General features: G+C 61.9%; 217 protein-coding genes, 1 tRNA gene and 3 pseudogenes (1 of these 221 only partly in view). 87 read left to right on the top strand and 134 right to left on the bottom strand.

The genetic code is table 11. From position 1 onward, the window contains the following. Positions 1-101, top strand: partial view of an acyl-CoA thioesterase gene (locus tag PQR54_RS03670; RefSeq protein WP_116118972.1) — the end only. The gene continues 295 nt to the left of window position 1, outside the view; the window shows 101 of its 396 coding nt (coding positions 296-396); the start codon falls outside the window, past its left edge; it ends in the stop codon at positions 99-101. A gap of 68 nt (positions 102-169) precedes the next feature. Here the strand turns inward: PQR54_RS03670 and PQR54_RS03665 are convergent, their stop codons facing one another. Both PQR54_RS03665 and PQR54_RS03660 read right to left on the bottom strand, forming a co-directional pair. Beyond that, entirely contained in the window at positions 170-508 is a 339-nt protein-coding gene (locus tag PQR54_RS03665) for a DUF4148 domain-containing protein (RefSeq protein WP_121306653.1), read from the bottom strand. A 193-nt stretch (positions 509-701) separates the two neighbouring features. Further along, positions 702-1,637 carry a LysR substrate-binding domain-containing protein gene (locus PQR54_RS03660; RefSeq protein ID WP_408244104.1) on the bottom strand — a complete coding sequence of 312 codons (936 nt, stop codon included), beginning with the start codon at positions 1,635-1,637 and terminating at the stop codon, positions 702-704. 159 nt (positions 1,638-1,796) lie between these two features. Between PQR54_RS03660 and PQR54_RS03655 the strand changes: the two genes are divergently transcribed. Then, entirely contained in the window at positions 1,797-2,411 is a 615-nt protein-coding gene (locus tag PQR54_RS03655; protein ID WP_408244103.1) for a glutathione S-transferase, read from the top strand. Between the two features lie 18 nt (positions 2,412-2,429). On the opposite strand, the gene PQR54_RS03650 is transcribed toward PQR54_RS03655, so the two are convergent. Together PQR54_RS03650 and PQR54_RS03645 are read right to left on the bottom strand one after the other, a co-directional pair. Continuing rightward, positions 2,430-5,540, bottom strand: a complete 3,111-nt coding sequence (locus PQR54_RS03650; RefSeq protein WP_408244102.1) for a sensor domain-containing protein — start codon at positions 5,538-5,540, stop codon at positions 2,430-2,432. Between the two features lie 254 nt (positions 5,541-5,794). Beyond that, on the bottom strand, positions 5,795-6,271 hold the full coding sequence (locus PQR54_RS03645) for a nitrate reductase associated protein (RefSeq protein ID WP_408244101.1): 477 nt from the start codon (positions 6,269-6,271) through the stop codon (positions 5,795-5,797). A 146-nt stretch (positions 6,272-6,417) separates the two neighbouring features. Here PQR54_RS03645 and fdhD point away from each other — a divergent pair, with 146 nt between their 5' ends. Continuing rightward, a complete protein-coding gene (gene fdhD, locus PQR54_RS03640; protein ID WP_408244100.1) occupies positions 6,418-7,257 on the top strand; it encodes a formate dehydrogenase accessory sulfurtransferase FdhD in 840 nt (279 codons plus the stop codon). Positions 7,258-7,291: 34 nt separating this feature from the next. Here fdhD and PQR54_RS03635 read toward each other — a convergent pair whose 3' ends face one another. The 18 genes from PQR54_RS03635 to PQR54_RS03550 all read right to left on the bottom strand — a co-directional run bounded on the left by PQR54_RS03635 (position 7,292) and on the right by PQR54_RS03550 (position 30,392). Continuing rightward, on the bottom strand, positions 7,292-8,062 hold the full coding sequence (locus tag PQR54_RS03635) for an enoyl-CoA hydratase (RefSeq protein ID WP_408244099.1): 771 nt from the start codon (positions 8,060-8,062) through the stop codon (positions 7,292-7,294). Positions 8,063-8,179: 117 nt separating this feature from the next. Then, complete coding sequence (locus tag PQR54_RS03630) at positions 8,180-9,379, bottom strand: acetyl-CoA C-acyltransferase (RefSeq protein ID WP_106281998.1); 1,200 nt, start codon at positions 9,377-9,379, stop codon at positions 8,180-8,182. A gap of 38 nt (positions 9,380-9,417) precedes the next feature. Further along, positions 9,418-11,853 (bottom strand): 3-hydroxyacyl-CoA dehydrogenase/enoyl-CoA hydratase family protein, encoded by a 2,436-nt coding sequence (locus tag PQR54_RS03625; protein ID WP_408244098.1) that lies wholly within the window; start codon positions 11,851-11,853, stop codon positions 9,418-9,420. Positions 11,854-11,982: 129 nt separating this feature from the next. Next, positions 11,983-13,770 (bottom strand): acyl-CoA dehydrogenase C-terminal domain-containing protein, encoded by a 1,788-nt coding sequence (locus PQR54_RS03620; protein WP_408244097.1) that lies wholly within the window; start codon positions 13,768-13,770, stop codon positions 11,983-11,985. 98 nt (positions 13,771-13,868) lie between these two features. Next, positions 13,869-14,468, bottom strand: a complete 600-nt coding sequence (locus tag PQR54_RS03615; protein ID WP_012431721.1) for a TetR/AcrR family transcriptional regulator — start codon at positions 14,466-14,468, stop codon at positions 13,869-13,871. Between the two features lie 891 nt (positions 14,469-15,359). Then, on the bottom strand, positions 15,360-16,619 hold the full coding sequence (clsB, locus tag PQR54_RS03610; RefSeq protein ID WP_408244096.1) for a cardiolipin synthase ClsB: 1,260 nt from the start codon (positions 16,617-16,619) through the stop codon (positions 15,360-15,362). Further along, a complete protein-coding gene (gene nudB / locus PQR54_RS03605; protein ID WP_408244250.1) occupies positions 16,616-17,131 on the bottom strand; it encodes a dihydroneopterin triphosphate diphosphatase in 516 nt (171 codons plus the stop codon). Before nudB ends, clsB begins: the two co-directional genes overlap by 4 nt. Before the next feature lie 181 nt (positions 17,132-17,312). Continuing rightward, complete coding sequence (gene aspS, locus PQR54_RS03600) at positions 17,313-19,112, bottom strand: aspartate--tRNA ligase (protein WP_408244095.1); 1,800 nt, start codon at positions 19,110-19,112, stop codon at positions 17,313-17,315. Between the two features lie 63 nt (positions 19,113-19,175). Further along, positions 19,176-19,829, bottom strand: coding sequence for a DUF502 domain-containing protein (locus PQR54_RS03595; protein WP_408244094.1), 654 nt, complete (start codon positions 19,827-19,829; stop codon positions 19,176-19,178). Between the two features lie 75 nt (positions 19,830-19,904). Then, a complete protein-coding gene (locus PQR54_RS03590; RefSeq protein ID WP_408244093.1) occupies positions 19,905-20,282 on the bottom strand; it encodes an FmdB family zinc ribbon protein in 378 nt (125 codons plus the stop codon). A 182-nt stretch (positions 20,283-20,464) separates the two neighbouring features. Then, entirely contained in the window at positions 20,465-21,088 is a 624-nt protein-coding gene (locus PQR54_RS03585) for a class I SAM-dependent methyltransferase (RefSeq protein WP_408244092.1), read from the bottom strand. Positions 21,089-21,111: 23 nt separating this feature from the next. Continuing rightward, positions 21,112-22,689, bottom strand: coding sequence for a ubiquinone biosynthesis regulatory protein kinase UbiB (gene ubiB / locus PQR54_RS03580; protein ID WP_106310773.1), 1,578 nt, complete (start codon positions 22,687-22,689; stop codon positions 21,112-21,114). A gap of 15 nt (positions 22,690-22,704) precedes the next feature. Then, on the bottom strand, positions 22,705-23,349 hold the full coding sequence (locus PQR54_RS03575; RefSeq protein ID WP_408244091.1) for a ubiquinone biosynthesis accessory factor UbiJ: 645 nt from the start codon (positions 23,347-23,349) through the stop codon (positions 22,705-22,707). A gap of 156 nt (positions 23,350-23,505) precedes the next feature. Continuing rightward, complete coding sequence (locus tag PQR54_RS03570; RefSeq protein WP_408244090.1) at positions 23,506-24,498, bottom strand: Tim44 domain-containing protein; 993 nt, start codon at positions 24,496-24,498, stop codon at positions 23,506-23,508. A gap of 38 nt (positions 24,499-24,536) precedes the next feature. After that, the gene (gene ubiE, locus PQR54_RS03565; protein WP_064265554.1) at positions 24,537-25,268 is read right to left on the bottom strand and encodes a bifunctional demethylmenaquinone methyltransferase/2-methoxy-6-polyprenyl-1,4-benzoquinol methylase UbiE; all 732 of its coding nucleotides are present in this window, start codon (positions 25,266-25,268) and stop codon (positions 24,537-24,539) included. Between the two features lie 67 nt (positions 25,269-25,335). Then, positions 25,336-25,749 carry a gamma-butyrobetaine hydroxylase family protein gene (locus PQR54_RS03560; protein WP_106282019.1) on the bottom strand — a complete coding sequence of 138 codons (414 nt, stop codon included), beginning with the start codon at positions 25,747-25,749 and terminating at the stop codon, positions 25,336-25,338. Positions 25,750-25,834: 85 nt separating this feature from the next. Next, positions 25,835-26,263, bottom strand: a complete 429-nt coding sequence (locus PQR54_RS03555) for an HIT family protein (protein WP_408244089.1) — start codon at positions 26,261-26,263, stop codon at positions 25,835-25,837. A 34-nt stretch (positions 26,264-26,297) separates the two neighbouring features. Next, positions 26,298-30,392, bottom strand: coding sequence for a DUF3683 domain-containing protein (locus PQR54_RS03550; protein WP_408244088.1), 4,095 nt, complete (start codon positions 30,390-30,392; stop codon positions 26,298-26,300). A gap of 462 nt (positions 30,393-30,854) precedes the next feature. Between PQR54_RS03550 and ilvA the strand changes: the two genes are divergently transcribed. The 3 genes from ilvA to queF are packed head-to-tail and all read left to right on the top strand — an operon-like array spanning position 30,855 to position 34,167. Further along, entirely contained in the window at positions 30,855-32,420 is a 1,566-nt protein-coding gene (ilvA, locus tag PQR54_RS03545; protein ID WP_408244249.1) for a threonine ammonia-lyase, biosynthetic, read from the top strand. A 23-nt stretch (positions 32,421-32,443) separates the two neighbouring features. Continuing rightward, positions 32,444-33,346, top strand: coding sequence for a 5'-nucleotidase (locus PQR54_RS03540; RefSeq protein WP_012431706.1), 903 nt, complete (start codon positions 32,444-32,446; stop codon positions 33,344-33,346). After that, positions 33,343-34,167 carry an NADPH-dependent 7-cyano-7-deazaguanine reductase QueF gene (queF, locus tag PQR54_RS03535; protein WP_408244087.1) on the top strand — a complete coding sequence of 275 codons (825 nt, stop codon included), beginning with the start codon at positions 33,343-33,345 and terminating at the stop codon, positions 34,165-34,167. The genes PQR54_RS03540 and queF overlap by 4 nt, the downstream gene beginning before the upstream one ends. A gap of 74 nt (positions 34,168-34,241) precedes the next feature. Here queF and PQR54_RS03530 read toward each other — a convergent pair whose 3' ends face one another. The 3 genes from PQR54_RS03530 to PQR54_RS03520 all read right to left on the bottom strand — a co-directional run bounded on the left by PQR54_RS03530 (position 34,242) and on the right by PQR54_RS03520 (position 37,086). Continuing rightward, entirely contained in the window at positions 34,242-34,628 is a 387-nt protein-coding gene (locus tag PQR54_RS03530; protein WP_007179354.1) for a RidA family protein, read from the bottom strand. Between the two features lie 82 nt (positions 34,629-34,710). Then, a complete protein-coding gene (locus PQR54_RS03525) occupies positions 34,711-36,192 on the bottom strand; it encodes an N-acyl-D-amino-acid deacylase family protein (protein ID WP_408244086.1) in 1,482 nt (493 codons plus the stop codon). Between the two features lie 3 nt (positions 36,193-36,195). Further along, entirely contained in the window at positions 36,196-37,086 is an 891-nt protein-coding gene (locus PQR54_RS03520) for a MurR/RpiR family transcriptional regulator (protein ID WP_106301982.1), read from the bottom strand. 158 nt (positions 37,087-37,244) lie between these two features. Between PQR54_RS03520 and PQR54_RS03515 the strand changes: the two genes are divergently transcribed. Further along, a complete protein-coding gene (locus tag PQR54_RS03515; protein ID WP_408244085.1) occupies positions 37,245-38,522 on the top strand; it encodes an amino acid deaminase in 1,278 nt (425 codons plus the stop codon). Between the two features lie 126 nt (positions 38,523-38,648). Here the strand turns inward: PQR54_RS03515 and PQR54_RS03510 are convergent, their stop codons facing one another. Both PQR54_RS03510 and PQR54_RS03505 read right to left on the bottom strand, forming a co-directional pair. Next, positions 38,649-39,161 (bottom strand): MarR family winged helix-turn-helix transcriptional regulator, encoded by a 513-nt coding sequence (locus PQR54_RS03510; RefSeq protein WP_408244084.1) that lies wholly within the window; start codon positions 39,159-39,161, stop codon positions 38,649-38,651. Positions 39,162-39,192: 31 nt separating this feature from the next. Next, a complete protein-coding gene (locus PQR54_RS03505; protein WP_408244083.1) occupies positions 39,193-40,788 on the bottom strand; it encodes an MDR family MFS transporter in 1,596 nt (531 codons plus the stop codon). A 139-nt stretch (positions 40,789-40,927) separates the two neighbouring features. Between PQR54_RS03505 and PQR54_RS03500 the strand changes: the two genes are divergently transcribed. Next, positions 40,928-41,770 (top strand): EcsC family protein, encoded by an 843-nt coding sequence (locus PQR54_RS03500; protein ID WP_408244082.1) that lies wholly within the window; start codon positions 40,928-40,930, stop codon positions 41,768-41,770. On the opposite strand, the gene PQR54_RS03495 is transcribed toward PQR54_RS03500, so the two are convergent. The 8 genes from PQR54_RS03495 to PQR54_RS03460 form a co-directional block, all read right to left on the bottom strand. After that, on the bottom strand, positions 41,740-42,699 hold the full coding sequence (locus PQR54_RS03495) for an alpha/beta hydrolase (RefSeq protein WP_408244081.1): 960 nt from the start codon (positions 42,697-42,699) through the stop codon (positions 41,740-41,742). The two genes, PQR54_RS03500 and PQR54_RS03495, sit on opposite strands and share 31 nt — an antisense overlap. 117 nt (positions 42,700-42,816) lie before the next feature. Then, the gene (locus PQR54_RS03490; RefSeq protein WP_408244080.1) at positions 42,817-43,251 is read right to left on the bottom strand and encodes a CHRD domain-containing protein; all 435 of its coding nucleotides are present in this window, start codon (positions 43,249-43,251) and stop codon (positions 42,817-42,819) included. A gap of 505 nt (positions 43,252-43,756) precedes the next feature. Then, positions 43,757-48,199, bottom strand: a complete 4,443-nt coding sequence (locus PQR54_RS03485; protein ID WP_408244248.1) for an ATP-binding protein — start codon at positions 48,197-48,199, stop codon at positions 43,757-43,759. A gap of 54 nt (positions 48,200-48,253) precedes the next feature. After that, complete coding sequence (gene aqpZ / locus PQR54_RS03480) at positions 48,254-49,000, bottom strand: aquaporin Z (RefSeq protein ID WP_408244079.1); 747 nt, start codon at positions 48,998-49,000, stop codon at positions 48,254-48,256. Positions 49,001-49,255: 255 nt separating this feature from the next. Further along, the gene (locus PQR54_RS03475) at positions 49,256-49,900 is read right to left on the bottom strand and encodes a response regulator (protein ID WP_408244078.1); all 645 of its coding nucleotides are present in this window, start codon (positions 49,898-49,900) and stop codon (positions 49,256-49,258) included. Between the two features lie 118 nt (positions 49,901-50,018). After that, complete coding sequence (locus PQR54_RS03470) at positions 50,019-50,708, bottom strand: response regulator (protein ID WP_408244077.1); 690 nt, start codon at positions 50,706-50,708, stop codon at positions 50,019-50,021. A gap of 152 nt (positions 50,709-50,860) precedes the next feature. Beyond that, complete coding sequence (locus PQR54_RS03465; RefSeq protein WP_408244076.1) at positions 50,861-51,553, bottom strand: response regulator; 693 nt, start codon at positions 51,551-51,553, stop codon at positions 50,861-50,863. A 332-nt stretch (positions 51,554-51,885) separates the two neighbouring features. After that, complete coding sequence (locus tag PQR54_RS03460; RefSeq protein ID WP_408244075.1) at positions 51,886-53,202, bottom strand: MFS transporter; 1,317 nt, start codon at positions 53,200-53,202, stop codon at positions 51,886-51,888. 96 nt (positions 53,203-53,298) lie between these two features. On the opposite strand from PQR54_RS03460, the gene PQR54_RS03455 reads away from it, so the two are divergent. The 7 genes from PQR54_RS03455 to PQR54_RS03425 all read left to right on the top strand — a co-directional run bounded on the left by PQR54_RS03455 (position 53,299) and on the right by PQR54_RS03425 (position 59,967). After that, positions 53,299-54,186, top strand: coding sequence for a LysR family transcriptional regulator (locus PQR54_RS03455; RefSeq protein WP_408244074.1), 888 nt, complete (start codon positions 53,299-53,301; stop codon positions 54,184-54,186). Between the two features lie 488 nt (positions 54,187-54,674). Further along, the gene (locus PQR54_RS03450) at positions 54,675-55,388 is read left to right on the top strand and encodes a c-type cytochrome (RefSeq protein WP_408244073.1); all 714 of its coding nucleotides are present in this window, start codon (positions 54,675-54,677) and stop codon (positions 55,386-55,388) included. After that, positions 55,385-56,776: a c-type cytochrome gene (locus PQR54_RS03445; RefSeq protein WP_408244072.1), complete on the top strand. Its 1,392-nt coding sequence runs from the start codon at positions 55,385-55,387 to the stop codon at positions 56,774-56,776. The genes PQR54_RS03450 and PQR54_RS03445 overlap by 4 nt, the downstream gene beginning before the upstream one ends. A gap of 24 nt (positions 56,777-56,800) precedes the next feature. Then, positions 56,801-56,974 carry a hypothetical protein gene (locus PQR54_RS03440; RefSeq protein WP_408244071.1) on the top strand — a complete coding sequence of 58 codons (174 nt, stop codon included), beginning with the start codon at positions 56,801-56,803 and terminating at the stop codon, positions 56,972-56,974. Positions 56,975-56,976: 2 nt separating this feature from the next. Beyond that, positions 56,977-57,549 (top strand): cupredoxin domain-containing protein, encoded by a 573-nt coding sequence (locus tag PQR54_RS03435; RefSeq protein WP_408244070.1) that lies wholly within the window; start codon positions 56,977-56,979, stop codon positions 57,547-57,549. After that, complete coding sequence (locus tag PQR54_RS03430) at positions 57,536-59,161, top strand: b(o/a)3-type cytochrome-c oxidase subunit 1 (RefSeq protein ID WP_408244069.1); 1,626 nt, start codon at positions 57,536-57,538, stop codon at positions 59,159-59,161. Before PQR54_RS03435 ends, PQR54_RS03430 begins: the two co-directional genes overlap by 14 nt. After that, positions 59,158-59,967, top strand: coding sequence for a c-type cytochrome (locus PQR54_RS03425; RefSeq protein WP_408244068.1), 810 nt, complete (start codon positions 59,158-59,160; stop codon positions 59,965-59,967). The genes PQR54_RS03430 and PQR54_RS03425 overlap by 4 nt, the downstream gene beginning before the upstream one ends. Positions 59,968-60,039: 72 nt before the next feature. On the opposite strand, the gene PQR54_RS03420 is transcribed toward PQR54_RS03425, so the two are convergent. Further along, the gene (locus PQR54_RS03420) at positions 60,040-61,695 is read right to left on the bottom strand and encodes a methyl-accepting chemotaxis protein (protein WP_408244067.1); all 1,656 of its coding nucleotides are present in this window, start codon (positions 61,693-61,695) and stop codon (positions 60,040-60,042) included. A gap of 300 nt (positions 61,696-61,995) precedes the next feature. Between PQR54_RS03420 and PQR54_RS03415 the strand changes: the two genes are divergently transcribed. Continuing rightward, a complete protein-coding gene (locus PQR54_RS03415) occupies positions 61,996-62,796 on the top strand; it encodes a bestrophin-like domain (protein ID WP_408244066.1) in 801 nt (266 codons plus the stop codon). A 14-nt stretch (positions 62,797-62,810) separates the two neighbouring features. Here PQR54_RS03415 and PQR54_RS03410 read toward each other — a convergent pair whose 3' ends face one another. From PQR54_RS03410 to PQR54_RS03370, 9 genes are all read right to left on the bottom strand, one after another. After that, positions 62,811-63,623, bottom strand: coding sequence for an HpcH/HpaI aldolase/citrate lyase family protein (locus tag PQR54_RS03410; RefSeq protein WP_408244065.1), 813 nt, complete (start codon positions 63,621-63,623; stop codon positions 62,811-62,813). Between the two features lie 34 nt (positions 63,624-63,657). Further along, positions 63,658-64,410, bottom strand: coding sequence for a GntR family transcriptional regulator (locus PQR54_RS03405; RefSeq protein WP_408244064.1), 753 nt, complete (start codon positions 64,408-64,410; stop codon positions 63,658-63,660). A gap of 46 nt (positions 64,411-64,456) precedes the next feature. Continuing rightward, positions 64,457-65,647: a CaiB/BaiF CoA transferase family protein gene (locus PQR54_RS03400; protein WP_408244063.1), complete on the bottom strand. Its 1,191-nt coding sequence runs from the start codon at positions 65,645-65,647 to the stop codon at positions 64,457-64,459. Beyond that, positions 65,644-66,807, bottom strand: a complete 1,164-nt coding sequence (locus tag PQR54_RS03395; protein ID WP_408244062.1) for an acyl-CoA dehydrogenase family protein — start codon at positions 66,805-66,807, stop codon at positions 65,644-65,646. The genes PQR54_RS03400 and PQR54_RS03395 overlap by 4 nt, the downstream gene beginning before the upstream one ends. 10 nt (positions 66,808-66,817) lie before the next feature. After that, positions 66,818-68,230 (bottom strand): MmgE/PrpD family protein, encoded by a 1,413-nt coding sequence (locus PQR54_RS03390; RefSeq protein ID WP_408244061.1) that lies wholly within the window; start codon positions 68,228-68,230, stop codon positions 66,818-66,820. 5 nt (positions 68,231-68,235) lie between these two features. Next, positions 68,236-69,642, bottom strand: coding sequence for an MFS transporter (locus PQR54_RS03385; RefSeq protein WP_408244060.1), 1,407 nt, complete (start codon positions 69,640-69,642; stop codon positions 68,236-68,238). A gap of 166 nt (positions 69,643-69,808) precedes the next feature. Continuing rightward, entirely contained in the window at positions 69,809-70,309 is a 501-nt protein-coding gene (locus PQR54_RS03380) for a MaoC family dehydratase (RefSeq protein ID WP_408244059.1), read from the bottom strand. Positions 70,310-70,603: 294 nt separating this feature from the next. Then, positions 70,604-71,140, bottom strand: a complete 537-nt coding sequence (locus PQR54_RS03375) for a single-stranded DNA-binding protein (RefSeq protein ID WP_106282086.1) — start codon at positions 71,138-71,140, stop codon at positions 70,604-70,606. A gap of 135 nt (positions 71,141-71,275) precedes the next feature. Continuing rightward, positions 71,276-72,463 carry an MFS transporter gene (locus PQR54_RS03370; protein WP_408244058.1) on the bottom strand — a complete coding sequence of 396 codons (1,188 nt, stop codon included), beginning with the start codon at positions 72,461-72,463 and terminating at the stop codon, positions 71,276-71,278. A gap of 354 nt (positions 72,464-72,817) precedes the next feature. Between PQR54_RS03370 and uvrA the strand changes: the two genes are divergently transcribed. Further along, positions 72,818-75,691 (top strand): excinuclease ABC subunit UvrA, encoded by a 2,874-nt coding sequence (gene uvrA, locus PQR54_RS03365; protein WP_408244057.1) that lies wholly within the window; start codon positions 72,818-72,820, stop codon positions 75,689-75,691. Positions 75,692-75,725: 34 nt separating this feature from the next. Then, a complete protein-coding gene (locus tag PQR54_RS03360) occupies positions 75,726-76,811 on the top strand; it encodes an AI-2E family transporter (protein ID WP_408244056.1) in 1,086 nt (361 codons plus the stop codon). 73 nt (positions 76,812-76,884) lie between these two features. Here PQR54_RS03360 and PQR54_RS03355 read toward each other — a convergent pair whose 3' ends face one another. Next, positions 76,885-79,053 carry a TonB-dependent siderophore receptor gene (locus tag PQR54_RS03355; RefSeq protein WP_408244055.1) on the bottom strand — a complete coding sequence of 723 codons (2,169 nt, stop codon included), beginning with the start codon at positions 79,051-79,053 and terminating at the stop codon, positions 76,885-76,887. Positions 79,054-79,384: 331 nt separating this feature from the next. Between PQR54_RS03355 and PQR54_RS03350 the strand changes: the two genes are divergently transcribed. Next, positions 79,385-80,611, top strand: a complete 1,227-nt coding sequence (locus PQR54_RS03350) for a PepSY-associated TM helix domain-containing protein (RefSeq protein ID WP_408244054.1) — start codon at positions 79,385-79,387, stop codon at positions 80,609-80,611. 114 nt (positions 80,612-80,725) lie between these two features. On the opposite strand, the gene purU is transcribed toward PQR54_RS03350, so the two are convergent. The 5 genes from purU to PQR54_RS03325 all read right to left on the bottom strand — a co-directional run bounded on the left by purU (position 80,726) and on the right by PQR54_RS03325 (position 85,939). Further along, positions 80,726-81,595, bottom strand: coding sequence for a formyltetrahydrofolate deformylase (purU, locus tag PQR54_RS03345; RefSeq protein WP_012431669.1), 870 nt, complete (start codon positions 81,593-81,595; stop codon positions 80,726-80,728). Between the two features lie 108 nt (positions 81,596-81,703). Further along, positions 81,704-82,552, bottom strand: a complete 849-nt coding sequence (locus PQR54_RS03340) for an NUDIX hydrolase (protein ID WP_408244053.1) — start codon at positions 82,550-82,552, stop codon at positions 81,704-81,706. Positions 82,553-82,605: 53 nt separating this feature from the next. Then, positions 82,606-83,220: a LysE family translocator gene (locus PQR54_RS03335; RefSeq protein ID WP_408244052.1), complete on the bottom strand. Its 615-nt coding sequence runs from the start codon at positions 83,218-83,220 to the stop codon at positions 82,606-82,608. 58 nt (positions 83,221-83,278) lie between these two features. After that, positions 83,279-83,845, bottom strand: coding sequence for an adenine phosphoribosyltransferase (locus PQR54_RS03330; RefSeq protein ID WP_408244051.1), 567 nt, complete (start codon positions 83,843-83,845; stop codon positions 83,279-83,281). Positions 83,846-83,935: 90 nt separating this feature from the next. Next, on the bottom strand, positions 83,936-85,939 hold the full coding sequence (locus tag PQR54_RS03325; RefSeq protein WP_408244247.1) for a monovalent cation:proton antiporter family protein: 2,004 nt from the start codon (positions 85,937-85,939) through the stop codon (positions 83,936-83,938). A gap of 161 nt (positions 85,940-86,100) precedes the next feature. Here PQR54_RS03325 and kdsD point away from each other — a divergent pair, with 161 nt between their 5' ends. From kdsD to PQR54_RS03270, 11 genes are all read left to right on the top strand, one after another. Further along, entirely contained in the window at positions 86,101-87,084 is a 984-nt protein-coding gene (gene kdsD / locus PQR54_RS03320) for an arabinose 5-phosphate isomerase KdsD (RefSeq protein WP_310813133.1), read from the top strand. Then, on the top strand, positions 87,084-87,644 hold the full coding sequence (locus tag PQR54_RS03315) for a KdsC family phosphatase (protein WP_408244050.1): 561 nt from the start codon (positions 87,084-87,086) through the stop codon (positions 87,642-87,644). Before kdsD ends, PQR54_RS03315 begins: the two co-directional genes overlap by 1 nt. Next, entirely contained in the window at positions 87,641-88,249 is a 609-nt protein-coding gene (gene lptC / locus PQR54_RS03310; protein WP_012431662.1) for an LPS export ABC transporter periplasmic protein LptC, read from the top strand. Before PQR54_RS03315 ends, lptC begins: the two co-directional genes overlap by 4 nt. Before the next feature lie 20 nt (positions 88,250-88,269). Then, the gene (gene lptA / locus PQR54_RS03305) at positions 88,270-88,941 is read left to right on the top strand and encodes a lipopolysaccharide transport periplasmic protein LptA (RefSeq protein WP_408244049.1); all 672 of its coding nucleotides are present in this window, start codon (positions 88,270-88,272) and stop codon (positions 88,939-88,941) included. Beyond that, entirely contained in the window at positions 88,938-89,723 is a 786-nt protein-coding gene (gene lptB, locus PQR54_RS03300; protein ID WP_106302079.1) for an LPS export ABC transporter ATP-binding protein, read from the top strand. Before lptA ends, lptB begins: the two co-directional genes overlap by 4 nt. 187 nt (positions 89,724-89,910) lie before the next feature. Then, positions 89,911-91,422, top strand: a complete 1,512-nt coding sequence (locus PQR54_RS03295) for an RNA polymerase factor sigma-54 (RefSeq protein WP_106302082.1) — start codon at positions 89,911-89,913, stop codon at positions 91,420-91,422. 170 nt (positions 91,423-91,592) lie between these two features. Next, positions 91,593-91,949, top strand: a complete 357-nt coding sequence (hpf, locus tag PQR54_RS03290) for a ribosome hibernation-promoting factor, HPF/YfiA family (protein WP_408244048.1) — start codon at positions 91,593-91,595, stop codon at positions 91,947-91,949. A 291-nt stretch (positions 91,950-92,240) separates the two neighbouring features. Further along, entirely contained in the window at positions 92,241-92,756 is a 516-nt protein-coding gene (locus PQR54_RS03285) for a PTS sugar transporter subunit IIA (protein WP_012431657.1), read from the top strand. 127 nt (positions 92,757-92,883) lie between these two features. Beyond that, positions 92,884-93,852, top strand: coding sequence for an HPr(Ser) kinase/phosphatase (gene hprK / locus PQR54_RS03280; RefSeq protein ID WP_012431656.1), 969 nt, complete (start codon positions 92,884-92,886; stop codon positions 93,850-93,852). A 96-nt stretch (positions 93,853-93,948) separates the two neighbouring features. Next, positions 93,949-94,842 carry an RNase adapter RapZ gene (rapZ, locus tag PQR54_RS03275; RefSeq protein ID WP_134457190.1) on the top strand — a complete coding sequence of 298 codons (894 nt, stop codon included), beginning with the start codon at positions 93,949-93,951 and terminating at the stop codon, positions 94,840-94,842. A gap of 39 nt (positions 94,843-94,881) precedes the next feature. Further along, the gene (locus PQR54_RS03270) at positions 94,882-95,517 is read left to right on the top strand and encodes an LON peptidase substrate-binding domain-containing protein (RefSeq protein ID WP_408244047.1); all 636 of its coding nucleotides are present in this window, start codon (positions 94,882-94,884) and stop codon (positions 95,515-95,517) included. A gap of 29 nt (positions 95,518-95,546) precedes the next feature. Here the strand turns inward: PQR54_RS03270 and mutY are convergent, their stop codons facing one another. Together mutY and mutM are read right to left on the bottom strand one after the other, a co-directional pair. Continuing rightward, positions 95,547-96,674: an A/G-specific adenine glycosylase gene (gene mutY / locus PQR54_RS03265; RefSeq protein ID WP_408244046.1), complete on the bottom strand. Its 1,128-nt coding sequence runs from the start codon at positions 96,672-96,674 to the stop codon at positions 95,547-95,549. Positions 96,675-96,683: 9 nt separating this feature from the next. Next, positions 96,684-97,514 carry a bifunctional DNA-formamidopyrimidine glycosylase/DNA-(apurinic or apyrimidinic site) lyase gene (gene mutM / locus PQR54_RS03260; protein WP_408244045.1) on the bottom strand — a complete coding sequence of 277 codons (831 nt, stop codon included), beginning with the start codon at positions 97,512-97,514 and terminating at the stop codon, positions 96,684-96,686. A gap of 87 nt (positions 97,515-97,601) precedes the next feature. Between mutM and PQR54_RS03255 the strand changes: the two genes are divergently transcribed. The 8 genes from PQR54_RS03255 to hisC all read left to right on the top strand — a co-directional run bounded on the left by PQR54_RS03255 (position 97,602) and on the right by hisC (position 104,853). After that, positions 97,602-99,443 carry a tetratricopeptide repeat protein gene (locus tag PQR54_RS03255; RefSeq protein ID WP_408244044.1) on the top strand — a complete coding sequence of 614 codons (1,842 nt, stop codon included), beginning with the start codon at positions 97,602-97,604 and terminating at the stop codon, positions 99,441-99,443. After that, entirely contained in the window at positions 99,443-100,075 is a 633-nt protein-coding gene (lolB, locus tag PQR54_RS03250) for a lipoprotein insertase outer membrane protein LolB (protein WP_408244043.1), read from the top strand. Before PQR54_RS03255 ends, lolB begins: the two co-directional genes overlap by 1 nt. A gap of 79 nt (positions 100,076-100,154) precedes the next feature. Beyond that, complete coding sequence (gene ispE / locus PQR54_RS03245) at positions 100,155-101,036, top strand: 4-(cytidine 5'-diphospho)-2-C-methyl-D-erythritol kinase (protein ID WP_408244042.1); 882 nt, start codon at positions 100,155-100,157, stop codon at positions 101,034-101,036. A 49-nt stretch (positions 101,037-101,085) separates the two neighbouring features. Then, positions 101,086-101,162 (top strand) — tRNA-Gln (locus PQR54_RS03240). Positions 101,163-101,207: 45 nt separating this feature from the next. After that, positions 101,208-102,164 carry a ribose-phosphate pyrophosphokinase gene (locus PQR54_RS03235; RefSeq protein ID WP_310813145.1) on the top strand — a complete coding sequence of 319 codons (957 nt, stop codon included), beginning with the start codon at positions 101,208-101,210 and terminating at the stop codon, positions 102,162-102,164. 163 nt (positions 102,165-102,327) lie between these two features. Then, entirely contained in the window at positions 102,328-102,951 is a 624-nt protein-coding gene (locus tag PQR54_RS03230) for a 50S ribosomal protein L25/general stress protein Ctc (protein ID WP_106302100.1), read from the top strand. A 150-nt stretch (positions 102,952-103,101) separates the two neighbouring features. Then, positions 103,102-103,704, top strand: coding sequence for an aminoacyl-tRNA hydrolase (gene pth / locus PQR54_RS03225; protein ID WP_408244041.1), 603 nt, complete (start codon positions 103,102-103,104; stop codon positions 103,702-103,704). Positions 103,705-103,773: 69 nt separating this feature from the next. Then, positions 103,774-104,853 carry a histidinol-phosphate transaminase gene (gene hisC / locus PQR54_RS03220; protein ID WP_408244040.1) on the top strand — a complete coding sequence of 360 codons (1,080 nt, stop codon included), beginning with the start codon at positions 103,774-103,776 and terminating at the stop codon, positions 104,851-104,853. A gap of 73 nt (positions 104,854-104,926) precedes the next feature. Here hisC and PQR54_RS03215 read toward each other — a convergent pair whose 3' ends face one another. The 3 genes from PQR54_RS03215 to rsmD form a co-directional block, all read right to left on the bottom strand. Next, entirely contained in the window at positions 104,927-105,184 is a 258-nt protein-coding gene (locus tag PQR54_RS03215; protein ID WP_012431644.1) for a YfhL family 4Fe-4S dicluster ferredoxin, read from the bottom strand. Positions 105,185-105,247: 63 nt separating this feature from the next. After that, positions 105,248-105,763 carry a pantetheine-phosphate adenylyltransferase gene (coaD, locus tag PQR54_RS03210; RefSeq protein ID WP_408244039.1) on the bottom strand — a complete coding sequence of 172 codons (516 nt, stop codon included), beginning with the start codon at positions 105,761-105,763 and terminating at the stop codon, positions 105,248-105,250. A gap of 112 nt (positions 105,764-105,875) precedes the next feature. Beyond that, complete coding sequence (gene rsmD, locus PQR54_RS03205) at positions 105,876-106,490, bottom strand: 16S rRNA (guanine(966)-N(2))-methyltransferase RsmD (protein WP_408244038.1); 615 nt, start codon at positions 106,488-106,490, stop codon at positions 105,876-105,878. A 242-nt stretch (positions 106,491-106,732) separates the two neighbouring features. Between rsmD and ftsY the strand changes: the two genes are divergently transcribed. Further along, complete coding sequence (gene ftsY, locus PQR54_RS03200; RefSeq protein WP_408244037.1) at positions 106,733-107,902, top strand: signal recognition particle-docking protein FtsY; 1,170 nt, start codon at positions 106,733-106,735, stop codon at positions 107,900-107,902. A gap of 105 nt (positions 107,903-108,007) precedes the next feature. On the opposite strand, the gene maiA is transcribed toward ftsY, so the two are convergent. Next, positions 108,008-108,652 carry a maleylacetoacetate isomerase gene (maiA, locus tag PQR54_RS03195; protein WP_408244036.1) on the bottom strand — a complete coding sequence of 215 codons (645 nt, stop codon included), beginning with the start codon at positions 108,650-108,652 and terminating at the stop codon, positions 108,008-108,010. Positions 108,653-108,677: 25 nt separating this feature from the next. Next, positions 108,678-109,376, bottom strand: a complete 699-nt coding sequence (locus PQR54_RS03190) for a fumarylacetoacetate hydrolase family protein (RefSeq protein ID WP_408244035.1) — start codon at positions 109,374-109,376, stop codon at positions 108,678-108,680. Positions 109,377-109,604: 228 nt separating this feature from the next. Between PQR54_RS03190 and ybiB the strand changes: the two genes are divergently transcribed. Continuing rightward, entirely contained in the window at positions 109,605-110,576 is a 972-nt protein-coding gene (gene ybiB / locus PQR54_RS03185) for a DNA-binding protein YbiB (RefSeq protein WP_408244034.1), read from the top strand. 501 nt (positions 110,577-111,077) lie between these two features. Further along, a pseudogene (locus PQR54_RS03180) lies at positions 111,078-112,121 on the top strand (2-isopropylmalate synthase); the annotation flags it as partial. A gap of 193 nt (positions 112,122-112,314) precedes the next feature. Here the strand turns inward: PQR54_RS03180 and PQR54_RS03175 are convergent. Both PQR54_RS03175 and PQR54_RS03170 read right to left on the bottom strand, forming a co-directional pair. Further along, a complete protein-coding gene (locus tag PQR54_RS03175; RefSeq protein ID WP_408244033.1) occupies positions 112,315-112,698 on the bottom strand; it encodes a nuclear transport factor 2 family protein in 384 nt (127 codons plus the stop codon). 42 nt (positions 112,699-112,740) lie between these two features. Next, on the bottom strand, positions 112,741-113,304 hold the full coding sequence (locus tag PQR54_RS03170; protein WP_408244032.1) for an acyloxyacyl hydrolase: 564 nt from the start codon (positions 113,302-113,304) through the stop codon (positions 112,741-112,743). A gap of 364 nt (positions 113,305-113,668) precedes the next feature. On the opposite strand from PQR54_RS03170, the gene rpoH reads away from it, so the two are divergent. The 5 genes from rpoH (at position 113,669) to cydX (ending at position 118,100) form a co-directional block, all read left to right on the top strand. After that, positions 113,669-114,604: an RNA polymerase sigma factor RpoH gene (gene rpoH / locus PQR54_RS03165; protein ID WP_408244031.1), complete on the top strand. Its 936-nt coding sequence runs from the start codon at positions 113,669-113,671 to the stop codon at positions 114,602-114,604. 336 nt (positions 114,605-114,940) lie between these two features. Further along, positions 114,941-115,201, top strand: coding sequence for a cytochrome oxidase putative small subunit CydP (cydP, locus tag PQR54_RS03160; RefSeq protein WP_012431632.1), 261 nt, complete (start codon positions 114,941-114,943; stop codon positions 115,199-115,201). Continuing rightward, positions 115,191-116,783 (top strand): cytochrome ubiquinol oxidase subunit I, encoded by a 1,593-nt coding sequence (locus PQR54_RS03155; protein ID WP_408244030.1) that lies wholly within the window; start codon positions 115,191-115,193, stop codon positions 116,781-116,783. The genes cydP and PQR54_RS03155 overlap by 11 nt, the downstream gene beginning before the upstream one ends. A gap of 35 nt (positions 116,784-116,818) precedes the next feature. After that, positions 116,819-117,955 (top strand): cytochrome d ubiquinol oxidase subunit II, encoded by a 1,137-nt coding sequence (cydB, locus tag PQR54_RS03150; RefSeq protein WP_408244029.1) that lies wholly within the window; start codon positions 116,819-116,821, stop codon positions 117,953-117,955. Positions 117,956-117,983: 28 nt separating this feature from the next. Then, positions 117,984-118,100, top strand: a complete 117-nt coding sequence (gene cydX, locus PQR54_RS03145) for a cytochrome bd-I oxidase subunit CydX (protein ID WP_408244028.1) — start codon at positions 117,984-117,986, stop codon at positions 118,098-118,100. A gap of 131 nt (positions 118,101-118,231) precedes the next feature. Here the strand turns inward: cydX and nagE are convergent, their stop codons facing one another. The 5 genes from nagE to PQR54_RS03120 form a co-directional block, all read right to left on the bottom strand. Then, positions 118,232-120,007 carry an N-acetylglucosamine-specific PTS transporter subunit IIBC gene (gene nagE, locus PQR54_RS03140; RefSeq protein WP_408244027.1) on the bottom strand — a complete coding sequence of 592 codons (1,776 nt, stop codon included), beginning with the start codon at positions 120,005-120,007 and terminating at the stop codon, positions 118,232-118,234. A gap of 108 nt (positions 120,008-120,115) precedes the next feature. Beyond that, positions 120,116-122,680, bottom strand: a complete 2,565-nt coding sequence (gene ptsP, locus PQR54_RS03135; protein ID WP_408244026.1) for a phosphoenolpyruvate--protein phosphotransferase — start codon at positions 122,678-122,680, stop codon at positions 120,116-120,118. A 38-nt stretch (positions 122,681-122,718) separates the two neighbouring features. Beyond that, positions 122,719-123,726, bottom strand: a complete 1,008-nt coding sequence (locus PQR54_RS03130) for an SIS domain-containing protein (RefSeq protein ID WP_408244246.1) — start codon at positions 123,724-123,726, stop codon at positions 122,719-122,721. After that, positions 123,719-124,822, bottom strand: coding sequence for an N-acetylglucosamine-6-phosphate deacetylase (gene nagA / locus PQR54_RS03125; RefSeq protein WP_106302154.1), 1,104 nt, complete (start codon positions 124,820-124,822; stop codon positions 123,719-123,721). Before nagA ends, PQR54_RS03130 begins: the two co-directional genes overlap by 8 nt. A gap of 101 nt (positions 124,823-124,923) precedes the next feature. After that, positions 124,924-125,658: a GntR family transcriptional regulator gene (locus tag PQR54_RS03120; protein WP_012431623.1), complete on the bottom strand. Its 735-nt coding sequence runs from the start codon at positions 125,656-125,658 to the stop codon at positions 124,924-124,926. A gap of 371 nt (positions 125,659-126,029) precedes the next feature. Between PQR54_RS03120 and PQR54_RS03115 the strand changes: the two genes are divergently transcribed. Continuing rightward, entirely contained in the window at positions 126,030-126,956 is a 927-nt protein-coding gene (locus PQR54_RS03115; protein WP_408244025.1) for a bifunctional helix-turn-helix transcriptional regulator/GNAT family N-acetyltransferase, read from the top strand. Between the two features lie 12 nt (positions 126,957-126,968). On the opposite strand, the gene PQR54_RS03110 is transcribed toward PQR54_RS03115, so the two are convergent. After that, complete coding sequence (locus tag PQR54_RS03110; RefSeq protein WP_408244024.1) at positions 126,969-127,781, bottom strand: MetQ/NlpA family ABC transporter substrate-binding protein; 813 nt, start codon at positions 127,779-127,781, stop codon at positions 126,969-126,971. A 250-nt stretch (positions 127,782-128,031) separates the two neighbouring features. Continuing rightward, positions 128,032-129,930, bottom strand: coding sequence for a methyl-accepting chemotaxis protein (locus PQR54_RS03105; protein WP_408244023.1), 1,899 nt, complete (start codon positions 129,928-129,930; stop codon positions 128,032-128,034). A 258-nt stretch (positions 129,931-130,188) separates the two neighbouring features. Between PQR54_RS03105 and PQR54_RS03100 the strand changes: the two genes are divergently transcribed. Next, complete coding sequence (locus tag PQR54_RS03100; RefSeq protein WP_408244022.1) at positions 130,189-130,479, top strand: YciI family protein; 291 nt, start codon at positions 130,189-130,191, stop codon at positions 130,477-130,479. A gap of 67 nt (positions 130,480-130,546) precedes the next feature. Here PQR54_RS03100 and PQR54_RS03095 read toward each other — a convergent pair whose 3' ends face one another. From PQR54_RS03095 to PQR54_RS03075, 5 genes are all read right to left on the bottom strand, one after another. Then, a complete protein-coding gene (locus PQR54_RS03095; RefSeq protein ID WP_408244021.1) occupies positions 130,547-131,164 on the bottom strand; it encodes an SCO family protein in 618 nt (205 codons plus the stop codon). A 4-nt stretch (positions 131,165-131,168) separates the two neighbouring features. Next, positions 131,169-132,074 (bottom strand): heme o synthase, encoded by a 906-nt coding sequence (gene cyoE / locus PQR54_RS03090; protein ID WP_007179448.1) that lies wholly within the window; start codon positions 132,072-132,074, stop codon positions 131,169-131,171. Positions 132,075-132,080: 6 nt separating this feature from the next. Beyond that, entirely contained in the window at positions 132,081-133,190 is a 1,110-nt protein-coding gene (locus PQR54_RS03085; protein WP_408244020.1) for a COX15/CtaA family protein, read from the bottom strand. Between the two features lie 22 nt (positions 133,191-133,212). Continuing rightward, positions 133,213-133,875, bottom strand: a complete 663-nt coding sequence (locus PQR54_RS03080) for an SCO family protein (RefSeq protein ID WP_408244019.1) — start codon at positions 133,873-133,875, stop codon at positions 133,213-133,215. A gap of 67 nt (positions 133,876-133,942) precedes the next feature. Beyond that, positions 133,943-134,659 (bottom strand): SURF1 family protein, encoded by a 717-nt coding sequence (locus tag PQR54_RS03075; protein ID WP_408244018.1) that lies wholly within the window; start codon positions 134,657-134,659, stop codon positions 133,943-133,945. A gap of 111 nt (positions 134,660-134,770) precedes the next feature. On the opposite strand from PQR54_RS03075, the gene PQR54_RS03070 reads away from it, so the two are divergent. After that, entirely contained in the window at positions 134,771-134,980 is a 210-nt protein-coding gene (locus PQR54_RS03070) for a twin transmembrane helix small protein (protein ID WP_007179452.1), read from the top strand. Positions 134,981-135,162: 182 nt separating this feature from the next. Here PQR54_RS03070 and PQR54_RS03065 read toward each other — a convergent pair whose 3' ends face one another. From PQR54_RS03065 to PQR54_RS03030, 8 genes are all read right to left on the bottom strand, one after another. Further along, the gene (locus PQR54_RS03065; RefSeq protein WP_408244017.1) at positions 135,163-136,020 is read right to left on the bottom strand and encodes a cytochrome c oxidase subunit 3; all 858 of its coding nucleotides are present in this window, start codon (positions 136,018-136,020) and stop codon (positions 135,163-135,165) included. A gap of 131 nt (positions 136,021-136,151) precedes the next feature. Next, positions 136,152-136,361, bottom strand: a complete 210-nt coding sequence (locus PQR54_RS03060) for a DUF2970 domain-containing protein (RefSeq protein WP_091796857.1) — start codon at positions 136,359-136,361, stop codon at positions 136,152-136,154. 35 nt (positions 136,362-136,396) lie between these two features. Next, positions 136,397-137,023, bottom strand: a complete 627-nt coding sequence (locus tag PQR54_RS03055; RefSeq protein WP_408244016.1) for a cytochrome c oxidase assembly protein — start codon at positions 137,021-137,023, stop codon at positions 136,397-136,399. Positions 137,024-137,065: 42 nt separating this feature from the next. Next, the gene (locus PQR54_RS03050; protein WP_408244015.1) at positions 137,066-137,200 is read right to left on the bottom strand and encodes a cytochrome oxidase small assembly protein; all 135 of its coding nucleotides are present in this window, start codon (positions 137,198-137,200) and stop codon (positions 137,066-137,068) included. 114 nt (positions 137,201-137,314) lie between these two features. Further along, positions 137,315-138,928 (bottom strand): cytochrome c oxidase subunit I, encoded by a 1,614-nt coding sequence (ctaD, locus tag PQR54_RS03045; protein WP_106282189.1) that lies wholly within the window; start codon positions 138,926-138,928, stop codon positions 137,315-137,317. Between the two features lie 44 nt (positions 138,929-138,972). After that, complete coding sequence (gene coxB, locus PQR54_RS03040) at positions 138,973-140,601, bottom strand: cytochrome c oxidase subunit II (RefSeq protein ID WP_408244014.1); 1,629 nt, start codon at positions 140,599-140,601, stop codon at positions 138,973-138,975. A gap of 66 nt (positions 140,602-140,667) precedes the next feature. Next, positions 140,668-141,141 carry a DUF2244 domain-containing protein gene (locus PQR54_RS03035; protein ID WP_408244013.1) on the bottom strand — a complete coding sequence of 158 codons (474 nt, stop codon included), beginning with the start codon at positions 141,139-141,141 and terminating at the stop codon, positions 140,668-140,670. Between the two features lie 313 nt (positions 141,142-141,454). Further along, the gene (locus PQR54_RS03030; RefSeq protein WP_408244012.1) at positions 141,455-142,420 is read right to left on the bottom strand and encodes a methyltransferase domain-containing protein; all 966 of its coding nucleotides are present in this window, start codon (positions 142,418-142,420) and stop codon (positions 141,455-141,457) included. A 168-nt stretch (positions 142,421-142,588) separates the two neighbouring features. On the opposite strand from PQR54_RS03030, the gene PQR54_RS03025 reads away from it, so the two are divergent. Next, positions 142,589-143,290, top strand: a complete 702-nt coding sequence (locus PQR54_RS03025; RefSeq protein ID WP_408244011.1) for a phosphoribosyltransferase family protein — start codon at positions 142,589-142,591, stop codon at positions 143,288-143,290. 18 nt (positions 143,291-143,308) lie between these two features. After that, positions 143,309-143,779, top strand: coding sequence for a tRNA (uridine(34)/cytosine(34)/5-carboxymethylaminomethyluridine(34)-2'-O)-methyltransferase TrmL (gene trmL, locus PQR54_RS03020; RefSeq protein ID WP_408244010.1), 471 nt, complete (start codon positions 143,309-143,311; stop codon positions 143,777-143,779). On the opposite strand, the gene PQR54_RS03015 is transcribed toward trmL, so the two are convergent. The 5 genes from PQR54_RS03015 to PQR54_RS02995 form a co-directional block, all read right to left on the bottom strand. Next, the gene (locus PQR54_RS03015) at positions 143,752-144,300 is read right to left on the bottom strand and encodes an O-acetyl-ADP-ribose deacetylase (protein ID WP_408244009.1); all 549 of its coding nucleotides are present in this window, start codon (positions 144,298-144,300) and stop codon (positions 143,752-143,754) included. The two genes, trmL and PQR54_RS03015, sit on opposite strands and share 28 nt — an antisense overlap. 97 nt (positions 144,301-144,397) lie before the next feature. Next, positions 144,398-145,396 carry an NAD(P)H-dependent glycerol-3-phosphate dehydrogenase gene (locus tag PQR54_RS03010; RefSeq protein ID WP_408244008.1) on the bottom strand — a complete coding sequence of 333 codons (999 nt, stop codon included), beginning with the start codon at positions 145,394-145,396 and terminating at the stop codon, positions 144,398-144,400. 22 nt (positions 145,397-145,418) lie between these two features. Further along, positions 145,419-145,889 carry a protein-export chaperone SecB gene (secB, locus tag PQR54_RS03005; RefSeq protein ID WP_007179465.1) on the bottom strand — a complete coding sequence of 157 codons (471 nt, stop codon included), beginning with the start codon at positions 145,887-145,889 and terminating at the stop codon, positions 145,419-145,421. A gap of 148 nt (positions 145,890-146,037) precedes the next feature. Next, the gene (gene grxC, locus PQR54_RS03000; protein ID WP_007179466.1) at positions 146,038-146,301 is read right to left on the bottom strand and encodes a glutaredoxin 3; all 264 of its coding nucleotides are present in this window, start codon (positions 146,299-146,301) and stop codon (positions 146,038-146,040) included. Further along, positions 146,298-146,723 (bottom strand): rhodanese-like domain-containing protein, encoded by a 426-nt coding sequence (locus tag PQR54_RS02995; protein ID WP_012431601.1) that lies wholly within the window; start codon positions 146,721-146,723, stop codon positions 146,298-146,300. Before PQR54_RS02995 ends, grxC begins: the two co-directional genes overlap by 4 nt. A gap of 138 nt (positions 146,724-146,861) precedes the next feature. On the opposite strand from PQR54_RS02995, the gene gpmA reads away from it, so the two are divergent. The 3 genes from gpmA (at position 146,862) to PQR54_RS02980 (ending at position 150,406) form a co-directional block, all read left to right on the top strand. Beyond that, positions 146,862-147,608 (top strand): 2,3-diphosphoglycerate-dependent phosphoglycerate mutase, encoded by a 747-nt coding sequence (gene gpmA, locus PQR54_RS02990; RefSeq protein ID WP_408244007.1) that lies wholly within the window; start codon positions 146,862-146,864, stop codon positions 147,606-147,608. A gap of 304 nt (positions 147,609-147,912) precedes the next feature. After that, positions 147,913-149,481, top strand: a complete 1,569-nt coding sequence (locus PQR54_RS02985; protein WP_408244006.1) for a S41 family peptidase — start codon at positions 147,913-147,915, stop codon at positions 149,479-149,481. Between the two features lie 166 nt (positions 149,482-149,647). Beyond that, positions 149,648-150,406, top strand: a complete 759-nt coding sequence (locus tag PQR54_RS02980) for a HesA/MoeB/ThiF family protein (protein WP_408244005.1) — start codon at positions 149,648-149,650, stop codon at positions 150,404-150,406. An 85-nt stretch (positions 150,407-150,491) separates the two neighbouring features. Here the strand turns inward: PQR54_RS02980 and ptsP (PQR54_RS02975) are convergent, their stop codons facing one another. The 7 genes from ptsP (PQR54_RS02975) to PQR54_RS02945 form a co-directional block, all read right to left on the bottom strand. Next, entirely contained in the window at positions 150,492-152,240 is a 1,749-nt protein-coding gene (ptsP, locus tag PQR54_RS02975) for a phosphoenolpyruvate--protein phosphotransferase (RefSeq protein WP_408244004.1), read from the bottom strand. Between the two features lie 303 nt (positions 152,241-152,543). Then, positions 152,544-152,813: an HPr family phosphocarrier protein gene (locus PQR54_RS02970; protein WP_012431596.1), complete on the bottom strand. Its 270-nt coding sequence runs from the start codon at positions 152,811-152,813 to the stop codon at positions 152,544-152,546. Between the two features lie 96 nt (positions 152,814-152,909). Then, entirely contained in the window at positions 152,910-153,437 is a 528-nt protein-coding gene (locus tag PQR54_RS02965; RefSeq protein WP_408231573.1) for a PTS sugar transporter subunit IIA, read from the bottom strand. A 334-nt stretch (positions 153,438-153,771) separates the two neighbouring features. Next, positions 153,772-154,728, bottom strand: coding sequence for a glutathione synthase (gene gshB, locus PQR54_RS02960; RefSeq protein WP_408244003.1), 957 nt, complete (start codon positions 154,726-154,728; stop codon positions 153,772-153,774). Between the two features lie 101 nt (positions 154,729-154,829). Further along, positions 154,830-156,119 (bottom strand): glutamate--cysteine ligase, encoded by a 1,290-nt coding sequence (gene gshA / locus PQR54_RS02955; RefSeq protein WP_012431593.1) that lies wholly within the window; start codon positions 156,117-156,119, stop codon positions 154,830-154,832. Between the two features lie 237 nt (positions 156,120-156,356). Next, entirely contained in the window at positions 156,357-157,865 is a 1,509-nt protein-coding gene (locus PQR54_RS02950) for an ammonium transporter (RefSeq protein WP_106302214.1), read from the bottom strand. Between the two features lie 44 nt (positions 157,866-157,909). Further along, entirely contained in the window at positions 157,910-158,248 is a 339-nt protein-coding gene (locus PQR54_RS02945; RefSeq protein ID WP_006048089.1) for a P-II family nitrogen regulator, read from the bottom strand. Between the two features lie 401 nt (positions 158,249-158,649). On the opposite strand from PQR54_RS02945, the gene PQR54_RS02940 reads away from it, so the two are divergent. From PQR54_RS02940 to PQR54_RS02905, 8 genes and pseudogenes are all read left to right on the top strand, one after another. Continuing rightward, complete coding sequence (locus tag PQR54_RS02940; protein WP_012431591.1) at positions 158,650-158,904, top strand: accessory factor UbiK family protein; 255 nt, start codon at positions 158,650-158,652, stop codon at positions 158,902-158,904. Positions 158,905-159,025: 121 nt separating this feature from the next. Beyond that, positions 159,026-159,811: pseudogene (locus PQR54_RS02935) on the top strand (magnesium chelatase domain-containing protein); the annotation flags it as partial. A 144-nt stretch (positions 159,812-159,955) separates the two neighbouring features. Next, entirely contained in the window at positions 159,956-160,168 is a 213-nt protein-coding gene (locus PQR54_RS02930; RefSeq protein ID WP_408244002.1) for a hypothetical protein, read from the top strand. A 546-nt stretch (positions 160,169-160,714) separates the two neighbouring features. Next, entirely contained in the window at positions 160,715-161,569 is an 855-nt protein-coding gene (locus tag PQR54_RS02925) for a hypothetical protein (protein WP_408244001.1), read from the top strand. A 626-nt stretch (positions 161,570-162,195) separates the two neighbouring features. Beyond that, positions 162,196-162,558 carry a helix-turn-helix domain-containing protein gene (locus PQR54_RS02920; protein WP_408244000.1) on the top strand — a complete coding sequence of 121 codons (363 nt, stop codon included), beginning with the start codon at positions 162,196-162,198 and terminating at the stop codon, positions 162,556-162,558. After that, positions 162,555-163,106 carry an ImmA/IrrE family metallo-endopeptidase gene (locus tag PQR54_RS02915; protein ID WP_408243999.1) on the top strand — a complete coding sequence of 184 codons (552 nt, stop codon included), beginning with the start codon at positions 162,555-162,557 and terminating at the stop codon, positions 163,104-163,106. Before PQR54_RS02920 ends, PQR54_RS02915 begins: the two co-directional genes overlap by 4 nt. A 166-nt stretch (positions 163,107-163,272) precedes the next feature. Continuing rightward, the gene (locus PQR54_RS02910; protein WP_408243998.1) at positions 163,273-163,401 is read left to right on the top strand and encodes a hypothetical protein; all 129 of its coding nucleotides are present in this window, start codon (positions 163,273-163,275) and stop codon (positions 163,399-163,401) included. Positions 163,402-163,496: 95 nt separating this feature from the next. Then, positions 163,497-163,703: a DUF2188 domain-containing protein gene (locus PQR54_RS02905; protein ID WP_408243997.1), complete on the top strand. Its 207-nt coding sequence runs from the start codon at positions 163,497-163,499 to the stop codon at positions 163,701-163,703. Positions 163,704-163,795: 92 nt separating this feature from the next. Here PQR54_RS02905 and PQR54_RS02900 read toward each other — a convergent pair whose 3' ends face one another. After that, positions 163,796-164,143 (bottom strand): helix-turn-helix domain-containing protein, encoded by a 348-nt coding sequence (locus PQR54_RS02900; protein WP_408243996.1) that lies wholly within the window; start codon positions 164,141-164,143, stop codon positions 163,796-163,798. Between the two features lie 273 nt (positions 164,144-164,416). Between PQR54_RS02900 and PQR54_RS02895 the strand changes: the two genes are divergently transcribed. From PQR54_RS02895 to PQR54_RS02850, 10 genes are all read left to right on the top strand, one after another. After that, the gene (locus PQR54_RS02895; RefSeq protein ID WP_408243995.1) at positions 164,417-164,755 is read left to right on the top strand and encodes a hypothetical protein; all 339 of its coding nucleotides are present in this window, start codon (positions 164,417-164,419) and stop codon (positions 164,753-164,755) included. A gap of 499 nt (positions 164,756-165,254) precedes the next feature. Beyond that, positions 165,255-166,190, top strand: coding sequence for an FG-GAP repeat domain-containing protein (locus PQR54_RS02890; protein WP_408243994.1), 936 nt, complete (start codon positions 165,255-165,257; stop codon positions 166,188-166,190). Between the two features lie 83 nt (positions 166,191-166,273). After that, positions 166,274-166,813, top strand: coding sequence for a hypothetical protein (locus PQR54_RS02885; protein WP_408243993.1), 540 nt, complete (start codon positions 166,274-166,276; stop codon positions 166,811-166,813). A 41-nt stretch (positions 166,814-166,854) separates the two neighbouring features. Beyond that, positions 166,855-167,211 (top strand): lysozyme inhibitor LprI family protein, encoded by a 357-nt coding sequence (locus tag PQR54_RS02880; RefSeq protein WP_408243992.1) that lies wholly within the window; start codon positions 166,855-166,857, stop codon positions 167,209-167,211. Between the two features lie 145 nt (positions 167,212-167,356). Then, entirely contained in the window at positions 167,357-167,686 is a 330-nt protein-coding gene (locus tag PQR54_RS02875; protein ID WP_408243991.1) for a hypothetical protein, read from the top strand. Between the two features lie 29 nt (positions 167,687-167,715). Further along, positions 167,716-168,423 carry a hypothetical protein gene (locus tag PQR54_RS02870; RefSeq protein WP_408244257.1) on the top strand — a complete coding sequence of 236 codons (708 nt, stop codon included), beginning with the start codon at positions 167,716-167,718 and terminating at the stop codon, positions 168,421-168,423. 12 nt (positions 168,424-168,435) lie between these two features. After that, positions 168,436-169,257 (top strand): SIR2 family NAD-dependent protein deacylase, encoded by an 822-nt coding sequence (locus tag PQR54_RS02865; RefSeq protein ID WP_408243990.1) that lies wholly within the window; start codon positions 168,436-168,438, stop codon positions 169,255-169,257. Between the two features lie 182 nt (positions 169,258-169,439). Next, positions 169,440-170,033, top strand: coding sequence for a KwaA family protein (locus PQR54_RS02860; RefSeq protein WP_211608636.1), 594 nt, complete (start codon positions 169,440-169,442; stop codon positions 170,031-170,033). After that, a complete protein-coding gene (locus PQR54_RS02855; protein WP_408243989.1) occupies positions 170,026-170,943 on the top strand; it encodes a Kiwa anti-phage protein KwaB-like domain-containing protein in 918 nt (305 codons plus the stop codon). The genes PQR54_RS02860 and PQR54_RS02855 overlap by 8 nt, the downstream gene beginning before the upstream one ends. Before the next feature lie 254 nt (positions 170,944-171,197). Next, positions 171,198-172,157 carry a hypothetical protein gene (locus PQR54_RS02850; protein WP_408243988.1) on the top strand — a complete coding sequence of 320 codons (960 nt, stop codon included), beginning with the start codon at positions 171,198-171,200 and terminating at the stop codon, positions 172,155-172,157. A 133-nt stretch (positions 172,158-172,290) separates the two neighbouring features. On the opposite strand, the gene PQR54_RS02845 is transcribed toward PQR54_RS02850, so the two are convergent. Together PQR54_RS02845 and PQR54_RS02840 are read right to left on the bottom strand one after the other, a co-directional pair. Next, positions 172,291-172,467, bottom strand: a complete 177-nt coding sequence (locus PQR54_RS02845) for a hypothetical protein (RefSeq protein WP_408243987.1) — start codon at positions 172,465-172,467, stop codon at positions 172,291-172,293. Positions 172,468-172,549: 82 nt separating this feature from the next. After that, positions 172,550-173,143, bottom strand: a complete 594-nt coding sequence (locus PQR54_RS02840; protein ID WP_408243986.1) for a tyrosine-type recombinase/integrase — start codon at positions 173,141-173,143, stop codon at positions 172,550-172,552. Positions 173,144-173,538: 395 nt separating this feature from the next. On the opposite strand from PQR54_RS02840, the gene PQR54_RS02835 reads away from it, so the two are divergent. Further along, complete coding sequence (locus tag PQR54_RS02835) at positions 173,539-174,576, top strand: DUF2806 domain-containing protein (protein ID WP_408243985.1); 1,038 nt, start codon at positions 173,539-173,541, stop codon at positions 174,574-174,576. Between the two features lie 32 nt (positions 174,577-174,608). Here PQR54_RS02835 and PQR54_RS02830 read toward each other — a convergent pair whose 3' ends face one another. The 6 genes from PQR54_RS02830 to PQR54_RS02805 all read right to left on the bottom strand — a co-directional run bounded on the left by PQR54_RS02830 (position 174,609) and on the right by PQR54_RS02805 (position 181,091). Continuing rightward, positions 174,609-174,941 (bottom strand): hypothetical protein, encoded by a 333-nt coding sequence (locus tag PQR54_RS02830; RefSeq protein ID WP_408243984.1) that lies wholly within the window; start codon positions 174,939-174,941, stop codon positions 174,609-174,611. A 176-nt stretch (positions 174,942-175,117) separates the two neighbouring features. Then, the gene (locus PQR54_RS02825) at positions 175,118-178,093 is read right to left on the bottom strand and encodes a plasmid replication protein, CyRepA1 family (protein WP_408243983.1); all 2,976 of its coding nucleotides are present in this window, start codon (positions 178,091-178,093) and stop codon (positions 175,118-175,120) included. 164 nt (positions 178,094-178,257) lie between these two features. After that, complete coding sequence (locus PQR54_RS02820; protein ID WP_408243982.1) at positions 178,258-178,827, bottom strand: DUF4240 domain-containing protein; 570 nt, start codon at positions 178,825-178,827, stop codon at positions 178,258-178,260. A gap of 62 nt (positions 178,828-178,889) precedes the next feature. Continuing rightward, on the bottom strand, positions 178,890-179,336 hold the full coding sequence (locus tag PQR54_RS02815) for a ribonuclease E inhibitor RraB (RefSeq protein ID WP_408243981.1): 447 nt from the start codon (positions 179,334-179,336) through the stop codon (positions 178,890-178,892). A 140-nt stretch (positions 179,337-179,476) separates the two neighbouring features. Continuing rightward, entirely contained in the window at positions 179,477-180,058 is a 582-nt protein-coding gene (locus PQR54_RS02810) for an H-NS histone family protein (protein WP_408243980.1), read from the bottom strand. A gap of 193 nt (positions 180,059-180,251) precedes the next feature. Further along, entirely contained in the window at positions 180,252-181,091 is an 840-nt protein-coding gene (locus tag PQR54_RS02805; protein WP_408243979.1) for a hypothetical protein, read from the bottom strand. A 175-nt stretch (positions 181,092-181,266) separates the two neighbouring features. Here PQR54_RS02805 and PQR54_RS02800 point away from each other — a divergent pair, with 175 nt between their 5' ends. The 3 genes from PQR54_RS02800 (at position 181,267) to PQR54_RS02790 (ending at position 184,388) form a co-directional block, all read left to right on the top strand. Then, the gene (locus PQR54_RS02800; RefSeq protein ID WP_408243978.1) at positions 181,267-181,488 is read left to right on the top strand and encodes a hypothetical protein; all 222 of its coding nucleotides are present in this window, start codon (positions 181,267-181,269) and stop codon (positions 181,486-181,488) included. 685 nt (positions 181,489-182,173) lie between these two features. Beyond that, the gene (locus tag PQR54_RS02795; RefSeq protein WP_408243977.1) at positions 182,174-183,145 is read left to right on the top strand and encodes a hypothetical protein; all 972 of its coding nucleotides are present in this window, start codon (positions 182,174-182,176) and stop codon (positions 183,143-183,145) included. A 271-nt stretch (positions 183,146-183,416) separates the two neighbouring features. Beyond that, complete coding sequence (locus PQR54_RS02790) at positions 183,417-184,388, top strand: hypothetical protein (RefSeq protein WP_408243976.1); 972 nt, start codon at positions 183,417-183,419, stop codon at positions 184,386-184,388. Here PQR54_RS02790 and PQR54_RS02785 read toward each other — a convergent pair. The 3 genes from PQR54_RS02785 to PQR54_RS02775 all read right to left on the bottom strand — a co-directional run bounded on the left by PQR54_RS02785 (position 184,382) and on the right by PQR54_RS02775 (position 186,010). Next, positions 184,382-184,768, bottom strand: a complete 387-nt coding sequence (locus PQR54_RS02785; RefSeq protein ID WP_408243975.1) for a hypothetical protein — start codon at positions 184,766-184,768, stop codon at positions 184,382-184,384. The genes PQR54_RS02790 and PQR54_RS02785 overlap by 7 nt on opposite strands. A 40-nt stretch (positions 184,769-184,808) precedes the next feature. Continuing rightward, the gene (locus PQR54_RS02780) at positions 184,809-185,225 is read right to left on the bottom strand and encodes a hypothetical protein (RefSeq protein ID WP_408243974.1); all 417 of its coding nucleotides are present in this window, start codon (positions 185,223-185,225) and stop codon (positions 184,809-184,811) included. A 572-nt stretch (positions 185,226-185,797) separates the two neighbouring features. Further along, entirely contained in the window at positions 185,798-186,010 is a 213-nt protein-coding gene (locus PQR54_RS02775) for a hypothetical protein (RefSeq protein ID WP_408243973.1), read from the bottom strand. A gap of 414 nt (positions 186,011-186,424) precedes the next feature. On the opposite strand from PQR54_RS02775, the gene PQR54_RS02770 reads away from it, so the two are divergent. After that, positions 186,425-187,090 (top strand): Eco29kI family restriction endonuclease, encoded by a 666-nt coding sequence (locus PQR54_RS02770; RefSeq protein WP_408243972.1) that lies wholly within the window; start codon positions 186,425-186,427, stop codon positions 187,088-187,090. On the opposite strand, the gene PQR54_RS02765 is transcribed toward PQR54_RS02770, so the two are convergent. The 3 genes from PQR54_RS02765 to PQR54_RS02755 form a co-directional block, all read right to left on the bottom strand. Beyond that, positions 187,074-188,237 (bottom strand): DNA cytosine methyltransferase, encoded by a 1,164-nt coding sequence (locus PQR54_RS02765; protein ID WP_408243971.1) that lies wholly within the window; start codon positions 188,235-188,237, stop codon positions 187,074-187,076. The genes PQR54_RS02770 and PQR54_RS02765 overlap by 17 nt on opposite strands. Beyond that, positions 188,234-188,647, bottom strand: coding sequence for a very short patch repair endonuclease (locus PQR54_RS02760; RefSeq protein ID WP_408243970.1), 414 nt, complete (start codon positions 188,645-188,647; stop codon positions 188,234-188,236). Before PQR54_RS02760 ends, PQR54_RS02765 begins: the two co-directional genes overlap by 4 nt. Before the next feature lie 357 nt (positions 188,648-189,004). Continuing rightward, positions 189,005-190,843, bottom strand: coding sequence for a recombinase family protein (locus PQR54_RS02755; protein ID WP_408243969.1), 1,839 nt, complete (start codon positions 190,841-190,843; stop codon positions 189,005-189,007). A gap of 105 nt (positions 190,844-190,948) precedes the next feature. Between PQR54_RS02755 and PQR54_RS02750 the strand changes: the two are divergent. Beyond that, positions 190,949-191,815: pseudogene (locus PQR54_RS02750) on the top strand (YifB family Mg chelatase-like AAA ATPase); the annotation flags it as partial. A 343-nt stretch (positions 191,816-192,158) separates the two neighbouring features. Here PQR54_RS02750 and PQR54_RS02745 read toward each other — a convergent pair. Next, positions 192,159-192,707: a hypothetical protein gene (locus PQR54_RS02745; protein WP_408243968.1), complete on the bottom strand. Its 549-nt coding sequence runs from the start codon at positions 192,705-192,707 to the stop codon at positions 192,159-192,161. A 338-nt stretch (positions 192,708-193,045) separates the two neighbouring features. Here PQR54_RS02745 and PQR54_RS02740 point away from each other — a divergent pair, with 338 nt between their 5' ends. Then, entirely contained in the window at positions 193,046-193,576 is a 531-nt protein-coding gene (locus tag PQR54_RS02740) for a TlpA disulfide reductase family protein (protein ID WP_408243967.1), read from the top strand. 78 nt (positions 193,577-193,654) lie between these two features. Here PQR54_RS02740 and PQR54_RS02735 read toward each other — a convergent pair whose 3' ends face one another. The 8 genes from PQR54_RS02735 to ugpQ all read right to left on the bottom strand — a co-directional run bounded on the left by PQR54_RS02735 (position 193,655) and on the right by ugpQ (position 203,792). Next, on the bottom strand, positions 193,655-195,007 hold the full coding sequence (locus PQR54_RS02735) for a sigma-54-dependent transcriptional regulator (RefSeq protein WP_408243966.1): 1,353 nt from the start codon (positions 195,005-195,007) through the stop codon (positions 193,655-193,657). 17 nt (positions 195,008-195,024) lie between these two features. Continuing rightward, complete coding sequence (locus PQR54_RS02730; RefSeq protein WP_408243965.1) at positions 195,025-197,025, bottom strand: sensor histidine kinase; 2,001 nt, start codon at positions 197,023-197,025, stop codon at positions 195,025-195,027. Between the two features lie 56 nt (positions 197,026-197,081). Next, positions 197,082-198,362: a dicarboxylate/amino acid:cation symporter gene (locus tag PQR54_RS02725; protein ID WP_408243964.1), complete on the bottom strand. Its 1,281-nt coding sequence runs from the start codon at positions 198,360-198,362 to the stop codon at positions 197,082-197,084. A 403-nt stretch (positions 198,363-198,765) separates the two neighbouring features. Next, entirely contained in the window at positions 198,766-199,836 is a 1,071-nt protein-coding gene (locus PQR54_RS02720) for an ABC transporter ATP-binding protein (RefSeq protein WP_408243963.1), read from the bottom strand. A gap of 72 nt (positions 199,837-199,908) precedes the next feature. Continuing rightward, complete coding sequence (locus tag PQR54_RS02715; RefSeq protein WP_091796880.1) at positions 199,909-200,700, bottom strand: ABC transporter permease; 792 nt, start codon at positions 200,698-200,700, stop codon at positions 199,909-199,911. Then, entirely contained in the window at positions 200,697-201,635 is a 939-nt protein-coding gene (locus PQR54_RS02710) for an ABC transporter permease (RefSeq protein WP_408243962.1), read from the bottom strand. The genes PQR54_RS02715 and PQR54_RS02710 overlap by 4 nt, the downstream gene beginning before the upstream one ends. A 147-nt stretch (positions 201,636-201,782) precedes the next feature. Further along, positions 201,783-202,898 carry an ABC transporter substrate-binding protein gene (locus PQR54_RS02705; protein ID WP_408243961.1) on the bottom strand — a complete coding sequence of 372 codons (1,116 nt, stop codon included), beginning with the start codon at positions 202,896-202,898 and terminating at the stop codon, positions 201,783-201,785. Between the two features lie 105 nt (positions 202,899-203,003). After that, positions 203,004-203,792, bottom strand: coding sequence for a glycerophosphodiester phosphodiesterase (gene ugpQ / locus PQR54_RS02700; RefSeq protein WP_408243960.1), 789 nt, complete (start codon positions 203,790-203,792; stop codon positions 203,004-203,006). 567 nt (positions 203,793-204,359) lie between these two features. On the opposite strand from ugpQ, the gene PQR54_RS02695 reads away from it, so the two are divergent. Next, the gene (locus tag PQR54_RS02695; protein ID WP_106302239.1) at positions 204,360-205,130 is read left to right on the top strand and encodes a DeoR/GlpR family DNA-binding transcription regulator; all 771 of its coding nucleotides are present in this window, start codon (positions 204,360-204,362) and stop codon (positions 205,128-205,130) included. A gap of 24 nt (positions 205,131-205,154) precedes the next feature. On the opposite strand, the gene PQR54_RS02690 is transcribed toward PQR54_RS02695, so the two are convergent. Continuing rightward, positions 205,155-206,822, bottom strand: coding sequence for a Na/Pi cotransporter family protein (locus tag PQR54_RS02690; protein WP_408243959.1), 1,668 nt, complete (start codon positions 206,820-206,822; stop codon positions 205,155-205,157). A gap of 218 nt (positions 206,823-207,040) precedes the next feature. Here PQR54_RS02690 and PQR54_RS02685 point away from each other — a divergent pair, with 218 nt between their 5' ends. Next, positions 207,041-207,730, top strand: coding sequence for a histidinol-phosphatase (locus PQR54_RS02685; RefSeq protein ID WP_408243958.1), 690 nt, complete (start codon positions 207,041-207,043; stop codon positions 207,728-207,730). A gap of 27 nt (positions 207,731-207,757) precedes the next feature. Here PQR54_RS02685 and PQR54_RS02680 read toward each other — a convergent pair whose 3' ends face one another. The 3 genes from PQR54_RS02680 to tauA are packed head-to-tail and all read right to left on the bottom strand — an operon-like array spanning position 207,758 to position 210,485. Then, positions 207,758-208,597: an ABC transporter permease subunit gene (locus PQR54_RS02680; RefSeq protein WP_408244245.1), complete on the bottom strand. Its 840-nt coding sequence runs from the start codon at positions 208,595-208,597 to the stop codon at positions 207,758-207,760. Between the two features lie 26 nt (positions 208,598-208,623). Then, positions 208,624-209,421 (bottom strand): taurine ABC transporter ATP-binding protein, encoded by a 798-nt coding sequence (locus PQR54_RS02675; protein ID WP_408243957.1) that lies wholly within the window; start codon positions 209,419-209,421, stop codon positions 208,624-208,626. 41 nt (positions 209,422-209,462) lie between these two features. After that, positions 209,463-210,485 carry a taurine ABC transporter substrate-binding protein gene (gene tauA / locus PQR54_RS02670; protein ID WP_408243956.1) on the bottom strand — a complete coding sequence of 341 codons (1,023 nt, stop codon included), beginning with the start codon at positions 210,483-210,485 and terminating at the stop codon, positions 209,463-209,465. Between the two features lie 275 nt (positions 210,486-210,760). On the opposite strand from tauA, the gene PQR54_RS02665 reads away from it, so the two are divergent. Together PQR54_RS02665 and PQR54_RS02660 are read left to right on the top strand one after the other, a co-directional pair. After that, the gene (locus PQR54_RS02665) at positions 210,761-211,210 is read left to right on the top strand and encodes a hypothetical protein (protein WP_408243955.1); all 450 of its coding nucleotides are present in this window, start codon (positions 210,761-210,763) and stop codon (positions 211,208-211,210) included. A 52-nt stretch (positions 211,211-211,262) separates the two neighbouring features. Then, complete coding sequence (locus tag PQR54_RS02660; protein WP_258193327.1) at positions 211,263-211,397, top strand: hypothetical protein; 135 nt, start codon at positions 211,263-211,265, stop codon at positions 211,395-211,397. Between the two features lie 120 nt (positions 211,398-211,517). On the opposite strand, the gene lipA is transcribed toward PQR54_RS02660, so the two are convergent. The 3 genes from lipA to PQR54_RS02645 form a co-directional block, all read right to left on the bottom strand. Next, entirely contained in the window at positions 211,518-212,525 is a 1,008-nt protein-coding gene (gene lipA, locus PQR54_RS02655; RefSeq protein ID WP_106282260.1) for a lipoyl synthase, read from the bottom strand. A 13-nt stretch (positions 212,526-212,538) separates the two neighbouring features. Continuing rightward, a complete protein-coding gene (lipB, locus tag PQR54_RS02650; RefSeq protein ID WP_408243954.1) occupies positions 212,539-213,261 on the bottom strand; it encodes a lipoyl(octanoyl) transferase LipB in 723 nt (240 codons plus the stop codon). Positions 213,262-213,478: 217 nt separating this feature from the next. Beyond that, a complete protein-coding gene (locus PQR54_RS02645) occupies positions 213,479-213,805 on the bottom strand; it encodes a DUF2917 domain-containing protein (protein WP_132376228.1) in 327 nt (108 codons plus the stop codon). A 98-nt stretch (positions 213,806-213,903) separates the two neighbouring features. Here PQR54_RS02645 and PQR54_RS02640 point away from each other — a divergent pair, with 98 nt between their 5' ends. Next, complete coding sequence (locus PQR54_RS02640; protein ID WP_408243953.1) at positions 213,904-214,872, top strand: transcriptional regulator GcvA; 969 nt, start codon at positions 213,904-213,906, stop codon at positions 214,870-214,872. Positions 214,873-214,892: 20 nt separating this feature from the next. Here PQR54_RS02640 and PQR54_RS02635 read toward each other — a convergent pair whose 3' ends face one another. The 10 genes from PQR54_RS02635 to PQR54_RS02590 form a co-directional block, all read right to left on the bottom strand. After that, positions 214,893-215,162, bottom strand: a complete 270-nt coding sequence (locus PQR54_RS02635; RefSeq protein ID WP_106282264.1) for a DUF493 family protein — start codon at positions 215,160-215,162, stop codon at positions 214,893-214,895. Further along, the gene (locus PQR54_RS02630; protein ID WP_408243952.1) at positions 215,134-216,099 is read right to left on the bottom strand and encodes a D-amino acid aminotransferase; all 966 of its coding nucleotides are present in this window, start codon (positions 216,097-216,099) and stop codon (positions 215,134-215,136) included. Before PQR54_RS02630 ends, PQR54_RS02635 begins: the two co-directional genes overlap by 29 nt. A gap of 13 nt (positions 216,100-216,112) precedes the next feature. Further along, complete coding sequence (locus PQR54_RS02625; RefSeq protein WP_408243951.1) at positions 216,113-217,342, bottom strand: D-alanyl-D-alanine carboxypeptidase family protein; 1,230 nt, start codon at positions 217,340-217,342, stop codon at positions 216,113-216,115. 320 nt (positions 217,343-217,662) lie between these two features. Then, complete coding sequence (locus PQR54_RS02620; protein WP_408243950.1) at positions 217,663-218,307, bottom strand: alpha/beta hydrolase; 645 nt, start codon at positions 218,305-218,307, stop codon at positions 217,663-217,665. A gap of 8 nt (positions 218,308-218,315) precedes the next feature. Beyond that, entirely contained in the window at positions 218,316-218,639 is a 324-nt protein-coding gene (locus tag PQR54_RS02615; RefSeq protein ID WP_408243949.1) for a (2Fe-2S) ferredoxin domain-containing protein, read from the bottom strand. Positions 218,640-218,775: 136 nt separating this feature from the next. Further along, entirely contained in the window at positions 218,776-219,933 is a 1,158-nt protein-coding gene (locus PQR54_RS02610; RefSeq protein ID WP_408243948.1) for a VanZ family protein, read from the bottom strand. A gap of 31 nt (positions 219,934-219,964) precedes the next feature. Continuing rightward, a complete protein-coding gene (locus PQR54_RS02605) occupies positions 219,965-220,591 on the bottom strand; it encodes an ABC-type transport auxiliary lipoprotein family protein (protein ID WP_408243947.1) in 627 nt (208 codons plus the stop codon). 57 nt (positions 220,592-220,648) lie between these two features. After that, positions 220,649-221,611, bottom strand: a complete 963-nt coding sequence (locus tag PQR54_RS02600) for an MlaD family protein (protein WP_408243946.1) — start codon at positions 221,609-221,611, stop codon at positions 220,649-220,651. Between the two features lie 16 nt (positions 221,612-221,627). Then, a complete protein-coding gene (locus PQR54_RS02595; RefSeq protein WP_408243945.1) occupies positions 221,628-222,506 on the bottom strand; it encodes an ABC transporter ATP-binding protein in 879 nt (292 codons plus the stop codon). Further along, the gene (locus PQR54_RS02590) at positions 222,503-223,636 is read right to left on the bottom strand and encodes an MlaE family ABC transporter permease (protein WP_408243944.1); all 1,134 of its coding nucleotides are present in this window, start codon (positions 223,634-223,636) and stop codon (positions 222,503-222,505) included. Before PQR54_RS02590 ends, PQR54_RS02595 begins: the two co-directional genes overlap by 4 nt. A 105-nt stretch (positions 223,637-223,741) precedes the next feature. On the opposite strand from PQR54_RS02590, the gene PQR54_RS02585 reads away from it, so the two are divergent. Genes PQR54_RS02585 through PQR54_RS02575 form a run of 3 tightly spaced genes read left to right on the top strand, consistent with a single transcriptional unit; the run spans position 223,742 to position 225,737 of the window. Beyond that, the gene (locus PQR54_RS02585) at positions 223,742-224,635 is read left to right on the top strand and encodes a biotin--[acetyl-CoA-carboxylase] ligase (RefSeq protein ID WP_408243943.1); all 894 of its coding nucleotides are present in this window, start codon (positions 223,742-223,744) and stop codon (positions 224,633-224,635) included. Continuing rightward, complete coding sequence (locus PQR54_RS02580; RefSeq protein ID WP_408243942.1) at positions 224,632-225,444, top strand: type III pantothenate kinase; 813 nt, start codon at positions 224,632-224,634, stop codon at positions 225,442-225,444. The genes PQR54_RS02585 and PQR54_RS02580 overlap by 4 nt, the downstream gene beginning before the upstream one ends. A gap of 53 nt (positions 225,445-225,497) precedes the next feature. Next, a complete protein-coding gene (locus PQR54_RS02575; protein ID WP_106282276.1) occupies positions 225,498-225,737 on the top strand; it encodes a hypothetical protein in 240 nt (79 codons plus the stop codon). A 72-nt stretch (positions 225,738-225,809) separates the two neighbouring features. Here the strand turns inward: PQR54_RS02575 and rfaE2 are convergent, their stop codons facing one another. Beyond that, positions 225,810-226,292 carry a D-glycero-beta-D-manno-heptose 1-phosphate adenylyltransferase gene (gene rfaE2, locus PQR54_RS02570; protein WP_106302300.1) on the bottom strand — a complete coding sequence of 161 codons (483 nt, stop codon included), beginning with the start codon at positions 226,290-226,292 and terminating at the stop codon, positions 225,810-225,812. Between the last annotated feature and the right edge of the window lie 79 nt (positions 226,293-226,371).

Here is a 226,371-nt window from a genome sequence, read left to right as displayed (position 1 = left end):
TGAGCCTGACCGAAGATCTCGTGAAGGTTACCGAAGCCACGCTGACCTACGTCGCCACCGATAGCGACCGCCGTCCGCGCGCGCTGCCGGTACTGGACTGAGCGCCCTTACTGCGCACAATGAAAAACGAGGCGCCGCGGCGCCTCGTTTTTTCAACCGTAATTCCGGGTCACTGGCTCGCTGCCTGGCCGATTCCCGCCTTCTTCTGCGCCTTCTGAATGTCGTTCGGATAGTTCGGATCGGTGCTCGACGGCTGATAGCCGTTGGCTTCCAGCTTCTTCAACTCGGCGTTTTTCTTCGCCCGCGCCTGCTTGCGCGCGGCCTTGCGCTGAGCTTTGGTGGACGGCGCCGCTTTCGATGCGGCCGACGGAACCGCCGCGTCAGAATCGTTCCCCGCCGGACCGCCACCGCCGCCGCCGCTTTGTGCGAACGCCGGCGCGGCACAAGCCACGCTCAGTACAACCGATGCCAGCAACACAGACAGTTTCTTTGCAGGTGACGACGTCATTGTTCTCTCCAGTCGAATCAGTCAGATTGGGATAGTCGATGGCGCAACGCCCATGACCTAGTGCAAGCAGCGAAAATCGGGCGCAACGCCACGTGAATCGGTGCTTCGTGGTTCCCAGCGCGGTCTGAGATGGGAACCACGAATATAGCCGACCGAAACCCACGCGCAAACGGTTTCTGCAAATGAGTACGGGCTAACCCGCACGAAGCGCTGCCGCTGGCGCGCCGCTGCTGCTGCGCAAATAGGTGTCGACCTGCCCTTCGATCCACTGCGCGAAATGCGTCTGCGAGGCATTGAGCATTTCGCGTTGCTGCCAGACCAGCCAATAGGGATAACGGTATGGCACACGGATATCGGTGATCTGCACCAGTTCGCCGCGCGCCAACGCATACGCAACCAGGCTCCGCCGTTCGAGCGCGACGCCCTGGCCCTGCAACACGGCGCCGATCACGATGTTCGAGTCGTTCGCCGACAACACCACGGCGCCCTCGGCCGGCTCCGCCACCTGCGCCGCCTGACACCAGTCGTGCCACGGCGTATCGGGACTCGAAATGAGCGGACAGGCCAGCACTTCTGCCGCGTTCAAAGGCAAGCGGCCATACGGCGCCAGCGCGAAATGCGGTGCGGCGACCACCACCATCTCGTCGTCGAAGAGTTTCTGTTGCGCGACGTCCGGCCAGTGCCCCTGCCCCATGCGAATGCCGATGTCGCTGGCGCCCTGGCGGAAATCCTCGACCTGCAAACTCGTCTGCAAGCGAATCCGGTAGTACGGATGCGCGTCGCGAAAGCTGCCGAGGCGCGGCACGAGCCAATGCTGTGCGAACGACGGCAAAGTGGTGATTACCAACTCGCTTTCGTGCGGGCGCGCCTGCGCGCGTCGCGTCGCATGGGTGATGTCGCGCAACGCCATGCGGATGTCGAGCGCGTAAAGCCGTCCTTCCTCGGTCAACCGCAGCCCACGCGCCTCGCGCATGAACAGCGCGACGCCCATCGAATCTTCCAGCACTTTGATCTGCTGGCTCACCGCCGAGTGCGTGACGTGCAACTCCCGCGCGGCTTGGGTCACGCCGCCCAAACGGGCGACGGCCTCAAAGCAGCGCAGTGCGGTTAAAGGCGGGATCGGTTTCATGTAAGAAATTCTGACGTAAATCGTCGTTAATTGTCGCTTTTTTTGCGCTGCGGAGATGCTTAATCTATCGGTTCGATGCGCCTCGGCCTACGCCGGAAGCGGAACGCGCGGCCACGAAGAGCTAGGGCGCGCCATGATAGATGTTCTAACGGGAATGAGATGAAACTGATCGGAATGCTGGATTCGCCCTACGTACGCCGGGTCGCTATCTGCCTCAAATTGCTGAAGCTCGAATTCGAGCACGAGTCGATTTCGGTGTTCAGCACCTACGAGCAGTTCGCGAAAATTAACCCCGTCGTCAAGGCGCCCACGCTGATCGCCGACAACGGCCAGACCGTGATGGATTCGACGGTGATTCTCCAGTACCTCGCCACGCTCGCCGGGCCGAACCAGCGGCTTTTCCCGACGCGTCCCGACGCCGCCTTGCGCGCCGCCCGCCTCACCGGTCTCGCGCTCGCCGCGTGCGAGAAGACCGTGCAGATCGTCTACGAACGCAATCTGCGTCCGGCGGACAAGCAGCATGAGCCGTGGGTCGATCGCGTGAGCACGCAGTTGTTCGCCGCTTACGCCGAACTCGAACGCGAGCTCGCGGCGGCCGCCCTGCCGATCGAAGCCAACCAGTTCGACGCCGCCGACGTCACCGTGGCAGTCGCCTGGCACTTCACGCAGCTGATGCTGCCGGGCATGGTCAGCAAGACGGAGCATCCGTTCCTGCAGTCGTTCTCCGAACTGGCGGAAAGTCTGCCGGTTTTCCTGAGCACGCCGGCGGAGTAAGCGCCGCGGCGTGAGCGCTCAAACCGTCGCCAGCTCACGCCCCACGCCACCTTGCAGCAACTCGGAGATCGCGTCCGTCGATAACGGCTTCGCGAAGTAGAACCCCTGCATCTCGTCGCACGCGCGCTCTTTCAGGAAGTCGAGTTGCGCGGACGTCTCCACGCCTTCGGCGATCACCTGCAACTTCAGCGAATGCGCGAGTGCGATGATCGCCGAGGTGATCGTCTCGTCGTCGCCGGACACGCCGATGTCGGACACGAACGAGCGGTCGATCTTCAGCCGATCCACCGGGAAGCGCTTCAGATAGCTGAGACTCGAATAGCCGGTGCCGAAGTCGTCGATGGCGAGGCCGATGCCGAGCGCGTGCAGTTCGTTGAGCATCGACACCGCTTCTTCGGCGTTGCGCATGATGGTGCTTTCGGTCAATTCGAGTTCGAGGTATTGCGGCTCGAGACCGGTCTCGGCCAGCACCTGCATGACCAGCTTGGCGATGTCGCGCTGCTGGAACACCCGCGCCGACAGATTCACCGACACGCGCGCCGGCGGCAAGCCTTCGTCCTGCCAGGCCTTGTTCTGGCGGCACGCCTCGCGCAGCACCCATTCCGAAAGCGGCCCGATCAGCCCGCTTTCTTCGGCGACCGGAATGAACGACGACGGCGGCACCAATCCGACTTCCGGATCGCGCCAGCGCACCAGCGCCTCGGTGCCGACAATCTGGCCGCTCTCGATATCCACTTGCGGCTGGTAGTGCAGCAGGAATTCGTTGTCACGCAAAGCGCGGCGCAAACGCCGTTCGAGATTCAGGCGCGCGCCCGCGCTCGCGTTCATCTCCGGCTGATAGAACTGGAAGGTGTTGCGACCCATGTCCTTCGCGCGATACATCGCGAGGTCGGCCTTCTTCATCAGCGTTTCGGCGTCTTCGCCGTCTTGCGGGAACAGGCTCGCGCCCATGCTGCAACCCACGTACAGTTCGGTGCCGTCGAGCCAGACCGGCTCGGAGATCGACGCGCGCACGCGCTCCATCCAGGCGATCAGCGACTGTTCGTCGACGGTGTCGGTCATCACGATCACGAACTCGTCGCCGCCGTGCCGCGCCACCGTATCGCTCGTGCGCGTGCAGCGCGCGAGGCGCTCGGCGACCACGCCGAGCAGCCGGTCGCCGACACTGTGGCCGAGGCTGTCGTTGACGTTCTTGAAACCGTCCAGATCCATGAACACGACCGCGACGCCCTTGTGATGCCGTTGCGCGACGATCAACGCATGCTGCAGGCGATCGCGCAGCAGATTGCGGTTCGGCAGGCGCGTGAGGCTGTCGTAGTTGGCCTGGTATTCGAGCTGTTCCTGATAGCGCATCAGATCGGTCACGTCGTTGATCACGCCGATGTGGTGCGTGATCATGCCGTCCTGATTCGGCACCGGCGCGATGAAGAGCTGATTCCAGAACAGCGCGCCGTCCTTGCGATAGTTGCGCACCACCGCGCTGACTTCGCGATTCGCCGCCAGCGCCTGACGGATCAGCGCGACGCCTTCCTGGTCGCGGTCATCGCGCTGCAATACGCGGCAATCGTGGCCGATCACCTCGGCGGCGTCGTAGCCGGTGATGCGCATGAACGCCGGGTTCACGTATTCGATCAGATTGCCGTTGGGCGACGGCGCGGTGATCAAAATCGCGTTGACGCTCGCATCGAGCGCGCGGCTTTGCAGGCGCAACGCAAGATCGGCGCGCTTGCGCTCGGTAATGTCCGTGTAGGAACCGAGCACGCCGATCACGCGGCCGTCGCCGTCGGTGAATGGCAGCTTGCTCGTGACGGTGGTGCGGTGCACGCCGTCGATCACCAGATCGACTTCGAAGTTCATCTTCGGCACACCGGTGCTCACCACTTCCTTGTCGTGGTCGTTGAGCAGCGTCGAGAAGTCGCGCCACGGCATGTCGGCGTCGCTCTTGCCCACCACCTGCTCCGGATACGCAAGCCCGGCATCGCGCGCAAAGGCCATGTTGCAGCCGAGATAGCGCGACTCCATGTCCTTCCAGAAAATGCGCTGCGGAATATTGTCGATCACCGCTTCGAGCATCTGGTTCGAACGCTGTGCTTCGGCTTCGGCGTTGATCTGGTCGGTGACGTCGTCGGCGAGCACGAAGAACGCGGCGCGGCCCAAGAAGTTCAGCGCGTGATACGAAATGTCGGCGCTGATCGTCGAGCCGTCTTTGCGCCGGTGATGCCAGATACCCGCCATGGTGCGGCCGTGCTGACCTGCGTCGCTGCGCTGCAAATGCGATTCGAGGCGCGAGATTTCGCCGTTCGGGCGGATCGCGCGAATCGTCATGCCGAGAAATTCGCTTTCGGTGTAGCCGTATTGCTGGATCGCGGCCGCGTTGACAGCGAGAAAGCGCAGCGTCTCGCGATCGAAGATGTACATCGGCACCGGATGCTCGTCGAACAGGCCGCGAAAGCGTTCGTCGTGGCGGCCGAGCGCGCGCACACTGCGCAGCTTCTCGCGCGCGCTGTTTTCGCGGGCGCCGAACGTGAAGATCAGCAGCACGCTGCCGCCCAGCATGGTCACGATCAGCAGGAACATCGCCCGCTGCGTTTCGCTCGCCGACGCCGCGAGCGACGCCTGCAAGGCATGGTTCTCCGCGCCGCGCAGTGCGGCGAGGCCCGCTTCGACGCGATCGAGGCCAAGCCCGAGATGGGTGTAGGTCGAGGCCGCCCATGCGCGCGAGGCGTCCGGCCCGGCAGCGGCGCTCCTGAGCAGCGCGTCGTCGATGTCGTGTTGCAACGCGTGGCTGTCCGCGCTCAGCTTCGCGAGCGCGTCGAGCATGGCGGGTTCGCCGGCCAGCTCATTGCGCAGGTCGCGCTCCAGACCCGCGAGCGTCGTCGCCATCGCAGCGGCCGCGCTGGCCGGCGCCGACTCGCCCGACGCCTCGAAGCGGCCGAGCGCGGCCAGGCCGCCGTCGAGCGCCGTATGGTAGGCGTCGAGGTGCTGGCGCACGCTCGTCGAACGCAGCATGCGCGCGTCGGCGTCGCGTTGACCGCAGATCTGCGTATAGGCGACGAACGCGTTCGCGCCGATCGCCGCGGCGACGACCGCGAGGTTGATCAGCAGCCGCTTCGATAAAAAAGGAGTCATGGGTTCCGAACGTCAATCGTTCTGCGGGCGGGAGCGCGCGGTCGCGGCCGATGCGTCGGGCCGCATCGATACGAGTCTCTTTACGCGCCAACCCATGGATAACGGCAGAGTCCGGAACAGATTGAGGGTAGTGAGTGAAAAAAACCTGGCGAGCCGCGGCTGGCGGTTGATGTTGCCCCGGCGCGGGCATGCCGGAGGCGCGAGCTAGCCACGCGTGTGGCCGCGCCTAGCCGGCCGCGCCTAGCCGGCCGCGCCTAGCCGGCCGCGCCAAATTCCTTCATGGCCGGGACGAAGTCGTGATTGGCCTCCGGCTTGCGCGACAGCTTGGCGAGCACGTAGCGCTTGAACGGCTCAAGTTCGGCCCACTGGGCGACGCCCGGCGCGGCGATACCGGCCAGTTGCGCCTGATGCGAGATGCCTTCAGGCACACTGTCCGTGCGGCGCCAGGCCGGCGCTTCCTCGGGCGTGAACCACTCCGGCTCGATGTTCGCGTGGGTGCGCAGCATTTCGAACAGGGCATGATCGAAATTCGGCTCGATTTCCGCGTCTTCCTCGACCGGGAAACGCGCCAGCAGCTTGCGGTCTTCGAGCGGCAGCGTTTGCCATTGATCGAGCGAGATGCGCAACCCGAACCGGTCGAGATTGAAGCGCACCGACATCGGGATGTAGGTGAAATTCTCCGAAGACTCGACCTCGAAGTTGAACAGAAGCGGTGCTTCGTTGAGTCCCATGACTATGTCCCTCTTGGATGGCGGCAACACGCAAGCCCGGCTTGGGGTATTTTAGAACCTTATTCGCGCGACGGCGGCACGGCCGGCGGCAACCTGCCGGACCGTCAACCGCTCGCGCGGGCGGCATGACACAGGAGTGAACTAGCTTGAACGAACTGGAAACAGCCGGGCAACCGGGCGCGGTGGAGCGCCAGGTGCACCGGCATCGCGGCGCGGCGGTCGAAACCGTCATTGACCACGTTGGTCAGGAATGGCCGGTCGCGCTCGTCTTCAACGGCATTTCGCATGCGGTGATGATGTGCACGCCGCGCGATCTGGAAGCGTTTGCGGTCGGATTCGCGATTTCGGAAGGGATCGTGGAGCGCGGCAGCGACATTCAGGACATCGAGGTCGAACTGCATGATGACGGCGAATTGCCGCATGCCGAAGTGCAGTTGCAAGTGGTGCAACAGGCGTTCGTCGCGCTGAAGGAGAAGCGCCGCGCGCTCGCCGGGCGCACTGGCTGCGGCGTGTGCGGCATCGAAAGCATCGATTTGCTGGATCTGCAGCCGGAGCGTGTAGCGGATACCGGTTTCCTGCAGCGGCTCGCGCCGGACGCGATCGCGCGCGCCGCCCGCGATTTGCCCGAGCATCAGGCGTTGACGCGGCTGACCGGCGGTCTGCATGCCGCCGCGTGGTGCGACGCCCAGGGCGCGATCCGCTACGCGTTCGAGGACGTCGGCCGCCACAATGCGCTCGACAAGCTGATCGGCCAGCTGGTGCTCGACCGTGCGGATACCAAAGAGGGTTTTGTGTTTCTGTCGAGCCGCGCCAGCTACGAGCTGGTGCGCAAGGCCGCTCGCGTCGACGTGCCGATGGTTGCCACGATCTCGGCGCCGTCGTCGCTGGCGATCACGATTGCGCGCAAGGCGGGCGTGCGGCTGGTGAGCTTCTGTCGCGAGAAAAGCTACGTCGACTACGATACCTTGCAACCGCCGCAGCCTTGAGCAGCCAACGCGCCTGAAGCGCCCCGCACGCCGCTCAATCAAACTGCCGGAAGTCCGGCTTGCGCTTCTCGAAGAACGCCTTGAACGCCTCGCGCGCTTCGGCCGCGAGCAGCATCTTGCCAAAATGCACGGCTTCTTCGGACATCTGCGTTTGCAGTTCCTGGTGGCTCGCGCGCTTCATCAAACTCTTCGTCACGCGCAACGACGAAGCCGGCAACGCGGCCAGCTTCGCGACTTGCGAAGCGGCGAACGCATCGACTTCGGCGGCGGGCAGCACGCGATTCACGAAGCCCATGCGCTGCGCCTCGGCGGCATCGAACGCTTCGCCGAGCAGTAGTTTCTCCGCCGCCGCCTGATAGCCCGCCGCGCGCTGCAACAGCAGGCTCGATGCCGCTTCCGGACACAAACCGAGTTGCGTGAACGGCAGCGAGAAGCTCGCGGTATCGGCCGCGTAGACCAAGTCGCAATGCAGCAGCAGGGTCGTGCCGATGCCGACCGCCGAGCCCGCCACCGATGCCACCACCGGCTTTTCCGCCGAACTGATCGCGCGCAGGAACTGGAACACCGGCGCGTGTTCGCCCATCGGCGGCGTCTTCATGAAATCTTCGAGATCGTTGCCCGCGCTGAAAATGCCCGCGCTGCCGCGAATCAGGATCGCGCGCACGGCGGCGTCGCCTTGCGCTTCGACCAGCGCGTCGGCCATCGTCTGATACATGGCGGCCGTGATCGCGTTTTTCTTGTCGGGCCGGTTGAAGGCAATCGTCAGCACGCCGTCGGCGCGCTCGACCAGAATATCCATCGTCATCTCCTCGTACTCCTGCTGAGAATGTAAAAACGGTTCGCAAGCGGGTGGCCTGCGAACCGTTCTGCGGTCCTCAACGCGTACACGCGAGGACCGAAGCGAACATCGGGGTGAACGTGGTCACAGGCGCTCGATGATGCCCGCCGCGCCCATGCCCGTGCCGACGCACATCGTCACCATGCCGTACTTGTAATTACGGCGGCGCAAGCCATGCACCACGGTCGACGCACGAATCGCGCCCGTCGCGCCCAGCGGGTGGCCGAGAGCGATCGCGCCGCCGAGCGGGTTGATCTTCGCCGGATCGAGACCGAGGTCCTGAATCACCGCCAGCGATTGCGCGGCGAACGCTTCGTTAAGCTCGATCCAGTCGAGGTCGTCGATCTTCAGGCCGGCGGCCTTCAGCGCGGCCGGAATCGCTTCCTTCGGACCGATGCCCATGATTTCCGGCGGCACGCCGCGCACGGCGAAGCTGACGAAACGCGCGAGCGGCGTGAGGTTGAATTCCTTCAGCATCTTTTCCGACACGACGATCAGCGCGCCCGCGCCGTCCGAAGTTTGCGAGCTGTTGCCCGCCGTCACCGAACCCTTGTTCGCGAACACCGCGCGCAGTTTGGCGAGACCTTCGAGCGACGTTTCCGCGCGCGGACCTTCGTCGAGCGACACTTCGCGGGTCTTCACGCGGACTTCGCCAGTCGCGAGATCGGGGAAGCGCTCCGTGATTGTGTACGCAGCGATCTCGTCGTTGAACTCGCCGGCTTGCTGCGCCGCGATCGCGCGGCGGTGCGATTCAACCGAGAACGCGTCCTGCGCTTCGCGGCTGATCTTCCAGCGCTCGGCGACTTTCTCCGCCGTCAGGCCCATGCCGTACGCGATGCCGATGTCTTCATTGCGATCGAAGATATGCGGCGACATGGACGGCTTGTTGCCCATCATCGGCACCATGCTCATCGATTCGCAGCCGCCCGCGATCATCGCGTCCGACTCGCCGACGCGGATGCGGTCGGCGGCCATCGCGAGCGCGGTCAGGCCGGACGCGCAAAAACGGTTCACCGTCACGCCGCCGACGCTATTCGGCAGGCCGGCCAGCAGCGCGCCCATGCGCGCGACGTTCAATCCTTGTTCCGCTTCCGGAATCGCACAGCCGATGATCGCGTCTTCGATCACCTTGGTGTCGAGGCCGGGCACTTGCGCCACGGCCGACTTGAGCGCGTGCACCAGCAGTTCGTCGGGGCGCGTGTTCTTGAACATCCCGCGCGGCGCCTTGCCGATCGGCGTGCGGCTCGCGGCGACGATGTATGCGTCTTGCAATTGCTTTGCCATTTTGAGGCTCTCCTTTGTCCGGTACGTAGTCGATTGCGTTAATTACGCACCGGCTTGCCGGTTTGCAGCATGCCCATGATCCGTTCCTGCGTCTTTTGCGTGCCGAGCAGATCGACGAACGCGCGACGCTCGAGTTGCAGCAGCCATTCCTCATCGACCAGACTGCCCGCTTCCACATCACCGCCGCACACCGCTTCCGCGATACGGCTCGCGATCAGGAAATCGTGCTCGCTGATGAAACGGCCGTCGCGCATATTGACGAGCGACGCCTTGATGGTCGCGATCGCCGAACGCCCAGCCACAGGCACCTGCGTAACCCGCAGCGGCGGACGATAACCCGCCGCCGACAGCGCGCGCGCTTCCTTCTTCGCAACGTCGAGCAGTTCGAACACGTTGAAGACGATCGTGTCCGAAGGCTTCAGGTAGCCCATCGCGCGGGCGTCGAGCGCGGAGGCCGAGACCTTCGCCATCGCCGCGTTTTCGAACGACTTCTGCACGAATTTCAGCAGGTCGTTGGTCGCGCCCACTTGCGTCGCCGCTTCCGCCGCGCGCAATGCCGCTTCCTTCAGGCCGCCGCCCGCGGGCACGAGACCCACGCCGACTTCCACCAGACCGAAATAGCTTTCGATGTGCGCAACGCGCTTCGCGCTGTGCAGCGCCAGCTCGCAGCCACCGCCGAGCGCGATGCCCGACACGGCCGAGATGACCGGCACGCTGGCGTACTTCACGCGCAGCATGCCTTGCTGGAATTTCTTCACGAACGGCTCGATGCCCTTCGCGCCGCCCATCATGAACGCCGGCATCGCTTCTTCGAGGTTGGCGCCCGCGGAGAACGGACCGCCCGGCGTGCCGAGTTTCAGCGACGTCGGCTGCCACACCACCAGACCCTTGTAGTCCTTCTCGGCCAGTTCGATTGCCTGCGTCAGACCGTCGATCACCGAAGGTCCGATCGTGTTCATCTTGCTCTTGAACGACACGATCAGCACGTCGTTCTCGCCCGCGCGATCGTCGACCCATGCGCGCACGGCGTCGGTTTCGAACAGCGTCTTGCCGTAGGTTTTCGGATCAGCCCTGGTTTCGCCGACCAGCGGCGCACGGAACACCTGCTTGTCGTAGACCGACAGCGACGAGCGCGGCACGAACGTCTTCGAAGCCGGCGACCACGAACCTTCGTTCGTATGCACGCCGCCCTGCTCGGCCACCGGCCCTTCGAGCACCCACGACGGCAGCGGTACGTTCGAGAGCGCCTTGCCCGCCGCGATATCTTCCTGCACCCATTCGGCGACCTGTTTCCAGCCGGCCGTCTGCCAGCCTTCGAATGGACCTTCGTTCCAACCGAAGCCCCAACGGATCGCCAGATCGACGTCGCGCGCGTTGTCAGCGATCGATTCCAGATGCACGCCGATGTAGTGATACACGTCGCGGAAAATCGCCCACAGGAACTGAGCCTGCGGATGCTGCGATTCGCGCAGCAGCTTCAGACGCTCCGCCGGCGGGCGCTTCAGAATGCGGCCGACCAGTTCGTCGGCCTTCGCGCCGCCGTCGACGTACTCGCCCGTCTTCGGGTCGAGCACCTTGATCGCCTTGCCTTCCTTCTTGTAGAACCCGCCGCCGGTCTTCTGACCGAGCGCGCCCTTCTTCACGAGTTCAGCCAGCACGGCCGGCGTTTCGTAGACCGGGAAGAAGGGATCGTCCTTCAGCGTGTCCTGCATCGTCTTGATGACGTGCGCCATCGTGTCGAGGCCGACCACATCGGCGGTACGGAACGTGGCCGACTTCGCGCGGCCCAGACGCGCGCCGGTCAGGTCGTCCACTTCGTCGAAACGCAGGCCGAATTTCGCGGCTTCGGTCACGACGGCGAGAATCGAAAAAATCCCCACGCGGTTAGCGATGAAGTTCGGCGTGTCTTTGGCACGGACGACGCCCTTGCCGACTACGCTCGTCAGGAACGATTCGAGTTGATCGAGGATTTCCGGACGCGTGGTCGCGGTCGGGATCAACTCGACCAGATGCATGTAACGCGGCGGATTGAAGAAGTGCACGCCGCAGAAGCGCGCTTTCAGTTCATCCGAGAAACCTTCCGACAGCGCCGTGATCGACAGACCCGACGTGTTGGTCGCGAAGATCGCGTTCGGCGCGAGATGCGGCGCGACCTTTTTGTACAGGTCGTGCTTCCAGTCCATGCGTTCGGCAATGGCTTCGATCACGAGGTCGCATTCGGCGAGCTTCTCGATGTCGTCGTCGTAGTTCGCGGGCTGGATGTATTGCGCGTCGTCCTTCACGCCGAACGGCGCCGGCGACAGCTTCTTCAGATTCTCGATCGCCTTCAGCGCGATCGCGTTCTTCGGGCCTTCTTTTGCGGGCAGATCGAACAGCAGCACGGGCACCTTGGCGTTGATCAGGTGCGCGGCGATCTGCGCGCCCATCACGCCGGCGCCGAGCACGGCTACCTTGCGAATGATCAGATTGCTCACGTCGTTCCTCCGGGGAGTTATGCGATGTCGCGAAGCCTCATGGGACGCTTCGCGAAGTATGGCTGACGGCAGGCGCCGCGGGTTTCGACACGCGCGACGCCTGCGTTGATGTTTGCCTGAGGCCTGGGTTTAGAACAACGCTTCTTCGACGTCCATCAGCGACTTCGAGCCTGCGCGCGCCTGACGGATCGTCATGGCCGTTTCCGGCAGCAGCTTGGCGAAGTAGAAGCGAGCGGTGGCGAGCTTCGCCTTGTAGAACGGATCGCCCGAGGCTTCCTTATCGAGCGCGACGCGTGCCATGCGGGCCCAGAAGTACGAGAACACCAGGTGACCGACGGTGCGCAGATACGGCACGGCGGCGGCGCCCACTTCGTCCGGGTTCTGCATGGCCTTCATGCCGATTTCCATCGTCAGCTTCTGCACCTTTTCACCGATGTCGGCGAGCGGGTTGATGAACTCCTGCATTTCCGGCTTCACACCTTCGGCTTCGACGAAATCGGACACCAGCTTGCCGAACTTCTTCATCTTCGCGCCCATGTCGCCGAGGATCTTGCGGCCGAGCAGGTCCAGCGCCTGAATCGCGTTGGTGCCTTCGTAGATCATGTTGATGCGCGCGTCGCGCACGTACTGCTCCATGCCCCACTCGGCGATGAAACCGTGGCCGCCGTAGATCTGCATGGCGTGGTTGGTGCTCTCGAACGCGTTGTCGGACAGGAACGCCTTCAGGATCGGCGTGAGCAGCGCGACGAGGTCGGCGGCTTCCTTGCGCACCGATTCGTCAGCATGCGACAGTTCCTTGTCGATATGCAGCGCGGACCAGTACGAGAAGGCGCGCGCGGCTTCGGCGTAGGCCTTCTGCGTGAGCAGCATGCGGCGCACATCCGGATGCACGATGATCGGGTCGGCCGCCTTTTCGGGCGCCTTCGGGCCGGTCAGCGAACGCATCTGCAGACGCTCTTTCGCGTACGTCAGCGAGTTCTGATAACCGATTTCGGTCAGCCCCAGGCTCTGCATGCCGACGCCCAGACGCGCGGCGTTCATCATCACGAACATCGCGTTCAAGCCTTTGTTCGGCTCGCCGACGAGCCAACCCTTGGCGTTGTCGAGGTTGATCACGCAGGTCGCGTTGCCGTGAATGCCCATCTTGTGTTCGATGGAACCGCACTTCACGCCGTTGCGCTCGCCCGGTTCGCCCGCTTCGTTCGGTACGAACTTCGGCACGATGAAGAGCGAAATGCCCTTGGTGCCGTTCGGTGCGCCCGGCAGACGTGCGAGCACCAGGTGAACGATGTTCTCCGCGAGATCGTGTTCGCCGCTGGAGATGAAAATCTTCGTGCCGCTGATCGCGTACGAGCCGTCGCTGTTCGGTTCGGCCTTGGTGCGCAGGATGCCGAGGTCGGTGCCGCAATGCGGCTCGGTCAGACACATCGTGCCGGTCCAGACGCCGGCGACCAGCTTCGGCAGATAGCGCTGCTGCAACTCCGGCGTGCCGTGCGCGTGCAGACATTCGTACGCGCCGTGCGAGAGGCCGGGGTACATGGTCCACGCCTGATTCGCCGAGTTCAGCATTTCATACAGCGCGTTGTTGACGAACGCGGGCAGGCCCTGGCCGCCGTATTCCGGATCGCAGCCCAGCGCGGGCCAGCCGGCTTCGACGTATTGTTTGTAGGCTTCCTTGAAGCCCTTCGGCGTGGTCACGACGCCGTCGCCGACATACGTGCAGCCTTCCTGATCGCCGCTGTGGTTGAGCGGGAACAGCACTTCCGAGCAGAACTTGCCGGCTTCTCCGAGCACCGCGTTGATCGTGTCGGTATCGAGATCCGCGTGCTTCGGCATCTGCTTGATTTCGGCTTCGACGTTAAGCAGTTCGTGCAACACGAATTGCATGTCGCGCAGCGGCGCGGCGTACTGTCCCATGACTCTCTCCCAAGTTTGACAAGAAGCCAGGCCGTTAGCTGAGTCCGTGGATCGGAACTTTCTGCGCCGCTGAATCCGCCTGATTGGCGGCGGCGCTGCTAACGGCTTTCGCTTTGATACGAAACAATCAATTTTTCCAGCGCGGCCCACGTGAGACGCACCGCATCCGGCAGGTGCAGGAAGCGCGCGTCGTGATGCAGACCGAGCGTGAAGCTGTACAGTTCGAACAGCATCAGTTGCGGATCGGTGTCGGCACGCAGATGCCCTTCTTCCATTGCCTGCGAAATCGCACGCGTGAGCGCCGCACGCCAGACCGTCACGCTCGACACCAGTTGCTCACGCACCGGGTTATCCGCGCGGTCGTCGTATTCGACGGCGCCGCTGATGTAGATGCAGCCGGTGGTGACTTCCTGAATGCGTTTCTCGATCCAGCGCGAAATCATCGCGCGCAAGCGCGGCAATCCACGAGGCTCGCGCAAACTCGGGAAAAACACCTCGTCTTCAAAACGACGGTGATATTCGCGCACGACTTCGACCTGCAAATCCTCGCGCGACCCGAAATGCGCGAACACTCCGCTTTTGCTCATCTGCATGCGCTCGGCCAGCAGCCCGATCGTCAGACCTTCCAGTCCGTCGCGGCTTGCCAGGTCAAGTGCTGCTTCGAGAATTGCGGCTCGCGTCTGTTCGCCTTTTCGCATAGCTTTTTACCGTTCTAATGTGACCGAAAGAAAATCGAACGGCCGTACTATTATTGAGTGCTGCCGTCCGCGAAACAAGGACTTTATTAGAAACCGGTTTCTAACCTAGTTTCAATTCTGCGGCATCCGTCAATCGGAGGAATGAGATTTTTTAGAGGCGTTTGCCTTATGTTTGCGTTGAGACAGGATTGCCCGCCCAAGCGCACGCTTTCTCTGATTGGCGTAGCCGGCCGACATGATGCAGCAAGTCGGTCCGAATGCAGAAGCGTTTGGCGTATCGCGGGTATTCCGGCACCGCTCGCAAAAGCGCGCATTGCTGGTTGGAACTTGTGCCTAAGGTTCGTCGAGACGCAGACGTGCCGCGGCGCTGCCGCCCGTGGCGGGGCCCGCTCGGGCTTGCCCGGCCGGAACAGGCAGGAAGAAAGAGCCCTCGGCCGGACGCGTTCTCGTGCGCCGGGAAAGTTTGCGCAAGCGCCGTGGCGAGGTGCGCCCGCGCGTCGTTATGGTCGGCACACCGCGATGGGAGGAAAAGACGCAATCCGGGATATCACGGCTGTCGTCCCCGCCACACACTTAGCGCCAGCATCCGGCGCAACGGTCGCGAGCGTCAGGCCCGGTTGATCATTGCCGCCGCAAGATGCGATATCGAAGTGGCGACGGAAATCACCAAGCCGAGGCTATCGATCGATGACGCGGTATCCGCGAAGTCGGTGATTTCGTCTGTCCAATTGATTAGTGCGCGCCCGGGCGGCGGCGTGCAAAGCAAAGCAAAGCAAAGCAAAGCAAAGCAAAGCAAAGCAAAGCAAAGCAAAGCAAAGCAAAGCGGCCCAAGCATTGCGCTTGAGCCGCTTCGTGCTCCACCGACACTGTTCACAAACGCATTGCCGCGAGTCAGTCGTACCCGCCGACCGTCAGCAACTTCATCACGGCCCGATAGGTCGTGTAGGCGAGCCAGTTGAGCGCACGTTCGCCGGCCGGCCGGGCGTCGTAGCGCGCTTCGTCGATACGGCGCGAGTCCTTGAAGGCGACGAGGATTGCCTCACGCAATACGTCGATCGACGGGTCGTTCACCAGCACCACATTCGCTTCGTTGTTGAGCATCAGGCTCAGCGCGTCGAGGTTCGACGAGCCGACCGTCGCCCAGTTCGAATCCACCACCGCGACCTTGCCGTGCAGCAGCGTTTTCTCGTACTCGGCGATCTGCACCCCGGCCCTGAGCAGCGCGCGATACAGAAACGGCACCGCGTAATCGAGCGCCTTGAATTCCTTGCGCCCGATAATCAGCTTCACCACGACGCCGCGCCGCGCCGCGAACACCAGCGCGCGCCGCAGCTTGCGCCCCGGCATGAAATACGGATTGGCGAGCAGCACTTCGTTGCGCGCCTGGCCGATCGCGGCCAGATACGCTTTCTCGATAGCACGCCGGTTGATCAGGTTGTCGCGCGCGACGAACGCCACGCACGGCTGGCCGCCCGCCCACAATTCCTCGTTACGACGCCGGCGGCGACGCCGCAGACTGCCGAGCGAGGCCGTGGTCTTTGGCCCAAGATCAGGCTCCAGAGATTCGATCGGCCGATGCCCGAGTCGAATCCGCCGCCATTGCACCTCGAACGCCTGGCGGATATCGGCAACCACCGGTCCATGCAATTCGACCGCGAAGTCCCAGCGCCGGTACGGCAGCTTCTCGCCATTGTTCTCGTAGTCGTCGACGATGTTGATCCCGCCGCAGTACGCGAACTGATCGTCGATCACCGCCAGTTTGCGGTGCGTGCGTGAAAAGCCGAAGCGGCCGAACAGATGCGGGTTGTAGATGCGATGGTCGATGCCGGCAGCAGGCCACTCGTTGAACAGCGGCAAACGCGCGGTGCCGATGCCGTCGGTGATCACGCGCACCTTCACGCCGCGCGCGGCCGCGCGCAGCAGCGCCGCGCTCACCGCCTTCCCGGCGTTGTCATGGCAGAAGATATAAGTTTCGAGCACCACGTCGCTCTGCGCGGCATCGACACGCGCGACCAGAGCGCTGAAGAACTCGTCGCCGGAACGCAGCAGCTTGACGTCGTTGCCGCTGGTGAAGCGGTAACGCTGCCAATAGCGGCGGCCGAGCAGCGATTGCCGCAGTCGGGCGAAGCGGCGCGCGCCGCCGACGCTCACCGGCCACGCTCCGTGGGATGCCCAACGTCAGCACGCCCACTGAGCCGCTCATGCAGCCTTTTAGGCAACTGCAGGATCGCATCGGCATTCGACGACGAAAAGCAGCGCGACGCCGCCTCGTCATACGGCAGCCACAGAAACGCAGTGTGCTCGCGCGGCGCGAGCGTGACCTCGAGTTGTTCGGGTACCTGCAAGCTGAACCAGTGCTCGGTGTTGTGGATCACGCCTTCGGCGTAACGATGCCGGAACTCCGGGTAGATCTCGTATTCGATTGAGTATTGCCAGTCGAACAACGCGCTCGGCGGCACCAGCGAGCTACCTATCACGATGCCAGTCTCTTCGGCGACTTCGCGCGTCGCCGTCTGGACCAGCGGCTCATCGAGCCGGTCTTTGGAGCCTGTAACCGATTGCCAGAAACCGGCGTGATCGGCGCGCTCGATCAACAGCACGTCGAGCGCGGGCGTATGGATGATGACGAGTACGGATTGCGGAATCTTCGGCGGTTTCGGCATGGCGTGAAAACTGGGCGCAACGCTTGCGCGGTACATGTCGGCGAGTGGTCCAGAAAGTGGGCCAAACAGTTGCATCGACTGTAACGCAAAAAACGAAAAAGGCGCATCACACAAGGTGATCACGCCTTTTTCGGTTGCTCCTGCTGTCGTTTTTCAGACAGCACTGACTGGACTCAAGCCATTACACCTTCGGTTCCGGCTGACGCAGACGGATATGCAATTCACGCAACTGACGCTCGTCCACTTCGCTCGGCGCCTGCGTGAGCAGACACTGCGCGCGTTGCGTCTTCGGGAACGCGATCACGTCGCGGATCGAGTCGGCGCCAGCCATCATCGTGACGATGCGGTCCAGACCGAACGCGATACCGCCGTGCGGCGGCGCGCCGTATTGCAGCGCGTCGAGCAGGAAGCCGAACTTGGCTTGCGCTTCTTCCGCGTTGATCTTCAGCGCGCGGAACACCTTGCTCTGCACTTCTTCACGGTGAATACGCACCGAACCGCCGCCGATTTCCCAGCCGTTCAGCACCATGTCGTAGGCCTTTGCGAGGCAGCGCGCCGGATCCGTTTCCAGATACTCGAGATGCTCGTCTTTCGGGCTCGTGAACGGGTGATGCGCGGCCACGTAGCGGTTGTCTTCCTCGTCGTATTCGAACATCGGGAAGTCGACCACCCACAGCGGCTTCCAGCCTGTCTCGACCAGACCATTGGCCTTGCCGAATTCCGAATGACCGATCTTCAGACGCAGTGCGCCGAGGCTGTCGTTCACCACCTTCGCGCGGTCCGCCGCGAAGAAAATGATGTCGCCGTCTTGCGCGCCGGTGCGCTCGATGATCGCCTTGACCGCTTCGTCGTGCAGGTTCTTGACGATCGGGCTTTGCAGACCGTCACGGCCCTTCGCCACTTCGTTGACCTTGATCCACGCGAGGCCCTTCGCGCCGTAGATGCGCACGAATTCCGTGTAGCTGTCGATGTCGCCACGCGAGAGCTCGCCGCCCTTCGGCACGCGAATCGCCGCGACACGGCCGTCTTTCGTGTTGGCCGGCGTGCTGAACACCTTGAAGTCGACGTCGCGGACCGCGTCCGTCAGGTCCGTGAATTCGAGCTTCACGCGCAGGTCCGGCTTGTCCGAACCGAAGCGGCGCATGGCTTCCGAATACAGCATGACCGGGAATTTCGCGTCCAGCGTGACGCCGATCGTTTCCTTGAACACATGACGGATCATGTCTTCGAACAGATCGCGAATTTCCTGTTCCGACAGGAACGAGGTTTCGCAGTCGATCTGCGTGAATTCCGGCTGACGGTCGGCGCGCAGGTCTTCGTCGCGGAAGCACTTGACGATCTGGTAGTAGCGATCGAAGTTCGCCACCATCAGCAGCTGCTTGAACAACTGCGGCGATTGCGGCAGCGCGAAGAACTGGCCCGGGTTCGTACGCGACGGCACGAGATAGTCGCGCGCGCCTTCCGGCGTGCTCTTGGTCAGCATCGGCGTTTCGATGTCGATGAAGCCTAGCGAGTCGAGGTACTTGCGCGCCTCGATCGCAACGCGGTAACGCAGACGCAGGTTGTGCTGCATTTGCGGACGGCGCAGGTCCAGCACGCGGTGCGTGAGACGCGTGGTTTCCGACAGGTTGTCGTCGTCGAGCTGGAACGGCGGCGTGATCGACGGGTTCAGCACGATCAGTTCGTGGCACAGCACTTCGATCTTGCCGCTCTTGAGCGCGGCGTTCGTGGTGCCTTCCGGACGGCCGCGAACCACACCCTTGATCTGCAGGCAGAACTCGTTGCGCACGCCTTCGGCCGCCTTGAACATCTCCGCGCGGTCCGGGTCGCAGACGACCTGGACGAGCCCTTCGCGATCGCGCAGGTCGATGAAGATGACGCCGCCATGGTCGCGGCGGCGACTCACCCAGCCGCACAGCGAGACGGATTGGCCCAGCAGTTCTTCGGTCACCAGACCGCAGTATTGAGATCTCATCGACATGATGTTTGTCTTTCGTTTTGCATTGGTTGAACGGCGCGTGGCATGGAAACGCTACGTGCCGCGTTACAGCGGAGGCTCGACTGTCGTGCGGCGCACCGGCGCCGGCGGCGCGGACGGCGCCACGACGCCCATCGAGACGATGTACTTGAGCGCGGCGTCGACGGTCATGTCGAGCTCGATCACTTCGCTCCTGGGCACCATCAGGAAGAAGCCGGAGGTTGGATTCGGCGTAGTCGGCACATACACGCTGACGTGATCTTCTTTCAGGTGGTTGATGACGTCGCCGCCCGGAATGCCGGTCAGAAACGCAATCGTATAGGAGCCGCGGCGCGGGTACTCGATCAGGAGCGCCTTGCGAAACGCGTTGCCGCTGCTCGACAGCAGGGTATCGGACACCTGCTTGACGCTGGTGTAGATCGGGCCGACCACCGGAATGTGAGCGACCACGACTTCCCACCACTTCACGAGCTTCTGCCCAATGAAGTTTTGCGTCAACAGTCCAACGACAAAGATGAAGGCGAGCGTGAGCACTGCGCCGAGGCCGGGCAGGCGAAAGCCGAACAGGCGCTCCGGCTGCCACGCGCGCGGCAGCAGAAGCAGCGTCTGGTCCATCGTGCCGATGATCAGACCGAGCACCCACAGTGTGATGGCCAGAGGCACCAGCACCAGCAGGCCAGTCAGGAACACCGATTTGAGCGTCGTTTTTTTCGTCGTCATGTGTACCGCCAGAAAGCCGCGCGGACCGAAGCCCAAGGCGCGGCGTGTGCGCCGCCGGGGAGGGCGGCAGTCCTACTAGGTGCTGCCGGAACCGCTCGAACTCGCCGAAGCGGCTGGTGCGGCAGCAGGCGCGGACGGCGTCGCAGCCGTGCTGCTGGCCGGCGCCGCGTCGGATTGCGTGGCGCCGCTATTGGCGCTCGCGTTCTCGCCGGAGGCGCCATTCGAGGCGCCGTTGGCGTCAGGCTTGGCAGGCGCGCTCGCGCCGCCGTTGCCGCCGCGAAAGTCGGTCACGTACCAGCCGGAGCCCTTCAACTGGAAGCCGGCGGCCGTGACCTGCTTGCGAAATGTGTCTTTCCCGCATTCGGGACACTGCGTCAACTGCGGGTCGCTGATCTTCTGAAGCACGTCCTTCCCGAAGCCGCATGATTCGCAACGATAAGCGTAGATCGGCATGATCTTTTTCCCTACTGAAATCTAGTAAACGCTTGCAAAGCCTTGAATTATAGCCGCAAACGATATCCTGCCCCCGGATTTTGGGGACAAGCGCCCGACGCAGCCGCCGTTGCGTTAAGTGGGGGCGGCGGTAGGCGAATCAAGTGCGGCGGGCGTCGCCGTCAAGCGCTGCTGCCGCGCGGTCAGACGCGGCGACGCCAGGTTAGCCAGCGCTCACGTCCCGCGAACACGGCGATCGAATCATGCACGGCTTCGTCTTCGATCAACTCGAAGTACGGCTCGAGCAGCGCGTCGAGTTCCGCGCGCTCGATGCCGAACGGCGGTCCTTTCGGCGTCGCGCCAATAAAAAAGAAGCCTGCGAGCAACGCGCCGCCGGGCAGCAGGTCGGCCATTCGTCGCGCATAGTCCGCGCGGCGCGCGAGCGGCAACGCGCAAAGGAACGCGCGCTCGTATATCCAGGCGGGTGTGAAAGGCGATTCGTACGTGAAGAAATCCGCCTGCTCCACCAGATGCGCATGCTGTGCGCCGAGTTGCTCATGCGCTGCCGCGACCGCAGCCGGCGAAAAGTCGATCGCCCGGACCGGGTAGCCCTGCCCGGCCAGCCAGACCGCTTCGTACGCGCTGCCGCAACCGGGAATCAGCACGGCGGCGCCGGCATGGCGCGCGGCGAACGACTCAAACGCGGACGGCACGCCCGCCTGATCCCACGGCATGAAGCCGCGCTCGAAACGCTCGTCCCAGAACTCGGGCGAGTTGGGATCGCGGCTCTCGAATTCAGGCGCGGAGGATTGGGTCGGGTCGCTCATCGGTTACCTCGCAGGGATCGCAATCAACCGCCGTAAGCGAGCGCCAGAAACGCCCGCGCCAGCACCGCGCCGACGCCGACCGCCACACCGAACAGCAGCAAGCCTTGCAACAGCCGGTTGGTGCGCTTCTGCTCGAGCAGAATCTGGCGAATCATGTCGTCGTTCGCGCCGCGTTTGTTGTCGTGACGCTCGGCCAGCACGTGATGAATCAGGCGCGGCAACTGCGGCAGCGTCTTGCTCCACTGCGGCGCCTCGATCTTCAGACGCTCGTACCAGCCGCGCAGGCCGATCTGTTCGTTCATCCAGCGTTCGAGGTAAGGCTTGGCCGTCTTCCACAGATCCAGTTCGGGATCGAGCGAGCGGCCGAGCCCTTCCACGTTCAGCATGGTCTTTTGCAGCAGCACCAGTTGCGGCTGGATCTCGACATTGAAGCGGCGCGAGGTCGAGAACAGGCGCATCAGCACCTGGCCGAGCGAAATATCCTTCAGCGCGCGATCGAAGTACGGCTCGCAGACCGCACGGATCGCGCTCTCGAGTTCCTCGACGCGGGTGGTCGGCGGCACCCAGCCCGACTCCAGATGCAGCGTGGCCACGCGATGGTAGTCGCGCTTGAAGAACGCGAGGAAGTTCTGCGCGAGGTAGTTCTTATCGAAGTCCGACAGCGCGCCGATAATGCCGAAGTCGAGCGCGATATAGCGGCCGAAGTGCGCCGGATCGAGACTCACCTGAATGTTGCCCGGGTGCATGTCGGCGTGGAAAAAGCCGTCGCGGAATACCTGGGTGAAGAAGATTTCGACGCCTTCGCGCGCCAGCTTCGGAATATCCACGCCGGCGGCGCGCAGCGTCTCCACCTGGCTGATCGGCACGCCGACCATGCGCTCCATGACGAGCACCGTGGGCGTGCAGAACTCCCAGTACATCTCCGGCACCAGCAGCAGATCGAGCCCGGCGAAGTTGCGCCGCAACTGGCTGCCGTTGGCCGCCTCGCGCATCAGGTCGAGTTCGTCGTGCAGGTATTTGTCGAATTCGGCGACCACCTCGCGCGGCTTCAGACGCTTGCCGTCGGCCCACAGGCGCTCGGCCCACACGGCGATGTCGCGCAGCAACGCGAGGTCGGAATCGATCACGGGCAGCATGTTTGGGCGCAGCACCTTCACGGCCACCGCCTTGCCGGCGTGCTGCCCGGCCTTCACCGTGGCGAAGTGCACCTGCGCGATCGAGGCGCTCGCCACCGGCACCCGCTCGAAGTCGTCGAAGAGCACGTCGACCGGTGCGCCGAGCGCATTTTCCACCAGCCTGATCGCCACCGCCGATTCGAACGGCGGCACCTGATCCTGGAGCTTGGCGAGTTCGTCGGCGATATCGACCGGCAGCAGATCGCGCCGCGTCGACAACACCTGCCCGAACTTGACGAAGATCGGTCCGAGGCTTTCCAGCGCGAGCCGCAGACGCACGCCCGGCGGCGCGTCGAACTTGCGGCCGATCGTGGTGATACGCAGCAGCAGACGCACGCGCCGGTCGTTGACGCGGCTGAGCATCATCTCATCGAGACCGAAGCGGATGACCGTAAAGAAAATCTTGAGGAAACGCAGAAAACGCATAGTTGAGCCCGGTGACTAGCGCGTGCCGCGCGACGTGGCGGCGCCGCCCGGCGCATGGGCGCCGCGGGCTTCGACCTTCTGTTCAAGACGCTCGAGGCGTTTTTCCACACGCGCCAATGCGTCGCGCGCGCGGGCCAGTTCGACGTTGAAGTCCTGCAGCGCTGCGCGGCGCACCAGTTGCGGATTCTCGTCGAGCAGATATTCGGTGGCGGTGTCGAGCAGATTGCGGCCGGTGCGCTGCACGTGTTCACCAACCGTGCGTACGACCGACGCCACCCTATAGGCCGGGCCGTCGCCGATGAATTTGGCCAGGTCTTCTTCCGGCTCCCAGCGCAGATGTTCGGCGAGCCTGGCGATCACGGTGGCGAATTCGGCGTCGCCTTCGATCTTTACGTGCTTCATCACCGCCGCCTGGCCGCCTTGCACGAAGGCGGGCAGCGCGTCGGACGGCACCGAAATGGTCACGTCGAACTGCTGCGCCTCGGTGGCGGCGACGGCACTCAGATAGCCGTCCGGTTGCACCAGCAGCATCAGCACGACCGGCGGACAGGACAGTCTCGCGGTCTTGCCCGCGTAGGGGGCGAGGCGCTCACGAGCCCACGATTCGCGGGCGAGCAGATGATTGACAGCAGCAGCGAAGGGCTTGGCGGCGAGGGTCATTGAAAGTGGCAAGAAAAAACCCGCGCGAGCGAGGTGCCCGCGCGGGTTCCTATTGTAACGTCCGTTCGCTTCGCGGCCTGCTATGCCGAACGGCCAACGTACGGTGCGAATTCAGAAGGCGCTGCTGCGTCGCGCGGCCCCAGCCGCGCCGCCGCTTCAGTGCTGCGCCACCTGCTGGATGCCGGCCAGCAGCCAGCCTTCGCCGGGGCGGTTCGCCTTCGACAGGTTCCAGACTTCGACGAACGGCTCCGCCGCCGCGCCCGGCGCCTCGCGAATCAGGCCCGAGAAGCGGACGCTGGCGAAATATTCGTTCGCGCGCTCTTCCACGCCCAGCAGTTCGGCGTTCAGTTGCACCACGTCCGTCTGATTCGTCTCGGCGCCGCGCGAGGACAGATCGACCTTCACCTCGGCGAACATCTCCGGCGTGGTGAATTCGCGGATGTCTTCGGTGTTGCCGACGTCCCATGCGGCTTGCAGACGCACGAAGTAGACCTTGGCGTTGCGCAGGAACGCTTCCGAGTCGAAGCCGGCCGGCACTACAGGCGCGGCATTGACGGTCGGCGTGTTCAGCGGGTTGCCTTGCGGTTCGAGATACGAGCCGGTGGGCGGCGCGCTATAACGCGGTTCCTGCGAGTAGCCCGTGCCGCCAGAGTTGAGCGACGGCGAACTGCCCGCGTACGCCGGTTGCGCCGAGTCACGCTTGCGGCCCATGAAGCGGCGAATCAGCCAGATACCGATCATGGCGATGATCGCGATCACGATGATATTGGCCATGGCGCCGGCGAACGCGCCGCCCAAGCCGAAGTGCGACAGCAATGCGGCGATACCGAGACCGGCCGCCAGACCGGCGATCGGTCCGAGCCAGCGCGAACGGTTGGGCTGCGCGGCGGGCGTCGGCGCGGGCGCCGGTGCAGGCTGCGCGCGCTGCTGCATGGCCTGATTGCCTTGGGAAGGTTGCGACGGCGCGGACTGCTGCGTCACGCTATTCGACTGACGGCCGATGCTACGGCCACCGCCCATGCGGCGAGCTTCCGCATCGAGCGAAGCGAGGGAGCCGGCCATGATCAGACCGACCATCGCGATCAGTCCGATTCTTCTCACCAGCGACCGCTTAACCTTACGGGGAGATAACACACCTGAATCGGACATTTTCGTACTTTCCTTTAAAAATCGACGGGTTAGGAACCCTAGTATTTGGTCCCCACATGTAAAGCTACCACGCCAGCTGACAAATTGTAATATTTGACGCCGTCCAGGCCCGCTTGTTCCATCATTGTTTTCAAAGTTTCCTGGTCCGGATGCATCCGGATCGATTCCGCGAGGTATTGGTAACTCTCGGCATCTTTTGCAAAGCGTTCGCCCAACCACGGCAACACCTTAAAAGAATAGACGTCGTAGACCTTTTTGAGCGGATCCCATACCTTCGAAAATTCCAGCACCAGCAGACGCCCCGCGGGTTTCAGCACGCGCCGCATTTCCGCCAGCGCCACGTCTTTGTGCGTCATGTTGCGCAAGCCGAATGCCACGGTCACCACATCGAAGTAATTGTCCGGAAAGGGAATTTTCTCGGCGTCGCAAAGCAGCGCCGGCGTGATCACGCCCTTGTCCAATAGACGGTCGCGGCCCACGCGCAGCATCGATTCATTGATGTCCGTGTGCCAGACTTCGCCCGTTTCGCCTGCCTGCTTAGCGAACGCTTTCGACAGATCGCCCGTGCCGCCCGCGATATCGAGCACCTTGTAGCCCGGCCGCACGTTGGCCTGGGCGATCGTGAACATTTTCCACGCGCGGTGCAACCCGCCCGACATCAGGTCGTTCATCAAGTCGTAGTTGGCGGCAACCGAGTGGAACACGCCCGCCACCTTCTGCGCCTTGTCCTGTTCGTCGACCGATTGAAAGCCGAAGTGGGTTTTGCTCATCGCGCTCGTCCTTTCGCGTATTCTGAAATGTTGCGCCGCATCAGCGCGGCGTTCGGGGCGAATCGTATCAGTGACAGTGCCCGTGCGCAGCGCCGGCTTGAACCATCGGCGTATCGCGGTCGACGCCGGCGGCCTGAAGTTTGGCGAGATAGTCGCGCCAGAGTTCATCCTGGCGCACTGCCATGTCGTACAGCAGGTCCCACGAATAGATGCCGGTGGCGTGCCCATCCGAGAAAGTCGGTTGCAGCGCGTAGTTGCCGACGCCTTCGATCATCGTGATCGTCACTTCGCGCTTGCCGGTCTGCAACGTTTCCTGGCCGGGCCCGTGGCCCATCACTTCCGCCGATGGCGAATACACGCGCAGCAGCTCGAACGGCAGTCGATACGATTCGCCGTTTGCGTACTGCAATTCAAGTACACGCGATTTGGAATGCACGACCACGCCGGTCGGCACCGGAGTATCGGGAGTCAGTCCACTCATGTTGACCTCATAGAGAACGCCGCCTCAATTCTTCTTGCCCATTCTGGGCCTGGTGCGGATGCGACAGGTTCGCGAGAACTCAAGCTCAAGCCAGCGCCTGTTCGATTTCCTGCCGCACCGCTTCGCGCAGCAAAGTGGCTTGCGCGCGGCGCGACGACAGCATGGCTTCGGACACCGTGCGCTGGCGCGGCGCCCAGATGGGCAGCGGAAAATGAGCGTCGTTCGAAAAACGCGGAATCACATGCCAGTGCACGTGCGGCACCTGGTTGCCAAGGCTCGCCAGGTTCACCTTGGCCGGCACAAGGATGCGCCGGATCGCGCGCTCGACCGCGTACACGGCCTTCATCACGCGATCGCGGGCGTGTCCGTCGAGGTCGGAAAACTCGGCCACATGCTCGTTCCAGATGACCCGGCAAAAGCCCGGGTAATCGTGTTCATCGGCGAGGACGACACGCAAGGTGTCGTCGTGCCACAGCACATCGCCGCCATCTTCACGGCAAAAAACGCATTCCATCGTCGGCCTCAGGCAAAAATCGTCAGTCGTGCCATTAAACCAGCACGCGCTCGATTCCGCCATTGTTCGCACGCTGCACGTAGTCGACCATCCAGTCTTCACCGAGCACGTGACGTGCCATCTCGACGACGATGTAGTCCGCCTCGATGCCCGCGTCTTCGTTGTAACGCGACAGACCTTGCAGGCAGGACGGGCAGCTCGTGAGGATCTTCACGTCGGTGGCGCCCTTCGGCTGCGGGCCGTCGCCGGCCTTGAGCACGGAGCCTTCCGGCGCACCTGCCGAGCCGGCCGATGCATTGGCCGGATTGATCCCGTTCGCGCCCGCTTCGGCCACCAAAGGAATGCCCCGCAGTTTCGCCGCGCCCTTACGGATCTCTTCTTCCTTGCGGAAGCGGACCTGCGTCGAAATATCCGGACGCGTAACAGCAAGCGTGCCGGATTCGCCACAGCAGCGATCGTTCTTCTCGATCTTGTAGCCGTCCTTCTCCGAGCCCATCAACTGATTGACGAGCTTGACCGGGTCCATCGTCTTGATCGGGGTGTGGCAAGGGTCGTGGTACATGTAGCGCACGCCGTTCACCCCGTCGAGCTTCATGCCTTTCTCCAGCAGAAACTCGTGGATGTCGATGATCCGGCAGCCCGGGAAGATCTTCTCGAATTCGTAGTCGGCAAGCTGGTCGTAGCACGTGCCGCACGACACCACCACGGTCTTGATGTCGAGATAGTTCAGCGTGTTGGCGACGCGGTGGAACAGCACGCGGTTATCCGTGACGATCTGCTCGGCCTTGTCGAACTGGCCGGAGCCGCGTTGCGGATAGCCGCAGCACAGATAGCCCGGCGGCAGCACGGTTTGCACGCCCGCTTCCCACAGCATGGCTTGCGTGGCGAGGCCGACTTGCGAGAACAACCGCTCGGAGCCGCAGCCCGGGAAGTAGAACACCGCTTCCGTATCAGCCGTGGTCGTCTTCGGATTGCGGATGATCGGGACGATCTTGTTGTCCTCGATATCCAGCAACGCGCGCGCGGTTTTCTTCGGCAGATTGCCCGGCATCTTCTTGTTCATGAAGTGGATCACCTGCTGCGTGACCGGCGGCTTGCCGACGGTTGCCGGCGGGTGCGCCGTCTGCTTCTTCGCGAACTTCTTCAGCACTTCGTTGCCGAGGCGCTGCGCTTTGTAGCCGACACCCATCATCGCGGTGCGCGCGAGATTGATGGTCTGCGGATTGGTGGCGTTGAGGAAGAACATGCCGGCCGCGTTGCCCGGGTTGAACTTCTTCTTGCCCATCTTGCGCAGCAGGTTGCGCATGTTCATGGTCACGTCGCCGAAGTCGATCTTCACCGGGCACGGCGTCACGCATTTGTGACAGACGGTGCAGTGATCCGCGACGTCGTTGAACTCGTCCCAGTGCTTGATCGACACGCCGCGGCGAGTCTGCTCCTCGTACAGGAACGCCTCGACCAGCAGCGAGGTGGCGAGAATCTTGTTGCGCGGGCTGTACAGCAGGTTCGCGCGCGGCACGTGAGTCGCGCACACCGGCTTGCACTTGCCACAGCGCAAGCAGTCCTTGATCGACTCGGAAATCGCGCCGATGTCGGACTGCTGCATGATCAGCGATTCATAGCCCATCAGGCCGAACGACGGCGTGTACGCATTGCGCAGGTCGGCGCCTTCGAGCAGCTTGCCCGCATTGAAGCGGCCATGCGGATCGACGCGCTGCTTGTACTGGCGGAATTCGCTGATCTCGTCTTCGGTCAGGAATTCGAGCTTGGTGATGCCGATGCCGTGCTCGCCGGAAATCACGCCGTCGAGCGAGCGCGCCAGCTTCATGATGCGCGCGACCGCCGTGTGGGCGTCCTGCAGCATCTCGTAGTTGTCGGAGTTGACCGGCAGGTTCGTGTGCACGTTGCCGTCGCCCGCGTGCATGTGCAGCGCGACGAACACGCGGCCGCGCAGCACCTGCTTGTGAATCGCCTGGGCTTCGTCGAGGATCGGCTTGAACTCGCCGCCGTTGAAGATCTGCCGCAGTTCGGCGCGGATTTCCTGCTTCCACGACACGCGGATCGTACGGTCTTGCGTGACATGGAACACGTTGGCGTCGGGCTGCGCGTCGGCGCGGTCGGCGAACTTTTCCGCGAGACCTTCGTAGCCGAGGCCGACCAGATAGTGCTGTGCTTCACGCAAAGACAGATCGAGCTTGTCGCGCAGGAATTCCCAGCGGGTACGCACGCGTTTCAACAGATCAAGCGCCTGTTGCACGCGGTCTTCGAGCAGTTCGGCGCTCGGAATTTCGTTGGCGTCGTCGCTCTTGCCGAGCGGCAGCTTGCCGGCCTGGAAGAACGCTTCGAGCGCGTCGACCAGTTGCAGCTTGTTCTTGATCGACAGCTCGATGTTGATGCGCTCGATGCCGTCCGTGTACTCGCCCATGCGGTCGAGCGGAATCACCACGTCTTCGTTGATCTTGAAGGCGTTGGTGTGCTTGGCGATCGCGGCCGTGCGGCTGCGGTCGAGCCAGAAGCGCTTGCGCGCCTCGGCGTTGACCGCGACGAAGCCTTCGCCGCTCTTGCCGTTGGCCATGCGCACGACTTCCGAGGTAGCCTGTGCGACCGCATCCGCGTCATCGCCGACGATGTCGCCGATCAGCACCATCTTCGGAAACGCGTTGCGCTTGCTCTTGGTCGCGTAGCCGACCGCGCGCAGATAGCGCTCGTCCAGATGCTCGAGGCCGGCGAGAATCGCGCCGCCCTGCTTCGACGTCTCGAACAGGTAATCCTTGATTTCGACGATGCTCGGAATCGCGTCGCGCGCCTGGCCGAAGAATTCGAGGCAGACGGTGCGCGTATGCGCCGGCATCTTGTGCAGCACCCAGCGCGCGGACGTAATGAGCCCGTCGCAGCCTTCTTTCTGCACGCCCGGCAGACCGGCGAGGAATTTATCCGTGACGTCCTTGCCGAGACCTTCCTTGCGGAACACGCGGCCCTTGATGTCGAGCGCCTCCGTGCGCAGCAGCTTTTCGCCCGGCGCGTAGTTGCCGTCGAACCATTTGAGCTCGAAACGCGCGACTTCGATGTCGTGAATCTTGCCCATGTTGTGGTCGAGGCGCGTGACTTCGAGCCAGTTCCCTTCCGGGTCGACCATGCGCCACCAGGCGAGGTTATCGAGCGCCGTGCCCCACAGCACCGCCTTCTTGCCGCCCGCGTTCATCGCGACATTGCCGCCCACGCAGGACGCATCCAGCGAGGTCGGGTCGACGGCGAACACGAAGCCGGCCTGCTCGGCCGCCTCGGTCACGCGACGCGTGACCACGCCCGCGCCGGAGAAAATCGTCGCGACTTTGCGGTCGACGCCCGGCAGTTCGGTCATTTCGACCGCGCCGAGTTGTTCGAGCTTTTCCGTATTGATGACGGCCGAGAACGGCGTGAGCGGCACCGCGCCGCCCGTGTAGCCCGTGCCGCCTCCGCGCGGAATCACGGTCAGACCGAGCTCGAAACACGCCTTGATCATGCCGGCGATCTCGGCTTCGGTGTCCGGCGTCAGCACGACGAACGGGTATTCGACGCGCCAGTCGGTCGCGTCGGTCACATGCGAGACGCGGGACAGGCCGTCGAACTTGATGTTGTCCTTTTCCGTGACCTTGCCCAGCACCTTGGTCGCACGTTTGCGCAGATCGTAGGTTTTCTGGAATTCGCTGGCGAATTCGTCGACGGCGCGACGCGCGGCCTGCACCAGCGTTTCGACACGCGCGGCGCGGTCCACGCCCGCTTCATCGCCGTGTTCGGTCAGATCGGCGCGACGGCGCTTCTCGATCTCGCTCAAACGGTGATGCAGCGCCTCGATCAGCATCGCGCGGCGCTTCGGGTTGTCGAGCAGGTCGTCCTGCAGATACGGATTGCGGCGCACCACCCAGATGTCGCCGAGCACTTCGTACAACATCCGCGCCGAGCGGCCGGTGCGGCGTTCCGCGCGCAGTTCGGCCAGCACGGCCCAGGCTTCGTCGCCGAGCAGGCGGATGACGATTTCGCGATCGGAAAACGACGTGTAGTTGTAGGGAATTTCGCGCAAACGCGCTTCTGGATCGGCAGCCACCGTAGCGGCGGCTCCGTGCGGATCGAAAACTTGAGGTGCGTTCATGTTTGGACGACTCGGTAGGTCAACCGGGCGCGCTCGTCGATGAGGCGTCGGCTGACGGCGCGCGTGGCGCGCAATGCTGGAAATCTTCTAGGGGAGCGAAGCTCGACCGACGGCCAAACCCACACCGGTCGCTTCGCGGCGCTCAGATATAGCTACACGATCGTGCGTGGCGGACGTGACGCTCTGCCGCGGGACAACACTCACGCGGGGCGGGCATCAAGTGGGCGATCCGAGGCTGCCAGTGCATCTTCCGATCCTTATTCCAAAATGGAATTCTACCGCATGATCCCGCCACGCGTTGACGGCTGAAGTCGGAACAGCGGCGGGGGTTTGGGCACTTTCATGGCAAATAGTAAGGTGGCGCCTCTTTGCCGGAATGACCAACCGAACGGTCGGGCGGCGCTGTACGGCCCTGCTTCCGTGCATATGCCGAGAGCCTGAGCCTACACCGTTGGCGCTATCATTGACCCCTTCCCGTCTCACCAAGCGCTCAGCGCCACCCGCATGGCTTCCCACGACTACCTGAAAAAAACCCTGACCGCGCGCGTCTACGACGTGGCCCGCGAGACCGAACTCGAACGCGCGCCGAATCTGTCGGCACGTCTGCGCAATCCGGTGTATCTGAAGCGCGAGGACAACCAGCCGGTGTTCTCGTTCAAGGTGCGCGGCGCGTACAACAAGATGGCGCATATTCCCGCTGAAGCGTTGGAGCGTGGGGTGATTACGGCATCGGCGGGTAATCATGCGCAGGGCGTGGCGTTGTCGGCGGCGCGTATGGGCGTGAAGGCGATCATCGTGGTGCCGGTCACGACTCCGCAAGTCAAGGTCGATGCAGTGCGCGCACACGGCGGCCCGACCGTCGAAGTGGTGCAATTCGGCGAATCGTATAGCGACGCCTATGGCCACGCGGTGAAGCTCCAGGAAGAGCGTGGCCTGACCTTCGTGCATCCGTTCGACGATCCGTACGTGATCGCCGGCCAGGGCACGGTCGCGATGGAGATTCTCAGCCAGCACCAAGGCCCGATTCACGCGATCTTCGTGCCGATCGGCGGCGGTGGACTGGCAGCGGGCGTGGCGGCGTACGTGAAATCGGTGCGGCCGGAGATCAAGGTGATCGGCGTGCAGACCGATGATTCGTGCGCGATGGCGGCGTCCTTGAAAGCCGGCGAGCGGGTCACGTTGAACGAGGTCGGTCTGTTCTCGGACGGCACGGCGGTGAAGCTGGTCGGTGAAGAAACCTTCCGCCTGTGCAGCGAATATCTCGATGACGTGCTGCTCGTGAATACCGACGCACTCTGCGCCGCGATCAAGGACGTCTTCCAGGACACCCGCAGCGTGCTGGAACCCGCGGGCTCCTTGGCCGTGGCCGGCGCCAAGCAGTATGCGGAGCGCGAAGGCATCGAGAACCAGACGCTGATCGCGATCACGTCGGGCGCGAACATGAACTTCGACCGCATGCGCTTCGTGGCCGAGCGCGCCGAAGTCGGTGAAGCGCGCGAAGCGGTGTTCGCCGTGACGATCCCCGAAGAGCGCGGCAGTTTCCGCCGCTTCTGCGAACTGGTCGGCACGCGCAGCGTCACCGAATTCAACTATCGCATTGCAGATGCGAACTCCGCCCATATCTTCGTGGGCGTGCAGATCAGGAATCGCAGCGAGTCGGCGCAGATCGCGGGCGCGTTTGAAGCGCACGGCTTCGCCACGGTCGATCTGACGTTCGATGAACTCTCGAAGCAGCACATCCGCTACATGGTCGGTGGCCGCTCGCCTTTGGCACACGACGAACGTCTATTCCGCTTCGAGTTTCCCGAGCGTCCCGGCGCGCTGATGAAATTCCTTTCGTCGATGGCGCCGAACTGGAATATCAGCCTGTTCCACTATCGCAACCAGGGCGCGGACTACAGTTCGATTCTGGTCGGCATCCAGGTGCCGGACAGCGAAAACGAGGCGTTCAACAAATTCCTCGCCACGCTCGGCTATCCGAACTGGGAAGAGACGCAGAATCCGGTGTATCGCCTGTTCCTCGCCTGATTACTTAGGACCGCAACCCGCAGATGGCTCTTTCGCTCGTCGACAAACTGGTGGTGGCAATCTCGTCGCGCGCGCTGTTCGACTTCGAGGAAGAGAACCGCGTGTACGAGGAAGGCGATCTGCAAGCCTATGAAGCGTTGCAGCGCGACCGCCTGACCGTGCCCGCCAAACCGGGCGTGGCGTTTCCGCTGATCCGCAAGCTGCTGGCCTTGAACACCGGCGGCCACCGCGTGGAAGTGGTGATCCTGTCGCGCAGCGATCCGATCAGCGGACTGCGTGCGTTTCATTCGTGCCGTGAGCACGGGCTCGCCATCGAGCGCGGCGTGTTCACGCGAGGACGCGCGCCGTTCGGCTACCTGAAGCCGTTGAACGCGTCGCTGTTTCTGTCCGCGAATCAGCAGGACGTGCGCGACGCGCTGGCCGCCGGATTTCCCGCCGCGCGCGTCTTGCCCGAATCGGCGAAAATGGCGAGCAAGTATCCGGACGAAATCCGCATCGCTTTCGACGGCGACGCCGTGCTGTTTTCCGACGAAGCCGAGCGCGTGTTCCAGAAGGATGGCCTGCGAGCCTTTGTCGGTCACGAGATTCACAACAAGGATCTGCCGCTCGCGGACGGTCCGTTGAAGCCGTTGCTCGAAGCGCTGCACCGGCTGCAAAAACTCGCGGACGAAGCCGCGCCGATGCATATTCGTACGGCATTGGTCACGGCGCGTTCGGCGCCCGCGCACGAACGCGCGATCCGCACCTTGATGGCGTGGAACATCGAAATCGACGAAGCGATGTTCCTCGGCGGCCTCGACAAGAGCGCATTCTTGCGCGAGTTCGAGCCGGACTTTTTCTTCGACGACCAAATTGGCCACTGCGAATCGGCCCGCGTCGTGACGGCGACGGGGCACGTGCTGAGTGGCATCGTGAACGCATCATGACACCCGAACAATCACCGCTGGGCAAGCCCTCCGCTTACACCGAACAATACGACGCGTCGCTGCTGTTTCCGATCGCGCGAAAAAATGCGCGCGAGGCGATCGGCATCGGCGCGCAGTTGCCGTTCTTCGGCACGGACATCTGGAATGCGTATGAGTTGTCGTGGCTGAATGCGCGCGGCAAGCCGCAGATCGCGGTGGCCACGTTCTTCGTGCCGGCGGATTCGCCGAATATCGTCGAGTCGAAGTCGTTCAAGCTGTATCTCGGCTCATTCGCGCAGACCGCGTTCGAATCGATGGATGCCGTGCGCGACACGATCAAGCGTGATGTGTCCGCGTCGTGCGGCGTGACCGTGTCGGTTCATCTGGCCGCGCCGTACGAGTTCGGCAAATTGCAGATGGAAGAGTTTGAAGGTTTGTCGCTGGATCGGCTGGATCTGGATACGGATGTTTACCATCCCGATGCCTCATTGCTGAAGGCTGCGCTCGATGAAGCGCCCGTCGAGGAGACTTTGGTCTCCAACCTGCTGAAGTCAAATTGCCCGGTGACGGGGCAGCCGGATTGGGGCAGCGTGCAGATTCATTACGTCGGCCCGCAGATCGATCACGCGGGCTTGCTGCGCTACATCATCTCGTACCGGAATCACACTGGTTTTCACGAGCAGTGTGTCGAGAAGATTTTTCTCGATGTGCTGAAGGCCTGCAAGCCGGTAAAGCTCGCGGTGTATGCCCGTTATACGCGGCGCGGTGGGCTGGACATCAATCCGTTCCGCACGAACTACAACTTGCCGATGCCGGACAATATGCGGCTGGCGCGGCAGTAATCAGTGGGTTGTTCGCCGCGGCAATTTGATCGCGAATCCGCGGCGAACGAAACCAGCTAAATCTTCATTCAGGGTTAAGCCGTGGGCTTCTTATAAGCCACACAATCCACTTCAACCCGGCAATCGATCACCATCGAAGAAACAACACACGCGCGCGCCGGCGGATTCTCGCCGAAGTACTCGCGGAACACCTTGTTGAACGACGCGAAGTCACGCGGGTCATCCAGCCACACGCCGCAGCGGACCACATGTTCCGCGCCATAGCCGGCTTCCTTCAAAATAGCGAACACGTTCTGAATCGCCTTGTGCGATTGCTCGACGATCCCGCCATTGATCACTTCGCCGTTTTCCATCGGCGTCTGTCCGGATACGAACAGCCAGCCGTCCGCTTCGACTGCGCGCGCAAACGGCATATGCTGACCGCCCGTTCCCTTCCCGCCTTCAACACCATATCGCTTCATCATCACACTCCTTAAAAAGTCCGGCACGCGTTCAGCGGAATCGCCGCGCGCGCCGCAATCAATCAGTCAATCGATTAAACAATCAGAACGCGCCGTGCGCGTCACCCTTCGACGCCGCGCCGCGCGCCACGAAGTGACCCGCGCGTTCGCCGGTCACTTCACCATCGCGATACGTCAACACGCCGTTCACCCACACCGCGTCGATGCCGTCGGCGGCCTGTTGCGGGTTCTCGAACGTCGCCACGTCGCGCACCTTGGCCGGGTCGAATAAAACCAGATCGGCGTGGTAGCCGATCTGCACCTCGCCACGCTGCGTGAGTCCATAGCGACGCGCCGACAAACCTGTCATCTTGCGCACCGCTTCTTCGAGCGGCAGCAAGCCCGCGTCGCGCGCGTAGTGGCCGAGCACGCGCGGAAACGCGCCCCACAAGCGCGGATGCGGCAGCGGATCGTTCGGCAATCCATCCGAGCCGACCATGGTCGCGGGATGCGAAAGAATGCGCCGCACGTCGTCTTCCGACATGTTGTGATACACCGCGCCCGCCGGTTGCAGGCGCTTGCCGGCTTCCTGCTGCGAGACGCCCCACTCCGCCGCAATCTCTTTCACGAGCTTGCCCGCCATCTCCGGATGCGGCTCCGACCACGTAATCGTGATGTCGATATCGCCCGTCACCTGCTTCACATCGAGCGTCGACGAACTGCGGTTGTACGGATAGCAATCGCAACCGATCGGCTGCAGGCGGCTCGCGCCTTCGAGCGACTTCAGCACTTCTTCGCTGCGCCCCCAGTTCGACGGACCCGCGCATTTCAGATGCGAAATCACCACCGGCACGTGGGCGTGACGGCCCACGCGGTACGCCTCGTCCATGGCATCGAGAATTGCGTCGAATTCGGTGCGCATGTGCGTGGTGTACAACGCGCCGGCCGCGGCGAGCGGTTCGGCCAGCGCCATCACTTCTTCGGTCGGCGCGGCGAACGCCGAACCATAGGCGAGTCCTGAACTGAGACCCAACGCGCCGTTGCTCAATGCTTCTTCGAGTTGCGCGCGCATGCCGTCGATTTCCTGCGGCGTCGCCGCGCGATCGAGCCGGTCCATCTGGTTGCTGCGCAACGCCGTATGGCCGATCAACGCGCCGACATTCACCGCGGGCCGGGCGGCGTTCACCGCCTCGACATACGCGGCGAAGGTCGGATACTTGAACGCTTCGCGCTCGCCGAGCAGATTCATCGGATCAGGCGGATCGCCCTTCAGCGCAACCGGCGACGCGCTGATGCCGCAATTGCCGACGATCACCGTCGTCACGCCTTGCGTGATCTTCGGCAGCATTTGCGGCGAGCGGATCACGTGCGTGTCGTCGTGCGTGTGAACGTCGATGAAACCGGGCGCCAATGCGCGGCCTTCGGCCTCGATCACTTCTTCGGCGAGCCAGTTCGACAGGTTGCCGATCGCGACGATGCGACTGTCGCGAACCGCGACATCGCGTTCGACAGGCGGCGCGCCCGTGCCGTCATACAGTTGCGCGCCGACGATCAGCGTATCGGCGGCTTCGGGATGCGAGTGCATGGATCAGTCTCCTAACGGTTGTCGATCGCCGCCGCCGCGGTGCGTGTCGAGTGCATGCTTCATGCGGCGCAGCAATTCGCGGCTCTCGTCACCCTGACTGACGGCAAGTTCGGTGACGAGCACATCGAGCGCCATCATCATCGCGTAACGCGACGACGACGGCTTGTAAATGAAATCGGTCTCAAAGGCGACGATCGGGATCACCCAATCGGCCAGCCGCGCGAGCGGCGAAGCCGGCGCGGTCAGCGCGATCACGGTTGCGCCGTAGCTGCGCGCGATCTTGCAGTTCTCGACCATCTCGGGCACGCGCCCAGTAGTAGACAGCGCGATCACCACGCATTCGCGCGACACGGTGCTGGCCACCATGCGTTGCAGCAAGCCGTCCTGATAGGTCGCGACAGGCCTGCCGAGGCGCACGAGCCGAAAGCGCATCTCGTCGGCGAGCGCCGTCGAGCCGCCGCCCATGCCGAACACGTAGATCATGCGCGCGCCGCGCAAAGCGGCGGCCGCATCGCCCAGCGGCGCCTGGCGCAGCAATTGGTGGTTATGCGCGAGCGCGGTCTGCAATTCGTCGAACACGCGAGTCGCGATCGGCTCCGGCGCGTCGCTCGGGCCGCCCGCCTGCAGGAAGCGCTGACCCACGGCGGCCGCCTGTGCGAGCCGCAGTTTCAGCTCACGCACATCGCGGCAGCCCACCGCCTTGGCAAAGCGCGTCACGGTCGCGACGCTCACCTCGGCCTGCTGCGCGAGCGCGCCGATGCTGGCACGCGAGGCGCCCGTCAGGTCGTCGAGAATCAGCGCGGCGACCTTGCGTTCGGCCGAGCGCAGTTCCGGCGCGCATTCGGCAATGCGCGCGACGATGTCGAAAGCCAGCGGTTCGGCGGTTAGGTTCATTGCAGACTGTGGATTGCTGCGCGAAGGCTGAGCGGGGCATCAACCTCGCGCCTTCGGCAAGCCGTGGTACTAAATAACATTTCTCCATCCATCGTACTTTCGGTAACATGGTAAAGTCAACTTTGATTCAATTTAACTGGACGATGGAGCAAGGAGACATGAAAGTTACAAACTATCAGGGCGCAACGATTGATCCTTATAGCAAGGGCTTGGGCATGGTTCCGGGCACCAGCATCCAACTCACGGATGCCAAGCGCCTCGAGTGGAACCTGCTGAACGAAGACGTGAGCCTGCCGGCCGCCGTGCTGTACGCGGACCGGGTGGAGCACAACCTCAAGTGGATGCAGGCATTCGTCGCGGAATACGGCGTCAAACTCGCGCCGCACGGCAAGACGACAATGGCGCCGCAGCTGTTTCGCCGTCAGCTCGAAAACGGCGCGTGGGGCATCACCCTCGCCACCGCGCATCAGGTGCGCGCGGCTTATCACGGCGGCGTCTCGCGTATTCTCATGGCCAACCAGCTGGTCGGCCGTCACAACATGATGATGGTCGCGGAGTTGCTCAGCGATCCGGATTTCGAATTCTTCTGTCTCGTCGATTCGGTCGAAGGCGTCGAGCAGTTGGGCGAGTTTTTCAAATCGGTGAACAAGCAGTTGCAGGTGCTGCTCGAACTCGGCGTGCCGGGCGGCCGCACTGGCGTGCGCGACGCGGCGCAGCGCAATGCCGTGCTCGATGCAATTGCACGCTATCCGGACACGCTGAAGCTCGCCGGCGTCGAGTTGTATGAAGGCGTGCTCAAGGAAGAACACGAAGTACGCGAGTTCCTGCAAAGCGCGGTTGCCGTTACGCGCGAACTCGTCGAGCAAGGCCGTTTTGCGCGTACGCCGGCGGTGCTGTCAGGCGCCGGTTCGGCCTGGTACGACGTGGTCGCGGAAGAATTCGTGAAGGCGTCGGAGACCGGCAAGGTCGAGGTCGTGCTGCGCCCCGGCTGCTATCTGACGCACGATGTCGGCATTTATCGCAAGGCGCAGACGGAAATTTTCGCGCGTAACCCGGTCGCGAAGAAAATGGGCGAAGGGCTGCTTCCCGCGCTGCAATTGTGGGCGTATGTGCAGTCGATTCCCGAGCCGGATCGCGCGATCATCGGTCTAGGCAAGCGCGATTCCGCGTTCGATGCCGGCATGCCCGAACCGGCGCGCCACTATCGTCCGGGCAACGAAGCGCCGCGCGATATCGCGGCGGGTGAAGGCTGGGAGATTTTCGGTTTGATGGATCAGCACGCGTATCTGCGGATTCCGGCAGGCGCTGACCTGAAAGTCGGCGACATGATCGCGTTCGACATCTCGCATCCGTGTCTGACGTTCGACAAGTGGCGTCAGGTGTTGGTGGTCGATCCGGCGTATCGCGTGACGGAAGTGATCGAAACGTTCTTCTGATGTGGCTCGCGAAGGGCACGTTCCCGGGCAACGAGGCGCGCCTTTCGTGGTGTCGCGGAACGCTTCGTTTTTTCGGGCCGTTCCGCCGGACTAACTATGTTTAATCGCGCCCGTCGCTCCGGCCAATCAAGGCTGGCGTAGCGGCGCCTCACTCCCCACTGTCTCGGGCGCGTGACCGGCAGCCTCGCCTGCTCCGGCTGTATTCGCCGTCGCCGCTACTTCGCCGATCCTCGCCTCGAGCATCTTCAACGCACCTGACAGCGCGTTCAGCGCCTCGTCGGGCAGCACGGCGATCGTGTCGTGCAGGAACGCATTGCGGCGCGGCAAGCTGGCTTTAGTCGCGGACTGCCCCGCTTCCGTCAGGCGCACATTGGTCACGCGGTTGTCGCGCGTATCCATGCTGCGAGCAATCCAGCCCAAACCTTCCAGCGTTTTCAGCTGCCGGGTCAGCGCGCCTGGATCGACACGCAAGCGCTCCACCAGCCGCTTCTGCGACGACTCGCCGCCCTGGTCGTGCAGCGCGAGCAGAATGCGCCAGCGCGGCAACGGATGGCCGACATGCGCCTCGAAAGCCGACATGAACGCCCGATATGTGCGGCCGAATTGCTGCATGACGGCGACGCGGTCCTGTTCTTCCATGATCTGTCAGTAAAACGGTAAGTCTAAAAAATCAGTCCGCGTGAATCACGGGCTCGAGCTTGCGTTGGAGCTTGATCGGCGGCACTCTGCGGCTCTGCCACACCGACACCACGGCGATGATCGCCGCCATGGCGAGCCCCAGATGAATCGCTGACACGAGCGCTTCGCGCGCGGTCTCGAGCAGCATCGCGCCGTTATGGCCCGCATGCGTCAACTGGCTGAGCAAAGTAGTTTGCGCGTCGCGATTGATGAGGATCTGCGGGTCGCCGAGGTCCGCGAACCATTGCGACGCGTGATCGTTGTCCAACGCGTTGCGCACGCCGCTCGCGTACATATGGCTGACCAGCGTGCCGGTCAGCGCCGTGCCGATCATGCCGCCGATCATCCGCAGCGACTGCAGCAGCGCCGTTGCGATACCGAGGTGTTCGCGGCCGGCGGTTTGCTGCGCGAAGATCGTCAGGTTCGGCATGACGAAACCGAGCCCCAATCCGCCGACGATCATGAACGACATCAGCAGCCACTGCGGCATGGCGCGCGTCGCAACGACCACGCCGAGGCACGCGAGCGCGAGCAGCGTAAAGCCGATATACAGCATCAGATTCGGATTGCGCACGCGTGAAACGATGCGCCCATTCGCGATGCTGCCAATCGTGATGAACACGACCAGCGGCGTGATGACGAGACCCGCTTCTTTCGGCGACATGCCGAAGCCGCCCTGGAACAGCAAGGGTGCATAGAACAGTAGCGAGAACATCGAAAAGCCGCCCAGTACCGCGAGCGTGAAGAGCGCGGCGAGACTGCGGTTGCGGAACATGTCGACCGGCAGGATCGCCGTCGGGCAACGCTTTTCCCACTGCCACAATGCGTAAGCCGACGCGACGCTAAGCACCAGCAACGCGGCCGCGCTCAAGGTCACGCCATGCTTGGGCAGCAATTCGACGAACAGCTGCAGCGAGCCGAGCGCCACGGCGATCAGCACGGCGCCGGGCCAATCGAGCCGCATCTTGCCTTCGTGTTCGACATGACGCAGATGCGGCAGGAAGCGCCAGACAAAAAACAGCGACAGCAGGCCGACCGGCAGATTCACGTAGAAAACCGAGCGCCAGCCGTAATACTGTGTGAGGAACCCGCCGAGCGACGGCCCCACCGCGTTCGCAATGCCGAACGCCGAGCTCATCAGCACTTGCCAGCGCAGACGCACGACCGAGTCGGGAAACAGATCGGGAATGCAGGCGAACGCGGTGCCGACCAGCATGCCGCCGCCGATGCCTTGCAAACCGCGCGCGAGCACGAGGAACAGCATGTTGTTGGCGGCGCCGCACAGCACCGAAGCAGCGGTGAACACAACGATCGACGCGATCACGAACGGCTTGCGCCCGTAATAGTCGCCGAGCCGGCCAAAAATCGGCACGGTGATCACCGATGTCAGCAGATACGACGTGGCGACCCACGCGTACAGCTCAAAACCCTTGAGTTCGGCGACGATCGTGGGCAGCGCGGTGCCGACCACGGTCTGGTCGAGCGCGACCAGCATCGTAACGAAGGAGATACCGAGCATCGCCAGTAGCGATTCACGGAACGGTAAAACTTGCCCACTCGAGTGGTGGGCCGCGGTATGGACAGCCATTTTTGATAGCGCAACAGTTGACACGTCAAACGATTGGGAATCATACCACGCTGCGACGCTCTAAGCGGGACACGCCGCTGCGGTTAGCCGCATCGGCAATCGACGGAACAATGAAAATCACATGACGCCAGGGAGGCACATGGAGCCGAGTTCGCTCGCAACACAATCGTTATCGGACGACGACCTGAAGGCGCTGCGCCGCGCGAAACACGAACTGGAGAGCCCCGCTCTGGCGATGAAGCTGGCGAGCATCGTCGGCGCGCCGCTGGAGAAACTGCTCTCGCGCATGCCGGCGTTCGCCAACGAAAAAGTCACCGACGCGACGGAGCTGGCGCTACGCAAATGCCTGGCGATCGCGCTGCGCACGCTGGGGCGGCAGGACGGCGCGACGCCGCTGGTGGTGCCCGACAAACCGAGCAACTTGCTGCACAAGTTTGCCGTGGCGACCACCGGCGCGGCCGGCGGCGCATTCGGACTGTTCGCGCTGCCCGTCGAACTGCCGGTCACGACCACGCTGATGTTCCGCTCGATCTGCGATATCGCGCGCAGCGAGGGCGAGGATCTGACGTCGATCGACACGCAGCTGCAATGTCTGACGGTGCTCGGCATGGGCGGCACGTCGAAAGCCGACGACGACGCCGACTTCGGCTACTTCATCATGCGCGGCGCGCTCGCGCAGGCGGTGTCGAAGGCGTCATCCGAAATCGCCACCAAGGGCTTCACCGCGCATGGTTCGGCGGCCTTGCTGCGCCTGCTCAACACGATCGCCGCACGCTTTTCCGTGCAGGTGAGCGAACAGATCGCCGCGAAGTCGATTCCGGCGATCGGCGCGGTGCTCGGCGCGATGGTCAATACGGTGTTCATCGATCACTTCCAGCAGGTCGCGCATGGTCACTTCACCGTGCGTCGGCTGGAACGGCAATACGGCCAGGCGACGGTCGAGGCCGCCTATCAGACGATCGACATCGCGCTCGACGGTTGAGCCGCGCGGCTCGTCACGCGCCGCACGAAGCTGGCGGCGCGATCGAGCGCGCGATTTCCCTCGGGGATGAACGGCGCGAAGATCGGCCAGACGTGCGGCATTTTGTTCCACACTTCGAGTTCGCAGTCGACGCCCGCCGCGCGCGCGTTGTCGGACACGCGCCGCGAGTCGTCAAGCAATACCTCCGTGCTGCCCGCCATGATGAAGAGCGGCGGCAAGCCGTGCAGGTCCGCATAGACGGGAGACGCGTAGGGATGCGTGGCCGGCGTGTCGCCGAGGTAGACCTTCCCTGCCCGCTCGATCGCGGAGCCGCTGAACATGGGATCGAGAGCGTCGTTGGTGCGGATGCTGGCGCCGGTTGCGGCCAGATCGGTCCACGGCGAGAACAGTAGACCGCCTGCCGGCATGGGATCGCCCGCGTCACGCAGCGCCACCAGCGTGGCGAGCGCAAGACCGCCGCCCGCTGAATCGCCCGCGATCACGATCGACTCCGGCGCGATTCCGTCGACGATCAACTGACGGTAGGCCGCGGTCGCGTCGTCGAGCGCCGCCGGGAAACGATGCTCCGGCGCGAGACGGTAGTCGAGGGAAAAAACCGCTGCATCGGCGCGCGTCGCCAGACCGAACACGATCGAGCGATGGGTGCGCGGTGAACAGAAGTAATAGCCGCCGCCGTGGCAATACATGATGGTCGGTCCGGCGTTTTTTGTTGCTGGCGCGCGGTCGGCGCGTTCGATCCACTCACCGCGCAACGGCGTATCGTCCGCGCCGTACAGCTCACGCAGACGCCAGCCGCCCGGCACCCGCGGCGACCAGGCGCGCCTGGCGGTCAGCGCGCGCGCTCTTTCGACATCGATGCGCGGCTTGAGTGTTTCCGGTCGAAACTGCCGGCGCAGATACCAGCACGCGAGTGCACTTTGCCAACTCATCGGGACACGCTCCTTCGATTGTGTCCTGTCATGTTACGTGCGTTCGCGGCTGCGTCGGTGGATGGCGGCTTCTAATCTTAAAAACGCCCGCAGCGCCGGGTAAGGCTTTCCGCTCGCCTAGTTGGCCGGCAAAACCTGCCCGCGAATTTCACCCATCGGGTTCTGCGCGGTATGGACGTTGAAGTACCACTGCCCCGCCATCAGATCCGTCACCTGCTGTTCGGTCAGCGCCGCCGAGCCTTTGATCGGGCTGGCGAGCGCGCCTTTGTCGATCGGCACCTGAACCTTGGCGTTCTGGCCCACCGGCGCGGGTCCGTGGAAATGCGCGGCGGTTGCCGGGCCGCTCAAGCCTTCATAGGTGACCGTCCATTGCAGGGATTTCGTCGACGTATCGAAGGTGGCGTCCAACATGCCGTGCCCGTGGCTCACGCGAGGCGGCACTTCGCTCGAAGGCTCGAGATCCGCCTTCAGCGCCACCGTATCCGCGAAGGCGACGCCCGACGCCAACGCCCACAACACCACTGCAAGATTCACTTTTCGAAGCGCAATCATGGTCTTCTCCGGACTTGATGCACCGCCGCACCGACACTCGGCCGCGCGCGAAGCCACCACATACTAGTGCAAATCCGTCAAATCTGTTTGTGCTGGAGCGCGCGTGGCGTTGCGCGTTTTTTAGTCAGGCTTCATTTAGTGCAGTTGCTTGCAGGCGCGCTGAAACACGTGGCGAGTTTGTAGGTATCCGTAGCGATTTCTCGGGCGTTTCAGACACACATACGTGCACGCGATATTGATCCGAAGGCGTCCGGGCGACGTTTTAATCGATTTCCTCAAACAGTTAATTGCGGATTTTGTAATGAATGATCCGCAATATCCCGGTTATGCTTCTGCTTGCGAGAAGTGACTCCTTCATCGAGGGAAGTCTCCAAATCTTTAACGCGGCTTCGGCCGCGTTTTTTTTCGTCTGCTTGGTCTGCCTGGCCTGTTTGGTCTGTTTGTCGCGCCCTCGTCTACAGAGGCGCCGTCGCGTCGAAGCGAACACATGCGCGGGGCCGATCGTTTATACGAGCAAAGCGGCCTGCTGTTCGATTCCGTCGAGCATGGCATTGCACTTGTCGATTAACAGCATCCCGTCGTCGCGCACACGTTCCGGCGGTTTGACGGTGATTTCACGGCGATAGTCTTCAAGTGCCTTGAGCAGCGGCGGATATTGCAGGACGCTCGCCGCCCCCGCCACGCGATGGAGCCACTCGCGCACACGTTCCACCTCGATACGTTCGGACTCCACGCGCTCGAGCAACGGCGACAACGACTGCACGTCTTCACGCACGGACGACACGAACGAGTCGAGCAAAGCCTTGACGGTCGATTCGCTGCCCCACAGTTGGGTCATGTGCCCGAGGTCGACCGGCACGAACGGTTCCGCGCCGCCACGTGCATCCGGCACGGCAACTGCCGGCGTGCTAACTGCTTCCGAAGGCGCGGCTTGCCACGCGCTGTCAGTGCCGAACCAACGGCTCAGATAGTCACGCAGCGTGGCGAGCCGGGTCGGCTTCACGAGGCTATCGTCCATGCCCGCGTCGCGGCACAGATTCAGGTCTTCGGGCGCGGTGTTCGCCGTGATACCCAGAATGGGCAGGCGATAAGCGCCGTCCTGCTCACTTTCACGAATACGGCGCGTGAGTTCGTAACCGGACACGTTCGGCATGTGGCAATCCGTGATCAGACAGCCGTAACTCGTACGCTCCAGCGCGGCCAGCGCCTCGGCGCCGTCGTTCGCCACGTCGCAGGCAAAACCGAGCAAGGCGAGCTGATGACGGATCAATTCCTGATTGACCGGATGATCTTCTGCGACGAGGATCAGCCGGCCACTGGCAATGGCCCGCTCTCGATCCGGAGGCGCAGCGCCGAATTCCGGCGTGCGCGGCATGCCCGCCGATCGAGGTCCCACCGACGGCAGGCCCGTCAGCGCAGCGGCACACGCGGCGCCGAGGCCGCGCCAAGAAATGGGATTGATGCTGACGCGCACGTTGTCGTCGAGAATGCGGTAGCCCGTAGGCTTGGGTTTCTCGGTCAGACAGATGACTCGGGTGCGAGGCCTGATGCCCGTAGGCAAGGTCACATCTTCGCTCACGAACAGCAGATCGATTTCGGCGAGTGCGGCGCGATCGCGCAGCTCCGGCGCGTCAGGCGAGACGCGGCGCAACTTGAGTCCAAGCGCCTCGCCAAAGTGCATCAGCGCCCGTGCGATGCGCGCCTCGCCGGTTGCTACGATTCCGAGTTTGCCGCGCAAGCCGTTGACCGAATAGCGCTGTGTCTCCACAGGCATGGCGAGCCGCACGGTCATGCGCGTGCCGCTACCCGGTTCGCTGCGCAACGTGAGCGAGCCACTCATGAGGTCGATCAGCTTGCGGCAGATCGTCAAACCGAGGCCCGTGCCGCCGAAACGGCGTGTGGTGGACGATTCGGCCTGCACGAACGGCTCGAACAGCTTGGCCTGCACTTCCGGCGCGATGCCGATGCCGGTGTCCTCGACGACCATTTCGACCGTCTGAATGCCGTCGTCTTGCGCGACGACCGACACGCACACGTCGACCTCGCCCTGCGGCGTGAATTTGATGGCGTTGCCTAGCAAGTTGAAGAGAATCTGCCGCAATCGGACACTGTCGCCGCGCAGGGTGGCGGCGACATCGGGCCCGATATCCACGCGCACTTTCAAGCCCTTTTCATGGGCGCGGCCAGCCAACAGGCCGACAGCGTTGTCCACCAGTTCACGTATGTCGATGGATTCGGCCTCGATGGTCAGCCGCCCCGCTTCGATTTTCGAATAGTCGAGCAAGTCGTCGAGAATCTGCAGCAGCGCGCCCGCCGACTCATGGATCATGCCCAGCATTTCGCCTTGGTCCGCGTTGAGCGGCGTGCGCTCGAGCACTTCCACGAGCCCGAGCACGCCATTCATCGGCGTGCGGATTTCGTGGCTCATCATGGCGAAGAAATCGTCTTTGGCACGCGAGGCCGCTTCGGCCAGGTCGCGCGCTCGCGCAAGCTCGTCGGAGCGCGCGTGCTCCACGCTGGCGTCCACCCAGTAACCGCTCCAGACGACGCTTCCATCCGATTCGCGGCGCGGTACCAGTTCGGCTCGTGCCCATTTGATGTCCTGGTCGCCGGCGAAACGGAACTCCATGTTGACCGGCGTTTCGCCGTGCGCCGAGCGCTCGAGTTCAGCCAGCACGAACGCCCTATCCTCCTCGTACACCCGTTGGAAATCGACCTGATCGCTGCCGTTCTGCGAACCGTCTCGCCCACCCAGCAGATGACGCGCGTCGCCGCTGATATACGGAAACGAATACGCTCCGTCCGCAGTGCGACGCAGTTGAAACACCACGGCTGGCAGTGAACGCGTCACGTCGAAGAGGCGCCGCTCGGTTTCGCGCGCACGCATTTCGGCGCGCCGGATATCGGTGATATCGACCACCGTGCCGAGTACGCAAGCCGGTTGACCGTCACTGCCGCGACAGATACTGGTCCAGAAAAGGCCATGCCGCACGTTGCCCGCGCCGCGCTCGAACTGCAACTCCACCTGCGCGGTCTCACCGCCGTTTAGCATCTCGCGGGTGATCTCGTCCAGGATGCGACTATTGGCCTCGCCCCACGTTCGCACGTCCAGGGTGGTTCGTCCGACGATCGCCTCGCGGCCCAATCCGCTGGCTTGCTCATAGGCTTCGTTGACTGCGATATAACGGCCATCGAGATCCTTGGCGACGAGCGGATAGGGCACCGTCTTCATCAAGGTTTCCTGGAAGTTCAGTTGCAGTTCCAGTTCCCGCTCCGTTTTCTTGCGCAGCCTGACTTCACGCTGCAGCAACAGATAGGCACGCAGGGTGATCAGCAGCACGACGCAGACGCCGATCAGCACCGGCAGCAGACGCACCGCGGTCACGCTCCACGTGCCGGACCCCGGTGCATTGCCGGTGACCCACTTCTGCCGGATGCGTTGCTTTTCCGCGGGCGGCATAGCCAGCAACGCACGATCGATCAACCCAGCGAGTGGGCTGAGGTCCGGGCGTACGGCAAAGTCGAGCGCGTCGGAATCGCCAACCGTACCAAGGATCTTGAGGACGCCGCCGTACTGTTGCTTGAGCAGGATATCGGCGGCGGCCACGTTGCCCACCAGAACGTCCGCCTCGCCGGACTCAACCATCTTGAGCGCGTTGTCGAGACTGGGCGCGACCACGACGTGATCCGCCGGAATTCGCTGGAATGCCAGCGCAACCGACCCGGCGGCATGCGACGAAACGACGATGCGGCGTGACGCAAAATCGTTCAGCGAGCGAGCCGCCGGTTCGTCCTCGCGCCCGACGATCACCAGCGGGTAGCTCTCGTACGCGCTGGTGTGCCGCGCCTTCATAAGGCGTGGATCGTGACTTGAAGCAGTGGCGAGGATCGCGAGTTCACCGCGCTGAAATGCTCCGATCGCGGCAGGCCAGTCAGCCGTGCTGGCGCGATTGAACACGACGCCGAGCGTGCGGCTCAGATACGTCAGATAGTCCGCGGCAATGCCCGCGGGCCGGCCGGAATCGTCGACGTAACTGAAGGGCGCCCAACTGTTATCGAAACCAACCTGCAACGGCGGCAGCGAACGAAGCCAGGCCTGCTCTTGCGGCGTCAGCGCGAGACGCGGCGTGGCGGGCGCAGGCTTCGCGTCGAAGTTGCCGGATAGCCAGCGCATGCGGATCGCCGCCTCGTCGGCAGGGTTCATCGACGCGAGCGCCCGATCGAGCTGGTCCCGCAATGCAGTCTGGTTTCGAGGCGCTGCGAAGCGCAAACTGGAAGTTTTGGTGTTCTCCTCGAACGCCACTCGCAAGCCACGGAACTCGTCGGTGGACAATGCATATTGCACGGCAGCAGTGAAGCCGAGATAAACATCGGCGTCGCCCTGGATCACGGCGGCGAGTGCGTCGCGCGTCGCGGGCACCGTGATGATCTGGGCGCGTGGGAAGCGCTCCCGTGTCACACGCTCGATCGCAAAACCTTTTTCTAGCGCGATGCGCGCTCCCGCCAACTGGGCGGGATTTCCATAACTGTTGCTGTCCCGGCGCACCACGACCGACGTGGAAGAGCGGAAATAAGGCGCGGTAAAACTCAGGCACCGCTCGCGCTCGGGTGTGCGGGCAAGGCTCATCAGCAGATCGACATGTCCGGCGCAAGCGGCGGCAAGCAATTGCGGCAGGTCCGGGAACGCCTTGGCTTCGATGACCACGTTCGGCCCGACAAGGGCGCGCAGATAGTCGACGCTCATACCGGTGAGTTGACCATCTTGCAGAGCGTCGAACGGCAGCCAGCTGTTAGCGAGAACGCCGACGGTCAGTTTCGCGGGAAAATTGGCAACAACCTGAGTGTTCGGGCGATTGTCGAACGATTGGGCAACGGCTGTAGTTTGCGCGGCGATAACTAAGCACCATGCGAACAGACACAGCGAAAGGCGCGCAAGCACACGCCTCATTGCAACGCCCGGCACGAAATGGACGGCAGACACGATGATGGCACCGGGCAACACTCAGGCAACTTCGCCGCGCCCGTCGGCGAGCGTAGCGGCAGCGTGGTCTGCCTTGCCGTGCACAAACGAGAAGAGCGCCCCAGCCATGACACCGCCCGACAGAGGCGCGGCCCAGAACAGCCAGAGCTGGTCCAGCGCCCAGTCGCCGACGAACAACGCCTGGGCCGTGGAGCGGGCGGGATTGACCGAGCCGTTGGTAACCGGAATCGACACCAGATAGACCAGCACCAGGCAGGCGCCGACGACCAGCGGCGCGATCGGCGCCATGTCTCGCCTGTGGGCGATCAACAGGCTTGCCATGACGAAACCGAACGCCAGCACGAACTCGATGGCCACCGCCGAATGCAGTTGATAGTCGGCAGGAGAATGGTCGCCGAAGCCATTCGCCGCGAACTCGCTCGCGACTAGATCGAACCCGGGACGCCCGCCCGCCACGTAAAGCAGTAGCGCGGCGGCAACGATCGCACCGAGAATCTGCGACGCGATGTATGGGAGCAGATCCCTGACCGGAAAACGTTGCGCGACCGTGAAGCCTACGGTGACAGCGGGATTGAAATGGCCGCCGGACACGCCGCCGAAGCAGTAGGTGGCCGTAACGAGGGCGAGGCCGAATGCCAGCGCCACTTCCAGCACACCGCCTGCCTGCTGGATCGCACCGACGTTCAACACGATGCTGCCGCAGCCGATGAACACCAGCCACGCCGTTCCAACACCCTCGACCAACAACCGCTTACCTAGCGCATCCATGCCGCCTCCTGGTTCTGTCTCCAGGCAGACGGCGTCGCACGATTGCCGTCACAAATCTGCCTGTATTCTCACGGCTCGGGCATCGGTCAGCTTGACGAAACGACTGCTTTCATCAGAAGAGCACGGAATAAAGCCGCAGTGAATTGAGAACTATGAGACGGCAAGGTCCCGCAACCAATCAGAAGACTCCTAAATTCCTGGTTCTCCAAAATCATTTGCCGACGGCGCAATGCAATATGCCCACCGGATATCAGATCAGGTCAATCCGATTTGCCGCGCATAATCGATCAGATCGGCTTCCGTTTCCAGCCCAAGCTTGCGCATCGCGCTACGTTTTTGCGTACTGATCGTCTTGCCGCTGCGCTGCAGCCGCACCGCGATCTCATGGACGGCGAGACCTTGCACATAAAGCTGGAATACTTCCCACTCGCGTGCGCTCAGCATGCCGGCGCGCAGTTGCGGCGGCGCGTCGGCTGCGTCAATCGCGACCCGCGCGTGTTCCGACAGATAGACGCGCCCGGCAAAAGCCGCCTCGATCGCGTCGATCAAAGCTGTGACAGTCTCGCGTTTATCGACGATCCCGCCCACGCCGATATGCAAAAGTCCGGACAGCATGTGGGCATGGCAGATCATGGTGAGGACCACGACGCAAGGATGCGACTGGCCCCGCAACAGGCGGCGCAAAAACGACACCGCGTTGCTGCCGCCATGAATGCCCGGCATGCTGATATCGGAAACGACGACGTCGCACGCGCGGGCGTCGAGCAACTCCGCCAGCCCGTGTGTGTCGGCCGCTTCGCCGACACATTCGATGTGCGGCGCGGCCTGTAACACGCGCTTGACGCCGACGCGAACGCAGTCGTGATCGTCTGCGATGATGACGCGGATCTTCTGTCTCATTTTCTGTTGTCTTATCGATTGGCACGCCCTGCACACGGTGTGCTTCCCCGGGCGTTGCCAATACATCTTCTATTCGTCGCGCGACGGCGCGACGTGTTACTGGCTTACCACCGGCTCATCAGCGCTTCGGTATGCGCTCCTCAGGAATCACACCGTACTCGACCGCGAAACGAAACAGCTCCGCGTCGCTGCGCAGGGCGAGCTTGCGCATGGCAGTGCACTTCTGCGCGCTGATCGTTTTGACGCTGCGTTCCAAACGCCCGGCGATCTCGGTCACGCCGTACCCCGACGCATATTGGGTGAACACTTCGAGTTCGCGGCGCGAGAGCATCTTCCGGACATAGTCGAGCCGCTGGGTCGCCGTTGCGTCCGCGATCAATGCGCGCACCGCGGGCCCGACATAGCACTCGCGCGCCAGCGCCGTGATGACGGCCACGTGAATCAGGTCGATCCGGTCGCGCTTGCTCACCAGTCCCTCGACGCCGAGCGAAATCACCTTTTGAAGTTCGGTCGCCTCGGTTTCCATGGTGAGCACGACGAGCGCGATGTCCGGGTACCGCGTCTTGAACTGCCTGACGACTTCCAGTCCGCTGCCATCCGAACCGCCCGGCATGTAGAGGTCCATGAGCACAAGGTCGCATGAACGGCGATCGATTTCCGCGAAGAGTTCGGTGGCGTCGGCTGCACGACCGACGATTTCCATATTCGGATAGCCGTTCATCAGGTTTTCAATCGCCAACAGCACCAATGGGTGATCGTCCGCGATGATCGCGCGAACGGGTGTGCTTACCTCGGCGGTGTCGCGCATCTTTTATTTCTCCTCCGTCCCAAATTAACTGCCGCCTCTCCACGAACAAAACGGCTCTTCTCGCGATCATTAAATACTTCTCCGAGAATAACCATAAGATCGCTCCGAAACAACCTCACTTAATTCACAAAATAAAATGCTTAGATATGCGATTAAAAATTAAGAATTCCATAAGCACGCACGTAAGAGAAAAGACCGGGATCATTGGTGACTCCTAGTTTTGCCATTGCCTCGCGTTTTTGCCGCGTGACCGTGCGGCGATCGCAACCGAGCGCAGCCGCAATGTCGGAGATCGACTGGCCACTTACCAGCAGCCTGACAACTTCGGCCTGTTTGCCCGTCAACCGCGGCGCCGGCGGTCGTTCGCACTCGGGATCCTGCGGATGCGCCAGCGCTTCGATGATGGAACGGCCGAGGTAAGCGTGACCATCTCGAGCCGCCATGACCGCTTGTCGAAGCTCGTCCATCGACTCAGCTTTGCCGACCATGCTCACGGCGCCGTCCGACACAATGGCGCGAAGAATCGCGGGGTTTGTCAGAGTTGTCATCACCACGATGCGCAATTGCGGCCAGCCACTGCGGATTCGTCGCACGAGATTGAGGCCGTCGCCGACGGCGAATGAATGATCCGGCATCGAGAGGTCGGTGACGAGCACATCGCAGGGCGTGCTCCGCAGGCGTTCGATCAGCGAAACGGGATCCGTCGCCTGATCGACTACGGTGACGCCGGCCTGCAATTCCAACGCAGCGCGGATACCAAGGATTACGAATGGATGATCGTCCGCCAGGATTATTCGAAGATTCACCAGGATTTTCTCTCGTTTGTTGTAGGAGTGATTTCGCATACGCAGAAAAATCTTAATGACTCTGCGTCTTCTTTAAGGGCCCCTCGGAACGCATAGCGCGCCAAGGCGGCCATAAAATCACCGCCATAACTCCAAGAAAATCGGATCGTTCTGAATCCTGCGGAGAAACTAATAGTCGATTGCGGATCTATCCGAAAAAGGGAAACCTAAATACCCACAATGAATATTTCTATTTTTTAAGTGGCGCAATTTCCGTGGAAACTGGCGACTCGATCATTCGCCGCGGAATTCCGACGCGCCGTCTCGCCCAATCACTTGAGAGACCCTGCGCGCCCGCCCGTGGCATTGCCAACGACCGGCGCTGCGGTTCATCAAGTTGCGTCGCAAGCGCGCGCCGTCCTCACTTTGGCTTCACGCGCCGCGCGCGGAAACACCGGCAACGCGACCAATGCGCATATGCTGGTCACGGCCCACACCATCGGCCACGAACCGATCGACAACAGCGGCGGAATCGCCAGCGGCGTCAGGAACAGCGTAAGAAACACACAGGTGTTGCCGATCGCGAGCGCGGTGCCCGCACGGCTTGTCCCTGCCAGCGTGGCGAGTTCCGTGAAGGCCACGCCGTGCCATGCCGACGCGCTCACACCGCCCAACACGACCATCACTGCGAATATTGCCGTCATCGCCATGTGATGCATGCCGACGAGGCCCGTCAGCAGCGCGAGCGAGGCGAACAGCACCGCGGTCAGCAGACTACAGGCGCGCATGTAGGCCCGCCGGTTGCCGCGCCGGTCGGTCCAACCGCCGCTCCAGACCCGCGCGATCGCAGCGCCCGTTTGCACCGCGGCCATCGTCACGCTGATCGCCAGCACGCCGGCGCGGCTGAAATCGTGAAGAAACACCGTGCCGAACGTCACCACAGCGAGTTGCGGCACGCACAGCGCGCCGGCGCCAAGCGCCACGCGCCAGATGCCGATGTCGCGCAACGGCGAGACCCTGGCCGGCGCGCCGCTCGCCGCTGCCGTGTCGCGGGCATCAAGCGCGCCGTCCGCATCGGTATGAGAAGGTTCGTGCAGCCAGCGCCACGCGAACGCCGCCGTGATCGCGCACGCGAACGCCAGCACGCTATAGGCGCTCGCGAAACCGAAGCGCGACGCGAGCACCGGCAGCAGCAATGCGCCCAAGCCGCCGCCCGCGGGCACCGCCGTCTGGCGGATACTCATGGCCAGGCCGCGCTCGCCCTCGCGAAACCAGGCCATCACCGCGCGGCCGCTCGAACCGTTCACGCTGCCGCCAAGCAACCCGACCAGCAACAGGCCGAGCGCGAGCATCGTCACGCTCGGCACATGCGCACCGGACGGCACGACGAACCGCGCGAGGCCGGCCAGTGCGGCCGCGGTCGAAAGTAGTCCGAGCAGCAGGACGCGCCGGTCGCCCCAGCGGTCGGTCAACATCCCCCACGGCAATTCGCTGACCGCGATGCCGAGGCCTAGCATGCCGAGCACGAGGCCCAGCCCGTCATTGCCCAGGTGATACCCCGAGCGCAAGAAAACCGCTGTCGTCGGAATTCCCGAGAACGCGGCCGAAAAACTCGCGTTCGCGGCGAATCCGACGCCCAGCACTTTCCATCGATGACTTGCCGTTCGCCCGCCGGACAAACCCAAGCCCGCAATTGTTTCGGTTCCCATGACACCCCTCCGCAAAGAATCTGGGGGTATCCTACGGCTGAGGCTTCCATCGGAAAAGCCGGAAATATAGATAGCATCCATCGGATATGCCGAATCATGACCCAACGTGGATTTGACCTGACGCAGTTGCGGACCTTTGTCGCCGTCGCCGAATCGGGCAGCGTTTCGGCGGGCGCGGAGCGGGTGTTCCTGTCGCAGTCTTCCGTGAGCGAGCAGTTGAAAAAACTCGAGGAGCGCGCCGGCCAGCCGCTGTTCGTGCGCAGCAAGCAGGGCGTGAGCGCCACGCCCGCCGGCAGCCGGCTGCTCGACCACGCGCGGCGCATCATCGCAATGAGCGAAGCCGCGTTCGAAGACCTGCAAGGCCGCTCGCTCGACGGCGAGTTGCGCATCGCCATCACGGACTACTACCGTCCGCACGACATCGCGCGCATTCTCAAAACGTTCTCGGAACAGCATCCGCGCCTGAAGCTGCACGTCACGGTGCTGCCGAGCGCGGTGATCGACAGCAACGCGGGCGACGATGCGTCGTTCGACATCGGGCTCTCGCTGCGGCTCGTCACGGACAACACACGCGCCACGGGCCGGCGCACCGGCGCGCAAAGCACGGTTGTGCGGCGCGAGAAACTGCTGTGGGTCAGTGCGGCCGATTCGGGCACGCGACCGGCCACGCCCTATTCGCTCGTTTTGCTGCCGTCGAGCTGCCAGTTGCAGCGCTTCGTCGTGAAGCTGCTGGACGAGCACAAGGTGCCGTATGTGGTGTCGCACTCCGCATCAGGCGTGGCCGGTTTGCAACTCGCGCTGAAGGCCGGGCTCGGCATTTCCTGTCTGAACGAATCGTCGATTGGCGGCGGCGTCGTGGCCTGTCCGGCGAGCGTGGGCTTGCCTGCGTTGCCCGCCGTCGAGTTTCATCTGTTGCCTGGGCGAATCGGCGAAACCGAACTCGTCAGCAATGCTCGCACGGCCTTGATGGCGCTCTTCAGTTGACTCATCGATGATGGGCGCACGCCGTCTCGCCGAAGCCCGCCGGTCATCATCAAACAATCACATTCGCGCGATAACGTCGGGCCGTGAGACGATTCACACTGGAAATGTTGAAAGCCCCCTAAGCGACGCCTATGATGATCAGGTGTCCCGTCGAATGAGCTTTTGTTGCTATTGACGCTTCGACTGAATTCCTGCAACCTCGTACACGCTGCTGAACGTTTCAAGCGTTAATTCCCGCAGCCCGAAAGCCGCCACCCACCGGCGCATTCAGGCAGATCGTTGTTTATATAAAGCAATCGCATCGCCGCAGCGAATCACCACTCGCCGTCCAGAACAAGTCCGTTTCGATTTGCTGTTCTTGCAGTCGCTATACAAGAAAAATATCGGCAAAGTTGACATACGTCATCCGTCGGTTTCACAAGCGAATCCACGTGCGAATGCGCGAGAGATAATCGAGAACAAAGAACGTTCCCCAATCGAGGCCTGGCGTGCATCGTCGAACTATCGGATCGTCGGTTCTGTTTGTGCTTTATGTCATATGGAGCGGCGTGGCGCTCGCCGCCGACGCGTCCGGCGCCATACCCTCGGCCATGGACGAGCGCGTGCGCGCCTGCACCTCGTGTCATGGCGTGCAGGGTCAAGGCCTGAACAACGATTACTTTCCGCGCATTGCCGGCAAACCGGCCGACTATCTGTTCAATCAGTTGACCGCGTTCCGTGACGGCGGCCGCACCTATCCGCCCATGGGCTATCTGCTTGCCTTCCTGCCCGACGACTATCTACGCAAGATCAGCCAGTATTTCGCCGATCTGCAACCGCCCTATCCCAACGCCGATCAAAGCAACGTCGCGCCTGCCGTGCTCGCTGCCGGACAGCGCCTCGTCACGCAGGGCGACCCGGCCCGCAAAATACCGGCATGCATTGCGTGCCACGGCGCGCGCATGACCGGCACGCAACCTGGCATTCCCGGCCTGCTCGGTCTGCACGCGAGTTATATCGCCGGACAGATGGGCACCTGGCGCTCGGGCACGCGGCACGCGCTCGCGCCGGACTGCATGCATTCGATCGCCGTCAAGCTGACCGACAAAGACATCACCGCGGTATCGAGCTGGCTTGCGCGCCAGCCGCGTCCTGCCGATCCGCGGCCGGCGCCGGCATCCGCGGAGCGGCTGCCTCTCGCCTGCGGGAGCCAACCGCAATGAAGCCGACCTTTCGCTTTCCGGGCGCTCTTCGCACATTGCGCGCCGCTTTGGTCACCATGGCAAAAAGCCTTAACGCGCCGGCGTCGCTCGTATCGAGCTTGCTGGTTGGCGGCCTGATCGTGGCCGGCAGCGCCGCGCTTCTGCGTGCATGGCCTACGCCTGTGCTGATCGCCGAAGCACGCGCCGCCGAGACCAACGCAGCAGCCGCGACGAGCGGCAACGCCGACACGCGGCCCGATATCGTCAAACGCGGCGAGTATCTGGCGCGCGCCGGCGACTGCGTCGCCTGCCATACGGCGCCGCGCGGCAAACTGTTCGCCGGCGGCCTCGCGATGGAAACGCCGTTCGGCACGCTGTACTCGCCGAACATCACGCCGGACGCGCAGTACGGCATCGGCACCTGGAGCCAGGAGGCGTTCTTCAAGATGATGCGCACCGGCCGCACGCCGGAGGGCACGCTGATCTACCCGGCCATGCCGATCGCGCAATACACCAAGGTCACGCGCGAAGACTCGGACGCGATCTTCGCGTATCTGAAGACGGTCGCGCCGGTCCGCGAGCCGAATCACAAGCACACGCTGCGCTTCCCGTTCAACCAGCGCAAGCTGCTGTACGGCTGGCGCACGCTGTATTTCCGCGAGGGCGAGTTCCAGCCCGATCCGACCAAATCCGTTGAATGGAACCGCGGCGCGTATCTGGTCGAGGGACTCGGGCACTGCACGATGTGCCACACCAAGATCAACATGCTCGGCGGATCGTCGCAAAGCGAGCAGTTCGCGGGCGGTCTGATTCCGGTGCAGAACTGGTACGCGCCGTCGCTGACCTCGGACAAGGACGGCGGCCTCGGCGACTGGAGCATCAAGGACATCGTCGATCTGCTGCAAGCGGGCATTTCCGATCGCGGCGCCGTGTACGGCCCAATGGCCGAAGTCACGTACCACAGCCTTCAGTACATGACGGAAGAAGACGTCAAGGCGATGGCCGTTTATCTGAAGACCTTGCCGGACAAGAGCGGCCGCAAGTCCGGGCCGTCGGCGCCCACCAATACCAACGTGTTCGCGCTCGGCGAAAAGATCTATGCCGACAAGTGCGCGCTCTGCCACGGCGCGAAGGGCGAAGGAAAGTTGCAGCATTACCCACCGCTCGCGGGCAACCAGTCGATCGAAATGGACTCCGCGGTCAATCCGATCCGCATTGTGCTGAACGGCGGATTCCCGCCGGGCACGAAGCGTAATCCGGAACCGTACGGCATGCCGCCTTTCGGTCAGGAACTGAACGACACCGACGCCGCTGCCGTGGTCACCTATATCCGCACTGCGTGGGGCAATCACGGCCAGCCTGTGACGTCCCGCGAGGTCAACGAGTTGCGCAACGCGCCGCTGCATTGAAGCGCTGCACTGGAGAAACTTTAGATGGAAGCGAACGATACCCGCAGCGCGCCGCCGACTGATGACGAAGTGGAACGCGTCGTCGCGGCCGGCCCGCATGGCGCGATCGCCGTGGCCGGTGTCGCCACGCTGATCGTGATGGCGATCTGGTTCGGCTTCTACTTCGTCGTGTTTCTGCCGCGCGGGGTCGTTCACTGATCATGTCGACCGATTCCAATCATCAACCGGGCGGCGGCCACGCGGTCGCCTTACGCGCCGAACGACGCTGGGCCATCTTCGCCGTCGCATTGATCGTGCTGATGCTGGCCGTCATCGTGTTCTCCGGGCTGCATTGGGCAATGATGCCGCCCTCGCGCGTCGAGACGATCGATCCTTCGCGCCTGCAACTGTCCGGCGAATTCGTCGAAGAAAATCTCGGCAGCGCGGTCGAGCCGGACGGCTCGGTGGTCGTGCGCTTCATCGCGCAGCAGTATTCGTTCACGCCGCAATGCCTGCTGGTACCCGCCGACACGCCGGTCACGATCCGCACCACCAGCGCCGATGTCGTGCACGGCCTGCTCGTCACCGACACCAACATCAACACGATGGTCGTGCCCGGCTATGTCGCCACGCTCAACACGCGTTTCGACGCGCCCTCCGATCACACCATGCCGTGCCACGAGTTCTGCGGTTTTGGCCATCAGACCATGTGGGCACACGTGAAAGTCATCGACAAAGCCGCCTTCTTCGAGCAGGCCCGACAATCCCGGAGGCTGAGCTGTGTTTCACGCTAAGCGACTCGTTCTCGCGCATTTCTGGCTTGCCTTCATTGCGTTTCTGATCGCGCTGCTGCTCGGCGCCTGGCAGATGCTGGTGCGCAGCCCGCTCGTGCCGTGGGTCGGCGACCCCGAGCTCTACTATCGCTCGGTGACCGCGCATGGTTCGGTGATGGCGTATGTAATGCCGACGCTCGTGTCGATGGGCTTCGGCTACGCGATCGTCGAACTGGCTCTCGCGCAACGCCTCGTCGGTCTCAAATGGGCATGGGCCGCGTTCATCATGCTGGCGGTCGGCGCGGTGATGGCGATGGTGCCGGTGGCGCTCGGCCAGGCTTCGGTGCTCTACACCTTCTATCCGCCGATGATCGGCAGCCCGTTCTATTATCTCGGCGTGGTGCTGGTTGTGGTCGGCTCGTGGATCTGGGTCGCGCTGATGCACGTCAACCTGCGCGTCTGGAAGCGCGCCAATCCCGGCAAGCCGGTGCCGCTCGCGATGTTCGCCAACGTGGCGGGCGCGTATCTGTGGGCATGGACCGCCGTCGGCGCGGCGCTGGAAATCCTGTTCCAGATTCTGCCGGTCGCGTTCGGCCTCACCAACACGATCGACGCCGGCCTCTCACGCATTCTGTTCTCGTGGACGCTGCACGCGATCGTCTACTTCTGGCTGATTCCCGCTTATATCGCCTACTACACGCTGGTGCCGCGCGCGATCGGCGGGCGGCTCTACAGCGATTCGATGGCGCGCGTGTCGTTCATCCTGTTCCTCGTCTTCGCGATGCCGATCGGCATCCACCATCTGTTCGCCGATCCGCAGGTCGGCTCCGGCTTCAAATTCCTGCACGCCGTGTTCACCGGCATGGTGTCGGTGCCGACGCTGCTGACCGTGTTCACGATCTGCGCGTCGGTTGAAATCGCCGGCAGACTGCGCGGCGGCAAGGGCGCGTTCGGCTGGCTGACCGCCCTGCCCTGGCAAAACCCGATGATGCTCGTGATCGCGTTTTCGTTCGTGATGCTCGGTCTCGGCGGCGCGGGCGGGCTGATCAACATGAGCTACCAGCTGAACTCGACCGTGCACAACACGCAGTGGGTGACCGGGCACTTCCATCTGATTTTCGGCGGCGCGATCGTCATCATGTACTTCGCGATTGCCTATGAACTGTGGCCGCAACTGACCGGTCGCGCAATCGCGTCGGTGAAGCTGGTGCGCACGCAACTGTGGTTGTGGTTCATCGGCATGATGGTGGTGACGCTGCCGTGGCATTACGTCGGCCTGCTCGGTGCGCCGCGCCGCATGGCCTATTACGATTACAACGCGCTCGGCTTGCAGTCGCAGGCGTTCTGGGTCGGCATGTCGGCGGTGGGCGGATTGATCCTCGTGGCGTCCGGCGTGCTGTTCATCTACATCCTCGTGAAGTCGCAATTCGGCCCGCTGGTTCAGCAGCAAGTCTTCCGTTTTGCGAGCGCGGCACAGCCGGTGGACCGTGTGCCGGCTGCGCTCAATAGCTTCGGCTTGTGGGTGGCGCTGATGATCGGACTCACGGTCGTCAACTACAGTGTGCCGATTGTGCAGTTGCTCAGATTGCCGCAGACCTCCGTGCCGGCAGTCGTCGTCGGGGCGCAGCGATGAATCAGGAACGCGTCTTCAGCTTGCGCAACCCATGGTTCACAGTGAGCGTGGGCGGCACGATTGCGATTGCCGTCGTGGGGATACTGATCGGCTTTATCTGGCTGCCCTCGGCAAGCAAGTCGTTCGGCGATCGAGGCTTGTGGGCGACGATCTGCAGCGCCGCGGGGGCGCCGTCGAGCTGGTATGGCGGCGCCAATCTCGCCGGCCCGGCGCCTAGCGATGTCGTGGTCTTGCCGCCGTTGCGGCGCGTGCGGGCCGACGCGAATACGATCGGCCGCGGCGCGACGATCGCGACGCAGAATTGCTCGATGTGCCATGGCGTACTCGGCACGGTGCAGGTCACCGCGCCGGCATTGGCCGGGCAATATGCCGACGTGGTCTACAAAGAGTTGCGCGACTACCAGAACGGCGTGCGCCAGAACGCGATCATGCAACCGATCATCGCCGCGCGCAGCGATCAGGATCTGCACGATCTGGCGGCTTACTACGCGTCGCTACCGAGAGCGCCTGCGGCGGAGACTCTGCCCACCGATGTGGGACCGGATGCGAACGCGGTGAAGCTCGCCATGCAGGGCGATCCGCAGCGCAATATCGCGCCTTGCGCCGCATGTCACGGACAGCTCGACCGCAAGGGCGCGGCGCCGTGGCTTGGCGGACAATCGTCGATCTATCTCGCCGCACAGATGCGCGCGTTTGCTTCCGGCGCGCGGCATAACGACATCAATGAACAGATGCGCAATGTGGCGCGGCAAATGACGTCCGCGGAGATTGATAGCGTGGCGAAATACTATGCGGCTATGCAGTAGCAGTCGCTTTGTTTGCGTGACGTGGTTTGTCGTGACGGCTCAGCACGCCGCAGCGCAAAACAACCTCTGATACTAAGCCGTCGCGAACTCGCCTGCATCGGCCGTCTTCGGCGCAGCAGCCGAACCGCCGCGCCGTCCGGCGAACGAAGACAAAGCCAAAGACGCCGCACCGCTCCCCGTCTGAAACACCGACACAGCCGACGTCAATCGCCGCGCCTGCTCTTCCAGCGAACTCGCGGCAGCCGCAGCCTGTTCCACCAGCGCGGCATTCTGCTGCGTCACCTCGTCCATCTGCGCGACCGCGAGATTGACCTGATCGATGCCGGTACTCTGCTCGAGCGCGGCCGCGGCGATCTCACCCATGATCGAACTCACGCGCGCAATCGCGTCGACGATCTCGGTCATCGTCGAGCCGGAGCGCTCAACCAGTTGCGAGCCAGCCTGCACGCGAGTCGTCGACTCGTCGATCAAGCCCTTGATCTCCTTGGCTGCCGCCGCGCTACGCTGCGCGAGCGAGCGCACCTCGCTCGCCACCACCGCGAAACCGCGTCCCTGCTCGCCGGCGCGCGCGGCTTCGACCGCGGCGTTCAGCGCCAGAATATTGGTCTGAAACGCGATCCCTTCGATCACGCCGACAATGTCGGCAATCCGCCGCGAATCGTCGACGATGCCATGCATCGTGCCCACCACCTGCTCCGTCAGATCGCCGCCTTGCGCGGCCAGCGTGGATGCGCCCTGCGCAAGCGAACTCGCCTGCTTCGCGTTGTCCGCCGTCTGCTTGACCGTCGAGGTGAGCTGTTCGATGCTCGCCGCCGTTTCTTCGAGCGACGCGGCCTGTTCCTCGGTACGTTGCGACAGATCGGTGTTGCCCGCGGCAATCTCGCTCACGCCGGTGTCGATGGATTCCGTGCCTTGACGCACCGAGTTCACCGTCGCGATCAGCGACTCCTGCATCTTGCGCAGCGCGGCCGCGAGACGGCCCATTTCGTTGTCACTGGTCACGACGATCTGGCCGGTCAGGTCGCCGCTGGCGATCCGCTGAAACTGCGCGATGGTGGCGTCGACCGGACGGACGATCGCGCGCACCAGCACCGCGCGGCCGATCCACGAACCGAGCAGCGACGCGACCATGCCGATCGCCACCGCAATACAGATCGCATAAAACAGATCCTGCGCGTCCTGATAGCGTTGCGCGCCGTGATCGAGCTGCAATTGTTCGAGCGTGAGCATCGCCTTTTCGTACGCGCTGTAGAGCGACGGCAGCTTGTGCGCCTGCAATTGCTGGAACGCCGTCTTGTCGCCCGCCTTGAGCGCGGCGAGAGCCGGTTCGACGCCTTCGTGCAGGAAGGTGTCGCGCTTGTCCTGCATATCCTTGATCAGGCGTTGTTCATCAGCGTCCGTGCTCGCGCGGCTCACATAGTGGGCAAGGCGGTCGTTCGAAGCTTTCTGGTACTGATCAAAACGCTTGAGCACAGCGTTTGCGCCGTCCTGATCGTTCAGGTCGACGAGCGATGCGTACGTCGCCAGCGCGAGACGCAGGCGCAGCAACTGTCCGGCGCTGCCTTCGAGGTCGGCGACGGCCGGCGTATCGACGGTGTACATCTGCTGCAACGAGGCATTGCTCGAACGCAGCGACAGCAGGCCGGCGGCGGCGCCGAACAGCAGCACGACGCCGAAGAACACGATCATCAGGGTGAGGCAGGTGCGAATCGACAGATTTTTCAACATCGGGCTTGTCTCCGTTGGGCTGCCTGACCGAATGTTCAGTAAATGCATCGGCCACGCGTGCTGCGCCCAAGCCGAGTCGGCCAGGTCCGCAACTCTTGTCTAAAATTTAAGCGAACGCCACATATAAGGACTACGGCTCAATCGCGAAAAACTTTATGGTGGATGGCGCATGGGCTTGCGATACATCAACATACAGGCGCATATGAAGGGCGATTCGCACCGGGCGTTGCGGGACTACCCGGGTTCTCGGCGAGCGGCGCTTGATGGAAAGTGGCGGAAATGTGTCTACGGAGCATCGCGATGTCGGAAATAGGCTCGGCGCTGGTGGTTTTCGTTCTCCTGCTCGCCGTGACCGGAGTCGGTGTGTGGGTGCGCCCCCTCCTGCCCGAGGAGCACAAGGCGCACGAGACGGTGCAGTTGATCCAACTGGTGATCGGCATGCTGGTGACGTTCGCCGCGCTGGTACTCGGCTTGATGACGGCGTCCGCGAAATCCAGCTTCGACACCGCCTCGAATGATTTGCGCACCTACGCGGCCGATCTGATCGAGTTCGACACCACTCTGCGCGAATACGGCACAGACACCGGGCCGGCCCGGCAGTTGTTGCGCCAGTACACGGCGGCGGCAATCGCATCGACGTGGCCCGGCGAAACACCGCCCACTGGCGACTATCCGAAAGACATAGGATCGCAGGACAACTCGCAGAAACTGGAGAGCGTGCGGCTCGGCGACATGCTGACCGCCGTCGGCCGGGAGTTGCGGACGCTGCGGGCGCCCGACTCCTTACAACAGCGCGCGCTCGATGACGGGCTGAAGCAATACCGGCGCGTCGTGGACGCACGGTGGAAACTCATCGAGGAAGCGCACAGTTCGATTTCCCAACCGTTCCTCAAGACATTGACGTTCTGGCTGGCCGTGATCTTTCTGAGTTTCGGCTTGATCGCGCCGCGCAATGCGCTGGCGCTGGTCACGATTTCGCTGGGCGCCGTGTCGATTGCTTCGGCGATCTATGTGATCGTGGACCTGGATACGCCGTTTACGGGGCCGATCGTCATCTCCAGTTCGCCAATGAGAGATGCGCTGGATCATTTGAGGCGGTGACGGCCGCGCGTGCGTCACGGCAGGAGCGCATCGAACTCCGCAATCCGCCGCGCCCGTTCGATGACCGGCCGGTCGACCAGTTTGCCATCCACCGCGAACGCGCCTTCCGGATGCTCCCGGGAAGCCGCCAGAACGCGCGACGCCCAGCGTCGCTCGTCCTCGCTCGGTGCAAAGCCACTGTTGACCGGGTCCACTTGTCGCGGGTGAATGCACAGCTTGCCGCCGAAGCCAAAGCGCCGCGCAGTAGCCACATGCTCCGTCAGGCGCGCGAGATCGTCGAGTTCCAGTGTCACACCGTCGATCGGCGCGGGCAGACCCGCATAGCGCGATTCGATCACCATCTGCGAGCGCACGTAGTCCAGTTCCACGCCGAGCCCTTCGATGCCGGCATCGCCGCAAAAGTCCACCGTGCCGAAAGCGAGCCGCATGACCGACGGCGCACCGGCTATTTCCCGCATCGCCACCACGCCCGCCACGGTTTCGATCAGCGCGACGATTCGCATCTGCGACGGCAGCCGCGCGGCGACATCGGTGAGTTGCCGCGCGCTGTCCGACTTCGGCAGCATCATCGTGGAAAGGCCGGACGCGCGCACCATCTCCACGTCATCGAGATGCCAGGGTGTGCCCACCGCGTTCACGCGGACGATCAGCCGCGTCAGGTCCGCCGTCGATAGCCAGCGTTGCAGGCCCTCGCGCGCGGCTTGTTTCGCCGCGGGCGCGACCGCGTCTTCGAGATCGATCACCACCGCGTCGGCGCTTGTGTCGAGCGCCTTGGTGAAGCGCTCGGGGCGATCGCCCGGCACGAAAAGATAGCTGCGTGCGTCCATGTTGTTCTCCTGAACGGCACGCGGCGCAAGATTGCTAGTTCGCGTGCCAGTCGCGTTGAAATGTTTCGGAATAACTGTAGCGATCCGCCGGGTGCACGCTGATCGTCAACTCGACCACCTGCGCACGCCGGTTCAGATAGCGGCGGCATAACCACAGCGCGGGCGAACGCGGCTTCGCGTTCAACCGTTGCGCGAGCTTCGCCGGCAGCGCGACCGCGCGGATTTCCTGCTGCACTTCGGTGATCTGCTCGCCGAACTGCTTTTCGATCATCGTGTAGATCGGCACGTGCGTCCGGCCGCTCAGGCCCGTCAACGAGCGAAACGCCGGGTGGACATACACCTCGGTGTGGCAGATCGGCTCGACACTCTCCGGCGACAGACGAATACCCTCGGCCAGCAGCCAGGTTTCGCCCGGCTTTGCGCCGAGCCGTTCGATCAAGTCCGGGTCGTCGATGTCGACAGTCTGCGTCGACGAGATCTCCAATTCCGTGTCGGTCGTATAACGGTGCAGATCGCTCAAGCGCTCCATCACCTGACGGTACGCGGTCTCGCTTTGCGTGGCTTTGACGCGGGTGCCGATGCCGGGCCGCCGGTCCACCAGGCCGCGCTGCTCGAGTTGCTTGATCGCCTGCCGCACCGTGAAGCGGCTCGCGCCGAACTGCTCGCATAGCTCGAACTCGGTGGGCAGCAACGTGCCGATGGGAAACTGCCCGCCCTGAATCTCGTTCAGAAGCGTCTGTGCCAGTTGCATGTAGCGCGGCTGTTGCCCAAGGACTGTCGTGGCCATCTGGATGTGCAAAAAAGTGAAAGGGCGGACGGTTGCCCGCCCGGCCTTATTGCACCACACCCGCCTCCCTCAGCAAAGCGATCCTTTCCGGGCCGTAACCCAGTTCGTCGAGCAGACGCTGCGTGTCCTGCCCGAGATCGGGTGCGGCGCGCGTCGGCAACGGCTCGTCGACCCGCACCGGCGCGGCCACGCCGCGCACCTTGCCGAAGCGCGGATGCTCCGCGTCCACCACACATTCACGTTCGGCGACGAAGGGATTCTCCAGCGCCTCCTTGACGTCGAACACAGGCGCGGCCGGCACGCGGCCGCCGAAGCGTTCGAGCCATTGCGCCGTGGTCGCGGTCGAGAGCACCGCGTCGAGTTCAGTCTGCACCAGATCGCGATTCGCGAGACGCGCCTGGAAGTTGCAAAAGCGCGGATCGGTCACCCATGACGGTTTGTCGATCACTTCGGCGAGCACGCCCCAGAACTTCTCCTTGTTGCACATCAGGAAGATCCAGCCGTCCTGCGTCTTGTACAACTGGCTCGGCGTGAGCGACGGATGCGACGAGCGGTTCTCGCGTCCCGTCACCACGCCGCCGTTCAGATACCACGTCGCGACATAGGCGAGGTTATGCAGCGCGACGTCGAAGAGACTTACGTCGATATCGCGCCCTTTGCCCGAAGTCTTCGCGTCGACAAGGCCGGCGAGCAGCGCCATCGCCGCGGTCGTGCCGGTCATCAGATCGATGATCGACAGACCGAAGCGCGCGGGCGGGCTATCAGGCTCGCCGGTGACCGACAGATAGCCCGCCTCGGCTTGCATCAGATAGTCGTAACCCGGCCATGCAGCGCGGCTGCCAGTTCGTCCATATGCGGACAGATGCCCGCACACGATCTTCGGATTCGCCTCGCAAAGTTGCGCGTAAGTGAGCCCGAGCTTCGCCGGCAGATCGCCGCGCAGATTGTTGAACACGGCGTCGCTCTTCGCGACGAGGTCGAGCAAAACGGCGCGCGCCTCGGGCTTCTTCAGGTCGAGTGTGAGACTGCATTTGTTGCGATTGAACGCTTCGAAGAAGTGGCTATCGCCTTCGCCGAAAAAGTACGGGCCGACCGCGCGGCCCACGTCGCCACCATTGCTCGGATGCTCGATCTTGATGATCTCCGCGCCGAGGTCCGCGAGATGCTGGGTGGCGAAAGGCCCAGCGCCATATTGTTCGATGGCAAGCACGCGCACGCCGGAAAGAGGCAGACTCATATGGGGCTCCGTTCGATCAGTTGCTTGGCGATGATGATGCGTTGCATCTCGTTGGTGCCTTCACCGATCGTGAGAAGCGGCGCGTCGCGATACAGGCGCTCGACGTTGTACTCCTTCGAATAACCGTACGCGCCGTGAATGCGCATGGCCTCGATGCTGTTTTCCAGCGCGGCTTCGGTGGCGAAGTATTTCGCCATGCCCGCTTCCATGTCGCAGCGCTCGCCGCGGTCGTACTTCTTCGCGGCGGCGTCGACGAGCAGGCGTCCTGCTTCGACACGCGTCGCCATTTCGCCGAGCTTCAACTGGATCGCCTGATGTTCGCAGATCGGCTTGCCGAAGGTTTTGCGCTGTTGCGAATAGCTGACCGATTCATCGAGCGCGGCTTGCGCAACGCCGACGCCGCGCGCCGCGACATTGATACGGCCGAGTTCGAGGCCGCCGAGTATCTGTTGCAGGCCCTTTCCTTCCACGCCGCCGATCAACGCATCCGTGGACACGTGATAATCGTTGAACGACAACTCGCACGTATCGATGCCTTTGTAGCCGAGCTTTTCGAGTTGGCGGCTAACTTCGAAACCCGGTCCTTTCTGCACCAGCAGCAAACTCATCCCGCGATGACGCGGCTGCGCCGTCGTATCCGTCTTCACCAGCAGCGCGAGCGTGTTGCCGTGCTTGCTGTTGGTGATCCACGTCTTGTTGCCGTTCACGATGTATTCGTCGCCGACGCGTTTCGCCGTCGTGCGAATCGCCTGCAGATCGGTGCCGCAATCGGGCTCGGTGAGACCGATGCCGCCGCGCCATTCGCCGGTGGCGAACTTCGGCAGATATTTGCTTTTCTGCTCGGGCGTGCCGTTGCGTTGCACAAGCATCGCGAGAATCAGATGCGAATTGATGATGCCGCTCACCGACATCCAGACCCGCGAAATGCGTGCAATGATCTGCGCATAGATCTGCGTCGACAGACCCAGTCCGCCATAGTCGGGATCGATGATGCAGCCGAACAGTCCCATCTCCTTCATCTTCTCGACGATCTCCGCCGGGTAGATATCGTCGTGATCGAACTTGTGCACGTAAGGACGCACCTCGGTTTCGAGAAAGCGGTCCAGCGAGTCGAGAATCAGTTGATCGTTTTCCAGCGTGTCGAGTTCTGTTGCAGTCATGATGACGTCCTTAGGATGCGGTGTGTCCGGCAAGCGTGTCGGCGAGCGAGCGGGCCGGTTGCTCGTCGAGTTGCAATACGGCTTGGGCGATCTGTTCGGCGGCGCTGCGCGAGACGCTGCGTTGCGCGTTCGCGTAGAACTTGGCGACGATGTCGTCGTTGCTGACGGGGCGGTCCGCGCAGCCACGATTGATCGCCTCGCGATGCGCGACGCGCGAGCCGTCGCTGCGCTCCACCACGACTTCGCCGGTGTAGTGGCGCGGGAAGGTCGTGTCGGGGTCGATTTCGTAATCGACTTTTGCGGCGAGCGCCAGCACTGTGGAATCAGCGAGCGCGGCGGGTTCGAGTTCGTCGAGCGTGAAGCGGCCTTTGAGCAACGCAGTCGCAACGATGTACGGCACGCTGAATTGCGCGTCGTAGGCGGTGACCGGTTTGCGCTTTGCGTCGACCGGTTCGCACACGATTTCGACCGTGCCGCGCGGTACTTTGGCGACCACGCGTTGGATCGACTCGAGCGAGTTCGCCGAGAAGCGATGTTCGCGATTTAGTGCGATCGCCGCGTCGGCGACTGCATGCGTGAAGTGGCATGCCGGTAGCGGTTTGATCGCGACTTCGTCGATTTGCCACGTGCTGCCGAGGCCTTCTGTGGAGAGTTCACGACCGGCCGCGTCGAGCGGTTTGCCGAGGTGGCTCGCGTACAGGCCGAAGCGTCCTTCGTAGGCCAGACGTGGACCCGTGAAGCCGTGTTTGGCTAGCGTCGCGGCGGTGATCGCCGAGGCCGCCGCGAAACCCGGATGAGCGCGCTTGGTCCACGCACCGTCTTCGAGGAATTCGAGGCTGCCGGCCGCCATCGAAAGAACGATGCCTTGCGCGTGCGCCACGCGTGTCTCGTCGAGTTGCAGCAGACGCGATGCCGCGACCGCGCAGCCGAACGCACCGACGAGACCCGTCGGATGAAACCCGGCGTCGTGAAATCCCCCCTTCGCCGCCGATGCAACGCGCGTCGACACTTCCATGGCAACGATGTACGCGGCCAGCAAGTCCGCGCCGCTTAGGCCGTCGCGGTCGGCAAGCGCGAGCACGCAGGGCAATGCGCTGGTGGTCGAGTGAATCACGCCACGTGAATGCGTGTCGTCGAAGTCGAGACCGTGAATCAGCACGCCGTTCATCATCGCGGAATCGCGCAAGGCGAGCCGCCGGCCGTAGCCGATTACCGGTGAAGCGCCGCTGCCAAGCTCGGAGAAGGCGGCAAGCGAGACATCCGCATATGGGTAACCACGCGACGCGAATGCAATGCCGACAGCGTCGAGAATCAGATGCTTGGCGCGCGTCTGCACCGCGCGCGGTACGTCGCTCAATCGCAGGCCCAGGCCGAAGCGTGCGTACTGGTCGGACAGGGTGCCGGAGGTATCGAGTGAAGTCATGGGCTTTAACCTTGCTGGGCAGCGGGTAGCGAATCAGAGTCGGTGTCGAGGCTCGGCGAGATCCGCTCGAGCGCATGCTGGTTGGTTTCCACGCGCAGCAGCAGAATCCCGAACACCAGCAACGCGAGGACGCTGCTCACCATGGCCAGCACGCCGGACACGCCGAACGAGTTGTAGAGCAACACCGCCAGATACGGCGTGCTCATGGAGGCGGCGCGGCCGCATACACCGGCCGTGCCGGTGCCGCGCAGGCGCAGTTCAGTCGGAAAGAGTTCGGGGATGTAGGCGAACAAGCCCAGCGTGGTGACCGTATAGATGCAGGTGATCAACACGAAGCCGACGCTGCTGATCGCCCAGCCCGCATGCATGTTCGGATAGATGAAGCCGACCACGATCGTGGCGATCGCGAAGATCACAAGACCACGCGCCCGGCCGATACGATCCGCGCAGAAGAAGCCGACCAGAGCGCCGCCTGGCGCGCCGAACGCCATCAGCGTCGTGAAGCCTAGCGATTGCACGATGGTCAGGCCTTCCTTGACGAAGAAGGTCGGCAGCCATGCGACAAAGCCGTACACCGAAATATTCACGGCGACCGCGGTGAGAATCGCGACCAGCGTGCGGCCGAGCATGGCGTGCGAAAACAACGCGGAGAACGGCGCTTTCGGCACTTCGAGACTTTCGGTGCGCTCGACCGGCGGCAACGGACCTTTCTGTCGCTGCACCTCGCTTTCGATAGCCGCAACGGTCGCCTCGGCTTCGTCGCCGCGGCCCACTGATTCGAGCCAGCGCGGCGACTCCGGCATACGGTGCCGCAGCACCCACACGATGATCGCGCCGACGCCGGCAATCCCGAACATATAGCGCCAGCCCAGAAGCGGAATCACGACGTAGCCCACCGCCGTCGACACCAGCAAGCCGGAATTGATGATGAGCGCGAGCAGAGCGGTCCAGCGTCCGCGTGATGCGGGCGGGATGAATTCGCACAAGGTGCCCGCGGCGACCACCAGTTCGGCGCCGAGGCCGACACCCATGATCAGCCGCAATACGATCAGCCACGTCATGTTCGGCACGAAGCACGCGGCAATCGACGCGATGCCGAAAATCAGCAGGTTGGTCTGGTACGACGAGCGGCGGCCGAAACGGTCGCCGAGATAACCGGCGAAGCCCGCGCCGATCAGCATGCCGAGAAAGGTCACCGAGATGAAAAGCGCGTTCAGCTTCAGATCCGAGAAGCCCGCTTTCACCATCGCGCCGAGGGCGCCGGCGGCGAGATAGATGTCGAAGGCGTCGAGAAAGGCGCCCGCGCTGATGAGGCCGAGAACCTTCCAGTGAAAGGACGCGATGGGCAGGCGATCGAGTCGCGCGCCCGAGTTGACGATACCGATAGCCACCTTTGTCTCCTTGGTGTGCATGCGGCTGCATTGACGCCTGCCGCTTCGTGGCGCCTGTTCAGGCGCCGCCGGAATCCGCGCGCGAGCTGCTCTTGCCGGCAGATGCGCGCTATGTGCTGCTGGTGGTACTCAAACTGCCCGGGCGCCGGCCCGATGGTGCGGCCGTCGACGCGGGGCAACGCGTCGATCAATCGCCGACGCCGTGCCCGCGTGTCGGCACCAGCGCGCTGCGCACGAAGTCCATGATCGGTGTGCCGTCCTGCTTGAACGCGCGGGTTTGCACGGTGACGATGCCCTGCCCGGGACGCGACTTCGATTCGCGCTTTTCGAGCACTTCGGATTCCGCGTAGATCGTGTCGCCGCAAAACACCGGGCCCGTCAGACGAATCTCTTTCCAGCCGAGGTTGGCGATCGCCTTGCCGCTGACGTCGTTCACCGACAGACCCAGCACCACGGCAACCGTCAGGCCGCTGTTGACCAGCAGGCGGCCGAACTCGCTTTTGGCGGCGTAGGCGGCATCGCAATGCATCGGATGGAAGTTCATCGTCAGCAGCGAGAAGTGGATGTTGTCAGCTTCGGTAATAGTGCGCCCGGGGCGGTGCTCGTAGATATCGCCTACCTGAAAATCTTCTAGGTAGCGCCCGTAGCTGGCGCGAATGCGGTTTTTGACTGCGACGTCGGACTCCATACCTGTCTCCTGTTTCGACCAGTTTGCCTGTCTTTGTTACTTTGTCCGTACAAAGTATGATTTGAGTATTGTCGTCGGAGGGCTGAATGTCAAGGCGGTATTCGAAGAGACGGTTCACAACTGGCGTAAATGCGCCGCTGAGGCACGCCAGTGCTTGTGACCAGGTTTATCCCTGGCAGGCGGTCAGGAGCGGAGGCGAAGGGTCTACGTCTGACCTGACTAAGCGACGCGCAAATAAAAACCCCGCTGGTTAAGCGGGGTTTTTTGCATCAGTTCGGTGCGAGTGCGGATGAATCAGAACGGAATATCATCATCCATCTCATCAAACCCGCCGCCAGCCGGCGCGCTCGGACGGCTCGCGCCGCCACCGCCACCACCGCTGCCGCCACGCGCACCGCCGCCCGACACTGCGCGGCCGCCACCACCGCCGCCGCTACGCTCCGACGGCTCACCACGGCTGTAGCCGCCTTCGTCGCCACCGCCGCCCATCGAGCCGCCGCGGCCACCCAGCATTTGCATCTGCTCGGCGACGATTTCCGTCGAATAACGGTCGGTGCCGTCTTGCGCTTGCCACTTACGGGTGCGGATGCGCCCTTCCAGGTACACCGACGAGCCCTTCTTCAGATATTCGGAGACGATTTCCGCGAGGCGGCCGAAGAACGACACACGGTGCCATTCGGTCGCTTCCTTCATTTCGCCGGACGCCTTGTCCTTGTACCGATCCGTCGTTGCAAGGCGGATGTTCGCCACTGCGTCGCCGCTCGGAAGATAACGGACTTCCGGATCGGCTCCGAGATTGCCGACGAGAATGACCTTGTTCACGGATGCCATGAGTTTCTCCTGTTGATTCCGTTACGGGCGGCGCGGCAATACACGGTTCGCGTTTCAGGGCCGGCAGGCCCGAGACCGGAACTGCGCCTCTGCCCGCCGCCGGGTGAGTTCTGGGTAAGTTCGGGATGCGCCGGTTTACGCTTTGCGCGGCGGCTGTTTCATCTTTGCGGCGATTATAAGCCAGCACAAGACGAGCCCCGAACAGGTGAAAAATACCGCGCTTTGCCCGTCCACTTTCAGCAGCCAACCGCCGACCACGCCACCCAGCGCAAGACCAATCGATTGCGTGGTGTTGTACACACCGGCCGCCGCGCCCTTGCGGGTTCCGGGCGCCAGCTTCGACACCAGCGAAGGCTGCGAAGCCTCAAGAATATTGAAGCCCAAAAAGTACACAAAAAGGATCGCCGCCACACTCAGAATCGTATGCGGAGCGACGCCCAATAACAACTGTCCGATCAGGATAAGAGCAATCGCAGAAAGCAGCACGATTTTCATTTTTCCGCGCTTCTCGGCGGCGATGATCGCGGGCACCATCATCACGAACGAAAGGCCCATGACCGGCAAATAGACCTTCCAGTGCGACGCGACGGGCAGCCCGCCCGCTTCGAGAATGCGCGGCACGACGAGGAACAGCGCGGTTTGCGTGGCGTGCAGCACGAGCACGCCAAAGTTCAGACGCAGCAGCTCGACGTTGTGCAGCACTTCGGCGAACGGCGCGCGCACGTGCACCGGCTTCGGCGCATCGGGCACGATCCACAGCACCACGCCGATCGCCAGAATCGAGAAGATGCCGACGAGCGTGAACAGCCCGCTCATGCCGACCCACTGAAACACGATCGGCGCACCGACAATCGCCACTGCGAACGATACGCCGATGCTGCCGCCCACCATCGCCATCGCCTTGGTGCGATGTTCCTCGGCGGTCAGGTCGGCGATAAACGCGATCACCGCCGACGACACCGCGCCCATGCCCTGAATCACCCGCCCGACGATGATCCACGTCATGTCGTGCGCGCCCGCCGCGACGAAGCTGCCGAGCGCGAAAATCAGCAAGCCGGTCGCAATGACCGGTTTGCGGCCGATCTTGTCGGAGACCCAGCCGTAGAAGATGTACAGCATGGATTGGGTCACGCCGTACGCGCCGAGCGCAATCCCCACTAGCAGGACATTGTCGCCGCCAGGGATGGTCTTCGCGTAGATCGAGAACACCGGCATGATCATGAAGAGACCGAGCATGCGCAGCGCGAAGATGGCGGCAAGCGACACGGTCGCGCGCAGTTCAGGCGCGCTCATGCGTGAGGAGATGGCGGACGGATTGGACATCGGGAACGTTCGTTGATTGAGCTGGGCGGCACACCGCGGACGGGCACAGCGGCATAGCGGCCACGACCGCGCGGCTTGCCGCAAGACGGCGGGCCGGCAGCGGCGCGGCACTCGAGCCGACGGCCTTTCTGCATTCCCGCTGGCGCCTCGCGGTGCTTCGTGTTGCCTCGCGGTTGCCTTGTACTCGCGGAAAACGGCCCCAGTTAGACCTCTTCCCGCGGCGCTGGACCGCTGCCTTACAGCACGCCTCAACGCCTCTTCAGGCTGTCAGGAAGCCGTAACGGCGGTCTTGAAAAGTCGTTATAGTAGCAGGTTTAGCCTCTTCCTCTTTCCGCCAGTTCATGGAATAAATCCGTGGAACAAATCCGTATTCGTGGGGCTCGCACCCACAACCTGAAGAACGTCAACCTCGATCTACCCCGTCACAAGCTCGTTGTCATCACGGGCCTTTCAGGCTCGGGCAAATCGTCGCTGGCGTTCGACACGCTTTATGCGGAAGGGCAACGGCGCTACGTCGAAAGTCTCTCCGCCTACGCTCGCCAGTTCCTGCAATTGATGGAGAAACCGGACGTCGATCTGATTGAAGGCCTGTCGCCGGCAATCTCGATCGAACAGAAGGCGACCTCGCACAATCCGCGTTCCACGGTCGGCACCGTCACCGAGATTCACGACTACCTGCGGCTCCTGTTCGCACGGGTCGGCACGCCTTACTGTCCGGACCACGAAATCCCGCTAGAAGCGCAAAGCGTCTCGCAGATGGTCGACGCGGCGCTCGCGTTGCCGGAAGAAACCAAGCTGATGATCCTCGCGCCCGTCGTGGCGAATCGCAAAGGCGAGCACGTCGAACTGTTCGAGGAGATGCAGGCGCAAGGCTTTATCCGCTTCCGCGTGCGCTCGGGCGGCGGCACCGCTAATGAAGGCGTCGCGAAGATCTATGAAGTCGACTCGCTGCCGAAGCTGAAGAAGAACGACAAGCACACCATCGACGTGGTCGTGGACCGCCTGAAAGTGCGCCCCGACATGAAGCAGCGTCTGGCCGAATCGTTTGAAACGGCATTGCGCCTCGCCGACGGTCGCGCGATCGCGCTCGAAATGGACACGGACAAGGAGCATCTGTTCAGCTCGAAGTTCGCCTGCCCGATCTGCTCGTATTCGCTGCAGGAACTGGAGCCGCGCCTCTTCTCGTTCAACAACCCGATGGGCGCATGCCCGGAATGCGACGGGCTCGGCCAGATTACCTTCTTCGATCCGAAGCGGGTGGTCGCGCATCCGTCGCTGTCGCTCGCGGCCGGCGCGGTGAAGGGCTGGGACCGGCGCAACCAGTTCTACTTCCAGATGCTGCAGAGTCTCGCGGCGTTCTACGAATTCGACATCGACACGGCCGTCGAAGACTTGCCGGAGAAGGTCCGCAAGATCCTGCTGTTCGGTTCGGGCAAGCAGGAGATCCCGTTCTCGTACATCAACGAACGTGGCCGCACTTCGGTGCGCGAGCATGTATTCGAAGGGATCATCCCGAATCTGGAGCGGCGTTACCGCGAGACCGATTCGGTCGCGGTGCGCGAGGAACTCGCCAAGTATCAGAACAATCAGCCCTGCCCGGCTTGCGCCGGCACGCGTCTGCGGCGCGAAGCGCGCTTCGTGCGGATCGGCACGGACGGCGATGCGCGCGGCATCTTCGAGATCAGCGGCTGGCCGTTGCGCGACGCGCTCGGTTATTTCCAGACGCTGCGCCTGGAAGGCTCGAAGCGCGAAATCGCCGACAAGGTGGTCAAGGAAATCGTCGCGCGGCTGATGTTCCTGAACAACGTCGGGCTGGATTATCTGTCGCTGGAGCGCAGCGCGGAGACGCTGTCCGGCGGCGAGGCGCAGCGCATTCGTCTCGCGTCGCAGATCGGCTCGGGCCTGACCGGTGTGATGTACGTGCTGGACGAGCCGTCCATCGGCCTGCATCAGCGCGATAACGACCGGCTGATCGCCACGCTCAAGCATCTGCGCGACCTCGGCAACTCGGTGATCGTGGTCGAACACGACGAGGACATGATCCGCATGGCCGACTACGTGGTCGACATGGGGCCAGGCGCGGGCGAACACGGCGGCATGGTGATCGCCGAAGGCACGCCCAAACAGGTGCAGGCGAACGCGGCGTCGATGACCGGGCAATACATGTCCGGCGCGCGCAACATCGAGTTCCCGGACGAACGCAAGCAGCCCGACGACAAGCGTCTGCGCATCGTCGAGGCGTACGGCAACAATCTGCAGCACGTGTCGCTCGATTTGCCGGTCGGCTTGCTGACCTGCGTGACCGGCGTGTCCGGTTCGGGCAAGTCCACGCTCATCAACGACACGCTGTACCACGCGGTCGCGCATCACCTGTACGGCTCGGCCACGGAGCCGGCGCCGTATGAATCGATCGAGGGCCTCGAGCACTTCGACAAGGTCATCAACGTCGACCAGTCGCCGATCGGCCGCACGCCGCGCTCGAACCCGGCCACCTACACGGGCCTCTTCACGCCGATCCGCGAACTGTTCGCGGGCGTGCCGGCGGCGAAGGAACGCGGCTACGAAGCCGGCCGTTTCTCGTTCAACGTGAAGGGCGGCCGCTGCGAATCCTGCCAGGGCGACGGCGTGCTGAAGGTCGAGATGCACTTTTTGCCGGACGTGTACGTGCCGTGCGACGTCTGTCACGGCAAGCGCTACAACCGCGAAACGCTCGACGTCCAGTACAAAGGCAAGAACATCAGCGAAGTGCTCGACATGACGGTGGAGAACGCTTATGAGTTCTTCAAGCCGGTGCCGGTCGTCGCGCGCAAGCTGAAAACCTTGCTGGACGTGGGTCTGGGCTATATCCGGCTGGGCCAGTCGGCCACCACGCTGTCGGGCGGCGAGGCCCAGCGCGTCAAACTATCTTTGGAACTGAGCAAGCGTGACACGGGTCGCACGCTATACATACTTGACGAGCCGACCACCGGCCTACATTTTCATGACATCGCGTTGTTGCTCGAAGTGATTCATCGATTACGCGACCAGGGTAATACCGTCGTGATCATCGAGCATAATCTCGATGTAATAAAGACTGCGGACTGGGTCATCGATCTCGGCCCGGAAGGCGGGGCCGGCGGCGGGCAGATCATCGCTCAAGGCACGCCGGAACAAGTTGCAAAGTCAAAGGCAAGTTTTACCGGCAAGTACCTGGCGCCTCTGCTGAAACGCGCGGCCAGTAAAAAGTAACGCTGCACAACTCGGGTTGGAGACGGAATAAGCCATGGCCAAGCGGAATCAGGCGCGCGACGACGGGCAAGTGCAGGACCTACGCCCACGCCCGGTCAGGCTGACGAGCGACATGAGCCTGCCGAAGCTGTCGGCGGTCGAAATCGGCAGTTATATCGTGATGCTGTTCGGCATGTGGGCGGTGATCGAACTTCGGCTGCTCGGCGCCTTGCTCGCCGGGCTGCTGGTGTTCCAACTGGTTCACACGATCGCGCCGCGCATCGAGCGCCACATGTCGAGCAAGCGGGCACGCTGGCTCGCGGTGGTCTTCCTGGCCACGGTGATCGTGGGCGCGCTGACGGGGCTCACGCTCGGCATCATCGAGCATTTCGAGAACGACGTGCCGAGCGTGCAGAAGCTGCTCGACCAGGCCATGCAACTGATCGACCAGGCGCGCGGCCGGATTCCGCAATTCGTCGCCAACTATCTGCCGGTCGATACCGAACAGATGAAGACCAAGGCGGCGGAGCTGATGCAGACGCACGCCAACATGCTCCAGCAAAGCGGCAAGACGGCGGCGCGCGCGTTCACGCATATCCTGATCGGCATGATCATCGGCGCGATCATCGCGGTCGGCGCGCAAAAGCATATGCAGCGGCTGCCGCTATCTACGGCGTTCGTCACACGCGTGACACGTTTCGCCGATGCGTTCCGCCGCATCGTGTTCGCTCAGGTGAAGATTTCGGCGATCAACGCGGTCTTCACCGGCATCTTCCTGCTGGTGATTCTGCCGATCTTCCACGACACGCTGCCGTTGTCGAAGACGCTGGTGCTGGTCACGTTCATCGTCGGCTTGCTGCCGGTGATCGGCAATCTGATCTCGAACACGATCATCGTCGCGGTGGCGCTCTCGGTGAGCTTTCCGGCAGCGGTCATGTCGCTCGTGTTCCTGATCCTGATTCACAAGCTCGAGTACTTCCTGAACGCGCGCATCGTGGGCGGACAAATCGAGGCGCGCGCGTGGGAATTGCTGATCGCCATGCTCATCATGGAAGCCGCGTTCGGTCTTCCCGGCGTGATCGCGGCGCCAATTTTCTATGCGTATATCAAGCGGGAATTGATTTACTTGCGGTTGGTTTGAGGCGGCGGCGAGCGGCTCGTAACGCTGATCGGCGGATAAGAAAAGCGGCACTTCGGTGCCGCTCTTTTCATGTTCAGAAGTCGATACGCGCGTTCAGTGACAACGTGCGCGGATCGCCCGGCGTCACATAGTCCGCGTATTGGTACTCCCAATAGCGGCGATTGAGCAGGTTGTCGATCGCCGCGCGGAACGTCACGTCATAGCCGCCAATGCGCGTCGCATAGCTCGCCCCGAGATTGACCAGCATGTAGCCTGGCGTATCCAGATTGCCGGACGGGCGCACTCCCGTATTGCCCGTGAACTTCGCGTCGGCGCCGATGCGCAGCCCCGGCACATACGGCACCGAGTACGTCGCATGCCCCGCCACCACGAACTGCGGCGCGCCGGCCACGCGGTTGCCGTTATTGGCCGCGCCCTTCTCGTACTTCGTATTGATCCACATGAGATCGCCGCCGACGTTCCAGCTCGCGCCGAGGCGCACATCGCCGCCGAACTCCACGCCCTGAAAGATCGACTCGCCGTCCTGCATGTAGACGTTCGCGCTATTCGCGTAGGCCGAGCCGCGTTCGATGCGGAACAGCGCGGCCGTCGCGCTCCAGCGCTCATGTTCGCTCTTGATCCCGACTTCGTACTGCTTGCTGCGCAGCGGCTTGAGCAGCTCGCCGTGGTTCGCGTAGGTGTCGCCCACCACGGTGCCCGCTTCCAGCGACTCCACGTAGCTCGTGTACAGCGTTGTGGTCGGCGCGAGCTTGAACATCAGCGCCACGGTCGGCGTGACGACGCCGTTCTGGCTATAGGTCGACGTGGTCGCGCCGGTGGTCGAGTAACCGTGCTGCTCGTAATTCGTGTAGCGCACGCCGCCGAGTACCGACCAGCGCTGCGTCAACTGGATCGTATCGTTCGCGAACAACGCTTTTTGCGTGATGTCGCTGTCGCGATAGGTGTAGTAGTTCGATGCGCTGTAGAAGGTATTGCTGTTCGGCTGGTAGAGGTTGCCCGTGCCGATCTGGCCGAAGAAACTGTTCGCGCCGTAGTCGTTCGTTTGACGCTGATACGCCGCGCCGATTACAAGCTGGTGCTGCAACGGCCCCGTCTTCACGCTGCCTTCCGCCGACACCTGCCACAAACTCAACTGATGCCCTTCCTTCCCGGCGAAGCGGCTATCGGTGTAATCGCCGGCGCTGTTCTGCAGGTAGTAGGTGCTCTCGTTGCGATCGCGCGAGCTTTTGCTGTAGCTGTAGGTCGCGTTCAGCGTCCAGTCCGGGCCGAGGTTGTACTGCAAGCCCGCGGTGTAGAGCTGGAGGTTCGTGTTCAGATGCTGGTCGGGACCGGAGAGGTTGCCGCTGCCGCCGCTCATCGTGTGCGGCAACACCGTGCCCGGATATTCCGCCGTCGAGATCGCGCCGGTGATGCCGCTCGAATGGCGCTCCTGATACAGCGCCCCGAACGTGGCCTTGAGGTCGCGCGTGATGCGCGCATCGAGCGCGACCGAGACGGAGTCGCGGCGCACGTTGCCGTCGTTATAGGTCTTGCCTTCTTCCTGGGTGGCGTTCAGGCGATAGCCGAACATGCCGTCCGGACCGACACGTCCGCCGAGATCCGCATGCTCGGTCCACACGCCGTCGGTGTAATAGCCGATGTCGATGCTGCGCACCGGCGTCGTCGAGACCGGCGGCTTTTTTGTCACGTAGTTGACCACGCCGCCCGGTGCGCCGAAGCCGTACATGAAACCGGTCAGCCCCTTGAGCAACTCCACTTTCTCGAGTTGCTCGTACGGCATGGTGATGCCGTAGCTGTTGAACGGCATGCCGTCGATCTTGAAACCCGACTGCCAGTCGAGTTGCATGCCGCGCACCGTCAGATAAGTGGCCCATGCGTTGTAGGCGTTGCCGTTGTCGGAGACGGAGGCGTCGGTGGCGAACACGTCGCCGAGCTTGGACGGCTGACGATCCTGCAGTTCTTCGCTCGTCACCACGGTGGTCGAAAACGGCGTCTCGAGTTGCGAGCGGGTGCCGAGCGCGCCGCTGCTGACGTCTTCCTTCAGATGCTGCTCAGTGTCTTGCGCCGCCGTCACCTTGACGGCCGGTAGCGCTTTTTCGTTGCTATCCGTCGACGCTGCCGCGTCCGAGGCCTGCTGCGCCCATGCCGCGTGGCTCGTTGCCAACGCCAGACACACCGCCAGATGCAGCGGTCGCAGCGTCAGGTTTTTCTTCCGCTCTTCTACCCCGTTTCTTACGTTCATCGCCTGATTCCGCAGTTTTTTTGATTTCCCCGTCAAATGAGAATGATTCCCATTCGCTGAAGCGCGATGATGCCGAAGATCGAGGCGAATTGTAAGCTTAGAGCTGCGACATTTTGTCGCATATGTGGCGCTTATGCAGGCTGAAACCTGCGCTGGTCAAGACTTTCACCGACACGCGCAGGCAAGAAACTGTTGCGGCGCCACGCCGCACTTACGACAAACTTGCGGCGCGTGGCATGATTCCTTAAGATGAGAACAATTCCCATTTACGCCAACGAACCTCTGTCGTGACACCCCATCCGAAGTCCCGCTCCGTCGCGACGGCTCGCCCATGAGGCGCCAGCTCGTCCGGCTGCACCGCTGGTTCGGTGTCGCCACAGCGCTGTTTCTGTTCGTCGCCGGCCTGACCGGCGCGATCATCGCGTGGGACCATGAGCTGGATGCGGCGCTGAACCCATCGTTCTTCAAAGCCCGCACCGCCGGTCCGGCGCTGTCGGGCCTGGAATTGGCGCGCCGCGTGGAAGCCGCCGATCCGCGTCTTCAGGTGACGTATCTGCCGCTGGCCGCCGAGCCAGGCCATACGCTGCAAATGATGGTGCTGCCGCGGACCAACCCGGCCACGCAGAAGCCCTACCCGCTCGACTTCAATCAGATCGCCGTCGACCCCGCCACCGGCGAGATCCAGGGACGCCGCGAATGGGGCGCTGTCTCGCTCGCACGTATCAATCTGATTCCGTTCATCTACAAGCTGCACTACACGCTGCAACTGCCGTTTACGGGTGGCGTCGACATTGGCACGTGGGTGATGGGGATCGTCGGCATCATCTGGCTGTTCGACAGCGTGATCGCGCTGTGGCTTTCGTTTCCGAGCGTCAAGGCGTGGCGCAAGTCGTTCGCGTTCCGCCTCGGGCGCGGCGGCTATACGTTCACTTTCGATTTGCACCGCTCAGGCGGCGTGTGGATCTGGGGCCTGCTGATGATCGTGGCGCTGACATCGGTGTCGATGAATCTCTCAGCGCCCGTGGTGCGCCCAATCGTGTCGCTGTTCTCGAAACTCACGCCTGATCCGATCAACAACCCTGAAATCCTGCGCGCCCCGCAACCGGGTGACACCGTGTTGAGCCGCGAACGCATCGTGCAGCTCGCCGAGCAGGCCGGCCGCGCGCAGAAACTCAGCGTCGCGCCGGGCGGCATCTACTACGCGGAATTTATCCATGCGTACGGCGTCGGTTTCTACGCGACCGGCAACGATCACGGCGATTTCGGCCTCGGCAATCCGTGGATGTATTGGGACGCGGCAACCGGCAAGCAGCTCGGCGCGCAGATTCCTAGCAAAGGCACGGCGGGCGATATCTTCGTGCAGGTGCAATTCCCTCTGCATTCGGGACGCATTCTCGGACTCGGCGGACGGATTCTGATTAGCGCGGTCGGCATCGCGGTCGCCGTGCTGAGCGCGACGGGACTGCTGATCTGGCTGAAGAAGCTGAACGCGCGCCGCCGTTCGGCGCAAAACGCCAACGTCGCGCGTGACGCGGGTCGGTCCGCGGCGCGCTCCTGATAGCGAACACGCGAAGCGGACAGTCCGCGGCGTACCGCTCACCCAAACAAAAAAGGCGGCGCCGGAATCATCCGTTCGCCGCCTTCTTCCGCGCAAATTTGCTAGCCGTAGCGCCTAGCGGAACACCACCGTCTTGCTGCCGTTCAACACGACGCGATGCTCCACGTGCCACTTCACCGCACGCGCCAGCGTCACGCACTCGACGTCGCGGCCGATCGCCGTCAGCTGCTCCGGCGTCATGCTGTGGTCAACGCGCTCCACTTCCTGTTCGATGATCGGACCTTCGTCGAGATCCGTCGTCACGTAATGGGCGGTCGCGCCGATCAGTTTCACGCCGCGGTCGAACGCCTGGTAATACGGCTTCGCGCCCTTGAAGCTCGGCAGGAACGAGTGATGAATGTTGATCGCGCGGCCCGCCAGCGCTTCGCACAGCTTCGGCGACAGAATCTGCATGTAGCGCGCAAGAACCACCAGGTCGGCTTGATGCTCGTCGATCACTTCGAGCACGCGCGCTTCCTGCGCGGCCTTTGCGTCGGGCGTGGCGCCCAGCAGCGGGAAATGATGGAACGGAATGTCGTAGCTGGCCGCGAGCTGATAGAACTCTTTGTGGTTCGAGATGATCGCCGGAATCTCGATCCCCAACTGGCCGGTGCGGTAGCGGAACAGCAGATCGTTCAGGCAATGACCGATCTTCGACACCATGATCACCACGCGGGGCTTCACCGACGCGTCGTGCATCTCCCAACGCATACCGAACTGCTCGGCGAGCGTCGCGAACGACGTGCGCAGCGCCTCCAGACCCGGATCGCCGCCCACCTGCTGGAAATGCACGCGCATGAAGAACTCGCCGGTGCGGCTGTCGCCGAACTGTGCGGAGTCGAGAATATTGCTGCCACGCTCGAACAGAAAGCCCGACACGGCGTGAACGATGCCGGGCCGGTCGGCGCACGACAGTTTGAGGATAAAGCTGTGATCGGTCGACATGACCTGGGTGACTCCCTTCTTCAATGCGTGGTTTGTTCGGTGTGTGTAGCTCGATGCAGCGTGTTTCGGCATGGTCGTTGCGCCCGCACCGATGCGGCGCTCAGGCGCTCAGGCGACGAGCGGCGGCACGAACAAGGCCTCGATGCCGTTACACGCGTCTTCATCGATCCAGCGGCGGCGCAGCAGGCAATCCAGCGTGGCCAGGCTCGCGTCGACGGTCATGGCGCCCTCCTCGATCCAGCGCGCCGCTTCGTCGATGCGCGCGAGCCGGTGTTCACCCACTTCGCCGTCCTGATTGCGCGGCGCGAAATCGGCCGGCAGCGCGAGGTCGTAGATGAAAATCTGTTCGGCCTGCGTGCCTTCCGGCAACGACTGCAGCACATGCGCGGTGCGGCCCGCCACGGCGCGCGCGGCGATCTCCTCGGGAATGCCGGCTTCTTCCCAGCATTCCTTGACGATCGTTTCCTCGACGCCGAAGCCCCAGCCGATCCCGCCCGCCACGACATTGTCGAGCATGCCAGGGTCGGTCGCCTTGGTGTCGCTGCGGCGCGCGATCCACAATTGCGGAGCGCGATCTGCGTATTCTACGACGCCGTTCAGATGCACCGCGTAGGTCATCGTGCCGAAGAAGCGCGACGCCGCGCGTTCGATATACGCGAGCGGCGGCGCATCGAACGCATTGCGGATCGCGTAGGTCTCGTTGCGCCAGCCGGGAATGCGGTCTTCGGCGGCCAGCGCGCCGATCACGGAACCGAGCGCGGCGCTGCGCAAATCGACGGTATTGAACGCGGACGCCAGCTTCACGCGTGCGTTGTCAATGTCGAACACGTCGGGCCAGCGCGCGAGCAAGGGCACATCGCCTGTGCGGATCCAGCCGACCTGTTCGGCGTCGATCCAGAACGGCACGTGCGCTTGCGCGTCGAAGCGGCGCGCGGCGGTGATACAAGGCAAAGTCATTCGAAGCTCCAAACTAGCTGTCGGCGGAAGTCGGCGGAAGTCGGTGGATCTAATCAATCGCGCAACGCGACGCGAATCCCGATCGAGATGAACGTGGCGCCGGCCAGGCGATCCAGCCACACACCGACACGCGGACGGCGTTTCAGCCACCCGCCGATCATCCCCGCGCATACGCCGAACAGCGAAAAGACCACCACCGTCTGCAGCATGAACAGCACGCCGAGTTCGAGCATCTGCAGCGTGACGCTTTGCGTGCCGTGCGGCTGCACGAACTGAGGCAGGAACACGACGAAGAACAACGTCACCTTCGGGTTCAGCAGATTGCCGAGCACGCTCTGGCGGAACACTGCCATCAAAGGCTGCGGCGCGCGTTCGTGGGCGGTCGCGAGACCCTGGCTGCGCAGCGCCTTGATGCCGATCCAGATCAGATACGCGGCGCCGGCCAGCTTGATGACTTCGAAGGCCACCGGCGACGAGCGCAGCAACGCGGCCACGCCGAGCGCGGCGAGCGTCGTGTGAAAGGTGATGCCGGCTGCAAAGCCGAGCGCCGCGACCAGCCCCGCCGCGCGACCCTGTGAGATACCGCGCGCGAGCACTTGCAGATTGTCCGGGCCGGGCGCCATGGTGATGGCGATCGATGTGGCGAGAAACAGCAGGAAGTTGGGCATTGTTCTTACCTTCTTGTGATCAGAAAGACGTTCGCAGCGGCTTGTTGGCTGCGAGTGATCAGTGGCCGTCGAACCCAGTGACCGTATAGAGCGCGAGGCCGCCTTCCCTGAGCAGCTTCGAGCCGCCGAGTTCGGGCAGATCGATGATCGCCGCGCCTTCCACTACCACCGCGCCGAGGCGCTCGAGCAGAATCTTGCCGGCCATCATCGTGCCGCCGGTGGCGATCAGATCGTCGATGATCACAATGCGGTCGCCGGGCTTGCAGGCGTCCTCATGAATCTCGACGGTCGCCGTGCCGTATTCGAGTTCATACGATTCCGCGACCCGCTTGTAGGGCAGTTTGCCCGCCTTGCGGATCGGAATGAAGCCGAGGTTCAGCTCATACGCGAGAATCGGCCCGAAAATGAAACCGCGCGCTTCGAGCCCGGCAACGTAGTCGAGCTTCGCATCGATATAACGCTGAGCGAACAGATCGATCAGCACGCGCAGCGACTTCGGCTCCTGCAAAAGCGGCGTGATATCGCGAAACTGCACGCCCGGCTGCGGCCAATCAGGCACTGTGCGAATGTGGCTTTTGATGTAATCGGCCGCAGCGAGCGGCGCGCTCGCGAGCGCGTTGGACATGATGTCTCCGGATGGACCTCGACAGGTCCGATGAAATACTAACGAGAGGCGGCCCGGCTGGCTTGCCTTGCCAGGCACAGAGCGCAAGTTTCAGGCCGCGGCGGCGCCCGCGCGCCGGTGCTTCGAGAGCCGTTCCTCGGCCTCCGCCAATTGTTCGGGCAGGCCGCGCAGCACCACGATGTCGCTCGCGCGCAGCTTCGTGGACGGATCCGGCTCGACGCCGCGAATGCCGTGCCGCCGGATCGCCGTCACTTCGACGCCCACGTCGAACAGACCGAGCTCCGCGAGCGTACGGCCCACCGCGTCCGCCTTTTCGTCGACCGGCACAGATTGTAGCCGCACCTGCTCGTGGCCATCGTCGTCGTCCACGTCGTCGGCGCCGTGGAAATAGCCGCGCAGCAGCGCATAGCGCTCATCGCGCATCTCTTCTACGCGACGCACCACGCGCCGCATCGGCACACCCATCACCACCAGCGTGTGCGAGGCGAGCATCAGACTGCCTTCGACGATTTCCGGAATCACCTCGGTCGCGCCCGCAGCCAGCAGCTTCTCCAGATCGGCGTCATCCACAGTACGAACGATCACCGGCAGCGTCGGCTCCAGTTCGTGAATGTTGTGCAGCACGCGCAATGCCGACGGCGTATTCGCATAGGTGATCGCAATCGTCGCCGCACGGTGGATACCCGCTGCAAGCAGCGACTCGCGCCGCCCCGCATCGCCGAACACGACCGATTCACCCGCCGCCGCTGCCGCCGCGACACGATCGGGATCCAGGTCGAGCGCGACGTACGACAAACCTTCATGCTCCAGCATGCGCGCCAGATTCTGCCCGGCCCGGCCGTAACCGCAAATGATCACGTGACCGCTTTGCTTAAGGCTCTGCGTGGCGATGCGCGTCATTTGCAACGACTGCATCATCCATTCAGTGGACGACAGCCGCAGGACGATCCGGTCCGCGTTCTGGATCATGAACGGCGCGGCCAGCATCGACAGCAGCATAGCCGCAAGAATTGCCTGCAGCATGGTCGCGTCGACGAGATGTTTGTCGAGGATCAGATTCAGCAGCACAAAACCGAACTCGCCCGCTTGCGCGAGGCCGATACCGGTGCGCATCGCGACGCCGGGCGACGCGCCGAACAGGCGCGAGAGGCCCGTGACCATGATCGCCTTCAGCAGAATCGGGCCGACCAGAAAGCCGAGCACGATCAGCGGATGCTCCCAGATCACGCGCGGATTGAGCAGCATGCCGGTGGTGATGAAGAAGAGCCCGAGCAGCACGTCGCGAAACGGCTTGATGTCTTCTTCCACCTGATGCCGGTACGGCGTCTCGGCGATCAGCATGCCGGCGATGAACGCGCCGAGCGCGAGCGACAAACCGAACTTGTCCGTGATGAACGCGCAACCCAGCGTCACCAGCAACAGATTGAGAATGAACAGTTCCTGCGAACGGCGCCGCGCCACCACGTTGAACCAGCGCGTCATGAAGCGCTGGCCCACGATCAATAGCAGCGACAGCGCCACGACGATCTTGATGGCCGCGACGCCGAGCGAGCTGACAAGATCTTCGGAGTTGCCGCCCAGCGCGGCGATGATGATGAGCAGCGGCACCACCGCCAGATCCTGAAACAGCAGCACGCCGAAGATATTGCGGCCATGTTCGGTCTCGATCTCGAGCCGCTCCGCCAGCATCTTGCTGACGATCGCCGTCGACGACATGGCGAGCGCGCCGCCAAGCGCCACACTCGCTTGCCACCTGATGTGCACCCAGCGCTCCAGCACGAAGCCGAGCGAGACGGCCACTGCTATGGTGCCGATCACCTGGAGTAGCCCGAGCCCGAACACGAGCCGGCGCATGGAGCGCAGCTTGGCGAGCGAAAACTCCAGCCCGATCGAAAACATCAGGAACACCACGCCGAACTCGGCGAGGTTCTGCGCGCCCGCCGAGTCGGGAATCAGACCGAACGCATGCGGACCGACGACGATGCCCACCGTCAGATAGCCGAGCATCGGCGGAAGATTCAGAAAGCGAAACACCACCACGCCTGCCACCGATGCGAGCAGCAGGAACAGCGTCATTTCGAGGGGGGAAATCATCGGCAAAAACGCATCGGCAAAGCGTCCTCGTTCGTCAGCGGAACCGCGCACGCAAAGCGCCGTGCGACAAGGTTGATGGGCCGTTAAAGGCAGCGAGAGAGACAGCGGCTTGGCACAGCAGGCCCGGCGCGGCGAACAGGCGCCTTTGCTATACTTCGCGAATGATAGCGAAAATCAATGGCGACCGGGCACTCGCGCTCGCTCGCGACGTGCTCGACATCGAAGCGGACGCCGTGCGCGCGCTTCGCGATCAACTCGACGATGGTTTCGTCGGGGCGGTCGACTTCATCCTGGGTTGCCGCGGGCGCGTAGTCGTTTCCGGCATCGGCAAATCCGGCCACGTGGCCCGTAAGCTCGCGGCCACGCTCGCCAGCACCGGCACGCCGGCGTTCTTCGTGCATCCCGCTGAAGCCAGCCACGGCGACCTCGGTATGGTCACCGCCGACGACGTGTTCCTCGCGCTCTCCAATTCCGGTGAAACCGAAGAACTCGTGGCGATCCTGCCGCTCATCAAGCGGCTCGGCGCGAAGCTGATTGCCATGACGGGCCGTCCGTCATCGAGTCTCGCACAACTCGCCGACGTGCACCTGAATTCCGGCGTGTCGAAAGAAGCCTGCCCGATGAATCTTGCGCCCACTGCAAGCACCACCGCCGCGCTCGCGCTAGGCGACGCGCTCGCGGTCGCGGTGCTCGACGCGCGCGGCTTCGGCCGCGACGACTTCGCGCGCTCGCATCCGGGCGGCGCGCTCGGCCGGCGCCTGCTCACTTATGTGCGCGACGTGATGCGCACCGGCGACCAGGTGCCGAAGGTCACGCCCGACGCCACCGTGCGCGACGCGCTGTTTCAATTGACCGCCAAGCGCATGGGCATGACCGCGATCGTCGATCAGGACGAGCGCGTCGCCGGCATCTTCACCGACGGCGACTTGCGCCGCGTGCTCGAACGCGACGGCGATTTCCGCGAATTGTCGATCGCCTCGGTCATGACCGCCGGCCCGCGCACCATCGGTCCGGATCAACTCGCGGTCGAAGCCGTGGAACTGATGGAGCGCCACCGCATCAATCAGATGCTGGTCGTCGACGAAGCAGGCAAGCTGATCGGCGCACTCAACATGCACGACCTGTTCTCGAAGAAGGTGATCTGATGGCCATTGCTCCGCCCACCGCGACCGAACGCGCAAGCCGCGTCAAGCTGATGATTTTCGACGTCGACGGCGTGCTGACCGATGGCGGCCTGCTTTTCACGGCGGAAGGCGACACGATGAAGGGCTTCAACTCGATGGACGGCCACGGCATGAAGCTGCTACGCGAAGCCGGCATCGACACGGCCATCATCACCGGGCGCAAGTCGGGCATCGTGGCGGCGCGGGCGAAAGAGATGAACGTCACGCATGTCTACCAGGGCATTCAGGACAAACCGGCGGCCTTCGCGGATCTGCTGAGCGCAACCGGTCTGACGGCCGAAGAATGCGGCTACATGGGCGACGACTGGGTCGATCTCGCCGTGATGCTGAAGGTCGGCTTCGCGGCCGCGCCGGCCAACTCGCATCCTGAAGTGATCGCGCGCGCCCACTGGGTCAGCGAGGCACGCGGCGGCCACGGCGCGGCGCGTGAAGTCGTCGATACGCTGCTGCGCGCGCAGCACAAATACGAAGCGCTGCTCGCGGCCGCCTGTAGCGGCGAACAGCGGGGCCTCGTCGGATGAACCAGTTTCGCCTGACGTCGCTGATTCCGCTGGTCGCCATGGCTGCGCTCGCCGGTATCACGTGGTGGCTGCTGCAAGCCACCCTGCCCCGGCAGAACGAAGGCGTGGTGCGTCCCAAGGAGCACACGCCGGACTACTTCGCCGACAACTTCTCGGTTTCCGAACTCGATCAGTCGGGCTCGACGCAGTACCGGCTGACCGCCCAGTCGCTGATCCATTACGAAGACGACGAACTGAGCGACCTGGTCAAACCGGCCATGCGCGCGTTCCAGCCGGGCAAGCCGATCGTCACCGCAACCGGCGACACCGGCAAGGTGAACGGCGATGCGTCGATCGTCGATCTGTACGACAACGCGCGCATCGTGCGGGCGCCCGGCTACGGAGATCCGCAGATGCAAGCGGATTCGCAGCATTTTAGGGTGCTGGTCAACGACGATGTGATCGAGACTGAAAAGCCGGTTAAACTTCAGCGCGGCATGTCGGTGATGACTGCCAGCGGCATGAACTACAACAACGTCACCCGGGTGATGCAGCTGTTCGGCAACGTGAAAGGCAACATCGCCCCGTCCGAAGCAGGCGGCAGCTCGCCCAAGCAACCCGGGTAATCCATTCCAGGCGTGACTGCATGAACGAATCGTTCCCCCGTTTTGATACCGGCCGCTCGCGCACCCTGTCCGCGTGGCGCGCCGGACTCGCTGCGCTGCTCGTCGCGTTGCCGCTCGCCGGCTTCGCGCCGCTCGCGCACGCCGATCGTGCCGACAAGGACAAGCCGCTAAACATCGAAGCGGACAACATGACTTACGACGACCTGAAGCAGGTCAACATCTTCACCGGCCATGTGGTCGCCACCAAAGGCACGATCGTGATCAAGGCCGACCGTGTCGAAGTGACCCAGGACCCGCAGGGCTATCAGTACGCCACCGGCACCTCGAGCGGCGGCAATCTGTCGTATTTCCGCCAGAAGCGCGAAGGCCTAGACGAGTACATCGAAGGCACGGCCATCCGGATCGACTACGACGGCAAGCAGGATCTGACCACGCTCACCACGAACGCCACCGTAAAACGCCTGCAAGGCCTCTCCACGGTGATGGACCAGGTGCACGGCAGCGTCATTACGTATGACGGCCAGAACGACTTCTATACCGCGAAGGCAGGCAAAGACGTCGCCGGACCGGGCAACCCGACCGGCCGCGTGCGCGCCATGCTGTCGCCGCGCAATGGCGGCGCAGCGCCGCTGAACGGCGCGTCGGCCACGCTCGCGCCGTCCACGACGATCCAGGGAGCCCCGAACCAGTGAGCACGTCAGCGTCCCTCCCCAATCGCAAGCCGGCCGGCACCAGCAGTTCGCTCGTGGTGCGCAATCTGAAGAAGCGTTATGGCTCGCGCACGGTCGTCAAAGACGTGTCGCTCGACGTGAAAAGCGGCGAAGTGGTCGGTTTGCTCGGCCCCAACGGCGCGGGCAAGACCACTTCGTTCTATATGATCGTCGGCCTCGTGCCGCTAGACGCGGGCGAGATCGATCTGGACGGCAAGTCGATCAGCCTGTTGCCCATTCATAAGCGCGCTTCGCTCGGCTTGTCGTATCTGCCGCAGGAAGCTTCGGTGTTCCGCAAGCTGAGCGTCGAAGAAAACATTCGCGCGGTGCTGGAATTGCAGCACGAAGACAACGGCAAGCGGCTCAGCAAAGACGCCATTACGAACCGCACGGAAGCCTTGCTCGACGAGTTGCAGATTGCGCACTTGCGCGAGAATCCGGCGTTGTCGCTGTCGGGCGGCGAGCGCCGCCGGGTTGAAATCGCCCGGGCGCTGGCTACCAATCCGAGCTTCATTCTGCTCGACGAACCGTTCGCGGGCGTCGACCCGATCGCCGTGCTGGAAATTCAGAAGATCGTTAAATTTCTGAAGCAGCGCAATATCGGCGTGCTGATCACCGACCACAACGTGCGTGAAACGCTCGGCATCTGCGATCACGCCTACATCATCAGCGACGGCAGCGTGCTGGCCGCCGGCGCGCCGAGCGACATCATCGAAAACGAAAGCGTGCGGCGCGTCTATCTGGGCGAGCACTTCCGCATGTAAGCGCATGTGGGATTACCGGCAGTGCGAGCGCGCACCCGCCGGCCCCTCCATGCGGCAACCGCACATCCGCATTTTTGACCCGGGCCGTTGTGCGCCCGTCGCCGCCCAAAAGAGGCGCACGCGTAATTGCGAATGTCGCAAGGTATCGCGGTCGTGGCAAACTCTCTACAATGAATCTCAACTTGCCATGAAAGCCAGCCTCCAACTCCGCCTATCGCAGCATCTTGCGCTGACGCCGCAACTGCAGCAGTCCATCCGGCTGCTTCAGCTGTCCACGCTCGAATTGCAGCAAGAAGTCGCAATGGCGATCTCGCAGAATCCGCTCCTCGAAAACGAGGACGACTGGATCGCGAGCCCGTTGCGCGTAGCGGCCGACGGCTCGCTGATCGCGCAGGCGCCCAACTCTTCCGCACCGCCCGACCAGATGGGCGGTAATACGTCGTCCTCGTCCAGCAGCGAGCGCGCCGAGAACGGCGAGCCGCAGGGCGTCGACGAATACAACGGCCTCGCGGGCGACGGCAACGGCGACGCGTCACAATGGAATCTCGACGACTACGGCCGCTCCGGCAACGCCTCGGACGACGACGATCTGCCGCCGCTGCAAATCCATGAATCGAGCACCTCGCTGCGCGACCACCTGATGGCGCAATTGCGCGTCACCCAGGCGGGCCAACGCGACCGGGCGCTGATCACCTTCCTGATCGAATCACTCGACGACGACGGCTACCTGGCCGCCACGCTCGAAGAAGTGCTGGCCGATCTGCCCGAAGAGCTCGAAGTCGACCTCGACGAAATGAACGCCGCGCTTGCGCTACTGCATAGCTTCGACCCGGCCGGGGTGGGTGCGCGCTCCGCGTCGGAATGTCTCAAGCTGCAATTGCTGCGACTCGATGCCTCGCCTACACGCACGCTCGCGCTGGACATCGTCGCCCACCACCTGGAACTGCTCGCGGCGCGCGATTTCACGCGTCTGCGCAAGCATCTGAAGGCCAACGACGACGATCTGCGCGATGCGCACGTACTGATCCGCTCGCTCGAACCGTTTCCCGGCGCCGCCTATGGCAAGGCCGAAGCGGACTACGTCGTGCCGGACATCATGGTGCGCAAAACGGCACAAGGCTGGCAGGCCGAACTGAATCCGGAAGTGGTGCCGAAGCTGCGTATTAACCATCTGTACGCGAATATTCTGCGCAATAACCGGGGCGATCCGGGTAGCGGTTCGTTGCGCCAGCAACTGCAGGAAGCGCGCTGGCTGATCAAAAATATCCAGCAGCGTTTCGAGACGATTCTGCGCGTTGCGCAGGCAATTGTGGAACGTCAGAAGAGCTTTTTTGTCCACGGCGAAATTGCCATGCGCCCCTTGGTTTTGCGGGAAATTGCTGATACGCTGGGCCTACACGAGTCAACTGTCTCGCGTGTGACAACCGGTAAATACATGCTGACCCCATTCGGGACGCTTGAATTTAAGTACTTCTTCGGATCACACGTTTCGACTGACACGGGCGGCGCGGCGTCTTCAACGGCGATCCGCGCGCTCATCAAGCAACTGATAGGAGCGGAAAACCCGAAATCTCCTCTATCGGACAGTCGCATAGCCGAACTGCTGGCAGAACAGGGCTTCGTGGTCGCACGGCGTACCGTTGCGAAATACCGTGAAGCGCTCAAGATTCCGGCAGTCAACCTGCGCAAGTCTCTGTAGCCCGTCGCCTTCCGTGGCGGGCATTTACCGGCCGCTCCGCAGTTGGCGGACAGGCCGGCCGATGCGACCTGCCAGAAGTCAGTCACCGGGGGGCGACTCAGGCAAGCCGACAGATCGACCGGACCTACGTCATCGTGCGGACCAAGCGGCCATTAGCTTGGAGAAGCACTATGAATCTGCAGATCAGTGGACACCACCTCGAAGTAACGCCTGCGTTGCGCGAATACGTGATCACCAAACTGGATAGGGTGCTAAGACATTTCGATCAGGTCATCGACGGCAGTGTGGTCCTCTCGGTCGACAACCACAAGGAAAAGGAAAAGCGTCAAAAGGTTGAAATCAACCTGCATCTCAAGGGCAAGGATATCTTTGTCGAGAGCTGTGACAGCGACATGTACGCTGCGATCGATCTGATGATCGACAAGCTTGACCGGCAAGTCATCCGCCATAAGGATCGTCTGCAAGGCCATGCGCATGAGGCGATCAAGTATCAACCGGCGCCGCAACTAGACGTGCCGCCGCAATAAGGGAAACCAGAAGGCGTTTTTCATCAGCTCTGCGTTTTTCCCTTAACCAGCGAAACCGCCCGGAACCGGGCGGTTTTTTGTTTCTGGACGCCGCTTCTCGCGCGGCGCCGCAGCATCTATCCACGCTTCAAAAGAACTCAATACGCATTGATGGCGCGCCGCACCATCCGTGGCTACCCTGTTCTATAATGTTCCGGTTACCATCGGGGTCAGGTAAGCTCAACCGGAAGTCGGTCGGCCGGAGTCCTGCGCTTTCGGACTCCAACGCATGTCGCCGTGAGCATCAAACGAATGGAACGCCACTCAAACGCCCCAGCGAGGAGAACCCAGGCCACGTTTTCGCCTGTCAACATGAATCGTTTAGCCAAATTTCTTCCCCTCGAGAACGTCGTCGTCGGACTATCGGTCACCAGCAAGAAACGTGTGTTCGAGCAAGCGGGCCTGATCTTCGAGAACCAGAACGGCATCGCCCGTAGCACGGTCACTGACAATCTGTTCGCGCGCGAGCGCCTCGGATCGACTGGCCTTGGTGAAGGCGTGGCGATTCCGCATGGCCGGATCAAAGGCTTGAAGCAACCGCTCGCCGCGTTCGTCCGTCTTGCCGAACCCATCCCCTTCGAATCGCCCGACGGTCAGCCGGTCTCGCTGCTCATCTTCCTGCTCGTGCCCGAACAGGCCACTCAGCAGCACCTCGAAATCCTTTCGGAAATCGCCCAGTTGCTGTCCGATCGCGAAGCCCGCGAGCGTCTGCATACGGAAGAAGACCGCGAATCATTGCATCGCCTGCTCACTCAGTGGCAACCTTGATGCATCGGCGGTTATCCGCACGCCGGTGATCCGCCCACGTGCGGATACCGTCTGACAAGGTAAGCGGCCCGCGCTAGCGCGGCCGTTGCTTTGTCCGGCAAGCGGCCAACACTGGAGTCACTGGCTCATGGATACGTCCAGCATCAACGCCCAAAGCATTTTCGACGATAACGCCGCCATGCTGAAGCTCAGCTGGCTGACGGGGCATGAAGGCTGGGAGCGCGGCTTTTCTTCGGAATCGGTCGCCAATGCCACGTCGAGCGCCGACCTCGTCGGCCACTTGAACCTGATCCATCCGAACCGGATCCAGGTGCTCGGCGACGCCGAAATCGACTACTACAAGCGCCAAACCGACGAAGACCGCTCGCGCCACATGGCCGAGCTGATCGCGTTGGAGCCACCGTTTCTGGTGGTGGCGGGCGGCGTCGCCGCGCCGCCGGAACTGGTCCTGCGCTGCACGCGTTCTTCCACGCCGCTATTCACTACGCCGATGTCCGCCGCCGCGGTGATCGACAGCCTGCGCCTCTACATGTCGCGCATTCTCGCGCCGCGCGCCACGTTGCACGGCGTGTTTCTCGACATTCTCGGCATGGGCGTGCTGCTCACCGGCGACTCGGGCCTCGGCAAGAGCGAACTTGGGCTGGAACTGATCAGCCGCGGCCACGGCCTCGTGGCCGACGACGCAGTGGATTTCGTGCGCCTCGGTCCCGACTTCGTCGAAGGTCGCTGCCCGCCGTTGCTGCAAAATCTGCTGGAAGTGCGCGGCCTCGGCCTGCTCGACATCAAGACGATTTTCGGTGAAACCGCGGTACGCCGCAAAATGAAGCTCAAGCTGATCGTGCAACTGGTCCGCCGTCCCGATGGCGAATTCCAGCGCTTGCCGCTTGAAAGCCAGACGGTCGATGTGCTCGGCCTGCCGATCAGCAAGGTCACGATTCAGGTGGCGGCCGGCCGAAATCTCGCCGTGCTGGTCGAGGCCGCCGTGCGCAACACGATCCTGCAGCTGCGCGGCATCGACACGCTGCGCGACTTCATGGATCGTCAGCGCCTCGCCATGCAAGACCCCGACAGCCAGTTTCCCGGCAAACTGATCTGAGCCGCAAGACCATGCCGTATCCGCAGCCAGCGGCAGGCCGCGGGTACACGCAAGGGGACCAGATGCTATGATGAACTGTACGGTTTTCACGACCCCATGCGCATAATCCTGATCACCGGTATATCCGGCTCCGGCAAATCAGTTGCCCTGAACGCGCTTGAAGACGCAGGCTATTACTGCGTCGACAATCTGCCGCCGCGCTTCCTGCCGCAACTGGCTTCCTATCTCGCCGAGGACGGTCAAGACCGCCTCGCGGTCGCGATCGACGCGCGCTCGAGCGCCTCGCTCGACGAAATGCCCGCCATGATCCGTGACCTGTCGCGTGCCCACGACGTGCGCGTGCTGTTCCTGAACGCGAGCACGCAGTCGCTGATTCAACGCTTCTCCGAAACGCGCCGCCGCCATCCGCTGTCCGGTTCCACTTCGCACGACGCCGACGTCGGCCTGCTCACCTCGCTCGCCGAAGCGATCGAACGCGAACGTGAACTCGTGGCGGGCCTGGCCGAATTCGGCCATCAGATCGACACCAGCAATCTGCGCGCGAACGTGCTGCGCGCATGGGTCAAACGCTTCATCGAGCAAAAAGATTCAGGCCTCGTGCTGATGTTCGAGTCGTTCGGATTCAAACGCGGCGTGCCGCTCGACGCGGATTTCGTGTTCGACGTCCGCACCTTGCCGAACCCGTACTACGATCATGAATTGAGGCCGCTCACGGGCCTCGACAAACCGGTGATCGACTTTCTCGATGCACTGCCGGTCGTGCATGAAATGATCGACGACATCGAGAAGTTTCTCGTTAAGTGGCTCCCGCATTTCCGCGACGACAATCGCAGTTACCTGACCGTCGCGATCGGTTGCACGGGTGGCCAGCATCGCTCGGTATTCATTGCGGAGACGCTCGCCGCGCGTCTCGCATCGTCGGCGAATGTCATTGTGCGGCACCGCGATGCGCCGGTCGAAGCCGGCGAATCATCGAAGTTAGTGGCTTAACCGGCCGCATCGCGCGGCCTCAACTCGAAGCGTTGCGCCATGTCTTCTACTTCTACTGTGCTTGCCGATGTGCCGCTGTTTCCGCTGCATACGGTGCTGTTTCCCGACGGGCTGCTGCCGCTGAAGATCTTCGAAGCGCGCTATCTCGACATGGCGCGCGACTGTCTGCGTGAAAAAACGCCGTTCGGTGTGTGCCTGCTGAAAAGCGGCGCGGAAGTGGCGCGTGCGGAAGAGCCTTCGGTGCCCGAAGCAATCGGCTGCCTCGCTGAAATCGACGAGTGCGATGTCGAAGCCTTCGGCATGCTGCTGATTCGCGCGCGCGGTACGCGGCGTTTTCGTCTGCTGTCGCATCGCGTCGAATCGAGCGGGTTGCTGGTCGGCATGGCGGAGCCGCTCGGCGAGGACATGCCGCTCGAAGGCAACGAGCAGTTGGCCAAGTTCGGCGCATGCGCGGAAGTGCTCGAACGGATCATCGAGACGATTCGCGAGCGCGATCCGGAAAGCCTGCCCTTTGCCGAGCCATTCAGACTCGAAGATCCGTCATGGGTGTCGAACCGTCTTGCCGAAGTGCTGCCGATCGCGCTGCGTGCTCGCCAGAAACTGATGGAATTGCGGGACGCCGGCGCGCGCATCGACGTGGTTCATCACTACATGCAGCAGCATCAGTTGCTTTGAAGGCGGACGCCGCGCTCCTGGCGGACTGATCAGATCAGCGAGCCCTGCAAACCGTCCAGCAGTTTGCGGACCGGCGCGGGCACACCGAACGAATCGAGATCGCTGAGCGCGACCCACGCGGTGTCGACGTCGCCCAGCGCAGCCAGAGCACCGACTCCGCGATCCAGTTCCGCAAGCCGCGGCTCGATATCCAGCTTGAAATGCGTGAACACATGCGTGAGCGGTGCGAGCGGCGAGACCGCGCCGTCGCCGCCGAAGGCACGCGCACGCTCGGCGAGCGCGGCTTCATCGGCAGCTTCGGGCAGGCTCCACAAGCCGCCCCAAATGCCCGATGGCGGACGCTTCTCCAACATCACCGCGTTGCCGTCGCGCAGCACCAGCATCCATGTGCGGCGCGTCGGCACGGTCTTTTTTGGACGCGCGGTGGGCAGTATGCGCTGGCGTCCGGTCACGTTGGCGACGCAGTCGGCGGCGAACGGGCAGCGCAGGCAGTCCGGCTTGCCGCGCACGCACAGCGTCGCGCCGAGATCCATCAAGCCTTGCGTGTACGCGCTGACGTCGGCATCCGATGCGTTCGACGGAAGCAGCGATTCCGCCAGCGTCCACATTGCGTTCTCGACTTTCTTTTCGCCGGGGAAACCTTCGACGCCGAACACGCGCGCCAGCACGCGCTTCACGTTGCCGTCGAGAATCGTCGCGCGCGCGCCGAACGCGAACGACGCGATTGCCGCCGCCGTCGAGCGGCCGATGCCCGGCAACTCCGCCAGTTCCTCGACCGATGCCGGAAACGCGCCGCCATGCTGCCCGATCACGACTTGCGCGCAGCGATGCAGGTTGCGTGCACGTGAGTAATAGCCAAGGCCGGCCCACAACGCCATCACGTCGTCAGACGGCGCGGCGGCGAGCGCGGCAACGGTCGGAAAACGCGCGAGAAATTTCGCGTAGTACGGAATCACCGTCGACACCTGCGTCTGCTGCAGCATGATTTCCGACAACCAGATGCGATACGGATCGCGCGTGTTCTGCCACGGCAAATCATGCCGGCCATGCTGACGCTGCCACGCGATCAGTCGCGCGGAAAAATCAGACATGATCGGGAAAGCAGATGCTTCAGGCGCGGTGGAAGAAGCAGAACGGGGAGTTAAACGAGAAGGCATTGAGATGATCTAGCGCTGGCAGGTGGGACAGAAATACGTTGAACGCTGCCCTTGCACGATCTGTCTGATCGGCGTTCCACACACGCGGCATGGCAGTCCGGCGCGATCATAGACGAAATAGTCGAGCTGGAAGTAACCGCTTTCGCCGTTGCTGCCGACGAAGTCGCGCAACGTGCTGCCGCCCTTCTCGATCGCGGCGGCGAGCGTCACGCGCACGGCGTCCGCCAACAGCTCGTAGCGCACGAGCGAGACGCGCCCCGCCGCGGTGGTCGGCCGGATGCCGGCGCGAAACAGGCTTTCCGATGCGTAGATATTGCCCACGCCCACCACGATTTCACCGGCCAGCAGCGCCTGCTTCACCGAAACTTTGCGCCCGCGCGTGAGCCGGTGCATCAGCGCGCCGGAGAACGCAGGCGAAAACGGTTCGACGCCGAGACTCGCAAGCAGCGGATGTTCGAGCACGTCGCCGGCTTCGCGCGGGTGCCACAGCACCGCGCCGAAGCGCCGCGGATCGCGATAGCGCAGAATGAACTCGTCGAAGATCCAGTCGATGTGATCGTGTTTCGCCGCGGCCGGCGGATGCGGCACGTGGCGCAGCACCCGCAGCGTCCCAGTCATGCCAAGATGCACGATGAACCAGCCCGCGTCGATCTCGAACAACAGATACTTGCCGCGCCGCTCGACCTTGCGCACCACGTGGCCGCGCAAGGTTTTCGCAAGGTCGGCCGGAATCGGCCAGCGCAATGCGGGCGTGCGCACATCCACGCGCTCAACCTTGCGGCCGGACACATACGGTTCGATTCCCCGTCGGGTAACCTCAACTTCTGGCAACTCTGGCATGTCTAACTGGTCTGCAACTTGCGTGAGTGGTTGTGCGCGTATTGTAGCGAGCGCGTTACAATCGTCCGAAACATTGAACGGATTTCCATGAACTTGTCCTTCGTGAAGCTGTTTCTGAAGCGCCCGGCTAGCGCATTCCGCGTACCGCACGCCGTGTCCGCTCGCCGGATGCTCGGTGCGGCGGCGCTCGCAGTCTGGGCGCTGGCTGCCGTGCCCGCGCACGCGCAGGACCCTTCGCCGGACTCGGACGACACCTCGGTCACCTTGCCGGACCCGCTCGGCCCGGCATCGGCGGAAGATCAGAAGTCCCTGCCCGGCGTGGCGTTGTCGAGCCAGATCGTATTCCAGGTGCTCGCCGCCGAAGTCGCGCTGCAGCGCGACCAGCCGGCGCCCGCCTATCAGACCTACCTCGCGCTCGCGCGCGACACGCACGATCCGCGCATGGCGCAGCGCGCCACTGAGATCGCGCTGGCCGCGCAAAGCCCGTCGGACGCATTGGCCGCCGCGCAATTGTGGCAGCAGTATGCGCCGAACTCGGAACGCGCCGCGCAACTCGACGCATCGCTGCTCGTGTTGTCCGGCAAACCTGACGACGCGGCGCCGATCCTTGCCCGCGAACTCGCAAGGGTGCCCGCCGACAATCGCGGCAGCGCGATTCTGGCGCTGCAGTTGTTGCTGTCGCGCGGTCCGAACCGGATCGGCGGCCTGCACGTGCTGCAGGATCTGCTCAAGAACGACATGAACCGGCCCGAAGCGCAACTGGCCATTGCGCGCCAGCAACTCGTGTCGGACGACGCGCCGGGCGCGCGCAAGTCGCTCGAACAGGCGCTTGCGCTAAAGCCCGACTATTTGCCGGCGGCACTGACGCTGTCGCAAATGGGCCCGGAAGAGCGCAAGGAAGGCATCGCTTCGCTCGAAAAGTACGTGCAGCAAAATCCGAAATCGCATGACGCGCGTCTCGCGCTCGCGCAGATGTATCTCGCGAGCGACCGTCTGGATGACGCGCAGAAGCAGTTCGAGATCATGCACAAGAACAACGCGAACGAGTTGACGCCGCTTATGGCGCTCGCGCTGATCAAGATCCAGCAGAAGAATTTCACCGAGGCGCAAACCTACCTGACCCAGTACGCCCAGCAAGCCGAAAAAACGCCGGGCGCCGATCCGGGCCAGGCGTATATCTACCTTGCGCAACTGTCACTCGAACAGAAGAACGAAGCGGCCGCGAGCGACTGGCTGAACAAGATCTCGCCGTCGAGCCAGCAATATGTGCCCGCGCAGATCACGCGCGCGCAATTGCTCGCCAAGCAAGGCAAGACCGACGACGCACGCAAGCTGCTGGCTAACCTGCCGGCGCCGGACCCGCGCGACCAGGCGCTGATCATGCGCACCGACGCGGCGATCCTGTTCGATGCGAAGCGCTACCCGGAGGCGGAAACACGGCTGCAACAAGCCACGGCGCAATTCCCCGACGACCCAGATCTGACCTACGACTACGCAATGTCCGCCGAGAAAACCGGCCATTACGACGTCATGGAAGCGCAGTTGCGCAAGCTGATCCAGACGCAGCCCGACAACCCGCAAGCGTATAACGCGCTCGGCTACTCGCTGGCCGATCGCAATCAGCGCCTCGCCGAAGCAGACAAGCTGGTCGAGAAGGCATCCTCATTGGCGCCGAACGACGCGTTCATCATGGACAGCGTGGGCTGGGTCAAATACCGGATGGGCGATACCTCGGATGCAATCAAGCTGCTGCGCAAGGCGTACGACATGCAGCCGAACGCCGAGATCGGCGCGCACCTCGGCGAAGTATTGTGGAAAACCGGCAATCAGGATCAGGCACGCGCCGCTTTCCGCGATGCGCGCAAGCTCGAACCGGACAACGACACGCTTGTCAAAACGCTCCAACGTCTTCAGGTGAACGATCTTTGATGAGTCTTTCCCGTCTGATTTCCTTTCCCCGGGCACCGCGTGGCGCGGCGCTCGCTTTCACAGCGGCAGCGGTGGTCGCCTTGGCCGGTTGTGCATCGGTCAAGCCGCAAGGACCGTCCACGTCGAATGCCGCGACCTCCGTCACCGCGCAGACGAGCCGTGCTTACCAGGGGCGTTTCGCGGTCCAGTACAACGATCAGAACGGCCAGCAGCGCAACGCTTACGGCAACTTCTCCTGGCAGGAAACCGGCGACACCGTGACCCTGCAGTTGCGCAACCCGCTCGGCCAGACGCTGGCGGTGGTGACGTCGTCGCCGGCTTCGGCAACGCTGGAGCTGCCGAATCGCCAGCCGCTCACCGCGGATAACGTCTCCACGCTGATGCAGAATTCGCTCGGCTTCGCGTTGCCGGTCGAAGGGCTGCGTTATTGGCTGCAACCGTCGCCGGCGCCCACTTCGCGCGCCAAGACCGAGAAGGATCCCGAGCAACCGTCGCGGCTGAAGCAAATCACACAGGACGGCTGGACGATCGACTATCTGGCTTATGCCGACGCGCCGGCCACCGGCGTGAAGCGCATCAACCTGAGTCGTTCGGAACCGCCACTCGACATCAAGCTCGTGCTGGATCAGTAACCTCGCGCCGCTTCACGCATTTTTTCTTGCGCGACCTTGCCGCTTCTTCGGCGCCATCTGGCGCATGTAGCCTCGACTCATGATTGAAACGACCGATTCGCTGCGCGATTGCCTCGCTCCAGCGAAACTCAACCTCTTCCTGCACATCACCGGCCGCCGGCCGGATGGCTATCACACGCTGCAAACGGTCTTCCAGTTGCTCGACTGGGGCGACACGCTGCACTTCACGCGACGTGACGACGGACTCATCGCGCGCAGCACCGAAATCGCCGACGTGCCGCCGGAACACGATCTGACCGTGCGCGCCGCAACGCTGCTCAAAACGCATACGGGCTCGCCTGAAGGCGTCGATATCGAAATCGACAAGCGTCTGCCGATGGGCGCCGGCCTTGGCGGCGGCAGCTCTGATGCAGCGACGACGCTGCTCGCGCTGAATCGTCTGTGGAAGCTCAATCTGCCGCGCCTCGAATTGCAGGCGCTGGCATTGAAACTTGGCGCCGATGTGCCGTTCTTTGTTTTCGGAAAAAATGCGTTCGCCCAGGGTGTCGGAGAAGCTTTAGACGTTGTACAATTGCCGCCGCGCCATTTCCTAGTAGTGACGCCGAGGGTTCATGTTCCGACTGCAGCGATTTTTTCTGAAAAAGCGTTGACAAGAGATTCAAAACCCCTCACAATTACGGACTTTCCTGCAGAACTTAGCTGCAACACTGAATGGCCAGAAAGTTTCGGCCGCAATGACATGCAGCAGGTTGTCGTAGGGAAATACGCGGAAGTAGCGCAAGTGTTGCGATGGTTTGAAAACGTCGCGCCAGCGCGGATGTCTGGATCAGGTGCAAGTGTTTTTGCCGCGTTCCGCAGTAAAGCTGAAGCAGAATCGGTGCAAGCCAAACTGCCAGCCGAATGGAATAGCGCAGTGACTGCAAGTCTCGATCAGCATCCACTCTTTACTTTCGCGTCATAAGTTTTGCATCGTCGAACGCTCCTCGTTCGGTGAAGCTCAAAGTTAGTGTAGGGGAGTCGCCAAGTTGGTTAAGGCACCGGATTTTGATTCCGGCATTCGAAGGTTCGACTCCTTCCTCCCCTGCCAAAAATTCTCGCATTTCCCTCGCCCCCAGCCTGAAGTAGGTGCACGATGAGCAGCCATGACGGCCTGATGGTTTTTACTGGCAACGCAAATCCCGCGCTTGCACAGGAAGTCGTCAAAATCCTCGGTATTCCCCTCGGCAAAGCAATGGTTAGCCGTTTCTCGGACGGTGAAATCCAGGTCGAGATTCAGGAAAACGTGCGTGGCAAGGATGTCTTCGTCCTGCAGTCCACGTGCGCACCGGCGAACGACAATCTGATGGAACTGATGATCATGGTCGATGCGCTCAAGCGCGCATCCGCCGGCCGGATCACCGCAGCCATCCCCTACTTCGGTTATGCCCGGCAAGATCGTCGCCCGCGTTCCGCGCGCGTCGCCATCTCGGCGAAGATCGTGGCGAACATGCTGGAGATTGCCGGCGTCGAGCGGATCATTACGATGGATCTGCACGCCGACCAGATTCAAGGCTTCTTCGACATTCCGGTCGACAACATCTACGCTACGCCCGTGCTGCTCGGCGATCTGCGCAAGCAGAACTACGAGAACCTACTGGTCGTTTCGCCGGACGTCGGCGGCGTGGTGCGCGCCCGGGCATTGGCCAAGCAGTTGAATTGCGATCTCGCGATCATCGACAAGCGGCGCCCGAAGGCGAACGTTGCCGAAGTGATGAACATCATCGGTGAAGTCGAAGGCCGTACCTGCGTGATCATGGACGACATGGTCGACACCGCCGGCACGCTCTGCAAAGCAGCACAAGTTTTGAAGGAACGTGGCGCGAAGCAGGTGTTCGCTTACGCTACGCACCCGGTTCTGTCGGGTGGCGCGGGCGAGCGTATTGCCGCTTCCGCACTCGACGCACTCGTTGTCACGGACACGATCCCGCTCGGCGAAGAAGCCCGCTCGTGCGCGAAGATCCGTTCGCTGACCAGCGCCGGCCTGCTTGCCGAAACGTTCTCGCGGATTCGCCGCGGCGATTCGGTGATGTCGCTGTTCGCTGAAAGTTAAGTATTTGCGAAGGCGCAGCGCGCCGCTTTACGCGGCACACTGCGCTTTTGCACAATCGGCATGAACGAACGAAGGTTCGTGCCGCAGCTCTGGGGCCTCAGCCGTCTGGCTTGGAGGCCCCGTTTTTACTGCCTGGTCGCGGGCAGTGCATTGGAGATTCAAAATGAAAGTAGTCGCTTTCGAGCGTTCTTTGCAAGGTACGGGTGCGAGCCGCCGCCTGCGTAACTCGGGCAAGACCCCGGGCATCGTATATGGCGCTGGTGCTGAAACGCAATTGGTCGAACTGGACCACAACGCGCTGTGGCACGCGCTGAAGAAAGAAGTTTTCCACTCGTCGATTCTCGATCTGGAAGTGGCAGGCAAGTCGCAACAGGTTCTGCTGCGCGACGTGCAATACCATCCGTTCCGTCAGCTCGTGCTGCACGTGGACTTCCAACGTGTCGACGCGAAGAAGAAGCTGCACACCAAGGTGCCGCTGCACTTCATGAACCAGGAATCGAACCCGGCAGTGAAGCTGTCGAGCGCGGTTATCTCGCACGTCATCAACGAAATCGAAATCGAGTGCCTGCCGTCGGCACTGCCGGAATTCCTCGAAGTTGATCTGGCGACGATCGAAGCAGGTCACTCGGTCCACGCTAAAGACATCAAGCTGCCGGCAGGTGTGTCGCTGGTTGCTCACGTCGAAGCAGAAAACCCGGTGGTCGCAGCTGCAACGATCCCGGCTGGCGCAATCGCTGAAGGCGACGCCGCTGCTGCTGCAGGCGAAGGCGAAACGCCGGCTGCTTAAGGGCGCCTCAGGCAAAGAGCAAGAAATCCTCTCGATCCGTTTCAATGAAACGGTCGATGTGACCCGCCGAGGTTCGCCCCGGCGGGTTTTTTTTCGGTTTTTTTCGGCTCGGCTGCGTTCAGCTTCCGGGCCAGACGGACCTACGCAATCATGATCAAGCTGATCGTCGGCCTCGGCAATCCGGGCGCCGAATACACCGCGACGCGCCACAACGCCGGTTTCTGGCTGGTCGATCAACTGGCGCGCGAAGCAGGCACGACGTTGCGCGACGAGCGGCGCTTCCACGGCTTCTATGCCAAAGCGCGGCTGCACGGCGAGGAAGTGCATCTGTTGGAACCGCAGACGTATATGAACCGTTCGGGCCAATCGGTCGTGGCGGTCGCGCAGTTCTTCAAGATTCTCCCCGACGAAATCCTGGTCGCGCACGACGAGCTCGACATGCCCCCCGGCAGCATCAAGCTGAAGCTCGGCGGCGGCAGCGGCGGCCACAACGGGCTGAAGGACATCACCGCGCATCTGTCGTCGCAGCAGTATTGGCGGCTGCGGATCGGCATCGGCCATCCGCGGGACCTGATTCCAGAGAGCGCGCGCGCAGGAGCCAAGCCTGACGTCGCCAACTACGTGCTGAAACCGCCGCGCCGGGAAGAGCAGAATGTGATCGATGCGTCGATTGAGCGCGGGCTCGCTGTCATGCCGCAGATCATCAAGGGCGAGCTGGAACGCGCGATGATGCAACTGCATCGCAATCCGTAGACTGTCTAGCTGGAACTTGGGTTGCCGGAACGCCATCGACAGCAACTATCTTGTTGGGAGGAGAATCGCTTGAGCCGCTATTGGAGTGACGTCGTTCACCGTCTAACGCCGTATGTGCCGGGCGAACAGCCCGTGGTCGCGCATCCGGTCAAGCTGAATACCAACGAGAATCCGTATCCGCCGTCGCCGCGAGTGCTCGAGGCGATCCGGCAGGAACTGGGCGACGCGGCCGATTCTCTGCGGCGCTACCCCGATCCGACGGCGCAAAAGCTCCGCGAGACGGTCGCCGCGTACCACGGCATTCGCGCGGAACAGGTGTTTGCCGGCAACGGCTCGGACGAAGTGCTGGCACTCACGTTCCAGGCCTTGCTCAAGCACGACAAACCGCTGCTGTTTCCGGACATCACGTACAGCTTCTATCCGACGTACGCGCGACTTTTCGACATCGACTACCGGACCATTCCGCTCGACGACAGCTTCGCGATCAACGTCGACGACTACAAGTTGCCGAATGGCGGCATCCTGTTTCCGAATCCGAATGCGCCGACCGGCCGTCCGCTGCCGCTCGCCGATATCGAGCGCCTGGTGGCGAGCAATCCGGATTCCGTCGTCGTGATCGACGAAGCCTACGTGGATTTCGGCGCCGAATCGGCCATCTGTCTGATCGACCGCTATCCGAATCTGCTGGTGGTTCAAACCGTGTCGAAGTCGCGCTCGCTGGCGGGAATGCGCGTCGGCTTTGCATTCGGCAACCCGGAGTTGATCGGCGCGCTGAACCGAGTGAAGGACAGCTTTAACTCGTATCCGCTGGACCGCCTGGCGCAAGTCGCCGCCGCGGCGGCGTACGAAGACGACGCGTGGTTTCGCGATACTTGCGCCAAAGTCATGGCAAGCCGCGAGCGATTGGCGGCGGGGCTGACGGCGTTGGGTTTCGAGGTGGTGCCGTCTGCTGCGAACTTGCTGTTCGCTCGCCATGAGGGCTACGACGCCGCAACGCTCGTACTGCGACTGAGGGAAAAGGAGATTTTCGTGCGCCATTTCAAGGCGCCGCGCATTGACCAGCATCTGCGAATCTCGGTCGGCACCGACGCCGAATGCGACATTCTGCTGGAGGCGTTGCGCGAGATATTCAACGGGTACGTGGGATAGGACCGCGCAAAAGCGTCACTGCCAAAAAAACGGCGAGGCCCAAAAGCCTCGCCGTTTTTTTTGACTTCGTACCTCACGCGCCCTTCGCGGCCTGCAGCGCGTGGTACTTGGCCATCAAGCCATCAGGCGTCTCCAGATGGTCGGGGTCGCGCGGAATACACTCGACCGGGCACACCTGGATACACTGCGGCTCGTCGAAATGCCCAACGCACTCGGTACATTTCTTAGGGTCGATCACATAGATTTCCGGGCCCATCGAGATTGCGTCGTTCGGGCACTCGGGCTCGCACACGTCGCAATTGATGCACTCGTCGGTAATCATCAGGGCCATACTTCTCTCACTTCACGCCGGCCGCAGCCGGCTTTTATCCGTCGAACCAACAGTTTACGCCGGTTACGGTTGTCCCGCCGACGCGCCGCTCGCCGGATCCATCGCGGCGACCTTTTCCGTCAGCCATTTCTCGACCGATGGGAACACGAACTTGCTGACATCGCCGCCGAGTTGCGCGATTTCACGCACGATCGTGCCCGAGATGAACTGGTACTGATCGGACGGTGTCATGAACATGGTTTCGACGTCGGGCAGCAAATAGCGATTCATGCCGGCCATCTGGAACTCATATTCGAAGTCCGACACGGCCCGCAGGCCGCGCACGATTACTCGCGCGTTGTTGCTGCGCACGAAATCCTTCAGCAGCCCCTTGAAGCTCATCACCTGAACGTTCGGGTAGTGCCCGAGCACTTCGTGAGCGATGTCGAGGCGCTCTTCGAGCGTGAAAAACGGCTTCTTGTTGCGGCTGTCGGCAACGCCGACCACCAGCGTGTCGAAAATGCTCGACGCGCGCCGAACGAGGTCTTCGTGACCGCGCGTCAGCGGGTCGAACGTGCCCGGGTACACGGCGACTACCATGAGACTTCTCCTCTCTTCAGACAAAGGGGCACGTCAAAGCGTCCACGCGACGCATTTGGCACCGACCGCGCACGTGACGGCGAACCGCCCGGCGCTTGTTTTGGAACGCGCATTATTCCTTATTTTCGCGCTGCAGCAAATGAAAGTGGACCGCGCCCGCTTTACCTTGCCGCACGATTTCCCAACCGGCGAGCGCCTCGTTCCCAGCGAGTTCGAGCGCCTCGCCCGCTTCAACATACAGAAATCCGTCAGCGCTCACGAGCGGCGCGGCCAGCGCCAGCGCTTTGCCGAGCAGATCGCCGTCGAACGGCGGATCGAGGAAAACGACGTCGAACGAACCGGGCGCGAGACTCGCGGCAAGACGCAAACCGTCTGCTTCAGCGATTTCGATCGTGCGCGCCGACAGGCGTTCCTGGTTCGCGCGCAACTGGCCGGCGGCGCGCGCATTGCGCTCCACCATCAGGACCCGGGCGGCGCCGCGCGACGCTGCCTCGAAGCCCAGCGCGCCGCTGCCGGCGAACAGATCGAGGCAGCGCTGGCCATCCAGGTCCTGGCCGAGCCAGTTGAACAGCGTTTCGCGCACGCGGTCGGGCGTGGGGCGCAGGCCGTCGAGATCGAGCACGGGCAACGGCGTGCGCTTCCAGTCGCCGCCGATGATACGGATGGCGTGCGGCTTGCCGCCTTTGGACGAAGCGCCATGGGCGCGTGAGGGTGCGGAACGGGGCATGCAGTTTCGATTACGTGTATAGAAGCGCCCGCGACGACGAATTATGCGGGCCGGAGCGCCAACGTTACCACAGCGACGCCCCGCGTCCAGCCTGGCCGATCGGCCGATACGACGGCTGGCGGCGCGCCTGATAAAATGTGCGGCTTCCAGCGCATTGCATCCCGCATCGCAACGCTGCCTGCCGCTCCCACCGGTCTTGTGCCGGCAGCGCGCATCGGCGCGCGCTCTCACCATGCCAGATCATGTTCAGCTTTTTCAAACGATTCAAGGGTTCGAAAGAGTCCGATAACGCACCTGACGAGTCGCAAACAGCGCCAGAGGGGTCGACGCCCGCGGCCGCCGTGGAGGCGCCTGCGTCCGTCGCGCCGACCGCGCCGCGCCCGGCCGCGGCTCCGATTCGCGTCGAGACGCCGCCGGTAGCCGCTCCGTCGGCAAGCGAGCCTGAGCCGGAAGCATTCGCGCTCGACGAAACCATCGAAGTCGTCCCGCCGCCCCTGCCGGACGCGGGCGCGAAGCGTTCGTGGCTGACGCGTCTGAAGACCGGTTTGTCGAAGACGAGTTCGAACCTGACCGGCATTTTCGTCGGCACGAAGATCGACGAGGACTTGTACGAAGAGCTCGAAACCGCGCTGCTGATGTCGGACGCGGGCGTCGATGCCACCGAATTCCTGCTCGAAGCGCTGCGCGAAAAAGTGCGCGCCGAGCGCCTCTCCGATCCCCAGCAGGTCAAAACGGCGCTGCGCACCTTGCTGGTCGACCTGCTCAAGCCGCTGGAAAAATCGCTCATGCTCGGCCGCGCGCAGCCGCTCGTCATGATGATTGCCGGCGTCAACGGTGCGGGCAAAACCACCAGCATCGGCAAGCTCGCCAAGCATCTGCAGAGTTTCGATCAATCCGTGCTGCTGGCCGCGGGCGACACGTTCCGCGCCGCCGCGCGCGAGCAACTGGCCATCTGGGGTCAACGCAACAACGTGACCGTGGTCTCGCAGGAAAGCGGCGACCCGGCAGCGGTGATCTTCGACGCGGTCGGCGCCGCGCGCGCGCGCAAGATCGACGTGATGATGGCGGACACGGCCGGCCGCCTGCCGACCCAACTGCATCTCATGGAAGAACTGCGCAAAGTGAAGCGCGTGATCGGCAAGGCGCAAGACGGCGCGCCGCACGAGGTGCTGCTGGTGATCGACGCCAACACCGGGCAGAACGCGCTCGCGCAAGTAAAAGCGTTCGACGACGCGCTCGGTCTCACCGGCCTGATCGTCACCAAACTCGACGGCACGGCGAAGGGCGGTATTCTCGCCGCGATCGCGCGGCAGCGTCCGATTCCGGTGTACTTCATCGGCGTCGGCGAGAAAGTCGAGGATTTGCAGCCATTCAGCGCGGAAGAGTTTTCCGACGCGTTGCTTGGCAGCTGAGCGCCACGGCGTTCACGGCTTGAGCCTTAGGCATCGGGCCTAGACAGCAAAAAGGGCACTCCTGGGAGTGCCCTTTTTTCATCCTGGCTGCCGGACGATCACAAATTACTCCGCGTCCGGCTGCGCGCCCGGCGCAGCGCGCGCAAACGCGTCGAGTTGCATCGCATGATCATAGATGCGCTGGATCGTCGGAAACTTCGCTGTGTCGACCTTGAAGCGCTGCGCGTTGAACACCTGCGGAATCAGACAGGTGTCCGCGATGGTCGGCGTATCGCCGAAACACAGCTTGCCGGTGCGCGAATCGCCCGCCAGATGCGTTTCGAACGTCGCGAAGCCGGCCTCCACCCAGTGGCGGTACCAGGCGTCCTTGGCATAATCGTCGACGCCCAGTGTGTGCTTCAGATACTTCAGCACGCGCAGGTTGTTCAACGGATGAATCTCGCACGCCACCTGCAACGCCAGCGCCCGCACATACGCGCGATCGGCCGGCGCCTTCGGCAACAGCGCCGGCTCGGGATGCATCTCTTCCAGATACTCGATGATCGCGAGCGACTGCGGCATCACGTCATTGCCGTCGACAAAGGTCGGCACGATCCCGTCCGCGTTCACCTTGCGGTATTCGGGCTTCAACTGCTCGCCGCCGTCGCGCACAAGATGCACCGGCACGTAGTCGTACGGCAGATTTTTCACGTTCAGCGCAATGCGCACGCGATAAGACGCCGAGCTACGGAAATAGCTGTAGAGCTTCATGTTGTCTGTCTCCCCCAACCGGCCGTCAGACGACGCGCACGCTAAGCTCGCCAAGCCCGTCCACGCCGCCCTTCATCAGATCGCCCTGCACCACTGCGCCGACGCCTTCCGGCGTGCCCGTGAAAATCAGATCGCCGGGTTGCAGTTCGAACAGAGTGGACAGATAAGCGATCGTCTCGGCCACCGACCAGATCAGTTGCGACACGTCCGAGCTTTGCTTCTCCTCGCCGTTCACCGACAACCAGATCGCGCCTTTGTCGACATGGCCGACCGTCGCCGCCGGATGAATCGGGCCGAGCGGCGCCGAATGGTCGAAGCCCTTCGCGGTATCCCAGGGACGGCCCAGCTTTTTGGCTTCGGCCTGCAGATCGCGGCGCGTCATGTCGAGACCGAGCGCGTAACCATACACGTGGTCGAGCGCGCTCTCGACCGGAATGTTCTTGCCGCCCTTGCCGATCGCCGCCACCATTTCCATCTCGAAGTGGACGTTTTTCGACAGCGACGGATACGGAAACTCGCCGGTGGCGCCGGGTGCCACGTACAGCACGGCATCGGCCGGCTTGGCGAAGAAGAACGGCGGTTCGCGGTCGGGATCGTGGCCCATCTCGCGCGCGTGCGCCTCGTAGTTACGACCCACACAGTAGATGCGACGCACCGCGAACTGCTCGCTGGACCCCACGACCGGCACCGCGACCACCGGTGCGGGTGCAAATACGTAACTCATCCCGTTCTCCGTTATTTCATGTGTGCCGTCAGCGCGGCGATAAAACATCGAGTGTAACGCGCGACAAAGCGACGCGCGCACCAGTTCGGCATGGACCGGCAAGGCCAGCGCCGCGGGCGCGGCGTCTCGCGGGATCGCCATAGATGCGATACTCACACTCAACAAAGTCCCTTGAATACCATGGCAAACCGCTTTGAAGCGGCATGCCGACACGTCCCACTGCGCCCGATGACCGACTCCGCCGACACCGCCAATCCCTTCCCCTGCGCCCGCTTCATCAAGGAAATCGGCCGCGGCCCGAACGGCGCCCGCGCGCTGACCGCCGACGATACGCGCGCACTTTACACCGCCATGCTCGACGGCCGCGTGGCCGAACTCGAACTCGGCGCGGTGCTGCTCGCGTACCGCGTGAAGGGCGAAACCGCCGACGAACTCGCCGCGATGCTGGCCGGCGCACATGCGTCGTTCGAGCCGATTCATCTGCCCCACGGCACGTTCCGGCCCGTCTCGATTCCGACCTACAACGGCGCGCGCAAGCAGCCGAATCTGGTGCCGCTGCTCGCCCTGCTGCTCGCGCGTGAAGGTGTGCCGGTGCTGGTGCACGGCGTCACCGAAGATCCAGGCCGCGTGACGAGCGCGGAAATTTTCACGCATCTGCAGATCCCGCATGCGCGATCGCACGCTGATATCGAAGACGGTCTCGCCGAGCACCGCCTTGCGTTTGCTCCAATCGAGGTGCTCGCGCCGAAACTCGCGCGCCTGCTTGCACTGCGCCGGCGCATGGGCGTGCGCAACTCGACGCACACGCTGGTGAAAATCCTGCAACCGTTCGCGCCCGCGGGTTTGCGCCTCGTGAACTATACGCACCCGCCGTATCGCGACAGCCTCACACAACTCTTCAACACGCATCCGGACGCGGCCGCCGGCGGCGCGCTGCTTGCGCGTGGCACTGAAGGCGAAGCGGTAGCCGATACGCGGCGTCAGGTGCAGGTCGACTGGTTGCACGACGGTGTCTGCGAAACACGCGTGCCGCACGAGCGCTCGTCGCCCGATGCGCCGGAAGTGGACTTGCCCGAAGCCAAAGACGCGCCCACGACGGCCTCATGGATCAGCGCCGTATTGCGCGGGGAAGCGCCCGTGCCGAGCGCGATCGAACGGCAGGTGGAACTGATCGTGGACGTCGCAAGAATGCCCGTTTAATGGCCACGGCGTAGGCGCTACGGCGCGCTTGCCGTGGCCCGCCGCGACCCGCGCGGGTTGACACGCCGCAACGCGGCGTCATACATTAGACCCATGCGTTCCCTTCCGAACACCCTCCGAATTACCTCCGGCCGCCTAGCGCGGCCCCTATCGCTACGTCTAGCGTAAGTCAGGCGTAGCGCCGCGCGTTTGGCAACTCAGGTTGCTCACAGCGCGGGCTCTCCAGCAGTTCCGCTGTTCCCGTTGCACCCCCAAAGCGTAGTTCTTCACAACCTGTAGTCGCCTGCATTCGTCCGTTTACCGCGCGGACGAAGCACGAGGATCAAATGCACGTCGCATGGGCTTTATCCACGTCCGTTTTCGCCGTCACGATGACGCCGTTCGTTCGCGCCCGTTCGTTGTTGCCGCTAGCCACCGGCTGGCGGACCGTGCATCCGTGGCAGTCCGCCAACCGCTCCCGGCCACACCCTTTCGCAGACGACCCAACGAACGAGGCTCACCATGTTGCAAAACCCCGCTGAAAAATATCGCCCCTTCCCCGCCGTACGTCTGACCGGCCGCAAATGGCCGAGCCGCACGATCGACCAGGCGCCGGTCTGGATGAGCACCGATCTGCGCGACGGCAATCAGGCGCTGATCGAGCCAATGAACGCCGCGCAAAAGCTCGAGTTCTTCGAGATGCTGGTCGCCATCGGTTTCAAGGAGATCGAGGTCGGCTATCCGTCGGCGTCGCAAACGGATTTCGATTTCGTCCGCAAGCTGATCGAGGAAAAGCGCATTCCCGACGACGTCACCATCGAGGTGTTCATGCCGTCGCGGGCGGAACTGATTGCGCGCACGTTCGAGGCGCTGGATGGCGCGCCGCGCGCCATCGTGCATCTGTACAACGCGATCTGCCCGTCGTTCCGGCGAATCGTGTTCAATCAGTCGAAGGCCGAGATCAAGGCGCTGGCCGTGCAAGGCACGCAAATCATCAAGGAGCATGCGCAGGCGCGGCCCGGCACGCACTGGACTTTCCAGTACTCGCCGGAAACCTTCAATACCACCGAATTGCCGTTTGCACGCGAGGTGTGCGACGCGGTCGCGCAGACGTGGCGGCCCACGCGCGATCACAAAATGATCGTCAACCTGCCCGCGAGCGTGGAGGCGGCGACACCGAATGTTTTCGCCGATCAGATCGAATGGATGCACCGCAATCTCGGTTATCGCGACAGCATCGTGCTGTCGGTGCATCCGCATAACGATCGGGGCACCGCGGTAGCTGCCGCGGAGCTGGCGCTGCTGGCAGGCGCGGACCGTGTCGAAGGCTGCCTGTTCGGCAACGGCGAGCGGACCGGCAACGTCGATCTCGTCGCGCTGGCGATGAATCTGGCTACGCAAGGCGTCGATATTGGGCTCGACTTCTCGGATATGGAGGCGGTTCGGCGCGTGGTGGAGCGCTGCAATCAGTTGCCGGTGCATCCGCGGCATCCGTATGCGGGCGAGGCGGTGATGCGGGCGACGAACGCGGAGCGACAAGGCGTCGCGGCACAAGAGCCCATAGCGGCTGAAATTGGCGTGGCGGATCGTCGCGAATGGAGCGGTGTGGATCAGGAGAGCGTCGCAGCCTGAGAATCAGGCCGAGGTGACGCAAAACGACGCAAGCACGACGCACAAGCGCGCTACCCGAGCGCTAGCGTCAACCGGAGCGGCCCGCTCACAAGGCGCGGCCGGCCCGGACGGCGTGAGCTCAAAAGGCTCACTCGATTGCGCAACGCGTGGCCTGCCAGGCAATCAGGCGCCAATTGCCGTCTTCCAACGTATGAATCGCCGTATAGGCGATCGGAAACAGCAGCGCTCCGTTGTTCGCTTCCATTTCAATCAGCGCGCGCCCAGTCACCACGCAGGTCTCGCGCCCGACCGGCAGCACCTCTTGCGACTGGATCTCGATCTGCCGATAGCGGCGGCGGCCCGCGGTAATCCCATCGATAAACTGCCGTTTCGTCTCCCGTTTGCCGTTCGTGTGAACGTAGCTCACGTTGTCCGCGAGCAGGGTATCGAGCGATGGTCCGTCGCCGTCGACCATCGCACGAAAGCGCTCTCGCTCGAGCTCGCGAACCGCTTCGATTATCTTTGCCGCCATCGCTCAGCCCCTCGCACCGGTGAGCCGACGTGGCCACGGTTGTCAGAAGTTATATTGCAGATATAGCTGGTGGAAATTTATACCAGGATTCGGCTCTTTGATACCGCCATTGGAAACATGCTGGAAGCGGTAGCCCGCCTGGTACTGCTGGTGGCTGCCGAACTGCACGCCCACGCCGGCTGTCGGCGTAAATTGGAACGCCGTGGCATAGGTGTAGTCTGAAGAGATGCGGGCATGCGTAAGAAGCCGCACGCCGGCGCCCGCTTCCACGAACGGACGGATCGAGCCCGTGCCGCGAATGAAGCGGATAAACGGCGTCACGCCGAATTCGCCGATATTGCGGTGCTCGTCACTTTCGTCGGTGTGCCACCAGGCCACGTGCGCTTCGCCGATCAGCGCGAAATGCCAGTCGCCGATTTGCCACCAGGTCAGATTGGGGTCCCAGACCACCCCCAGATCGAGCTTCCGTACGTGATGGTCGCCAAGACCGCCAGCAACCTGCACGCCCCACTGATCGGCCGACGCCAATCCCGAAGCCCCCAACATCAACGATCCGGCGAAGATTTTTAGAGCCAGACCACGCAAAGCATTCTTTTTGTTGTTCATCTAACACCCGAGCTCCGTCGAACGTTGAACAATCTGTAACTGTTTTGCGTATTCTAAGGTCAATCTCAATTTGGTGGATCGTATGAAGAAAGCCGAATTTCCGCAATTAGTCACTGCAAAATTGGCAAAAGTCGGGCATTTATGACGGTGAAGGCGATTCGTTAGGTAAATACTACGCGTCCCCTTGAAAATACCGAGGGAGGTGTCTAATGGCTATTGAAACGTGAATTTCAATAGGAATTTACGGAACTCGGATGCCCCTACGTCCTCTAAGTATTAGCACTCGGCAAATCAGAGTGCTAACATCCAACGCTGGAGTCGTTACCTGAATACGCTTTTGTCTGATTCCAAAGGAGTTTCCTACGTGAGCCATGCAATGACCCTTCCGAGTACTTTGAGCCCGTCGTCGGCTAAGGCCGCTTCGGCAGGTGCGCTGGCGCTCTCGCATTCCTCGCTGCTGCCCGGTCAACTGGGCAATATCGACGCCTACATCCAGGCCGTTAATCGGATTCCGATGCTGACGCCGGCGGAAGAACGCCAGTTCGCCACCGAATTTCGCGAGCAGGACAACCTCGAGTCCGCGCGCCGTCTCGTGCTGTCGCATTTGCGGCTGGTCGTTTCGATCGCGCGCAACTATCTGGGTTATGGACTGCCGCACGCCGACCTGATCCAGGAAGGCAACATCGGTCTGATGAAGGCCGTGAAGCGCTTCGATCCGGAGCAGAACGTGCGCCTCGTGTCGTACGCCATGCACTGGATCAAGGCTGAGATCCATGAATACATTCTGCGCAACTGGCGGATGGTGAAGGTCGCCACCACCAAGGCGCAGCGCAAGCTGTTCTTCAATCTGCGCAGCCACAAGCAAGGGCTGGGCGCGTTCACGCCAGACCAGATCGACGATCTGGCCAAAGAATTGAACGTGAAGCGCGAAGAAGTCTCCGAAATGGAAACGCGCCTCTCCGGTGGCGACATCGCGCTGGAAGGTCAGGTCGAAGACGGTGAAGAAGCGTACGCGCCGATCGCTTATCTGGCCGACTCGCATAGCGAACCGACTGCCGTGCTGGCTTCGCGTCAGCGCGACAGGCTGCAAAGCGACGGTATCGCGAGCGCGCTGGACGCACTCGACGCCCGCAGCCGCCGCATCATCGAGGCACGCTGGCTGAAGGTGGAAGACGACGGTTCGGGCGGCTCCACGCTGCACGAACTGGCCGACGAGTTCGGCGTGTCGGCCGAACGTATTCGCCAGATCGAGGCCAGCGCAATGAAGAAAATGCGCGGCGCGCTCACTGAATACGCTTAACACTTGAAGATTGTCAGCATGCCGGTTCGCCCGGCGCGGCAGCAAAGCCGCCAAACCCCGCCCTCGCAAGACGGCGGGGTTTTTTTCGCCCACGCCGCGGCGTTTTCACGCACACGCGCATTGACGCAAGAACATGAGCGCGGCAAACGCGTTTCTTGACGTATCACAAACCAGATAGCAATACTGCTTGAACGGGCCAAGTCTCGCGACCCAATGCCGCAGCGCCGAGCGGTTGCGCGCGAGGATCTAGTCCTAGAATCGGGATGCACTCGTCAGACAGCTCAGGCGGCCTGGCGCCAACCGGATTCACCGGTGTGAAGTTGCCTTCTACCGATCATGACCCTAGTCCTCAATCGCAAAACCACTCGCCGCCGGAGCCTGCGCCAACGGTTCCACGGCTGGGTGCGCGGTCCGACGCTGGCGCGGGATATCGCCATCGTCCTCGCCATCAAATTCGTACTGCTGATGGCGCTCAAATACACATTCTTCAATCATCCGCAGGCGGAGCACATGTCGCTCCCGCCTGAGCAAGTCGCGCAGGCGCTGTTGTCCGTGCCTGCCTCGCATCCGTCCCAAGGTGATCAACATGCCCGTTAGCGAAGTCGTAGAACTGTCGCGCCTCCAGTTCGCCATCACCGCGCTTTACCACTTTCTGTTCGTCCCGCTCACGCTCGGCCTGTCCTGGTTGCTCGTCATCATGGAGTCGGTCTATGTGATGACCGGCAAGCAGATCTACAAGGACATGACCCAGTTCTGGGGCAAGCTGTTCGGCATCAACTTTGCGATGGGCGTGACCACCGGCCTCACGCTGGAATTCCAGTTCGGCACCAACTGGTCGTACTACTCGCACTATGTCGGCGACATTTTCGGCGTGCCGCTCGCGGTGGAAGGCCTGATGGCGTTCTTCCTCGAATCGACCTTCGTCGGGTTGTTCTTCTTCGGCTGGAAGCGGCTCTCGAAGGTCCAGCACGTGTTCGTCACATTTCTCGTCGCGCTCGGCTCGAACCTCTCGGCGCTGTGGATTCTGGTGGCCAATGGCTGGATGAACAATCCGGTCGGCGCGACCTTCAACTACCAGACCATGCGCATGGAGCTCGACAGCATCTTCTCCGTGCTGTTCAATCCGGTCGCGCAGGTCAAGTTCGTGCATACCGTGTCGGCTGGTTACGTGACTGCGTCGATGTTCGTGCTCGGCGTGTCGTCGTGGTATCTGCTGAAGCGCCGCGACACTGAATTTGCGTTGCGCTCGTTCGCGATTGCCGCCGGTTTCGGTTTGGCATCCACGTTGTGCGTGATCGTGCTCGGCGACGAATCCGGCTACCGCACCGGCGAAGTCCAACAAGTCAAACTCGCCGCTATCGAATCCGAATGGGAAACCGCGCCCGCCCCGGCTCCGTTCACGATCATCGGGATTCCGAATCAGAAGGAAGAACGCACCGATTACGCCATCAAGATTCCGTACGCGCTCGGCCTGATCGCCACACGTTCACTCGATGAACCCGTGGTCGGTCTGAAGGATTTGATGGCGCGCAACGAGGTGCGTATCAAGAACGGCATGCTGGCCTACGCCGCCCTGCAGAAGCTGAAACAAGGCGACATCACCGACGAAGCCAAAGCCGCCTTCGACGCGCACAAGCAGGATCTAGGCTACGGCCTGATGCTCAAGCAGTTCACCGCGAATGTCACCGACGCCACGCCGGATCAGATCACCCAGGCCGCGAAGAAAACAATCCCGCCGGTAGCGCCCGTGTTCTTCTCGTTCCGGTTGATGGTAGGCCTCGGCATCCTGTTCCTCGCCACCTTCGTGCTGGCGTTCTGGTTCTGCGCGCAACGCTCGCTGTTGCTGGAGAAGCGCCGCTGGTTCCTGCGCTGGGCCGTGTGGGCAATTCCGCTGCCCTGGCTCGCGGCGGAGTTCGGCTGGATCGTCGCTGAAGTCGGCCGTCAGCCGTGGACCATTGCAGGCATCCTGCCGACCAACCTGTCGGCTTCGAGCCTGACGCCGAATGACCTGTATCTGAGTATCGCGGGCTTCGTGGTGTTCTACACGGTGCTGTTCATCATCGAAATCATGCTGATGTTCAAGTACGCGCGGCTCGGGCCTTCGTCGCTGCACACGGGCCGCTATCACCACGAACAACAGCCGCTGAATCAGCCGCTGCCGACCAATACGGCCGCATGATTCGCCGCCACTGAGTTTCAAGGGAAAAGATCATCATGGATTACGCAACCCTCAAACTGATCTGGTGGGTGCTGATCGGCGTGCTGCTGATCGGCTTCGCGCTCACCGACGGCTTCGACATGGGCGCGGCGATTCTGCTGCCGTTCATCGGCAAGACCGACGCCGAGCGGCGCATCGTCGTGAACACGGTGGGCGCGACGTGGGAAGGCAATCAGGTCTGGCTCATCACGGCGGGCGGCGCAATGTTCGCCGCGTGGCCGCTGGTGTACGCGGCGTCGTTCTCCGGCTTTTATTTCGCCATGCTGCTGGTGCTGTTCGCACTGTTCTTCCGGCCGGTCGGCTTCGACTATCGCGGCAAACGCGAAGACCCGCGCTGGCGTACGGCATGGGACTGGGCGTTGTTCGTCGGCGGTTTCGTGCCGGCACTGGTGTTCGGCGTCGCGTTCGGCAACCTGCTGCAAGGCGTGCCGTTCTCGTTCGATACCGACCTGCGCGTCACCTATCACGGCGGCTTCTTCGAGTTGCTCAACCCGTTCGCGGTGTTGTGCGGCCTCGTCAGCGTCTCGATGCTGGCCGCGCACGGCGCCGCCTTCGTCAAGATGAAAGCGGACGACATTGTCGCCGAACGCGCTTCGCTGGCGCTTCGAATTGCGTCATTCGCGACCGTGGTGCTGTTCCTGATTGCCGGCGCGCTGATCGCCACGATGATCGGCGGCTATCAGGTGATCGACGCCCCGCCGCTCGACACGGTCGCCAATCCGTTGATGAAAAACGTGATCGGCGCACCGGGGCTGTGGCTGACCAACTACGCGAACTATCCGTGGATGGTGAGCGCGCCGGTAGCGGGTCTCGTGGGCGGCGTGCTGGCCACCTTGCTCGCACGCTCACGATTTGAAAAGAGCGCGTTTCTGTCGACCTCGCTGATGATCATCGGCGTGATTCTGACGGCGGGCTTCTCGATGTTTCCGTTCATCATGCCCTCCTCGCTCGACGGCCGCAGCAGCCTCACCGTGTGGGATTCGACCTCGAGCCGCATGACGCTGCAGATCATGCTGATCGCCGTGATCATTTTCCTGCCGATCATCCTGATCTACACGAGTTGGGTGTATCGCGTGATGCGCGGCAAGGTGACCGCCGCGGCGCTCGAAGAAAATCACCATACGATGTATTGACCGGCTATAGGCTCAACAGGAGTTTGCGATGTGGTATTTCAGTTGGATTCTCGGGATCGGCGTGGCGTTGGCGTTCGGCATAATCAACGTGATGTGGCTGGAGTCGCGCCAGGCGTCGGCAATAAGCACGCAGAAGAAACACTAGGACTGCATCTGTCGGCTAACACCGGCCGGTAAACAGAAAAGCGGGACCTTGAATGATTCAAGGTCCCGCTTTTTTATTGCAGCGTAAGCAAATGCGAAGCGGCGCGAGCCGCTCCTTCGTTCAGCAATGCGTCATGCAGGCAAAGGCGTTGCACCGCCGCTTTGCGTCGTGCGAGTCGCCAGCTTGTCAGCGTAGCGTTGCGCTGCGTCGCCGACGACGATGTGGAACGTGTCAGCAGAAATCCATGCCGTATCGAGCGTCGCGAGACGTTGACGATCGACCGCCGACGGATCGCGCACGACGATGCGCAAACGCGTCGCCGCGATCGCATCCAGCGACACCACGTTGCCCGCGCCACCGAACACGGCGAGCCAGCGCAGCGGATCGGGGTCGAGCGGACCGCTGCCTTGAGCACCCGAGCCCGCAACTGGCGCAGCCGCTACAACCTGAGCCGGAGCAGCAGCCACCGGCTTCACCGCATCACCACCACCTTGCGCGATCACCGTGCGGATTTCGTCCGCGATGATGTCCGCTTCCGGTCCGATGATCACCTGCACATTGGTCGAGCCGCGCTTGAGCACGCCACGCGCGCCGATCGTCTTCAGCTCGTTTTCGGAGACTTTATTCGAATCGACCACCGACAAACGCAGACGCGTCGTGCAAGCATCCACCACTGACAGATTCGACGCGCCGCCCAGCGCAGCGATATAACGCTGTGCACGCGGCACAGCCGCACCGGCGACCGGCGAAACAAAACCACCCGCGGCAAACGAGTCGACCTGTTCATCGGCAGCAGCGGGTTCGCGGCCCGGCGTCGCCATATTGAACTTGCGGATGAAGAAGCGGAACAAACCGTAGTACACCACCATGTAGACGAGGCCGATCGGGATCGCCCACCAGCCGCGAGTCGACAGGCCGTAGTTCAACACGTAGTCGATCGCACCTGCGGAGAACGTGAAGCCGAGGTGAATGCCGAGCGCCGAACAGATGGCGAGCGAGATGCCCGTCAACAACGCGTGGATCACGTACAGCACCGGCGCGAGGAACATGAAGCTGAATTCGATCGGCTCGGTCACGCCCGTCAGGAACGAGGTCAACGCCATCGAGAACAGCAAACCGCCCACCACCGCGCGGCGCTCCTTCGGTGCTTCATGGAACATCGCCAGACACGCGGCCGGCAGGCCGAACATCATGACCGGGAAGAAGCCCGTCATGAAGGTGCCCGCAGTCGGATCGCCCGCGAAGAAGCGATGCAGGTCACCCGTCACCGCAGCGCCGCCCGGCGGCGTGAACGTGCCGAACACGAACCACGTCAGCGAATTGAGGATGTGATGCAAACCCGTGACGAGCAGCAAGCGGTTCAACACGCCGAACACGAATGCGCCGAGCGCGCCCGCGGTAGTCAGCCAGTGGCCGGCCGTATCGATCACGGCTTGGACCGGTTGCCACACGTAGCCGAACGCTATGCCGAGCACGAGGCAGACCACCCCCGTGACAATCGGCACGAAGCGTTTCCCTCCGAAGAACGCGAGGTAGTCGGGCAGCTTGATGTCTTTGTACCGGTTGTACAGCAAGCCCGCGACGATACCCGCCACGATCCCGGACAACACGCCCATGTTGAGCTTGTCGTTAATGTCCTTCATCACCGCGACTTCGATCAGATAGCCGATCGCACCCGCCAGACCCGCCACGCCGTTATTGTCTTTCGCGAAGCCGACCGCCACGCCGATCGCGAACAGCAGCGGCAGGTTGTCGAAAATCGCGCCGCCGGCGTCGGCGATCATCTTGATGTTGAACACATCGGGTTGGCCGAGGCGCAGCAGCAGGCCGGCAACCGGCAGCACCGCAATCGGCAGCATCAGCGCGCGTCCCAGGCGCTGAATCTTCAGAAACGGATTCCCATCCATTGATACCTCCAATCCTTGTCTCTTGTTGAACGCCGTTTTGAAGGGCGTCGTTGAGTTTTGTACCTATGAGTGATGATCGAGCGAAGCTGGCTGCGGACCGTGTGGGGTTCAGTCCAAAGGCCAGGTTTCGCGGCTTGCTGCTCTTACCGCCTGCGCCGATTCGAGCGCCAGGGCATCCTGGGCGCGTTGACGGCACAGCTGATAATCGAGGTTGCGCACCCGCGCCTTGATGCCCGGCACCGAGACCGGATCCACCGAAAGCTCGGTTACGCCGAGGCCGACGAGCAGCGGCATGGCGAGCGGATCGCCCGCCAATGCGCCGCACACGCCGACCCACTTGCCGTGCTTGCTCGCGCCTTGCACAGTCGCTGCGATCAGGCGCAGCACAGCCGGATGCAAGCCGTCCGCTTGCGCGGCGAGGTCGGCCTGGCAACGGTCCATGGCGAGTGTGTATTGCGTCAGATCGTTGGTGCCGATCGAGAGGAAATCTGCGTGTTGCGCCAGTTGATCGGCCAGCAACGCCGCCGACGGCACTTCGATCATCACGCCGACTTCGATCGGTTCCGTCCGGCCCACCTCGCGCGCGAATTCGTCGATACGCTTACGGATGCGGATCAATTCGCCGACGTCGGTCACCATCGGCAGCAGGATGCGCACGGCGCCGAGCGGCTGCACCGCCAGCAGGCCGCGCAACTGATCGTCGAGCAGATCCGGGCGCACTTGCGCGAGACGGATGCCGCGCAAGCCGAGCGCGGGATTCGGTTCGGGCGGCAGCGTCAGATAGTCGACTTCCTTGTCCGCGCCGACATCCAGCGTGCGGATGATCGCGGTGCGGCCGCTCAATGCATCGACGATTGCCTGGTAGCTCTGACGATGTTCGTCCGTGGTCGGCGCAGCGGCGCGGTGAATGAACAACAGTTCGGTGCGCAACAGGCCCACGGAATCTGCGCCGTTTTCGACGGCGGTTTTCGCGTCGTCGAGCGTGGCGATGTTCGCGGCGACTTCGATCGCGCGGCCATCGGACGTGACTGCCGCTTGCTGCGATGTGCGGCGGTTCGATTCGCGCACATCGGCCAAACGCGTGCGCTCCAGACGCGCGCGTTCGACGTCGAGTTCGGTCGGTGCGAATTCGAGGCGGCCGGTCGTGGCGTTCACCACCACTTGCGTGCCTTCGGGGATCGCATGCAACGCGTCGCCGACTGCCACCAGCGCGGGAATGCCCGCCTGACGCGCGAGAATCGCCGCGTGCGAGGTCGCGCCGCCGCGTGCCATCACCAATGCCGTGACGCGCGAGCGATCCAGCGTGGACAGATCGGACGGCGTGAACTCTTCAGCCGCGAGCACAGCTTCTTCGGGCAGCGTGCGCGCCGTTGCACTCGTATAACCGAGTGCGCGCAGCACGCGCTTCTCGATGTCGCGCAGATCGGCGGCACGTTCCGCAAGCAACGCGTCTTCGATATTCGTCAGGATGGCGATCTGTGCGCGGATCGCTTCGCGCCACGCAAAGCCGGCGCTCTTGCCGAGGCTGATCAGATCGCGCGCGGCGTCGAGCAGCGTCGGATCTTCGAGCAGCACCCGATGCACCGAGAAAATACCCGCTTCGCCAACTGCGCCGCGTTGCGAGGCGTCACGCACCGTCGTGTCGAGGTCCGCATCGACGGTGGCAATCGCCTTGTCGAGCAAACGGCTTTCCGCGGCCGACGTGCCGTTGGCCTTTTCGGGCGGATCGATGTCCGCGTCGTCCCAGCGCACCAGCTTGCCGACCGCAACGCCCGGCGCCGCGCAGACGCCGGCGAGCGTATTCGGTGCAAGCGTCTCGCCCGCCGGACGGGCGACGGCTTGCGGCGCGGGCGAGCTTTGACGTGCCGGCTTTTCTTCGACTTCGCCGTGCGCTTCGCGTGTCAGTTCGTTAGCAATTGCAGCCACGGCGGCCGCGGCTTGCGGACCCACTCCGAGCAACTCGATGGTCGCGCCTTCTCCAGCGCCGAGGCCAAGCAAACCGACCACGCTTTCGATCGCGGCCTTGCGTCCTTCGTAACGCACCTCGACGCGTGCATCAAAGCCGCGCGCCGCTTCACGGGCGCGTGCCGCCGGACGCGCATGCAGACCACCTGCGTGAACCAGCGTGACTTGCTGACGGGCTTCTTCCGTCACGTTCGTTGCACTCGCCTGGCGCGACGCCTCGGCGGCCACGCCGCCACGCGCGCGCAGCACCAGCAGCGGTGTTTCCCCCGCCTTCAGCAAGCCGCCCTGCACGCGTTCGACGATCTCGAACGCGTCCGAATTGGCAATCGCGATCACCGACACGAGGCTCGGCGCATTCAGCGCGACCTGATCCTGATCGAACTCGATCAGCACGTCGCCGGCGCGTACATGAGCGCCTTGAGCGACCATCGGCGCAAAACCCTTGCCGTTCAGTTCGACCGTATCGATACCGATATGCAGCAGAATCTCGGCGCCTTCAGCGGTGGCCAGCGTCAGGGCGTGACCGGTGCGCGCGAGATGGGTGACAGTACCGTCGCACGGCGCGACGAGTCGGCCCTCGAGCGGATCGACGCCGATACCGTCGCCGAACATGCCGCCCGAAAACACGGGGTCGGGCACGTTCGCGAGCGGCACGACCGGACCGGTCATGGGCGCGAGCAAAACAATATGGCCTTCAGAATGGCTCATCAAGCGGGACTCCTCGACACGTCGCATCTGATTTCTCGTCAGTGAGTTTCGGTGACTTTGTTGAGATGGCGCGGCGCATCGGGATTGCGCCCGCGCGCGGCGGCAAGGCCGGCGGCCATCACATAAAAGGACAGGATTGCAGCGATCGGATCGAGCGCCGCATGAGCGGTGGTGGCGAGCGGCAGCGTGGCTTCCGGCACGTCGGCGGGCGCCGCGAGCAGAACGCGGGCGCCGCGCGCCTTCATGTCGCGCGCGAGTTGCAGCAAACCGGCCTGTTCGGGTCCGCGCGGTGCGAAGACCAGCAGCGGATAGTCGCGATCGATTAGTTCCATCGGACCGTGACGCACTTCCGCGCTCGAAAACGCTTCGGCCTGAATGCCGGAAGTTTCCTTCAGCTTCAACGCGGCTTCCTGCGCGATGGCGAGACCCAGGCCGCGGCCGATCACGATCATCCGCTCGATGCCGCGCAATTCCTCCACGGCCGCCGACCAGTCGAGCTTGCCGGCAGCACGCAGCGCTTCGGGCAGCGTCTTCAACGCGGCAAGCAGTTCAGCATCTTTCTGCCAATGCGCGACGAGCTGCGCGGAGATCGACAGCATCGCGATATAGCTCTTGGTGGCCGCGACACTGAGTTCGGGACCGGCGACGAGCGGCAACTCGAATTCGCACGCGTCGGCCAAGGGTGAGCCCGACACGTTCACGGCGGCCACCGTCAACGCGCCCGCTTGGCGCAATGCTTCCATCGTGCCGACGAGGTCCGGGCTCTTGCCCGATTGCGAGAACGCCAGCGCGAGCTGATCGCGCACCTGCAGCGGCGCCTGTTGCAGCGTGGCGACCGACATCGGCAGCGAGGCGACCGGCACGCCGAGGCGGCTCATCGTCAGGCTGGCGAAGTAACTCGCCGCGTGATCGGAACTGCCGCGCGCGACCGTCAGCGCGACATGGCGCGGCTGCTGTGCGAGCTTCGCCGCCAATGCCTCGACGCGCGAGGTATCCGAGAGTTGCGCGGCGACCGTTTCAGCGGACGCCAGCGCCTCTTTAAGCATATTCGACAATTGCTTCTCCTTCGACGTAAGTCGCACTCAACGCCAGTTCACGATCGAACACGACCACATCGGCCCATGCACCGCGCGCGATGCGGCCGCGGTCTTCAATGCCCAGGTAGTCGGCGGCGTAGCGCGACAAACGGTTCGATACATCGGCGATCGGCAAGCCGATCGACACAAGATTGCGCAGCGCCTGATCCATGGTCAGCGTGCTGCCGGCGAGTGTGCCGTCGGCGAGACGCACGCCGCCGAGGCACTTCGTCACATGCTGGCTGCCAAGGCGGTATTCGCCGTCGGGCATGCCGGTGGCCGAGGTGCTGTCCGTGACCACATAGAGACGCGGAATCGCGCGCAACGCAGCGCGGATCGCCCCCGGATGGACGTGCAGCAGATCGGGAATGATTTCGGCGAACTCGGCGTGGGCGAGCGCCGCGCCCACGAGGCCGGGATTGCGATGGTGCAGCGGCGACATGGCGTTGAACAGATGCGTGAAGCCGCACGCGCCATGCTTGAGCGCGGCGACGGCGTCGTCGTAAGTGCCGAGCGAATGGCCCAGCTGCACGCGCACGCCGCGCGCCGCCATCTCGGAGATGATCTCCATGTGGCCGGCAATTTCCGGCGCCAGCGTGACCACGCGAATCGGCGCGATGGACAGATACTTCAGCACTTCGTCCATCACCGCCGAGACCGCCGCGTCCGGCTGCGCGCCGAGCTTGCCGGGGTTGATGTACGGCCCTTCCAGATGCACGCCGAGCACGCGCGCGCCGCCGGGCGTGCGGATGCGCGCGTTGTTGCCCAGTTCCGCAACGACGGCCATCAGCTCGTCGCGCGGCGCGGTCATGGTGGTGGCGAGCAGGCTGGTCGTGCCGTAACGCGCATGCGTGCGCGTGATGGTTTCGATCGCGCTGCCGCCTTCCATCACGTCGGAGCCGCCGCCGCCATGCACGTGCAGATCGATGAAGCCGGGCAGGATGTACGGCGCGTCGTTGGTCGACGGATCGACGCGTTCGCCGGTGAGCGCCGTGATGCGGCCGTTTTCGTATTCGAGCGTGCCGTGAATCCACCCATCGGTGGTGAGTATGTTTCCGGTCAGCATGAGTCTCTCTGGTGAGGCGTGATACGGGGCGTCGCTGAACGGCGCTTTTTCTGCGCCGCACCTGAACTTGCTGGCTGCGCGCACGGGCTCAGCCGGTCAGCTCAGGTGCGCAATTCAGCGACAAAGTCGTAGTAGTCGTCGCGGCAATACGTATCGGTAAGTTCGATTGCGCGCTGATCGGCGCTATAGCCGATACGGGTAATGACCAGCAGCGCCGAGCGCGGTTCGATATCCATCAACGAAGCGATCTCGCTCGAAGCGTTGACCGCGCGGAAGTGCTGCAACGCGCGCACGACTGCGGCGCCGCGTTGTTCGAGATAGCTGTAAAGCGAATCGCCGACGGCATGCGGGTCGGGCACGATCGCCGCCGGCAACGCCGAATGCTCGACCGCCATGACGATGCCGTCGGCGCGCCGCAGGCGCCGCAGACTCGTCACCGCCGCGCCGGGCGACAGGCCGAGGTGCACCAGTTCGTCACGGTTGGCGGCGCGGATATCGCGCTCGAGCCACACCGAGTCCGGCCGGAAACCGCGCTGCTGCATCTTCTTCGTGAAACCGGTGAGCCGCGACAGCGGGTCTTCGACGCGCGGCGTGATGAAGCTGCCCGCGCCGCGCGCGCGCCTGATCAAACCTTGCTCGACCAGCAGCTCGATCGCCTTGCGCGCCGTGATGCGCGACACGCCGATCGCGTCCGAGAGCGTGCGCTCCGAGGGCAGCGCCTCACCCGCCGACCACACGCCGCAGTGGATCGCTGTCGCAAGATTGCGCGCGAGCTGCAAATAGAGCGGCGTGACGTTGCGGGCGTCAGGCATCAGTGCGGACCAGCGAGTTTCCATGGGGCTCTGGCGGCCTTCGCGAAAAGATAGGCCTACGAAAAATGAGAGCCCATTATATAACCAACATAATACCAGTCAACCAACTGGTTCCATGCTGGTATAACCAAGCGCAAAGCCTTGCTGAATAAGACTTTGAAGGGCACGTGGAGGCTTTGCAGAGGGTTTTTTGGAGCCCAGGAATTACCCGTATTGGGCTTCGGGATGCCTTCCAGCCGGCTCAAACGGAGTTTCAATGCGCTGACAACCAGGCGGCGATCGATACCTTTTTAATACCAGTGCCGATCAGGCCTTTACCGGCGTGGCTTTTGTAAAGGGGTGCGTTCCAATATAGTGCTGAGTAGCAAGCTATAAAAATCCCCTGGGAGCAGCATTTGACTGATTCCGAGACGCTGCGGCGTGCTCAGGCCGTCCGCCATTTCAACCGCTTCTATACCCGCCACATTGGCGCGCTGCACGAGCACCTGGCAAAGAGCGCGTTCTCACTGACAGAGGTGCGCGTACTGCACGAGCTCTCTCGTGAACGCGCGCAAACGGCCTCGGTGCTCGGGCGTTCCCTCGGTCTCGACAGCGGTTATCTCAGCCGTCTGCTGACGAGCTTCGAACGACGCGACCTGATCACGCGCCGCCCGTCCGAGACGGACGCGCGCCAGTCGCTGATCGCGCTCACGGACAGCGGCCACGCCGCGTACGCTCCGCTCGATAGCGCGGCGATCGAAGAAGTGTCGCTCCTGCTTTCCGGCCTCACGGCCCTCTCGCAGGATCAGCTGATCGCCGCGATGAAGCTCATCGAGCGGCTGCTCGGCGACAAACCCAGGCACGAACTCGTGGTGCTCCGTCAGCCGCGCGCTGGTGAATGCGGCTGGCTCGTGCATCGGCAGGCGCAATGGTTCGCCGCGCAATACGACTGGGATCCGACGTTCGAGGGATTGCTGGCGCGGGTGGTCGCCGATTACACGCAACGCAACGATCCGGTGCGGGAGATGTGCTGGGTCGCCGATCAGCAAGGGATGGTGGTCGGCTCGGTGTGCATCGTTGGCGTATCGACGACGGTGGCGGGGGTGCGACTGCTGTGGGTCGAGCCGGATGTGCAACGGCTGGGCATCGGCACGCAGTTGCTGAGCGAAAGCGTGCGTTTCGCGAAGCGTGCGGGCTATACGAAGCTCACACTGACGACGGCCGCGTCGCTCGAACAACCGCGGCGCCTGTGCCAGCGCGCCGGGTTCAGGCTTGCCGGCACGGCGGCTGAGCGCCGTTTCGGCAAGGACCTGACGGTCGAGCGATGGGAATTAGGCTTGTAGAAACGCCGCTGCTTAGAACGACGGCACCACCGAACCCTTGAACTGCGTCTTGATGAACTGGCGCACGTCTTCCGACTGGTAAGCGGCAACCAGCTTCTTGACCCACGGCTTGTCCTTGTCTTGCGTGCGCACGGCGATCAGGTTTGCGTACGGGCTATGCACGTCTTCGAGCGCGATCGCATCTTTGGTCGGCTGCAGGCCGGCGGCCAGCGCGAAGTTCGTGTTGATCGCGGCGGCGTCGACGTCCGACAGCGAGCGCGGCAGTTGCGCGGCGTCGAGTTCGACCAGCTTGATCTTCTTCGGATTGTCCGCGACGTCGAGCGGCGTCGCGTTATTGCCGTTCGTGCCCGCGCCGGACTTCAGCTTGATCACGCCTTGCGTTTGCAGCAACAGCAACGCGCGGTTTTCGTTCGACGGATCGTTCGGCACCGCGACCTTCGCGCCTTGCGGCAGATCCTTCAGCGACTTCAGCTTCTTCGAATAGATGCCGAGCGGCGAGATGTACGTGAGGCCGGCGTTGACGATCTTGTAGCCACGCTGCTTGATCTGGCTGTCGAGGTACGGCTGGTGCTGGAAGCTGTTCGCGTCGAGGTCGCCTGCGTCGAGCGCGGCATTCGGCTGCACGTAGTCGTTGAATTCGACGACCTTCACGTTCAGGCCTTCGCGCTTCGCTACTTTGGTGACGACTTCCCAGATCTGCGCGTCCGGGCCGCCGATCGTGCCGACCTTGATGACTTTGTCGTCGGCGTGCGCGCCGAAGCTGGTGAAAATCGCCGTGGTGGCGACGACTGCCGAGAGGGCTTTGAGGATGTTTCTGCGCTGCATGTGATTCTCGCTTGTTTCTAATCGACGACTTGATCGATGACTTGATTAATGGCGCATCGATTTCTGATCGGTGTCAGATTCGGGTGGAAGCCGGCGGCAACGTGGCTTGTGGTCATGTGCCGCCAACTGGACCTGAAATGGTCTCATAGTCCCGGCGAGATGGGAAATATCACGATCGCATATGGTTATGCGCCTTGAACGGCAGCGGACCGCGTGCACGTGACACGCACGCGGTCGGTGTCGCGGAGAATCAGAAGGTGGTCCAGTCGTCGTCGGGCGGAGTGGCTCGCACTGCTTCGGTCGATGCGCGCGGCGTTTTCATCGCGGCTGGCGTGGCGCTCGTCACATGCGCCGACGATGCCGAGGCTCGTGTCGATGCAGAAGCCGGAGCGGCAGACGCCTTGGCAGGTACCGACAGCTTCGGCTCCGCGCGCGGCGCTGCGGACGCAGCGGAGTGCGATGCCGTGCCGATTTCGCGCTTTGCCGTTGCCGCTGCCGTTGGTATAGCCGCTGACGCTGCGGCTGCTTGCGGCGGCGCCGCCACCGTCGCGGTCACTCTACGCGCCGCAATCGCCGCCGAACCCTGCGCGCCACCTTCAGCGCCATTCACGCGAAACGCGCTCACTGTCTCGCGCAAACGCCCCGCCTGATCCTGCAACGAAGCCGCCGCGGCCGCCGCCTGCTCGACCAGCGCCGCGTTCTGCTGCGTCACTTCGTCCATGTGCGTGACGGCGCGGCCGACCTGGGCAATGCCGCTGCTCTGTTCTTCGGATGCCGCCGCGATCTCGCCCATGATGTCGGTGACACGTTGCACGGCTTGCAGAATCTCGCCCATCGTCGTGCCGGCCTGCTGCACCAGCGTCGAACCGTTGTGCACGCGTTCGACCGACGCGCTGATCAACTGCTTGATCTCCTTGGCCGCCGTTCCCGAGCGCTGCGCGAGGCTGCGCACTTCGCCCGCGACGACCGCGAAACCGCGTCCCTGCTCACCGGCGCGCGCCGCTTCCACAGCTGCGTTCAATGCAAGAATGTTGGTCTGAAACGCAATCCCTTCGATCACGCCGATGATGTCCGCGATCTGCCGCGAGCTATCGTTGATCTCGCCCATCGTGCCGATCACGCGGCTCACCACGTCGTTGCCGCGCGTCGCTATTTCGGACGCGTTATGCGCGAGGCCGCTCGCTTGCCGCGCGTTGTCGGCGTTCTGCTTGACCGTCGCGGTGAGCTCTTCCATGCTCGCGGCGGTTTCCTGCAGCGAAGCCGCCTGCTGCTCGGTCCGCTGCGACAGATCGCCGTTGCCGGCCGCGATCTGCTGCGTCGCCGACGCAATGGATTCCGCCGAGCGACGAATCTCGCCGATGGTCTGCTGCAAGCGGTTCTGCATGTCATGCATAGCCGCCATCATGCTGGTCTTGTCCTGTGGACGAACCTCGACCACTTGCGTCAGATCGCCTTGCGCGATACTTGCCGCGAGTCGCGCCGCCTGGTCGGGCTCGCCGCCGAGGCTCGCGCGCACGTTGCGGATGATCAGCAGCATCGCCAGCGAGATGATCGCGCCGATCACGAGCACCACCGCCAGGTGACCGAGCAGCGTCTCGTAGTACACCGTGTCGATGTCCTTGATGAACACGCCGCTCGTGATGTTCCAGTCCCACGGCGCAAAACGCACCACGTAGCTGATTTTCGGCACGGCCGTTTCGCTGTGCGGCAGGCGTCCGCGATACTCGGCGAAACCGCGGCCGCTTGCCTTGGCCGCGTCGACGATTGCCACGTATAAAAGCTTGCCGTCCGGGTCCTTGAAATCGCCGACTGGCTTGCCGGTCATTTGCGGCAGCGTGGGATGCATCAGCACGACGGGCTTCGAATCCATCACGAACAGGTAGCCGGAATCTCCATAGCGCATGGTCGCGAGACGGGCGAGCGCTTCGCGCTGTGCGTCGGCTTCGCTCAGCTTGCCGCTCTGCGCGAGCGCGTAATAGCCGTTCACGATACCTTGTGCGGCATCGACCAGATTAACCATGCCCGCCTTGCGCTCGGCCAGCATCGTGCTGCGCGTTTCGACCGCGCTCCACAGTCCGACACCCACCAGCCCCAGCCAGACGAGCGCGAGCGACAGCCATAGTTTGCGATTCAAACTCATCCTGCTCATTGTTGTGGTCTCTCTCGTGTGATTCGTGTTCCGTTCGCAGTCGCAAGAACGCGATTGCTATCGCGCGCAAACGATTGCTATCGATATAACGGCATGACAAACGGGCAACTTGAGAGACGCAGCGGGAGGCCGGCAGGCGCGCCGCGTGGCATGCGTGCGGATTGAATGCGCACATCGAATCGGTCTCTGCACGATAATTCGAAGCTGCGGCCGCATGACTCGATGCGGCTCATTCCCTTGCTCGAGAGAACAACGCCCATGTATGTCATCGACCTTATCTACACCGCACCGCTCGACCGCGTCGACGACGCGCTGGAAGCGCACCGCACGTTTCTGACGCAACAGTTCGAGGCGGGCGTGTTCGTCGCGGCCGGACCGAAAGTGCCGCGCGACGGCGGCATCATTCTGGCGGTGCGCATCGAACGCAATAAGCTGGATGAGATTCTCGCCAGCGACCCGTTCGCGCAGCAGAAGCTCGCGCGTTACGAGGTGACGGAATTCAAGGCGACGAGGCTCGCGCCGGGATTGAATCTGCCGATTCCTGCTTGAGCGTTGGAAAGAGATGAGATGTGAAAACGGACGCGTGATACGACACGCGCCCTTGCGGATGAGCGTGTCAGTCGAGCAGCAGCTTGATGTCGTGCACCCACGGCGTTGCGCCCTGGCCGTCACGCGCGAATAGACGCAGCTTGCCGTCCGTATCGAACACATAGCTCGCTGCCGTGTGGTCCATCGTGTAGCTGTCAGGCGTCTTGCCCGGCACCTTCGCGTAGTAGACGCGGAAGTCCTTCGTGATCTTGGTGAGTTGCGCCTGATCGGCCGGGCGCAAGCCGACGAACGTCGGGTTGAACGCCGGCACGTATTGCGCGAGCAGAGCCGGGGTGTCGCGGTCCGGATCGACGGTGACGAACAACACCTGCACGCGCTTCGCGTCTTCCGGGCCGAGTTGCTGCAACGCTTGCGAGAGCTCGGCCATGGTGGTCGGACAAACATCCGGGCAATGTGTGTAGCCGAAGAACAGCACCACCACCTTGCCTTTGTAGTCCGCCAGAGTGCGGACATGGCCGGCCGTGTCGGGTAGCGAGAAGTCGCTGCCGAACTGGGTATTGCCGGTGATATCGAGATTCTGAAACGCCGGCGGCTGCTTGCCGCAGCCTGCCATCAGCAACGCGCCACCGAGCGCGCAAGCGATCACAGCAGCACGCGCCGTGCGCGCGAAGCGGTTATTGAGCATGGTATTACGCGCCGATCAGGACGCGCGCATAGTGGTCGATCAGCAGCGCGGCGAACAGCAGCGAGAGATAGACGATCGAATAACGGAAGGTCTTGCGCGCCAGATCGTCCGAGTACTCGCGATAGATCTTCCACGCATAGGCAAGAAACACGGCACCCAGCAGCACGGCAGCCGCGAGATACACCACGCCGCTCATGCCGGAGATGAAGGGCATCATGGTGACCGCGAACAGGATCACCGTGTACAGCAGAATATGCAGGCGCGTGTACTTCTCGCCGTGCGTGTTCGGCAGCATCGGCAGGCCGGCGTTTTCGTAGTCTTTGCGGCGATACAGCGCGAGCGCCCAGAAATGCGGCGGCGTCCACACGAAGATGATCAGCACCAGGATCCAGGCGTCGCCCGGCACGTGGCCGGTGACCGCGGCCCAGCCGAGCGCCGGCGGCATGGCGCCCGAGGCGCCGCCGATCACGATGTTCTGCGGCGTGGCAGGCTTGAGCAGCAGCGTATAGATGACGGCATAGCCCACGAACGTGGCGAGCGTGAGCCACATGGTGAGCGGATTGGCGAACGTATACAGCGTCCACATGCCGAGGCCGCCGAGCACGGCCGAAAACAGCAGAATCTGCGCGGTGGTGATTTCACCGCGCGCGGACGGCCGCCACGAAGTGCGGCGCATCTTGGCGTCGATTTTCTGCTCGACGAGGCAATTGATGGCGAATGCCGCGCCGGCCAGCAACCAGATGCCGACGGTGCCGCCGATCAACGGAGTCCAGGGCACCATGCCAGGCGTCGACAGGAACATGCCGATGACGGCGCAGAACACGGCGAGTTGCGTGACGCGCGGCTTCGTCAGGGCGATGTACTGGGAGACCCGGCTACCGGGCGTTTGGGAGAGTGTTGTGCTGTCCATGTGGAGTCACGCTGGCGCGGCATCGCGCGCAGGGAGCACGGCGCGGCCGGGACGGCTATAAGCGATCCGAAAGTTTAACATAACGAGCAGAAGCAGCAGGATCGCGGCCCCACCGTTATGCGCGACCGCAATGGGCAACGGCCATTGCAGAACGATGTTCGACAGCCCGGTGATGAACTGGATCAGCACCACCAGCAGCACGCCGTTCGCGGGGCGCCGCAGCGACTCGAAGCGGCGCAGTTTCAGCGCGAACCACACCAGATAAGCGACCACGACGATGGCGAACGTGCGGTGTGTCCAGTGGATCGCTACCAGCGCATCCTGCGTGATCATGTCGCCGTCGCCGGTCATGCCCAACGCGCGCCACAAATGGAAGCCATGCGTGAAGTCCATCGGCGGGACCCATTGGCCGTTGCAGGTCGGGAAATCCGTGCAGGCGAGCACCGCGTAGTTCGTGCTGACCCAGCCGCCCAATGCGATCTGCGCGATCAGCAGCAGCAGACCCGCGATCGCCGCCGTGCGCCAGCGCGCGGCCTCAGGCTCGTAAGCGGGCAACGGCGTTTGCCGCGCGGCCAGCCAGCCGAGCGTGCCCAACAACGCGAGGCCGAGCAGCAAGTGCGTGGTCACGATGATCGGTTGCAGTTTCATCGTCACCGTCCAGGCGCCGAACGCGCCTTGCACCAGGATCAGCAGCAACAGCGAGGTCGGCCACCACGGCGAAACATGCAGCGGACGCCGCTTGATGCGCGCCGTCCACGCGATCACGGTCTGCGCGATGATCAGCACGCCGATCGCCATCGCGAAGTAACGGTGGATCATTTCGATCCAGGCCTTGGTCATGCTGACCGGTCCGGTGGGCATCGCCTGATGCGCGGCCGTGATCGCCGCATGCGCGATGAACGGCGACGAGGTGCCGTAACAACCCGGCCAGTCCGGACAGCCCAGCCCAGAATCGGTGAGCCGCGTGAAGCCGCCGAACATCACCAGATCGAGCGTGAGGAAGGTGGTGAGCCAGACCAGCTTGCGGAATTTGTTGTCGTCGGCCTTGACCCATACGTAGGACAGCGGCAACAACGCGATACACAAGCCGATCAGGGCCAGTTGCAGTACGAACATCTCTCTTACCTATGTTGCGGCATCAGCCGATGCGCGACCATTTGAGCAGCTTGGTCAGGTCGCCTTTGATCTTGCCGGGATTCGGATCTTTCGGGAAACGCATCATCAGATTGCCGTTCGGATCGACCAGGTAGATGTGGTCGGTGACTTTAGTGCCGTTGTCCGTGGGCAGCCATGCGGACACCTGCGCCGGATCGGCGATCATCATGTCGGTGTCGGGGTAGGCCTTTTGTATCACGTCAGCCACGTTGCCTGCATCGGTGCGCAGCCACACTTCCACGACGCGCTCGCGTTCCGGGCCCTGTGCCGCGCGGATTTGTCGCATGAAGTAGAGCTTGGTAACGCACGCTTTGTCGCACGCGCTGTTGTCGACCGAGATCATCAGCCAGTGGCCGCGCAGCGTGGCGAACTTGACGGGCTTGCCGTCCTCGCCGGTGACTGTCAGCGCATCGGGGATCGGGCGTTGCGGCTCGACCAGCGTGCCGTAGCTTGCGGTGCCGCCGGTCGGCTTGATCACGTAGTACATGAAATACGACACTGCTATCGGCGCGCCGCAGATGATCGCCACCAGCAGCAGCATCCAGCGGCCGCGTTGCCACGAGCCTTTGCCGTTGGGTTGGCCGGGCATGGCGCGGGGTGCTGCAGGTTTGCCGGCTTGCGGCGAACGGGGAGATTGCGTCGACACTACGGACCTCTTTCAATGATTGCGCTGCTCGTGGCCTGAAGGTGGGTCACAAGCAGCATGTGCTGCATTACACGCCCGGCGCGTGCTCTTTCTTCGCGGCGCGCCGCGCGGCGTACAGACCGAAGACCAGCGCCGCGGCCGCCATGCCCCACCACTGGAACATGTAGCCGTAGTTGCGCTCGACGCCTTCAGTGGGCGCGGGCCAATCGCGCACCAGCTTGTCGCGGTCGTCGCTCAACTGCTGAATCACGAACGATTGCAGCGGCAGGCCGGTTTCCGCGGCGTACGCGGCGACATCCAGATTCTGGCGGATCAGTTGATGCTCGGCCGAGCCGCCCTGCCCCAACTCGTAGGCGCGCGAAGCGTCGGCACGGGCAATGCCTTCGATTTCGATTTCGCCTTGCGGCGTGGTGTACGGCGCGATGGTTTCGCGATTGTTCATATTGCGCGGCAACCAGCCGCGATTGACCAGTACGTAGCCGCCGTCGGCCAGTTTAAAAGGCATCACGACGTAAAAGCCCGGCTGGTCGTTATACGGACGATTATCGAGGTAGACGACCTTGTCCGCGACGAAACTGCCACGCGCCTTCACGCGATGAAACTCGATGTCTTTCAACTGAACCGGCGCGCCGCTCACCGGCTGCGCGGGCGCGTTCTCGAACTGCGTGATTTGCGCTTCGAGCGCTTCCTTCTGATGCGCGCGGTCGCGCTGCCAGAAACCCAGCCGCACTGTCACCACGATCACCAGCAGGATCAGCAGCACGGGAACGAGGCGAAACTTCATCGCGCACGCTCCGATGGCACCTGCGTCGTCACGGGGAACGCACGGCAAACGCAGGCGCGCGGTGCGATAATAAACGTCTTGCCTCTGCGCTTCCTGGTTTCAGCCGGTTCCATGCACATTCTCGTTCCCATCGCCTTCGTCCTGATCATCGCCAGCATGGTGTCGGCGCTGTACTTCATGATGCATGACAAGGGCAAAACCAAGCGGATGGTCTGGTCGCTCGCCACGCGGGTGGGCCTGTCGATTTCGCTGTTCCTGTTCATCCTGTTCGCTCACTGGATGGGCTGGATTCAATCGACCGGTATTCCTTACGGGCGCTGAGCCCGTCGGAAAAATCTCCACGCCGCCAAACAAAACGCCGCCCTGACAGGGTCGAGGGCGGCGCTGCGTAAGTCTTACGTACTGCTGTCTTGCGTTGCTGCTCGTGCGCCGCGCCTCTTAGGATCTGGCGCAAACGGCCTGCACGCATTCCGAGGTTGTCGGTCGGCGCAGGCCAGACTGCGTTACAGCCAGTACACGACGACGTACAGCCCAAGCCACACGACGTCCACAAAGTGCCAATACCAGGCCGCGCCTTCGAACGCGAAGTGATGCTCCGCCGTGAAGTGGCCGCGAATCATACGCGCCAGCACGACTGCCAGCATCGTACCGCCGAGGAACACGTGGAAGCCGTGGAAGCCGGTCAGCAGGAAGAACGTCGAACCATACACGCCCGACGAAAGCGTCAGATTCAGTTCGTTGTACGCGTGGAAATATTCGAAGCCTTGCAGGAACAGGAAGCAGACGCCGAGCACGAGCGTTGCGGCCAGCCAGATGATCGCTTTCTTGCGATGATCTTCACGCAGCGCGTGGTGCGAAACCGTCAGCGTCGCGCCCGAGGAAAGCAGCAGCGCCGTGTTGATGGTCGGCACCGGCCACGGTTGCATCGACTTGAAAGTCGAGACCAGCGCTGCCGGACCGTTGTTCGGCCACACCGCCGAGAAGTCCGGCCAGATCAGCTTGTAATCGAGGCTGCCCAGTTGATGCAGCGCAATTTCGCGCGCATAGAACAGCGCGCCGAAGAACGCACCGAAGAACATCACTTCGGAGAAGATGAACCAGCTCATGCTCCAGCGGTACGACTTGTCGACGTTCTTGCCGTACATGCCGCCTTCCGACTCGGCGATCGCGTCGCCGAACCAGTGCCACAGTGTAAAGAGCAGCCACAACAAACCGGCGACGACGCCAATCGGCGCCCAGTCATGTTCGTTGATCCAGGCCGCAAGCGATCCGAGCATGACCAGCAACCCAGCAGCGGCGCTGATCGGATGCCGCGACGGATGCGGTACGAAATAGTACGGGCTCTCGTTTTGACCGCTCATTCTTGATTCTCCACTTCAGTCCAGTTGTTCCGGAATCTCCGGCTGTATCTTCGGCGGCGCGTCGATACCGCACCGCTTCGCTCTAATTTCTGGGCGCTGCTTCGCCCGATTCTACGCGTGCGTCTGGCGCTTCAACCTACTACGGCGCGCACGATCAGAATCAGCGCCACGATAAAAATGGCCGCGCAGATCAATGCTGCCGCGATCACGTGCAGCGGGTTCAACTGCGTGGCGTCCGCCTCCAGATCGCGACGCTTGCGCACCCCGAAAAACGACCAGAACACCGCACGCATCGACTGACCAAAACTGCTCTTGCGCGGGCTGCCGCCGTTATCGCTCATCTCGTTTCTTCTTCCTTCGCCTGCGGCGCGCGCCTTCAGGCGGGATTGGCTGCCGTGGCTGCCACGCTTTTATCCGTGTTTGCCGTGGGCGCTGCGCTTCCGGCCGTCGCCGCTGCCGGCGTATTCAACTCAAAGAACGTGTACGACAACGTGATCGTTTTCACGTCCTTCGGCAACTTCGGATCGACCACGAACACCACCGGCATCCGCTTCGTCTGATTCGCCGTCAAAGTTTGCTGCGTAAAGCAAAAACACTCGATCTTCTTGAAGTACTCGGTGGCCTGTTTCGGCGCGTAGCTCGGAATGGCTTGCGCCTGAATCGTGCGCGCCTGTTCGTTGCTCACCTCGTACATCACCGTCGTCACTTCGCCCGGATGCACGTCGAGACTGCGCTGCTCCGGTTTGAAACCCAGCGGGCCGCGCGCGTTCGCATCGAATTCGATCGAAATCGTGCGGCTCATGTCGACCTGCGTATTCTTCGCCTCGCGCACCGTGGCATCGCGCTGCACGAGGTTGTTGATGCCGGTAATCTGGCAGATCGCGCGGTACATCGGCACCAGCGCGAAACCGAAACCGAACATCATCAACGCGACGATGAACAGCTTGATCAGCATCGAACGGTTAAAAGAGCGGTCGGCCTGAGCCGGCGGTTGCGTCGACATCTCAATCCTCAACAAACCTGCACACAGACTCGAATCACCTGTTCAGGAAAACCACTTCTGATGAATGATGACGCTCGCGAAAAAGACCGCGGCGATCACGAACATCACCAAACCGATCCGCCGGTTGCCCGCGCGAATCTGCTCGGGAGTACGTCTTTCTTGAGGATTGCGCGTCATGCTCGACTTTTTGAATACTTTTCGTGACTACGGTTGCCGCCACGACTTTCGTGACCACCGGCTCAGGTAGCGAAATGCTGTGCTACCCGAGCCGGCAATCTCACCGTGCGCCGATTACTCGACGGTCGGCGGGTTTTCGAACGTGTGGAACGGAGCCGGGCTCGGCACGGTCCATTCGAGGCCCGTTGCGCCGTCCCACGGCTTGTCGCCAGCCTTTTCGAGTTCGCCGCCGCCACGGTACGCAGGCAACGCAACCGCGAACAGGAAGTAGACCTGCGCCAGACCGAAGCCGAACGCGCCGATCGAGATGACCTGGTTCCAGTCCGTGAACTGTGCCGGGTAGTCAGCATAACGACGCGGCATACCTGCGAGACCGACGAAGTGCATCGGCAGGAACGCGAGGTTGAAGAAGAACAGCGACGCCCAGAAGTGGATCTTGCCGCGCGTCTCGTTGTACATCCACCCGGTCCACTTCGGCGCCCAGTAGTACCAACCGGAGAACAGGGCGAAGAGCGAGCCCGCCACCAGCACATAGTGGAAGTGCGCGACGACGAAATAGGTACCGTGATACTGGATGTCGAGCGGCGCCATGGCCAGCATCAGACCCGACAGACCACCGAACGTGAACACGATCAGGAAGCCGACCGCGAACAGCATAGGCGTTTCGAAGGAGAGCGAACCGCGCCACATGGTCGCGACCCAGTTGAACACCTTCACGCCCGTCGGCACGGCGATCAGCATCGTGGCGTACATGAAGAACAGCTGGCCCGTGACCGGCATGCCGGTTGCGAACATGTGGTGCGCCCAGACCATGAACGACAGAATCGCGATCGACGACGTTGCGTAGACCATCGAGCTATAGCCGAACAGCGGCTTGCGCGAGAACGCGGGAATCACCTGCGACACGATCCCGAACGCCGGCAAGATCATGATGTACACCTCGGGGTGCCCGAAGAACCAGAAGATATGCTGGTACATGACCGGGTCGCCGCCGCCTGCCGCGTTGAAGAACGACGTGCCGAAGTGGCGGTCGAACAGCACCATGGTGATCGCGCCCGCCAGAACCGGCATCACGGCGATCAGCAGGTACGCGGTAATCAGCCACGTCCAGACGAACATCGGCATCTTCATCAGCGTGAGGCCGGGTGCGCGCATGTTCAGGATCGTCACGACGATGTTGATCCCGCCCATGATCGACGAAGCACCCATCAAGTGGACCGCGAAAATCGCGAAGTCCATGCCCGGGCCCATCTGCGTGGACAGCGGCGCGTAGAGCGTCCAGCCCGCGGCGGTCGCGCCGCCCGGCGAAAAGAACGATCCGACCAGCAGAACAGCCGCCACCGGCAGAAGCCAGAAGCTGAAGTTGTTCATGCGGGCGAAAGCCATGTCCGATGCGCCGATCTGCAGCGGCACCATCCAGTTCGCGAAGCCGACGAAGGCCGGCATGATCGCGCCGAACACCATAATCAGGCCGTGCATGGTGGTCAACTGGTTGAAGAACTCGGGACGCATGATCTGCAGGCCCGGTTCGAACAGTTCGGCACGGATCATCAGCGCCATCACGCCCCCGGAGAGGAACATGGTGAACGAGAAGATCAGGTACAGCGTACCGATGTCCTTGTGATTGGTTGCGAACAGCCAACGGCGCCAGCCATGCGGCGTTTCGTGGGCATGGTCGCCGTGCACGTGTTCGTGGCCTGCGACTACATCGTGTCCGATGCTAGACATGACAATCTCCTAAAGCGAATACTGCGGTGCTGACCATGAACACGTCAGGCAGCCGGGCTGATCTGAACACGCCGGGCTTCTTTCGCGTCGCTGCCGCCCGTGATCGTTTCCGGCTTCTTTAAAATAATGTGGTCTTCGGCAATGCCGGCTGCTTTCAACGCGTCGCGCACGGCTTCGGCGCGGCTCTTCGCGAGCTTCGCGTTGAGGTCGGCGGAACCGGTGGCGTCGGTGAAGCCCGACAGCGTGAATTTCGCGTCCGGATGTGCTTTTGCGTAGGCTGCGGCTGCGTCGACTGCCGCTTTCGCGTCGGCCGGCAGCGTGCTCTTGCCGGTGTCGAAGTAAATGCTGGCCGGCAGTGCCGCCTGCGTTGCCGCGCTGTCCGAACCGGCGGCCGACGCTGTTGCCGCTTCCGCGCCCGAGGCGCCGGATGCCGCCGCCGCACCCGAAGCTGCCGCTGCGCCTGCGTCGGCCAGGTGGTTGCCGCCTTCCGGCAGCTTGCCGTTGCGGGCGTCGGCCACTTGCTTCGGCTGGAGAATGTCGCCGGTGTGGTTGCCCCACGAGTTGCGTTCGTACGTAACCACCGAAGCGATTTCGACGTCGTTCAGCGTAGGCGCCCACGACGGCATCGCATTCTTGCCCTTCAGAACCAGGCTGACGTGTTCGGCGATCGCGCCGTTGGCGATCTTGCTGCCGTCGAGCGCCGGGAATGCGCCTGCGCCCTTGCCGGTCGGCTGGTGGCAGACCGCGCAGTTCGCTGTATAGACTTTGCCGCCGCGCTCCATCAGCTCGGCCATCGTGTAGGTCTTGTTCGGATCGTCCTGGCCAGCGGCCATTTTCTTCTTCTGCGTGTCGACCCACTTCGCGTAGTCGTCGGCGGACAGCACTTCGACCACTACCGGCATGAACGCGTGTTCCTTGCCGCACAGCTCGGTACAGAAGCCGCGGAACGTGCCGACCTTGTCAGCCTTGAACCACGTGTCGCGCACGAAGCCCGGAATCGCGTCCTGCTTCACGCCGAAGGCCGGCACGTACCAGGAGTGCACCACGTCGTTCGCGGTGGTGATGATGCGGATTTTCTTGTCGACCGGGACGACCAGCGGATTGTCGACTTCCTGCAGATACGTGGTGGAAATCGGCTCGCGGCCATCGGTTTGAGCACGCGGCGTAGCCAGCGTGGACAGGAAGTTGATGCCCTCGCCCGGGCCCTTCACGTAGTCGTAGCCCCATTTCCACTGGTAGCCGGTGACCTTGATGGTGACGTCGGCGTTGGTGGTGTCTTTCATCGCGACCACCGTCTTGGTGGCGGGCAGCGCCATCAGCACGACGATGATGAACGGCACGATCGTCCAGATGATTTCGACGGTGGTGCTTTCGTGGAAGTTGGAAGCTTTGTGGCCTTTCGATTTGCGGTGAGCAAAGATCGAATAGAACATCACGCCGAACACGCCGACGAAGATGACCAGGCAAAGAACCAGCATGAACATGTGGAGGCTGAAGAGCTCCTCAGCGATCTTGGTCGCAGGCGGCTGGAGATTGATCTCGTTGACGGCAGGGCCGCCCGGAACATCGCCCACTGCCAGGGCCGCACCGGCGAAAAGCAGTCCGCTCATCGCCAGCACGCCCATGAGGGCTCGCTTGATTGTTTTCATAGCTTCCTTACCCAAATTTTCCATTCAAACCCTCGACCCCGCTGGCAGGTTGCCTCGCGCTCCCCGTGAACGCCGCGCGACTCGACGCTTCTAACAGCGCGTGAGCCACATACGCAGTTCGCCTGCGAACTGCGCGCGCCGATACTGCGCGAGATGTTGCCCGATCATGATCGTCTGCCCGCGCGAGACCAGTTTGATCCGGTCACGCGGTGTTGCGCCCGCCTCGATCCGCACCCAGCGCGGATTGAACTCGAACTGCGTGAACTGCTCGGCACTGACCTGCTCGACGACGAGCCGGTTCTGAAATAACCGGATGCGCTCGTAATCCACAGCATGACGCGCATATATGGCAAACGCGATGCCCACCGCCAGCAATTCGATACCGGTGAACGGCAACACCAGCCAGGCGCCGACCAGAACCAGCATGAAAGCAATTGCCAACGAGAACAACGCAAGCGACACGTAGAAATACACGAACTGCCGCGGCGATATCGAACAGTTGCGTTTCATCGTCCAGTCTTTCAGAACCGGTTCTGAATCCGCCAGCAGATCTGATGCTTCCATCGCTGCCTCCCGCCGATTGTCTCCAATCGCCGCCAGCGGCCAATCTTCGCGACCATTATTCCGGCCGTTCGATCACCGCCGCGCCATCTTATCTTGCTGCCCTGTGCCTCGGGCCTGCCGCCCCAAATGTGGGAACTCCGGGCGACAAACTGACGCATTATAGGCGCGATCCATAGCATCCACAAGCAAGCCTCGATTGGCCCACAAGCCAGGCGTGACAAGCCTCCGCGCCGTTTTGACGCACCTTTTGCGCGTCTTTTGAAGCGGTAATTTCAGACATAACAGATGTCCTCTTTACCGCCTCTGCGATTCCTCACCGATTCCTAGACGAGCCTCTTCCGATGTCCTCGATTCGCACGATGCCATGACCTTCTGCCGTGGTACGCGGCACGGCTTTCCATGCGTGTCCGTAGATCACTTCGAAGGTCAGGGCGATCGTGCCGTCGGCGCGCCGGCGGGCTTCGAGGGCGGCGAGCAAAGCCTTGTGCAGCCGGCGTGCGGCGGCGCCCGACGACGCTTCGCGCTCGAACGGATAGGCGCCCCAGCGACGCACGTCGGCGAGCAGCGACTGCGGCGACTTATAGGTAATGGTGAGGACTTCCTGGTCCATCACGGGAATCTCGAAGCCGCTTTCCACCAGCATGTCGCCGAGATCGTGCATGTCGACGAAGTCGATCACATGCTTGCGCGAGGCGACGCCGTGCGCGGCCTCGACTTCGGCGTAGGCGCCGCGCAATTCCTTGAGCGAGTCAGGACCGAGCGTGCTGAACATCAGCAGGCCGTTGACCTTGAGCACACGCTGCCACTCGGGAAACACGAGATCGGGCCGCGAGTGCCAGTGGAGCGCCAGATTGGACCAGATGAATTCGAAGGCGCCAGCCGCGAACGGCAGCGCCGAAAAGTCGGCTTGCGCGAAGCGCGGACCGCGGGCGCCGAGCGCCTTGCCGAGCGATGCCGGCAGAAAGCGCCGCCAACTCGTGTCGCCGGAATCGTGCTGCAGCGCGCGCGTGAGCATGCCGTGCGACAGGTCGGAGCCGAACACCGGCGCTTCGGGAAAGCGCTCGCGCAGAGCGGGAATGTCTTCGCCCGCACCGCAGCCGGCGTCGAGCACGCTCGCCGGCGTGACCTTGATGAAGTCGAGACGCTCGCGCATACGTTGCGCAATCTCGCGCGGCAGGAACGCGACGTCGTCGAAAGTCGCAGCGCGACGGTCGAAGATCCGCCGGAGGCGCCGGGAATCATAGGCCGGACGGCCTGTTTGAGCGGAAGTTGGGGACATGGGTGTCGTACTGGCGTGGAGCAGGAAGTATACTCGCTCGCTTCTTTCCATTCAGCGTGAAAGGCCTTCGCGGGCGGTCCCACCGTGCCAATCCGACCCATTTCATCATTTTCCGGCGGCAGATTCGCGCGTTTCGCGAGCGGCTTTCGTTCAGCCTGGCCGCGTGTGATGCACGCCGCGCTGCCCAACTTTTGCGCGTTATGCGGCAATTTGTCGCATACGACGCTGTGCGCCGGTTGCGACGCAGCCTACTGGAACGAAAGCCGCTTGCGCTGCACCGTCTGCGCAGTGCCGTTATCCCGTTCGCGATGGGCGGCGCCTGCGCAGTATCGCTGCGCGGATTGCATCGGCGAGCCGCCGCCATTCGACGCGACGTTCGCCCTCGCCGACTACCGGGCGCCGCTCGACACGCTCGCGGTCGGCCTGAAGTTTCGCGCCCGGCTGATGCTCGCGCGCGAGTTCGCACAACGGCTCGCGCGTCTTGCACAGGATTCCTGGCAAGACTGCGCCGAATGGCCGGACGTAATCGCGCCCGTGCCGCTTGCCGGGAAACGTCTCACTGAGCGCGGCTACAACCAGGCCTGGCAGATCGCCAGGCCGCTGGCTCGCGCGCTGAACTTACGCAGCGACGCAACTTTGCTGGATCGCGTGATTCACACCGCGCCGCAGTCGCGGCTCGACCTCGACGCCCGCCGTCTCAATGTGGGCCGCGCTTTCAAGGTCGCCGGGTCTGTCCGAGGCCTGCACGTCGGCATCGTCGACGATGTGATGACTACCGGCGCAACGCTCGAAGCGCTGGCGCGCACGCTGAAGGCGGCCGGTGCGCGGCGGGTCACGAACTTCGTCGCGCTGCGCACACCAAAAAACTAGTCTCCACCTGAGCTCACCATGTTCAATGTCGTCCTCGTCGAACCGGAAATCCCGCCGAACACCGGCAACGTGATCCGCCTATGCGCCAACACCGGCGCACGGCTGCATCTGATCGAGCCGCTCGGCTTTCCGCTCGACGACGCCAAGTTGCGCCGCGCGGGCCTCGACTATCACGAGTACGCGCAAATGAACGTGCATGCCGATTGGGCGGCGTTCATCGCCAAGGAATCGCCGGATCCGGCGCGCATGTTCGCGTTCACCACACGCGGTTCGGGCCGCTTTCACGCGCACGCGTTTCAATCCGGCGACTGGTTCGTGTTCGGCGCCGAAACGCGCGGCCTGCCCGACTCGGTGCTCGACCAGTTCGCCAACGAACAACGCGTGCGCCTGCCCATGCGGCCGGGCAACCGCAGCCTCAATCTGTCGAATACCGTTGCGATCGTGGTGTTTGAAGCGTGGCGTCAGACCGGTTTCGAAGGCGGCGCCTGACGGCGTCTCAATTCGGCTGCATAGCGCGCGAACATGGCGTCGTCGAAACATGCGAACAGCACCTGTTCGATTTGCGGCGTGCGCGGCAACGTGTCGAGCACCGTGCCGACCGCGATTCGCACAGCCTGATCAGCGGGAAAACGGTAGATGCCGCAACTGATCGCGGGAAACGCAATGCTCTTGCACTGCGCCTCGCGCGCCACCTCGAGCGAGCGCTGATAGCAGGAGGCCAGCAGGTCGGCCTCGCCATGCGTCCCGCCTCGCCAGACCGGGCCGACTGCGTGAATCACGTGTTTGGCCGGCAAACGACAGCCGGCGGTCAGCTTCGCGTCGCCGGTCGCGCAACCGCCGAGCGTCTCGCACTCGCGCACCAACTCCTTGCCGGCCGCGCGATGAATCGCGCCGTCCACGCCGCCTCCGCCCAATAACGAGGTATTCGCGGCGTTGACGATCGCATCCACGGCGAGCGTGGTGATGTCGACCACGCGTGCTTCCAGCGTGCAACGATTGAATCTGAGCATGGGAACCTCACTGATCCGAAGCGTCGATAAAACGTGGACAGCGAGAGTGGGCAGCCGTTCAGCGCTTTTTGCGCGCTAAACGGCTGAAAGACAAGGCTTATTCAGCTTTGGAGTCGCGCCGCAGCAGGGCGCTGACGGCGTCGCGCGGCGCCACGCCGTCGAATAGCACGGCGCAGACCGCCTGTGTGATCGGCATCTCGATGGCATGCGCGCGAGCGATTGCGAGCACGGCTTGCGCGCAACGCACGCCTTCGGCAACGTGACCGAGGGCGCCGAGAATATCGTCGAGCGTGCGGCCCGCGGCGAGTTGCACGCCCACCGTGCGGTTGCGCGACAGATCGCCGGTTGCGGTCAGGATCAGATCGCCCAAGCCGGTCAAACCGGTGAACGTTTCCGCCCGTCCGCCAAGCGTCACGCCGAGGCGCGACATTTCGGCGAGACCGCGCGTGATTAGCGCCGCGCGTGCGTTGAGACCGAGGCCGAGGCCGTCGGCGATGCCCGTTGCGATGGCCAGCACGTTTTTCACCGCACCACCCACTTCCACGCCGACGACGTCGTCGCCGGTATAGATGCGCATGGCGCCGTGGTGAAACGCGGCGACCGTGCGCGCCCGGCACGCCGCCGACCCGCTCGCGATCGTCAACGCAACCGGCAGCCCCTGCCCGACTTCGCGCGCGAAGCTCGGACCCGAGAGCACACCGTTGCTCTTGTGTTCCGGCAGTTCGGCCGCGACCACCTGATGCGGCATCAACTGCGAATCGGCTTCGAAACCTTTGCACAACCACACCACATGCGCCGGCACTTTGCCCGCGTCGCGCATCGCCTGAAACAGACCGCGCAGTCCGGCCACGGGCGTCGCCACGACGCATAACGCGGCGTCGGCGAGCGCGTGGTCGAGCGCTGCGGCGAGATCGGCTTCGTAGCGAAGCGAAGGCGGTAAAGCAACGCCCGCCAGATAGCGGGCGTTTTCGTGCGAAGCGGAGAGATCGGCAACGAGCGCGGGCTGGCGCGCCCACAACACCGTGTCGTGCTTGACGGCCAGATGGCCGGCGAGGGCTGTGCCCCATGCGCCGGCGCCAAGGACAGCAACCTTCATAGCCGGCACTGCCTGCGGCACTTTAGTGCGTGACGCCGTTCTGCGCCGCGCCGTCCTGGCCACCCATCTGCGCGAGACGTTGCTCGTACAGCGCCTGGAAGTTGATCTCGGCGAGGTGGATCGGCGGGAAACCAGCGCGGGTGATCGCGTCGGCGATGTTCGAGCGCAGGTACGGGAACAGGATGGTCGGGCAGGCAATGCCGACCAGCGGGTCGATCTGCTCAGCCGGAATGTTGCGGATGTCGAAAATGCCGGCTTGCTTGGCTTCGATCAGGAACGCCACCTTGTCCGACACCTTGGCCGTGACCGTGCCCGTAACGAGGATTTCGAACACCGTGTCGGCGAGGCGCTCGGCCTTCACGTCGACTTCGACTTCGACCGAGGGCATTTCCTGCTCGAGGAAGATGCCCGGCGAATTCGGCTGCTCGAGCGACATGTCCTTCAAATAGATGCGCTGGATGTTGAAGAACGGCTGGTTATTCTCGTCGGACATGATGAAGTGATTCCCTGATAGGTATGCATGGCGGCGGCCCATGCAAGCATGGGCCGCCAGATCGTTGCGGCGCGCCGCCCGCCCTGATGGGGCGAGGCCGCGCCGGCTTATGGTTCACCCGCCTTCATGCGCCCGCGGGCGCGCGAATTCAGGCGGTTGCTTCGAGCAGCGGCATCAGACCGCCCGCGCGATCGAGCGCGGAGAGGTCGTCGTACCCGCCTACATGCGTCTCGCCGATGAACACTTGCGGCACCGTGCGGCGACCGGTGCGGGTCATCATTTCCTCACGGCGGGCCGGGTCTTTGTCGATCAGTACCTTTTCAACGTGCTCGACGCCGCGCGACTTTAAAAGACGTTCGGCCATCTGGCAATACGGGCACACCTGGGTGCTGTACATGATCACTTTGTTCACTTGGCTGCTCCTTGTTTCACAACCGGCATACCGGCTTTCTGCCAGGCGTCGACACCGCCTTCGAGAACATGGACTTCCGCGTAGCCTGCATCCTGCACGATACGCGCTGCCTTGTTCGACTGCTGGCCGGTCTGGCATACCAGCAGCACCGGGTTGCTCTTGTTCTTCACGAGTTGCGCGACCTTCGCCTGCAACTCTGCAAATTCAAGGTGCCGTGCCGCGGGCAAATGCCCTTTGGCGTAGTCGGCGGACGGACGCAGATCGATGACCGCCGCATTGCGCCGGTTGATCAGTTGCGTGGCTTCAGCGGCCGACAGGCCGCCACGGCCGCGCCGGCTGATCGTCGGCCACAGCAGCAACCCACCGGAGATGAGGACGATCGCGATCAGTACAAGGTTTGTGTAATCAGTGAAAAACTTCACGGAAAATCCGCCGAAAAAGAGAGAAATCGAAAAGGGCAATCCAGCCATTATAAAATAACCGTCTGACGCGATGGCGGCGCTCCTTCAGAGGACCCCGCGCAGCGCTTTACCGCTTCCTCACTACCGACCGGCAATCTCATGTACAAACTCGTTCTCATCCGCCACGGCGAATCGACGTGGAACAAGGAAAACCGCTTCACGGGCTGGGTCGACGTCGACCTCACCGAGCAGGGCAACAACGAAGCCCAGCAAGCCGGCGTGCTGCTGAAGGAATCGGGCTACACGTTCGACATCGCCTACACGTCGGTGCTCAAGCGCGCAATCCGCACCTTGTGGCACGTGCAGGACAAGATGGATCTGATGTACCTGCCGGTGGTGCATTCATGGCGTCTGAACGAACGCCACTACGGCGCGCTGTCGGGTCTGAACAAAGCGGAAACGGCCGCCAAGTTCGGCGATGAGCAAGTGCTGGTCTGGCGCCGCAGCTACGACACGCCGCCGCCGGCGCTGGAGCCGACGGACGAACGCGCGCCCTATAACGATCCGCGTTACGCCAAGGTGCCGCGCGAGCAACTGCCGCTCACCGAATGCCTGAAAGACACGGTCGCGCGCGTTCTGCCCCTGTGGAACGAGTCGATTGCGCCGGCCATCAAGTCGGGCCGCAAGGTCGTGATCGCCGCCCACGGCAACTCGATCCGCGCGCTGGTGAAGTACCTCGACAATATTTCGGACGACGACATCGTCGGCCTGAATATTCCGAACGGCGTGCCGCTCGTCTATGAACTCGACGAAGACCTCAAGCCCATCAAGCACTACTATCTGGGCGACCAGGAAGCGATTGCCAAGGCGCAGGCCGCTGTTGCCAAGCAAGGCAAGGCTGGCTGATCTGCCATCTTGCCGCCATGCTGCCGTCAGAAATGCGGCGCCATGGCGGCCAACGGGCCGCGCCAACCGGCAAGACGTACCGGTCAGCGCGACTCGCTTCATTCGAGCGCGCCGTTCTGGCCGCCATCCAGCCGTTACGGCACATTACTTCGTCGTTGTGCGCGCAATCCAACGAACCAGGCCCGGCGCCTGCTGTCGAATCACGATTGCCTGCGCCGCGCCCTGACTTGGCGGGTGTGCAGTTATACTTGTCCGTCCCCATCTCTATCGACGCTGCCACGCGCTTCCGACCGCAACAGACTCTATGCGAAAGAACCTGAAAAATATCGGCCTGATTGCCGCGGGCCTTGCTACCGGCGTATTTGCCACCCTGCAACTCTCGGCTTCAGCCCAGCAACCCGCCAGCGCAGCGTCGAACGCTGTGGCTCCGCTGCCGCTGGACCAGCTCAGGCTCTTTGCCGAAGTCTTCGGGCAAATCAAGCACGAATACGTCGAACCGGTCGACGATAAAAAGCTTCTCACCGCCGCCATCAAGGGCATGGTGTCGAGCCTCGACCCGCACTCGTCGTATCTCGACAAGACCGATTACGAGGAACTGCAGGAGCAGACCAAGGGTCGCTTCGCCGGCCTCGGCATCGAAATTTCTTCTGAAGACGGCCTGATCAAGGTGATTTCGCCGATCGAAGATACGCCCGCGTTTCGCGCCGGCATTCGTCCGGGCGACCTGATCACGCGTATCAACGACAAACCCGTGCGCGGCATGACGCTCGACCAGGCGGTCAAGCAGATGCGCGGCGACCCGGGCACCAAGGTCACGCTCACCATCTTCCGCAAGACCGACGACCGCACGTTCCCGCTCACCGTGACGCGCGCGATCATCAAGGTCCAGTCGGTCAAGATGAAGATCCTCGCGCCGGGCTACGCCTATGTGCGGATCACCAGCTTCCAGGAACGCACCACGCCCGATCTCGCAGCCAAGCTGCAAGACATCGCGCGTCAGCAGCCGAATCTGAAGGGCCTCGTACTCGACCTGCGCAACAACGGCGGCGGTCTGCTGCAAAGCGCGGTCGGCGTGGCCGGCGCGTTCCTGCCGCCGAATTCGGTTGTGGTGTCCACCAACGGCCAGATTCCGGATTCGAAACAGGTCTATCGCGACACCTACGACAACTACCGCCTGCAATCCTTCGACAGCGATCCGCTGAAAGACGAAGCGCCTATCTTCAAGACCGTGCCGATGATCGTGCTGACCAACGCATACTCCGCGTCGGCATCGGAAATCGTCGCGGGCGCGCTGCAGGATCAGCACCGTGCGCTGATCGTCGGCAAGACCACCTTCGGCAAGGGTTCGGTGCAGACCGTGCGTCCCATGACGGCCGAAACCGCGCTGCGTCTGACCACGGCGTACTACTACACGCCGAGCGGCCGGTCGATCCAGAACAAGGGCATCCGTCCTGACGTCGCGGTCGATCAATACGCGGAAGGCGATCCGGACGACGCACTCGTCACCCGCGAAGTCGACTACACGAATCACCTTGCGAACACGCAGGACCCGAACGAGAAGAAGGAAGCGGAACAGCGCGAACAGGAACGCATGGACCAGTTGCGTCAGCTTGAAGAGCAGAACGATAAGAAGACGCCGGAACAGCGTCAGAAGGATCGTGAGCGCAAGCCGGTGGAATTCGGTTCGGCCGACGACTTCATGCTGCAACAGGCTCTGAACAAGCTGGAAGGCAAGCCGGTGCAGGAGTCGAAGTCGCTGACCGAGCGCCGTCTCGCGCAAAACAAGCCGGCCGCGTCGGCGTCCGCGCCGGTCGCGGTGAAGCCGACGCAACCGGTGCCGGGCGCATCGGCGCCTGCTTCGCAAAGCAAGTAAGCAGCAAGCCTCACGTGTCTTCGCAGCGGAACATGCCGCGAAGACACGCTGTCATACCCAGCATCAGCAAGAACACCCGCTCCCGGCGCGATTAAAATATCCACAACGCGCACGGCAGGCCCATCGGTCCTGCATCACATCGCGCGATACATTCACGCGCCCCGCCATGAACGACGATCAACTCCTTCGCTATTCCCGCCACATCCTCGTCGATGAAATCGGTATCGAGGCGCAGCAGCGCTTTATCGACGCGCACGCGATCGTTGTCGGCGCGGGCGGCCTGGGTTCGCCCGCGGCGATGTATCTGGCGGCGGCCGGCGTCGGCCGTTTGACGCTGGTCGATGCCGATACGGTCGACCTGACCAATCTGCAGCGGCAAATCCTGCATGTGACCGCATCGGTTGGACGCAAGAAGGTCGAGTCCGGGCGCGACGCGATCGCGCAGATCAATCCCGAGGTCGTGGTGGACGCGGTGGCCGAGCGCGTCGACGACGCGTGGCTCGACGCGCACGTGCCACACGCGAGCGTCGTGCTCGATTGCACCGATAACTTCGCCACGCGCCATGCGATCAACCGCGCCTGCGTGAAGCACGGCGTGCCGCTGGTGTCGGGCGCGGCATTGCGCTTCGACGGCCAGATCAGCACCTTCGATTTCCGCGATGAAGCATCGCCCTGCTACGCCTGTGTGTTTCCCGAAGACCAGCCATTCGAGGAAGTCGCATGTTCGACTATGGGCGTGTTCGCGCCGACAGTCGGCATCGTCGGTTCGATGCAGGCCGCTGAAGCGCTCAAGGTGATCGGTGCAATCGGCACGCCACTGCTCGGCCGCCTGATGATGCTCGACTCGCTGCGGATGGAGTGGACCACGATGCGCATCGCGCGCCAAGCGGATTGCCCGGTGTGCGGGCAGACGCACCTCACCTGACGCTACTCTCGTCAACCGCACGCTGAAACAGAAACGCCGCCCCATGGACGGCGTCTTCACCTGATGCCGAAGCGAACGCGGCGACTCAGGCCAGCATCACACGCTTCAGCGCAGCCTGCACTTCTTCCGGTTCGAACGAAGCCAGCACATCGGCCACCGGCTTCTCCAGCGTCTTCAGATGCGAGCGCAGCACTTCCTGCTTGACCACCAGCAGTTGGCTCGGATGCATCGAAAACTCGGTGAGGCCCATGCCGAGCAACAGACGCGTCATCGTCGGATCGCCCGCCATCTCACCGCACACCGAGACCGGCACGCCCGCCCGCTTCGCTTCGCGCAGCGTGAACGCGATCAGATGCAGTACCGCTGGATGCAGCGGGTCATACAGATGCGCGACCGAGTTGTCCGCGCGATCGATCGCGAGCGTGTACTGGATCAGATCGTTGGTACCGATCGACAGAAAATCGAGCCGCTTCAGGAACAGCGGCAAAGCGATAGCGGCGGCCGGAATCTCGATCATCGCGCCGACCTGCACGTTCGGATCGTAGGCCATACCCGCGTCGTCGAGCTGACGCTTGGCTTCGCGAATCAGATCGAGCGTCTGGTCGATTTCCTGCGCGTGCGCGAGCATCGGAATCAGAATCTTCACCGAGCCGAACGCCGACGCGCGCAGAATCGCCCGCAACTGCGTGAGGAACATCTGCGGCTCGGAAAGGCTCCAGCGAATCGCTCTCAGCCCTAGGGCCGGGTTCGCGGCGGTTTCGTAACCGTCGCCCCCGCTCATCGAATCGAGCGGCTTGTCGGCGCCCACGTCGATCGTGCGGATGGTGACCGGCAGGCCGTTCATCAGTTCGACCGCGCGGCGATACGCAGCGAACTGCTCTTCCTCTTCCGGCAAACGGTCCTTGTGATTCATGAACAGGAACTCAGTGCGGAACAGGCCGACGCCCGTCGCGCCCGCGTCGACCGCGGCGCGCGCGTCGTCCGGCAACTCGATGTTCGCGCACAGCTCGATGCGCGTGCCGCACAGCGTTTGCGTGGGCGAAAACTTCAGCCGCTGCAGCTTGCGCTGCTCGAGCGCTTTCTCACTCTGCCGGTACGAGTATTCTTCCAGCACGATCGGCGCGGGATCGACGATCACAATGCCATGATCGCCGTCGACGATGATCAGGTCGTCCTGGCGAATCAGCGCGCTCGCGTGCTGCACGCCGACCGCCGCCGGAATGCCCAGGCTGCGCGCGACGATCGCCGTATGCGACGTGCGCCCGCCGAGGTCCGTGACGAAACCCTGAAACGTCTGGGTCTTGAACTGCATCATGTCGGCCGGAGCGATGTCGTGCGCGACCACGATCATTTCGTCGCATGCGCCGTGCACGCCGTCGGCCAGCGCCACCGACGCGCCGGCGAGCGCCTTCAGCACGCGCTCCACCACCTGCTCGATGTCGGCTTTGCGCTCGCGCAGGTACTCGTCTTCGATATCGTCGAAATGGCGCGACAGGCGCTCGAGTTGTTCGGTCAGCGCCCACTCCACGTTGTAGCGGCGTGTGCGAATCAGGTCGAAGGTTTCCTGCACGAGCATCGCATCGTTCAGGATCATTGAATGAACGTTGATGAACGCGCCCATTTCACTGGGTGCGTCCGCGGCGAGATCGGCGCGCAGCGCTTCGAGCTCGTAATGCACGTGTTGCTGGGCCGTGCGAAAGCGCTCGATCTCGCTCTCGATCTGGGCGGGTTCGATCAGATAGTGGTCTACGTCAAGTGCAGCCGGGGCGATCAGATAAGCCCGCCCGATGGCGATACCGCGTGACACGGGAATTCCATGCAGCGTGAAGGACACGCGCACCTCCTCTAGTTGTGTGATGCCGCGGCAAACCGCTGCAATGCTCTCAGACACTGTCCGTCATTATAAATTCCGCACCCTATGCAAGTGCGCTGGGGCTGTGTGCAGTGCAGCACGAAAACCCGTAAGCAGCCGTTGCGCTGCGCCTTCGTGCGTCTCGCGCTTCGCGCAGCGCAGGTCTTGCATACGCATGTCGACGCGCGTGCCTCACGCGCGTTTCGTCCGCCCATTGTCATGCGCTAAAAAAAACGCCGCGGACAACCGCGGCGTTTCTGCTCATTGCAACGTAGACGCGCCAGTTCACTGCCCCTCGCCGAATTTATCGGCAATCAGTTTCAACAATGCGTCCATCGCTTCTTTTTCGTCGGAGCCTTCCGTTTCGATCAGCACCGTGCTGCCAATGCCCGCGGCCAGCATCATCACGCCCATGATGCTCTTGGCATTGATACGGCGGCCATTGCGGCTCATCCAGATTTCCGCCTGATAGTTGCCCGCGAGTTGGGTCAACTTGGCCGACGCGCGCGCGTGCAGCCCCAGCTTATTCACAATAGTCGTTTCCTGTTGCAGCATGTGATGGTCCGAAGCGCGGGTAAGTGTTGTTGTGAAAGGTAAAACTGCGAAGCGGTTGCAATGCGTTTGACGCCCGGGGCGAACCGGCCGGGCGGCTTATAAGCCGGCCGAGTCGGCTTTCTGCGTCAGGTCGGCCTCGGGTGGCAACGCGGGCATACAGTCAGCAGATGCTGCCTCCGGCGGCAAAGCCGGCAAACAGTCGCCGGATTCCGCCGTGGGCGCGATGGGCGCCGGGGTCGCCGGTCCGATCGCATGCACGCCTTTGGTGGCACCGGCGAGTGCCTTGTCGACCAGCGTGTCGAGCGGCGTGGCGCGATAACAGACCGCACGCACCAGCATCGGCAAGTTGACGCCGCACAGCACGCGCACGTCCGGCAGCGACGCGAGCCGTCCGGCGATATTCGCCGGCGTGGCGCCGAACATATCCGTAAGGACCAGCGCGCCGTTTTCTTCCTTCAGACGCTCGATTTCCGAGTTCGCAAACGCAACCTGCTGTGCGGGATCGCAATCCGGCGATACGTCGATCACGCCGATGCGAGCCGGCAAGCCACCATAGATGTGCGAAATACAATCGCGCAACGCGGTGGCGAACGGAGCGTGCGCAATGATCAGAATGCCTGCCATGTCAGCCTTACTGCAAAAGAACGGCCCCGAACCGTGAACCAGGACGAAGCCCGGTTCGTCAGCGCCCTCTGCCGGCCGTGGGCCATGAGGGCCGGAACGCATCGATTGACGAGCGTGCCGCGCATGGCATCGTGCCAGCGCCGGCGAACCACTGCTCGCTTACAGTCCGCCGCCCATGACACCCGTCAGGTGCCATCGATTCACCTTGGCGCGGAAGAGCGGGCATTGTATCAGGCTCATTTTCGCGCCAAATCCGGCGTGCTGCGTGATGCGGATTTACTACACAGTTTGGGGGACATGGCGGGCATTCAAGTGCCGGCAGCAGGCCGCGCCATCAGCCCGCCGCGCGCTCCAATGCGTCGATGAACATGGCGGCGACGTCGAAGCCGGTTTGATCCATGATCTCGCGGAAGCACGTCGGGCTCGTCACGTTCACTTCGGTCAGCCAGTCGCCGATCGCGTCCAGCCCGACCAGCAGCAGACCGCGCGCAGCGAGCACCGGCGCCAGCGTATCGGCGATCTTGCGGTCATGCTCGGTGAGCGGACGCGCCACGCCGAGGCCACCGGCCGCGAGATTGCCGCGCACTTCATTACCCTGAGGAATACGCGCGAGCGAATACGGCACGGCTTCGCCGCCGATCAGCAAGATGCGCTTGTCGCCCTCTTTTATTTCGGGGATAAATTTCTGCGCCATCACCGAACGCGCGCCGTCGTGGCTGAGCATTTCGATGATCGAACCAAGGTTCATGCCGTCGGCCTTCACGCGGAACACGCCCATGCCGCCCATGCCGTCGAGCGGCTTCAGGATCACGTCGCCGTGTTCCTCATGGAACGCACGCAAACGGCTCGCGTCGCGCGTAACCAACGTGGGCGTGACGAACTGCGCGAACTCCCCGATCGCGAGTTTTTCCGAGTGATCGCGAATCGCCTGCGGTTTGTTGAAGATGCGCGCGCCGCCGCGTTCGGCCATTTCTAGCAGCCACGTCGACGTGACGTATTCCATGTCGAACGGTGGGTCTTTGCGCATCACCACGGCGCTGAAGCTCTTCAGCGAGCGCGGCGCGGGGGCTTCAGCGTCGTACCAGACTTCGCGATGCAGATCGGTGACGTCGCCGACAATCGCAAAGCGCTGCACGTTCGCCTCGACGTCGCCGCCCGTCCACGCCAGATGCTTCGGCTCGCACGTATACACCACGTGACCGCGGCGCGCCGCTTCGGCCATCATCGCGTAGGTCGAGTCTTTGTAGATCTTGAATTGCGTGAGCGGATCAGCGATGAAAAGAATGTCCATGAGGGTCCTGGTGCGCCCTGACGGGCTTGGCGTTGATCGTAAATATAGTCGTTGAAAATGGCGATGGCGGCACGCATGCCGCCATCGACCACCAAAGTGGCTTAAACCTGAATCGCTTCCGGATCGGTCTTTTCCAGTTCCACCGATGCGGCCAGCAGCCCGAGCCGCGCCACCACGCCGTACATATAGAAGCGGTTCGGCGGCGCCGCGCCCGGCTTGGCGTGCGCGTCGGGCAGCGCCGTATGCTCGAAGCCGAGCGGCACGAAGTGCATGCCCGGCGCGTTCAGATTCTGATCGCGCTCGCGGCTGCCGTGCACGCGGTAGAAGCCGCCCACCACGTAGCGGTCGATCATGTACACAACCGGCTCGGCCACTTCCTCGCCGATACGCTCGAAGGTGTACACGCCTTCCTGCACGATCACGTCATGCACTTCCAGGCCGTCTTTGGTCGCGGCCATCTTGGCGCGTTCGCGCTTGGTGAGCGCGGCGACTTCCGACGCGTCGTGCACGGTCATCACACCCATGCCATACGTGCCCGCGTCCGACTTGATCACGACATACGGTTTCTCGGAGATGCCGTACTCGCGATACTTCTTGGCGATCTTCTTCAGCACGCCGTCGATCGCGTCTGTCAGCGCTTCCTCGCCGGTGCGCTCCTGGAAGTCGACGCCTTCCACGTGCGCGAAGTACGGGTTGATCATCCACGGATCGATCTCGACCATCTTGGCGAACTTCTTCGCGACGTCGTCGTAACAGGAAAAATGCGTGGATTTGCGGCGCACGGCCCAGCCGGCATGCAGCGGCGGCAGCAAATACTGCTCGTGAAGATTTTCGAGCACGGGCGGAATGCCGCCCGACAGGTCGTTATTCAGCAGAATCGAGCACGGGTCGAAATTCTTCAGGCCGAGGCGCCGCTGCGAGCGCTCGAGCGGTTCGAGCACGAGTTTCTGGCCGTCGGAGAGCGCGATCGTGACCGGCCCGTTGATGGTTTCGTCGAGCGTGCCGAAGCGCACGTTCAAGCCGGCCTGGCGCATGATCGCGGCCAGACGGGCGACATTCTCGAGATAAAACGCGTTGCGCGTGTGGCGTTCGGGAATCACCAGCAGGTTCTTGGCGTCCGGGCAGATTTTCTCGATCGACGCCATCGCGGCCTGCACGGCCAGCGGCAACACTTCCTGCGGCAGATTGTTGAATGCGCCGGGGAACAGATTGGTGTCGACCGGCGCGAGCTTGAAGCCCGCGTTGCGCAGGTCGACGGAACAGTAGAACGGCGGCGTGTGCTCCTGCCATTCGAGCCGGAACCAGCGTTCGATGGCGGGCGTGGCGTCGAGGATCTTCCGCTCAAGATCGAGCAGCGGGCCGTTTAACGCCGTAACTAGGTGCGGAACCATTGATCACTCGCAGACTGGAGAAAAAAGATTGTAGAGCAAATGCTTTGTCCATTTGGGGACGGTTTCTCCATTCGCAAGCGGACGCGAATGCATTCTCGCTATCGCCATCATAGGCGGGGAAAACTACCGTTCACAAGATAGCTCGCAAGAAAAAAGCCCGCCATGAAGGCGGGCCAAAATCGCTGCGCTTATTCGTAATCCCCACGAGCCCGGGAGCGCGGGCTCGCGCTGTGTTGCTTATTCGACGTGTTCGCCGTGCAGCGTCACGTCCAGACCTTCGCGTTCCTGTTCTTCGGTCACGCGCAGGCCCATCACCATGTCGATGATCTTCAGCAGGATGTAGCTCACCACACCGCTGTAGATCAGCGTCGTCAGCACGCCCTTGGCTTGCAGGATCACGCTGCCGTCCGCGCCGCCGATGTCCTTCACCGCGAACACGCCGGTCAGCAGCGCACCCACGATACCGCCGATGCAGTGCACGCCGAACGCGTCGAGCGAGTCGTCGTAACCGAGCTTGTGCTTGAGCCACGTTGCCGACCAGAAGCAGATCACGCCTGCCGCGATACCGATCACCAGCGAACCCGCCATACCGACGAAGCCCGAAGCCGGCGTAATCGCCACCAGACCTGCCACGGCGCCCGACACGATACCGAGTACCGACGGCTTACCCTTGGTTGCCCATTCGGCGAACATCCATGCGAGTGCTGCTGCTGCCGTTGCCACTTGCGTGGCGAACATTGCGAAACCGGCACGGCCGTCTGCTGCCACCGCCGAACCCGCGTTGAAGCCGAACCAGCCCACCCACAGCATGGCGCCACCGATCAGCGTGAGCGTCAGGTTGTGCGGCGCCATCGCTTCCTTGCCGTAGCCGACACGCTTGCCGAGCACCAGCGCGCAGACCAGCGCCGCGATACCGGCGTTGATGTGCACCACCGTGCCGCCCGCGAAGTCGAGGATGCCCGCGCTAGCCAGCCAGCCGGTCGGTTCCCAGACCATGTGCGCGATCGGCGAGTAGACGATGATCGACCACAGCGTCATGAACACCAGCATCGCCGAGAATTTCATACGGTCGGCAAACGCACCCGTGATGAGCGCCGGGGTAATGATCGCGAACGTCATCTGATAGACGACGTAGACCGTTTCCGGGATCGTCGGGGCGAGGTGGCTGACGGTCAGCGTCGTGGCCTTGTCGCCCTTGATGTAGTTCATGCCCGCCATGAAGAAGCGCGAGAAACCGCCGATGAACGAACCGCCCGGCGTGAAGGCGAGGCTGTAGCCCACCACGACCCAGATGATCGACACGAGGCAGGTGATCGCGAAGCTTTGCATCAGGATCGCCAGCACGCTCTTCTTGCGGACCATGCCGCCGTAGAACAGCGCCAGACCCGGAATCGTCATGAACAGCACGAGCGCGGTGGAGGTCAGCATCCAGGCGGTGTCGCCCGAATTGATCTTCGACGAATCGACCGAAAACGGCGCGGTCGGGGCAGCGGGCGCAGCGTCCGATGCTGCGGGTGCGGCGGCGGCCGCGCTGGCAGCCGGTGCGGCGGACGCGTCAGCGGCCGGCGCCGAAGCCGCGGCGGCAGCGGGTGCGGCCGAAGCGTCCGGTGCCGGCGCGCTCGCCGTCGTATCGGGAGCAGCGGCCGAAGCGGCTGCGGGGGCGGAAGCGTCGTCCGCGAGGGCGGCGCCGATACCGCCCGCGAGCAGCGAACCGGCCATCAGCAAGGACATCATTAATTTGCGCATCTTTCGTTTCCTCTTGTCGCTATCTGTGTCGCTATCTTTTGGTATTACAGAGCGTCCGCGCCGGTCTCCCCGGTGCGGATCCGAATCACCTGTTCGATCGGCGTGACGAAGATCTTGCCGTCGCCGATCTTGCCCGTGCGAGCCGCACGCTCGAGCGCCTCGATCGCCTGGTCGACAATGTCGTCCGAGACAGCGGCCTCGATCTTCACCTTCGGCAGAAAATCGACGACGTATTCAGCGCCGCGATACAGCTCCGTGTGGCCCTTCTGGCGACCGAAACCTTTGACTTCCGTCACCGTGATGCCCGAGACGCCGATGGCCGACAAGGCTTCGCGCGCCTCATCGAGCTTGAACGGCTTGATGATTGCGGTAATGAGTTTCATGACATCCCTCGCTTAGTTGCGTAACCCGTTTGCGTAACTCTCGTTGCGTACCTGTAAACCGTTCGCGTGGTCTCGTTTCCGCTGCCGGTAAAAAGGTGCCGGCAGTGCGCGCGGGGCAGTAACAGCAACTCGCATGCCATGTTGTGTCAGACTCCGCCCCGTGGACGTCGCAAAAGGGGCGCAAGCCGCCCTGGCCGGACGGCCAACGTTAGCGGGGGCACGCTGGCGCGGCGTATGGATCGTTGCTAGAGTGTTCGCAGGTCTGGAACGCATGGGCGCGCACCAAAGGCGCTCATGCGGCAACGGCACGCAACGGGGCATGCACCAACACCGCCCATTTGCCGTTACAAAGCACAGGCGTAACGAAACATGCACATTTTTTGTGCACCAAGGGGAACACCATGAAACAACCGAACGATGTTTTTAACGACTTTCAGGCCCGCATGAGCGAGCTGTTCAAAAATTCGCCGGCCAAGGACGTCGAACGGAACGTCAAGGCCATGCTGTCGCAGGGCTTTTCGAAGCTCGACCTGGTGACGCGCGAGGAATTCGATACGCAGACCCAGGTGCTGGTCCGTACGCGCGCTCGTCTGGAAGAGCTGGAGCGCCGCGTCGCCGAACTCGAACAGAAGCTGCCGGTCACGCAAACGCCGTAACGCTTTGCTCGCGGCGTAAGCGCCGCGCAGTGCTGCACATCACAGGCAAGCGAGCCGTGACGTCATCAGCGTTTTAGGGGACTTGCGCGCGCCCTCGGCGCGCCGTCCGACGGGAGAAAACATGTCGCTTGCCGTGGTGCGCAGTCGCGCGCCGGCCTCTGGCCGCGCGCCCGAAGTAACCGTCGAGGTCCACCTCGCAAACGGTTTACCCTCTTTTTCGATCGTCGGCCTGCCTGATCTGGAAGTGCGCGAAAGCCGCGAGCGCGTGCGCGCGGCGCTTCAGAACTGCAACTTCGACTTCCCGGTCCGGCGCATCACCGTCAATCTCGCGCCGGCCGATCTGCCGAAGGAATCCGGCCGCTTCGACCTGCCCATCGCTTTAGGCATTCTCGCGGCGAGCGGCCAGATTCCCGCCGAGTCGTTACTGCATCGTGAATTCGCGGGCGAACTGTCGCTGACCGGTGCCCTCAGGCCGATGCGCGGCGCTTTCGCCATGGCGTGCGGAACGGCGCGCAGCGCTGTGGCTCAAGGCGGCGGTACTGCGCTGCAATCCGCCGGAATGGCGAGCGAGCTTGCCGTCGAAGCGGCCGCAGCGCACTCCACGCCTCAGCTCTACCTGCCCGCTGCGAGCGCGGCGGAAGCGGCGCTCGTTCCCGGCGTCGACGTCTACGGCGCCGCAGACCTGCCTTCGTTATGCGCTCACCTTGCGCAAGCGCCGGACGGGCGGCTCTATCCAGTCGCCGCGCCGGCCCTCGCGGAAGCCCCGACGGCCATCGTCCCGGATATGGGCGACGTCATCGGTCAACGCGGCGCGCGGCGGGCACTCGAAGTTGCGGCGGCGGGCGGCCATCACGTCTTGGCTTATGGCCAATTAAACCCCTGTTGTAACCGGGCTAGCCTCGCGTCAGGTGGCGCAGAACATTGCGGCCGAGACTGCAAGGAAGGCGCGGGACAAAGTTTACTAATGCCGCATGTGATATTCGACAGAACGAGGTCGGCCAGGGCACACTTGCTGGCTTAACACTTTCGCATGCTATGGAGCATAAAAATAATGGCACAACCCTTCTTGACCGGCTGCGTCTACGAGCCGCCTATGCTTGGAACCCCGTTCCTGGCCGTCATCTTCAACGCCGATGGCGTCTATCTCGCTGCACGCCCTTTCCCGACCGGTGATCTGGCGCAGCACTTCCTCGACCAGTTCATGCAGCGAGTTGCGGACGACAAGGCTGATGTTGTCGACATGTTCGTGACCAAGACTTACTGATCGAGCGGCAGGAACGGACAAAGGCGCCTTCGGGCGCCTTTGTCGTTTGTGGGGGGTTGCCCAGTGCTGAATCTGGCCCGATGGGCCGCGTATCACTGCCTTCGAATGCCTAGCGCGAAGCCGATATTCTCCCAACGTCAGCTCCGCGACGAAAGGCCCCTGAGGTTGATCAACCGAGGAAGATCGTCACACGCGAACGTCAGCTTCCTTTGGGAGCGGCCCTTGGGGTAAAGCCGGGCTGAACGTCTCTTGTGTGTTGATATCTGCCGCACCATTTCGGAACGAACACATTCGAACACTGCCGTGTACCCATTGCGAACACCAACAGGTGGGAAATCGTTCGAACCGCCAGCGTGATGGATACGACGGTGAAGGTTGTACCTCGAATAACCGCTGTAGTTGATACATTCCCAGAGCAACGCGTTCGGAGGGTGTCCACTTGACGTGATCTCCCGGAAGAACTTTCTATAGTTTTGCGGCTCGCTTCAAAGAGCCCCTCAATAATCCTGGCTGTATCGGTACACTCGTCCACCTCAGATCCATTAGATGAATCGCATAGAAGAATCGACAAGCCTGACTCCGAAGCCAGCCGAACCTCGGCTGGCTGACCTTTTCTCGGAAACCGTTTCCGTTGCCTCAAAGGGCAATGCGGCTAGGTTTTATGCGGAGATGATGATCGATCTCTTTCTTTCGGCTAGATTGAAGAATGAGATCGGGACAGATCGACTCGAAACGATTCCTTTGGGCGACCAGATCAAAGGAATCTCTTCGCACACGCCTTCCAAGATCGTTGACGCGCTATGGCATATCAAGGACTTCGGTGACAAGGCGTCACATTACAGTCTCGGCCGCGCTCTCACTGAGGCTGAGGCAGACGCTGCGGTTGAGGACGCCGTGGGGCTAATTGTTCTCATCCTCACTAATGAACTAATTGAAACACCGTTGGACGCTTGCAGTGGTCGAGCGACCCTGTTTAGTACGATCCTTCCCAAGGCTAGAGAGCGGGTTCTCGCGAATCTTTTGAGTGAGTGCCACCCATCAAACGGCCACTACTATCGGTTCCTGCTTCACAAGTATGGGCTAGCGCTGACCAAGAGCGGGCGACTTGGCGCGGCGCGCAGGCATCTGAGCCGCCTGTTGAAGAAGGGTTGCATTGACCAGGCATTTCACGATGAGCTAGTTGAAGCGCTTTGGCTTCTGGACAAAAGCATCAAGTATCCCGGTCAGCCGATTGCCCAGCGAATGGAAGACGTAGCGCGGAACTTCGAGACAGTACGGCTAGGCTTGAATGACGATGAAGCGAAGGCAAACGAGCGGCTGATAGGTATTCTAGGAACGCTAGTGAATGACATCATTCCCAGCGGCTTCAATCATCGCGTGACGCAGTTGTTGCTCTTCTAGATTTGGAGCACTAAGTGCGGCAGCGCTCGGAGCGCCTACGTAGACAGCCCTCATACCGGGCGTTGGACGCGGTGACAGCGAACTTTTCGAATCCTCGTCAGATTAGGCAAAATGCAAGATCTGGATCGGCGGCTTTCGAGCACGCCGATCCAACAGCTCGGCAGGCCGATCTTGTTGACGTGTAGCCATTTACCCGCCATCACTGAACGCTTTGGCTGCCCCATTGAGCCAGCGCGCAGCACCGGCTCAATCCGTGAGTTTCAAATACACCTCTTGCGAACATGGAGCGACGCACGGCGCGCATCGCTAGAGGCCAAGCCACGATGGCGAGCAGCGCCAATCGTATCGACGGATTTCAGCGCTGAATCCGCTTCCGAATACGAATAGGAGGCTGACACGGGACTTGGTGCGGTGGCGAATTTTTGAAGCGGCGCTCCCTTGAGAAAGCGGCGGCTGTACTCGGCCAAGTCTATGGAACTCATTACATAGCGAGGCTCGATGAAACCAGTGCTGCCTTGCAGCATACTGGATTGGTAAATTTTTCACACATCGACTTGCAAAATATTAACCCATTCGGTTAATATTTTGCAAAACAAGGATAATTTTGGGACCAACTGGAGATTGAAATGGCACTGACACCGTTTGGCAAGGCAGTGAGAAAGGCCAGGCTGGATGCGGATGTCACACTTTCTGAGATGGCATCTGCATTGAGCGTGACCTCAGCATTCTTGAGCGCGCTAGAGACGGGACGCAAAAAAGTACCGCCGCAAATGGCGGAGAAGGCGGAAGCGTACTTCGCAAAGCACGGTGTTCGCGTTGAAAAACTCCAACCGCTCGCGGATGTGTCCAACGAGACAGTGTCGCTCGAAGGACTTAACCCGGAGCACCAAATGATGGTTGCTGGGTTTGCGCGAGCATCTTGGGACAGTGTTGACTCGAACGACCTAGACAACCTGAAGCAATTGCTGAAAAAGATCGGAGGGAAATGATGTTTGGTCAAGGCCCACTGAAAGGATTTCGAGTACCAGGCAAGCGCATCTCTGACATTAGGCAAACGGCCGAACGCGCTCGGGCCGCATTGGGAATCACATTTCCGATTCGACTCGGGCACTTCCTCGAACGACTATCAATTTATTCGATCACGGTCGATGTTCTCGAAGACGGAGCAAACGGCCTACCGGCAGGCGTCGAAGCGTGCTGGATTCCAGAAAGCTTGACGCTATGCGTTACGGAACGCGTCTACGAGAAAGCATGCCGTAATGATCCTCGGGCGTTGTTCACGGTGTTTCATGAACTGGGGCACGCATTACTCGGACACCGCAGGACGCTGAATCGTGAACCGCCGACTGCAGAAATCAAGATCTTCGAGGATTCAGAATGGCAGGCCAATCAGTTCGCTGCGGAAATACTGATGCCAGTGGAAGAAATTCGCAGGAGGGGACTGAAAACAGATTACGACCTCACCGCCGCGTTCGGTGTGTCGATGGAAGCCGCGAGGATTCGAATCGACCGACTTAAACGCAGCGGCGAGATGTAAGCACAAAGTCGAGCGCCAACTCGATGAGTGCGGGGAAAAGGAAGACAAATGCCTCTGGCTTCCTCTTTTGCGCTTCTGTCAGGAAGCACGCGAATTGTAGTCAATCAATTTGACTGCTGCAAGCGCACAAGTTCCATCCGGTGAGGCATTTCTGACGAGGTCGGAAATGACGACGAAAGACGATGACTACATCATCATCTTCCGCCGCTTCCGTCGCACTAAGTCGGGCGCGCTTCTAGATGCCAGGAAATTCGGCATCTCGGCGTGGCCGATTAAAGTGCGCCGCGAGAAGTGAGCTGAAGAGCCGCTGTACGTGGCGGATCGGCATGAGTTCAAACCGTTCCGCCACGCCTCTACCGAAGGGACTACGCGCAAGCGATAGGAGTTGGCATGGCTAGCAAAAAAATCTTTGTCGAACAACGCCCTCAAGGGGACTACGCGGTCCGGCGCCCCAATTCGCAGCGCGCAAGCGACGTGCTGCCCACTCAACGGGAAGCGATCGAGCGAGCGAAAGAGTTGAATAACGGTGCCCCACCACTCGTGGAACGGGTTCGACACACGGCGAACGGCAATCCCGATAAGTGGCGCAAGCCGTAAATCCACGCGCAGTATTGTGTTAACTGGATGCCAAACGGCGCGCTCATTATGGGTGCGCCGTTCGGCTGATCACATCTTGCGTCAGCGCGAACCTATCTATCTACGAGTCCATCCGCGAGTTGCTTGATGACACTCATCAGCATCTCGCGCTTCTCAGCCGACAAGCCTTCGAGCAATTCCAGAATTCTCCTTGCCTGATCGATTTTTCGATTCGATGCGTCCGTTAGCAGCTCCCCTATCCCGCAATCGAAAATCTCGGCCAGTTCGGCAAGCCGCACGACTGTTGGAACTGCAACTCCGGTCTCCATCCGAGAAACCGCTTCCCGAGTAATTCCCAAAGCCTCTGCGACTTTTTCTTGCGATAGCCCTGTGGCAGCACGCCTCAATGCTATCGCTTGCCCAACCGCCCTCACCAACGCAGCCTTCTGCAGCTCGTCCATATGTGACCTTTTACGCACGGACGTAATGGTCTGCCGAGCACTAAAGAAATCCTATGAAGTGCCGTATTACAATGTGACGTTAAACATCACATATCCGACAGATATAGCAGACATCGAACGCGTCCGGTCAGGGTGACACCTCGCGCCGCATACCGCGCAGCACGGTCAAGTAAATTTCCCTAACCCATTGAATTTGCGATAAAAAATATGTACGAAGGACAAAACTCTGGATAGTATTTAACTGTCGATGCGACGAACTATTTGGAGAAATCTATGAGCACGAAACCGGAAGCGAAGGCCTCGATTGCCCCTGCTGCCACCGCCGAAGCACCGGCGAGCACGAACGCGAAGCCTTCCCGCAAGACGCCCGCGACCGATACGCCGGAGAAATTCCGCGCTGCATTACAAGAACTGGACGCGGAACGCACGGCGCTCGCGAAATCTGCAATCGAGGAGTTGAAGCCCGGTCGTCCGTTCGATCCGAAGGTCATCCGCCAGATCAACAAGATCGAGACGACGAAGAATCGCCTGCTCATTGCTCGATTCGCATCCTTGCTCCGAAAGAACGATCCGGAAGTGCAGGCCATCGTGTACCAGCTCGTTCAGATTTGATCGTGGGACGGGCGAGACGTATTGAATAGCCGGGCGTGCGGAGACGCGCCCGTCTTCCGAATATGCGTCGCCTTACCACTGGTGTGGCGGCGCGTTTGGCCGTTGGGGTCGGCTACATATCCGTTAATCGCTATGGGTCGGACTCGACGTAATTGAAGAAGCAATACCAACTCAGAAGAGAAGAAAAATGATGTTGAAAGTTGCAGCAGCTCTAGCTATCGGGGTTAGCGCCATATTGGTTTCCGCTTGCGGCGGAGGTGGTGGGGGTAGTTCGACCGCCGCACCACAATCCGCGTCCGCACCGACCTCTGCATCCGCGCCCACCTCTGCGTCTGCGCCAGTCACGTCCCAACCGGCTAAACCCATTCCGGTTCAGGCATCGTCTTACCTGAACAAGACTGCAGCAGCGGCTGCAATAGGTCCGCAATCGCTCCCCTCTGAAGTCACGTCCGGAAATGCCGTTGCGTTCGCGGATTTCTTTCAGGACGGTACGTACTCGATGGTCACGCATACGCTCGAATACAACTCGTCGGACCCGTCCACTGCGAACGACTTCGGCCACATTCACTTCTATAAGAGCGTAAATGGGACGTGGGTCGATCACACATCGGACATCCTCTCCAACAATGTCGGCTGCCTGCACCCGCGCAAAGCTATCGTTGCCGACTTCAATGGCGACGGCAAACCTGATGTGCTTTTCGCGTGTCATGGCTTCGATGCGTCGCCATTCCTTGGCGAACAGATGCACATGCTCTTGAGCGAGTCGGATGGTACGTACAAGAACGTGACTTTGCCCTTTACGGGCTTCTTCCACAGCGCGTCGGCTGCGGATTACAGCGGCAAGGGTTTCGCTGACATCGTCGTGGTCGATCCCCTCATAGCCGCAACGCCGTACTTCCTAGTCAACAACGGCGATGGAACGTTCACGAAAAGCACAACCCGGCTTCCGCCTGTCATCAAGTACGGCACGAATGGATCGCAACCGGACCTGACGTGCACATCGAACTGCGGCGCACAGATCTACACGACTGAACTGATTGACTTCAACAACACCGGCAAATTCGATCTGTTCCTCGGCGGCACTGCGCCGGATGGCAACCAAGGCAACTGGGTTCCGACGATCTTCAAGAACAACGGCAACGATACGTATAGCCAGACGAACGTCATCGAGTTGCCGTACAACCCGACATACGAACTGGCTCTCGATGTCCTGTCTGTGAACGGCGCGATCTACACGACGAACGTCCACCTCAACACGTCCGGTCCGCTCTATGGCTTCAGCGACATCGAGAAGGATGTTGGTTCCAGTTCGTCGCAGATTTATGTCGGCAACGCGAGCTATCCGAACGGTTCGTCGTGGATCAACTGGATCATTCCGTACCAAGGCAAGATCGACGCCATCAATTCGACGTACGGCGTCTCTGTCTCGCAGTAACCAGTCGTAACCATCATCATCTGCCACTGAGAATCTCGCGCTATCCGTTGGGTAGCGCGTATCCAACGTTGAGATAGCCCATCATGCATACGCTCGCCATACTGTTCGCAGCAGCCGCAGTTGGATTCTTCGTTCTGCTAGTTCGCCCGCAATTGGCATTACGCACCGGCAACAGTGTCCCATCGCGACGCAAACTTCTGATTCCGTTTTTCGCGTGTTGGATACTCGCTGCAGTCATGTCTCAGGCTGCGCGTAAGTCAAACGATAGCAACGACCCTCAATCCTCTAACGGCGGGGAAAATTCTTCGGTAGTTCGAGCATCCTACGCATCCCCTGAGCGCAAAGAGCTTGCCACTAAATTTGTAGAGGTTAAAAAACTCGCCGATCTCTCTGACCACGGCGGACTACAGGAAGATCAACATCCGGGTTGCACGGCGAGCGTCATTCAGTTAGTCAACGCAACGGGGCCATTGAGCGACTATATCCAGACGCGTCTGCATGTCCTTCGGAGGGGCAATGTGCCTGACCCGGAGAACGACCCCAGCATGTCGCCGATCTATGAATCGGATGCCCAGATGCTCGGTCAGCTTATCCGCAACACAGAACTGGTTTGTGGGATGTAACGCGCCCGTCTATCCACTCCGTACGACAACACATAGAAAATATGAAAACCCGCATTGTCTTCGCAACGCTCTTGGTTGCCTCGTCAACAGCAGCATTCGCCGATGGCCCTGCCTTCAACTGCGCCAAAGCTTCGTCCCAAGTAGAGAAGATGATCTGCGCCGACCCGACGCTTTCCGCAGCCGATTCGGTCAACGCCGATTTGTATCGGGAAGTCTTGCAGGCGTCCGATAGCCAGAATCAGGTCAAACAGCAACAGCGTCAGTGGCTCAGGACGCGAAACGCCTGCCAGACAGTCGATTGCATCGCGAAGGCATACGACACGCGATACAACCAGCTTCAACACGAACGCCTCGTGAACAGCGGCGCAGTCAATTCTGATGGGTCTATCGGGCACTGATGCCTTCACTTCCCATCGTGACGAGGTGGCGATCCAGCCACCAGCACACGAAGCGGTCGCTGATCCGACCAACGAACCAGGGCAACCCGCTCTGGTTTTTTTTCGCCCGTCGAAACCGCATTACCGCTCGCAAGGAGTAGTCCAAATGTCCGACACCAACGACCGCGCCACGTCGGCGACCAATGATCCGTTCGCGGGTTTCGCCTTTCCGTTGATCGAACTTGGGAGAGTTGTCGCCACGCCGGCTGTACTCGAACACCTCGAACATGAAGGCATCGACATCCAGCCCTACCTGTACCGTCACGAACACGGCGATTGGGGAGACGTTACGCCGAAGGATGCCGAAACCAACCTGCTCGCAGCAATCCACGGCGCACGAATCTTCTCGGCGTATGAGGTCGCGAGCAAGCGTGTATGGATCATCACCGAAGCCGACCAGACCTCGACCGCGATACTATTTCCGAGCGAGTACTGATCCGTTAGCAGAAGCTGTAGACCGACAAGATGAAGCCAACAAGCATTGCAGACCTGCTAGGCATCGCCACAAAGGGGCTCGGCATGCCCGATGTTATTTCCACGGAATCGTTACACCATGCCGTCAAACTACTGATAGCGGCGGTACCATTCCTGTTGCCTGTTCGCATCGTCACAGGGCATCTATCGCCTGCTGAAATTGAACGCGAGGATGCCGACGAGCCGTATGCCGGAATTCTTCTGCACTGGTACGCCGAATTCGCCTCGAACGCCGCGCTGTGCATTGATAGCCTGACGGATTTTGTTGGCACGGTGCGCCGTATAGTAGACGACGAGATCACGGGCTTCTTCGAGCAACGGCAGAATGCCATCGCACTGTCGTTTAGGAAACGAAATCAGGCGGAATGCGATCTTTGCGACTCAGTCATGTTGAAATGGCTGTCTGCAGTGCACTCAGACCAACTGGCTGCGCTTGCAGTTCGATGGGATCAGCATCGCAGGTCAAGCAGCGTGCCGGACATACTGAAAGAACTTGGGCTGACAAAGAGGTCGATGATGGACCTGTCCGAGACAGAGTTCGTCAGGCTAGGTCTTGTTGAACGACTCGATGCCGAATACAGGGATCGCCACGCCGAGTTGCAAAAGTTCTTGCGCGAAGATCACATCGGCAACGAGGTCGAACGATTGATTTCCTGTGTCGTGAACGCATTTACCGCTACGCACAATGAAGGTCGATAGAGGCGACGACCCATGACCACCACAAACGAACAACTGAAGGTTGCCGCCGACTGGATACGCGACGCTGACGGAATCCTGATCACGGCTGGCGCAGGTATGGGCGTCGATTCGGGACTGCCGGACTTCCGTAACACACATCGTTTCTGGAACGCATATCCTGCATTGAAGGTAGAAGGCATGGGCTTTCACGACATTGCCAACGGCGAGGCATTCCGAAATCATCCGATACGGACGTGGGGCTTCTACGGCCATAGGCTCAATCTCTATCGGCGAACGGACCCACATGCAGGTTACGAGATTGTTCGGCGCTGGTCATCGATGACGGAACGCGGCGCGTTTGTGTTCACTAGCAACGTGGACGGACATTTCCAGAAGGCAGGCATTCCGGAAACTCGCATCCTCGAATGCCACGGTTCGATTCACCTCCTGCAATGCTCACGTCCCTGTTCACACGACATATGGTCTGCGGATGACTTCCATCCCGAAGTGGACGAAGAACAGTGCTTCCTTACCTCACCGCTTCCGCGTTGTCCAAAGTGTGGCAGCGTGGCGCGACCGGATATCTTGATGTTTGATGACTGGGATTGGATCGAAACCCGCACAAAGCGTCAGCGCATGCGATTCGAAGCGTGGCTGTTGAGCGTCGAACGGTTGGTCGTTATCGAGGTAGGTGCGGGTGGCGCCATTCCGACTGTTCGAAACATAAGCGAACGAAACGGCCCGCGCGTCATCCGAATCAACACCGACGACTACGCTATCGATCCACAGAAAGGTATTGGATTGCAGGGAGGCGCACTTGACCTACTTCGCGCGCTTGACGAGAGCTTAAACTAAGGAACGCTAGATTCAAGCATATGGCGTAGATGGTGTATATTTGGCAACCCGCTTCAAACCCAGTGGAGTAATTGGCCGTAGCGAATCAGCAACCATTCATCGGTGTGCCCGATCAGTGCGGCATCTGGAAAACAAAAGTGTTGATGCTGAAGGCCGTATAGTCCAGCGTCCATGAGGTAGCGATGCAAATTAAGCTGATTCCAGCGATATCGTTGTTTTTGGGATCTTATTTTCCTCTAGCGCTGATCCTGGCCGTTCAGGACATACCGAATGAGGACTGGGGCCGACCGCTTTGCAAATCTCTCCAGTTTTGGCGATCATGCGATATCCCACACGTAGCGCATCCGACGATGGCCTATCTTTTCATAGTGGCCACCGGTGTGAGCCTTGTCTTTTTCCTATGGCTGCTGAGACACCTGAACGGCACAACGGAGATGACGATAAAGGAAAGTAAGTCGATCCCCAATGATTTGATCAACTATGCGTTCCCGTACATCGTGTCATTCATGGGGGTAGAGCTCGGCAGCACGGGCAAGGTTGTTGGCTTTGGTCTATTCATGATCTGGTTGTTCATCATCACGTACCGGTCTGGTCAGATCCTCATGAATCCATTGTTGCTGGCAGCCGGGTGGCAACTTTACGAAGTCCAAGCAGACATCGAGGGCAATCGTAGAACACTGCGAGCGCTTTCGAGAGACAACGTCGTACCCGACCAGGCACTTAGGTCCTGCCTCGTCCAAGGGATCTACGTTTTGAAGGCAAACAAAAATGACTAAAGAGCAAGCCCTCAATGGGTGCAGAAATTTCGACGTAGCAGGCGCAAGCTTATCGTTATGGACTTTGAAAAAACGCCAAGCGGGAGGCTTTAACGCTAAATCCATCGAGGTGACCGACGCGCTCGTGGAGGAACTGAAGCGCATCGTTAGCGCGTCACTTCTGGCCCATACGGAGGTCGAAGACTACGAACTTACAGCCCAGCTCAACGAAGTGAGCTGCTTGCACGTTGGAACAGACGAAACATGTTTTTCAGACCTCGCGACACTTGTTGACGCACCGGCCGAGGAGCATCGGATTGCTGGCGAAAGAGATTTACAGAATGTCGCGGGCTATCTGCTACGCCTTCGAAGTGGCACTCAGATTCTCTACTGCGTAAAACGGGTTACAGACTCATGGAAAACAAGAAAGGCCAGGAGCGTCATCAACGTTGTGATGCGGGCAAATCAGATGGATCTTGTCGAGGATCGTAGCTTCACGATTGCAAAGTCTCTTGACTTCGTGGTCTTCGGTGAGGACCTGTTCATCATGGATAAGCGAGCTTTCGAAACGATACTGAGCTACAAGGTCGAGTACGCGAATTCATTCGGCGAATTGCAGCAGGACGCTACTTTCACAGCCAGATTTGCCGACATGGGGCCGTTGATTGAACATGTAGGGACTAACACAATGCATCTGCGGCGAATGGCCGTCATACAGCAGAAAGGGCACTACGCAGACAACGCCTACATGACCCGCCTAAGACAAGTCAACGTGCAACAAGGCTGGAACATTCAATTCGATGATACTGGTCGTATCGTTCCGACAGGCGAATCGATGAGGGCCATTATGCAAGTGTTGCTAAACCACCGTTTGTATTCGCAATTGTCGCTCGACACCTTTGACGTTCCTTCGAGTTCTGCTGTCCAGTAATCTAGTCTGTTGATTTACGCCGAATTCTGAGCCAATGTTTGATCTAGAATTCTGCGGGGCCTTACGCCTCGCTCGCCGGCATGCAACTCCCATGCGGCTCCTTTGAAGCGCGCGTATGCAGGCGATTGCTCCTCTTAACCACGCAATCAGCAGTCTGTCGTAGGCGCCGCCGCAGCAAAGCCGAACAGCTTGCAAGCTGCTATCGATTGTGAAAAAGCAAAGTCCCAATACTTCAATACAGAACGGATCTCAACATGGCGGCGCTTGACCTCACTGAAATCGCAATTCCGACCGGCGGAAAAAACCGCGACCAGTTTGAACTGTTTGCGCGAGAATTTCTTTCGATGAAAGGCTTTCTTGTCTTGAATGACCCAGATAGAGGGGCAGACGCCGGGCGTGATCTGATCGTTGAGGAAATTCGTCAGGGAATTGTAGGCGAGACAAAGGTCCGATGGCTGGTGAGTTGCAAACACAAAGCACACTCCGGCTCATCAGTGTCTCCGAGCGATGAACCGGACATCCGTGATCGACTTGAGACCCATGAGTGCTCTGGATTTATCGGCTTCTATTCGACAGTTCCAAGCAGTGGACTTGCAACGAAGCTGGAGGCTTTGCAAAAGACGAATCCCTCGTTAGTTTTCGATCAGGAAAGAATTGAGGCTGAACTTCTCGCCTCGCGAGAAGGATTTATTCTTGCCCGTCGATTCATGCCGATTTCGGCAGCCGTATGGGAGAAAGACCATCCCAAAGCCGCCAGAATATTTTCACAGGAACCGTCACTACGATGTGCAGCATGCAGCAAGGAACTCCTCGGAGAACAACCCAGTGGTATCGTCGTTGGATGGAAGACGTATTCAGAGGAATACGACCCAGAGTTCAAACCTAAGCACGAGCGTGTGTACTTGTGCTGCAAGGGTCCTTGCGACGACAAGCTCGAAACAAAGTATGGGCGGCCGGGTTTGATCAGTGGATGGGAAGATCTGCCCGATCTGATGATTCCAATCGCCTACATACGATGGGTAATGTCTACACTAAATGAACTGCAAGATGGTCAGCAATATTCACCACAAGCGTTCGACGCAACAAAAGACATGCTTCTAAACCTGTTCCCAATGATTGCCAGAGAGCCGTCGATGCAGAACCACGAACGAATCAGCAATCTGAGCGCCATTCCTTCGTATCTCGGTGGCTGGGGTTACGATGACGGAAAGTAAGAATCCATTGGACAGCAGCCGTCGATGCAGCGAGCATTGAATGCACGTCGTCGCAGGTCTGCTTCGACCGCGTCGGAGTATCCGCGACGATACCCACACCCCTCTCGATCGACGTCAGCGCAAACGTGGACCGTCACTCATCGAGTTCGAGGTAGGCGAACATCTCTTCGACTGTCATCACCGTCGTCCACGGACCATCTTTCGACTTCAGAATAGCTAATACAACGCTATCATCAAGACCGGTGTCGTTCGTTCTGGCGATCCGCGCGAGCAATTTCAGATCGCGCTTTCGCGCGTTGTTGTTGATCATCCGAATGCGTTTCCTAACCTTCACGATATCTCCCTCCGTTAAACTGTCGTTGATCCAATGTCTATCGGTCGAGTTAGCACACTCAGAACAAGTCGGCGCTGATCTGCTTCAGTCGTACCGGGTTGTCCTCAACATAACGTGCAGTCATGCCGATGGACGCATGGCCCATCAACGTTGAGACAGCTTTGATGTCCACTCCTTTCTCAATCAAGGTCGTCGCAAACGTGCGACGACCCGAATGGCTCGATGCGCCCTGCAATCGAGCCTTCGTGTACATTCGATGGAAAAGCTGTTGCAACGTGTTTGGTGAAAACTGCCCACCTTTCTGCGAACGGAACAGCGGCGCATCGAAGTTGAACAGGATGCCTTCGTCCTTCCGCCGCTCGTTCAGATAGTCACGAATCGCGTCGGCAACTTTCGGATTCGTCAAGTACGCGTGGCGTTGCTTATTGCCCTTCGTCATCGAACCATCGAGATTGATTTCGTCCAGCAGCTCGCCATCGGCACCGAGCACATGCCGAATTCGAAGCGATGCCATCTCTTTTGCGCGCAGTCCGAGACCGAACGAAAAATAGATAAGCGCGATGTTCCGCTTCGCATGGGCCTCTTTCTTCATCGCGTTGACGACGCGACGGAACTCCGATTCGGTCAATACCTTCGCCTGACCTTCCCGCACATTTCGCTCCAGAATGTTTAATAATTTCCTACTGCGAATCATTTATAAACATTCTATCCAGCCCTCTGGACTTCGTACACTGGCAGGACGGCTTCAGGTATCGGAATGTTTACTAGATGTATTTAGTAAACATTCCTGCCGGTACTCTGGTTGACCATGGACTGATTGTAGGCCAGCCGCCCTGATCGCCGCCCTGACCATTTCTTCGGGTGGGGCTAAGTAATCATATCAGGTGGAAAAAGCCCAGCCCTGACGGACTGTGCCGCAGACAACGCACGTGGAGCCAAAGATCGAATGCCTGCTTTCTCTGTTTCGGTGCGTTATCTGGAAGTTGGCTCAATCGGCGTGGATTACGGTAGGATTAGCGCTCGTAAAATTGGCGATTGAGGTTCGAAATGAGCAACGACGAGCAGACAGCCGAAGCGGCAGACGACTCTGGAAGTTCAGAGTTGGGAGGCTTGCCCATCACGTTAGCAGATGCTGCGAACTTCATCAAAAGTGGAAAGTCGTTCGACATCGCAGCGGCAGGTCTTGCCGTCGCCCACGGCGTGCCAATCCCGCCTTCGATTGTCGCCCGAATTCGAATTGGTGCAGAGCGCATCATTGACGCCAGCTTTCACGCCGGAACGCGCATGATCGAGCGGCGTACAGAGCGCGCTGATTTTGATGCCAAGCTTCAACGGGAAATCATCAACAAGGCAGCCCGCCAAGGAGTGAAGAATCTTTCGGCGGAATCGGCAGACAGGATCGTGATGTCCTATCTAAACGAGCATCAACGGAAGTACGCCAATAAGTCGGCGGTAGTGGCGGAGGCGTTCACCTCACTCGCCGACGATACGCCGACGATAGATGAGAATCCCGACTCGGAACTCAGCGACGATTGGCTCAATCTTTTCGCCGATGTTGCTGCCCAAAAGAGCAGCCACGAAATGCAGCATCTGATGGGACGAATTCTCGCCGGAGAGATCCGACAGCCCGGATGCTTTTCGCCGCTCACCATCCACGCACTCTCGACGCTCACCCAACCGATCGCGAAGAAGTTCGAACGCCTCTGTGAAGCAGCGATTAAAATGGACAACGAGGTCATAGTACCGGCGTTAGTCACGGCTGACATCGCAGCGCGCGGTATACCGGATTTGGACATCCAATATGTCGATATGCTGCACCTGCGATCGTATGGATTGCTCGCGTCTGAAACGTTGAGCAGTTACGAGTTCAAACCGAATGCTACCAGCCACCTCATGTACGGCCGCAAGCGCTTTACCGCCAGACTTCGCGCCGATGTGACCTCCCCTGCAGTCCTACAGGGAGTGATATTTTCGCAAGTGGGCCGGGAGCTTTATGGGTTGGTCGCCCCTGCGGAAGCACCAGGATTCGACAAATGGTTTAAGGACGCGTTCACGAAGCAAGGCGTATCAATCGAACCGGTTTGAATTCCTCGCGCCGCAAGACCAACCCTGATGCGCTACCAGTCCAGTAAGTCCTTCAGGGTTTTCTTGTTATTCTTCTTCAGTACCACCTGCAAATCTTTGTTGACGTTATAGGTGCCCGGCTCTATCAAGTCAACTTGTTCGATTTGCACGTCAATGGTCACGGTAGCCGCGCCTTTGCATACGCCACCGCCGACTTGGATTCGCTTCATTTCGGCATCGATAGCCTCAGCAATCGCAGGCATTAGTCTCTTCCGGATTTCTCTTCGATATCGAGCAACGGTTGCGCTCACACGGCTTCCAGAGAGGATGCTTCGCCTGAGCATGTACAGATCATGCCACGACGTCATGCCCAATTTGACTTTCATTCGCTCGCTCCTACGTCACAATTTTTCGTATCTCTGACATCGCATCCTGACTTCGCGCGAGAGCTAACCCACATCAGCAGGTCTCAGACAGGAAAACTAGGCCTGCCATTGCAGGCCTATTGATAACACTCTGACAAAGCAGTAAATACTAGAGTGGGCGCGTTAGCACCGAGGCCTCACCATGCCAACAGCTCGCGCATGCTGGTCTTGCTTGACCGACCATGGAAATCCAGCATCAGTGCCGGCTTCACGACCTCACCCGCGCGTCGCTCAACAATGCCGCGAACCAAGTCCAGCGAGCCAACGTCGAGTTCATAGTAGTAGGTCGTCACGTTACCGACCTTTTCGCGAGTTGGAGGCGCATTCTTCAACCCAATAAGTTCAAGCACCTTACTAAGCTTTTGCATTGTCTTCGTGTGCAGGTCACGGGTTCGAACATTGATATCGAACAGTTCCTGAATCTTTACAGCGTACTCATCGCACACCTTCGCGAAGTCTCCGAGCGTATGTTGCGATACGACTACGCCCGTCTTGATCAGGTTCGATTCATCGGCCAGGCCAGCGGCCGACAAAAGCTGATAGAGCATGGCCTTCTTCAACGGGTCCGCACTGGTATCCGATAGAAAATGACCTGCTTCGCGATCGGCCTTCGAGCCCTCGCTCAGGCGATCAAACGGCAACGAGTAGAGTTCCATCATTCGCACCTGCTTGCGAAGCTGTCCGTTCTTATCGAGAACGACGAGTTCAGGTGAGATGTCTTCCCGGTAGAAGGCTTCAAGTTCCTGACGGCGCATGGAATTTTCCTCTGCACGAGTCAACCGTCGGCCCATGTCGCGTTTCCCGCGAAGCTCACGATAGGTCTCCGGGTTGATTTTGTCAGCCATGCAGATTTCATCAATCCGCTTGGCATCGATTACGTCGCTTGCCTTTTTGTATCTATTTTTCCCATCTTTCATGAGATTGGTATCAGGCTCAATCGACACCACCTTCCAACCGTTACGCCGCCGAAGCTCCATGAAGTTCGCGCGAAGATTGTTCTTGGACGCACGAGACATCGCCGTAACCTGCGCATATACGTTCAGATAGGTTTCGTCTAGTAGAGGACGACCATCATCGTGAAATCCGATTATGGTGTCGTTGAGCACGGCGTTATCCAAGACCTCGGACAAAATCGCTTCCGGCTCAGTCTCGAAGCCGAATCGGTCGGGCGCCACCCATACCTTGATTGCCTTGGGATGCCGTACCCGAGCTAACTGCTGATCGATGTCGAAGTGCGTGTTCACGCGGGGCACGAAAAACCCGAACACCGTATCGACAAGTTGAGCGTCATTTTCGAAAGTGATGTCCACACCGGTTCCGAGAGTCGGAGACGCCACGACCACATCGTAGTTCAAGATGTCGGTCTTGATGTTATTAACGAACGCCTGAACCTCCGGTTGGCTAGTGGTCTCCGAAGTAACCAGCATAGTTTTGCGCGACTCGCCGAACTCATAACGAATCGCCTCCTGCAATACTTCAGCCTTCTTCTTCGAGTTAGTCGTTATGTAGTGGCGACCGCCCGCGCGAACAGCATCCATCAATTCAGCTTGAAGATGGAATTCACTCTCGTACGCATGAAGATCACATCGACTCTCCTTGCGCTGGTTGAGATAGAAGTGATACGGCGTCCCGGATTGGGTCGCGGCGCACACGGCGTCTGCGGTAATCGGGCCGAGGTCAGCGTCGGCGACGATGATCGACTTGCCTGCTCGCAGGTAGTGGAACAGCTTTTGATAGCATTGGCGACGCTTTGATTTCAGCGTATCAGATGTGAGATGCGAGAACACCTGCTCGGACTCGTCAATGATCACCACGTCATAGTTCCGAAACATAGGATTCAGGAGCTTCCCGATGCTATCGACGCAGATAGCGTAATGGTCGTCGGGCTGATTGTTACGGATCGCCGATCCTTCAACATAGAAGTAGCAGGTGAGTTCGAGACGCTTCGCCATCGACTGCAGCAAAGTCTGTCGATGGCCGACCAGTAGAACGGATTGGCCAGCGGCCTTGCAGTCCAACACGATTTTCTCCAACCACTGCGTTTTCCCCGATGCCTTCGGACTTCGAATGAACGTGATTCCTTCGTGCAGCGGGATGCCCGGTTCGAAGTGGGACAGGTATTGTTTCGAGAACAAGTGACACGTGCGTTCGCCCGGAAGTTCGTCAAGCAGATTGCTAACCAGATTGGAAGGTGCCCCGACTTCGTCCGGATCATAGACATTGGCGGGAGTCTGATAGTAGTCAGCCTCCTTGATAAGGTCTTCGATCTCGTAGAAGTTGTACGGCAGTCGCTTCTTTCGCAGTTCATCCTTCGGCCAATAGGCAAGGCAGCACTTCCGGCATCGGATTCCGTTCACGCCGTGTCGATTGGTAATGACATACGCGCTGGGGTTGTTTTCGGGGAAATGCTTCGGGCAATATATTGGCGTGAGCTTGGGCAAGTCCTTCAACAATACAGTACGACCTTGTCCGCGCGCTAGCCGTACCATCTGGTCTTTTTCGAGGGGATCTCCCGACGTCTGCGAAGCTCTCGCTCCGAGGTCGTTCCCGCTATCGCAGCAAACCCGATCCGAAACGCGCTTAATCGAGCCGCTGGAAATTAACGTATCGAGTTCGTTGTCCGGCAGCACATTACCGAAAATGATCGGATTGCTTCCCAGCGAGCCAAAGAAGCCTCGGCAGGGCTCTTTGCACGACCCATCGCCACCGAACTTTCGAACCACTCCGTCATACGCCGCAACCATTTCGCGCGCATCGGCAATCGTTCGATTCAGAACGAATACCACACGAAAGCGATGCTTCTCGGGCGTATGGTTTGCCGTCGTATAAAGCAATGCCGCGTATTGCTGAATGTACGGGTTCTCCCGCGCTTCTTCCACGGTCCATCCTTTATCAATATCGACCATAAGCAGGTCAGAACACGTAAAATTCGCGTCGCGCTTCCTCCCCTTGTGCTGCGCGGTAACTGCGTAGCCCTGATTGATATAGGCGGCGAGTTCCTCTATCGTGAATTCGCCGTTCTCGAAACCAGTGGTGAAAATCTCCGGGTCTTGCGGAGTTTGTATTTTGTTAATGATGTGCCGATTCACCGCACATTTGAATTTGCGTTCCATTGGATTCCTTGTCATGTTTGACGGAATCGTGGCTTGACGATTCCGCTTCGCTGTTGGAGGTCGAGTTACCAGATCGACCGTCGGAAGGTCAGCAGGTGGCCGTCATTTCATTGGTAACGGCGCGAAGCGGTGACGACCGCCCTGCTGGCTTGCGACAGTCCTATTTATCCTAGGTGGGGATTCGGGACGAGTTGAATGTCGTACATGAGACGACTTAACTTCGGAAGGTGCTTCCGATTTTCCTGCTCGTCCTCGAAGTTCCACTCGCCAATCTCCGGCTTTTCGTAACGTTCCCCGTCGATGTAGATGTTGATCTCCGTTTCGTCGCTGTTTGCCATGAGAACGTCCATCGCGTCGAAGATGCTGATCCCCATCTTGCGCGCATACACCTTACGCGCAACCCACCCGATACTCTCGTTTTCGATAGGTTCCTGAAGCCACAGCCATTGCAGATGCTCTGCGTCTTTTAGGGTAGCCTCGTATACGCTCTTCCCCATTGCGATGAGGCCACGGATGAAGTTCAAAAATTCTTCTTCATCGCACACTTGATGCAGAATGTACGCGGCTCCATAGATGTCTGCGCGGTCGGCGTAGTGTTGAAGCCACTCTAAGTAGCAGTCAAACGCCATCACTTCGTCTGCCGTTTGACCATCAAGCAACTCCTCCAAACGTAGCTCAGGGTTATCCGAATACTTACATTGATCGATCAGCTGCCAAAATTTTTTAATATCCATAAGTCATCCTATTCATTTGCAGTGGGCTGAACTGCTTCTTGATAGCCTTCGTGCGGTAAGCGTTAGATTTCCTCCAGTACTTCCGGCATCGTCGGCAACTCCCAACCGTCGTACTCACCGCCAAACTCTATGACCTTTGCCCGGACAGTCCCGCAACAGGCCACCAAATACTCAAGCGTTGCGATACCCGGATTGTAGAAATCAACCCGCCACTGGGGAGCATCGACTTTCAACACCGTGACCGCCACGTATTCGTCATCGATCAGGTGTTTTGCGAAGGATTTTGCGGCATCCATCGAATCGAAGTACGCGAAGTGCTGAATCGGACGAGGATTTAGAGGATTATCGTTGTGACTTTTCAATCCTTCGACGGTCCTCATCAGCGAATCAATCAATCCGTCCTCGCCATCGTTGGCTTTCGTCTCGCTCAGGATTTCAATGTCATCGTGGCGGGCAGATTCGCTTCCATTGAGGTGTCCACCTATGCAATATGTCGTCGAGTTCTTCATAAAATATCTCCGTAAAAATTAGTAATGCTACAGATATGATCAGTTCGATTTCGTGACATCGAACAGACCCATGGGATGATTGATTTGTTTTTACATTGGATCAGGACGATGACGAAACGTCCTGATCCAAGCTGCCCCGCTCAGAGGCTCAACATCTGATCGGCCATTTCCGCCGCCGCGCGCGGCGTCGAGCGCTGATCATCGTCGTTCAGGGACACGTCGTTTTCGGACGCCAGCGCAACGTCATTGGAACCGCCTGCGCCCGACGTGGCCTGCCTCGCTGCATCCTTGGCATCTTCCTTCGCAACCCACGCCGGATTCAGATAGCGAGGATCACCCGACCGACCCTTACCAGTCTTACCGACCAACCACTCGGGCAAGCTACCCTTGCCCGAGTGCGTTTTGCCCGTCTCGGGATTGCGATACTTATGGACGACAGGTCCCACCGGCTTCGACGGATTGGCTGCGAAGCCCAAGTCTTCGGGTTTGATCCCGAGCGCCGCGATCCGAGCGAGGATCTCAGGGATGGCGATGACGCGCTCTTGCTTACGCAGGTTTTCACGCTGCTCCGAAAGAGCTTCCATGCGCTGTTTGATAGCGGCGGCCTCGGCTTCGTAACGCGCAAACTCGGCTTCGATTTGGTCGTAATCCGATGCCGTACCTGCGGGCTGCGCAGCCACTTCGATTGCGGCAGACGTTGCAACGATTTCGTTCTGGTTCATCTTGTTCTCCTTGTGTTGGTTAGCGAACAAGACGAATGGTGTCTGAATGTCCGGGTGCTTTTGGGGAACCCCATGGGCGATGCGTTTCACTTGCCAACGAATCGATTTTGGTGTAACGATGGCATTGAATGAAAAAAAAACCCGGAGACCTGTACGGATCTCCGGGTTTCGGTTCCTATCCGACATGGAATTTTTACGTTTTCATCGTGGCCGGGAACGTTCCACGAATCGTACCTTCAATGCAGGCCGAGTAGAATTTGTTCAGGTTGTTCAGGGTACGCGTGTAGTTCTTTATCTCATCGGCGGAACGTTTATCTTGTTCGAATAGCTTTTGATTCAGTTCGCCGTGGATGAACCAGTTTAGACCGAGCGTGGACCTCGCTTCCGGATTGTTGACGATTTCCTTTACGATTTTCTCAGAACTGGCTTTCGCGACGTCACCGTCTGACTTCATTTCCGTTAGATACCTATAAGCGACAAAAGCTCGGCGGACAAGCTTCAAGGTGTCTTCCGGTTGTTTGCCCTTAATATTACTGATTTCGTACTTTGGGCCATCGCCAAGTAAGTCGGGGTGGTCTTCCACGAAGTCAGCGAAAACTTCCAGAAGCTGCTCTTTCCTGAGACCCTTCGGCACCTTAACTAAAGCCACATCGCCCGACTTTTGAAGCAATGACCAGAGAAGTGGGCTACTTTTTTCGGCTTCTGGAAAAGCAAACAGATGCTTTTTGGAATGCAGCCAAGCCAGCTTCCAGCTTCCGCCAGACGCGGACGACGGAACTTGGATGTCCCCCCAGTCGTCGTACAGTTCCGCTATTCGCGTGTGCTTCTCCTCAAGTGCCGAGCACGTTTCGGCGTCTGCTATTCGTTTCGCGTCGCAATACGCTTTGAATTCTGCGTTCCTTTGGAAGCATGTTAGCCATTCAACCATCATGAGCTGATGAATCATTTTTTTCGACATCGGAGCCGAATCAAACTCATCGTCTGAATCAAACTCATCATCCGAATCAGGCGGGTGAGAGGCGTGTGAATTCATAGTTCATGGTTCAGGTGGACACGAACTCGCAATGATAAGTCAACGTCAGATCAGACGCGCGCCTCACACGCTCTTCGAAAGGATTTTTTCCGATGAGAGAAATCGCTGACGTGAGCCGATAAATACTCCGACATTGCCCGGAACGACAACAACAGGGCGCGAAACGAAGGAAAACATGGACAAATTTGAACAACTACAGGCGGCAATCGCCGAACACAAGAGGCGCTGGACGGAAAGGTACGGCTGGGTGCCGCGCGAAGAGTGTCGCCACCCGACGATGGAAGAGGAAATGCGTCGCGAGGTTGAGGCCGAATGGACGCGACAGGCTGACGCCTGCATTCGTGCGATCATCGCGAACGCTCAAAGCAACGAAGACGAGACTGCGTTAGATATTTGAAAGGAATCGCGACGGCACGGCGGAGCGTTCATGTTCGTCCCTGATCGACCCGGAAGCGGCCGGCCATCGGATCACGGCCCTAGCGTCGCGTTCTGAGGTGCAGCGGTCATTCGCCTGTGGACCTTGCGGGCGGGTGGCCGATCGCTCGGGACATGTGGCGGATTTCAGTGCGAACGTCAAATCCATGACGCCAACAGAGGCCCGCGAAATTGCCGACCATGTAAGAGCGCGCGTCGTTCGTGTCAAGTGATATCCGCTTGAATAATCACGAGAACGTGCGCTAGCGCTCATAACAACTTGTAGGTGGATTGGTTAGCGCCTACGCTTCCCTACGTGCGACAGGTCGTTCAAGCGTAATTCGGTTGGATGGCACGGCTCATACGTTTGTTGACCTTTCGGATATCGATGCAGTTCTGATCTCACCCTGAACTGATAAAACCAAACAAAATCCTTTCGCGTGGAAAACACAAATATCGCCAAAACAGGCCGCGCTTTAAAGAAGCGGTAAGGACGGGTGCCATGAATATTCCTCGAAGCCTGCTTTTGCGCGTGTGCGCCGTTTTCGTCTTGACGTCGATATCCGCTGCGTCGGCTTACGCCGATTGCAGCGATGCGAAGATCAAGCGAATGGCGAGAAGTGGAAATACGACGAGCGCCATCGCCGATGCGTGCAATATGGACGAGGATGATGTGGCCGACGTGTTACAGCAAGACAGAGACAAAACCAGAGGCGGTAACGGAGACGACGAAGGCCCAAGCCGTGGAGGTGGCGGCCTGCCCTCCGGAGCACCGGTGGGTCAATGCGGATGTTGGGGACCGGTCAGTCCGGCCTATCAACAGCCAGACCCGCGATGCCAAAGTGGCTATGCCCGACCACGGGTCTGCGGCGGCTTCTGCCCGCCGGCCGGCTCTGCGTGGCAGGGTGTTTGTGGATAGTGAAGAAGGCATCGAAGCTGACGGACGGGAGTTAACCATGAGGTTCGGAAGGCGAGAGTTCATGTGCGCCACGCTGTCGGCAATCGCAATTCCGTTCGAGCTCAAAGCATCCACCGGCTCTGACGCGTGTCTCTTCAGTCGGGTCACAGTAGAGCTTCCTCCATCAGGATGCAACGGCGATTCTTTGGGCCTCAGGCATCTGCATTCCATCGACACTATGGTGAAGGCATACAGCATTGGCAACGTTTCGATCGACTTCATCGGGTGTACGACAGTCGCATTTAAAACGCAGCCGGACGGAACGGGACCGACCCAGGCCTGCACGATTTACTACCCTTCGGGATATGAGCAATCGACTTACCTCGCACCGATCGCGCATGAGCTCGCCCACGTATTCCAGCTTCAGGATGCGGGAGGACTCGATAGCTTGCAGCGCAAATATTCGTCTTTGAAAATAGAGCTTGAGGCGGATTTTCTGGCGGGCGTGATCTTCAAAAATTTCCTGACGGATGCGAACGCGGAATCCTTCCACACGAACCTCAATCTCATCGGCAAGTTTCGGGAACTTAAGTGGAAGGAGCATGGCTCGCCCGCACAGCGCGCTGCAGCCTATCAGCGAGGACTCAACCTCAACTTTTCCGACTACGAAATGAATATGCGAGCGGTCCATGCCAAATTTCAGAACGACGTCTTCGGCGAAATTCTCGACTTCTCGTCATAGGCGATTGGTTGGGCGCTTATGCTGTTTCTTGTGCGTGCTCCTCGCCAGAGTCGGCTCCGCGCACTCGGAAATGAAATTTGACATTCTGAATCACTGTGGCGATGTTGCCGCTGTATACCAAAAGCTATCTGAGCATGGTCTGAATAGACGGTGCAGACCGCCGCAATCGATACTGGAAAGACGGTTGTCGGACCAGCTATCGTCGTCGGACTCGGCGTCGCTATGCTTCCTGACAGATGCGCCGGCGGGTTTCCTAAACGGCTACGGGTGCTTGCTTCAATCCAGCGAGACAAATTCCGCGGAGGCACTCGTGTGCTTCCGGCCAGCGGCGGTCGGTGATCTGGCCGAATACAAGGAAAATTATCCCACTGCTTATGCGGCTCCGGTTGCCCGTTACTTGGATGAAGCGGCAAAGTGCCCCGTCTCCCATGGCATCGCGACAAATGGGACCTCCACGCTTTTCCCTTTCCTGCTCGCACCAGTCGCTAGGTATGACTTCGGTTGGATCCTGTCGCTGGGACCGAAGTCGCCGCCGGACAGTAGCGTCTTGCACGGGTTCGCGAGCGTCGATCCCAACATTGCCGGCGGCGAAGCCAAGGCGATCGAATTCGTGTACTTCATCTACGGCGCGCGGAATCCGGCAGGTAGTTTACCTCTGCGAACGTTCGGACCGTGGCGCGTGCGCGTCGATCGCGGCGGCGAGTTCGATACCCAGTTTCAGAGAGCGCTGACGGCGCAGCATGTGCCGATTATTGTTGGATCGGCGTTTTTCGACATAACGCGCGAGTCGGATACTGCTTTGAGCGCCACCGCGAAAGACCGTGTGCTATCGAGACTCGAGGATCGCATTGCGGAGGGGCTGACCAACGAAGGCTTCGAGCGCGTGCCCGATGAAGAATTGACCGACGCCGATGGTAATTCGTTCGACGACCGGCTGCGACAGTTGATCCAGCAAAATTTCAGGCCCTACGGCCAACCGGGGCGGCCTCGCGAATTTGGCGAGCTGATCGTCATGAAGAAGACGCGCCAGCTTAACTGTCTAAGCAATCAAGGTCTTGTCATGGCGGTCATCTTTTCGATGAAGCCCATTCAGAATGTGGCGTCCGATTATGGAAGCACAGGCTTGATTCTCGAAGGATTGGGCTCCTGCGGGCCGAGTTCTTCCACGGCGAAGCGCTATCTCGGCAACCTAACAACGGACGCGGAACGCTGGGTCACAGATGAGGTCAAGAAGCATCAGTGATTTGCATCGAGCAGTCCGATCTCAAATTGTTGACCAGACACGTTCCAATAGATCTTATAGTGCTTTGCGGTTTTTAACGTCGCTTTCACAATCTTGTCGTCAGTGGCGATTGAAACATTGATGTCATCAGTGATTTGCTGCGCTCTCAAATCTAGGTCGTCTTGGGGCTTTATTTCATAAACCGTTGGCTGACCATCCGAGACCCAGACCGAAATCTTCACCGCCTGGTTGGTGCCATTGACGATATCGACCTCGCCCGCTTGCATTGCCGGTAAGGAGGACGCCGGCGGCCCAGAATTCTGTGCCTCCTGCGCGCGACCGGTTTGAGAAGACAGCGCGAGAACGATCGCGCAGATCGGAATGACAAAGCGTAGATTCATAGCCCACTCCACCAGATGGAAGCCTGATCTCGGTCGCTCACTAGCGAGAAGATGAATCTTCCCTTGAATCGTCCCTACGGCCGAGCAGGTATCCCGCGATTGTTCCGAGCAAGCCGACCGCCGGTGCAATGGATTGGGCATCGAATCCTGCAGTCATCGAGAATAGGACGCCCACGACGATGAGCGTCAAACTGAGACCTTTGATGACATCGTTCGCCGAAGCATTCGAATGTTTTAGCAGCGAGTATTGAAATGTTAGGACGCTCAAGCCGAAGAACAGCACGATGACAGAAAGCCAGAATTCTCGGCTTGTCAGCAACGTCAGCGGAATAACGCCATTCGCCACGCCCTTCATCGGGTGATTTGTCGCGTCCGTAGAAGACGCAGCGCCGGTTTGCGCGATGCAATTCCAGATTGGATTTAACAAAGCAATTAGAACAAGCGACCTGGCTTTCACGGCGACTCCGTAAGGACGTTTGTCACTCACGCATAATAGCAACCGGAATTAGCCGTTGTGTTTTTTACCGTACGCTTTCCGATCACGAGCCCTTGAAGTACTAAGCGTATTGGCAGGTATTGCCGTTGCTATCAAGGATGGGTCATGCTTTGCGCAACCGAACTGTGACAACTCGACGATATCTGCAAAAAATCACGCCGTCTGTATGACAGGAAACGCTTACACCATCGCCGCAAGTCGCCTTGCGCGATCGTGTAGTCTCGCCGAAGGCAGAAGTTGTAGCGGACATCATCGATCTCTCGTCGCTGACCCGTGGAATCCGGCTCGGGAACTGAAACTCCGACTGCGACAGTCCGGCGGTCCAGATCCACGCTTCCGCGCTATCGCGGGCCTTCTCGGTGAGCTCGAACTGGACCGGACGCTGCGTTTTCTGCTGCCTTCCCCGCAATGCATCGAACCCACTCAACGTACAGCAATCTGCAACAGGGGTTCCGGCACAAACAGCGGTCGGCTCAGTCATCAACATCAGCGCCTAAAAGGCCACCGCAAAGGAGTCGGGGAATGACGAGCCTTTATTTCTTTCGTTCAGGCCGACCGAACAATCGTCCCGTCTGATCGCCGGGACCAACTCGGTGCCCGTCCGGTTCGTACGTGTTCTTCGACGGCGCGCTGTAGAACCCGAGCCGCCGACGTTGCGAATCGTACGCGACAGTGCTTCCGTTGCTGGTCTTTTCTTCGAAGCCGATGATGCGGCCCATTCCGTCACGCACTGGTTTCGTCGCCATAAAATTTCCTTGTAGTGAAACTTTAGGAAAATTCTATCCAGCCTACAGGGGACGGGCGCGGAAAATTTGTGGCCGAGGTCGCGGCGGTGATAATGCTCAGCTAACAACAGCAAATACTAGAAGGCGCGAGTTGACACCGACCTCCAGGTTAGAGGGATACCGCCCGTCACGCAAAAAACATAGCTTCGGCGATCTGCATTGTGAGTCGGTTGATGTGTTGACTACTAAGGCTAATTTCCCGCAGGTAAGGAGAGGGTGAAAATACTGTGAGACGAAACCAACCGATGGTCCTGGAGATCTGCAAACCCACACGTCGCCGAGAAGTCAGTCGGGCGTACAGCGTGTGATTGCGATTCAAGCTGACAAGTCACGAGGGTACGGTTAATCTTCAGTCTTTTGGGAATCTTTTCAAAGATGGAACCGTTCGATCCGCTAGCCGTTGAGAATGTTGGCGTAACGCTCGCGATAGAGCTGTTAGAACAACCCGTCCATCCATTGTCGCCACCTGACCGCTTCGCCGGCGCGGGCGTCTATGCGATTTACTATTCCGGCAAGCATCCCGGGTATCAAAGGCTCGTGGAGCTAGATCAGAAATTGGGTGGCTGGAAATATCCCGTTTATATCGGAAGCGCGGTTAGGGAGAATGCCAAACAGGGATTCAGCCTGCGGCCGACCAATCAAACTCGCCTTTGGACTCGGCTTGGACATCATGCCGACTCGATCCGATCTGTAGTGGATGCAGGCCTTGACCCAGAGCTTCATCTAGCGGATTTCCGCTGTCGATTCCTTGTTCTGAACGACGCATATATCACCCTAGCTGAATCAGTGCTCATAGCGACATTCCGTCCCGCGTGGAACGGCATGGGATTTGGGAGCAAAGTCGTCGGCGTACGGCGAGAAGGGCAGATTGCTTCCGCGTGGGACTCACTTCATCCCGGCCGAAGCGGGAGGCCGGCTGGTACCGCCCAGCGCCGAACGGAAGCCGAGGCAAAGATTCAAGAAAGTATCGACAAACTTTCCGAAGAGCCAGACGACCCCCGAGCGGCGAAAATGATGGAAAAGATCAGGCGTTTCCTCTGAGGCTGTCATGCACTTTGTTCACAACGACATGAGCCAGTTTCGTTGGAACAGCATTCCCTAACTGTCTCATCGTTTCGGACCAGGAGCCGTGGAACAGCATTTCGTCGGGGAACGTCTGCAGACGCGCACTTTCTCTTACGGTGAAGTATCTGACAGAACCATCCGCTCGACGAAGCATGTTTTCCCCGCCTGGCACGCCATGCACTCCGGCCTTTAGAGTCTTCGCCGGTTCATCAAGCGGACTACCTGTGTGTCCTTCATATGAACGAGCGCCGGGTTGAAACCTGTGGTCGTGATAGGCCTTCGCGAGCAGAGGTTGCAACTCCGGGTCGGGCAAGTCAGATATAGCATCCCGAACGGTCAACCAAGGCGATTCTTGTGGCTGTTCGGCCAATTTGCGAGCCCGCGCTTGCCCCTTGGCGTCTTTAGGACGCTGTCGCTTCGCCACCTTGTGCCGATCCCAATACTCTTCCGTCCTCCACTGGGACCACAAAAGTGCGTCCTGTGAATGAGTGTGGTTGGGAAAATGCCATTCAATGCCGGTGTCAGCTCGAAACCCTACGATAAGTACGCGCTCACGCTTTTGTGGAACGCCGTAGTTGGCCGCATTCAGCACGCGCATGACAATGTTGTAGTGCAGGCCCCGATACCTTCCTTTCGTCTCGTGGTCTTCGAGACGAATCAAGTGATCGTGCCAAGTCTCCTTCGACTTCGCACCGAGCTCGGGGTGACGAAGTTGGAGGCGTATGTACTCTAGGTAATTAGCGAAACTAGCACGAGTCAGTCCCTTCACGTTTTCAAACACGAAAGCTCTGGGCCGTAGTTCTCGTACCGCCCGGATCGCTTGGGGAAACATATCGCGCTCATCCAGATACGCACGATGCAATCCACCCATCGAGAACGGCTGACAAGGCGGCCCACCGGTAACCAAATCGATAGTCTCGCGTATATTCGAGAACTCTATCTGCCTCACATCGCCCTCAACTAAAGGCCAACTGGTAAACGGAGCCAATCCAGCCTTCCGGTTTTCCCTAATCGTGTCGCACGCCCAGCGATCCCAGTCAACGACTAGTTGCGGTCGAAAGCCAGCCTGGCTCACCGCCATGCCCAATCCACCAGCCCCAACGAACAGTTCGACTGCATTCATGATTCTAAAAACTCGCTGATTCTGTGTTTGAGAGCCTCAGCTTCGCGAAGCTGGCACTCCCATATTGTCATCACACTCCAGCCCGCAGCTTCCAACTGCTTTTGGACGAGGTCATCCCGCTTCTTGTTGCCTTCCAGCTTTGGGAGCCAGAATTCTAGTCGGGACTTCGGCAACCTAGCTAGTCGGCAGGCAGGGTCGTCATGTCGGTGCCAAAAGCAGCCATGAACGAACACTACCTTCCGCCTTGAAGCAAAGACCAAGTCTGGAGTGCCCGGAAGGTCGGATCGATGCAGTCGGAACCGGTAGCCCAGACCATGAACTAACCGGCGCACCAGCATTTCGGGGCCTGTATCGGCGGAACGAATCTTACCCATCCGCTCGCTGCGCTGGGTTGGGCTTAGTCTATCCACGAGACATTTTCCGCCAAGAGGCCCCACTCTACAATGATTAACCGTCGGTCTTCGCGGACGGCCTCAAGGGTCGCATCGGTCCACTTTGAAAACCGCGCAACTCAGCTCCCATATTGTGGCATAGCAGGCTCGGGAAATTGCTGCCGCCGAGCCGTCATTCGCCCGCGCGAGACCGGAGGGTTTCAGTCAGTTACATCGCCTGAGTCCTTCTTCATGGCGATACCGAGAGGAAATTCTATCCAGCCTGCAGGGGATGGGCGCGGAAATTTGCAGTCGAGGACGCGGCGGTGATAACGCCCTGCAAACAACAGTTAATACGAGAGGGCGCGTGTTGACACCGCACAGACCAGGCGATCGTCAGGCGCACTCTTGAGTTCCGCGCCGCGCTCTCCGTGTAAACTCCGCCAGCTTCTCGACCATCGCGATGGTCTCGGCATGAGCAGCCAGACTTTGCACGCCTTCTACGGACTGGAGATGCAATAGCTCGGGATTTTCGAGGTCGGGCCGAATCATCCGGACTGCATCGCTTCGCGAGATCATCGTGAAAAATCGCTCGCTGACGTTCGGAGTCAGACGCAAGTTAGCCGCGATGCGCTCGTTCGCTTCATCGACGCTCGCACCATTGGCGATCATTCGCGCCCTGAACTTGTCGATGAGATACGCCTTGTCGATATAGCCGCCGGGATACATTACGACTCGAACGATGAGCCGCTTGATATGCTGGCTCAACCGCGCTCGCACATCGTATAGGTCGTCGCCTTCCAGTGCGCTGATCCGCTGTAACAAGTCGTCAATCGACGCGCGAACAGCCGTTACGTCAACTGTCGCATTCGAGCGGACATCATATTTCTGTCGCGTCTCTTCCAGTTCGGCACTGATTCTCGTTCGCTCCTGCTCCAGTTGGTCCATGCGCGCCTGCAACTGTGGGAACTTTGATCCGCCAGATTCAATCGCTTCGAGAATGTTCGCCTGCTTCTGCTCGTTGTCGGTCATTGACGATTCAAGCACGGCGATACGCGCGCTCAGTGCAGCGAGTTCCGACTTGACCGTATCGCGAGTCTGGAGGAATGCATCGAAATCCAGCCCCATGCAGTACGTGAGAACACTAAGTTCGAACTGCGGATATTCCCACGGCACATAGTGGCAACCGTTTCCCATTTTCGCTCGCGCGCAGACCAGCAACTTTGCACGTGGCCCGCTGTGCCCTTTGTTCACATACACCATTGAGCCGTTGCAGTACCCGCAGCGAAGGAGGCCAGAAAACAGGTTGGAAAAAGTCTGCCCCTTCCGTCCGGCACTATTCGTTCGGCGCGATTGCCGAGCCGTCTTCGCAAGAACGAAATCTTCGTCCGACACGATTCGCGGAAAGTAGTCGGGAGCCGGATCGCCCTCGGGAATACGCTTCCCGTTGACGAGCGTATGCGGCTGAAATTCGCCAAGCACTGCCCGGTTATCGAGAATCTTTTTGATATAGGACGAGTGCCACTGGTTCGCTGAGCGCGCCCCGAACGTGGGAATCTCCTGCTGGTTCAGTCGCCGAGCGATGGTTTCAGAACCGATTCCGTCTTTCGACGACTCGAACATACGCCGAACAAGTTCGACACGATCCGGTATCAGTGAATAGGCCGTCCTGTCGTCATTCAGTTTCAGCCACGCAGGAGCCATTTCGGTCAGTTTCTTGTCACCTATTCTGCCGCGCTTGGTCTTCCATGCCTCCTTCAATCGCCTGCTTTTAGTCAGCGATTCCTCGTGGGCTCGGGACATGATGGCAATCGACATCAACAAGTCCGTGAACTGCTTCCCCGAGTCTTCCTCCTTCCCGTACTCCCGACCGTCCGCCAATGTAACGATACGAATTCCGCGGTTGACGATTGACATGAAAATCTCAAGCGCATCCATGACCTGCGCCCGAGAAATCCGGTCAAGCGACTCTACGAGCAGATACGATCCCGGCTCTACTGCACCCGAATCGACGGCGCGGAGAAAGGCACCGAGTTCGCCAGTTCTGACGTTCGACTTGTCGAAAGCCGAAACCCCGAGGTCGCGATACGTGAGTTTTTCATCAATGCTCAGACCGTGAGCATCTGCGTACTTCCGCGAGAGATCAGCTTGCCGCCGAAATGAGTCGCCGTGTTGTTGTTCAGGCGTCGAAAAGCGGATGTACGAGTAAGCCTTCGGAGTTGGGGTAGGAGCCACGGCACGGATAACGGAAACAGGGAGGACTAATCTATCACAAGGCCATATGTCATAGCCGCCCGGCTGGGCTTAATTGGCTAAATGGGTTTATTTGGCCCCACGTCCTTGCTGGTCGGCCCGCCCGGTGCGGGCAAATCGATGCTCGCTGCCCGCCTGCCGAGCCTGCTGCCGCCCATGACCGACGACGAAGCTCTCGCCTCCGCCGCCCTGCTGTCCGCCAGCCGGGCCGGTTTCACGCCCTCGCAATGGCGTCGGCGGCCGTTTCGCGCCCCGCATCATTCGTCGAGTGCCGCGGCGCTGGTCGGCGGGCGCAATCCACCGCAGCCCGGGGAAATTACGCTGGCGCATCTGGGTGTGCTTTTTCTCGACGAGCTTCCTGAGTTCGACCGCCATGTCCTGGAAACGCTGCGGGAACCGCTCGAAGCCGGCCGCATCACGATTTCGCGCGCCGCCTTGCAGGCGGATTTCCCGGCTGCGTGTCAATTGATCGCCGCCATGAATCCGTGCCCGTGCGGCTGGCGCGGCGATCCCAACGGCCGCTGCCGTTGCACGCCGGAGATCGCCGCGCGCTACTTGCGCAAGCTTTCCGGCCCCTTGCTCGACCGGATCGACATCCAGCTCGAGGTACCCGCGCTCACGCCGGCGGAACTGTCCGCCCGCTCGACGGCGGCCGGCGAGACAAGCGCCGCCATCGCGGCGCGCGTCAGCCGCGCCCGCGAGCGGCAATTAAGCCGTCAGGGCAAAACTAATCGTGAACTGGGAGGACGGGAAGTGGACGAGGTCTGCCGCCCCGACTCTGCGGGCGAGGCCTTGCTGCGTGAAGCCGGGGAACGCTTCGGCTGGTCGGCGCGCGCGTACTACCGGGTTCTGAAGGTGGCACGCAGCATCGCCGATCTCGCCGGCGCGTCCATGCCGAGCGCCGCGCAGATCGGCGAAGCGATCCAGTATCGCCGAGCGTTTAGCTCTCTATGAGGCGAAAAACATGCTGTCAAGACTTGACTTATGCACACGCCCGCGTTCCAGATAGATTTTGAAACAACTGAAAGGTACGCTTTCGGCCGCATCCAAAAGGCATTGATTCGATTGAGTTTTTTTAACCGACTCAAGAGAGTGGAATCTGACAGAGTGCCCATAGAATGGGCATCTCCAGCCAGTTTGCGCGAGTTCTCAACAGAGTTATCCACAGGAACGGTGAGCAACAGGAAAACCTCAACGTAAACCGGGAATTAGCGCGCGATGCTGCGAAGGAACTTTCACTGTGCGCGGGAGCTCGGTTGCGCCCCATCACTCGCAGAATCGGCCAAAAATACCGCTCTCAATACAGTTGGAACGACGAAAAAAATTGGTCGACCTGTTCCTGCTGCATCGGCTTCGCTGCAATGATCGCCGCCTGATAGACATGCCGGCCGCGCGCCACGAGCCGGGCGTAGACAGTGCGTGTTTCGTGCTGCGAGCCGGCCTCGCCGCTCAGCTTCATTTCCAGGCCGAGCACCTGGCCGCCGGCAGCAAGCGGGATCTGCACGGCACGCGCATCAGGCGCGGCGCCCACATTACGAGCGAGGCCGGTGCGCAGGAAATCGAGCGCGGCGCGCTGCGTGGCCTCATCGTCGTTGGGCAGCATGACCGTGCCGACCGCGAAGACGGCGTCGCCGGCTTCGGCCGTCTGCATCGCCATCTGCATCGGCGTGCCGTTGATCTGCACGGCTCGCTGATCGTTGCCTGGCTTGGCCGGCAGGTCGACGGTGTAGCCGTTGTCGTTGTTCATGATGGTTCGCCAGTCGAAAGTGGGCGAACAGGCGCTCAGCGCGACGCCCAGCGTCAGCGTGCAAGCCAGCGTGCTCAAGACTGCGCGCGCGCTCGACAATGGAGGCGTGGCGCCGACTGACCGGTCGCTGGCTACGATCGGGCGCGGCGGGCGCGGCGGGCGGTTAAAGAAATGGCCCGCAGAGCGGCTGGCAGAAGCAAGACAGGGCGAAATTCGAGCGAGAAGGCGACTGACGCGATTGACGCGGAGAACAGTTCGAGACATGGGGGCAGAAGACCAGACTGACGAGAACGTAGAACCCCTATTATCCGCTCCCGGCCCGCGCCCTGCCGCGCCGCCGGAATGGAGCTACAATAGCGACGCTGTTCAGCACCGGGCCGAAAGCCCAAACCGACGCACTGTCCCGCGCGTTCCGCGCGACTCCTGAGGTTCCGTTCATGAGCTCCACGCCGTCCACCGCCACCCGGCGCGCGAATCCGCTTCGCTACATCATCATTGCCGCCGTGGCCGTCGCCATCGCCGTGGCCGGTTATTTCGCGTTTGCGGGCCAGCAGCGCGTGCCGGATGCGACCTTCACGCTGCTGTCCGGCCAGAAAGTGTCGACCGCCGACCTGAAAGGCAAGGTCTACCTCGTCAACTTCTGGGCGACGAGCTGCGACACGTGCATGAAGGAAATGCCGCAGATGGTCCAGACCTATAACCGCTTCAAAGGCCAAGGCCTCGAATTCGTCGCCGTGGCGATGAGCTACGACGCGCCCATGTACGTGGCCAACTACACGCAAACCCGCCAGTTGCCGTTCAAGGTCGCAATGGACGACGGCTCGGCCGCCAAGCAGTTCGGCAACGTCCAGCTCACGCCGACCACGTTCCTGGTCGACAAGGACGGCAAGATTCTCAAGCGCTATGTGGGCGAACCGCAATTCGCGGAACTGGACCAGTTGCTGGAAAAGGCGCTGAAACCGGCCTGAACGAACAGCGCAGCCTGACCCGATTCAACTGAATCAAACACGCCGGCCTCGCATCGCGACGCCGGCGTTTTCAATTCCTCACCGCTCCCCTTCGCCCTTCGCGGCGAGCCCGTAGCGCTTGATCTTCTCGTAGAGCGTCGCCTTGCCGAGTTGCAGCTTGTCCGCCGCGACCGCCACAACGCCGCCGGTCTGCTCCAACGCTTCCGCGATCACTGCCCGCTCGAATTGTTCGACTCGCTCCTTCAACGGCTGCGTGGCCGCGCCGTCGTCGCCGAAAGACATCACCGGATCGTCCGCGATGCCGAGCACGAAGCGGTCGGCGGCGTTGCGCAGCTCCCGCACGTTGCCCGGCCAGTCGCGCTGCATCAGGCCGGCGCGCTGGCGGTCGGTGAGGATCGGCGCGGGACGTTGATAGCGCACCGCCGCGTCCAGCAGGAAGTGTTCGAAGAGCGGCACGATGTCCTCGCGACGTTCGCCCAGCGGCGGCAGTGCAATCGTCACCACGTTCAGCCGGTACAACAGATCGCGCCGGAACGAACCGTCCGCGACGTGCTCGGCCATATCGCCCTTGGCAGCGGCGACCACGCGGCAATTCACGCGAATCGGCTGATTCGAGCCGAGCCGCTCCAGCACGCCGTCCTGCAGCACACGCAGCAGCTTGACCTGCAAGGCGAGCGGCATGCTCTCGATTTCATCCAGAAACAGCGTGCCGCCCGACGCATGTTCGAGCTTGCCGATGCGCCGTTTCGCCGCGCCGGTGAAAGCGCCCGGCTCGTAGCCGAACATTTCCGACTCGAACATCGGCTCCGGCAGCGCGCCGCAGTTCACCGCGATAAACGGCTTGTCACGCCGCGGCGACAACTCATGCAGACTGCGCGCGATCAACTCCTTGCCCGCGCCAGTGTCGCCGTTGATCAGCACGGAGGCGTCGGTGGGCGCGACGTTGGCGATCAGCCGGCGCACCTGTTCGATGGCCGGACTTCTGCCGATGATCCGTGGCGCCACCGAGTTCTGTTCCGCCAATTCACGGCGCAGCGCGAGGTTCTCCAGCACCAGCTTGCGGCGCTCCAACGCGCGCCGCACAGTTTCGATCAGACGCTCGGACGCGAAAGGCTTTTCGATGAAGTCGTACGCGCCGTCGCGCATCGCCTGAACGGCCATCGAAATATCGCCGTGGCCCGTGACCAGAATCACCGGCACGTCCGGCGCACGCTCGTGGCATTGCGCAAGCAGGTCGAGGCCGCTCGCGCCCGGCAAGCGAATGTCGCTGACGATCACGCCGGAGAAGTCCGCGCTGATCGTCTTCGCCGCGGATTCCACCGAGGCATGCCCGATCACGTCGAAGCCCGCCAGTTGCAGGCTCTGCACGCTGGCGCGCCGCACCAGTTCGTCGTCTTCGATATACAGCACTTGCAGGCCGTGGTTCAGCATGGCGTTTTCCGTGTGATTCAGGAGCCCGTGGTGAGCGGGTCCGTTGTGTGGCTCGTCAGTGCGCGCGCGCGGCGCAACGTCAACACGAACAATGCACCGCCGTCCGGCGCGTTGCGCGCCACCAGCGAGCCGCCGCAATCGCGCGCGATCGACGACGATATCGCGAGTCCCAGCCCCAGTCCCTGGCCCATTTCCTTGGTGGTGAAGAAAGGCTCGAACAGACGCGGCAGGACGTCGTCGGCGATGCCGGGACCGTTATCGCTCACGGCGAACGACAGATTCGCATCGGCGACTTCGATCTCGATCGAAATGCGTGGCGGATGCAAGTCGGCGGTTGCATCGAGCGCGTTGCCGAGCAGGTTGATCAACACCTGTTCGAGCCGCAGATCGTCGCAGTGAGCGATCAGTTCGGGATGGTCGTCGGCGAGACTTAGCGGCGTGCGCGTGCCGCTGTCCGCATCGAGCAACGTGATTTCGACTTCGACGCCCTGCAAGCGCTTTTGCAACAGCGCGACGACGTTGCGCAACGCCCGCACGATCGGCGCCCGCGCACTACGTGGCCGCGCGCGTCCGACGAACAGTTTCAACTGATTGGTGATCTTGCCCATGCGCTCGGTGAGCGCGGCGATCGCTTCGAGATTTTCGCGCGCCGATGCCTGGTCGCCGCGCTCGAGCAGCACGCGCGTGTTGTCCGAGAAACCGCGCAACGCGGCGAGCGGCTGATTCAATTCATGCGTGATGCCGGCGGCCATCTGACCAAGCGCGGCGAGCTTGCTCGCCTGGATCAGTTCGTCGTGCGCGGCGCGCAACTCCTGCTCGGCGCGCGTGCGTTCGGCCACTTCCTTCTGCAACTGTTCGTTCGCCTGCGAGAGGTCCGCGGTGCGCTCGGCGACCCGCCGGTTCAGTTCGGCGTAGGCTTTTTGCAGCAGCGCGCGGCTGCGCATCACTTCGCGCACGCGAGCCCGGCGCATTCTCCAGTAAAACGCGAGCAACACGAGCGACACGTAGCCGAAGGCTGTGACGATGGTTGCCTTGCGCGCATCGGCGTCGACCGGATCGACGGGCGACATGGTGATCAGATGCCAGTCCGGCTCGCCCATGCCGCGCCGCGACGCCAGATAACGCGGCGCATAGCGGCCGCCGCCGATGCGCACGATCTGCGCGTTGCCTTCGAGCGTGCGTTCGATCGACACCGGCAGCGGCGCGAGCGGCTGCTGCGCGTATTGGCGCGCCTGATAGATCGAATCGGCGACCGGCCCCGACAGCGGCCGGATCGTGTGGTACTTCCATGCCGGCACCGACGACAGAAAGATCACGCCGTGATCGTCGGTGACGACGAGCGGTTCGGACGCATCCACGCCCTGGAACCATTCGAGATCGAGTTTGACCACCGCCACGCCGACGATCTTGCCCTCGCGCCGCACCGGCTGCGAGATGTAGTAGCCCGGCGCCTGTGAAATCGTGCCGATGCCGAAAAAGCGGCCCACGCCGCCTTTGACCGCGTCGACAAAATACGGCCGGAACAGATAGCCCCCGCCGATGAAGCTGCCCGGTCCGCGCCAGTTGCTCGCGGCGACGCAAAAGCCGTCGAGCGGAATGATGTAGGTGACCGTGGCGCGCGCATGGCGGTTCAGGTCATCGAGATAAAGGTTGGCGCGCTGCACATTGGCCGGCGTGGGATTGACCAGCACGTCCTGCACGATGGGATGTTCCGCCAGCAGATAAGGCAGCGATTCGTAGCGTTCGAGCGTGCTCTTCAGCGCACTGGTCGTACGATCGACACGCACTGCGGCGTTGCGCCGCAAATGATCGATGCCGCTTTGCCACGCGATGCTGTAAGTGAGCCCGCACGCCACCACGAGCCCGGCGACGAGCGCGAAGAGGATCAGCAGGCGTCGCGTCACGTTGGCAATATCCGATCGGTGAGGATCGTTTATTGTGGCATAAGGCGATGCGTCGTCGGCGTCAGCTTCGTCGGCCGACGACGTGAGGGTTGGGCGCGCGGCCACCGGTTTCATACGCTGGTGTCCGCGGCCATGAGCGTTACGTTAGAAGGCGTTGCCGATTGCGCGGCTTAAACGCCGGCCGGTTCTTTGAGCGGCACATCGCCACGCAACGCGGCGTTCAGCTTGTTGCGGTCCAGTTCCTTTTCCCATGCCGACACCACCACCGTCGCCACGCCGTTACCGACGATGTTCGTCAGCGCGCGGCATTCGCTCATGAAGCGGTCGATACCGAGAATCAGCACCATGCCCGACAGCGGAATGGTCGGCACCACGGCCAGTGTCGCGGCCAGCGTGATGAAACCCGCGCCGGTCACGCCGCTCGCCCCCTTCGAGGTCAGCATCGTCACCGCCAGCAGCGTGAGCTGTTGTGTCCACGTGAGGTCGGTGTTGGTGGCTTGCGCGATGAACAGCACGGCCATCGTCATGTAGATGTTGGTGCCGTCGAGGTTGAACGAATAACCGGTCGGCACCACGAGGCCCACCACCGAACGCGAGCAGCCGAGCTTTTCGAGCTTCAGCATGAGTTGCGGCAGCGCGGCTTCGGAAGAGCTCGTGCCGAGCACGATCAGCATCTCTTCCTTGATGTACGCGACGAAGCGCAGGATGTTGAAACCCACCGCGCGCGCGATGATGCCAAGCACGACCACCACGAACACGATCGACGTCAGATAGAACGTGCCGATCAGTTTGAGCATCGGCAGCAGCGAGCCGATACCGTACTTGCCGATCGTGAAGGCCATCGCGCCGAACGCGCCGATCGGCGCCAGCTTCGTGATGATCCGCACAATGCCGAACAGCACATGCGAGAGCCCGTCGATAAAGCTCGTCACGACCTTGCCCTTCTCGCCGGCCGTCGCGAGCACCGCGCCGAACAGCAGCGCGATCAGCAGGATCTGCAGGATTTCACCCTGCGCGAACGCCGACACGAGCGTGTCCGGAATGAGGTGCATCAGAAAGTCGACCGTGGTCTGGCCGTGCGCTTTCGCGGCATACGAGGCGACGGCCTTGCCGTCGAGCGTAGCCGGATCGATGTTGAAGCCGACGCCCGGCTTCAACACGTGCGTGGCGATCAGGCCGAGCACCAGCGCGAAAGTCGAGACGATCTCGAAGTACAGCAGCGCCTTGCCGCCAACTCGCCCGACCTTCTTCATGTCCTCCATGCCGGCGATACCCGTCACCACCGTACAGAAGATGATCGGTCCGATCACCATCTTGATCAGCTTGATGAAGCCGTCGCCGAGCGGCTTCATGTCGACGGCGAAATCCGGATAGAAATGGCCGAGTGCGATACCTATAAGGATCGCCACGATCACCTGGACGTACAGCACTTTGTGGATAGGTTTCTTCACGATGGTTCCTGCGATGTGGATGAGCTCAATGGCCTGCCACGCTGCGCATCATGCGAACGAATAGTCGTCACGCCTGTGCACGGCATTAGGCCGCGACAAGGGACGAATTCAGAAATACCGGGAAGGGAAATCGGACATCGTTGTCTCCTTGCTGTAGTTGTCGGACCGTTGCGGCCGCGGATTCTAATTTGCAAGGTCGATGCCAGCTCGATGCCTGGATCGACGCCTTGATTTTTATAGGTTTTCTGACGGTCCAGTGTACGCGCCGTCCGGGATTCTGGAAATCCGGACAAAGGCTGTCGGGGAATCCGGAATCCATTGGGACGGCGGCCTCGGGATAACCCGTAGGGCTTTCTACGGCGTGCCTGGCCAGGCGGCAAGCGCGCCTTCCAACTTGCGGTCGTTAAACGCTGCCCTCTTCCAGCACCAGCAGATTCTCGTGCGAGAAACCGAGCGACACCGGCTGGCCGCGTTCGGGCAAACCGCGATTCGGATCGTTGAATACGTCGAGCGAAATCACGGCGTCTTTCACGCGAGTTCTGATGCGCACTACTGCGCCGAGGAAATTCACTTCTTCGACGGTGGCGTTCAGCGTGTTGCGGCCGGGCGCGGCCGGCTCCAGCACGATCGCTTCGGGCCGCAGCGCGAGCAGGCGCTTCTTGCCCGCATCGTCCGACGGCAATTCTTGCGTCGTGGTGAGCTCCTGGCCGTCCACCACCATCCTGCCGGTCGCCGGATCCACCACATGCCCGGCCAGAATATTCAGCGTGCCGACAAACGACGCAACGAAGCGCGTGCGCGGAAAGTTGTAGATCTCCGAGGGCGAGCCGATCTGTTCGACGCGGCCCTCGTTCATCACGACGATGCGGTCGGAAATCGACAGCGCCTCTTCCTGATCGTGCGTGACGAAAATCGACGTGATGCCGAGTTCGCGCTGCAATGCGCGAATGTCCAGGCGCAATGAGATACGGATCTTGGCGTCGAGCGCTGAGAGCGGTTCGTCGAGCAGCAACACCTGCGGCTTACCTGCCAGCGCCCGCGCGAGCGCCACGCGCTGCTGCTGGCCGCCCGACAATTGCCACGGATAGCGCCCGCCCAGATGCGGCAGCTTGATCAGTTGCAGCATCTCTTCGACGCGGCTATTGATCTCCGCCTGCGGGCGATGCGTGATCTTCAGCCCGAAGCCGATGTTCTCGGCCACCGTCATGTTCGGAAACAGCGCATACGACTGGAACACCATGCCGACCTTGCGCTGTCGCGTGCGAAGGTGCGTGACGTCCTTGTTGTCGAGCCGGATGATGCCGCGCGTCGGCGTTTCGAAGCCGGCGATCATGCGTAGCACCGTCGTCTTGCCGCAGCCGGAAGGCCCGAGGAAAGTGATGAACTCGCCGCGTTCGATCTTCATGTCGAAGTGATGCAGCGCAATGTTCGCCCCGAAGGACTTATGCAGATTTTCGATCTCAAGGAATGCCATGATTCGCTGCCTCAGTCCGTCAAACTTGTTGGATCAAACTCGCTGGTCAAACTCATTGGTCACACTCATTGCTCACACTTTCTGGCCGCTCATCGCGCGGGCCGAGCCGAATACCTGAATCAGTCCCATCGACGCCCACGTGATCACGAACGCGATGATCGCGAGCGCCGACGGCTCGTACGCGCGGTTCGCACCGATCAACTGCAGATACGGACCGAACGCGGGACGGTCGAGCAAGCTCGCCAGCGTGAACTCGCCGATCACCACCGCAAAGGTGAGAAACGCGCCGGACAGAATGCCCGAGCGGATATTCGGAAAGATCACCTTGAAGAGAATCGTCGGCCAGTTCGCGCCGAGACACTCGGCGGCTTCGGTGAGCGAGCGCACGTCGACCGCGCGCAGGCCGGCATCGACGGCGCGGTACATGTACGGAAGCGAGAGCGTCACGTAGCCGAATACCAGCAGCAGGTCGGTGGCGCGCTCGTTGCCGGTGAGCGGCAGAATCGAACTGCTGTTATAGATGCGCAGATAACCGAACACGATCACGATGGCGGGCACCACCAGCGGCAGCAGCGTGATGAATTCGACCACCGGCCGCAGCTTCGGCAAACGCAATTGCACCCAGTAAGCGGTCGGCACCACCAGCAGCACGCCGACCACGATCGTCAGCAGCGCCATCAGAATCGAGTAGCCGAACGAGGCTTGAAAGCGAGGATCGCCGAGCACGACGCTATACGCTTCGAAGCTATAGGTGCCGCGCTTCATGCGCAGGCTGAACTCGAACGTCGCGATCAACGGAATGAGGAAGTACAGCGAACCGACGATCATCGCGGTCCACGCACCCACGCGCGATTGGCTTTTCATCGACGTCCCCTTTCAGCGCGCGAGCGCAGCCAGATGTAGCCGCCATTCGAAAGGCCGGTGACGAGCACCATGCCGAGCGCGAGCGCATAGCCGAGGTTCTGGTTGTGCATCACGTCGCCGCGAATCTGCGCGTACAACAGGATCGTGACGATATTCAGCGAACTGCCGGTGAGCGCGTAGGCCGTGGCAACCGCGCCGAACGAATTGGCGAACAGCAGCAGCGCGGCGCCGAGCACGCTCGGCCACAGCACCGGCAGCGCGACGTAGCGCCAGTATTGATACGCGGTGCCGCCGAGGCAATCGCAGGCCTCGCGCCATTCGCGCTTCAAACCGTCGAGCGCGGGCGTGACGATCAGCACCATCAAGGGAATCTGGAAATACAGATAGGTCAGCGTCAAGCCGGAAAAGCTCAGGACGCTGAAGCCGGTCGAGTAAAGATTGAAGCCCAGGTATTTTTTCAGCAGCACGGTGACGAGCCCAACGCGCCCCAAAGTGCAGATGAAGGCGAACGCGAGCGGCACGCCGGCAAAGTTCGACGCGACGCCCGAAAACGTCATCAAGGTCGGACGAATCCAGCCGGGTAGTTTGCCCTGCACCGCCGCCCATGCGAGCAGCGAACCGATCACCGCGCCGCCCAGCGAAGACGCTGCGCTCACCTTGAAGCTGATCCAGTACGCGTCCATGACGGTGGGCTGGAGCAGGTCGCGGAAATTGGCGAGCGTGAAGTGGCCTTGCGGGTCCTGGAATGCGCCGACCATCAGGAAGCCGGTCGGCAGAATCAGGAACAGCAACGCGAACGTAAAGAACGGCACTACGCCGATCCAGGCAAGGAACTGCGACGCGCGGCCCGGACCGTCGACGCGAGGCGTTGGGGTTGGCACAGGCGGAACCAGCAATTCCGGCTGTACCGACCCGGCATCCGATGAAGCGCTCATAGCTCACCCTTGGGGCAATCTGGCAAACGCACCCGGCGCGCTGCGCTCATCACGAGCGGCGGCGCGCCGGGGCGGCAAAACTTCACGCTACGGTTTTTGTGTCGCGGCGCGCTTGCTCCGCTGCCGCCGCGACCTGCGCGCTACGCCTTACTTGACGTTCGCGCCGACCGCTTCGTCCCAGTGCTTCGTGATGGTTTCCTTGTACGCGTCCTGTTGCGAGAGCGTCGGGAACACCACGTTCTTGTAAGCCGACGGCGGCGGCAGCTTGTCGAGCAGCGCTTGCGGCACTTTCTTGCCGGTCACCAGCTCGTTGTAGCGCATCGGGTGGCAGTAGCCCTTCAGCCAGCCGATCTGGCCTTCGTCGGAGTACAGATATTCCATCCACAGCTTGGCTGCGTTCGGATGCGGCGCGTAAGCGCTGATCGCCTGCACGTACACGCCGGCGACCACACCCGTTTTCGGAATCACCACATTCACCTTCGGGTTGCCCTTCAGCGTGTCGCGGTCGGCCAGCGCGTTGTAGTCCCAACGCACGACGATCGGCGTGGTGCCTTGCGCGAGCGACGCGGCCTTGCCGATCACCGGCACGAAGTTGCCGCTCTTGTTCAGGTTGGCGAAATACGTCAGGCCGGCCTGACCGGCCTTGCTCACGTCGCCCTTGCTTTGCGACAAACCGGCGGCGTACACGGCCTGGATCGCCTGGTTGGCCGAGCGCGGGTCGCCCGCGAGCGACACGGCGTTCTTATAATCGGGCTTGAGCAGATCGCTCCAGTCGGACGGCGCCTTGTCGATCATGTCGGCGTTGACTTCGAACGCGAGCACGCCGTAGTAATCGCCATACCAATAGCCGTCGGCGTCTTTCGACTCCTTCGGGATCGAGTTCCACGAGGCGACCTTGTACGGCTGCAGCAATCCTTCTGCCTTTGCCGACGGACCGAACGACAGACCCACATCGATCACGTCGGGCGCCTGCGGGCCCTTGTTGCCTTTGTTCGCTTTGATGGCTTCGACTTCGTCGCCCGAACCCGCATCCGGATTCAGTTCATTGATCTTGATGCCGTATTTCTTCTGGAAGCCGGCCACCAGTTCGCCGTAGTTACACCAGTCGTGCGGCAGCGCGATCACGGTGAGTTGGCCTTCCTGCTTGGCGGCGGCGATCAGTGCGTCGAGCGGCGCGGCCGAAACGCTGCTGCTGACGCCGGCGGCGGTGACACCCGCAACGGCTGACATCGAAAGTAAGCGAGCTAACGCGGTGCGGTTCATAGTCTTTCCCCATCCTCTGCCGAAATTGCTACGTTTGGAAAATTTCTAGTTCGAGCTTCAGAGAGCGCGCGCGTGCATGGTTGCACTTGCGCGCCCGCACCATGTTCACGCCAGGTTGGCCGGCGCCGGGAACATGTCGTGTTGCAGTGTATCGATGCGATCTGTACAAATCATGTCGACGCCCCACTGCGCGAGCAGTTGCGCGCGCGCCGGATCGTTGACGGTGTAGGCGAGCACGCGCAGGCCGGCGCAGTGAACCTCCGCGACCAGCCGCTCGGTGAGATAACGTTGGTTCGCGTGAAATGACACACAGTCCAGTTCACGCACGATGCGCAGCCAGTCGTCAGGAATTTCTTCGAATAGCATGCCGCGTTGCAGCGACGGCGCCGCGTCGCGCGCAGCGGCGAGCGCCTCGAACGAAAACGACGACAGCAACGGCGGCGTCTTCTGTCCTTGCCACAAGGTCAGCGCACCGCTTGCCACCAGCGTGCCGGTGATTTCGTCGCGGCCCGGACACGGTTTGATTTCGATGTTGGCGGCAATGCCGTCGCGCGCGCAGCGCTCGGCCGCCTCGGCCAGCGTCGGCAAACGCGTGCCGGCGAATTGCGGTCCGTACCATGAGCCGGCGTCGAGCGTCGCCAGCTGCTGCCAGGTGTGCTCGGCGGCGGCGCCGTGGCCGTTGGTGGTGCGCTCGAGGGTGTCGTCGTGGAGCAGGAACAGCTGGTTGTCGGCGGAAAGCTTGGCGTCGAATTCGACCATGCGGTAGCCGTAGCGCACGCAGGCGTCGAAACCCGCGAGTGTGTTTTCCGGCGCCAGCGTGCCGCCGCAGCGATGGGCGGCCAGTCGCGGATAAGGCCAGTCTGCGGATAAGGTGCGATTAATCCCGTTTCCCACGTCGCGTTACCTTTCAGATAGAGCGGGTTGACTATGCTCTCGACACGTTCCCGGCCGTCACCGCCGCCTCGGCCAACGTGAGGCATGCGCGGCCTCATGTTGCCTCCAAGTGCGAGCCCGTGCGTAGTATCGCGCCAAGGCAAGCGCCGCGAAAGCCGGGCATACACTCGATGCATCCATCGCACCGTGCGTTGCAATGTCATTGTCAGGATGACGAAGCGTGCAGTCATCCCGCAGCGCGAAACGTCACCGACCTATCGCCTGGACGGCAAACCCCGAGATCCATTATGACGATGACACGGGTCAATCAAATTGCCAAAAAATGCCGCGAAATGCTCGAAACCGGACATTTCAATTCCTTTTCGAACATTTGATGTTCGAAATAGACTGCGCGCTTCGATCTGCGAAGGCTAAATTGAAATACACAAACTTGCAAGCTGCCAAAAAAATACAACACAATTCGACTAAAGTAGTAGCCTTGACATCGTCCGGACACACATTCGTGACCACGATGTCGCAGTTAAATACAAGCTGAACCAACGCGCGTACGCATCCAGGGAAAAATGAATGTGGCAGGAAGACCGTCATCAAAGAATTCGCGCGTTACTGTCCACGCTGCAACGCGTGTCCACGGAACGGATCATGGCGGACCTTGGGGTATCGCGCGAAACCGTGCGGCGCGACCTGCTCGATCTCGAAGCGCTCGGTGAACTGCGGCGCGTGCACGGCGGCGCGATCAAGCCCGCCGACGAAGCGCCGATCGCCGAACGCGCGCACATGCGCGTCAAATCCAAAACGGCGATTGCGAAGGCGGCCACCGGTTTGATCGCGAGCGGCCAGACGCTGTTCATCGACGCAGGCACCACCACCGCCGCGCTGGCCGAAGAACTGGCGAAGCTCGCAAACCTCACCATCGTCACCAATTCGATCGACGTCGCACTGAAGATGCGCGGCGCGGTCGATCAGACCGAAGCCGCCAACGAAGTCATCCTGCTCGGCGGCTCGATCAGCGACCGCGCCATGGCGACCACCGGCGCGACCACCGTGCTCGACATCCAGCGCTATCGTGCGGACCTCGCGCTGCTGTCGCCGGTCGGTATCGATCACCGGCATGGCGCGACCAATTACGATCACGCCGAAACCGAAGTGGCGCGCGCCATGGTCGCCAACGCGGACCGCGTGGTGATCCTCGCCGACTACAGCAAGATCGGCCAACGCAGCCGTATCTCGTACTGCCCGGTCGATCGGATCGACGTGCTCGTCACCAACAAAAAAGCGGCCGAAGCCGCCGACTTTGCATCGCTGAAGAAGAAGCTCGAAGAGATCGTGCTTGCTTAGGGCTTGGGTCGGGGGACTCGAGCGTTATTCCTTCACGTGCATCGTATCGAGCGAACGCTTGCGCAAGCGCGTGTCGTGCAATGCGCCGGCTGCGTCGAGTACCGGATAGGCGGTCGAACAGAACAGTGAATTGAGCCGCTTCATGTCGCTGATCAGATCGAGATGCAGCGCACTCGTCTCGATGCTTCGCAAGGTCTGTCCGGCGAGCCGGTCCAGATGCCGGTACGAATACGCGCGCTCCAGATCGCGAAAGCGCTCCTTCTCCGCGAGCAGACGCTCGGCGCAACGCAGATCGTTGTTCAGAAACACCGACAGGCCGAGCTGCAGATTGCTGACAAGCCGCGCCTGCAAGTCGTCCAGTTCGCCCAGCCCTTCTTCCGAAAACGACAGGCGATGAGCGATCTTCTTTTCCTCGATGTCCCGCACGATCCGCTCGATGATGTCGCCCGCATGCTCCAGGTTAATCGTCAATGAAATGATGTCGGTCCAGCGGCGGCTGTCGGCTTCGTCGAGTTGCTCGCGCGAGATCAGCGTCAGATAAGTTTTGACGGCGGCGTAGAGTTCGTCCACGTCGTCGTCCATGAGGACCGTTTCGCGCGCTTTGTCGAGATTGTTGTGATGGATCAGATCCGCGACATTGTCGAGCATGGATCGCACGATGTCGCCGATCCGCAGCACCTCGCGTGAGGCATGCGCCAGCGCGAGCGTCGGCGTGGACAGCGCGGTGGCATCCAGGTGGAGCGGCCGTAGCTCACCGCCCGGCACCGGCCGGTTCGGCAACACGCGCACGCAGATACGCGCCACCGGGTCGATTAGCGACAGGCACGCGCAGCAACGCAGCGTGTTGTAGATCAGATGGAAGCCGACCGTGGCTTCACGCGGATTCGCGATCAGCACCGGCAGACCGCGTGCGAGCAGCGAAGTGAACGGCAGGATCAGCAGCGCGCCGGCCAGCTTGAACGCAAAGCTGCCCAACGCAAGACGCCGCGCCGCCGCGTTTTGCGCGACGGTGCCGAGCAGCGCGAGCAGGCCGCTGCCGAGATTCGCACCGATCACGAGGCACAGCGCGACCTTCAGCGAAATCACGCCGGACGAGGCGAGCGTTGCGGTCAACAGGACAGCGGCAAGGCTTGAATAGGACAGCATCGCGAACGCGGCGCCGACCAGTGCGTCGAGCATGGTGTCGCCGGTCAACGCACCGAACATGACACGCACGCCGGCGCCTTGCATCATCGGCTGCGCGGCCTCGACGATCAGACGCAGCGCCAGCAGGATCAAACCGAGGCCGATCAACGTGCGGCCGGCCTGGCCAAGACGGGTTTGCTTGCGCGACAGAAAGAGCGGCACGCCGAGCAGAATCAGGATCGGGGACAACCAGGACAGATCGAGCGTGAGGATCCGCGCCATTAACGCAGTGCCCACGTCTGCGCCGAGCATGATCGCGAGGCCGCTGGTGAGCGGTAAAAGTCCCTGGGCCGCGAACGACGTGACGATCACCGCGGTGGCATTACTGCTCTGCACGAGACTCGTAACGCCGACACCCGAGAGAAAAGCCCGCCAGCGGCTACTGGTGCTGCGCCCCAGCACGCTGCGCAGATCGGCGCCGAGGACTCGCAGGATGCCGGTGCGCACAATGTGCGACCCCCACACGAGGAGCGCCACACCGGCCAGAAGGTTTAGGAGAATCAACATAAGGCACTGCGCATCCATTCCTGCTGCCATGACCCGAACCGCATGCCGCGCGAACCGGCACCCGGGGCGTATGACAGTAGTGTTGCACATTTTTGCCTTATTGTAATTTTGTGCTTTTAAATATAGGCTCGGATAAAGCTGTGGATTGCTGTGTGCCGGCTCATGGTCAGTCATGCGGCGACTCCGGTCACTCGACCACCTAACCACGAGAACTCTGGATGAGCCGCAACCTTGCGCTGTTCGACCTGGATCACACGTTGCTGCCGCTGGATAGCGATCAGGCGTGGGCCCACTTCATTGCCGGACTGGGGATAGAAGGCGCCGCGCGGCACGCGCAGGAAATCGACGATTACTACCAGCAGTACGTGGCCGGCACGCTCGACATGGCCGCTTACCTGAACTACACGCTGGCGCCGCTTGCCCGCCACTCGCGCGAGCAGCTCGACACGTGGCATGCGCAGTTCATGCAGCAGGTGATTGCGCCGGCCATCCTGCCGGCAGCGCGCGCGCTCGTGCAACGCCATCTCGATGCGGGCGATCTCTGCTGTATCGTCACCGCAACTAATGTGTTCATCACGGAGCCGATCGGCAAGGCGCTCGGTTTCGAGCATCTGCTGGGAATCGAGCTTGGCACCGAAGGCGGCGATCCGTTGGCGCGTTTTACGGGGATGGCGGTCGGCACGCCCACCTTCCGCGAAGGCAAGATCACGCGCACCGAGAGCTGGCTTGCCTCGCTCGGCCATCGTCTGCAGGATTTCCCGCAGAGCTGGTTCTATAGCGATTCGATCAACGACGTGCCGTTGCTGGAGCGCGTCACGCATCCGGTCGCGACCAATCCTGATACGCGTTTGCGTGCTATCGCCACGGAACGCGGCTGGCCGGTGATCGAGCTGTTCGGCCGGGCCTGAGCGCTGTCGCGGCGTTCGGCCGCTGCGTTACACGCGCCCTTTCCACGGCACGAGCCGCCGTTCCAGCGCACGCATGCCCAGATCGAACAGCCACGCGATCAATCCGATCAGCACGATGCCCATCACCACCACGTCGGTACGTAGAAAGCTCGACGCGTTGAGCACCATCTGACCCAGGCCCGCAGTGGCCGCGACCATTTCCGCGGCGACCAGCGTCGTCCAGCCGAAGCCGATTGCAATGCGCAGGCCGGTGAGAATCTCGGGCAACGCCGCCGGCAAAACCACATGCCGCACGATCTGCGAGAAGCGGCCGCCCAACGAATACGCCGCATGAATCTGCTCGATGGTCGCGCTGCGCACGCCGGCGCGCGCGGCCATGGCAATCGGCGCGAAGCAGGCAAGATAGATCACGACGATCTTCGCCGTTTCGTCGATGCCGAACCAGATCACCACCAGCGGCAGATAAGCGAGCGGCGGCAGCGGTCGATAGAACTCGAGCGGCGGATCGAGAAGGCCGCGCGCAACCCGGCTCACGCCCATCAGGATACCGACCGGCACCGCCGTGAGCGCGGCCAGCGCAAACGCGCCGAACACGCGCAACGCGCTCCACGCCAGATGCTCAGAGAGCGGCAAACCGCCTTGAATACGGCCGTGCCACGCGTCGAGAAACGCGGTCCATACCGCTTCGGGCGTCGGCAGAAATAGCGGCGGCAACCAGTGCAGATGCGTGGCAAGCCACCACAATGCCGCGAGCGTCGTGACCGAGAGCGCACTCAGCGTGGCGGTCGGACCTTCGCCCGGCAGACGCCAGCCGCGCACGGGCCGCCCGGTTTGCCGCGGGCGCTTGCTGGTCTGCGCGAGCGGCACGTCACCCAATGATTCACGCGAAGCCGTCACGACAGCACCTCGTCCTGGTTGCGCTCATGCAGCCGATGCACCAGCCGCTCGCGCCATTCGATGAAATCCGCCGACGACTTCACCGCGCGCGCATCGCGTGTCTGCAGAAAACGCCGTGCGAACGGCAAGTCGTAGCTATCGGCGATGCGGCCCGGTCCCGGCGTCATGACGACGAGACGGGTCGCGAGAAAGAGCGCCTCTTCGACGCTATGTGTGATGAAGAACACCGTCTTGCGTGTGCGGCCCCAAACATCGAGCACGAGCTCCTGCATCGACTCGCGCGTCATGGCGTCGAGCGCGCCCATCGGTTCGTCCATCAGCAGCACTTGTGGATCGCTGGCGAGCGCGCGCGCAATGCCCACGCGCTGCTGCATGCCGCCCGACAGCGCATAGACGCGCGAGCGCGCATGCTTCTCGAGTCCGACGAGCTTCAGCATGTCGAGCGAAATGCGCTCGCGCTCCGCCTTCGGCACACGCTGAAAGCGCAAACCGAGCGCGACGTTGTCGAGCACATCCAGCCACGGCATCAACGCGTACTTCTGAAACACGACGCCGCGGTCCGCGCCCGGTCCGAGCACGGGTTCGCCGTTTAATCTCACTTCACCTTCAGTCGGCGGGATGAAGCCGGCAATGCAATTGAGCAAGGTCGTCTTGCCGCAGCCCGACGCGCCCAGCGCGACCACGAACTCGCCGGGTTCGATACGCAGATCGACATCGGCGAGCGCGACATGCGGCGCCGCGCCGCGCGCGCCTTCGTAGGCGACGTGCAGTCGCCGGATTTCAAGACCGCTCATCGCCGGGCCTCATGATGCCAATGGGAGACAGTGCGCGACGATCAATGCGCCGCACGCTGCACGAACTGCGGATCGACGCCGGTCGAATAGTCGGCCAACACGTTCTGAATCGTGCCTTGCGTCTTCAGAAACGCCGCGGTGGCGGCCAGCGACTTCGCCGCGCCCGATTGCGCGCCACCGCCGAGCCATGCATTCGAAGCCTGCTGCGCCGGCGTCGGGAACGCGTACAACGCCAGGCTCGCCGGCACTTCCTGCGCGTTCGCGCCGGACTCCTTGGCGACCGCCTCGACCTGCGGCGACGCTGCCGTCCAAGCGGACGTGTGGTCGCGGTAACTTGCGTCGGTCGCGGCGAGCACCTTCACGAAACGCGCGACGAACTCGGCGTTCTGACTGGCGAACTTGCGATCGACGACGAAGCCGTCGAAGGTCGCCTTGCCGGTCTGCTGCGCGACCTGCCCCGACGTAATGAGCACCTTGCCGTTCTTCTTGACCTTGGCGAGCACGGGGTCCCAGATATACGTCGCGTCGATGTCGCCGCGCTCCCACGCCGCCGCGACTTCAGGCGGGCGCAGGTTGACGATCTTGACGTCGGACGGATTCACGCCGGCGCTCTGCAACGCAACCAGCGTGTGAAAGTGCGACGTCGATACGAAAGGCACGCCGATCTTCTTGCCTTTGAGACCGGCGACGCTCGTTACATTGGAGCCATCGCGTGCGACCAGCGCTTCGGCGTCGTTGATATTGTCGAGAATCCAGAACAGCGAAATATCCACGCCCTGCGACAGGCCTGCGGCGATCGGGCTCGAACCGGCTTCCCCGAGTTGCACCGAACCGGAGGCCAGCGCGCGGATCACGTCGGCGCCGCTGCCCAGCTTGCGGTAGGTGACTTTGTAGCCGGTGGCTTTCTCCACTTCACCGGTGGCCTGCGCGTAACGCCAGGGCACTACCATGTCCTGATACGCGATCACGACTTCTTTGGTGTCGGCGTGCGCCACGGAAGCAAACGGCGCGGACAATGCGAGCAGCGTAGCGAACGCGGCAAGCGGACGGAGGAAGCGGTTCATCGGGAAGCCCCTTGAGCAGGTGTTGTTCGGGAGGCTTTCGACTATAGGCAGTTTGTTCGCGGCCGGTTCTAATTAATCCGCGATTGCTAATCACGCTGTTTGAGCATTGCTTTTCACGTTCGGTTGGTTAGCGGCGACTGCTGGAGTGGGCAGTCGGGCGGTTCCAGCGAATGATGGCGGAATGTGGCGTGTGTGCGCAAGCTGGCCGTTCGGCAGATTGACCTTGTATCGACGGCAGCGGGATCATCTTTGCGTCGCCAGAACTTCGCATTCCTATGATCGATTTAGTTGGCCGCCTTAGCTGGTTGCTTTTCAACGTCGGCGTGCCGGTGTGTGCGCCCTTTGCGCTGCTGCCTCTGTTGAGCTTTTCGCGGTTCTATCGGCAGTCGTCCAACGGCATTGCGATACGTTCCGTGCAGAACGGACAGCTTCTCTGGGTCGTCATCTCAATGTGCGCCAGCGCGTGCTATGAGATCGGAAGCGCGTTGGGCGATGCATCGACGAATAGCAGGCTGGCTTTCATGTTGGCTGGATTGCTGTGGCATGTTCTATTTCTCGTCGTGGCATCCATCCTCGTGTCGTTCGGCGCAGCTGACTCGACGCCACATCCTGATTATCGTCACGGCGACGAGGCACGTGAACGGAAATTGATGTGGACATCCACGATCATGACTGCAGCAGTTGCCGCCTCATTCGCCCTATCTCATTATTCGTTAAACTACTAATCAGCAACCCTCTGAGCTATACTTTTAAGCACGTCCAACAGGGAGAACTCAAATGCCCAATCTGATCGACTACGTCATGGAAAATCGCGATGTGCGCGATCGCCTGATCGAACTGGCCGCTCCATTTTCAGTCATCGGTAGCACGATCGCCTCGATCTGCATGCTGCTCGCACGTTACTACCGGTAATTCTTCGCAGAGAAGGGCGAAATTGCGCGGCATCGGCAATCAAAATCTGACCGCCCAAAAGAAAAAAGCCTGCAACGCGTGCAGGCTCTTTCTCAAACTGGCAGCTATCCGCAAAGACGCTCAGACCACGCCAGCTCCATGCGCCTGCAAATCGGCGTGGTAGCTCGAGCGAACCATTGCACCCACGGCTGCGTGCGTGAAACCCATCTTGTACGCTTCTTCCTCGTACATCTTGAACGTGTCCGGGTGCACGTAAGACCGCACCGGCAGATGGTGTTCCGACGGTTGCAGATACTGACCGATCGTCAGCATGTCCACGTCGTGTTCACGCAGGTCGCGCATCACCTGCAGAATCTCTTCTTCGGTTTCGCCGAGGCCCACCATCAGACCGGACTTGGTGGCGACTTCAGGGTGCAGCGCCTTGAAGTCCTTCAGCAGCTTCAGCGAATGCGCGTAGTCCGACCCCGGGCGCGCTTCCTTGTACAGACGCGGCACCGTTTCGAGGTTGTGATTCATCACATCGGGCGGCGCGGCATTCAAAATGCCGATCGCACGATCCAGACGGCCGCGGAAGTCCGGCGTCAGAATTTCGATGCGGGTCTCCGGCGAAAGCTCGCGCGTCTGACGGATACATTCCACGAAGTGAGCCGCGCCGCCGTCACGCAAATCGTCACGATCGACGCTGGTGATCACCACGTACTTGAGCTTCAACGCAGCGATGGTGCGCGCGAGGTTGCCCGGTTCGTCCACATCGAGCGGATCCGGACGGCCGTGGCCAACGTCGCAGAACGGGCAGCGGCGCGTGCACTTGTCGCCCATGATCATGAAGGTCGCCGTGCCCTTGCCGAAGCATTCGCCGATGTTCGGGCAGCTTGCCTCTTCACACACCGTATGCAGGTTGTGCTCGCGCAGGATCTGCTTGATTTCGTAGAAACGCGAGTTGCCGGTCGCCGCTTTGACGCGGATCCAGTCGGGTTTCTTGAGCTTTTCGATCGGGACGATCTTGATCGGAATACGGGCGGTTTTGGCTTGCGCCTTCTGCTTGGCGGTGGCGTCGTAAGCGGCGGCGGAAGCCGGCACGGCGTCAGGAGCGGGGGAAGCTGCGAGGTTCGCGGTAACGTCAGTCATTCGTTCGATCCAGTCAGGCGGTGAGAGCACCAGCCTGTGGTTGGGCGACGGCCGCAGGACTGCCGTCGAGGTTTGCGGTGAGGCGTTCTGCAAAGGTACGGGCCACGTCGTCCCAGCCGGCGACGACGCCAAGCGTTGCCATATCGACTGTTTCGAGCCCCGCGTAGCCACATGGATTGATGGCCAGAAACGGCCGCAAATCCATGTTCACGTTCAGGCTCACGCCGTGATAACTGCAGCCGTTGCGGATTTTCAGACCCAGCGCCGCAACCTTGGCACCGGCGTGCAGCCCGACGTCCGGCCCCGGCGCCACGTAGATACCGGGGGCGCCCGCCTTTCGTTCTCCGGCGAGATTATACGCCGCGAGGGTGTCGATCACGGCTTGCTCGATTCGCGTGACCAGTTCGCGCACCATCAACTTGCGGCGGCGCAAATCGAGCAGCAGGTAGGCCACCACCTGGCCGGGCCCGTGATACGTGATCTGCCCGCCCCGGTCGACTTTGACCAGAGGAATACCGCTGTCGGCGGCCAGCAGATGGGCGGGGTCGCCCGCCTGGCCTAGCGTGAAGACGGGTGGATGTTCGACCAGCCAGATTTCGTCGGGGGTGTCGGCCGTGCGTTCGTCGGTGAACGTGCGCATGGCTTCGAAACTGACTTCGTAGGGTTCGCTGCCGCGCCAACGCAGCGTGAGCGTCGTGGAGGGCAAGGGAGTCGGGAAAACCGGGGTGGCACACATGATCCCCGCAGTTTACCGAAATCTGGGAATCCCCGCCGAAGGTGGCAGGATTGGAAACGTCAAGTCGTTGTAGCGTGGCTGCGCCTCGAAGTACCAATTCACCATGGCGCGGCGGCGCCGGTAGTGCTGGACGTCGCGGCTAGGCCGCGCCGGCTACGCCACCAAATCACGCCGCGGCGCGCCATCCGGCTAAACCGGCGCGCCCGCGGAAGTACCATCAAACCGTGCGCCAGCCGCCTCGCATACGCGCAGCCAACCGTTCGCCGATGCGCGCAAACCAATTCAGCGCGCGCTCGTCGCAGCGTGTTGGCACTGAAAACGCCACTCTCGCTTGCCCGTTGCCCTCGGCGCTCAGCCACAGCCGTTCACCGCGCCGCAACCGCAGCGTATGACCGGGTTGCAGCCAGTAATCTTCCGTATCGTCGCTGCGCGTGACCCACACCGCACCGCCACGAACGACCAGCTTGGTGCTGCGCGCCACCTTCAGGGGAACCGTTTCGCCACTGCGGATTTCAAACGCGATGCTAGAGGAAATTTCTCGCATGATGCCCTCGCCAAAAGTCGTTTCATGACTACAATCCTAGGCGTAGCAAGGGTTTACGTAAAACGATCTATTTTCACCTCTATGTGAGAAATATTGCCATGGACCTTCGGCAATTACCCGCCCTGAACGCGATCAAGGCATTCGAGGCCGCCGCCCGCCACGAAAGCTTCTCGCGCGCCGCCGACGAACTCTTCGTCACCCATGGCGCCGTCAGCCACCAGATCCGCGCGCTCGAAGCCGAACTCGGCGTCTCCCTGTTCGCGCGCGACGGCAAACGCGTGCGGCTCACCGAAACCGGCCGCCGCTACGCCACGCACGTGCGCGCGGCGCTCATGGCGCTCGCCGACGCCACCCGCGAAATCCGCGCCGGCGATCGCGAGCGGCGCCTCGTGGTGTCCATGCTGTCGTCATTTGCGGCGCGCTGGGTGACGCCGCGCGTCGGCAGTTTTATCGAGGCGCATCCGCAGTGGGATCTCGAACTGCTGTCCACCAACGCGCTCACGGACTTCGCGCGCGACGACGTCGACGTGGCGATCCGTTTCGGCTTCGGCAAATATTCGGGTTTGCATTCGGAGTTGTTGCTGGAGGAGATTTTCTTTCCCGCTTGCGCGCCGACTTTCAACAGCGGCAAGCTGCCGCAAACGCCGGCCGATCTGGCCAAATTCCCGCTACTGCGTTCCGACGACGAACTCTGGCGCCCCTGGTTCGACGCCGCCGGCCTCACCGACTGGCCGGAGCCGAAGCGCGGCGTGCTGTACCAGGATTCGTCGAATCTGCTGCAGGCCGCCATCGACGGCCAGGGAATCGCGCTCACGCGCCGCTCGCTGGCCATGCCAGAGATCGCGGCGGGCCGCCTCGTGCGGCTTTTCGATGTGGATGGGCCGAGCCCATGGCAGTACTACTTCATCTGCACGCCGCAGATGCTGGAAACCGCCCGTGTGAAAGCGTTTCGCGACTGGGTATTCGAGGAGGTGGGACGCTTCAAGCAGCTTTTCGACCGGGCTTGCGAGCTACGACCTGCCGCAAGCGCCGATCTATCGGCGAACGCATTGCACGTCACGCCGTAACACGAATACGGAGAACGGCTTTAAAGCACCACTTTGACCATCGGATGGCCGGTGAGCGCGCGATAGATATCGTCGAGCTGCTCACGGCTCGTGGCGCGCACCGTGACCGTCAGGCCCGTGTAATTGCCGCCGCTGGACGGCCGCGTTTCGATGCGCGAGGCGTCGACTTCGTTGTCGAACTGCCGCACGACCGTGACGATCGTCTCGGCGAACTCGGGGTGCGATTTGCCCATGATCTTGATCGGGAAATCGCAAGGAAACTCAAACAGTGACTCGTTCACGGAACTCATTCTTTACTCCTTGCTGCGCCTCGCGCGCTTGCTGGGCTTTGGCTCGCTGATACGCCGCATACAGCGCCGCGAAGACGGCACCCGGCTTGCCCTCGCCGACCGGCCGGCCATCGAGTTGCGTGACCGGCAGCACTTCCTTGGTTGCCGAACTGACGATGATCTCGTCAGCCGCGCGCAGTTCGGCTTCGGTGATCTCGCGCGCTTCGAAACGGATGCCGCATTCGCTTGTCAGTTCTTCGATCAGACCGTAGCGAATCCCTTCGAGAATCTTGTGGCTGCGCGGCGGCGCGGACAACACGCCGTCCTTCACCATCCACACATTCGACGACGATCCTTCGGTCAGCATGCCGTCGCGAAACTGGATCGTCTCGAACGCGTCGTTCTCCGCGGCATATTGCGCCATCAGCACGTTGCCGAGCAGCGACACGGACTTGATGTCGCAATTGAGCCAGCGGCGATCTTCCGCCGTCACGCAACGCACGCCTTGCGCGCGCTGTGCCGCGTCCGGCAGGTTCAGTGGCGTGACCATCACGAACACGGTCGGCTGGATGCCGGCCGGAAACGCATGACCCCGTTTGGCGACACCGCGCGTGACCTGAATATAGGCAATCGCGTCCTGATCGACGCGCAAACCGCCGTCCGCCTCGTTTGCAGCGACCACACGCTCGATCAGCGCGCGCCAGCCGGCGTCGTCAAAAGGATTGACGATGCCGATCTTGTCGACCGAGCGCGCGAGGCGCGCCAGGTGCTGCTGGAAACGGAACGGCGTGCGGCCGCGCGCGCCCCCGGTTGGCGCATACAAAGGCGCAACTTCGTAAATGCCGTCGCCGAAAATAAAGCCGCGGTCGAGAACCGGCACGCGCGCTTCGGACAACGGCACCAACTCGCCGTTCAGATAGACAATCGGATCGGGCGAAACATCGGAAACAGCGGTCATTGCAATCAGGCTCTTACTTCTTCTTGTTGAACATGAGCATCAGCGAATCCCACACGCGGCCGACCACGCCCGCTTGCGGCACAGCCTGCAGGGCCACGATCGGGAACTGGGCCAGCACCTTGCCGTCGGCCACCAGCTTTGCGGTACCAACCTGCTGACCGTTCGCGATCGGTGCGATCAACGGATCGATCTGCTCGATCTGCGGCTTCACCTTGTCGCCCATGCCCTTCGGCACGGTGATGTACTGATCGCTCTTCACGCCGATCTGCACGGTGTCCTGCGCGCCCTTGTAGACGCGCGGCGTGCCGACCACCTGATTCGCCTTGTACAGACGCACCGTGTCGTACGCGCTGTAGCCGTAGTTCAACATCTTCAGGCTGTCCTGCACGCGGTCGTGTTCCTTGGTCTCGCCCATCATGACCGAGACGAGACGGCGCGACGCGTCGGTCGTGCCCGGCAGCGAACGCTTCGCGCTCGCGATCAGGCAGTAGCCGGCGCCTTGTGTGTGACCGGTCTTCAGACCGTCGACGGTCGGGTCGATCCACAGCAGGCGGTTGCGGTTCGGCTGCTTGATCTTGTTGTACGTGAAATCCTTGACCGAGAAGATGTTGTAGTAGTCAGGGAAGTCGCGAATCAGACGCGCCGACAGCACCGCGAGGTCGCCCGCCGTGGTGTAGTGCTGCGGATCGGGCATGCCGTTCACATCGGCGAAATGCGTGTTCTTCATGCCGAGGCGCTGCGCTTCCGTGTTCATCATGTTGACGAACTGCGACTCGCTGCCGCCGACCAGTTCGGCCAGCGCGATCGCCGCGTCGTTACCCGACTGGATGATCATGCCGTACACCAGATCGTGCACGGTCACCGGCTTGTTGGCTTCGATGAACATGCGCGATTCGTCCGTGCGCACGCGGCGCACCGCTTCGCTCGGCATGACCGTCTGGTCCATGTTGATCTTCTTCGTCTGCAGTGCTTCGAAGACGAGGTACGCCGTCATCAGCTTGGTCAGCGACGCCGGTTCAACGCGCTCGTCCGCATTGCCCGAGGCGAGCACCTGGTTGCTGGTCGCGTCGACGAGCACCCACGAACGCGCATTCACGGCCGGCGGCGGCACTTGCGCGAACGCGGTGCTGGCGACGAGCGTGGCCGGCAGCACCACGCCGAGGGTCACGGCACGGCTAAGCGTAGAAGGAACGAAGGAAGCAGTGAAAGGGAATGACGTGCGGCCGGAGGTGGAGAAACGCATAGGGTCGATTCGTGCAGAAAAATACATCGCGCGCAGGGCGCAGAGTTTGGAAGAGCCGGTCGGCGGGCGTCTGGCCGTAAAAACGGCGCGGCGCCCATTGGACTTCCGGCCACGCGATCGGTTCGCGCAGCACGCCCGCACCCGGCACCGCTGCGCGCGAAAATGACGCTACGCGTCGCGCGAACTGCCGGATGGGCGGCGCCGCGCCCAAAAAAGAGTCGCCATTATACGCGCGCTCTCCCCGTTACTTTGCGCAAAGGCCGGCGATTAATTTGCGTTTGTGCGTACCTGTACCCCGGAAAACACACATCGCGCGTCGCTTAGCGCCAGGCGTCGACGATGATCCGCTTCAGCACGTGCAGCTTGCGATGCAGAAAATGCTCCGCGCCCGGAATCACGACAACCGGCAATTCCTGCGGCCGCGCCCAGTCGTAAACGGATTGAATGGGAACCGTCTCGTCGGTTTCACCGTGAATCACGAGTGTGTTTTCCGGCACCGGGGCGACTTCCCAGCGGCTCGCCGCCGTGCCGACCAGCACCATTCGCTCGATCTCCTGACCTTCTTCGCGCAGTTGCGCGGCCACGTGCGACAACACGAACGTGCCGAACGAAAAACCCGCCAGCACGAGGGGCAGATCGCTTTGCCCCGGTTCGGCGCGCATGTGATCGAGCACGGCGCGCAAGTCGTCGCGCTCGCCGATGCCCGCGTCATGCTCGCCTTGCGTTTCGCCGACGCCGCGAAAATTCGAGCGATACGTCACGTAGTTCAACTGCACGAGTGTGCGCGCGAGCGTCTGCGCGACCTTGTTGTCCATCGTGCCGCCGAACAGCGGATGCGGATGCGCGACCAGCGCGATGCCGCGCGGCGCCGCGCCGCTTTCGCGCGTTTCGTCGGGCAGATCCAGCGCAACCTCGATCTTGCCGACCGGACCGTCGATCAGATATTTTTTGGTGTGTACGTTCATGGCGAGGCTTATTGATCGATTTTCAGACGCTCGACGATCTTGCCGTTCGCGAGGTGCGAGTCGACGATCTCGTCGATGTCGCTCTCGTCGACGTACGTGTACCAGATGCCTTCCGGATATACGACGAGCGCCGGGCCGAGTTCGCAGCGGTCGAGACAGCCGGCCTTGTTTATGCGCACCTGGCCCGGACCCGCGAGTCCGAGTTTCTTCACGCGTTTTTTCGCGTACTCCTGCATCTCCTGCGCATTGCAGTTCGCGCAGCTCGGGCGTTCGGCGCCGGGGTCGCGCTGATTGAGACAGAAGAAGACGTGGTGCTTGTAGAAGGAGTCCATGATGTCCGGAGGCGAGACTGTCAATGTGGGGAATGGCGCTGGATGCACGGCGGCGCGCCTGTTGTGCGAACGATTATAACGAGCGGGGCTAGCGGTCGCTGATGCTGTCCACGCCTGCCCTGCGCGCTGCATACCTTCACGTGTGCTTCATGCGCCGCTTGAGCCACGCCTGTTCGACCACATACGCCAGCCACACGAGCGCCGCATACGGCCAGATCCAGGCGAGCCAATGCGCCAGTCCGTTGAAGTGCAGATAACGCCCTTGCCGCCAGTCGGCGAGCACGGCATCGAAATACGGATTCACCGGCAGCAGATTGACGAACACCAGCGCGATCGTCAGCGCGACACCCGCCAGCGCCGCGCGCGATCGGCGCTGCAGACGCAAGGTGAGCAGTGCGGCGGCGGTTCCGCACACAAGACCCGCCAACGCGCCGGGCGTGGCCCAGTCGAACGCGAGGCCGGACTGCGACTGCAAAAACGTCGCACCCACCTTCACGCACAAGGTCATCACGATAAACAGAAGCAGCAGGCGCACGCGCGGCGCATGGCGGCGCACCGGCAACGACGCCAGTGCGAGCGCGGCGAACAGGTTCAGCGTGGTGATCACGGCTTCCCACACGTCGTCAGGCATCCACGCGGCGACGAGCGCCGGCCAGGCGCCGACGTGCCAGCCCGGTGGCGTCCACGCGAGCAAGGCGTCTTGCGTGGTCGAATCGAAACGCAGCCAGAGCGCGCGCGGCCAGTTGCCGAGACCGAACAGGCGCGGCGCCGGGTACATCGTCGCGAACGGCCACGCCACGACTAGACACGCAAGTGCGGCTCGATCTCGCTCGAACCACAGAAGCCGCACGCGCCGTAGCAAGCCGCGATCGAGCAGCGCGCCCGTCGCCGGCGACATGATCGCCGCGCCCAGCAGCGCGCCGAGCGCGTTGGCGGCGAGATCGAGATTGGAGGCGACACGCGTCGGCAGATAGGTTTGCACGGCTTCCATCACGCCGGACAGCAGTCCGCCGAGCACGAAGGCGAACGCGACCGCCAGCGTGCCGCGCCAGCGCGGATACGCCGCGAGCACCACCAACGCGCCGAACGGCATATAGCCGAGCACGTTGGTGACGACGTCGAACGCCGTCAGGTACTGCGGCATGGGATCGGACAGATAGGCAAACGGACCGAGGCCGAGCGAACGCCAGCCCGAAAACGGATACCACGAACCGTAGACGATCAACGCGGTATACAGCACCAGCGCCTGGCGGGCGAGCACCGACGGACGGCGCGCCCAGGGTTTCACGCTCATGCAGCGCTCCGCGGTGTGCGCTGCAAGCCGGTCATTGCGCGGCGACCAGCGCCTGCACGCCGAGCCACGCGCCGATCTGCGCGACCAGATCGTCGCTGGCGGTGGCGAGCGCTTGCGCGCCGCCGGCCGCGTCCGCCGACCTGGACGGCGCCCGCGCGATGAACGTGCGCTGGCTGAGCACCTTGCCGCTTTGCGTGAGAGTGGCGCGCGCGGTGACCGCGGCGTGACTTTCGGACTGGCTGTCGAAGACCTGTTCGAACTCGCTCAGATCGACCTTCAGCACCGGCGCGGCGACGCCGTCGGCGCCCGTCAGCACCGTGCCGCGCGAACTGAGCGCGCCACGCAGACGCTGGGTCAGCAATTGCGAAGGCGTCATGGTCCAGTGGCTGTTCGCGTATGCAGCGGTCTGCTGCGCGTCGGCGTAACTCAGGCGGTACATCAGCTTGTCCGACTCGAGCATGTCGGGCGCGCTCACATCGAGCACCTTCACAGCCGGCGATGTGCCTGCGGACGCTGCCGGACTCGGCGGGCCGAAGTCATAGCGGATGTCCGAGAGCGCCGCCGGTGTGCCGGCGCAGCCCGCGGCGAGCATGCCGAATGCGAGCAGCACCGCCAGCGCGGCGCTCGTGGGCAGAAATCTGTGAATCGAGCGTGACATGACAATCTTCCTTTCTTCAAACCTTCAAAATCATTGCTTCAACCTCATTGCTTCAACTCATTGCGCAGCGCGCCCGGCGGGCCATTTGAAGCCCGCTTCGCCCGGGCCGGGCGCCGCGCCCGGCGCGCCGAACAGCACGCTGCGCGGGCTGGTGCTGAACGTATCGGCGGCGCGGTCCACTGAGCGGGCTGCGGAGCGCACGTCTTCAGCGAGCGAATTGACGCGCGGCAAGGTGTCGTAGCCGACCCGCGACGACAGTTCCTGCACGGCGCCGTTGATCGACACCAGCGCGTCGCCGGCCTGCTGCGCGGCCGTGCCGACCTTGTTCAGGTTGGTCTCGAACGGGCCGTTCGGCCGGTTCAGGCTGGAGATCAACTGGTTGGTAGACGCCAGCGTGCGATCCAGCTGGTTGATCGTGCCGGGCAGCATCCCGGCGGCTGGCGTTATTTTCTGCGTCAGCGTGGCCACGCCGTCGGCGGCTTGCTGCAGGCTTGCGGCCGTGCCTTGCAACTGCGCGGCCATTTCCGGCGACAGCAAATGGTCGACGTCGTCCGCGACTTTTTCGAGTTTGCGCAACAGCACGTCGCCGCGTTGCTGCAGTTGATCAAGCAAGCCGGGGCGCATCGGCAACTGCGCCACCTGTCTGGCCGACGACGCCAGCGGCGTCGGATCGCGCCCATTGTCATCCAGCTGGATGAAAGCGATCCCCGTGACGCCCTGAAAACCCAGGCTGCCGAACGTCGAATGGGTAATCGGCGCGTGCGTATCGACGAGGATGCGAATCAGAATCTGCCCCGGATGAGCCGGATCGAACTTGATGGACTGCACCTTGCCGACGTCGAGCCCGCGATAGCGCACCGCGGCGTCGGTGAACAGGCCCGTCACGTTGGTGCGCGCGATCAGATCGTACGGCACCCGCACGGAACGGTCGACATTGAACAAAAAAGCCGCCAGCGCGATAGCCACCAGCAAAACGATCGTGAAGAGCCCGGCCCAGAAGGCATGTGATTTGTTTTCCATTGTCAGGTTCCCTGGTTCACAGCGGCAATTCGGACGATGCCGGCTCGAGCGCCGCCCGCGGCAGCTTCGCGCGGCGCTCCGGCGGCAGCGCCTGCAACGCGCGGCGCCCGCGCAGGCCGAGGAAATATTCGCGGATGAAAGGATGATCGACCCCCGCCGCCTCTTCAACCGGCGCGGCGACAAGCACCTTGCGATCCGCCAGCACGGCGACGCGGGTGGACAACGCGATCATCGTGTCGAGATCGTGCGTAACCATCACCACTGTCAGGCCGAGCGCGCGATGCAGCGCGGAGATCAGCTCGACAAATTCATCCGACGCCTGCGGATCGAGCCCGGCGGTGGGTTCGTCGAGAAACAGCAGCTCGGGTTCGAGCGCGATCGCGCGCGCAATGCCCACGCGTTTGATCATGCCGCCCGACAGCGCCGACGGCATTTTCGACGCGTGCTTGCACGGCAGGCCGACCATCTCAAGCTTGAGCATCACGATGTCGCGCAACAGATCTTCGGGCACCTTGCCGAGTTCGCGCACCGGCTGCGCGATGTTGTCGAACACCGACAGCGACGAGAACAGCGCGCCGCGCTGAAACAGCATGCCGGAGCGGCTGCGCATCAGCAGCGCGGTTTCTGGCGAGATGGTCGCGAGGTCCTCGCCGAACAGTTTGATGGTGCCCGACGAAGGACGCTCCAGCCCGAGAATCTGCCGCACCAGCGTGGTCTTGCCGGACCCCGAGCCGCCCACGATCGACACGATCTCGCCGCGCCGCACGTCCAGATTCAGATGCTGGTGCACGATGTTGCGCCCGTAGCGCTTGGTCACGTCGATCACTTCGATCACCGGCTCGGCGATCGAGGGTACGGGTTGGCCGCGCACGGCCTGAGTGAGTGGCGCGATCATCCGAGCCCCACGTTCTGGAAGAGGATCGCGAACACGGCGTCCGCGAGAATCACGATGGTAATCGAGGTCACCACCGAGGTCGTCGTGCCTTCGCCGAGACTCTGCGAATTGGCCTTGATACGGAAACCGAAATGACAGCCGACGATCGCGATCAGCATGCCGAACGCGACGCCCTTGCCCAGCCCGATCCACAGATTGGCGACCGGCACTACGCTCGGCAAAGCCCGCGCGAAATAGTTCATGTCGATGCCGAGCGCGATCTTCGCGGCGAGCGCGCCGCCCGTCAGCGCGATGATGTTGGTCCACATGACGAGCAGCGGCATCGCCACGCCGAGCGCGATCACGCGCGGCAGAATCAGCCGCAGGCCGTGCGGGATGCCCATCACACGCATGGCATCGAGTTCCTCGGTCACGCGCATCACGCCGATCTGCGCGGTGATCGCCGAACCCGAGCGGCCAGCCACCAGAATCGCGGCGAGCACCGGCCCGAGTTCGCGAATCACCGAAAGCCCCAGGATATTGACGATGTACTGGTTTGCGCCAAAAAGCCGCAGCTGCTGCGCGGACAGATAACTGAGCACGATGCCGATCAGGAACGCGACCAGCGCGGTGATCGGCATGGCTTTGGTGCCCGCGTTATAGATGTTCGCGGAGATCTCGGTCCACGGCGTGATTTTCGGTTTGCGTGCGATTGCCAGCAGATCGAGCACGACGCGCCCGAGCATCGCCACGCCGCCATACAGATGCTCGAAGAACGAGAAGATCGCGAGCCCGAGCCGCGTGAGCGGATCGAACCTGATCACCGGCTCGGCCTTTTCGCGCACGGTGTCGAGCAAGGCGATGCGCTCGAAAATGTCGCGCTGCGTATCAGTGAGCTCGGTGTCCGGGGGCATCTTGTGGCCCCACACGCGCCATAGCGCCTGGCCGCCGACGTGGTCCATCCGGTCGATACGCGACAGATCCCAATGACCGATGCCTTCGGCGCCGACGAGCGACCGCAACAGCGGGATCACGTGCCCAGTGGCCCTGTCGCGCGCGAGCGCGAGCGCCGTCCACTGGCCCGAGAGCCGGACGATCTTGCCTTGGCTGCCTGCCGCGACTTCCAGGCCGGGCGGAGTGTCGTAGTTCAAGGATCGTTGAATCTGGTTATCGGATTAGCGGCCATTGTAACGAAGGCGCGGCGCGGGAACCGTGCGCGCGGGCTCAACGGGTTCGCTGTCGCTACAATATGAATCATGAACACGTCCAAGACTCCCCCCCAAGGCGACTGGCGCATCGACCGCGAGCGCGCCGTCGCGCTGTTCGGCCCGCACGCGCACGACTGGCCGATCGAAATCGTCGAGGAAACCGGCTCGACCAACGCCGACCTGATGACGCGCGTCAAAGCGCTGCCGCGCAAGGCCGGCGCGCTGCCGCGGCCGATCGTGCGGGTCGCGTATCTGCAAACCGCCGGGCGTGGCCGCCGTGGCCGTCCGTGGTATGCGGAGCCGGGCAATGCGCTGCTGTTTTCGGTGGCGTGCGTGCTGCCGCGTCCGCTCGAAGGGCTCGCGGGCCTGAGCCTCGCGGTGGGCGTCGCCTTGGTCGACGGGCTGCGCTCGCTGCCGGTCGCCGGCCCCGGCCAGATCGCGCTGAAGTGGCCGAACGACGTCCTGCTCGAAGGCGACAAGCTGGCCGGCATCCTGATCGAAACCGCGTGGAGCACCGACGACGCCAGCGCGGTGGTGATCGGCATCGGCACCAACGTGAAGGGCGCGGACGAACTCGCGGCCAAAGTCGGCGCATTGAACGCCGGCGTGCCGCCGCAGGCGCGCGGTACCGCGCCGACCGCCTTGCAGCGCGCGCTGCCCAACGCCAACCTCACCGACACGCTCGCCGCCGAGTTGAACGCGCTCGAACCGGCCTTGCAGCGCTTCGGCGCTGAAGGTTTCGCGCCGTTCCAGGCGCGCTGGAACGCGGTGCACGCCTACGCCGGCCGCGAAGTGGTGTTGCTGGAACAAGGCTTGGAACAGATGCGCGGCGTGGCGGCGGGCGTCGACGAGCGCGGCCAGTTGCTGCTCGACACCGCCACCGGCCGCGAGACCGTCGCGACCGGCGACGTTTCGCTGCGTCTGGCCGACGGTGCCGCATGACGAGCGGCGCGCCTGATTTACTGATCGACGCGGGCAATAGCCGTATCAAGTGGGCGCTGGTTCAGGCGGACGGTCCGCAGATCGCGGCCGGCGCGCTGGCCCACGGCGGCTCGGACCAGCCGGACTGGTCAAACTTGCCGACGCCCGGCCGCGCATGGTTGTCGAATGTCGCGGGTGAAAACGTCGCGGCGCGGATTGCCGCCTTGCTCGACGCACGCTGGCCGCGGTTGCCGCTCACCACGATCCGCGCTTGCACGCAGCAATGCGGTGTGACCAACAGCTACACCACGCCGCAGTCGCTCGGCAGCGACCGCTGGGCCGGCATGATCGGCGCGCACGCGGCGTTCCCCGGCGAACATCTGCTGATTGCGACGTTCGGCACGGCGACCACGCTCGAAGCATTGCGCGCGGACGGCTGCTTTGTCGGCGGTCTGATCGCGCCGGGCTGGAGCTTGATGATGCGCTCGCTGGGCGAGCACACGGCGCAATTGCCGACGCTCGACGCCCACGCGGCTCGCGGTCTGCTCGACGGCAGCACGGCCGATACGACTCGCAGCGGCCCGTTCTTCGCGACAGATACGCCGCGTTCGTTGTCCGCCGGCTGCACGTTGGCGCAAGCGGGTCTGGTCGAGCGGATGTGGCGCGATCTGCAGGATGAGTGGCGGGTGCCGGTGCGGCTCGTGGTCAGCGGCGGCGCCGTGGACGAAGTGGCAAGCGCACTCAAAGTGCCGCATACTCGCCACGATTCGCTCGTGCTGTCCGGTCTTGCGCTGATTGCTGCCGAGCGCGCCTTGGAACGCGGCAACTGAATCGCGGCCAACGGCATAACGGCGGCTCAACTTCTGGACGGGGAAAACCAACAATGCTGCGCTGGCTGATCGCCATATTGTTTCTTGCCAATATGCTGGCATTCGTCGCGGTGCGCGGCGTGTTCGGCCCGACGCCCACAGCCGGCGGACGCGAGCCCAACCATCTGAATCGCCAGGTTCATCAGGAATGGCTGAAGGTGCAGCCGGTCACTGCCGCCGAAGCTGCCGATCAGGCCGTTGTGGGCGGTCCGGCGCCGGTGGCGCCGATCGCGGCGTCCGCGCTTTCGCAGTAAGTCGCTCGCAATCTTGCGGCGTATGCGATGCAAGTCGCGAAGCCGGTGAGTGACTCACATCGCAGCCGACCACTAGCTCTGCGTGCGAACTTTCTTCAGTAGTGCGGTAGTCGAGCGGTCATGCTCGAAGGGAATCGCCAAAGCTTTACCGCCCCAGCTTCGCACGATGGCCGACTCGGGCAGCACGTCCATGTCGTAGTCGCCGCCTTTTACGAGCACGTCCGGCCGCACCGCCGAAATCAACTCGACGGGCGTCTTCTCGCCGAAGCACACCACGTAGTCGACGCTCTCCAGCGCCGCCAGCAAGGCCATGCGATCGGCCTCGTTGTTGATGGGCCGATCGTCGCCTTTGCCGAGCATGCGCACCGACGCATCGCTATTCACGCCGACGATCAGGCAAGCGCCCAGAGCCTTGGCATCGGCGAGATAAGTCACGTGCCCGCGATGCAGGATATCGAACACGCCGTTGGTAAACACAACCGGCGCGTTCAGCGAGGGACGCAGCGTCACCAGTGCATCGCGCGTGAGAATCTTGCGTTCAAAAATGGCAGCCATGGAGGAATCGGAAAGGACAGGAAGGTGTCGTCACCATACACGATGGGTCGCATGAAACAAAACGGCCTGGCGCACATAA

It is taken from the genome of Paraburkholderia phytofirmans, assembly GCF_046028095.1.
GTDB lineage: Bacteria > Pseudomonadota > Gammaproteobacteria > Burkholderiales > Burkholderiaceae > Paraburkholderia > Paraburkholderia phytofirmans_A.
The sequence above is the reverse complement of the archived record's forward strand: the minus strand, read 5'-3'. Positions and strand labels throughout refer to the sequence as shown.

Bases quoted from the DNA above. Each gene is read 5' to 3' on its own strand.
- PQR54_RS03060 (WP_091796857.1), bottom strand. From the start codon at position 136,361: ATGAGCGATAACGGCGGCAGCCCGCGCAAGAGCAGTTTTGGTCAGTCG.
- ptsP (WP_408244026.1), bottom strand. From the start codon at position 122,680: ATGAGCCATTCTGAAGGCCATATTGTTTTGCTCGCGCCCATGACCGGT.
- PQR54_RS03095 (WP_408244021.1), bottom strand. From the start codon at position 131,164: ATGCTCAATAACCGCTTCGCGCGCACGGCGCGTGCTGCTGTGATCGCT.
- PQR54_RS03550 (WP_408244088.1), bottom strand. From the start codon at position 30,392: ATGAACGCACCTCAAGTTTTCGATCCGCACGGAGCCGCCGCTACGGTG.
- PQR54_RS03395 (WP_408244062.1), bottom strand. From the start codon at position 66,807: ATGACTGCAACAGAACTCGACACGCTGGAAAACGATCAACTGATTCTC.
- PQR54_RS02970 (WP_012431596.1), bottom strand. From the start codon at position 152,813: ATGCTGCAACAGGAAACGACTATTGTGAATAAGCTGGGGCTGCACGCG.
- ybiB (WP_408244034.1), top strand. From the start codon at position 109,605: ATGACCGACTCCGCCGACACCGCCAATCCCTTCCCCTGCGCCCGCTTC.
- mutM (WP_408244045.1), bottom strand. From the start codon at position 97,514: ATGCCAGAGTTGCCAGAAGTTGAGGTTACCCGACGGGGAATCGAACCG.
- PQR54_RS02640 (WP_408243953.1), top strand. From the start codon at position 213,904: ATGGACCTTCGGCAATTACCCGCCCTGAACGCGATCAAGGCATTCGAG.
- PQR54_RS03025 (WP_408244011.1), top strand. From the start codon at position 142,589: ATGCACGCCGCGCTGCCCAACTTTTGCGCGTTATGCGGCAATTTGTCG.
- PQR54_RS03505 (WP_408244083.1), bottom strand. From the start codon at position 40,788: ATGGCTGTCCATACCGCGGCCCACCACTCGAGTGGGCAAGTTTTACCG.
- PQR54_RS03035 (WP_408244013.1), bottom strand. From the start codon at position 141,141: ATGGAAGCATCAGATCTGCTGGCGGATTCAGAACCGGTTCTGAAAGAC.
- hprK (WP_012431656.1), top strand. From the start codon at position 92,884: ATGGATACGTCCAGCATCAACGCCCAAAGCATTTTCGACGATAACGCC.
- PQR54_RS03170 (WP_408244032.1), bottom strand. From the start codon at position 113,304: ATGAACAACAAAAAGAATGCTTTGCGTGGTCTGGCTCTAAAAATCTTC.
- ubiB (WP_106310773.1), bottom strand. From the start codon at position 22,689: ATGCGTTTTCTGCGTTTCCTCAAGATTTTCTTTACGGTCATCCGCTTC.
- PQR54_RS02860 (WP_211608636.1), top strand. From the start codon at position 169,440: ATGCAAATTAAGCTGATTCCAGCGATATCGTTGTTTTTGGGATCTTAT.
- PQR54_RS02865 (WP_408243990.1), top strand. From the start codon at position 168,436: ATGACCACCACAAACGAACAACTGAAGGTTGCCGCCGACTGGATACGC.
- PQR54_RS03425 (WP_408244068.1), top strand. From the start codon at position 59,158: ATGAATCAGGAACGCGTCTTCAGCTTGCGCAACCCATGGTTCACAGTG.
- PQR54_RS02980 (WP_408244005.1), top strand. From the start codon at position 149,648: ATGAACGACGATCAACTCCTTCGCTATTCCCGCCACATCCTCGTCGAT.
- coxB (WP_408244014.1), bottom strand. From the start codon at position 140,601: ATGGAAAATTTGGGTAAGGAAGCTATGAAAACAATCAAGCGAGCCCTC.
- PQR54_RS03595 (WP_408244094.1), bottom strand. From the start codon at position 19,829: ATGACGACGAAAAAAACGACGCTCAAATCGGTGTTCCTGACTGGCCTG.
- PQR54_RS02705 (WP_408243961.1), bottom strand. From the start codon at position 202,898: ATGAACCGCACCGCGTTAGCTCGCTTACTTTCGATGTCAGCCGTTGCG.
- PQR54_RS02845 (WP_408243987.1), bottom strand. From the start codon at position 172,467: ATGATCAACAACAACGCGCGAAAGCGCGATCTGAAATTGCTCGCGCGG.
- PQR54_RS02830 (WP_408243984.1), bottom strand. From the start codon at position 174,941: ATGAAAGTCAAATTGGGCATGACGTCGTGGCATGATCTGTACATGCTC.
- PQR54_RS02695 (WP_106302239.1), top strand. From the start codon at position 204,360: ATGTGGCAGGAAGACCGTCATCAAAGAATTCGCGCGTTACTGTCCACG.
- PQR54_RS03525 (WP_408244086.1), bottom strand. From the start codon at position 36,192: ATGCACTCGCATCCCGAAGCCGCCGATACGCTGATCGTCGGCGCGCAA.
- PQR54_RS02605 (WP_408243947.1), bottom strand. From the start codon at position 220,591: ATGTCACGCTCGATTCACAGATTTCTGCCCACGAGCGCCGCGCTGGCG.
- PQR54_RS02910 (WP_408243998.1), top strand. From the start codon at position 163,273: ATGACGACGAAAGACGATGACTACATCATCATCTTCCGCCGCTTCCGT.
- PQR54_RS03415 (WP_408244066.1), top strand. From the start codon at position 61,996: ATGTCGGAAATAGGCTCGGCGCTGGTGGTTTTCGTTCTCCTGCTCGCC.
- PQR54_RS03500 (WP_408244082.1), top strand. From the start codon at position 40,928: ATGGAGCCGAGTTCGCTCGCAACACAATCGTTATCGGACGACGACCTG.
- PQR54_RS03385 (WP_408244060.1), bottom strand. From the start codon at position 69,642: ATGCACACCAAGGAGACAAAGGTGGCTATCGGTATCGTCAACTCGGGC.
- lptA (WP_408244049.1), top strand. From the start codon at position 88,270: ATGAACGAATCGTTCCCCCGTTTTGATACCGGCCGCTCGCGCACCCTG.
- PQR54_RS03050 (WP_408244015.1), bottom strand. From the start codon at position 137,200: ATGACGCGCAATCCTCAAGAAAGACGTACTCCCGAGCAGATTCGCGCG.
- PQR54_RS02855 (WP_408243989.1), top strand. From the start codon at position 170,026: ATGACTAAAGAGCAAGCCCTCAATGGGTGCAGAAATTTCGACGTAGCA.
- PQR54_RS02825 (WP_408243983.1), bottom strand. From the start codon at position 178,093: ATGGAACGCAAATTCAAATGTGCGGTGAATCGGCACATCATTAACAAA.
- PQR54_RS03495 (WP_408244081.1), bottom strand. From the start codon at position 42,699: ATGAGTTGGCAAAGTGCACTCGCGTGCTGGTATCTGCGCCGGCAGTTT.
- PQR54_RS02805 (WP_408243979.1), bottom strand. From the start codon at position 181,091: ATGAATTCACACGCCTCTCACCCGCCTGATTCGGATGATGAGTTTGAT.
- PQR54_RS03460 (WP_408244075.1), bottom strand. From the start codon at position 53,202: ATGGGAACCGAAACAATTGCGGGCTTGGGTTTGTCCGGCGGGCGAACG.
- PQR54_RS03375 (WP_106282086.1), bottom strand. From the start codon at position 71,140: ATGGCATCCGTGAACAAGGTCATTCTCGTCGGCAATCTCGGAGCCGAT.
- PQR54_RS03650 (WP_408244102.1), bottom strand. From the start codon at position 5,540: ATGACTCCTTTTTTATCGAAGCGGCTGCTGATCAACCTCGCGGTCGTC.
- PQR54_RS03465 (WP_408244076.1), bottom strand. From the start codon at position 51,553: ATGCGAAATCACTCCTACAACAAACGAGAGAAAATCCTGGTGAATCTT.
- PQR54_RS03405 (WP_408244064.1), bottom strand. From the start codon at position 64,410: ATGGCCACGACAGTCCTTGGGCAACAGCCGCGCTACATGCAACTGGCA.
- PQR54_RS02895 (WP_408243995.1), top strand. From the start codon at position 164,417: ATGAGCACGAAACCGGAAGCGAAGGCCTCGATTGCCCCTGCTGCCACC.
- PQR54_RS02900 (WP_408243996.1), bottom strand. From the start codon at position 164,143: ATGGACGAGCTGCAGAAGGCTGCGTTGGTGAGGGCGGTTGGGCAAGCG.
- lipA (WP_106282260.1), bottom strand. From the start codon at position 212,525: ATGACTGACGTTACCGCGAACCTCGCAGCTTCCCCCGCTCCTGACGCC.
- purU (WP_012431669.1), bottom strand. From the start codon at position 81,595: ATGTCGACCGATCACAGCTTTATCCTCAAACTGTCGTGCGCCGACCGG.
- PQR54_RS03635 (WP_408244099.1), bottom strand. From the start codon at position 8,062: ATGACGATGGATATTCTGGTCGAGCGCGCCGACGGCGTGCTGACGATT.
- PQR54_RS03520 (WP_106301982.1), bottom strand. From the start codon at position 37,086: ATGAACCTAACCGCCGAACCGCTGGCTTTCGACATCGTCGCGCGCATT.
- PQR54_RS03490 (WP_408244080.1), bottom strand. From the start codon at position 43,251: ATGATTGCGCTTCGAAAAGTGAATCTTGCAGTGGTGTTGTGGGCGTTG.
- PQR54_RS03590 (WP_408244093.1), bottom strand. From the start codon at position 20,282: ATGCCGATCTACGCTTATCGTTGCGAATCATGCGGCTTCGGGAAGGAC.
- PQR54_RS03270 (WP_408244047.1), top strand. From the start codon at position 94,882: ATGTCTTCTACTTCTACTGTGCTTGCCGATGTGCCGCTGTTTCCGCTG.
- rapZ (WP_134457190.1), top strand. From the start codon at position 93,949: ATGCGCATAATCCTGATCACCGGTATATCCGGCTCCGGCAAATCAGTT.
- gshA (WP_012431593.1), bottom strand. From the start codon at position 156,119: ATGGTTCCGCACCTAGTTACGGCGTTAAACGGCCCGCTGCTCGATCTT.
- PQR54_RS02735 (WP_408243966.1), bottom strand. From the start codon at position 195,007: ATGCTGAACCACGGCCTGCAAGTGCTGTATATCGAAGACGACGAACTG.
- PQR54_RS02885 (WP_408243993.1), top strand. From the start codon at position 166,274: ATGCATACGCTCGCCATACTGTTCGCAGCAGCCGCAGTTGGATTCTTC.
- PQR54_RS03570 (WP_408244090.1), bottom strand. From the start codon at position 24,498: ATGTCCGATTCAGGTGTGTTATCTCCCCGTAAGGTTAAGCGGTCGCTG.
- PQR54_RS02595 (WP_408243945.1), bottom strand. From the start codon at position 222,506: ATGATCGCGCCACTCACTCAGGCCGTGCGCGGCCAACCCGTACCCTCG.
- PQR54_RS02950 (WP_106302214.1), bottom strand. From the start codon at position 157,865: ATGCGCAAATTAATGATGTCCTTGCTGATGGCCGGTTCGCTGCTCGCG.
- PQR54_RS03215 (WP_012431644.1), bottom strand. From the start codon at position 105,184: ATGGCCCTGATGATTACCGACGAGTGCATCAATTGCGACGTGTGCGAG.
- nagA (WP_106302154.1), bottom strand. From the start codon at position 124,822: ATGCTGACCGGAAACATACTCACCACCGATGGGTGGATTCACGGCACG.
- PQR54_RS03070 (WP_007179452.1), top strand. From the start codon at position 134,771: ATGCACATTCTCGTTCCCATCGCCTTCGTCCTGATCATCGCCAGCATG.
- PQR54_RS03445 (WP_408244072.1), top strand. From the start codon at position 55,385: ATGAAGCCGACCTTTCGCTTTCCGGGCGCTCTTCGCACATTGCGCGCC.
- PQR54_RS03230 (WP_106302100.1), top strand. From the start codon at position 102,328: ATGAAAGTAGTCGCTTTCGAGCGTTCTTTGCAAGGTACGGGTGCGAGC.
- PQR54_RS03630 (WP_106281998.1), bottom strand. From the start codon at position 9,379: ATGGCAAAGCAATTGCAAGACGCATACATCGTCGCCGCGAGCCGCACG.
- PQR54_RS03540 (WP_012431706.1), top strand. From the start codon at position 32,444: ATGGCTCTTTCGCTCGTCGACAAACTGGTGGTGGCAATCTCGTCGCGC.
- ctaD (WP_106282189.1), bottom strand. From the start codon at position 138,928: ATGTCTAGCATCGGACACGATGTAGTCGCAGGCCACGAACACGTGCAC.
- PQR54_RS03380 (WP_408244059.1), bottom strand. From the start codon at position 70,309: ATGGAGTCCGACGTCGCAGTCAAAAACCGCATTCGCGCCAGCTACGGG.
- PQR54_RS03130 (WP_408244246.1), bottom strand. From the start codon at position 123,726: ATGCTTAAAGAGGCGCTGGCGTCCGCTGAAACGGTCGCCGCGCAACTC.
- PQR54_RS02575 (WP_106282276.1), top strand. From the start codon at position 225,498: ATGCTGCGCTGGCTGATCGCCATATTGTTTCTTGCCAATATGCTGGCA.
- PQR54_RS03355 (WP_408244055.1), bottom strand. From the start codon at position 79,053: ATGAACGTAAGAAACGGGGTAGAAGAGCGGAAGAAAAACCTGACGCTG.
- PQR54_RS03665 (WP_121306653.1), bottom strand. From the start codon at position 508: ATGACGTCGTCACCTGCAAAGAAACTGTCTGTGTTGCTGGCATCGGTT.
- PQR54_RS02620 (WP_408243950.1), bottom strand. From the start codon at position 218,307: ATGAACGTACACACCAAAAAATATCTGATCGACGGTCCGGTCGGCAAG.
- PQR54_RS03485 (WP_408244248.1), bottom strand. From the start codon at position 48,199: ATGAGGCGTGTGCTTGCGCGCCTTTCGCTGTGTCTGTTCGCATGGTGC.
- lolB (WP_408244043.1), top strand. From the start codon at position 99,443: ATGAGTCTTTCCCGTCTGATTTCCTTTCCCCGGGCACCGCGTGGCGCG.
- PQR54_RS02985 (WP_408244006.1), top strand. From the start codon at position 147,913: ATGCGAAAGAACCTGAAAAATATCGGCCTGATTGCCGCGGGCCTTGCT.
- PQR54_RS02765 (WP_408243971.1), bottom strand. From the start codon at position 188,237: ATGAATGCAGTCGAACTGTTCGTTGGGGCTGGTGGATTGGGCATGGCG.
- PQR54_RS03530 (WP_007179354.1), bottom strand. From the start codon at position 34,628: ATGAAGCGATATGGTGTTGAAGGCGGGAAGGGAACGGGCGGTCAGCAT.
- PQR54_RS02905 (WP_408243997.1), top strand. From the start codon at position 163,497: ATGGCTAGCAAAAAAATCTTTGTCGAACAACGCCCTCAAGGGGACTAC.
- PQR54_RS03015 (WP_408244009.1), bottom strand. From the start codon at position 144,300: ATGCTCAGATTCAATCGTTGCACGCTGGAAGCACGCGTGGTCGACATC.
- gshB (WP_408244003.1), bottom strand. From the start codon at position 154,728: ATGGACATTCTTTTCATCGCTGATCCGCTCACGCAATTCAAGATCTAC.
- PQR54_RS02730 (WP_408243965.1), bottom strand. From the start codon at position 197,025: ATGAAACCGGTGGCCGCGCGCCCAACCCTCACGTCGTCGGCCGACGAA.
- PQR54_RS02890 (WP_408243994.1), top strand. From the start codon at position 165,255: ATGGTCACGCATACGCTCGAATACAACTCGTCGGACCCGTCCACTGCG.
- PQR54_RS03435 (WP_408244070.1), top strand. From the start codon at position 56,977: ATGTCGACCGATTCCAATCATCAACCGGGCGGCGGCCACGCGGTCGCC.
- PQR54_RS03350 (WP_408244054.1), top strand. From the start codon at position 79,385: ATGAGGCGCCAGCTCGTCCGGCTGCACCGCTGGTTCGGTGTCGCCACA.
- secB (WP_007179465.1), bottom strand. From the start codon at position 145,889: ATGTCCGACGAGAATAACCAGCCGTTCTTCAACATCCAGCGCATCTAT.
- PQR54_RS03255 (WP_408244044.1), top strand. From the start codon at position 97,602: ATGAACTTGTCCTTCGTGAAGCTGTTTCTGAAGCGCCCGGCTAGCGCA.
- PQR54_RS02665 (WP_408243955.1), top strand. From the start codon at position 210,761: ATGATCGATTTAGTTGGCCGCCTTAGCTGGTTGCTTTTCAACGTCGGC.
- kdsD (WP_310813133.1), top strand. From the start codon at position 86,101: ATGATAGCGAAAATCAATGGCGACCGGGCACTCGCGCTCGCTCGCGAC.
- PQR54_RS02770 (WP_408243972.1), top strand. From the start codon at position 186,425: ATGGAACCGTTCGATCCGCTAGCCGTTGAGAATGTTGGCGTAACGCTC.
- PQR54_RS02625 (WP_408243951.1), bottom strand. From the start codon at position 217,342: ATGCGTTTCTCCACCTCCGGCCGCACGTCATTCCCTTTCACTGCTTCC.
- PQR54_RS02815 (WP_408243981.1), bottom strand. From the start codon at position 179,336: ATGAAGAACTCGACGACATATTGCATAGGTGGACACCTCAATGGAAGC.
- PQR54_RS03120 (WP_012431623.1), bottom strand. From the start codon at position 125,658: ATGGAAACTCGCTGGTCCGCACTGATGCCTGACGCCCGCAACGTCACG.
- PQR54_RS03645 (WP_408244101.1), bottom strand. From the start codon at position 6,271: ATGGGACTCAACGAAGCACCGCTTCTGTTCAACTTCGAGGTCGAGTCT.
- PQR54_RS03660 (WP_408244104.1), bottom strand. From the start codon at position 1,637: ATGAAACCGATCCCGCCTTTAACCGCACTGCGCTGCTTTGAGGCCGTC.
- PQR54_RS02925 (WP_408244001.1), top strand. From the start codon at position 160,715: ATGAATCGCATAGAAGAATCGACAAGCCTGACTCCGAAGCCAGCCGAA.
- rfaE2 (WP_106302300.1), bottom strand. From the start codon at position 226,292: ATGGCTGCCATTTTTGAACGCAAGATTCTCACGCGCGATGCACTGGTG.
- PQR54_RS02810 (WP_408243980.1), bottom strand. From the start codon at position 180,058: ATGAACCAGAACGAAATCGTTGCAACGTCTGCCGCAATCGAAGTGGCT.
- PQR54_RS03390 (WP_408244061.1), bottom strand. From the start codon at position 68,230: ATGACTTCACTCGATACCTCCGGCACCCTGTCCGACCAGTACGCACGC.
- PQR54_RS02940 (WP_012431591.1), top strand. From the start codon at position 158,650: ATGAAACAACCGAACGATGTTTTTAACGACTTTCAGGCCCGCATGAGC.
- PQR54_RS02775 (WP_408243973.1), bottom strand. From the start codon at position 186,010: ATGGCGACGAAACCAGTGCGTGACGGAATGGGCCGCATCATCGGCTTC.
- PQR54_RS03575 (WP_408244091.1), bottom strand. From the start codon at position 23,349: ATGACCCTCGCCGCCAAGCCCTTCGCTGCTGCTGTCAATCATCTGCTC.
- ftsY (WP_408244037.1), top strand. From the start codon at position 106,733: ATGTTCAGCTTTTTCAAACGATTCAAGGGTTCGAAAGAGTCCGATAAC.
- PQR54_RS03325 (WP_408244247.1), bottom strand. From the start codon at position 85,939: ATGATTTCCCCCCTCGAAATGACGCTGTTCCTGCTGCTCGCATCGGTG.
- PQR54_RS02850 (WP_408243988.1), top strand. From the start codon at position 171,198: ATGGCGGCGCTTGACCTCACTGAAATCGCAATTCCGACCGGCGGAAAA.
- PQR54_RS02675 (WP_408243957.1), bottom strand. From the start codon at position 209,421: ATGAGCGGTCTTGAAATCCGGCGACTGCACGTCGCCTACGAAGGCGCG.
- PQR54_RS03315 (WP_408244050.1), top strand. From the start codon at position 87,084: ATGGCCATTGCTCCGCCCACCGCGACCGAACGCGCAAGCCGCGTCAAG.
- mutY (WP_408244046.1), bottom strand. From the start codon at position 96,674: ATGCCTTCTCGTTTAACTCCCCGTTCTGCTTCTTCCACCGCGCCTGAA.
- PQR54_RS03190 (WP_408244035.1), bottom strand. From the start codon at position 109,376: ATGAGTTACGTATTTGCACCCGCACCGGTGGTCGCGGTGCCGGTCGTG.
- PQR54_RS03105 (WP_408244023.1), bottom strand. From the start codon at position 129,930: ATGAGCAGGATGAGTTTGAATCGCAAACTATGGCTGTCGCTCGCGCTC.
- rsmD (WP_408244038.1), bottom strand. From the start codon at position 106,490: ATGCCCCGTTCCGCACCCTCACGCGCCCATGGCGCTTCGTCCAAAGGC.
- PQR54_RS02920 (WP_408244000.1), top strand. From the start codon at position 162,196: ATGGCACTGACACCGTTTGGCAAGGCAGTGAGAAAGGCCAGGCTGGAT.
- cydB (WP_408244029.1), top strand. From the start codon at position 116,819: ATGGATTACGCAACCCTCAAACTGATCTGGTGGGTGCTGATCGGCGTG.
- PQR54_RS03440 (WP_408244071.1), top strand. From the start codon at position 56,801: ATGGAAGCGAACGATACCCGCAGCGCGCCGCCGACTGATGACGAAGTG.
- nagE (WP_408244027.1), bottom strand. From the start codon at position 120,007: ATGGATGGGAATCCGTTTCTGAAGATTCAGCGCCTGGGACGCGCGCTG.
- PQR54_RS03455 (WP_408244074.1), top strand. From the start codon at position 53,299: ATGACCCAACGTGGATTTGACCTGACGCAGTTGCGGACCTTTGTCGCC.
- PQR54_RS02660 (WP_258193327.1), top strand. From the start codon at position 211,263: ATGCCCAATCTGATCGACTACGTCATGGAAAATCGCGATGTGCGCGAT.
- PQR54_RS03475 (WP_408244078.1), bottom strand. From the start codon at position 49,900: ATGAGACAGAAGATCCGCGTCATCATCGCAGACGATCACGACTGCGTT.
- aspS (WP_408244095.1), bottom strand. From the start codon at position 19,112: ATGTCGATGAGATCTCAATACTGCGGTCTGGTGACCGAAGAACTGCTG.
- PQR54_RS02645 (WP_132376228.1), bottom strand. From the start codon at position 213,805: ATGCGAGAAATTTCCTCTAGCATCGCGTTTGAAATCCGCAGTGGCGAA.
- PQR54_RS03075 (WP_408244018.1), bottom strand. From the start codon at position 134,659: ATGAAGTTTCGCCTCGTTCCCGTGCTGCTGATCCTGCTGGTGATCGTG.
- PQR54_RS03330 (WP_408244051.1), bottom strand. From the start codon at position 83,845: ATGTCCAACGCGCTCGCGAGCGCGCCGCTCGCTGCGGCCGATTACATC.
- PQR54_RS02615 (WP_408243949.1), bottom strand. From the start codon at position 218,639: ATGGACTCCTTCTACAAGCACCACGTCTTCTTCTGTCTCAATCAGCGC.
- tauA (WP_408243956.1), bottom strand. From the start codon at position 210,485: ATGAACCGCTTCCTCCGTCCGCTTGCCGCGTTCGCTACGCTGCTCGCA.
- PQR54_RS02820 (WP_408243982.1), bottom strand. From the start codon at position 178,827: ATGGATATTAAAAAATTTTGGCAGCTGATCGATCAATGTAAGTATTCG.
- lipB (WP_408243954.1), bottom strand. From the start codon at position 213,261: ATGTGTGCCACCCCGGTTTTCCCGACTCCCTTGCCCTCCACGACGCTC.
- aqpZ (WP_408244079.1), bottom strand. From the start codon at position 49,000: ATGGATGCGCTAGGTAAGCGGTTGTTGGTCGAGGGTGTTGGAACGGCG.
- cyoE (WP_007179448.1), bottom strand. From the start codon at position 132,074: ATGGACAGCACAACACTCTCCCAAACGCCCGGTAGCCGGGTCTCCCAG.
- PQR54_RS02720 (WP_408243963.1), bottom strand. From the start codon at position 199,836: ATGGCATTCCTTGAGATCGAAAATCTGCATAAGTCCTTCGGGGCGAAC.
- PQR54_RS03100 (WP_408244022.1), top strand. From the start codon at position 130,189: ATGTATGTCATCGACCTTATCTACACCGCACCGCTCGACCGCGTCGAC.
- PQR54_RS02875 (WP_408243991.1), top strand. From the start codon at position 167,357: ATGTCCGACACCAACGACCGCGCCACGTCGGCGACCAATGATCCGTTC.
- PQR54_RS03515 (WP_408244085.1), top strand. From the start codon at position 37,245: ATGAAAGTTACAAACTATCAGGGCGCAACGATTGATCCTTATAGCAAG.
- PQR54_RS03410 (WP_408244065.1), bottom strand. From the start codon at position 63,623: ATGGACGCACGCAGCTATCTTTTCGTGCCGGGCGATCGCCCCGAGCGC.
- PQR54_RS02870 (WP_408244257.1), top strand. From the start codon at position 167,716: ATGAAGCCAACAAGCATTGCAGACCTGCTAGGCATCGCCACAAAGGGG.
- PQR54_RS03030 (WP_408244012.1), bottom strand. From the start codon at position 142,420: ATGTCCCCAACTTCCGCTCAAACAGGCCGTCCGGCCTATGATTCCCGG.
- PQR54_RS02610 (WP_408243948.1), bottom strand. From the start codon at position 219,933: ATGAGCGTGAAACCCTGGGCGCGCCGTCCGTCGGTGCTCGCCCGCCAG.
- PQR54_RS02585 (WP_408243943.1), top strand. From the start codon at position 223,742: ATGAACACGTCCAAGACTCCCCCCCAAGGCGACTGGCGCATCGACCGC.
- PQR54_RS02685 (WP_408243958.1), top strand. From the start codon at position 207,041: ATGAGCCGCAACCTTGCGCTGTTCGACCTGGATCACACGTTGCTGCCG.
- PQR54_RS02710 (WP_408243962.1), bottom strand. From the start codon at position 201,635: ATGAGCGCTTCATCGGATGCCGGGTCGGTACAGCCGGAATTGCTGGTT.
- PQR54_RS03620 (WP_408244097.1), bottom strand. From the start codon at position 13,770: ATGGGACAGTACGCCGCGCCGCTGCGCGACATGCAATTCGTGTTGCAC.
- maiA (WP_408244036.1), bottom strand. From the start codon at position 108,652: ATGAAGCTCTACAGCTATTTCCGTAGCTCGGCGTCTTATCGCGTGCGC.
- PQR54_RS02635 (WP_106282264.1), bottom strand. From the start codon at position 215,162: ATGAGTTCCGTGAACGAGTCACTGTTTGAGTTTCCTTGCGATTTCCCG.
- PQR54_RS02835 (WP_408243985.1), top strand. From the start codon at position 173,539: ATGAGCAACGACGAGCAGACAGCCGAAGCGGCAGACGACTCTGGAAGT.
- PQR54_RS03285 (WP_012431657.1), top strand. From the start codon at position 92,241: ATGGAACGCCACTCAAACGCCCCAGCGAGGAGAACCCAGGCCACGTTT.
- PQR54_RS03335 (WP_408244052.1), bottom strand. From the start codon at position 83,220: ATGCCCAACTTCCTGCTGTTTCTCGCCACATCGATCGCCATCACCATG.
- PQR54_RS03360 (WP_408244056.1), top strand. From the start codon at position 75,726: ATGGCCAAGCGGAATCAGGCGCGCGACGACGGGCAAGTGCAGGACCTA.
- hpf (WP_408244048.1), top strand. From the start codon at position 91,593: ATGAATCTGCAGATCAGTGGACACCACCTCGAAGTAACGCCTGCGTTG.
- coaD (WP_408244039.1), bottom strand. From the start codon at position 105,763: ATGGTAGTCGCCGTGTACCCGGGCACGTTCGACCCGCTGACGCGCGGT.
- trmL (WP_408244010.1), top strand. From the start codon at position 143,309: ATGTTCAATGTCGTCCTCGTCGAACCGGAAATCCCGCCGAACACCGGC.
- PQR54_RS02690 (WP_408243959.1), bottom strand. From the start codon at position 206,822: ATGTTGATTCTCCTAAACCTTCTGGCCGGTGTGGCGCTCCTCGTGTGG.
- PQR54_RS02945 (WP_006048089.1), bottom strand. From the start codon at position 158,248: ATGAAACTCATTACCGCAATCATCAAGCCGTTCAAGCTCGATGAGGCG.
- PQR54_RS03420 (WP_408244067.1), bottom strand. From the start codon at position 61,695: ATGTTGAAAAATCTGTCGATTCGCACCTGCCTCACCCTGATGATCGTG.
- queF (WP_408244087.1), top strand. From the start codon at position 33,343: ATGACACCCGAACAATCACCGCTGGGCAAGCCCTCCGCTTACACCGAA.
- PQR54_RS03065 (WP_408244017.1), bottom strand. From the start codon at position 136,020: ATGAGCGGTCAAAACGAGAGCCCGTACTATTTCGTACCGCATCCGTCG.
- PQR54_RS02715 (WP_091796880.1), bottom strand. From the start codon at position 200,700: ATGAAAAGCCAATCGCGCGTGGGTGCGTGGACCGCGATGATCGTCGGT.
- PQR54_RS03110 (WP_408244024.1), bottom strand. From the start codon at position 127,781: ATGCAGCGCAGAAACATCCTCAAAGCCCTCTCGGCAGTCGTCGCCACC.
- PQR54_RS02800 (WP_408243978.1), top strand. From the start codon at position 181,267: ATGGACAAATTTGAACAACTACAGGCGGCAATCGCCGAACACAAGAGG.
- PQR54_RS03340 (WP_408244053.1), bottom strand. From the start codon at position 82,552: ATGACTTTGCCTTGTATCACCGCCGCGCGCCGCTTCGACGCGCAAGCG.
- ubiE (WP_064265554.1), bottom strand. From the start codon at position 25,268: ATGAGCAAAACCCACTTCGGCTTTCAATCGGTCGACGAACAGGACAAG.
- PQR54_RS02880 (WP_408243992.1), top strand. From the start codon at position 166,855: ATGAAAACCCGCATTGTCTTCGCAACGCTCTTGGTTGCCTCGTCAACA.
- lptC (WP_012431662.1), top strand. From the start codon at position 87,641: ATGAACCAGTTTCGCCTGACGTCGCTGATTCCGCTGGTCGCCATGGCT.
- PQR54_RS02580 (WP_408243942.1), top strand. From the start codon at position 224,632: ATGACGAGCGGCGCGCCTGATTTACTGATCGACGCGGGCAATAGCCGT.
- PQR54_RS03370 (WP_408244058.1), bottom strand. From the start codon at position 72,463: ATGTCCAATCCGTCCGCCATCTCCTCACGCATGAGCGCGCCTGAACTG.
- PQR54_RS03010 (WP_408244008.1), bottom strand. From the start codon at position 145,396: ATGAAGGTTGCTGTCCTTGGCGCCGGCGCATGGGGCACAGCCCTCGCC.
- PQR54_RS02795 (WP_408243977.1), top strand. From the start codon at position 182,174: ATGATGTGGCCGACGTGTTACAGCAAGACAGAGACAAAACCAGAGGCG.
- PQR54_RS02600 (WP_408243946.1), bottom strand. From the start codon at position 221,611: ATGGAAAACAAATCACATGCCTTCTGGGCCGGGCTCTTCACGATCGTT.
- PQR54_RS02740 (WP_408243967.1), top strand. From the start codon at position 193,046: ATGAGCTCCACGCCGTCCACCGCCACCCGGCGCGCGAATCCGCTTCGC.
- PQR54_RS02630 (WP_408243952.1), bottom strand. From the start codon at position 216,099: ATGACCGCTGTTTCCGATGTTTCGCCCGATCCGATTGTCTATCTGAAC.
- ispE (WP_408244042.1), top strand. From the start codon at position 100,155: ATGATTGAAACGACCGATTCGCTGCGCGATTGCCTCGCTCCAGCGAAA.
- pth (WP_408244041.1), top strand. From the start codon at position 103,102: ATGATCAAGCTGATCGTCGGCCTCGGCAATCCGGGCGCCGAATACACC.
- PQR54_RS03555 (WP_408244089.1), bottom strand. From the start codon at position 26,263: ATGGAATGCGTTTTTTGCCGTGAAGATGGCGGCGATGTGCTGTGGCAC.
- PQR54_RS03400 (WP_408244063.1), bottom strand. From the start codon at position 65,647: ATGAGTCTGCCTCTTTCCGGCGTGCGCGTGCTTGCCATCGAACAATAT.
- PQR54_RS03560 (WP_106282019.1), bottom strand. From the start codon at position 25,749: ATGAGTGGACTGACTCCCGATACTCCGGTGCCGACCGGCGTGGTCGTG.
- PQR54_RS02965 (WP_408231573.1), bottom strand. From the start codon at position 153,437: ATGGCAGGCATTCTGATCATTGCGCACGCTCCGTTCGCCACCGCGTTG.
- cydX (WP_408244028.1), top strand. From the start codon at position 117,984: ATGTGGTATTTCAGTTGGATTCTCGGGATCGGCGTGGCGTTGGCGTTC.
- PQR54_RS02915 (WP_408243999.1), top strand. From the start codon at position 162,555: ATGATGTTTGGTCAAGGCCCACTGAAAGGATTTCGAGTACCAGGCAAG.
- gpmA (WP_408244007.1), top strand. From the start codon at position 146,862: ATGTACAAACTCGTTCTCATCCGCCACGGCGAATCGACGTGGAACAAG.
- PQR54_RS03510 (WP_408244084.1), bottom strand. From the start codon at position 39,161: ATGGAAGAACAGGACCGCGTCGCCGTCATGCAGCAATTCGGCCGCACA.
- PQR54_RS03235 (WP_310813145.1), top strand. From the start codon at position 101,208: ATGAGCAGCCATGACGGCCTGATGGTTTTTACTGGCAACGCAAATCCC.
- PQR54_RS02930 (WP_408244002.1), top strand. From the start codon at position 159,956: ATGGCACAACCCTTCTTGACCGGCTGCGTCTACGAGCCGCCTATGCTT.
- PQR54_RS03085 (WP_408244020.1), bottom strand. From the start codon at position 133,190: ATGTTCGTACTGCAACTGGCCCTGATCGGCTTGTGTATCGCGTTGTTG.
- PQR54_RS03615 (WP_012431721.1), bottom strand. From the start codon at position 14,468: ATGCGAAAAGGCGAACAGACGCGAGCCGCAATTCTCGAAGCAGCACTT.
- PQR54_RS03155 (WP_408244030.1), top strand. From the start codon at position 115,191: ATGCCCGTTAGCGAAGTCGTAGAACTGTCGCGCCTCCAGTTCGCCATC.
- PQR54_RS03585 (WP_408244092.1), bottom strand. From the start codon at position 21,088: ATGAGCGACCCGACCCAATCCTCCGCGCCTGAATTCGAGAGCCGCGAT.
- PQR54_RS03470 (WP_408244077.1), bottom strand. From the start codon at position 50,708: ATGCGCGACACCGCCGAGGTAAGCACACCCGTTCGCGCGATCATCGCG.
- nudB (WP_408244250.1), bottom strand. From the start codon at position 17,131: ATGCCGAAACCGCCGAAGATTCCGCAATCCGTACTCGTCATCATCCAT.
- cydP (WP_012431632.1), top strand. From the start codon at position 114,941: ATGACCCTAGTCCTCAATCGCAAAACCACTCGCCGCCGGAGCCTGCGC.
- PQR54_RS03655 (WP_408244103.1), top strand. From the start codon at position 1,797: ATGAAACTGATCGGAATGCTGGATTCGCCCTACGTACGCCGGGTCGCT.
- PQR54_RS03295 (WP_106302082.1), top strand. From the start codon at position 89,911: ATGAAAGCCAGCCTCCAACTCCGCCTATCGCAGCATCTTGCGCTGACG.
- PQR54_RS03175 (WP_408244033.1), bottom strand. From the start codon at position 112,698: ATGGCGGCAAAGATAATCGAAGCGGTTCGCGAGCTCGAGCGAGAGCGC.
- PQR54_RS02785 (WP_408243975.1), bottom strand. From the start codon at position 184,768: ATGAATCTACGCTTTGTCATTCCGATCTGCGCGATCGTTCTCGCGCTG.
- PQR54_RS03055 (WP_408244016.1), bottom strand. From the start codon at position 137,023: ATGTCGACGCAACCGCCGGCTCAGGCCGACCGCTCTTTTAACCGTTCG.